Below are 204,266 nucleotides of genomic sequence, written 5' to 3'. Positions count from 1 at the left end.
ATAGTATATTTTTTATTAATATTGTTTTTTAGTTAATATTTACCCTGTGGCGATGAAGCAACATCGAATTTTAGCCATGGTCGTGCCACTAAAATTTCACAATTTGGCTCTTGAGAATCCGCATTTGATTGTCAATTTCTCCGTCAACCGGGCGGGTTAATTGCAAATTCCCCGATGTATCAATTTAGGACCGCGAGGGTCCGGAACATCGGTTCGTAAAGGAGACTTTTATGCGTACTCTCATCACCACCCTCATGGCATCTGCCGTATCCCTCATCGCCTTCTCCGCTGTTCAGGCTGCTGATGCGATCGACGAAGTGCCGGCCGCTCCGGCTGCTGAATACAACGAACCGGCCGTCAAGAACTGGTCGGGCGCCTATGTTGGTGGTACGGCGAACTGGGCCCGCGGCGAATACGACGCGACCGGCGGACGCGGTGCTGCCGGCTTCGGCGGCGGCCTCTATGGCGGTTACAACATGCAGAGCGGTAACATCGTTTACGGTGCGGAAGCCGATATCAACTACGGCGACAACGACACCCGCAACCGCGCACGCCGCATGGAGCAGGGCGTCAACGGTTCGGTCCGCGGCCGTGTCGGTTATGACCTGAACCCGGTTCTCGTCTATGGTACGGCCGGTGTTGCTGCAAGCAGCGTCAAGGCAACGGCTAATGGCGGCGGCTCGGACAAGAACACGCTCATCGGCTGGACGGCCGGTGCCGGTGCCGAAGCGTTTGTGACCGACAACGTCACGGCACGCGTCGAGTATCGTTACTCCGACTACGGTTCGAAGGATTTCGGTATTGGCGGCGGGCGGGTTTCGTCTGGCTACGACGAACACAGTGTTCGCGTTGGTATGGGCGTCAAGTTCTGATCCATGCGATAAGACTGACAAAAAGGCCGGAGAAATCCGGCCTTTTTGTTATTTAAAATTAGTAGTTTGTAGACATGTCAGGCTTTGAACTGTCCGTAGTCCGGGAAGAACTTTTCGAATTTCTGCGGCCAGTTCTTCAGTTTCGGGCGGCCCTTCTGCCACTCGCCGGCAAACCGGACTTCAATATAGCGCAACAGGGCGGCAAGCGCGAAATGGCCCGCATGCAGCTTGGCGCCGGTCTTCGGCAGGTTGGCATTGAGATAGTCGAGGCCGCGGCCTGCCTTTTCCCACTGACGGTCGATCCAGGGCTGGTGGATTTTTTCCGGCGGGTGGACGCGCTTTTCATAGACGATCGCCAGCAGGCAGTCGCAGATGCCGTCGCAAAGCGCCTCCAGGATTTCCACGTCGGTCCGCTTTTCCGCATTGCGCGGATAAAGCTTGCCCTTCGTCTCGCGGTCGATGAAGTACATGATTGCCCGGCTGTCATAGATCGCCTTGCCATCGGGGGTGACCAATGTCGGAATCTTACCGAGCGGGTTGTTGGCGATCAGGTCCTGTGGGGTGCCGTTGGTATCGGTCAGGACGCCTTCGGCAGCGAGACCGGCGTAGCGCGCAGCCATGCGCACCTTGTTGGAATAGGGCGAGGTGGGGGAAGAGTAGATTTTCATGCGTGCTTTCTTTCGTTGAACAGTCAAATTTTTGAGTGAACTAAGGGGTAGCTGGAAGTTCCAGGTTTTTCGCCTTGCAGCCGGCCCGATCTATCTCGCCGCAGGCGCGGAAACTCAAATCCTTGTTGAAGCATATGCGGATTTCATCGACGCGGCCGGACGCGCAGGTAACAGCGAGCGCATCGTTGCGCAGGCCCGGATTGGCCGATGTCAGCGCCGTCTCGATTTGCGCGGCATTTGTTCGCTGGCTGGATCCGACCGACTGCAAACTTTGCGGTATCGCCACTCTTTCGCGGGCAGCGCGCAGGACGGTAAAATAGTCCTTCTGGCTCAGGCCCGAGCAGGAGCCGTGTTTGCGCCACTCATGACCGATCAGCCCCATTGAGGGCATGATGTCGAACAGGGGCCGTCCAAGGGCATCCGGCACACGGTCGGATTCCCTTGTGCGGCAGAATTCCGGGTATCCCCGTTCGTTCTGCGGCCAAAGCCCGTGAACGATAAAACCGTGGTTGTTGTCCGGGTCGCATTGCATCGAGCGTCCCGAGGGATCGTTGTCCAGGCACCAGCTTGGCGACCACGACAGCGACAGGACATAGAAGTCGAAACCGCTGCCTAGCGGTACGGAAGTCGTTTTCTGACGCGTACCGGTGCCCGGCGTGCCGATGATCGGCGTGTTGGCGGCAGTAGTGCCGGAAGCAGGCGCGTCTTTTTTAGGCTGCGGGGATTTCTCCTCGCCGCTACACGCGGAAAGTGCCAGTAAGCCGGCAAGCGCAATAATCACACAACGGAAACGATGCATCGCAGCCGTCACCGCAACGACGCGCATTGCGCGCCGTAAACATACCAGGGATCAAGGCCACTCAGGCAGAACTCGATATTCGAGCCGATACCGGCAAAGCCGAAGTCGCGCTCGATCAGATACCAGAGCGCCCGTTTTTCGCCGTCGCTGGTGATGGCGGTGGCGCGGCAATATTCACGCTGGACCGGTCGGGTCTTGTCGCGCAGTTCAATGCGCTTTTGCCGGGTGTCGCGGATTTCGGCGATGGCGATATCCATTTTTAAATAATCTGCAGCCCGGCTGCCGAAGCCGGATGTAATGAAGTCGAGTACTCCGGGGCTTCCGCAGGCATCCGAGACGTGGGCCATGCCATAGTTGAGATGATCGGACGCTTTTGCCGCCGTTGCACCAGATACCATTGCACCAGATGCCAGCGTGGCGAGTGAGAAAACGACGGTGCGCACAAGCATGGCTGTCATGATCCTCTCTCCCAGCGAACCGCAGATTGCGTCTCTTGCGCGCCGGCCGTCAAGCCCCGTTCAATCCCGCTCTTGTTCAATCGCGCTTGCTCAGTCTCGTTCAAGCACTTCCTCGCCGCGCAGCCAGAAGGCACGGGCCGAGGCGTGGCGATCCTGCTTCAGCCGGTCCTTGAGGAAGGGGAGCAGGATATCCAGTTCGCCCTTCAGCGTGAACGGTGGATTGACGATGATCAGACCGGATCCCGAAAGCCCGGTCGTGTCGCGGTCGCTGCGGACAGACAGTTCGGCGCAGAGCATCTTGGGGATTTCCAGTGCCTTGAGCGCGGTGTGGAATTCGGCGATCGGCGCACCTTGCTTCAGCGGATACCAAAGGCAGAACGTGCCGCCGGAAAAGCGCCGGTAAGCCTTGTGCAGGCCGTCAACCAGCCGCTCATATTCGCCTGATATCTCGAACGGCGGGTCGACCAGCACGATGCCGCGTTTTTCCTTGGGCGGCAGATGCGCGCCGAGCGCCAGCCAGCCATCCAGTTCGGTGATGCGGCTCTGGAAGTCGCCGTCGAACAGGCGGCGCAGCGTCTCGTAGTCGTCGGGATGCAGCTCCATTGCCGACAGCCGGTCCTGCGGCCGCATCAGCATGCGGGTTAGCTTCGGAGATCCGGGATAGAGCGTCAGGCCGCCATCAGGGTTGAGGTCGCGTATGGCAGTGAGATAAGGCTCGAGAATGGCCTTTGCCTTGGCCGGAATGTCCGTGTCGAGAATACGGCCAATGCCATCGACCCATTCGCCGGTCTTTTGCGCTTCCTCGCTCGACAGGTCATAGAGGCCGATACCGGCATGGGTATCGAGCACGCGAAATGCCTTGTCCTTCTGCGCCATGTAGACGATCAGCCGGGCAAGCACGGCATGCTTGAGGACATCGGCGAAGTTTCCGGCGTGATAGATGTGACGGTAATTCATTCGCGTCCCTTACGTCCCGATGAAATATTGGAATGGATGGCCAAGGGGACTGTGAGACCCTTTCGCGATGCCATATAGAAAAGCCATGAACGTTGCGACCCCTATAAAACCAGAAAAGTCCGTCGGCCACACTGTCTGTCCGCACGACTGTCCCTCCGCCTGCGCGCTGGAGGTCGATGTGTCTCCCGAAGGCCGGATCGGCCGGGTGCGCGGCGCCAGCGCCAATACCTATACGGCCGGCGTGATCTGCGCCAAGGTCGCCCGTTATTCGGAGCGCATCTATCATCCCGGCCGTCTGATGGTGCCGCAGCGCCGCAAGGGCGCTAAGGGCGACGGCCACTGGCAGCAGCTATCATGGGACGATGCGCTCGACGAGATTGCCGGTGCGTTCGTCAAGGCCGAGCAGCAATACGGCTCCGAGGCCGTCTGGCCCTATTTCTACGCCGGGACGATGGGGCAGGTACAGCGCGATTCGATTGACCGCCTGCGTCACGCCAAGAGGTATTCCGGTTTCTTCGGCTCGATCTGCACCAACCTGGCATGGACCGGGCTGGCCATGGCGATTGGTTCGTTGCGTGGCCCCGATCCGCGCGAGATGGCGAAATCCGATTGCGTCGTCATCTGGGGCACCAATGCGGTGGCGACTCAGGTCAACGTCATGACCCATGCGATCAAGGCCCGCAAGGATCGCGGCGCCAAGATCGTCGTTATCGACATCTATGACAACCCGACCGTCAAGCAGGCTGATATCGGGCTGGTGCTGAAGCCCGGCACTGACGCGGCGCTCGCCTGCGCCGTCATGCACATTGCCTTCCGCGATGGTTATGCCGACCGTGCCTACCTTACGAAATACGCCGATGATCCGGCAGGGCTTGAAAACCATCTGAAGACGCGCACGCCGCAATGGGCCTCTGACATCACCGGGCTTGCGGTGGACGAGATCGAGGCGTTCGGCAAATTGGTTGGCACGACCCCGAAAACCTATTTCAGGCTGGGATATGGGTTCACCCGTCAGCGCAATGGCGCGGTCGCCATTCATGCGGCTGCTTCTGTCCCGACCGTGCTCGGCTCTTGGCAATACGAGGGCGGTGGGGCGTTCCACACCAACAACGATATCTTCAAATTCGACAAGCGCGAACTAATGGGCTCGGCCATGCTCGACCCGGATATCCGCATGCTCGACCAGTCGCAGATCGGCCGGGTGCTGACCGGCGATGCGGAAGCGTTGCGCCATCGCGGCCCGGTCACGGCGATGCTGATCCAGAACACCAACCCGGTCAATGTCGCGCCGGAACAGCGGTTGGTGAAGCGCGGCTTTCTGCGCGATGATCTGTTCGTTGCCGTGCATGAGCAGTTTATGACCGATACCGCCAAGGTCGCCGATATCGTGCTGCCGGCTACCATGTTCCTCGAGCACGACGATCTCTATCGCGGCGGCGGTCATCAGCATATCCTGCTCGGTCCCAAGGTCGTCGAGCCGCCATCGACCGTGCGCACCAACCTGTTTGTCATCGAGGAACTGGCAAAGCGTCTGGATGTTGCGGACAAGCCCGGTTTCGGCCTTACCGAGCGTCAGCATATCGACCATATCCTCGTCAACCACGGCACCGATTTCGAAGGGCTGAAGCGCGACAAGTGGCTGGATATCCAGCCGGATTTCGAGACGGCGCATTTTGTCCAAGGGTTTGGCCATCCGGATGGAAAATTTCGTTTCAAGGCAGACTGGATCGGGACACCCGCGCCGAACCGGCCGCCCAAGGCGCTCGGCGTCTTCGGCCCGCATGCCGAGCTGCCCGAGTTTCCAGACCATGTCGACCTGATCGAGGTTGCGACACCCACCCATCCGTTCCGGCTGGCGACCTCGCCGGCCCGGTCCTTCCTCAATTCGACCTTTGCCGAAACGCCGTCCTCGCTGCAGAAGGAAGTCCGCCCGGAAGCGATGATCCATACCGATGACGCCGAGGCCCTCGGCATTGTTAACGGCGATATCGTGCGGATCGGCAACGAGCGCGGCGAAATCCGCCTGCATGCCAAGCTTGGCGGCGGCGCACGGCGTGGCGTCGTCATTGCCGAAGGGCTCTGGCCCAATGATGCGCATCTGGATGGCGAGGGCATCAACGTTCTCACCGGAGCCGATGCGGCAGCCCCTTATGGCGGTGCGGCCTTTCATGACAATCGCGTATGGATGCGCAAGGATTAGCAGGTAATGACGAAATTTAAGAATGCGAAGGTCGACGTCCTCAAGGACGAGACGCTATCGAAAAACTGGTACCACCTGCGCAAAGTGACCTTCAACTATACTGGCTCCAACGGCACCACCAAAAAGCTGGAACGGGAGGTCTATGACCGTGGCAACGGCGCCACCATCCTGCTTTACGATCCCAAGCGTGACAGCGTCGTTCTAGTGCGGCAGTTCCGCATCCCAGCATATCTCAACGCTCATTCCGGCTGGTTGCTGGAAACACCGGCGGGGCTGCTCGACGGCGACCATCCGGCCGAGGCGATCAAGCGCGAGGTGATGGAGGAGACCGGCTATCTGGTGACGGATGTGCAGCCGCTCTTTCATGCGTTCATGTCGCCCGGTGCGGTCACCGAAACCGTCCATTTCTTCGTCGCCATCATCGACGCAACGGTGCGCGCCGAAGACGGTGGGGGTGCCGCGCATGAGGACGAAGATATCGAGGTCCTGGAAATCCCGCTTGCCGATGCCATGGCGATGATCGGCAGTGGCGAGATCTGCGACGGCAAGACGATCATGCTGCTGCAGTGGGCGATGCTGAACAGAGGGAAATTGAAGTCGGCAGATCCAAGCAGTGCATGAGGGCCAGGATAAAGCCGCGGGCGGAGATAACTCAGCCCGCCGCTGATGCCGCCTTATCACCATCCATCCGCACCTTGCCTTCGCCAACCAGCCGTAGCGCTGCCGGATAGGACATGTGCTCTTCGACGAGCACTCGGGCGGCGAGGCTGTCGGCAGTATCGCCCGGCAATACCGGGACCTTGGCCTGCAGGATTACCGGCCCTTCGTCCATGCCTTCGGTGACGAAATGCACGGTGCAGCCTGCCTCGGTCATCCCGGCGTCGATGGCCCGCTGATGCGTGTGCAGGCCGGGGAAGAGTGGCAGCAGGGACGGGTGGATGTTGATGATCCGGCCCTCATAGGCATTGATGAAAGTGGCGGTGAGCAGCCGCATGTAGCCGGCCAGGCAAATGATGTCGGGCGAAAGCGTTTTCAGCGCCGACAGGATCGCTGCTTCGTGCGCGTCCTTGCTTTCATAGTCCTTCCGGACAAACGAGAAGGTCGCAATACCAAGAGCGGCGGCCTTGGCGAGCCCGCCCGCATCCGCCTTGTCGGAAATGACGGCAACGATTTCGACGGGGTAATCCGGTGCGGAGGCAGCCTTGACCAGCGCCAGCATATTGGAGCCGCCGCCGGAAATGAACACCACGGCTCGCTTGCGGGCCGCTTTCACCGTGTCGTTCATAGAGTAAGCGTGCCCTTGTAGATCGTGCCGGCGGCGCCTTCGTCGCGGGCGACCATGCGGCCGAGCGCAAAGACGGTCTCGCCTTCGGCCTTCAGCACCGACGTGACCTGATCGGCATCTTCAGCGGCCACAACGACGATCATGCCGACGCCGCAGTTGAAGGTGCGTAGCATTTCATTGGCGGCAACGCCGCCGGTCTTTGCAAGCCAGGAGAAGACGGAGGGGGCCTGGATGGCGGAAAGGTCGATCTCGGCAGCGAGATGCTTCGGCAGCACCCGCGGAATATTTTCCGGAAAACCGCCGCCGGTGATGTGGGCGAGTGCCTTCAGCTTGCCGGTCTCACGGATCGCCTTCAACAGCGGCTTCACGTAGATGCGCGTCGGCGTCATGAGAACATCAGCCAGCGTACCTTCGCCGAACGGCGCTGGCGCGTCCCAGGCAAGGCCCGAGAGCGAAACGATCTTGCGTACCAGCGAGTAGCCGTTGGAATGAACGCCGGAGGAGGCGAGGCCGAGAATGACATCACCTTCGGCGATATCACCGGCCGGCAGCAACTGGCCGCGCTCGGCAGCGCCGACCGCAAAGCCTGCGAGATCGTAGTCACCGCCAGCATACATGCCCGGCATTTCGGCGGTTTCGCCGCCGATCAGCGCGCAGCCTGCCTCTCGGCAACCGGCCGCAATGCCGCCGACGATGGCAGCACCCTGGTCGGGATCAAGCTTTCCGGTGGCGAAATAGTCGAGGAAGAAGAGGGGCTCCGCACCCTGGACGACGAGGTCGTTGACGCACATGGCGACGAGATCGATGCCGACCGTGTCATGCTTGTTGGCGTCGATGGCGATCTTCAGCTTGGTGCCGACGCCGTCATTGGCGGCAACGAGGACCGGATCCTTGAAGCCCGCGGCCTTCAGGTCGAACAGGCCGCCAAACCCGCCGATCTCGCCGTCGGCGCCGGGGCGCCGCGTCGAGCGAACATGCGGCTTGATCTTTTCCACCAAAAGGTTTCCGGCGTCGATATCCACACCCGCATCGCTGTAGGTCAGACCGTTCTTTCCTGGCTCGCTCATGGCTTGATCTCCGCCGGCTCGTCATATTTGGATTGCGATTGGCATGGTGGTGGCGCAAGTGCAAGCATATTGCCCGGTTTACTCCCGCTTTTTTGATGTTTTGCCCGCCATTGCCGGGCTTTTACGCCGCAGGCTTGACCATCGTCGGTGGCACATCCTATCTCAAACCCTAGAAGCGGCGCAGCGAGGCGCGGGCGGCAAGGCATCGGAACAGCGGTATGGTCAACAAATTGAGCGGCAGCGGGCTGCAGCGCCAGATCATCTTCTGGCTGCTTTTCCTTGCGGCCTTCATTGCTTTCCTCATGGTGTTCTCCACCATTCTCCTGCCGTTCATCGCCGGCATGGCGCTCGCCTATTTCCTTGATCCCGTCGCCGACCGGCTGGAGAGAATTGGCCTCAGCCGCCTGATGGCAACGATCGTCATCCTGATCGGCTTCATCGTCGTTTTCGCCTTGTCGCTGGTGGTGATCATCCCGATCGTGTTCACCCAGGCATCAGACTTCATCCAGAAGATGCCGGGCTATATTTCGATGCTGCAGGCTTTCCTGACCAGTCCCGACGCGGCTTGGCTGCCGGACTGGATTTCCAGCCAGATGGATACGATCAAGCAGAATTCCGCCAAGCTGCTCGAGCAGGGGGCAGGTTTCCTGGGAACACTGTTCCAGCAACTCTGGAACTCCGGCATGGCGCTGCTCGACATCATCTCGCTATTCGTCGTCACGCCCGTCGTCGCTTTTTATCTGCTGCTCGACTGGGACCGGATGGTGGAGCGGGTCGATAGCTGGATCCCGCGTGACCACGTCGCGACCGTGCGCCAGATCGCCCGTGACATGAATGCGACGATCGCCGGTTTCGTGCGCGGGCAGGGATCGCTCTGCATCATTCTCGGCCTGTTCTACGGTATCGCGCTATCCTTCGCCGGCCTTAACTTCGGCCTGTTGATCGGCCTGTTTGCCGGCATGATCAGCTTTATTCCCTATGTCGGGTCGATGGTTGGCCTTGTGCTTGCCATTGGTGTGGCTCTTGTCCAATTCTGGCCGGATTACCTGCATATCGTCATTATTGCAGCGATCTTTTTTGCCGGGCAGTTCATGGAAGGCAACATTCTACAGCCGCGGCTGGTCGGTAAGAGTGTCGGCCTGCATCCGGTCTGGCTGATGTTCGCGCTGCTGGCCTTCGGGGCGTTGTTCGGCTTTGTCGGGTTGCTGGTCGCGGTCCCTTGTGCTGCCGCCATCGGTGTGCTCGTCCGTTTTGGCATTGGCCGTTATCTCGACAGCACGCTCTACCACGGTCACCGTCATATTCTGACGATCGAGCCCGAACACAAAAGTCACAAGCTTCCAGAGTAACGCGTATGGTCCGCAAGTTCGAACAATTGCCGCTCGTTTTCGAGCACGAACCGCAGACGGGTCGTGACGATCTTCTCGTATCCGAGCGCCTGAAGGCGGCGGTGACAATCATCGACAGCTGGCCGCGCTGGCCATCGCCGGTGGTGATCCTGGCTGGCCCCGTCGGGTCGGGCAAATCGCATCTTGCGGCGATCTGGCGGGAAAACAGCGAAGCGGTTTCTATCCATCCAACCGCTGGCAGCAACGCTGCCGAGCTCGCGGCGGGCGGCCCGGTTCTGTTCGAGGATGCCGACCGCCAAGGCTTTGATGACCGCGCCCTGTTCCACGTCATCAACAGCGTCCGCGAAAACGGCACCAGTCTGTTGATTACCAGCCGGCTCTGGCCGATGTCGTGGCCGGTGGAACTGCCCGATCTGCGCTCGCGCCTGAAGGCGGCAACCGTCGTCGAGATCGGCGAGCCGGACGATGAGCTGCTGGCGCAGGTTCTGGTGAAGCTTCTGGCCGACCGGCAGCTTGCTGTTGATGACCGGCTGATCAGCTATATCGTTGCGCGCATGGAGCGTTCGCTCGCATCCGCCCAGACGATTGTCGAAAGGCTGGATCATCTGGCGCTGGCGCGGGGCAGCCGCATCAACCGGGCATTGGCTCTGGAAGTGCTCAGTACCCTTGGAAAGACACGCGAAATCGATTGACTGTCACAGTTCCGTCGTCAAACTGAGCTAGCTGCTTCGAGAAAAGCAAAAAAAGGCGGGCTGGGACATGGACACTGCGACATCTGCAACGGCTGCAAACGTGCCGGTGACCGAGGAAATCGATCTTCTGACCAGTCCCGAGCGCTTCATAAACCGCGAATTTTCCTGGCTGCAGTTCAATCGCCGCGTTCTCGAGGAAACCCTCAATACCGCCCATCCGCTGCTGGAACGCGTCCGTTTCCTGTCGATCTCGGCTGCAAACCTCGATGAGTTCTTCATGGTGCGCGTTGCCGGTCTCGAAGGGCAGGTCCGCCAGGGCGTGGCCGTACGCAGCCCGGATGGCAAGACGCCGGCCGAGCAGTTGCAGGATATTCTCAAGGAGATCGACAATCTCCAGATGGAACAGCAGGCATCGCTGGCCGTGCTGCAGCAATATCTGGCCAAGGAAGACATATTGATCGTCCGGCCGATCTCGCTGTCGGTACAGGATCGCGGATGGCTTGCCATGGAGTTCGAGCAGTCGATCTTCCCGGTCCTGACGCCGCTGTCGATCGATCCCGCCCATCCGTTTCCGTTCATTCCCAACCTCGGCTTCACGATGGGCCTGCAACTGGTGAGCACACGCGGCCGCGAACCGATGACGGCGCTGTTGCGCCTGCCTGTCGCGCTGGATCGTTTCATTCGCTTGCCCGACGTAAAGTCGGTGATCCGCTACATCACGCTGGAAGATGCCGTCAGCCTGTTCATCGAACGGTTGTTCCCGGGATACGAGGTGAAGGGCTCCGGTACGTTCCGCATCATTCGAGACAGCGATATCGAGGTCGAGGAGGAGGCCGAAGATCTCGTGCGTTTCTATGAGACGGCACTGAAGCGCCGCCGCCGCGGTTCGGTCATCCGCATCGAGATCGATTCCGAAATGCCGGCCGGGTTGCGTCAGTTCGTTGTCGGCGAACTTGGCGTGCCGGAAAATCGCGTTGCCGTGCTGCCGGGCCTTCTGGCCCTCAATACGCTTTCAGAGATCACAAAGGCGCCGCGCGAGGATTTGCGCTTCGAGCCGTACAATGCGCGATTTCCCGAGCGCGTCCGCGAACACGCCGGAGACTGCCTCGCCGCCATCCGCGAAAAGGACATGGTCGTCCACCACCCCTACGAAAGCTTCGACGTGGTGGTCCAGTTTCTGCTTCAGGCTGCGCGCGATCCTGACGTTCTGGCGATAAAGCAGACACTGTACCGCACCTCCAACGACAGCCCGATCGTGCGGGCGCTGATCGATGCGGCCGAGGCCGGCAAGTCCGTAACGGCACTGGTCGAGTTGAAGGCGCGCTTTGACGAAGAGGCCAATATCCGCTGGGCGCGCGATCTGGAACGCGCCGGCGTGCAGGTCGTGTTCGGCTTCATCGAGCTGAAGACGCATGCCAAGATGTCGATGGTGGTGCGCCGCGAAGAGGGCAAGCTTCGAACCTACTGCCATCTCGGCACCGGAAACTATCACCCGGTCACTGCGAAGATCTACACCGACCTGTCGTTCTTCACCTGCAATCCGAAGATTGCCCATGACATGGCCAATATCTTCAATTTCATCACCGGTTACGGCGAGCCGGAGGCGGGCATGAAACTGGCGATTTCGCCGCATACGCTGCGTCCGCGCATCCTGCAGCATATCGACGAGGAAATCGTTCATGCTGAGGCTGGCCGCCCGGCGTCGATCTGGATGAAGATGAATTCGCTGGTCGATCCGGAAATCATCGATGCGCTCTACCGCGCCAGCCGTGCCGGTGTCGAGATCGATCTGGTGGTGCGCGGCATCTGCTGCTTGCGGCCGCAGGTTCCCGGACTATCCGACAAGATCCGCGTCAAATCGATCGTCGGACGGTTCCTGGAGCATTCCCGCATCTTCTGTTTCGGCAACGGCCATGGGCTTCCCTCCGAGCACGCGCTCGTCTATATCGGGTCTGCGGACATGATGCCGCGTAATCTGGACCGGCGGGTGGAGACCCTTGTGCCTCTCATCAACCGGACTGTGCATGAACAGGTGCTGTCGCAGATCATGCTGGGGAATCTCATCGATAACCAGCAGAGCTACGAGATTCTTCCTGACGGAACGTCCCGGCGTATGGAAGTCGCCAAGGATTCCGAGCCGTTCAATGCGCAGGTCTATTTCATGACCAATCCCAGCCTGTCCGGGCGGGGCGAGGCCTTGAAATCCAGCACGCCGAAGGTAATTGCCGGCTGGGATAGCGGCCGCAGAAGATAAAACTGGAATTGCATGGTAGAGTCTGAAGCCCAGGGGCGTTTGCCTGGTATTGCCCCCGTCTCCGTCGTGGACATTGGGTCGAACTCGATTCGATTGGTGATCTATGAGGGGCTGAGCCGGTCTCCGGCCATTCTGTTCAACGAAAAAGTCATGTGCGGTCTCGGCAAGGGCATTGATGCGACCGGCCGGATGGACGCTGAAAGCGTCGAGCGGGCGCTGAAGGCGCTGCATCGGTTTAGGGCATTGTCGACGCAGGCGCGCGCCTCCACGGTTTTCGTGCTGGCGACGGCTGCCGCGCGCGATGCCTCGAATGGTCCTGATTTCATCCGCAGGGCCGAGATTATCCTTGGTCAGAAAGTCCGTGTGTTGACCGGCGAGGAAGAAGCCTATTTCTCCGCCCTCGGCATCATCAGTGGCTATCACGACCCGGACGGCGTTGTCGGCGACTTCGGTGGCGGTTCACTGGAGCTCGTCGATGTCTTCGGCCCCAAGGTCGGCAAGGGCATCACCCTGCCGCTTGGCGGTATCCGTCTGTCGGAGCATGCAGAGGGATCGGTGGTCAAGGCCCGCAGCCACGTGCGCCGCTACGTAAAGGGCGCCCAGGTTCTGCAGAACACCAGCGGCCGTACATTCTACGCGGTTGGCGGTACCTGGCGGGCGATCGCCAAGCTGCATATGGAACTGCGCAATTATCCGCTGCACATGATGCAGGGCTATGAAATCTCCTTTGACGAAGCCATGGCCTTTCTGCCCGAGGTGATTGAGCCGAAGGATATGAAGTCGCCGGCTTATTCGCATATTTCGAAAAGCCGCCGTGTGCTTCTGCCGTTCGGCGCTGTTGCCCTGCAGGAAGTCATCGCCCAGATGAGGCCGTCGGTGATTTCATTTTCGGCGCTTGGTGTTCGCGAAGGTTATCTCTATTCACTTTTGTCCGACACCGTGCGGGCGCACGATCCGCTGCTGGCTGCCGCGCGCGAAATTGCCATCCTGCGGGCCCGCTCGCCTGAACATGCCCGCGAGCTGGCCGACTGGAGCGGCAAGATGGTGCCGCATTTCGGGATCGCTGAGACTGAGGAAGAGGGGCGTTACCGTCAGGCTGCCTGCCTGCTTGCCGATATCAGCTGGCGCGCCCATCCGGATTATCGCGGCCTGCAGGCGATCAACATCATCGCCCACAGCACCTTTTCCGGCATCACCCATGCAGGCCGCGCCTATGTCGCCCTTGCCAATTATTATCGTTTCGAGGGCCTGAACGACGACGGCGCAACCGAGCCGTTGGCCGCGATCGCCACGCCGCGTCTGCTGGAACTCGCCAAGCTTCTCGGTGGCCTTCTGAGGGTGGTCTATCTGCTGTCGGCGTCCATGCCGGGCGTCGTGCGCAATCTCGATATCCGGCCATCCGCTTCGCCAGACCTCGATCTGGAATTCATCGTTCCATCCGCCTACTCGGAATTTGCCGGCGAACGGCTCGATGGCCGCCTGCAGCAACTTGCCAAGCTGACAGGCAAGCGGATTGCATTCCGGTTCGAGTAATATTCGCGTTGTAATTGCAAGCGCCGCCTGTATATTTTCTCCGCTGTGGAGCGGTTTTCCGTTTTTGGAAAGCGTGATGGAGGAAGTTGATGGCGACGTTTAGTTATGCGGACTTCGGCGGTAGCGTCGATATGTTGGCGACGAGTACTGCAGGTCTTTTCGACTATGATTTCTCACAGATTTCCCCCACACACATCAAAGTCTACGATAACGCTTCGTATTACACCTCCTTTATCGGTACGGGCTTCAAAGGTACGTCGAGTTTCGGACGGCTTACCGACATAACGGCTGGAACGCTGACCGGGATCAAGGTCGTGGTCGGCGGCAAGGATGCATTGACGGTCACCGGCCTCAAACTCTCAGCCGCCAAGGTGGCCGATACGATTTTTGCCGGTAATGATGCAGCATTCATCGATCTGGTTCTGTCGGGCAACGATGTGATCAATGGCACGAAATATTCGGATGGTCTCGTCGGCGGCCGCGGCAACGATACGTTGAACGGGAATGGTGGCGACGACAACCTGATGGGTGGTGCCGGTGCCGATAAACTTGTGGGTGGAACGGGCAAGGACACGGCCTATTACTTTGCAGCGGCAAGCGGCGTGACCGCCAATCTCGCGAAGAGTTCTGTCAACACGGGTGAAGCAAGAGGCGATACCTATTCGTCCATCGAGAATCTGGTCGGATCCCGTTTCGCCGACAAGCTCACTGGCGATAGTGGCATCAATGTCCTGGCGGGTGCAGGAGGAAATGATGTTCTCGATGGTGCTGCCGGCAACGACAGAATTTATGGCGATGCAGGCGCGGACAAGCTGACCGGCGGTTCGGGCAAGGACACATTTGTGTTCCGTGTAGCCTCCGACTCGACATTATCGGCCGCTGGCCGTGACACGATCCTTGATTTTTCCGGCGCAGGCGGCGACAGGATCGATCTGTCGGCGATCGACGCCAATAGCAATACTGCCAAGAACGACGCCTTCACCTATATCGGCACTCAAGAATTTCACGGCAAGGCGGGTGAATTGCGCTATGTCAAACAGGGCTCGGAGACCTTCGTCTACGGCGATATCAATGGCGACAAGACGGCAGATTTCGCCATCCGTTTTGACGACGTGCTGACGTTGTCGAAGGGCTATTTTATCCTCTGAGGCAGGTTTGCCCATCTGAGTGAGGCGCGAAAGGCCCCGCAATTGATTTTGCGGGGCCTTCGTCTGTCGCAGATGGTGATTTTACTTGGCGTTCAGGAGTTCACCCACTTCGAGCAGCACGAACTCGTTGTCGTCGGCCTTGTCGAGCAAGCGGCCGGCCGAGAACGGCAGGTTGTTGTCGTTGCCGACGATGATGTGGGTGTCATCGACGCGATCGACGTTCTCGATGGTGACGAACGGCATGTCGTAAAAACCTTCGCCGCCGCCCTGACGCTTCTTGTTGTCGGGATCGGCGATCTTCAGGAGGTCGATATAGCCGATCTTGCGCACGGCCTTGCCGGCGTTTTCGTCGGTCATCTCGATCTTGTAGATGCGCTTGACCTTGGAACCGACGGCAAAGCAATCGGCTGCCGGTGCTTTCGGATCGGCGCAGGCCTTGTCGACGGTACCTGCTCCGTTGTCACGCTCGATCACCAGCGCAGTTGTGTCGTCGAGCATGTTGAAATCGCCGATCGCCTCGCCGCCTTCAGCCAGCGGATAGAGCCAGCTGCGGCCGGTCCAGGCCTTCGACGCGACATCGAGTTCGATGATGCGCAATGCCGGGCGGCCTTCGGCCTGTTCCACGGTTTCAGCGTCGGTCCAGAGCGGACCTTCGAGCAGGCCGTATAGCTTGCTGCCGTCCTTCGACATGGCAAGGCCCTCGTAGCCGCCGGAGCGCTTGACGTTGAGTGCAGGCATCGGCTTGGACGGATCGGCCTGAACGGCGAGCGTCGGGTTGTCGGGTGACATGACGGCCTTGCCGTCAACGGTGGTGGCGATGACGTCGGTCAGCTTGCCGTCGAGGTCGAATTTCAGGATGTAAGGCCCGAATTCTTCGCCAACCCAGAAACCGTCGGCGACCGGCTGGATCGATTCGACGTCGAAATCGGCGCCGGTCAGGTAACGCTTTTCGGCGCCTTCCATGACGATCGGGAAGGGAGCCTTCTTGTCGGGATCGGAAAGAAACAGGGTCTTTACGGCTTCGACCTTGCCGGCATCCCAGTCGATCTTGATGTTGTGCAGCATCAGCATCGCGTCGGAGGAGTTCAGCTTCGAGCCGAAACCGTTGTCGGACATGCTCCAGAAGGTGCCATCAGGCATGGTCTTGATGCCGGAAAAACCCTGCATCGGCTGGCCGTCGAAGGGCAGCGACAGACCGGTGAGGCGCACACCATCCTTGCCGGGAACGGTGCCGAGCGCCTCGGTGCGCTTGCGATCTGCAGTGGTGAACTTGCCCGATGTCTTCAGGTAGTCGGCCGCATCCGCAGGCGCTGCAATGATCGTGTTGGCCGGCAGAATGGCGTGGGCGGCGAGCTTGGCCGGGAAGACGGTGTCTTCGGCAAGAGCGGCCGATGTCATCAGAAGGTTGAAAGCCACGGAAGCGAAGAGAGCGTTTTTCATCATATCCCCATTGAGCGGTTGGTCGAGGCGTACCGCTTAGCAGGGCATTGATGTCGGCGAATTGACGGCTGGATGAAGCTTTGGTGACGGCTGAGGAACGAGCCGTTACTCCGCTGGAACGCGCAGATCGAACGCGGGCGCCATTTCAAGTTTTTCCTGTTGTCTCAAGGCCATGACGCCCAGTGTTTGACCACGGCCCTTGACGGCGTGATCACCGAGATCCTCGACTTCAATTGTCGCCGGCAGCCGGATCCGCTGGGCGAGTTCGGTTGAAATCAGCACCTGCCGGCCCAGCGACTTGCACAAGGATTCCAGCCGCGCGGTGGTATTCACCGTATCGCCGAAGAAGGTGATCTTGTGATGATCGACGCCGATTTCGGCGGTGATGATAAAGCCGCCGTGCAGGGCGGCGCGCAGCCGCGGGACCTGGCCGAAATTCTTGCGCCAGGTGGCTGCATTGGCTTCGATATCATCGAGGATATCGAAGATGCAGCGAACACAGCGCGCAAATTTGACGCCGCGTTCCAGCGGCCATGTGACGATCGCGGCATCGCCGACATAGTCATCGATCGCGCCCCGGTGACGCCGGACCGGTTCGGCAAACGTGGCAAATAGGGCCTTCAAAAACTCCTGCGCCCGCAGGTCGCCATGCTTCTCGGCAAAGGATGTGGAATCGGCAAGGTCGATGAACAGGAAGACGCGCTCCTCCTTCACCGGCCGGCGGTAGCGGCTGATCAACATGCTGGTGAAAACATCGCGCCCGAGCAGGTCACGGACACGCAGGATGAAGACGATCAGCGCGCAGACGGCCAGCGCATAGAGGAAGACGTGGAACGGCATGACAAGGACGTCTGCCAGTGATCTCGGCTCGATAAATTTCAGCGCCCACATCAACAGAGCTGCTGCAGCATAACCGGCGCTCATCAGTATTTCATAGATCACCAACGCCACGGCGATGTAGGCGATTGTGGGAAGCCGCTCGATCCGCCGGTACAGTGGGCGCAACAAGATCCGCCGCTCGAAGGCAATCATGGGCACGCCCATGAACACGGCGAAGACCGCGCCGATGATCATCGGCTCACCCGGAAAGGCGATCAGGCCGTAAATGACACCGCTCAAAGCCATGCCAAGCGTGATCAGCAACCAGTTCTCTGTCGGGGATATTTCTCTCATGAATCAGCTCCGCTCCCCCGGGCTTGCAGGCATTGTTCCATTTGAGCAGGTCGGGTCAAGCAATTTCGTGTAACGGTTTGTGGCGCTTCATGTCCGGCCGCACAGGCTCGCCCAGCGGCCGGGTGTCATTCCGTGGGTCTTCTTGAAATGCCGGGTGAAATGCGCCTGATCGGCAAAGCCGGTATCGAGCGCGATCTCGACGAGGCTTTTGCCGTTGCCGATCATTGCCCGTGCCCGCTCGAGCCTACGCATCACCAGGTACCGATGCGGGCTGGTGCCAAGGGCCGCGCGGAATTGCCGGGCAAGGGTGAACCGGTCGAGGCCGGTGATGGCCTCGAGCTCATCGGAGTTCACCTGGCGATCGGAATGCGCCTGCAGAAAGTCGCAGGCCCGGCGGATGGCAGTCTGGTCCGCCCGTTTCATCCGCGCCTTGCCGCCACCATCCGAATGCCGCAGCAGGGCGTCGGCAATGCCGGTCAGCATCTCGTCCAGCTGCAGCCCGCCGATGGCACCATCCAGATCGTGCATCACCCCCGCCAGATGGGCAGCAAAGGTGCGGTCGGCGATGACGGGTGAGGGCACGAAGGGCAGGCCGCGCGGCGTGTCGCCGAGCGCCTCTGCCAGCATTTCCGGCGGCAGGTACATCATCCGGTAGCGCAGCCCCTCGTCGGTTCCGGCCCCGCCATCATGCAGTTCGTCGGGGTGGAGCACGATGATGTTGCCAGGCTGGCTGTAGCGGACCATGCCGCGATAGCGGAAGGCCTGCACGCCTTGCAGCGTTAAGCCGAGCGCATAGGTGTCGTGGCGATGCGGTTCGAAGGCGTTGCCATGGAAATGCGCCTCGATTCGCTCGATGCCGCCGGAGACGGGAGCGACCTTTATGCTGTCGGACATCGCCGATGTGCACGAACGTTCAAGATCGCCCTTGCCGGCGCAGGCTAAGGAGGCCCCGGACGTTTCAAGCGTCCTGTTCCCAAGAGTGGAGTTGGCATTCATGTTCGATACCAAATTTGCAATCGTGCTGCGCGAGGACCTGGCCGTCTGGCAAAAGCTGAACGTCACCGCGTTCCTGACCAGTGGCATCATTGCCGAAAAGCCCGGCATTATCGGCGAAGTTTACCGCGATGCCGATGGCAACGTCTATAACCCGCTGAGTATTCAGCCGGTCATCGTGCTCTCCGCCGACGAAAAGACCATGAGCACCATTCATCGCCGGGCGCTGGAGCGCGAAGTGAAAACCTCGCTCTATGTCGAGGAAATGTTTTCGACCGGCCATGATGCGGCAAATCGTGAGGTGTTTTCCCAGTTCGGACCGGACGATGCCAAAGTTGTCGGCATTGCGCTACACGCCGACAAGAAGATCGCCGACAAGATCACCAAGGGGGCAAGGATGCACCCCTGATAAAATTGCTTAAAGCTCGACGGCTTCGATCTTGCGATCGACGAAGCGCAGGGCGACTTCGCCGTTGATCAGCTTCAGCGCGGTGTCGCCGAACAGCTCGCGCCGCCAGCCCTTCAGGGCGCCGACATCGGCCTTCGGGCCTTCCGAGGCGATCCGCTCCAGATCGTCGCTGTTGGCGATGATCTTGGCGGCAACACCTTGCTTTTCGGCGATCAGCTTCAGCAGAACCTTCAGCATTTCACCGGCGGCCTGCGCGCCTTCCGGCGCCTGGTTCTGGCGCGGCAGCTTCGGCATCTCGGCCTTCGGCAGTTCGAGGGCGGCACTGACCGCCTCAAGGATTGCGGTGCCTGCCGCCGACCGTTCCCAGCCCTTGGGGATGGTGCGCAGGCGCGAGAGTGCCTCGACGTCCTTTGGCTGCTGCTGGGCGATCTCGTAGAGGCCGTCGTCCTTGAGGATGCGGCCGCGCGGAACGTTGCGGTTGCGCGCTTCGCGCTCGCGCCAGGCGGCAACCTTCTGCAGGACAGCAAGCTCGATCGGCTTTTTCAACCGCATCTTCAGGCGCTGCCAGGCATCGTCCGGATGGATGTCGTAGGTTTCCTTGGCCTCGAGAATGGCCATTTCCTCTGTCAGCCACAGCGAGCGGCCTTCGCGCTCAAGCTCGGCCTTCAGGTGCAGGTAGACATCGCGCAGATGGGTGACGTCGGCCAGTGCATAGTCGAGCTGCTTTTCCGTCAGCGGCCGGCGGCTCCAGTCGGTAAAGCGCGATGATTTGTCGATATGGACGTTCTTGATCCGGCTGACGAGCTGGTCGTAGGAAACGCTGTCTCCGAAGCCACAGACCATCGCGGCAACCTGCGTGTCGAAGATCGGGTGCGGGATCAACTTGCCGAGATTGTAGATGATTTCGATGTCTTGGCGGGCCGCATGGAACACCTTGACGACATTCGTATTGGCCATCAGTTCGAAGAATGGCGCAAGATCGATATCCTTGGCCATCGGATCGACGATGACGGCAATGTCCGGCCCGGCCATCTGGATCAGGCACAACTGTGGCCAGAAGGTCGTTTCGCGGAGAAATTCCGTATCGATCGTCAGGTATTCCCCGCTGGCCAGCGTTTCGCAGGCGGCGGCAAGTTCGGCGGTTGTCTCGATCATCAAACTTCAATCACTGTGGCGGAAATGCGGCCGTTAAAAACTCACCCGATGTATCCCTTCGCGCCCGGTGCCACAACGAAAAAAGCTCAGACGACGCGGAAATATCCCGACATGCCGGTCTTCTGGTGCTCGATGATATGGCAATGGAGCAGCCAGTCGCCGGGATTGTCGGCGACGAGACCGAGTTCAGCCTGTTCATCCGGCAGAAGCAGGATCGTGTCCGTCGGTGGCGGCAGGATCGTACGCTTGTTGGAATTGAGAATTCGGAAGCTCAGTCCGTGCAGGTGGATCGGGTGTGCATGCGGGGTACGGTTGCGAACCTGCAGCACATAGCTTTTGCCGAGCTTCAGCTCGGAAACCGGTGCGCCCGGATCCGGCGTATCGCCCTGCCACGGCACCTTGTTGATCGCCCAGAATGTATATCCAATGGTGCCGCAAATGCTTGGAACCGGTGCATGTTCAGCCGTTGCGGTGAAATCGAGCGGGATGCGGGTCGCCGTTGACAGATCGGCTTCGGCAATCGGATTGGAGGGCAACGGTTTTACGTCGCGGATATCGCGTTTCAGCGAAGCGCCGGTCGCACGCAGCGTGGCAATCGTGAAGGGGTTGGAGCCACGGAGATTGCCGAGCCTGACCTTAGCGCCTTCGTCGTCCGGCATGCGCACGACGAGTTCAACACGCTGGCCGGGACCGAAATCGAGGAGATCGAGCGGGTAGGGCGCGTCGACCGGATTGCCGTCGAGCGCCATGACCAGGGCTGGCGCACCTTCTGCGGCAAGCGAATAGATGCGCGTTACGTCCGTGTCTGCGATCCGGATACGGACAAGGCCGCCGGCCGGCGCATCGTAGCTCGGCGCCTGCTCCCAGTTGGCGGTACGCACGGTGCCGTAGGTGCCGCCGCGTGCGGCATCGCGCGGCTTGAAGGGTGCGATGAACGCACCGCCGGTGCCGAGCCGCCAGTCGCGTAGGTTGAGCACGATCTCGGCATCGAACACCGGATCGGCCGGATCCTCGACGACGATGACGCCGGTCAGCCCGTGGCCCATCTGTGTCAGCGTGTTGCAATGCGGATGATACCAGAAGGTGCCGGCATCCGGCGGCGTGAAGGCATAGTCGAAGCCGTCGCCGGGATAGACGTAAGGCTGGGTCATCTCCGGTACGCCGTCCATGGCGTTGACGATGCGCAGGCCGTGCCAGTGGACCGTTGTCGGTTCGTCCAGCGCATTCACCAGCCGGGCGGCGAAGGGCTGGCCCTTCTTCATGCGGATCACCGGCGGCATGCCGGTGGACGGCGCTTCGCCTGTTCCGTAGGTCATGATTTTCGGCGTGATGCCGTCGCTGGCAATCTGTGCCTCGGTGAATTGCGCCTTGAGCAGCAACGGTGCCGGGGCGGCAATGCCGTTGCGCGCCGCAAGTCCGCCGCCGACGGCGAATGAGGCAGCGGCCGCAGCCGATCCTTTCAGAAGTGTACGGCGGCTGATAATCGGCATGGACAGGATTCCGGAGATTGAGATGTCCCGGTTTAAACTTGATGAAGGCATTCATCAATTGGCATTTGCGCGCATCTTGCCGCAGCCCGCAGGTTCTATTTCTTGTCGCCGGGCTTTGCCGCCAGCTTGTTGAAGAAAGAGGAGGTGCGCAAGAGATTGCGAAACCGCATGGAGCGCTCGCCGGTTGGCACGGCGCGCCGGGCGGTCATGCGCTGCAGCGTGTAGAGCATGAAGGCCGCCAGCACCGCCGCGGTATAGATGAACAGCGCCTGCGGCCCGAAAATGTCCAGCATGAAAGAGGCAAACAGTGGGCCGATGATGGCGCCGCAGGACCAGAAGAACAGCATGCCGGCCGAGACCAGCGCGTGCTGCCCCTCCGCGGCATGGTCGTTGGCATGGGCCGAACAGAGCGAGTAAAGCGGCATGGCGAAGGCGCCGAAGATGAAGATACCGATGAAGTTCAGCCATTCGTCGCTACCGGCATAAAAGGCAAGAAAAAGCCCGGCCAGCAGCGAGCCGAAGGTGGCGAACAGGATGATCAGTCGCCGGTCCAGCCGGTCGGAATAGAGGCCGAGCGGATATTGCAGCACCACGCCGCCGATGATGCCGACGCTCATGAATGTGGCAATCGCCGTGATCGACAGGCCGATGCCCTCGGCATAGATCGGTCCAAGCGAGCGGAAGGTCGAATTGGTAAGGCCAACGACGATGCAGCCGATCGTGGCAAGCGGCGAGATGTTCCAGAGCGCCTTGATATCGAACTTGATCGCTTCCGGCGCACCGGGGCTGGAGCGGTCGGCAAAGGAGATCGGCACCAGCGACAGGGTGAGCGCCATCGACACGATGGCAAACAGCTGGAAGCCCTCGATCCCGACGGTAGGGATCAGGTATTGGGCCGCTGTCACCGAGCCGAGATCGACCAGGCGGTAGATCGACAATGTGCGGGCGCGGTTGGAATTGGTCACGCGGGCATTCAGCCAGCTTTCGACGGTGGCAAAGAGGCTGGCAAAACAGATGCCGGCAATCAGCCGCATCAGGAACCAGAACCACGGATCGATCAAAAGCACCATGGCCAGTGAAGCGGCCGACGCAATTGCCGCCATGGCTGAAAATGTGCGGATATGGCCGATCGAGCGCAGGATGCGCGTCACATAGATGCAGCCGATAGCAAAACCGATATTATAGCCGGTGCCGACGAGGCCGATCAGCGAGGTCGAAAACCCCTCCTGCAGGGCGCGCAGTGAAATATAGGTCCCCTGAAGCCCGTTGCCGCCGATCAGGATGCCGGCCGTGATGAGGAGGGGGATGAGGGGACGAAGCTGCGACATCGAAGAAAAATCCGGATTTCGGCGGCGACTCGGATGCATTTTGAGCACCGAATACGCTTGTAGCTGCCTCTCTGGGGCGAAGACAGCATGGATTCACCGATTTTCCCTGCCGGATCGGAATTTTGGGAAAACAGAACGAGGCGTTCACATCAGGCAGCTGTCAACCGGTCACGCCCTGCACGTTTTGACTGGTAGAGGCCGTCGTCCGCGCGCTTGAGGAGATCGTCGCAGGTCTTGTCCGCGCGGGAAAATTCGCTGAGACCGCCGCTGATCGTGATGGACAGGTTCAGCGTCCGTGTCAGTTCGGATGAAATGCGCTGGCGCAGACGATCGGCGACCAGATGGCCGTGGTCACGCCGCATCGACGGCATCAGGATGACAAATTCATCGCCGCCGATCCTTGCCGCAAAATCGCTACCCCGCAGAACCTCCTTGCAGGCGTTGGCGATTAGCACGAGGACCTGGTCTCCGGCCGGATGACCGTAGACGTCATTGATATGCTTGAAGTTGTCGACGTCGAACATCAAGGCGGCGGTGGGATGATGGTCCTGCCGGAACAGTTCGAAGCGGCTGTCGAGAACATCCATCAGTTTGCGCCGGTTGAAAAGTCCCGTCAGGGCATCGGTTTCGCTCTGCAGGCGCAACCGGGTCTCGATGGCGTTCTTCTCGGTGATGTTGCTGGCAACCCAGACCACCGCATCCTCTCCGTCGACCGGAAAATCGAGCGCCTGAATGCGTCCTTCAAACCAGATGGGATGGCTTGGTCCGGTGTCCTGCAAGCCTTTCACATCGCTGCCCGCCAGGCTGTATTCGACGATGTGAAGAACCCTGGAATCAAGTGCATGCCGGATTTCCCCGGCGAACCATTCGGCCTTGTCTTCATTGAGAACGTCAAACACCGTCTGTCCGACAAGGGAACTGCCGTCGTGGTAATACCGGTGGTCCGATCCACCGAATAGCGCCGCATAGCGGCCGCTGCGGGTCAGGATGAAGGCGGGGTCCGGTAAGGCGGACAGGATGAACGTGAGTTGCTCGCGGGAGAAAAGCGTGCCGCTTTCCTTCTGTGTGACCAAAGAGAGAAGGCTCGGTGAGGCACTCATGAATCCTGCTTCCAACGCTCGTCGTTCATTGCATTGCCGGGCATCGTGTTTGCGATGCATCGTATCGCTTGAATGTGATGGTAGTCTGAAATTCCTTCGAAACACTCAACGCAGAGCAATTGCCGGCGAGGTTACTACCTGCCGTTCTGACGCCGTTTATGGGGCAAGCAGTTCTTTGCATAGGACAGCTGAGTTGTCCCGGCCTTGACAAATCGGCCCCACCATGCGCTTTTCCGCCCGATTTTGACGCTGCCGCAGCGCGCTTTGGCGTGGCCGCGCGGCCCCTCGGTTCCAGGATATTATCATGCATCGTTACCGCAGCCACACTTGTGCCGCTCTCCGCAAATCCGATGTCGGCCAGACCGTCCGCATCTCCGGCTGGGTCCACCGTGTCCGCGACCATGGCGGCCTGCTGTTTATCGATCTTCGCGATCATTACGGCATGACGCAGATCGTCGTCGATCCCGACTCACCGGCCTTCAAGGCGGCCGAGACGGTGCGCGGTGAGTGGGTTATCCGCATCGACGGCACCGTCAAGGCGCGCTCGGACGAGACCGTCAACAAGCAGATGGCGACCGGCGAGATCGAACTCTACGCACATGAGATCGAAGTGCTCTCCGCTGCCAAGGAATTGCCGCTGCCGGTGTTCGGCGAGCCGGACTATCCGGAAGACATCCGTCTCAAGTACCGCTTCCTCGACTTGCGTCGCGAAACGCTGCACAAGAACATCGTCAAGCGTTCGCAGATCATTTCCGACATGCGCCTGCGCATGAACTCGGCCGGTTTTGCCGAATATTCGACACCGATCCTGACGGCCTCGTCGCCGGAAGGCGCCCGCGACTTCCTGGTGCCGAGCCGTATTCATCCCGGTACGTTCTTCGCGCTGCCGCAGGCGCCGCAGCAGTACAAGCAGCTCCTGATGGTGGCCGGTTTCGACCGCTACTTCCAGATCGCACCGTGCTTCCGCGATGAAGACCCGCGCGCCGATCGCCTGCCGGGCGAATTCTACCAGCTCGACTTGGAAATGAGCTTCGTTACCCAGGAAGATGTCTGGGACACGATGGCGCCGATCATGACCGGCGTGTTCGAGCAGTTTGCCGAAGGCAAGCCGGTTACCAAGGAATGGCCGCGTATTCCGTATGATCAGGCGATCCGCAAATACGGCTCCGACAAGCCGGACCTGCGTAACCCAATCGAGATGCAGGCCGTCACGGAGCATTTCGCCGGTTCCGGCTTCAAGGTATTCGCCGGCATGATCGAACGCGATCCGAAGGTCGAGGTCTGGGCAATCCCGGCCAAGACCGGTGGTTCGCGCGCGTTCTGCGACCGCATGAATGCCTGGGCGCAGTCGACCGGCCAGCCGGGCCTCGGCTATATCTTCTGGCGCAAGGAAGAAGACGGCACGACTGCCGGCTCCGGTCCGCTTGCCAAGAACATCGGCGAGGAACGCACCGAGGCGCTGCGCACGCAGCTCGGCCTCGAAGCGGGCGATGCCTGCTTCTTCGTCGCCGGCGATCCGGCAAAATTCTACAAGTTCGCAGGCGAAGCCCGCACCAAGGCCGGCGAGGACCTGAATCTCGTCGACCGCGACCGGTTCGAACTGTGCTGGATCATCGACTTCCCGTTCTACGAATGGAGCGAGGAAGACAAGAAGGTCGACTTCGCCCACAACCCGTTCTCGATGCCGCAGGGCGGTCTGGAGGCCCTGCAGACGCAGGACCCGCTGACGATCAAGGCCTATCAGTATGACGCAGTCTGCAACGGCTTCGAAATCGCCTCGGGCTCGATCCGTAACCAGTCGCCGGAATTGATGGTCAAGGCATTCGAGCTGGTGGGCTTGAGCCAGACGGACGTTGAAGAGCGTTTCGGCGGTATGTACCGTGCGTTCCAGTATGGTGCGCCTCCGCATGGCGGCTGCGCCTTCGGTATCGACCGTGTGGTCATGCTGCTGCTCGGCGCCAAGAACCTGCGCGAGATCACGCTGTTCCCGATGAACCAGCAAGCGCAGGACCTGCTGATGAACGCACCGGCCCCGGCCATGCCGAAGCAGCTTGCGGAACTGTCGCTGCGCGTCATCCCGCCGCTCAAGAAGGACTGAGCGAAAGCATCTGTCATTATCAAACCCCGGCGGAAACGCCGGGGTTTTTTGTTGCGCTTCTTACCAGGCGTCGGGTTGGCGAACCATGTGAACGACATTGGCGGGATTCATGATCCAGCCGCCCTGGAATTCCTCGCCGAGATCCTCGATCTGATCGCAGCGAATGGCGCCGCCGTCCTCAAGCCGGGCCAGCGCACCGCGATGATCTTGCGCAAACAGTTCAAGCCAGACCTCCGCCTGGGTGAAATTCGGCGCTTCATCGATCCACAGCCGGTTCGGTCCGAGAAGAAAGCCGACTGCCGGCGCCTTTTCCTCGAAAGGTTCCAGCCCGACGACATCGCGATAGAAGGCGATGACCGCATCATATTGGTGCGAGGGAACTTTCATGGCGATGTTCAAGCCACCTTGGATTTTGACTGACATGGAGAGCCACCTTTCCTGGACATTGGGTTTGTTGCACTGCGGCGTGATCATTCGCTCGGAAGGCATGTTCTCCCAGCCGATCCTGCCGCCAAAGAAATTATGTTATAAAAATATAACATGTCAAGCAGCCAGGGCAGAACCGTAATTTTCTGGGCGTTGGCCGACGGCATGCGCCGGCGTTTGCTGGACGCCGTGAAGGGCGTGCGCAGATAAGCGGCTCGCTTTATGGGGCGGGGAGGGAGAGGCGGCGTCGTAAGACGCGCTGTAAGACGCAGGTCTGGTGATTGCCTCCGCGAGGCGCGCAAATATGCGAAGCGGCTGAGTGCGCTTTCCACTTGCCGCTCTGCTGTTTTGGAAGCGGAAGTCAGGGGAGAGCATGCGCAACGTAAGCTTGGCCAGATCCGTGGCCTTGCTCTCGCTTATCCATATTCCGGAATAGTGCGATTCATACAAAAGAGCCCCGGCCATCCCTTGAGATGGCCGGGGCTCTTTGTTGTCTAAACGTCGATCATCAATCGTTCGCGGTGACCTTGACGCCAAGCACGCTCGGGACCGTGTTCGGAGCGCCCATGGCGGCACCTATGATCATCGGGAATGGAACCGGATTGGCCGGTTCGGCCGCAATCGTCAGGCTCTTCGGCGCATCCAGATAAGCGTTGACGGCGCTCGAGACCTGGTTCTGCAGCTCCGGAACGTTGAGCTGCGCCATCATCAATGGCACCATGCCCTTCAGCGACTGCGCCAGCTGATCGCCGGACACGCCCTGCTGCGAACCGATGTAGTCGAGCACGCGCTTGGTGATCGTTGCGTCATCGAAGCGGATCGACGCGCTGTTGAATGTCAGCTGCTGGATGAGGCCCATCATCGACAGGCCCATAGCCTGGTTCGCTTCTTCCTTGTTCGGGTTGGTTTCCACGGCCTTCATGGCTTCCTGAACGGACTTCATGAAGTCCAGGGTATAGCCGGAAACATCAAAGGCGATCGCGAGGCGGCCGACATTGGCGAAGTCGAAGGCATATTCCTCAAGCGAGACATTGCCTGTAGCCACTTCCCAGCTGCCCTTGATCGTCATCTCGCCGGCAAGGGTCTTCAAGCCAAGCTTTTCGATCGCGTCCTTGGACTTGGCATCCTCGACGTCGGACAGGTCAGCCTTGATGCCGGACATCGTGGCGTCGAAATCGAAACCGGCATCGCTTTCCTGCTTCGTCAGGTTGGCTTCCGATTCTTCCATCGAAAATACCTGCTTGCCCTTGGCGGTGACCGTCACCGGACCGGTGCCTGCGGTTTCGTAGAGAACGATATCGTTGATCGTGCCGCCGGTGGGATTGCCGGGAATGCTGAGGCCACCGATGGTGATGTCCTTGGCGGAGATCGCGGTTTCGTCTTCCTTGACGTCGACATCCGGCAGCGTGACGGTTTCGGCATAATAGCCGCCACCTTCGGTTTCCTCGACACCCTCGAGTGTCACCTCGCCGATCTTGAAATCCTTGCCGGGGGCGGCCGTCGATTTGACGCTGACGCCGGTCAGCGTCACGGTCGTGCCGTCCACAGCAACGTTCTCATAAGCGACAGTCGCACCGTTGAGCGCATAGGCTGCGTTCAGCTTGGTGACGAGGTCCGCGCCGTCGAGCGCGAAGGCCGGACCGGAAAGGCCAATAAACGCGGCGCTGGCAAGCATCAGACGGAGGTTGCGGGTAGGCATCATAGAGTGGTTCCTTGTTGTAAAGGTCTAATTTCGAAGGCATTTCTAATACGGATTAAGGCCGAAATATATTCGAATTGCTTCGCTACGTCATGTTTCATGCCGTTGTCTATTTTTGGGATGAAAATAGTTCGAGGGAGCCCCGATTTCCGTAGAAAGACGCACTTTCCGGATGGGTGGGAGGCGCAGAAGGCCCCTCGATTTTGCAAAAACACTCAAAATTAAGCCTGATTGCAGAAACGTTTTGAAAGCCTGAGTCGGCGATTGTCGCGCAGGCCGCCGTCCTGATGTCATTGGAGGCGTTCGCGGTCCCGTATGTTGATGTTACACATGGTGTTGCCGTGCAGGGTTCTCCACAGCGCAATCCCCTGCAATCCTTGCCGTTCAGGGTTTGTTGCGGTAGCAAGAAACCATGGGACAGAGCCTTTTGCCGCCGTCGGGCGGAGACGATCATATTCAGCCGGTTGACCTCAAGGCAGCGCTGGAAGAGCGCTATCTTGCCTATGCGTTGTCGACCATCATGCACCGGGCGCTGCCGGACGTGCGCGACGGCCTGAAACCGGTGCACCGCCGCATCGTTCATGCGATGAGCGAAATGGGGCTGCGCTCCAACTCCTCGTTCAAGAAATGCGCCCGTATCGTCGGCGATGTCATCGGTAAATTCCACCCGCATGGCGACCAGTCGGTCTACGATGCGCTGGTGCGGCTGGCACAGGATTTCTCGCAGCGTTATCCGATCGTCGATGGCCAGGGCAACTTCGGCAACATCGATGGCGATAGCGCGGCTGCCTATCGATACACCGAAGCCCGCATGACCGATGTGGCGAGCCTTCTGCTCGAAGGCATCGACCAGGACGCGGTGGATTTCCGGCCGACCTATAACGAGGAAGATCAGGAACCGGTCGTGATGCCCGGCGCTTTCCCGAACCTTCTGGCAAACGGCGCTTCCGGCATCGCCGTCGGCATGGCGACCTCGATCCCGCCGCACAACGCCCACGAACTCTGCGATGCGGCGCTGCACCTGATCAAGAACCCGGCTGCGACGATCGAGGAGCTGATGCTCGATCCGAACAACCCGGAGCGCGGCGGCATCGAAGGCCCGGATCTTCCGACCGGCGGCATCATCATCGACAGCCGCGAAAGCATCATCGAGGCTTACAAGACTGGCCGCGGCGGTTTTCGCGTTCGCGCCAAATGGGAGGTCGAGGATACCGGCCGTGGCGGCTATCAGATCGTCGTCACCGAAATTCCTTTCCAGGTGCAGAAGTCGCGGCTGATCGAAAAGATCGCCGAACTGCTGCTTGCCCGAAAACTGCCGCTGCTCGAAGACGTGCGCGACGAATCGGCCGAGGACGTGCGCCTCGTTCTGGTGCCGAAGAGCCGCTCGGTCGATCCGACGATCCTGATGGAATCGCTGTTCAAGCTGTCGGAATTGGAAAATCGTATTCCACTCAATATGAACGTGCTCTCCATGGGCCGCGTTCCGAAGGTCATGGCGCTGAACGAGGTTCTGCTCGAATGGCTGGATCATCGCCGTGAAGTTTTGCAGCGCCGCTCGCGCTTCCGGCTGGCCGCCATCGACCGCCGCCTGGAAATCCTTGGCGGTTATCTGGTTGCCTATCTCAATCTCGACGAGGTGATCCGTATCATCCGCGAGGAGGATGAGCCCAAGCCCGCCCTGATGGAGCGCTTCACGCTCACCGATCTGCAGGCCGAATCGATCCTTAACATGCGCCTACGTTCGCTGCGCAAGCTGGAAGAGTTCGAGATCCGCACCGAATTCGATTCCCTGTCGAAGGAGAAGGCGGAAATCGAGGCGCTGCTGGCGTCGGACGAAAAGCAGTGGCAGACGGTTGCCTGGGAAATTGGCGAGGTGAAGAAGAAATTCGCCAAGGCCACCGAAATCGGCCGCCGCCGCACGCTGTTCTCGAATGCCCCGGAAGCCGATCTGGAAGCCATCCAGCAGGCGATGATCGAGAAGGAACCGATCACCGTCGTCATCTCTGAAAAGGGCTGGATCCGCGCGCTGAAGGGGCACATCTCGGATGTCTCGACGCTGCAGTTCAAGGAGGGCGATGGGCTGAAGCTGTCGTTCCCGGCCTCGACCACCGACCGCATCCTTGTCGTCACCACTGGCGGCAAGGCTTACACGCTGGGCGGCGACAAGTTGCCGGGCGGGCGCGGCCATGGCGAACCGCTGCGCATCATCGTCGACATGGAAAACGATCAGGACGTGCTGACCGCCTTCGTTCACGACCCGGCGCGAAAACTGCTGATCTCGTCTGCGGCCGGCAATGGTTTCGTGGTGCTGGAAGGCGATATGGCCGCCAACACCCGCAAGGGCAAGCAGATCATGAACGTCGCCATGCCGGACGAGGCCAAGCTGGTCATTCCGGTCAAGGGCGATCATGTCGCCATCGTCGGCGAAAACCGCAAAATGCTGGTCTTCCCCCTGGTGCAGATCCCGGAAATGGGCCGCGGCAAGGGTGTGCGCCTGCAGCGCTACAAGGATGGCGGCGTTTCCGACATTCGCAGCTTCGCCATCGCCGACGGCTTGACTTGGGCCGACAGCGCCGGCCGCAGCTTTACCAAGACCAAGGACGAACTGGCCGAATGGCTGGGCGACCGTGCCACCGCTGGCAGGGTGGTGCCGAAGGGCTTTCCGCGGAGCGGCAAGTTTACGGGGTGATGGCTTCCGGAGGCGGCAAGTTTGCTTAAAGCAATCCTGTATTTGTCTCCTCCGGCTTTGCTTCCAATTGACTTCCGATGTCAGTCCCGGCTGCCGGAAGAATAATTACGCCGTCGGTGATTGAAGAGAAAGTTTATCGCCTGCTTTCCAATCAAACTTCGCCAGCATTCTCTTAGGGAGGATACCCCCCTCTTCGGCGCCAATCTTTCGTATTTTTGACCTTCATGCCGAGGCTCAAATGTCCGTCGGCAATTATTGCACTACCATAAGTTAAGGGCAATCTTGACTTTCACCCGGTAAACGGAAACTCGTTCGACGCATCCACGGCCGATTTCTTCCGCATTTGCCAGACCGAATGCCCGACCAAGGCCAGAATCAGCACTGCGCCGCCGATCAGGGTCTGCGACGTCGGGACTTCCATGAAGACGATCCAGATCCACAGCGGCGCGAGGATGGTTTCGAGCAGGTAGAACATGCCCACTTCCGGCGCGGACAGATAGCGCGGGCCGGTGGCGAGGCAGAAGAAGGCGAGCGGGATCATGATCAGGCCGTCGAACATGATCCAGCCCGGATGGGCAATGGCAAGGCCTTCCGCTGGCGACAGAAGATAACCGATGATGGCGGGGAAGATGGCGGTTGCCAGCGGCACCAGCCCCATATCCTTACCGCTGGCGCGGCTGACGGTGATAGCGGAGGCGAGCATCAGGGCGGAACAGACCGCCATGGCGTCGCCGAAGAAATTACCGCTCTTCAAGCCATCCTGAACGATCAGCCCGACGCCACAGACCATGACGGCCATCGTCACCAGCGTCGCATTGGACGGGCGTTCTTTCAGGAAGACCCAGGAGAGGATGGCGGCAAACATCGATGTGAAGGCAACGATGAAGACGACATTGGCCGTTGCGGTATTGAAGACGGACAGAAGGAAGGTGAAGGAGCCGAGACCGTAGAACAGACCGGCGAGCAGCCCTGCCTTGCCGGGTACTAGGGCGATCTTGCGGCCGAGGAACTTGTTGAGAACCACCCACGCGACCAGCGCGACGGCGAAAGTGCAGAGGCTGCGGACCGCCAGCAGCGACCAGACTTCGCCATCGGCAGAGCGGATCAGAGGGATGTCGAAGGAGAGGGCAAGGCCGCCAATGCCGGTGATAAGAAGCCCGCGGCGGTGATGGGCGGCATCGATGGGTTCACTCAAGATTTCGTCCTGTCAGGTGGGGGCACTTTACCCTGTATAGCGCTCCCAGCCCTGGGCCATAAGGTGCTCCTGCGGCAGAAACTTTGTTTTATAGTCCATTTTGCGCGATCCCTTGACCCAATAGCCAAGATAGACGTGCGGCAAGCCCCGTTCCTTCACTTTGCGGATGTGATCGAGAATCATGAAGGTGCCGAGCGACCGGTCGGCGAGATCAGGATCGAAATAGGAATAAACCATCGACAGACCATCGCCCATCTTGTCGGTCAGTGCCGCCGAGATCAGCGGTCCCTTCGCCTTGCCGATTGTGTCGCCTTCGACCTTGAGCCGGTATTCGATGATCTTGGTGTTGACGTGGGTATCCTCGACCATCATCGCATAATCCAGCACCGACATGTCTGACATGCCGCCCTTCTGGTGGCGGTGGTCGAGATAGCGGCGAAACAGGCTGTATTGTTCGCTGGAGGGTTCCGCGGGATATTCCGTCGAAACCACGTCGCTGTTCAAAGCCAGGATACGCCGCATCGAGCGGGTGGGGGAGAATTCACCGGCGACAATGCGCACCGAAACACAGGCCCGGCAGCTTTCGCAGGCCGGCCGATAGGCGATATTCTGTGAGCGGCGGAACCCGCCCTGGGTGAGCAGATCGTTGAGTTCCGGGGCCCGTTCACCCACCATGTGGGTAAACACCTTCCGCTCCATCTCCTGCGGCAGATACGGGCAGGTTGCCGGTGCGGTCAGGTAAAATTGTGGAGACGGTGTAGTTTGCGTATTCATATGATGCGGAGATCGCTCTTCTTGGCCGCTTGGATAACATTAGCATGGCGCAAGATTAGAAAAGGTCAATCGCGACTTTTTGAACTGTCGCGTTGCGAGGCAATAAAGCGTGATCTAGCCGGGATAGGCGGGGAAGGGCTAGTTTAGCAACAGCCCTTCCTGCGCAGGAATCAAAATGTCTCGCGCCGGACAGTGACCGTACCGATAAGCAGATCATGCAACAGGCGTCCACGATCGGTGAACAGGCCAACCAGCAGCACCAGCGGCGTCAGAATCGCGTTGGCAATCCAGAAGATCACCAGATGGACGATGGCGGTGAGAAAATCCATCGGCCGCCCGTCAGTGCGGGCGATCGCCAATCCCATCATGCTCATGCCGGGCGAAGCCTGTTTCGGGCCACCCACGGTCATGCCGAAATAGAGCATGGCAAGACCGGCAAACAGGACCGGATAAAGCAGGAATCCAAGGCCGAACGTCAGGATGCCGAGAAAGAACACGACGACAGCGGCGGGAATCCAGAGAAGCCCGACGATCGCATAGTCGATGATGAACGCCATAACGCGACGGCTCAGCACGCCCTGATAGGCCCGCCAGTCGTTGGTGGGGATTCTGAGGTTTTCGTCCTGCACGCTCATGTCTGTGTCTCCAGTTCTTATCTGATATGGGAAGCGGTATCAAAAATGCAAATCCGCCGGGCGGGCAAATCTGTAATGGGGCGGCCTTCAGTCTGCGTTCATATGAGTGTGCTAACGATGATGCGCGCTGCAAATCTGGGAGGCTCATCTTCCTAAAAGACACTGGTTCCCAGCCAGTTTGTTGAATAGCAGCGATATATCCGCAGTTACCGGTTCCTCATCATGCCCCTCAGTCTCCATGCAGATACCAATACCGGCCGTTTCGGCGGTCTCCGGGCCCATCTCTGGTGCATGGCGCTGCTGGCGGTTGTCTGCACCCTGCTGCTGGCCACCTCGACGATATCGGCGTCAATTGATGCGTTCCGCAAGGCCCAGGCCGGCGCGGAAAACATGCGCCAGTTCACGGCGATCTTCGATGCGGCAAATTTCATTTCTGCGGAGAGAGGGCCGGCCAACAGCCTGATGACCGTAGCGGATACGGGCCAGACCGAGGCTCGCCGGAGATGGAGTGATTTCGTCAGGGACACCGACGCCGCGTTGCGTGAACTGGAGCGGCGCGACATACCGGATGCGATGATTGATGACGTCCATGCCCGGCTTGCCGCTGCGCGTGCTCTGATCGGAGCGATCGGGCAACAACCGCGCCATGCCCGGCGTTACGAAGAAATCCACGCGGCAATCGGCGCCATGTTCGTGGCGAGGGATTCCTACCGGAGGATCATCGAGTGGCAGAGTGGAGAAATCCTGAGACGAGATCCAGACCTCTCCGCCATCGTCGTGCAGGGCATCGCGCTCAGCGATCTGCGCGAATATGCTGGGCGTCTGGGCTCCTACCTGATTGCACCGATGGCAGCGGGAACAGGTGTCACGCCACAGGATATCGCTGCAAGCAGCGCTGCGCGCGGTAGGCTGCTTGAAGTCTGGGATCTGGTCGGCCCGCGTTCTGCGTTGCCGGTATCGGACCCGATCCGGCTGAAGCGTCAGGAGGCGGAAGATACCTTCATGCGGGACGGCCTTGCGCTGATCGACGAGCAGATGGCGATCGGCCGCAGGAGCGGTCGTTTCTCTCTTGATGGCGTGAGCCTGACGCAACGCTATGTCGCACTGATGCAGCCGCTTGGCGACATGAGAAACATCTATCTGACCGAGATCGTCAGCCAGTTCGAGGCGGGGGAGCGGGAAGCGCTGTTGACACTTTACCGCAACGGACTGACCACGGCCGTGTTGCTGATGCTTGTGCTCGGTCTCGTTGCAGCAGTTCAGATCTATATCCTGCGGCCTTTGCTTCGAGGTGCACAGGCCGTTGTCGCCCTTGCCGACGAGCGCCCGGCCGGTCTGGTTACGTCGCCGGGCGACGTACAGGAAATTAAAAGGCTCTACGGCGCCATCGGCGTTCTTGCACAGCGGCTCAATGAGCGGACGCTGCTGACGCGGCAGCTCGAAATCCTTGCCACGACCGATGGATTGACCGGTCTTCTCAACCGGCGCGCGCTGGAGGATCAAGTGGCCGCGATGGCGATGGACGGGGCGAAATACCTGATCCTGTTGGATATCGATCATTTCAAATCGATCAACGACCGCTACGGCCATCCCTTTGGCGACATCGTCTTGCGCGCCATCGCCGACCTGATGCGCCATTCTATTGGGCAATCAGGTTATCTGGCCCGCTTCGGTGGGGAAGAGTTTGCGATCCTGCTGGAGAGCGGCTCGCCGCCTGAAGCTGCTTGCAAAGCGCGAAAGCTCAGGATGGCGATCGAGAGGTGCCCGATTGAGGCTCCGGATGGTGAAGTGTTGACGGTGACGGCAAGCTTCGGCGTGGCCGGTGGAGCGCATCTGACATGGAGCGACATTCTCGCCCACGCCGATGCCGCCCTCTACCGAGCCAAGGATGCCGGCCGCAACCGGGTCAGAGCTTCGCGCGCGCCCGTCTGAGCGCGCGGTGTTTTTGGCTTCTTCGGCCGGGCCGGTATCAGCGCTTGGCCAGAATACGTGCCACATCAACCGCGAAATAGCTGAGGATGCCGTCGCAGCCGGCGCGCTTGAAGGCAAGCAGCGTTTCGAGCATGACCCGCTCGCCGTCGATCCAGCCATTGGCGGCGGCGGCCTTGATCTGCGAATATTCGCCCGACACCTGATAGGCGAACACCGGCAGGCCAAAACTTTCCTTCATCCGCCAGCAGATATCGAGATAGGGCAGGCCGGGCTTGACCATCAGCATGTCGGCACCTTCCTCGACGTCGAGGGCGGCGTCACGCATAGCCTCGGTGCCGTTGGCCGGGTCGATATAGTAGGTCTTTTTGTCACCCTTGAGCAGGCCGCTGGTGCCGATCGCTTCACGGTAGGGGCCGTAGAAGGCCGAGGCAAACTTGGTCGCATAGGCCATGATGCCGACATTCTGGTGTCCGGCCGCATCGAGAGCCCGGCGGATCGCGCCAACCCGTCCGTCCATCATGTCGGAAGGCGCGATGATATCGGCACCCGCATCGGCCTGCATCACCGCGGCCCTGGCAATCTGCGCCACCGTCTCGTCGTTGACGATCTCGCCGCCGCGCAGGATACCGTCATGGCCATGGCTGGTGAAGGGATCGAGTGCCACGTCGGTGATGACCCCGATGTTCGGCACGGCCTTCTTGATGGCGCGGGTCGTCTCGTTGATCAGGTTGTTGGCGGCAAGGCTGTTGGAGCCGGTGTCGTCGCGCAGCGAAATATCGACATTCGGAAAGGTCGCCAGCGCCGGGATGCCGAGATCGGCGGCGAGCTTTGCTGCTTCCACGGCCTTGTCGATGCTCATCCGGTTGACGCCGGGCATGGCATCGATCGGCTCGACGATGTTCGTGCCGGGAACGACGAAAATCGGCCAGATCAGATCATCCACTGTCAACCGGTTTTCCTGCACCATCCGGCGGCTCCAGTCTGCCTTGCGGTTGCGGCGCATGCGGCGGTGGCCGGTGATGAGGTCAACGGTATCGGTCTTGTCGGTCATGGCGATCGTCTTTCGTCAGCTTCGTCCTGTTCGTCGCGGTTTATCATGGGCGCTCATCAAAGGAAAATGCTTGAGGTGCGGCGTTTCATCATCCCATCTGCGGAGCTTCTGCGTTTCCCTATGTGGAAAAGGTGGGCCGTGAAGGAACTATCCCGGCCCTGTCCAGTTCTGAACTCATCCTGCGGAAAGCCTGATGAAAATCACCGATGAGCGGTGAGGGGCTTCCAAACAGAGGAGAAGACGATGAAAACTTTCATTACACTTGCCCTTGCCGCTACTCTTTCTGCGGCCTCGCTCGGTGGTTTCGCCTATGCGCAGACCACGAGTTCCACCACGTCCATGATGGCGGACGACATGCTGACCATTGTCAATGTCGGTGAGGAAACCAACGCCAGCACCGACACGTCGTCGATTCCCGCGACCTATCGCAACCCGTCGCCGGAAACGATCAGCAACGCCCAGGCGGAAATTCAAAATGATCCGGCCTTGATGGCGGCGTTGGAGGCGAAGAATGTCCAACTCGAAAATGTGATCGGCATCCAGACGGCTGCGAACGGCGGCAAGGTGGTCTATACGAAATAATCATCCGCAGTCTGAAAGGGTCCCCGTTTGCGGGGCTCCTTCTGCTGTTTAGACGGTGCCGCGTGTGCGAGGACGCGGCTTGCCGATGCTCCGTTGCGGCAACAAAAAAAACGGCCTCTCCGCGAAAGGAGAGGCCAAATGTTCAAGTTGGTGCGTATCCGGATCGACTGCCAAGTGACCGGCATTCAAATCGTTTCCTGCTAGGCCGCCGTTCGCAATTAACTTTGTTAATCCCAAAATCTTTTTCGCCGCGCCGGGTGAATGAAAATCAACTTCAGCCATAAGCGTTAGCGGGAATACATGCGGCCGAACGCCCCTTGTAGGGGAATATCTTTCCCATGGCGGGCTTTCTTCGGCGAGATTTGCCGCGCGTGCCGGTTGGAGGGCTTTTCCCCAAGGTTGCAATCCCCATATGCTTTTGAATGCAATCGGGTTAGCCTGAGAGGCGAGGAGGCAGGCAAACATGGACGACACATTGAGCGAGACGCAGCGCAAGCTGACGACCATCTTCTGCGCGGATGTACAGGATTACACGCGTCTGATGGGCGCGGACGAGGAAGGCACGCTGGCGATGCTGAAGCATTACCGCGACGCGATGTCCCGGTTGATCGACGCGCATGGCGGACGGGTGATCAATACCTGGGGGGACGGGGTGATCGCCGAGTTTCCGAGCGTCGTTGAATGTGTGCGCGCAGCGATGGATGTTCAAAATGAGCTGGCAGGCCAGAATGCCGCGCGGCCGGCAGACGGACGCATGCAGTTCCGCATCGGCATCAATCTCGGTGATGTGATCGCCGATGGCGATGATATCTATGGCGACGGTGTCAACATTGCCGCGCGCCTGCAGGCGTCGGCCACAGCGGGCGGGATCGTCATTTCCAATACGGTCTACGACCAGGTGCGCAACAAGGTGGCGGTCGGTTTTGATTTCCTCGGCCCGCTGGCGGTGAAGAACATCGCTGATGGGGTGCCGAGCTATGCCGTGCGCATCGGTGAGGGCACTGCCGGGTCATTGCCGCCTTCAGACGCGCCGCGCCACTCTGAGGCAAGGCCCGATACCGCAGCCATCCGGCAGACGCCGGATGGCGCCGGGCCGCCGAGCAACGGCTTTCCGGCGATCACCCGCCCGATATTCGGGTTGGCCGCGCTGGGCGTGGCTGTGCTGATCGTCATCAATATCCTGTCGTGGCAGGGCGTTTTCTGGGCGGCCTGGCCGGTTTTGGGAGTTGCGGTCTTGTCGGCGCTGGTCTGGATCGCCATTCAAAATCGTTTCGACCGGCTGGTTGCAGGTCTTGGTGTCATTAGCCTGGGTATTGCCGGGATCAATATTTTGACATGGCACGGGATTTTCTGGTCGGCTTGGCCGCTTCTCGGGATCGGCATTGTTGCTGCCCTTTACAAGATCCTCCGCCGGTAACAGAGCTGCGCGCTGATCATTCGTTGCATCCGGACACAAGAGGCAGCCGTTCCGGACAGGGCAGGGCAGGGCACGCATCGTGCCACAGGATAGGCGGATTATCCGTCTGGCAAAGCGCCAGCCCGCGCCCTATCTTCGCCGCCATGGCCCTTGATTCTGTGAAAATCCCCAAACTCTCGCTCACCGAAACGCTGTTCGGATTGTTCCTGCGGCTGGTGGCCGTGTCGTGTTTCTGGTTCGGCCTCAACTATTGGGCGATGCTGATCGGCTTCTCTTTCGGGGGGGGCGGACGGTTCGACCTGTTGCCTGTTCCGTGGCGGGTGGCGGCGACAGCACTGGCCGTCATCTATCCTGTCGCGGCGCTTGGATTGTGGCTGTTGGTCTCCTGGGGGCCGGTGATCTGGGTGGCAGCGGCAGGGGCGGAAATCGTCATGTTTGCGGTCTATCCGCAGATTTTCGGGGAGAAGCCGCTGCTCGTCATTCTGCACGCCGCGGTGGCCGTTACCTTCGTGCTTTTCAGGGCTGCGATCTTCTATCAGCGGGCACGACAGGCACGTGCTGCAAGAATTGATTTACCCTGAGACAAGGGCTGTGGATAGTAAGGCGCTGTTAAGGCTGGTGTTTAAGTAGAATTTTATACGTATTCGATAGTGTCTACCTCAAGGCGGGAAGAGAAACATACACCGCCAAACAAAACAGTGAGGCAGTCATCATGAACACCAAAATGAAACCGCAGGTCGTTTCCACCAAAGATCCCCACGAAGACGCGATCCGTTCGCTCTACATGGAATCCCTCCACCTGGTTGAGCGTCTTCATCGCCGTCTGCTCGATGTCGTCAAGGACGAATTCGACCGTTCGGGCCGCTCCGACGTCAACGCCGTCCAGGCACTTCTCCTCTTCAACATCGGCAATTCGGAACTGACGGCCGGTGAACTGCGCTCGCGCGGTTACTATCTCGGCTCCAACGTATCCTACAATGTTAAAAAGCTGGTTGATCTCGGCTTCATCAATCACCAGCGCTCGCGCGTCGACCGCCGCTCGGTCCGCATCAGCCTGACCGAAGAAGGCCAGGAGATCGCCGAAACGGTCGCCAAGCTCTACGAGCGCCATATCGGCTCTATCCAGAAGGTCGGCGGCATCGGCACTGACGAGTTCGGCCAGATGAACAAGCTCCTGCAGCGCCTCGACCGCTTCTGGAACGACACGATGCTCTACAAGCTCTAAGCGCGAAGACCATCGCCAAGGCTTGTGATGATTGCCGACGGGTGCGCATGGCGCACCCGTTCGCGCGTTTGGCGCCTATTCGACGATCAACGTTCCATCTGCCCAGATTTCCTTGACATAGTCTGAGGCTCCGGTTCGACGCCAGATGAAGGTACCTTTGCTGTCCTCATCGTCTTCCGTGTAGTGGGCGTCCACCCAGACCTCATCGCCCTTTTGGAGCATGTCTTCGAAAACGAGTTTGCGGATGGCCGGATCGATCTGCTGATCGACAGCATAAATCGCCGTTGCCCCCTCGTTTCTTACCAGAATTTTAAACGCCATAATGTCCTCCCGTTGCAATGAGCTGGATCATTGGGATTTTGTCGGTGAAATCGGGATCGGCGGCGAGACCGAGACGATACGCGCCTGGACCTCGACCATCTGATTGAGTCCGGCCGGCGTGACATCGAGTGCCGGTTCGCCGCCACCGGCCTTCGAAAACAGCCAGTTGAAATCAAAATGCGGTATGAAGGCCGGGCCGGGCGAATGTAGCAGCGACACATCGGCCCAGAATTCGCCCGCATCTTTGTCGCCGTTCGCCTCGATATCGAGGAAGAAGCCCGGATTGTCGTTGCCGGTGGCGAGCAGGCCCAGCATGTTGGGGATTGTCGCAAAAAGCGATGTGACCGGCACCGTTTCTCCATTGGAAAACAACAGGTTCGCCCGGTAGGCCAGTGGTTTCGCTGCCGTCGCTCTTTCGATGAACAGTTCAAGGGCGGTCACGAAAGATCCGTCGGGATGCTTTTTCAGATCGATGGCGACCTCATGCGGATCGGTACTGTTTTCCGAAAACCGCAGACGGACCGTCAGGCGGCTGAATTTTTGCAGATGCGCCGGAGGCCCTGCGAACCGGAGGAACAGCCGCGCCGAGGCCGCATCGGCGCGGGTGGCAAAGCCGGTGGAAATGAGATCGAAATAGGCTCGCCGGTAGGTTTCGGGAACGCTCGCTTCCGAACCGCACAGGATCGCAGCCGGCGTTTCAAACTCGATGATACGGACGCAGTCTTCCTCTTCACCTGCGCCGGTCAACGCCGCCGACAGTTTGCCGGCCAGCAGCGCCGAGCGGCTATATTGCTCGACCGGACGGCCGGGCTCCTTCAGGTAGCCGGTGGTCAAAACGGCGAGGTGGCGTTGCACATGCAGCGGCAAAGAGTTTGCAAAGGTCGAGGCGCAAAGCCATGTGCGTTCCGCAAAGCCGCTGCGATCAAAGCTCAGCATGGCGGTTTTCGGATCGAGCCTGGCAAGAAGCTCACGTATCGGTATCATCGGCCGCGCCGGGGGGCGCCGTGAAAATCAGGGGTGTGGACTGTGTCGAAGTTGCGGCCGGTGCGCGTCCAGGCAAGAAAGGTCGGTGCGCTGGCCATGGTGGCACGCGCCCGGGTGCCGTCGGCTTTCAGAGTAACGGATGTTGGGTTGGCCGGGGTTTCCGCCTTTGGCGGTCCCCATTCGATATTGCAGACAAGACGCGGCGCGTTGCCATGGCCAAGCGTGACATTGCCCTGGTTTTGCGCAGGCAGAACGAACACCGCTGCCGAATAGCGGCCGGGGGCGACGGGCTGGTGCAGGATGGCCAGGCGGCTGGCAAACAGCCGTTTCCAGCGGGCAATGGCGACGTTTTTCTCCATGGAACCGGCGATGCCGCCATCGACGGCTGCCTTGCTGGTCTTGATGACCAGGCCATTGCCATCCGCCTCCAACATGAGCACAGGCGTCTCATTGCCATCGGCGACGCAGTTGAGCAGGCTTGTGGGAGTAAGCGCGATGTCGCTGTCGATCCACCAGCATCGACCGGCATCCAGCCCCGATAGGTCGCCGGTGCCGTCCTCAACCGCCCAGTTCGGATCGATATAGCGCCGCATCGAGATGCCGAGGAAATGCTCTTCGAGATTCTGTTCGGTGCCGTTGAGATCGAGCGGTGACAGCGAGAACATCGAATTCGGAAAGGCGGGCGCCGGCGCATTGACCGCATCGAAGGTCAATCCCATCGGCCCTTCGGCGTTCAGCGCCAGTCCGAGGGCGGTATTTTCTTCGGTGGCATGGTAGGTCAGGCGGGGATCGGGACCGATCTCCTTGCGTGAATCAAGAATTTCGACGGGCGCATCGGCTTTGGTAAAGCCATATCCGAAGCCGGTTTTGATCTCGGCGGCTATCCGGTCGGCCAGTCCGCCGCGTGAAAAGGGCGGTTCCTGCAGGATGGCGAGTACGGGTGGCGTGCTTGGCACGTGGCTATCATCGCGCGGCGGGCTGGTCAGCGGAATGAGGGCGCGCTGCTGCGGCCGGGTCAGAAGCATTCGAGAAAGGTCTACCAGCATGGCAATGCGCAGCGTCCATGCCTCGGCCGGCTGGACGCGGAGTTTCCGGTCCGTAATCCACGCCTTGACTTCGCGGCGGGTCACTTCCTTCAGTGCACCAGCATAGCGGGAGCGAAGGGTGAAACGGTGGCGGAAATAGGTTGCTGACGGTGCTTCCCATAAATGTTGTTCCAGCACCGTTACGGCCGGCAAAGGCAAAAGACGCTGTGTCACCGTCTGGGAATCGATATTCGGCCGGTCGAAAAAGGCTTCCTGCTCGAAACGGGAGAGGGGATAGCCGAGGTCTTTGCCGTTTTCTTTAACGGGCATTTCCTTGAGCGGCATGGCGGCCGTTGCAGATTGCGGCCGGTGCGAAAGCGCGTCCTCGTCGCGGAAATGCAGTGGTGCGATGTGGTTGTAGATCGGCCTGCCGCTTGGGCGCCAGCGCTGCGTCGTCACATCGATCTCGCTGAGCAGCCGCCATTGCCGGGCGTGGTTCTTTTGGCCGGGATCAGGCAGCGCGGGACGTGTCTGCAGATCGTAGCGACGGGATCGCTCGATCGGCCGCACGGCTATCATACTGGCGGCAAGCTGGATGGCGGGCTTGTCCCGTTCCTTGCCCCTTTCTGCATCGATGGCGTGCATGCCATCCAGCATGGTTTCGATCCGGATGGCTGCCGACGGATAGGCAAAAAATGCTTCTGTCAAACCATGAGGCACAATTCGGCGCGAGGCTTGCTGTTTCAATCCCGGATGAAAAACGGCCGGGTGCTTGCCTGAGGGGGCGAAATGCCGGGCAGGGACCAAGGCATCCATCGACAAGCGGGCAACGGTGCCGGGCGGAATGCTGGCCTGCAATGTCTTGACCTGCGCGGACACATCCGGCTGCTTTAATCCTAAAGCGCCGGAAGCGATGTCGATCGAGAACTGGAAGGCGCGCTCGATCGGCTTGAACAGTTTGTCATGCAGAGCCTCCGGGCTCCATTGTCCCGTACCGTGTTCGGCAAGGTTTTGGGTGATGCCGGCCATGGTCTGCTTGAAACCGAAGGACAGGATCAGAGCCTGTGCGGTATGGATGCTGCCGTCGAGTTGATCTGACACGGTCAACTCCAGGCGCACAGCTTCGAAGGCCGGGTCGGGCAGACGATCGAGTGCTCGCGATAGGCCCTCGTCGGCATCGCGCAGGACATAGGCGGTCAGAAGTGCTCGCCGCAGGTTCGCGGCCGCCGTCTCGTCCAATACCGCGTCCCGCAGGGTGGCATTGGCGAACCATCGATCGAAATCGAGATAACCGACGCGCGGCGTGTCGACCAATACAGCAACATCGCCGCGCAATGATTCCTTCCACGGGGCCTCGCTCGGAGCGAGCAGCAGAAATGGTGCGCCAACCTCGTGTGGCTTGATGTCGTCCGCCACGGCAAAGCTCAGAGAGGCGGGCTCGTTGGATTCTAACGACAGCCGGATCCAGCCGACAGTGATAGGTCTCGTCGTGGTCAGTGCTGCATTTGCGGTGGCCTTGCCGCATTCGATGGTGAGCTGACGCTGATGTGTGGGTGTGCCCGCTCTTACTGAGTCCAGCGAGATGGTGATTGTTTCGAGGGCGCTGAAATCAAACCCTTTCGGGAAGGCAAGTGTGGCCTTGGCGACACCGTCGTCATCCGGACCTGCTGGCACGGTGTTGAAAAGCCGGGCAACCAGCCGTGCGGGCTTGCCGCTGAGGACGGTGCTGCTGATCCGATGGATTGTAGACCGGGCGATCAACTGGGGGATGGAGAGGGTGCCGCTGCCGTCGCGATCACGAAAAATATCGCAGACGGCTGGGCTACCTGTGAATGCACTCATCACCGTGCGCGGATAGTCTTCGGCCAGTGGGGCCACGCCGTCGATCGGCATGGCAATGCGGCGCGGTTTGTTGGCAGTCACCACCTCGTTGACGGCCATCTGACCGATCGCGGTGCGGCGCTGATAGCAGGTTGTGGTGACCAGCAGCGGGTCCGGCTTGCCGCCCTTGCTTGGGGGCTCGAACACCGGCTTCGGCATCCAGGGCAGGTCGGCCTGCAGAGATAGCGGCATGGAACCGGCATTGGTCGTAGCGAAGCTGAAGCTCTCGAAATTCCGGCCATAGGCAAGGCGCGGGACATGTGCAAAGCCGGATGATTCGGTATCGTGGGCGCCATGGCTGTAAAAGGATGCAAAGGCTTCCGGCGCCAAGGCGAGCGCTTCTGCCGCCGTGTTGCCAAACGTGGTCGCTGCAAAGGGCAGACCTTCATAGCGGATGAACATCGGGCCACGCCCGTCGCTTGTTGCGGGTAGCATGGGATGAAGCGCCGCCGGGACTGTCGGTTTTGGTGCCGTTTGACTGGGGTCCACGGTTAGCGGCACGGGCCAGGTCAGTTCGGCGAGGCTCGCATGCGCCCATGGATCGGTTCTGGTTTCGGTATCGATCCGGCGGATGGCGACCGCAATGCCGTTGAAATGGTCGCAAAACGCATCGATTTCTTCACCGTCGATATTGGCCGCGATCTGGATCGGCAGCGGGGCAGGGGCGTGGTCGGGGACGAAGCGGCTGGAAGTGGCCGCCAACTGCGTCATTGGGGCAAGCGATGCCCGGTAACTTGCCTGGAAAAACGGGAGAATCTGGGCGGGCGTCACCGGCGTGATGCCATCGGGCCATGTGGTGGGAAAAGGCACTTTGACGAGGCTATCGGCAATGCGGTGGAAACCGTTGGCAAACGGCTCCGGTTTTTTGGGATCCGCCGGCAGCCTGAGCAAGCGCTCGGCAAAATAGCCGGCGCCGGTGGCGACGGCAATCAACCGCTGAACTGCAGGCATTCCCGTCTGTTTGTGCTCACCGGCAAACCGGAGCAGCGCCTTGGTGAATTCGCTTGCTGAATCGCGCCTGACTGCCTCGGCACCGTTGAAGGGGCCGTCGAGTTGGATACGATAGGACCGCCAGGCTTCGGTGAAGGCGCCCGACACGGCATTCACCAGTGCAATATCCCCTGAGCGGTTCAGGGTTGCTGCAAAGGCAGCCGCAAAGAGGGCTGGCAGCCCGGTCACTGGTTCGCCACCGTTTCCAGTTTTTTCGGTCGTTTCGAACACTCGGATGATCGCCGTCTCGGCGCCGGTTTCGTCCTGTAAGCGCTGTCCGGCGTCCGCCAGCGCCCGGTGCAGGATCGCCTGCCCGTCGCCATTGATGTTTTGCCGGAGCTTTTCATCAAGGGATACGGCCGTTCCGCTGGCGAATGCGTTCAACAGAACATTGAGGAGCTGGATTTCCAGCGGCGTTTCAGCCCCGGTGGGCTGAAGGCCGTGAACCCGTTTCAGGCTCTCGCAGAATGCGCGGCGCGCGCCGGCATCAGCCATGTCGGCCGCCGTGCGCATCAGCGGATTGTTCAGCGACAGGGTGTTGCGTAGCACGCCGGTCAGCTTGGCAAGAGAGTAGCAGTCTTCCGGCAGCGCGAAAGCCCCGGCGAGGTCGTCCCGATAGCGCTCAAAAAGGTTCAGCATCAACGGCGCAAGGATATCGCCCATCGTCGCGTTACCGGATACGGGTTTCATCAGGCCGATAATGATGGGGTCGAGCGCGGCACTCAGGCTGGCTGCGGTCAGCCAAGCAGCGGCGGGTGCGGGAATGTCGAGAAGAGGAGGCTTCTTTTCGCTGCCGTAGTGCCACTGAAACAAGGCTTCGTAGGCGGCGTCTTCAGCCGATCCGGTACCTGGGCCGGCCAGCGCCGTTGCTGGCGCCATCAGAGAGGCGGCGCGAACTTCGAACCATTGGGTGAGGCGCCAGAGGTTTTCAGCCTCCGGATCAACTTTGAGATAGCCGTCGGCGCTGAGGAACCCGTTGATATCCTGCGGTACAGCCGTAAAGGCGGCAGGAACCTCAAGCGCTTGCGCGCGGCAGGTGGTCTCGCCAAAGCCGCCACCTGCGTCATAGGTAAAATCCCACAACTCTCCGTGCGGCGTCCCGGAGGGGATGGCAGAGGGAGCTGCGCCACTGAAGGAGGGCAGAACGACATAGAAGCCATCCTGCGGGATTCCCTCAAGCCGCAGGACATGGGTGAGCGAGAGCCTGTGCGCCACGGGGGCGTTCCACGCATGGGCGGCGCGCAACCGGTAGGTGGCAGGCGCGGTGGTTGCTTCGATCGGCTTGTCCATCGCAACGCCGGCATCTGGCGTCGTCCAGTAATGGTGGATATCTGTTTGCGGCGGCGCGGCCTTGCTGAGCCAGGCGATGATGTCGTCAGCGGAATTCGGTGCTCTGGCATCGGAAATCTGCCGGGTGATTTCGCCCCTGTAGCTGAGCGTGCAAGTGCCCGGAATACCCAGGTCGGCTTCATAAAGATGAAAGCGAACCTGTTGCACCGCCGTTGCGAATTGGCGGAACTGGTCCTTCGCCAGGTTTTCGTCCGCTTCAAGTTCCTGCCGTTTTTGTTTCGCACCATCATCCATTCCGATGATTGCGTTGCGAAGGACATCCGTGACGCATTCGAAGCCGAGATTGACGGCAAGCGTTTTCAGGGCTGGGTCTGCCGGATGATAGGTGTCCGGCTCGGCGTCGAGGACGCAGTGGAGGATGGAGGACTTCAGCGCCATGACTAGTTGCTCGCCTTCTGAAGTTGCTCGACGGCCTGTTTGGCCTTGTCAATTTTGTCTTGGAGTTTGGTGTCGTTGACCTCGCCGCTGACGCCGGTGCTGACCGAGGTTTCCGACTTGCCGCCGCGCAGCGTGTAATTGACGTTGGCGTGGGCGCTGATCGTGAAGAAGCGGGAGATGCGGATGCTCACCGCCAAACTGCCCTGGCCATTGACCTCGCCATTCTCGCGGTAACTCAGGCGCAGCATCAGCGTGATACCGACCGAGACCATGCCGCAGACCTCGACGTGACCGGCGATCACCACCACGACGGACAGCGCAAGCCCGCCGCCGGATTGTCCGATCATCTTGCGATAAGTCATGACGCCCGAGAGCGTGATGAATACCTGGCCGACAAACGGTCCGGCCGCGAAGGCAAGGGCTGCGGAGCCGCCGGCACCTGCCTCGACGCAGACCATCAGGCGGCCGTCGAAGGGCCTGTATTCCGCGTCGATCTGGATATAGCCGGTGCCGCCGATGACGAAGATGGAGAAGATGAAGGGCCGCTCGATGCTCGACAGGTTGAAGCGGTTGGCGAGCAGGAAGTCCGGAAAGGCGAGCAGCTGGAAGTGGTTCTCGATGCAAATGTTGGAGACGCCGCTGGTGCCGAAATTCAGCGTCATCGGCGGGATAACGAAATCATGCTCAACACCGACAGGAATATTGTCCTGCTTGATGATCTTCAGCCCACCCGCCTCGTCCGGAAACAACGTAGAGAGAAAATCCTGGATGAACTTGAACGCGGGGTTCAAACGGATGTTTTTCGGGTCGAATTCGACATTCAGACCCTTTTCCCGTGTAAAATTCAGCCCGAACTGTTCGAATTTCACCATCGACTGTCCACCGGCGATAAGATCAATCGTCGTCTCGATGCGGCTGAAGCCCGTCTGGGTCACCCTGTCCTCGTCCTTGGACGCTTCAAGCCTGACCCGGCCGGTCAGATGCATGTCGATGAAGTCGACCTGAAAGACGCCCAGTGAAAACAATGTCCGGCGCCCACGGATCCGGGCGTCGATATCGATCTGCACCCAGGCCCGGCCTTGGGCCTTGTCGAAATCATGGCTGGCGCGGACTCCCTCCTGGAGGCTGGTCCCCAGTGGCTGCCCCTTGAAAAGATGATCGAGGTTCAGCCCGGCGAAGTTGGCGAGCGTCAAGCCTTTCGGCTGAAGCCTGTCGGCAATCTTGTCGAAGGCCATGTCGAAGCCGAGCGCCTTCAACTCGTCGCCAAGCCGGTTGAACAGGGCGCTGGCCTCGGTCGTGTCGATGACGTCGCTGATATCGTCGAAGCCGGAGCGGATGCGGTCGATATCGGCTTTCAAAGCAGCGATTTCGGGCGCCGAACTGACCGCGGAATAGAGCTTGAGCAGGTTTGACGGCAGTGCCATGGCGCCGCCGCTGGTCAGGCGGCTGGCGGCATCAAACACCCGGTCGCCATACATCCGCGCCGTTTCCACCGAGCGGGACAGATTATTGTGCAGGCTGCGCAATGAACAGTCAAAAGCGTTGACGGCATCGATCAGCGGCTGCGCCGCCGTCTCCAGTTCATCGAGCGACTGGGTGATGCGCTCCACCAGCGGGGTATATTGCGCTCGCACGGCTTCGAGCTTTCCATCGACATATGGACTGAAGCCGTTGGCAATATGGGACAGGTAATCCCTGGAATCGTCGACGCCTTCAAACACTGCGGTACACGCGGCAGTTACCGCGTCGAGTGCTCCCAGCGTGTCGGCATTGATCGTCCGGATGACCGTTACCGCAGCAGGGCTCAATTCGGTCAGCCGGTCATGAATTGCCGGCAAAATGTCTGACGCCGTAAGGTTTTCGTCGATCGGGGCCAGCAGGAGTTGAAGCGCCGGCGTGATCGCCTTGTCGCAGACGACAGTTTCGAGCAGCCTTTCCGGCGCCAAAGCTTGCTGGGCCGCCTTGAACCCATTCTCGATGTCAACGATGACGGACGCGGTTCCAGCAAGGGTCTTTTGCAGATGGCCGGCGAGGGCTTCGATGGTTGTGTCCAGGTGGTCAACGGTTGCTGCCACCAGAAAATCGACCGGCATGGCGATTTTCAAAAAGCTTACCGTCGAGCCATCCTGAGAGAAGCTTCGCAGTCGCAGCGATATCTGACCATAGCTTGGACAATGCCGCTGCAATTGCTTCAAAACCGTTTTCCAGAAAAGCTGTCGCAAGGGCCACTATGCCGTCGGTTTTGTCGGAAAGCGTTTTAACGAGAGACGATGCTTGGGCTGTTAAATTGGCTATGATCGCGGCAAATTCCGCGAGCGTCTCGTCCGTCAACGTGTTTGCATTGGCCAGAAGCACGCGGGTTTCCGGGATTATCGATTTCGCCTGATCGGCGGCTTCCTGCAACGCATCCAGCGCCTGAATGGCATCGTCGCCCAGCTTTTTGTCGATGCCCGGCTCGGCCTTGATCTGGTCGCTGATCGTGGTAATGGCGGCTATGGCTGTATCGAGTTGGCCTGATCCTGCGGCCGGAGACAGGGCGTCTATCGCCAAGGTCAGCGGCGCAAGCAGCCGGGAGATACTGTCCTTGACGATCCCCGCGCCTGCAATTTTGGTGTCCGCGAGGTGGGCAAGCTGGGTCAGCGATTTTGCCAGATGGCCGCCGATCGCTTGGCCCGTTCCAGACAGTTCGGCGGCGAAACGTTGGCGGGCTTCGTCCACGGCAGCAGTGATATCGCCAGCGACATTGCTGACTGTGGCTTGCAAGCCGGAAGAGAAAGCGCGGCGCCGTTCCGCCGACCAGGGTTTTTCACGGTCATAACCGGCGGAAAACTGTTCGAGCCGCTGCCGAGCACGCGCATGGATCGCTTCGATCTCCATATCGACACCGGCAAGGATGGATTTGGCCTTTTCAACACTTTGTCCGGCATTGCCGACATCCTGAGACGCTTCGGCGAAGATTGGGCGCAGATGTTCCGTGATAAGGCCGGTCAGCGCCTCGATCAAAAGCGTCTTCGTCGTGATCGGTTTTCCATCAATGACAAGCGCCGGCAGACGGTGTTCGATATCGGCGGCCCAGTCGGACATGGCGGTGGCAAGCAGCATCTCTTTGCGCCGGATCATCCCAGCTGCCTCTGATTTCAGCCTGGCGCAGTGCGTTTGGCCATCGTCGATGGTCTTGTCGAGCAGCTTTAGCTTGACAAGCACGCTTGCGCCGTCACCGGCAGCCTGCGGGATTGCTTGCCGGAGCTGTTCGATGAGACCGCCTGAAGTCCATTTTTCCTGGAAATCCTTCAATGCGGCTTCGACGCCGGTCCTGTCTTTCGCCCTGATGCGATCGAGCAGATTGCCGATCGCCCCGGAATATTCGGCTGCCGCTGGAAGGAGAGCGCCTGTTCCATCGGCCTGCCAATAGGCGAGCGATTCTATCTTTTTCAGCTTCTCCACATCTTCGGGGTTGCGCAGGATGCCGGCGTTTCCCATCACCGCGATCAGTTCAGGCCGTAATGTCTGTTGCTCCTTGGCTGTGTGTACGGCGCGCATGAAGCTGATGCTGTCGAGGCCGACATAGACGGGCTTTCCGGCCCGGCCGGCATTGATCGTCGTTTTTTGGGCGGCAGGCGCGAGCCGCCAGGTGAAGCGGCGCACGCCGGGCAGGACACGGCTTACTGCGCGGCGGCGATGACCAGCGTTGGATGCACCGTCCGGCTTCGGGTCGGCGCAAGCGGCGATCTCCTTGGCAATGGGCATGTTGGCATAATCGATGTCGAGATACGGCCGCCAGCCATTGGTGTTGCTTGTGTCCTGTTTGAAGTCGGAGAAGAAGTACAGGTTGTCTGTATCGAGGCATTCCTGCGAGACCACGGGATTATCGCCGTCACCTTCGGCTGTGCTGACAAAGGCGATATCCGGCATGGGGTAGACCTGCGGCCGCTCGCGGGCACTCAGCATGTTCCATAGCGGGATCTTCCAGCCAAAATCACCGACCTCACTGCTCCAGGCGCTGTCGACATTGATGATTTTCGAGTTGAAACGCAGCCGCTCCAGGAAGCCGGCGCAGCGGGGGGCAGCTTCGGCGAAGTCCGGATAGCTGCGCTCGGGCTCCAGCAGTTCGATATATTCCGCCACCTTGCGCAGGATCGGCCGGCGGGAACGGGTGCGCTGCTGGTCCTCCACGAATTTCGGGGCAAACTGCGCGGAGGCGTTGACGCTGCGTTCGTAGACAACGACATGTTTTGCCCGGTGCCAGAAAGCGCCGATGCGGCCGAGCACTTCCACCTTCTGCCGCTCCACATGGCCGTTGCGGGTTTCGCTGATGATGGTGACGATACCGCCGAGAAAGGCAGCAGTCTGTGCCGCGTCGCCGCCGGTTGGCGAGAGGGCGATGGCTTCGATCGTACCGCCGCTCGACTCCGGTCTTTCCAGCAGATGGTTGAAAAGGTTGACGGACTCGACCGGCCATAGGGCGCCGCCACTCAGGCCCTGCGGATGGCTACGCGGCTTGCTGAGGTCCTGTCTGCTCGTCTCGTCCAGATACCCGTTGAGAGGTCTCGATGGGCCGGCCTTCGGCCAAAGCGCGTGGTCCTCTGGCTTTTCCAGCTTCGCCAAAGGCGGGCGGTGAAGTGCTGTACCGCGCAGGGCATAGGTGACGCCGCTGGCAAAACGGGCAGGGGTAAAATCGATGGTCGAATCTGGATCCCGTGCCCAGATTTCCAGCCGTTCCGGCCGTCGGTCGATGGCGCGGCAAAGTGCATTCCACCGTGCCTCGAGGTCATTTGCGGCATCCGCATTCCGGGTCGGGCCTGTCATCTTGCCGGTCAGGGCTTCGATCTCGGCGACCCGCGCCTGGCGCGACATCGCGTCTCCTCTCGAGACGTCGATGCCTACCGAAAGGCCGTAGAGAAATTCGCCGCGCAAGAAGGTTAGTGCGGCACCCAGGCCATGCTCGCCGCGCTGGCGAAAAATGTCATGGCTGCTGGATTCCGGCATGAAATAGCCCCGCTCGACGTCGCTCGGACTTATCCAGAATTCGGTCGAAGGGGTCAGGCGGAATTCCACCGCGCGGCGTTTCATACCGGTCTTGTCTTCGCCGGTGTCCGCTCCCACGGCATAGGGCCGCCAGGCGTCGGAGGGGTCCGTTGCATCGGTGTCCTTTAAGTCGTGGATTTCCAGGCGGCGCGGTTTGTCGGCACTCTCGGCGACTGCCTGCGCTGGCAGGATATAATGGTAGTAATCGGCAACCTTGCGATACTGCCAGATCCGGTCATCGCCGGAATAATAGGCGACCGATGCCGAGCCGGCATCACCGCGGTCGCTAAGCGGCCGGTGGCTGTAGCGGAACAGCGAAAACGGTTCCTGCGATAGCACCACATAGCTCTGTTCACCCGCGTCAGGCGCGCTTTCATAGATATCGGCTTCGATCCGCCGGTCCAGTGTCGGCGCGACGGTCTCGCGGACGCTCAGCCAATAACGGTAGCCGGAGGGGCCGCCTTGCGTGCCAGGGGCAGCTTTCTGGGGGATGAGAAGTGGCGCTGTGCGCCCCGACCGGTCCAACCGTGAAACGTCGATGCTGACCGGCTTGACATTGGTAACGGGGAGAACCAGGTGGATCGAGGCGGCGATCCGGCCGGATTTCAGGTCGAGAGGAGGAGCGCCATCGCTATTCCCTTGGCGCGTACCAGAACCACCGGCGCGCAGATAGGTCAGGGTCAAATCGTCGGGTTTGGCCGGCAGCGGTCCCTTAACCGGGCTCAGATCGAATGCCAGCGAGGAAAGGCGCCCGGACCATGCGGTGCCAGCCGGTAGGGTTTCCACAACATAAGACGCAAAGAAGGGTTCGTTGGCGATTTCGTCGCTTCCGGCCGCCGCCCACCCCCCATCGCCCGAGAGGGTCAGATTGATCTTTGCCGCAGGTTTTTGCTCATTGAAGAATGTCAGGTTACTGGCAATCAGCCTGAGCGTGTTGTCTACAAGTCCCGCCGTGTCGTCCGAACCGGGGATGAGGTCGGCCATCTGAGCCAACGACAGCCGCAGCCGTGGCCGGATAAACGGCGTTTCCGGTGCGCCTGTTCGAAGGGCGCGTCCCCAGGCAAGCAGTCCGGTATCGGGCTCCGTTTCTGTGCCATTGGTGATGAAACGCGCCTCCAGGGATGGGCCGTATAGAGAGAAGCAGACCGTCTGTTTGCCATCCGCTTGTAGGTCGGGAAGCACGGAGCGCGGCTGGGCGGCCTCGACCGGCGCCAGCGCCTCGCGGGTTTGCCTGAACGTATGCGCCGCATGGCGTAGCAGGCCAAAATCGAGATCTGCCTCCGCTGCCGGACTGCCGCCGAAATTTTCACCGGCCGGGATGTTGTTTTTCCAGTGAAAGCTGAGATCAACCTTCGGAGACCAGCGCCGGGCCTCTTTGCTCCAGATATCGCCGTCGCCTATGTCCCATGACAGTCTGCAATCGGCATATAGCGCGCTGGCGGTCTTGACCCAGCCGCCCGTCTCCTTCGAAAGCCGCAGGCTGAGGGCGTCACCGCTCCTCGTGATATCGTCGGCAGAGGTTGGATCGCCATCGCTGGCTGAAACGGCGATACGGTAGGTGAAGACGGGTTTTCTCGCGTCCGATTTGTTCTTTCCAAAGCGAAGGCTGAGATCGGCGGTTGTGCCGCCGGCCTTCAGGCGTGGCCATTTGGTCGAAGCGGGATCGATCGAAAAACCGAAACGGGCTAGAATATCCTGGGTGAATGGCCGCGAATTTTCCGGCCAGAATTTGGCGGCGTCGATCGTTGCCGATTTTTGCTTGCCATCATAGACGGCGAATTCACCCTGGCCGGGTTGCCCGCGTGCCGAAAATCCGAACGATCCAAGAGAGGCGTCTGCCGGATACTTGCCATCGCTAAACACGAAAGAGGTGCCCGATACCGGCGCGGCCGAGGTGTCGACGGAATCACCTTCGATCCAGCCGCCGACGAGGGTGGTAAAATTAAGAATCCTCTCGAATGAACTTTTTTTGCCGGGCTCATAGACTACGCAGAACGGAAACGCGCTGGGATCTGCCTGACTGCCGGACAAGAGCGTCGTGCGGCGGGCGGGCAACGGCAAGTGCAGGTTCAGGCAATAGCGTGGACCGCCTCGGCGTCCGACGTCCAATCCGGAAAAGACCGTGTGGCCTGGTGCATAGGCGCAGGACCGCACCAGCGGCCATCGCAGATCGAGCGTTGCTTCCGCTAGAGCATTGGACGCCCGGTACTGCTCGATCAGAAATGCGCCACGAAATGCCAGCCAGTCCGTATCGGTGGTTTGTTTTCCGGCGTCGATCCAGATTGCGTAATCCTGATCGTCTTTGAACCGATCAACGGCGTCTTTGACTGTGAGATCAAAGAGGTTTTCTGTGATTTCTGGAGGAGAGCCTGACTGAGAAAACTGTTCGCGAGGCGTCCATCGCAGCGCGGGCCGGAAGGTCCCGGCCGCCCCCTTTTCGAGGTAGTGGATTTCGACAACCCCGTCGCGGGTCCGGGCTGGAAGCGCGTCGATCTTCGGGTGTGGCGGCCAATGAAAATTGCCGTAGAGCCGAAAAGCCAGAACCATTTTGCATATCCCCCGGGAAGCAAAGGCATGGTGATTTAAGGCTCATTAACTCACATCTGTTTTTCAACGTAAAGTGTTTGTTGCAAATAAATTTAAACTCTAAGATTGTATTTTGGTGTGGCCGGTTGCGCCGCGTTATGCTCTGTCCGGCTCAAGGATTTCCGTGAGCTGCGGGCCGTGCACCGGTGGTGTTGCCTAAAATCAGCGCTGTTGAAGCGTGTCCTTTCCTCTGCTCGGATCCATGCAAGGCGACACGAATTGGCCATATTACTGTGACAGCGACGAGATACGAAAATGCGGCCCTTGCGTTGCTTCTGTTGCCCAACGGTGACTGGCCGCACGTTGCGTTCGCACTCTCACAAATGTGAACTGGGCGTAGGGAACGGCAAGTATAGTTTACGTTTGTTAACCGTATTCATGATAGCTCTGCGGTTTGCTTCGCAGCATTGGATGGTAGGAACTATGACGAAAAAAACCGGAATTGATGCAGTCTCTCGCCGTGGCTTCCTGGCCTCGGCCGCAGCATTTGGTGCTGCGACATTCGCCGGTGGCGCTTTTGCGCAGGACGCGCTCGACGAGATCATCAATGCACCGCGCCGCGGCGCCTGGGATGACCAGTTCGACGCCAAAGCTTCGCGCAGCGCCACGGCGGTCGTGTCGAACTCGCCGATCTTCGGTATGAACACACTTGCCAATACCCAGAACGCCGTTGGCCAGTACCAGCAGATCGTTTCGGCCGGGGGCTGGCCGCAGGTCAATTCGTCGGTTCGCCTGGAAATGGGCGTTGTCGATCCCTCCGTGCAGGCTCTGCGCCAGCGCCTGATCATTTCGGGCGATCTGCCGCAATCCGCCGGCATTTCCAATTCATTCGACAGCTATGTTGATGGCGCGGTCAAGCGTTTCCAGGCGCGCCATGGCCTGCCGGCCGACGGCGTGCTTGGCGAGTATTCCATCAAGGCGCTGAATATTGCCGCCGACGTGCGCCTCGGTCAGCTGAACACCAACATCGTCCGCCTCCAGTCGATGTCCGGCGATCTCGGCGAGCGTTACGTTCTGGTCAATATTCCGGCAGCCTACATCGAAGCCGTCGAAAATGGCCGCGTTGCGACCCGCCATACAGCCGTTGTTGGCCGCATCAGCCGCCAGACCCACATCATCAATTCGAAGATCTACGAAGTCATCATCAACCCCTATTGGACGTCTCCGCGCTCGATCGTCGAGAAGGACATCGTTCCCCTGATGCGCAAGGATCCGGAGTATCTGAAGAAGAATTCCATCCGTCTGATCGATGGCAAGGGCAACGAGGTTTCCCCGGAAACGATCGACTGGAATGCCGAGAAGGCGCCGAACCTGACGTTCCGCCAGGATCCGGGCAAGACCAACGCCATGGCGTCGACGAAGATCAACTTCCACAACCCGAACAACGAGTACATGCACGACACGCCGCAGCAGGGCCTGTTCAACAAGCTCGCCCGCTTCGAATCCTCCGGCTGCGTGCGCGTCCAGAACGTGCGTGACCTGACGACCTGGTTGCTGCGCGACACGCCCGGCTGGTCGCGCCAGCAGATCGAGGCAACGATCCGCTCGGGTCAGAACTCTCCGATCAAGCTCGCAGTCGAGGTTCCGGTCTATTTCAAGTACATCACCGCCTGGGCGGCAACCGACGGCATCGTTCAGTTCCGCGACGACATCTACGAGATGGATGGCGAGCAGGAACTGGCGCTGCAGACCACCACCGGCATCGAGCAGGCCGCCGGTTCCGTCGAGCGCGACAACCTGCCGCAATAAGCCGGTCTGCATTGAATAACACCGAGGCCGCGTCCCTTTGAAAGGGGACGCGGCCTTTTTCGTTGCCGATCCCAACCGCATTCCCGGCGCTGCAGATGGGGGAAATGGCGCAAATCGCATAGCCCATATTGCCCTTGCCATGCGAGGACGATAAACACCGTGCCACAGTCTCTCGAGGAGCTTTCACAATGAGCGTTTCAGCCGTCAATCCCGATGTTTTCTTCACCCGTACGCTTGCCGACACCGATCCGGAAATTTTCGGTGCGATCGGTAAGGAACTGGGCCGCCAGCGCCACGAGATCGAGCTGATCGCCTCTGAAAACATCGTCTCGCGCGCCGTTCTGGAAGCGCAGGGTTCGATCATGACGAACAAATATGCCGAAGGCTATCCGGGCAAGCGCTACTACGGCGGCTGCCAGTTCGTCGATATCGCCGAAGAACTCGCCATCGAGCGTGCCAAGAAGCTGTTCGGCGTCAATTTCGCCAACGTTCAGCCGAACTCCGGTTCGCAGATGAACCAGGCCGTGTTCCTGGCGCTCTTGCAGCCGGGCGACACCTTCATGGGCCTCGATCTCAACTCGGGCGGTCACCTGACGCATGGTTCGCCGGTCAACATGTCCGGCAAGTGGTTCAACGTCGTCTCCTACGGCGTACGCGAAGGCGACAACCTGCTCGACATGGACGCAGTTGCCGAAAAGGCCCGCACACATAAGCCCAAGCTGATCATCGCCGGTGGCACTGCCTATTCGCGCATTTGGGACTGGAAGCGCTTCCGCGAGATCGCTGATGAAGTCGGCGCCTACCTGATGGTCGACATGGCGCACATTGCCGGCCTCGTTGCCGGTAACCAGCACCCGTCGCCGTTCCCGCATTGCCATGTTGCCACCACCACCACGCACAAGTCGCTGCGCGGCCCGCGTGGCGGCGTCATCCTCACCAATGACGAGGATTTGGCCAAGAAGTTCAACTCCGCCGTTTTCCCGGGCCTGCAGGGCGGTCCGCTGATGCACATCATCGCTGCCAAGGCCGTTGCCTTCGGCGAGGCGCTGCAGCCGGAATTCCAGGATTATGCGGCCCAGATCGTCAAGAACGCCAAGGCTCTGTCGGAAACGCTGGTGGCCGGCGGCCTCGATATCGTCTCGGGCGGCACCGACAACCACCTGATGCTGGTCGACCTTCGCAAGAAGAACGCCACCGGCAAGCGGGCGGAAGCCGCACTCGGCCGCGGCTACATCACCTGCAACAAGAACGGTATCCCGTTCGACCCGGAAAAGCCGTTCGTTACCTCCGGTATTCGCCTCGGCACGCCGGCCGGCACGACACGCGGTTTCAAGGAAGCCGACTTCCGCGAAATCGGCAACCTGATCGTCGAAGTGCTCGATGGTCTGAAGGTCGCCAATTCCGACGAAGGCAATGCCACGGTCGAAGCCGGTGTGCGTGAAAAGGTGGTCAAGCTGACCGACCGTTTCCCGATGTATCCCTACATGTAATCTTTCAGCTCTCGTCAAGGAACCCGAATGCGCTGCCCTTATTGTGGATCGGAAGACAGCCAGGTGAAGGACAGCCGTCCTGCGGAGGACGGCGCCGCCATCCGCCGCCGGCGCATCTGCCCGGATTGCGGTGGCCGTTTCACGACCTTCGAGCGGGTGCAGCTTCGGGAACTGATGATCCTGAAGAAGACCGGCCGCAAGGCGCCGTTCGACCGCGACAAGCTGCTCAGGTCGTTCGAGATCGCGCTGCGTAAGCGGCCGATAGACCGCGACCGGATCGAACGGGCAGTGTCGGGCATCGTCCGGCGGCTGGAAAGCTCCGGCGAAACCGAAATCCCGTCGGAGGAAATCGGCCTGCAGGTACTGGAAGCCTTGAAGGGGCTCGATGATGTGGCCTTCGTGCGCTACGCCTCGGTCTACCGCGATTTCTCCCATGCGGATGATTTCGAAAAGGTGATCGCTGAGATCAGCGCCAAGATTGCCCGGGATCCCGGCGCCTGATCGACGCCAAAACTTGCGCCGTCCGAAAGGGCGGCGTTTGACGTTTGCAGGCTGGGGGATGGGTATGGCAGACAAGGCTGAAGACGAGCGGTTCATGGCGGAGGCGCTGCGTTTCGCACACCAGCACCTGGGTGCCACCGGTTCCAATCCATCGGTCGGCTGCGTCATTGTCCGCAATGACGGCGATGGCGCAAGGATCGTCGGCAGTGCCGTCACGGCGCTGAGCGGCAGGCCGCATGCGGAAACACAGGCGTTGGCCAATGCCGGGCCGCTGGCACGCGGCGCTACCGCCTACGTGACGCTCGAACCTTGTTCCCACCACGGCAAGACCCCGCCCTGCGCCGATGCGCTGATTGCTGCCGGCGTTGCCCGGGTCGTCGTCGCCGTGGTTGATCCTGACGAGCGCGTCTCGGGCCACGGCATCGATATGCTCCGCGATGCCGGTATCGAGGTTGTCACCGGTGTGCTGGAAGAAGAGGGCGAGCGCGAGCTTGAGGGTTACCTCATGCGCAAGCGCAGCAACCGGCCGTATGTGACTCTCAAACTTGCCGTTTCGGCCGATGGCATGATCGGCATAAAGGGGCAGGGGCAGGTCCCGATCACCGGCGCCCCGGCGCGGGAGATCGTCCACCGGCTGCGCGCCGAGACCGACGCCATCCTTGTCGGTATCGGCACGGCGATTGCCGACGATCCGGAATTGACCTCCCGTATCGCCGGGCTGGAGCACCGCTCGCCACTCCGCATCGTCATCGATGGCGATCTCAACCTGCCGGTCACCTCGAAGTTGGCGCAGACGGCCCGCAGCGTGCCGGTCCTGATCGTTACCGGCCAAAGCGATGGATCGGTCGCTTTTTCAGAACGCCAGCAGGCATTGGAAGCTGCTGGCGTCGAGGTCGTGGTTTGCGACCCGAACGTGCCTGCCGATCTGCTCGCCGCTCTGGCAACGCGGGGCGTGTCCTCGCTTCTGGTCGAAGGTGGTGCCAGGACGGCACAACAGTTTCTCAATGACGGGCTGGTTGACCGGATTCTGCTGTTTACCGCGCCGCTGACCCTTGGCGAGGAGGGGGTACCATCCCCACTTGACAGGAAGCTGATCCCGGTGGGCTTCGTTCATCTGCGGACAGACACGTTTGGCGATGACCTTCTCGACACCTACGAATACGAAAGAACCCTCTGATGTTTACCGGCATTATCACCGATATCGGCACCGTCGAAACCATTACGCCCCTCGACGAGGGCATCAAGCTGCGTATTGCCACGGCCTATGATCCCAAGGGCATCGATATCGGCGCCTCGATTGCCTGTTCCGGCGTCTGCCTGACGGTTACGACGCTGCCGGAAGAGGGCGCCAATGGCCGCTGGTTCGAGGTCGAGGCGTGGGAAGAGGCGCTGCGGTTGACGACGATTGCGTCCTGGACCGCGAACCAGAAGATCAATCTGGAACGGTCGCTGAAGATCGGCGACGAACTGGGCGGTCACATGGTGTCAGGCCATGTCGACGGCAAAGCCGAAATCCTCTCCGTCGAGGCGGAAGGTGAGGCCACCCGGTTTCGCTTGCGTGCGCCGGAACATCTGGCGAAATTCGTGGCGCCGAAGGGCTCTATCGGGCTTGATGGCACATCCCTGACGGTCAATGCTGTCAACGGCACGGATTTCGACGTGCTGCTCATCCGTCATTCGCTGGATGTGACGACCTGGGGGCAGCGCAAGGCTGGTGATTTCGTCAATTTCGAAGTCGATACGATGGCCCGCTATGCCGCACGGCTGGCAGAGTTTCCGGCACCGAAAGCCGAATAGCTGGCTTGACCGATGTCAATTCTGATCCACCCCGGATGTCCGGGTTGGATCAGGTCATTCTCCGCATTGATGGCCTATTTTGCCGTTGCGGCAACGTGATGCAGAACGTCACCGCTCCAGCAAAATCACATTTGCTCCGTGATAGGTCGTCCGTCCGGTTTCCTTGAATTGCAGTTTTGAGGCTACTCTCAGCGATGGGAGGTTGCCGATATCGATGATGCAGGTCTTCTTTAGCGATGGAAATTGCTGATCGCCCCATTTCAGGGCCGCGCTGACTGCTTCTGTTGCGAGGCCCTGGCCATGGGAGCGCGGTGACAGCGCCCAGCCCGTTTCCATCGTACCTTCGACCGAAGGGCTGATTCCACGGTGCAGATCGTGAAAACCGGCCTCGCCAATGAACTGGCCGGTTGCGCGGTCCTGCAAGACCAGAAAGCCGAAACCAAAATAGTGCCACATGCCGACCTGGCGCAGAAAGCGGGTCCAGGCCTGCTCACGTGAAAACGGGATGCCGCCGACGAAGCGGGTGACTTCAGCATCGGCAAAGAGTGCGGCGTAAGCTGGAAAGTCATCGCGGCGATAGGGGCGAAGGATCAGGCGTTCGGTTTCGATGGTGGGGACGCTGTGCATGAGGCTGTTCAGTCCGTTTGAAATGTTGATTTCGCTATTCGATCAGATTCCCGGTTCGCCGTCCCAATAATCGGTTTCGCTTTCCTTGCGTCCAACGAAACGGAAGACGGCCTTGCCGCCGGGTGTTGCGCGCGATTTCGCCAGGAATTTGCCGGAATCCGGATATTCGACGATCTCTGCTTTCGCATTTGCCGAAATGGACAAGTAGGTGAGGGGGACGGTGCCGGTATTGATCAGGTGATGGGCGGTCTCCGGCCCGCCGGCGGGAGCGCCGAGCACGTCGCCGGGTTTGACAGGGTAGCGATCCGGCCCGAAGCGGTATTCACCTTCTCCGCTCAAGATGACGAACAACTCTTCTTCGATATGGTGATTGTGGAACGGACAACCGGATTTACCGGGTGGAACTTCACCATAACCTATTCCGAGATCCTTGAGGCCAAGTTGGGCGCCGAAGGCGGCGTCGCGGGATTCAAAGAACGTGCCTTCCTGCCAATGCTCGAGGTCGAGTTCGGCCGGGTTGATGACGGGTTTCTGCATCTTTGTCATGTTTTTCTCCACCTCGGCAAAACTTGTATAGAGACGCCATCGGATTGAAAAGATGGCGGCAATTTCAGCTGTTGTGCATGGAACGATCATCAAACGCCTCGCCAAATCCACCCCTGCAGCGAAAAATGCTTGCCAACGGGGCTAGAGCGTGGTTTGACCGCCGCCTGCGCTGGAGATGTCCGGCCCCCAATTTCAGACAGGTGACAAATGTCCGATACAGAAAAACCACATATCCTGATTGTGGAAGCGCGTTTCTATGACGATATGGCCGACGCTTTGCTCGACGCCGCCACATCGGCGCTCAAGGATGCCGGTGCGACCTATGACGTCGTGACCGTTCCCGGCGCGCTGGAGATTCCGGCCGCGATCGCCATGGCTCTTGATGGCATCGATAATGGCGGCACCGAGTATGATGGTTTCGTCGCACTCGGCATGGTCATTCGTGGCGAGACCTACCACTTCGACATCGTTTCGAACGAATCCTCGCGCGCTCTGATGGATCTTGCCGTCAGCGAAAGCCTTGCGATCGGCAACGGCATCCTGACCGTTGAAAACGACGCGCAGGCCTGGGCCCGCGCGAAGAAGAGCGAAGGCGACAAGGGGGGCTTTGCCGCCCGTGCAGCGCTGACCATGATCGACCTGAAGATCAAGCTGGGCGGCGAACAGTGAGCGACACTCCTACCAACCCGCCGGCCGACCAGCCGATCAAGCAGGCAAACCAGCGTGGAGCGGCCCGTCTTGCCGCTGTCCAGGCACTGTACCAGATGGATGTCGGCGGCACTGGCGTGCTCGAGATCGTCGCCGAATACGAAGCCCACCGGCTCGGCCAGGAAATCGACGGCGATACCTATCTGAAGGCGGATGCCTCTTGGTTTCGCTCGATCGTTGCCGGTGTCGTGCGCGACCAGCGCCTGCTCGATCCATTGATCGGCACGGCCCTGCAGGACGACTGGGCGCTGTCGCGTCTCGATTCGACTGTTCGCGCCATCCTGCGTGCCGGTACATTCGAACTGCGCGAACGCAAGGATGTTCCGGTCGCGGTCATCGTCACCGAATATGTCGAGATCGCCAAGGCGTTCTTCGAAGAGGATGAGCCCAAGCTCGTCAACGCCGTGCTCGACCGGATCGCTCGCACAATCAGAACTGACGTCAAGAAGTAAGGTCACGCAATGACAGTGCAGGTAGGCGAGATGCAGGGCATGGATCATGAACTGCGCGGAGCCCGCCGCAATGTCTATCTGCTGACGGCAGCCCAGGCCATTCTTGGCACCATCGGCCCGATCGTCTTTTCCGTCGGCGGCGTCGCCGGCTATCAGCTGCTCGGCGCCGACAAGTCGCTGGCAACAGCGCCGCTGACCGGTTTCAACGTCGGCGTCGCCCTCGGTGCCGTTTTCGTCGCCATCATGTCCCGATTGCTCGGCCGCACGGCAGCCTTCATGGTTGGCGCTCTTCTGGGTGCAGGCGGTGGGCTGGTCGCCGCCTATGCGCTGTTTCAAAGCGATTTCTGGCTGTTTGCACTCGGTCTGTGCATTTCCGGCATTGCGGGCGGCTTTACCCAAAAACTGCGCTTTGCCGCGGCCGACGCATCTCCACGCTTCTACAAGCCAAGGGCGATTTCCTGGATTCTGGCCGGTGGCATGGTTTCGGCCGTGCTCGGGCCGCAGCTGGTCATCCTGACCAAGGATGCGCTGGCGCCGGTATTCTTTGCCGGTGCCTTCATCGCGCTCGTTCCCACCTGCCTGGTAGCGATTGCCGTGCTTGCGTTTCTGCGCCTGCCGGATCCCCGTCCTGCCGCAGGCAGCACTGCCGCCGGTCCCGTCCGGCCATTGCGCGAGATTGTGCTCAACCAGCGTTTTCTCACCGGCATGATCTGCGGCATCTCCACCTATGCGCTGATGACCTTCATGATGACCGGCGCGCCGATCGCCATGGTCGTCGGCTGTGGTTTTTCGCAGGATCTGGCGACGCTCGGCATCCAATGGCACGTGCTGGCGATGTTTGCCCCGAGTTTCTTTACCGGCATGCTGGTCAGCCGCTATGGCGCAGAGAGGGTTGTCGCCGCCGGCCTCGTCATTCTGATGTTGTGTGCGCTGGTGGCGCATGCGGGAATTGCGCTGTGGAATTTCTGGGGTGCTCTGATCCTGCTTGGCGCCGGGTGGAACTTCGGTTTCATCGGTTCAACGGCGATTGTCGCCTCCAGCTACCGGCCGCAGGAAGCCGACAAGGTGCAGGGCTTTCACGATATCATCCTGTTTACCGCGGTGGCGCTTGCCTCTTTTGGTTCCGGCAAGGTGCTGACGGCCTATGGCTGGGACATGCTGAGCGCTGCCGTCTGGCCGGTGACGGCATTCTGCCTTTTGCTGCTCATTTCGCTGTTTGTCGCCGAAAGGCGGCGCACAATCTGAGATTTATCTCCCAAAGCCGTATTCCACACCTGTAAGCCACCGCCAACATACCGAAAAACGTGGGTTTTTCCGATTGTGGCGGCTTGACGATCCCGATTCGCCACCGCACTCTGCGGCCACGTATGCGGCCCATGCTTGAAGAGGAGGCTTGGTCTGCTGCGCTTTTTGGGGGCCTGCGGAACGGAGTGAGCCTGCAGGCTAAATGGAGGAAATCGCGAAATGACCATACTTCTGGGCGTTATCGCATGCGGGTTGCTTTCGGTGGTCTATGCCATCTGGGCGACGCAATCGGTGCTGTCTGCCGATCAGGGCAATGCCCGCATGCAAGAGATTGCAGGCTTCATACGCGAGGGGGCGCAGGCCTATCTCACACGTCAATATATGACCATTGCCATTGTCGGTGCCGTCGTCTTTGCCGGTGCCTGGATTCTTCTCTCTGCGACAGCCGCCATCGGCTTCCTGATCGGTGCAGTCCTGTCGGGGGTGGCCGGTTTCATCGGCATGCACGTTTCGGTCCGCGCCAACGTCCGCACCGCGCAGGCATCCTCCATCAGCCTTGCGGCAGGCCTTGATATCGCCTTCAAGTCAGGTGCGATCACCGGCATGCTGGTTGCAGGCTTGGCATTGCTCGGCGTCACCATCTACTACCTCATTTTGACAGTGGGCCTTGGTCATGCCGAAGGCTCGCGTGAAGTCATCGATGCGCTGGTGTCGCTCGGTTTCGGCGCGTCGCTGATCTCGATCTTTGCCCGTCTCGGCGGCGGCATCTTTACCAAGGGCGCAGACGTCGGCGGCGATCTCGTCGGCAAGGTCGAAGCCGGAATTCCGGAAGACGATCCACGCAATCCGGCCACCATCGCCGACAACGTTGGTGACAACGTCGGCGACTGCGCCGGCATGGCTGCCGACCTGTTCGAGACCTATGCCGTCTCGATCGTCGCCACCATGGTTCTCGCGGCGATCTTCTTTGCCGGTGGGGCCAATCTCGCGCTGGTCATGTCCTATCCGCTCGCCATCTGCGGTGCCTGCATCATCACCTCGATCATCGGTGCCTTTTTCGTCAAGCTCGGCTCTAATGGGTCGATCATGGGCGCGCTCTACAAGGGCCTGATTGTCACCGGCCTCCTGTCGATCATCGGTCTGGGTGCAGCCACCTCGCTGACCATCGGCTGGGGCTCGATCGGCACCGTTGGCGGTCAGGACATTACCGGCACCAACCTGTTCATCTGCGGTATTCTCGGCCTCGTCGTCACCGCGCTGATCGTGGTGATCACCGAATACTATACCGGCACCAACAAGCGGCCGGTCAATTCGATTGCCCAGGCCTCCGTCAGCGGCCACGGCACAAACGTCATCCAGGGGCTCGCCGTGTCGCTGGAATCGACAGCGCTGCCGGCGCTCGTCATCGTCGGCGGCATCATCTCGACATACCAGCTGGCAGGTCTGTTCGGCACCGGCATCGCCGTCACCGCCATGCTCGGCATTGCCGGCATGATCGTGGCGCTCGACGCTTTCGGTCCGGTCACCGACAATGCCGGTGGCATCGCCGAAATGGCCGGTCTTCCCCCGGAAGTTCGTAAGTCGACCGACGCGCTCGATGCGGTCGGCAACACCACCAAGGCTGTCACCAAGGGCTATGCCATCGGTTCGGCCGGTCTCGGCGCCCTGGTGCTGTTTGCTGCCTACTCGAACGACCTGAAATACTTCGTCGCCAACGGTGACAAGTACCCGTACTTCGCCGATGTCGGGACGATCTCGTTTGATCTGTCCAACCCTTACGTCGTCGCCGGCCTGATTTTCGGCGGTCTCATCCCTTATCTGTTCGGCGGTATCGCCATGACGGCCGTCGGCCGTGCGGCCAGTGCCGTGGTGGAGGAAGTTCGCCGTCAGTTTCGTGAAAAGCCCGGCATCATGGCCGGTACCGACCGGCCGGACTATGGCCGTGCGGTCGACATGCTGACCAAGGCGGCGATCCGCGAGATGATCGTACCGTCGCTGCTGCCGGTGCTGGCACCGATCGTCGTCTATTTCGGCGTGCTTTTGATCTCCGGCTCCAAGGCGTCCGCCTTTGCAGCGCTCGGCGCCTCGCTTCTCGGCGTGATCGTCAACGGCATCTTCGTCGCCATCTCGATGACCTCGGGCGGCGGCGCGTGGGACAATGCCAAGAAGAGCTTTGAAGACGGTTTCGTCGACAAGGACGGCACGCGTCATATGAAGGGTTCGGAAGCCCACAAGGCATCCGTGACCGGCGATACGGTTGGCGATCCCTATAAGGATACCGCAGGTCCGGCCGTCAACCCGGCGATCAAGATCACCAACATCGTCGCGTTGCTGCTTCTGGCAATTCTCGCGGGGTAGTGTGCCAGAGCAGGTCCGCAGCGCCGCCAGGGCGTTGCGGACAGGCGATTGGCAGACAAGAAAAAACCACCGGTGCGTGCAGCGCCGGCGGTTTTTTTATCAGGGCGTGATCATGGAGATCAGCGGTTGTTGCTGTTACCCAGCACCGATTTCGCCATGCTCTTGCCGATGCCATTACCGGAGAGCAGCTGACCGAGGAAGGTCATCTCCTTGCCGCCGGTCGGCGTGGTGCGGGAAATCATGTCGAAGACCTTGCCGTCCTGCAGCGTGTAATGCGCCAGCTGCGAAACGACGCCGTCCTTGTCGAAATAGACGGCGAGCACGCTCTGCTCCACCACCTTTGCCTTCATGAAGGCGACAGGGCGCTGACGCTTCTGGGAAATGTAGTAGAACACTTCATTGTCGAAGGTGGCCGTCGTCGATGGCGTTCCCAACGACAAAAGCACCTGCTCGCGGCTGGAGCCGACCGGCGCCAGCGCCAGTGTCTCCTGATCAACGACATAGCCCTGGTTGATGGTTTCGCTGGTGTTCAGCATATCGGCCGTCTTGCAGCCGGAAAGGGTGGTTACGCAAATTGCCAATGTAAAAGCGACGTTATTCAGAAATTTCATGTCTGATCTGAGATACCGTTTCGTCAACGACATCTCCCCCAAGGTAACGCTGGCAGATGCGCCATTGCATTTCGTGCCTGCTTCGGTAAACCAGCTTCCGCAATCATGCAACAGCAGGATGCGCAGGCCAGCGCATTTTGAAGCAGGCAAACTTGGGCTTTATGATGATATTTGGACTGTTCGGGAAAAAAAATGGCAATGCGGCCATTGTTAAGCGCCAATATGCGCTTCTGACCGCCGCCGCCCGGCGTCCATATCTGTATACCGACCTCGACGTGCCGGACACGGTTATGGGCCGTTTCGAGATGCTGTCGGCATCGCTGATCCTCTATTTCCGCCGCACCCGCAGTTCTAAGCGTGCCGGCCAGGAGATCGCCCAGGAAATCATCGATGCGTTCTTCGAGGACGTCGATCATTCGATCCGTGAACTCGGCGTTGGCGATGTCGGCGTGCCCAAGCGGATGAAGAAGTTCGCCTCGATGTTCTATGGCCGGCTAGAAAGTTACGCGGCAGCGCTTGAGCGCCGGGACCGTGACGAACTCGCTGCGGCATTGAAGCGCAATTTCCATCCGCAGACGGACGATCAAGCGCTGTCGATGCTCGGATTGGCCGACTATCTGTTGGCTGCAGAGGCCCAGCTTGCGCTGGAGGCCGAGGATGTCGTAGAAACCGGCCGGATCGACCTGCCGCAAGCGGCCACCTGATATCCGTCCAAGACGATGCGGGGGTAGCGCCGTATAATGGCCGGCAGCACTATCTTGGGCGGTACCGCCGCCCGAAAGGACCAGACGATGAACCACGACGAAAAACCCGCATTTTCCTATCCGGTCAAGGTCGGCAATATTTCCGCCAATGCAGTGACGGTTCGTCTCGCAGCGAGCGAAGCCGAGTGCGAGGCACTGCGCGAACTGTGGGATGTTCTGGAAGTACAGTCGCTCACAGCTGAGCTGCAGATCGCGCGCTGGAAAAAGGATGGCGTCAAGGTCAAGGGCCGTGTGGAGGCGAGGATCGTTCAGGCCTGCGTCGTGACGCTGGAGCCGGTAGAAGCATTGATCGATGAACCCATAGAAGCGATTTTCGTGCCTGAAGGGTCGCGGCTGGCGCGGATCGCCGCCAATGACAGCGGCGAGATGATTCTCGATCCGGAAGGCCCCGATCTTCCCGACATGTTTACCGGTGACACCATCGATGTCGGTCTGGCCGTTACGGAACACGCTGCACTTGCTATCGACCCCTATCCGCGCAAGCAGGGCGCGAGCTTCGGCGAGCGGATCGAAAGCAGCGAAAAAGATGATGTCCGTCCAAATCCCTTTGCGGCCCTCAAGGATTGGAAAAAGGACTGAGTGAACGGCGAGGTGTGGCACAAATCGGTTGTCACATCAGTGAAAAACGGTATTTTGGCCGAAATCCAGCCCGTTGGGCCGTTTTGCTCCGTGAGTGGGGCCGTTACGTCTCAAACGTTATGAAAACACGTGTGTCTCCATCGCCCACTGATTGCGCCGGAACGAAACATGCAGTGTGGCAGGAAAAAAGGATAGGGCACGCGTGGTCAGAATTTCTCTTGATGTGATGGGCGGCGACTTCGGTCCGCAGGTCGTCATTCCGGGCGCTGCCAAGGCGCTTGAACGGCATCCCGATATCCGTTTCGCGCTGTATGGTCTTGAAGAGCAATGTGCTCCTCTCTTGGAAAAGTATCCCAAGCTCAAGGCGAACTGCACGTTTCATGCCTCCGAACTGGCAATCGCCATGGATGAGAAGCCAAGCCAGGCGCTCAGGCGCGGGCGTGGCAAGGCAAGCATGTGGCAGGCGATCGACGCCGTCAACAAGGGCGAGGCCGATGTGGTTGTCTCCGCCGGCAATACCGGCGCGCTGATGGCGATGTCGGTATTCTGCTTGCGGATGATGCAAGGCATCCAGCGCCCGGCCATCGCAGCCATCTGGCCGACCCTGAAGGGCGAGAGCATCGTGCTGGACGTCGGTGCGACGATCGGCGCCGATGCGCAGCAGCTGATGGATTTTGCCCTGATGGGCGGCGCCATGGCGCGCGCGCTGTTTGAGGTCGAACGTCCGACGCTTGGCCTGCTCAATGTCGGCGTCGAAGAGATCAAGGGGCAGGAGCAGGTCAAGGAAGCCGGCCGATTGCTGCGCGAAGCCGGTATCGACAGCATCGATTATTTCGGCTTCGTCGAGGGTGACGATATCGGCCGTGGTACGGTCGATGTGGTGGTGACCGAAGGTTTTTCCGGCAATATCGCGCTGAAGGCTGCCGAAGGCACGGCCCGTCAGATCGCCGAATATCTGCGCGCCGCGATGTCACGCACGCTTCTGGCCAAGATCGGCTACATCCTCGCCAAGGGTGCGTTTGACCGGCTGCGCGAGAAGATGGATCCGCGAAAGGTGAACGGCGGCGTCTTCCTCGGCCTTAATGGTGTCGTGATCAAGAGTCATGGAGGAACCGACGCTGAAGGTTTCGCCGCAGCCATCGATGTCGGCTACGACATGGTCCGCAACGGGCTAAAGGCCAAGATCGAAAACGATTTGCAAAAATACCATGCCTCGCGCCCTTCCGAAGGTGCAGCGACCGGCACGGCAGACGAGGTTTGAAAAGTATGATCCGTTCTGTGGTTCGCGGTTTCGGGGCATCGCTCCCGCAGCGGGTGATGACCAATCGCGAAATCGAAGACAAGGTCGACACGTCCGACGAATGGATCGTGCAGCGCACCGGCATTCGCCAACGTTACATCGCAGGCGAGGGGGAAACCACCGCATCGCTGGGCGAGGGGGCTGCACGCGCGGCTCTCGCCAATGCCGGCCTGACGCCGGCCGATATCGATCTCATCATTGTTGCGACGTCGACGCCCGACAACACCTTTCCGGCGACCGCCGTCAATATCCAGAACCGGCTTGGCATGCACCATGGCGCAGCCTTCGACCTGCAGGCCGTCTGTTCCGGCTTCATTTTTGCCGTGACCACGGCGGACGCCTATATCCGTGGCGGGCTCGCCAAGCGGGTGCTGGTCATCGGTGCCGAGACATTCTCGCGCATTCTCGACTGGAACGACCGTACCACCTGCGTGCTGTTTGGCGACGGTGCTGGCGCGCTTGTTCTGGAAGCGCAGGAAGGCGCGGGCACGACGGCTGATCGTGGCGTCCTGACGGCGCAGCTGCGCTCGGATGGTGCCCACAAGGAAAAACTCTATGTCGACGGTGGTCCCTCGACCACCGGCACGGTCGGCCATCTGCGCATGGAGGGCCGCGAGGTCTTCAAGCATGCCGTGGGCATGATTACCGACGTGATCGAGGCTGCTTTCGAGGCGACCGGTACGACGGCCGACGATCTCGACTGGCTGGTGCCGCACCAGGCCAACCGCCGGATCATTGATGGTTCGGCCAAGAAACTTGGCATTCCGCTTGAGAAAGTGGTGGTCACGGTCGATCTCCATGGCAACACCTCGGCAGCCTCCATTCCACTGGCGCTGAGTGTCGCGGCATCGGATGGACGCATCAAAAAGGGTGATCTCGTCCTGCTCGAGGCGATGGGCGGCGGTTTCACCTGGGGGTCCGTGCTGCTGCGCTGGTAAAAAAATGTGATATGGTGCAGACGCTTGACCGGAATGGACAAGGGCAATACTCTTTCCGGGCTAATCGATAATCTAAGAAAATCGGTGGGGGAAGATGAGCGGAAAAACGGTGACACGAGCAGACCTGGCCGAATCGGTTTTTCGCAAGGTCGGTCTCTCCCGAACGGAATCGGCTGAACTGGTCGAGACGGTGATCGACGAAATCTGTAACGCCATCGTGCGGGGCGAAAGCGTCAAGCTTTCCTCCTTCGCGACGTTTCAGGTGCGTGACAAGAACGAACGCATCGGCCGCAATCCGAAAACCGGCGAAGAAGTGCCGATTTCTCCGCGCCGTGTCATGACCTTCAAGGCTTCCAACGTGCTGAAACAGCGCGTCCTCAAGGCGCATCTCCAGCGCAAGGCCAAGTTGAAACCGCAATCGCCGGCCTCCTAAATCTTACCGTCCACCATTAAAGTGGTTGAAAACACGTCCATAAGCCGTTGAATTGCGCATGATTCGTGTAATCATCAGCAATTGCTGCGATATAGGCTCGCAGCCAGAGTCGCGTGGTGCATACCGCGTATCTTCGACGCGGAGTGGGGGAAGACATGGACAAGAGCCCGGATGCGTTTCGCACCATCAGTGAAGTGGCCGACGATCTCGATTTGCCGCAGCATGTGCTGAGGTTTTGGGAAACACGGTTCCTGCAGATCAAGCCGATGAAGCGCGGCGGTGGCCGGCGCTACTACCGGCCTGAAGATGTCGATCTGCTCAAAGGCATTCGTCATCTGCTCTACGATCACGGCTATACGATCAAGGGTGTGCAGAAGCTCTTGAAGATGAACGGCAACAAGTTCGTCGCGGCGATTGCCAGCGGCGATCTGGCGACCGTCGAGGCGCTCGCAGCCGCCAATATCGAGGAGCCTGCGCAGCCCAAGCTCGGCAATCCAGATGAAGACCAGATCGTCGGCCGTGCCAAGGCGCCCGCCAGCCGCCGGTTCTTCTCGTTCGTCGGCGGTAATGACGAGGCTCCTGAAATCTCGGTGGGCAAGACATCCGTCGGCAAGGAAGACAGGGCGCTGCTGCAGGAAGCGCTCTACGACCTTTTGGAATGCAAGCGCCTGCTCGATCAGGTGCGTTGAGACTGCGGTCGGTCTTGTGTTTGCCGGCCTTTACTCTCGTGGCGCCATGCCGTTCATGGTAGGACCGCGACAGACATTCTGAGCAAGGCGAGACAATGGAAAAGCCCTGGACGAAAAGCGTGACGCTCGCCTTGGAGGGACCAGGCAAATACGTGACGATATCCAATACCACCGAAGCATCGTGGGCGATGATCGAGGACTGGCCGCTGGAAGATGCGCCGGCGCTCGACCGGGCGCTTGGTATCTGCGCCGAGGTGATCGAGGGCAAGCGCCCGGCCGAAGACGCCCGAAAAGCGTTTCTGGCCGCTGCTGCCGAAGCAGAGATTGCGGTTCAGGAGTGACCGGAGCGTAAACCTTGGCGATTGCCGGGTCTTTTGTCTGTCGTACTGGTTCGGTAAAAAGCCTCTTGGCGTCCGTTGCCTGCATCTCCATATGTCCGGGATATGATTGAGAAAAGAGCGAGATGAGCGAGACCCTTCAGGCAAAATTTCACGGCGAGATGCTGGCGCTCTACGATCATTGTGCGCGGATTGGCTTCCGGCCAGTGCTGTTTCGCCGTCTTGTCATCCTGAAAGGTGGCGTCGAGGCTGCCAGGGAGCTGGTGTTCAAGCCCGGAACGACCGGCTTGGAACGGCTGATCGAGGCCAGGAAAGCCGAATTCTCGATAGAGGCCGCGATGACACGGCCGGAATACCGCACTCTTTTTTCACCGCTCGAAATCAAGGAAGCGGCCAAGCGGCTCGAGGGCGGCGCGACGCGCGAACGTTCCAGGGGCCGCCTTACGGCCACTATCACCAACACGAAACAGGCATGATGACCATGGCGAAGAAACAGAAGCTCGAACATTCCGATTTTTCCGGCGAGTTTACCGAAGACGACATCACCGTGCTTGTCGATATCTTCCGCAAGGAGGGCAGCGCGGACGGCTGGACGATGGAAGTGATCGATCAGGACGAAGGCCTGACCGTCTGGGAAGAGCCTTTTGCCACGGACAAGGAAGCCTTCGAGGAGTTTTTGGCGACCGTCGAGCGCGATGGCATCGAGTCTTTTCTCGAAGAGCCGGAGACCGATATTTCGGTGCATTAACACCTGGCTGATGCTGTGTGCGGCGCTGGCTCGATGATGAGCGGCCAGACCGCAACACTTGGAGCGCGACCGCTTTAATTTGGTCGACTGGTCAGCGCCAAATGTATATGATGTAAATCTAATATTCATTTGGCGCTGGAGGGCGAAATGGCTGTTGTAAGCGGTGGAACCGCATTTGCGATAAAGTTCAATACGCTTCAGGTCGATAAACTCTTTGACTACGATTTTTCGACGGTATCGCCGGTGTCGGCGAAGTATTTTGATAATGCGACTAACTACACGCTGTTTAAGGGCAGCGGGTTCACGTTCGATACCACGAATGCGCCAACAGGCGGCACCGTGACATCGGTACAGTATGTCATCAACAATAGCACCGCACTGCTGATTACCGGCTTGAGCATCGCCGCGACGACGGTTCGCGACTTTGCATCGCAAAACAACACGCAAGGGCTTTTGAGCCTGGCATTGAGCGGCGCGGACACATTGAACGGCACGCGATTGGCCGACGTTCTTTCCGGCTATGCCGGTAACGATATCCTCAAGGGCGGCGGCGGCAAGGACGTGCTTGATGGCGGGACAGGCGCCGATACGGCGCTCTATACCGACAAGACTGCCGCCGTTACCGTCACCCTCAAAGGCGCCACCAACGTAAAGGTCACCGTTGGCGGCGTAGCGGAAGACAAGATCCGTAATATCGAGAATGTTACCGGCGGATCGGGCGCCGACAAATTGACCGGTGATCGCCTTGCCAATGTTTTGAATGGAGGCGCCGGTAATGATACTCTGTGGGGAGGGGGCGGTGCTGATACGCTGATCGGCGGCCGGGGTAACGATTCCCTGAATGGCAATTCCGGCTCGGATACGGTCGATTACAGCCGGGACGCCGCAAGCGGCGGGACGCGGGGCGTCATCGTCAACCTGCTCGGCACCGGGGCGCAAGGCGGGTTGTCGGCCGATACGGCAAAGGACGGGTTCGGAAACACCGACACGGTGAAAAACATACCCAACGTTATCGGAACCAAGTTCAATGACGCGATTTATGGCGGCAATCATGCCAACACGCTGTCCGGTGGTGCGGGCAACGATCTGATCAATGGTGGTCTTGGAAAGGATGTCCTGATTGGCGGCGCGGGCAACGATACATTTTTCTTCAATAGCGCGCTTGGCTCGACCAACATCGACACGATCCGCGATTTCGTCGTTGTAAACGACACCGTGCAGCTGGAGAATGCCATATTCACCGCCCTTAGCGTGACGGGCACGCTTGCCGCCACTGCCTTTCATATCGGAACCGCGGCCGCCGATGCGTCAGATCGTATCATCTACAACGCGGCGACTGGTGCACTCAGCTATGACAAGGATGGAACAGGCGTGGCGGCAGCCGTTCAGTTTGCCACCGTCGGCCATGACCTGGTGATGACCAACGCCGATTTCTTCATCGTATAGCGGGTACGCCGGCCGGCGGCGTCACAGTGTGCGCGGATTGCCCGGAAGAGCGCCGGACGGGATATCGGGTGTCCGGGATCGGTGTGGGCGCTTTGGTTCCCGAAGGGATGCCCCGCCACCTATCATTCCGTTCTTCCGGTAGCTGAAGAAATGGAAAGGCGGTGTCGACAGGGGCTTCAAGGAGAAAATGGTCGGAGCGGCGGGATTCGAACCCACGACCCCTTGACCCCCAGTCAAGTGCGCTACCGGGCTGCGCTACGCTCCGAACCGAAGAGAGCCGTATATAATCGGGACTTGGCGCGCAAGTGTTGATTTCGGAAAACGGCGTAAATCTCCGGAAAAAGCGGCACGTTTTTTGTTGTCGGGAAAATTGCGGCGAACATGCGGGACGGCGGCTGATTTTCTTGATGCTTAAAGTTTTCGGCAATCCCTTGCCGCGATAATACGCGGGCGAAAAGGGGATTCGGGTAATGGCGAAGACGGCGGTCAGAAAAGGCCAGAAGCGGCGCACAGGCCGCAAACAGGCCAAAACGAGCATGTGGCCATGGTACCTGGCCGGCGTATTGTCGGTGAGCGCGGTCCTTGCTTACGATCACCGGGCACAACTTTTGCCGATGACGGCGCCGTTTTACACGGCATCGATCGCCAAGCCGCGGCCCGTCGAAAAACAGCCCGCTGTGGAAAGGCAGGTAGAGAAATCACTACCTTCCGCAAAACCTGCGCTTGCGATGCCGGCCGTGCGGCCTGTGGAGCAGGCAGCCGTGGATGTTGCTGCGCTGAAAACTGTTGGTGAGCAGACGGCTTCTGGCCGCAAGCCTGGGACTTTCTATTTCTGCACCGAAACGCTGGAAAACTGCGTCGTCGATGGCGGCACCTTCTGGTATGGTCGGCAAAAAATTCAGATCGCCGGCATCCAGGCGCCAAAAATCAAACAGGCCAAGTGCGACGACGAGCGCAAGCTGGGCTCCCTGGCGAAAAAGCGGCTCTGGGAGCTTCTCAATGCCGGTGACATTCAGTTGGCCAACGTCTCCGGTCAGGATGCCCGGGTCATGGTCGGGCAGGGGCGTTCAATCGGCGATATGCTGGTCTCAGAGGGACTTGCACGGCGCACGTTCGGCGGCAAACAGGGCTGGTGTGCTCAAGGGTGAAATCATACCGTCCCCTGCGTGGTTGATGGGCATTTCAGCGTTTTCAATTTTTATACAGGTGCCTCATCTGCGCCTGCCGGTCTGCCCAGCCCATTGTCCCGTTGGTTTGACCTATCGTGCTGTGGCCAACCGCCGGTACACCGCTTCGGTTCTGTCGATCATCTGTCTCATCGAAAAATTCGCCATCCGGCCAATCGCTGCCTCGGTCAGTTGGCGATATCGGCCCGGATCAGCACTTTCCACCATGGCATTGGCGAGCTTGGCGGTGTCGCCGTCATTGGGCACGATCAGGCCGCTCTTGTCCTTTTCGATCGCGGTCGATGCGCCGCCGACATCGGTGGAGATGATCGGTTTTCCCGATGCGGCAGCCTCCAGCATGACATAGGACATCGCTTCATAGCGGCTCGGCATAACCAGCACGTCGAAGGCGGGGACAGCCTGCGGGCCGGTGAAGGCCGAGGTTAGGCGAATACGCTTCTGCACGCCACTTTCGGCGATGGCTGTGCGGACTTCCGGTTCAAGGTCACCGGAGCCGACCATGATCAATTCGGCGCCTGGCAACCGTGAGGCGGCATTGCGAAAGGCCTCGATTAGACGCTCGGGTGCTTTTTGATAGGACAGGCGGCCGACGAAACCGAAGACGAACGTATCTGCCGAAATGCCGAAGCTCGCCCGCACCGTGTTTGCCATGTCGAGCGGTGGCGTTGTCACGCCGTTGATGATGACCGACAGTTTTCGCGCGGGCATGCCAAGCGACAGGGCATGGGCATGCTCGTCGTCGGACACGCAGATCAGGTGGTCGGTAAACAGTTTGGCCAGGATGGTCTCTATGCCGCCGAAGATCAGCCTCCCGATCCTGCCGAGCGTCGGGTCCATGGTGCGGAAGGCATGCGGGGTGTAGACGCGCGGGGCGTGGACGCCGGGAAGGCGCAGGCGGGTCAGCGCGCCGGCCTTCGAGCTATGACCATGGACGATGTCAAAGGGCGTGCCGCCATCGATGATACGGCGCAGAGCGCGATGCGCGGCAATGTCGGACAGACCCGGAGACCGCTTCATGGCGACAGCATGCACGGCGGGCAGGGCGAGCGATTTCAATTCGCGGACGAAAGCGTCTTCTGCCCTGAGCGGCGAATAAACCGCTTCTACATGGTGGCCGCGCTCATGCAGTCCGCGGCAGAGATCGAGGAAATGGCGGCCTGATCCGCCGCCGCTCGGCTCAAGCACCTGGACGATGCGCAGGCCGTTTGCAGCACCGGGGATAAAGGGGTCGATGTTCATTCTGACAATCCGCCGCCGGTCCCGATATGGAGCCGATCCATTCCCCTCTGTGTACAGGGTTGACGTTAACGCAGCGTTGGCGACGGACCAGGACGGTGCGTTTGCCCTTTGTTCAGGCTGCGCCGGTAGCGGTATTCGAGCGCGCCGCAACCCCAGACAACACCGAGCAGCAGGAAGAAATGCCGCCAATGATCGGTATCGATGACATTGCCGATGGCGGCATGGCCGATCAGCACGATCCAGGCGATCATCAGGTAGGGCTGCCAGGGACGGTCGAGCAATAGGAACCGGAAGCCCATCGATATGGTCCAGGCTATCAGCGTGACATAGGAGACGAAGCCGAGCCAGCCATAGGAGGTTAGCGACTTCAGCCAGATATTGTGCTCGTCCTCGGGAAACATCGTGCTGAACACCATCGGGCCGATGCCGAGCGGTTTTTCCATCGACATCAGAAAGCCGAACTTGTGGCGGGCGAAGCGTCCGAGATGGCCGCCGTCATATTCCTGGACGAGCTGGGTGCGGCTGGAAAATAGGTCGGCAACCTGTGGAATCTGCAGCGCAACAACCAGAGCCACGACCATCAGCAACGCACCGCTAAGGGCAAGCACAAGGATCTTCAGCCGGAAGGCGCCTGTCCGTTCCTTCAGGAGCATGACGAGGACGAGGGCGCAGGCGCAAAACAGATAGAGCGCCCAGGCTGCACGCGAGAAGGAAAGGAAAAGCCCGAGCGCCATGATCAGGATGGCGGCGGCCCTGAGGGGGGCAGTGGTTATACGCTCCGTCAGCAGGCGGTACATCAGGTAGATCGAAGGCGCCACGAGGAAGGGGCCGAAGACATTGGGGTCCTGAAAGGCACCCTTGGCCCGGTCGTAGAGCGTAAAATTCGCAGCGCCCGGAATGGCGCCGAAATAGCCTAGAATACCGAGCAGCGAGGTGATGACGCCAGCTGCGACCCAGGCATCGAAGATCAGCTTCAGCCGCTCATGACGGGCTTCGATGATGGCGGCGTAAAACACGGAGGATAGGCAGAGGAAGCCGGACACCGCCATATACATCGGTGCCGTGGCGAGGTCGCTCATCACTGTCAGGGAGAGAATGCCTCCGGTCATAAACAGGATGAGCAAGGCCAGAAGCGGCGCAACCGAGCGCGAGATTTTCAGGCCGAAGATAAACCAGACCCCGATAAGGCCCGCCATGAAGACTTCGTAAGGCGCAGGCTCCGCGATGACGAAGCCCGACAGAAAGACGCCAAACGTTACCATGGCCGAGCCGAGCATGGCGACGGCAGCCATCTGCGGGCGAAATCCCGCGGCAGACGTGGCGGCTGGCGTGTTCAATAGGCATTTTCCGTGTTGAGAAGCCGGATCGGCGTTAGGAACAGGATCTTCAGGTCCAGCCAAAGCGACCAGTTTTCGATGTAGTAGAGGTCGAAAGCGGTGCGGAACTTGATCTTCTCATCGTTGTCGATCTCGCCGCGCCAACCATTGATCTGCGCCCAGCCGGTGACACCCGGCTTGACGCGGTGGCGGGCGAAATACCCTTCGACGACGTCGGAATAGGTGCGATCGGCGGTTTGGGCAAGAACCGCATGCGGGCGTGGGCCGACCAGCGATAGTTGACCGCGCAGCACGTTGAAGATCTGTGGCAGTTCATCGATCGAGGACTTGCGCAGGAAGCGCCCGACGCGTGTGACGCGCGGATCACCCTTGGTGACGGCATTGCGCGCCGTCGGGTCGCTCATGTTGGTATACATCGAGCGGAACTTGTAGACGTCGATCGTCTCGTTGTTGAAGCCGTGGCGCTTCTGCTTGAAGATGATCGGGCCCGGCGAGCTAAGCTTCACGGCAATTGCAGCACCGATAAACACGGGCCAGAGCAGGAGCAGCGCGACGATGCTGAAGAAAACGTCGAAGATGCGCTTGGCGACCGAATCCCAATCGGCGATCGGTTTGTCGAAAATGTCGAGCATCGGCACCTGGCCAACATGCGAATAGCTGCGCGGGCGGAAGCGCAGATTGTTGGCATGGGCTGCAAGCCGGATGTCCGCGGGCAGAATCCAGAGCTTTTTCAGGAGCTCAAGAATGCGCTTCTCTGCCGATAGCGGCAAGGCGATGATCAGGATGTCGATGCGGGTGAGACGGGCGAAATCGACCAGTTCAGCAACGGTGCCGAGCTTCGGGTAGCCTGCGATGATACCCGGCGAGCGGCGCTCGTCACGGTCGTCGAAGATGCCGCAGATGCGGATATCGTTGTCAGTCTGCTGTTCGAGCGAGCGGATCAAATCCTTGGCCGGCTGACCGCCACCGACGATGACGGCGCGGCGCTCCATAATGCCGTTACGAGCCCAGCGGCGGATGGAGAATGCGATGAAGGCGCGTTCCGCGGCCAGGAAGACGGCGCCCAGCACGTACCAGCCGCCGAAGGAGAGGCGCGAGAAAGTCTCGCCGGTCTTGAGCAGAAACAGCACCAGCGTCATGGAGGCGAAGGCCAGAGTCCAGCAGCCGATCAGCCGGGGGATGGCCCGGGCGGCGGACCGGAGCGTTGGGACCTGATATCCGTCGCAAAGCTGCAGGAACATCACAGTCAGCGCCGCGCCTCCGGCAATCAGCCCGCAATAGGCGAGGATTTCCTCGCTCGGCGGTGCGACATAGAGCATGTGGATGGCGTAGCCGATGGCAAACAGTGCGGTGAATTCGAACAGCCGCATCAGGCCGATGATCATGGCGGGAGAATAGGTATCGGTGCGGAACTGCGACGCAATCCTGCGCGCCAGCGGGTTGAGTTCGCGCTTCGGTTCCTCGCCGCGTTTCTCTCCGGGCGCAATGGTCCGGATCTCCGAAATCTTCTTGCGCAATGCGTCGGTGTCGAAAGATTCCGGTTTGTCGATCTGGTTCATGATATCCGCCCGGGCCGTTGTGTCCCTTCGGGATAGCAGAAAGCCCCTAAGAAACGTTTACGGGTTTTTGGCGGGTGTTCCGCGTCCGGTGACCTTTTCCGGTACAAGCTGGCGGTAGAGCCGCATCATGCTGGCAGACATCGTCGAGGTTGCAAAGGCGGCCTTAAAGATACCGGCCTCCGGCATCACCTTCGTGGCCCAGTTCTTCTCCGTCATCGCCGCCGTCATCACTTCGGCAAGCGATTGCGCATCGCTGGGCGTGGCAAGGGCAGCATTTTGGGTACCGAGAATTTCCGGAATGCCGCCTACGCGTGCGGCGATCACCGGTTTGCGGGCGGCCAGAGCCTCCAGAACGATATAGGGCATGGATTCGGCGCGCGATGGTACGACGACGTTGCGGGTAAAGGCGAAGGCGTCGCGTGCCTTCATGGCTGGCAGCATCTCGATGCGGCGGCCAAGACCGCGCTCCAGCATCATCTGTTCATACTCGTCTTTTTGCGGGCCATCGCCGATCATCATCGCGGACAAGGGCCTGCCGATAGCCCGCTCGGTTCTGGCAAAGGCATCGATGAAGAGATCAGGTCCCTTCAGGTCACGCAGCATGCCGATGTAAAGAAAATCCACCGCATCGGCGCGGGCATAGACAGTCTCGAAGTCACGGTCGTCGATACCGTTATAGATGCGTTCGCTGCGGGTTTTCGGCTTGCCGACCTTGGCCTCGTAGGTCTGGCGTTCGAAATCGCAGACAAAGACGATGGCGTCCGTCAGGTATTCCTGGAGACGCTCGAGCAGGAATACGATCTTTCCCGAGGGCTTCGCTCTGCTATAGTGCAAGCTGCCGCCGTGCGGCGAATAAAGGCGGGCAACGCAATACCTGTTCACCCGCAAGGCTGAGCCGATTATCCGGGCCAGAGCGCCACCTTTGGCGCCGTGACCATGCAGGATATCCGGCTGCAAACTTCTGATTTCCTTGTAACTTTTCCACATTGCTGCGAAATCTGCCGGGCCGATGGACCGGCGGATCGGCAAACGGACGAGACCGAGTGCCAGAAAAGGTCTTATCTCGTCGAAAAGTGCGTCCTCATAGCTTCCGCCCGTCGTGCTGTCGCAGACGATGCCGACCTCATGGCCCTGCCGCGCGTGTGCTTCCGCCAGATCGCGGACATGGCGGAAGATTCCACCGATCGGTGATCTGAAACAATGGATGATGCGCAGCGGCTGTGGGTCCGGCATGCCGTCAGAACAGCCGCTCGCGTACATAGATCGTGTCGCCGGCCATGATCGGGTCGGAGATCGACACGCGGCCGGTCAGGATGCGGCCATTGATCTTGCGGGTAACATCGACATTGGCCTGGTTGGCGCGTGGCGAATAACCGCCGGCAACAGCGATGGCGTTTTGAACCGTCATGCCCGGCACATAGGAATATTGCCCGGCCTGGCCGACTTCACCCATGATGAAGACGGAGCGGTAACGATCGACCTCGATCGTCACGTCCGGATCGCGCAAATAGCCTTCGCGCAGTTTGCTGGCGATGGTCTTTTCCATTTCGGGCAGGGTATGCCCGCGCGACGGAACGGCGCCGATCAGCGGGAAGGCGACATAGCCTGCCTGATCGACGGTGTAGCTGCCGGTGAGGCCCGCCTGTTCGAAGACGCTGATGCGCAGCCGGTCGCCGCTATCGACGCGATAGGGCTGGATGGTTGCTTCATGGAAAGCCTTCGGCGCGGGCTGGTAGCTGCTGCACCCTGAAATTGCAAGGCACAGCGAGAGTACGGCCAAGGCGGGGCCTGTTTTCATGCGGGCGGATGTCATCGGGCTCTCGCGTTCCGGAAACCATGTCATGGACTGATGTTATCAATCCGTTAGGGTTAATAGCCGGTAAAGGCCGCAAAGATTTTCAGGAGAGGAGATGTGTTTGCGCCTTCGTCGGGTGCGTTGCATAAGTTGTACTGCCGAAATCGCATTAACTGTTGCGTTACCATGTTTGTTTACGGTGGCGCAGAGTTGTGAAGGTTCGAGGTAAAACGCATGCCGGGCGTCAACGACGGTCATCAGGATGTAGATATCGATCTCGCCGGGCTTTTCCGCGCCATCTGGCGTCGGCGGGGCAGGGTGCTGTTGGCAACCGTTGCGTTCAGCGGTCTGGCCTTTATAGGCGCCAGCCTGATGAGCCCGGAATTCGAGGGTGAGGCGCGGCTTCTGATCGAATCGCGTCAGGCCGAGTTCAGTGGCGCCAATCAGGCGCCGCCGCAGACGGCCGATAGCCCGTTCGACGAATCCGGCATTTCCAGCCAGGTGCAGGTATTGCGCTCGGCCGATCTGATCAAACAGGTCGCCCGCGAGATGAAATTGTACGAGCTGCCGGAGTTCGACCCGACCGCGAAGCCGTCGGCGGTCTCCGATGTGCTGGTGATGTTCGGCATCAAGAAGAATCCGCTCGATATGGCGCCCGAAGAGCGCGTCCTGAAGGAATTCCAAAAGAAACTGCAGGTCTATCAGGTGGAGAAATCGCGGGTAATCGCGGTGCAGTTCACGTCGGAAGACCCGAAGCTGGCTGCCGCTATCCCGAATGCGATGGCCAAGGTCTTCCTGTCGCTGCAAAGCGGCGCCAAGCTCGATTCCAATTCGGAGGCTAGCCGCTGGCTGGAGCCGGAAATCGCCAATCTGCGTGAAAAGGTGCGCGATGCGGAGGCCAAGGTTGCCGATTATCGCGCCTCGTCCGATCTGCTTTTGACCGGCGAAACCGGCGGCACATTTGCAACCAAGCAACTGAACGACATTTCGACCGAGCTTGCCCGCGTGCGCGGCGAGCGAGCCAATGCCGAGGCGCGTGCGGAAAACGTCCGCACTGCGCTTGCCAGTGGCCGGGCCGTCGATACGCTGAACGATGTCGTCGCCTCGCCGATGATCCAGCGGCTGAAGGAAACCGAATCCAATATCCAGGGCCAGATTGCCGATCTGTCGACGACACTGCTTGATGGGCATCCACGCCTGAAGGGGCTGAAATCCCAGCTTCAAGGAATCAGGACGCAGATTCTCGGTGAAACCAAGAAAATCCTTGGCAGCCTCGAAAATGAGGCGACGGTTTCCCAGTTGCGGGAACGCCAGCTGGTTGCCCAGCTCAACACGTTGAAGGCAAGATCGGCCAAGGCCGGCGAGGACGAAGTCGGATTACGGGCGCTGGAACGGGAAGCCACGGCACAGCGGCAACTGCTGGAAACCTACCTGGCGCGCTATCGCGAGGCGACGTCGCGCAGCGGTGAAAATGCGGCCCCCGCCGACGCGCGCGTCATTTCGCAGGCGGTTGAGCCGACGGAAGTCAGCTTTCCCAAAGTCCTGCCGATCACGATCGTCGCTGCCTTTGCCAGCTTCCTCGTCAGCTGCGTCGTCATCATGCTCTCCGAACTGTTCAGTGGCAGGGCCTTGCGTCCGGTTGGCCGCAGGGGCGAGGAGATGTTCGACGAAGAGCCGTTCGAAGTCCAGCCGGCGGAAATCCAGCCGGTGCCGGAAACTGTCACCCGTCCGGTGCCTGCGCAGGCGGCGCCGGTTGTCGCGCGGGAACCGATACCCGCAGCGGCAGTTGCAGCCGAACCGGCAGAGCTTGAAATCACAGCGCCGGAAGAGGACGATTTTTCGATTGCCTCCGTTGCCGGCCATCTGAGCGCCGACGACGTGCGTGTCGCGATCTCCGTATCGCCGGCGGGCGACGAGGGCTCAGTGAATGCAGTGGCATTGGCGCGAATGGTGGCTGAAGAGGGGCGCAAGATCGTGCTGATCGACCTGACAGGCTCTGCTTGCCCGACAGGCCTGATGACCCAGACGGCGGATCTCGCCGGGATCACCAATCTGTTGGTTGGCGAAGTTCCTTTCACGGAAACGATCCATGCCGACCGGTTGTCGGATGCGCATATCATTCCTCAGGGCGATGCCGATCCGCTACAGGCTATGCGCGGCATAGAGCGCCTGCAGATGATCATCGATGCCCTGTCCAACGCGTATGACACGGTGCTGATCGAATGCGGGCCGGCCGATGTGAATGCGATCCGCAGGGTGACGCGCGCGCGCGATACGCAGATCATCATTTCGGCGCCAGATGTCGACAACGAGGAGATCATCGACCTCATTACCGGTTTCGGCGAAGCGGGTTTCGGCGAGATCGTGTTGATGACGGGAACGGGCTATCCGCAACCGGGAAGTTCAGGCCGCCGGGCGGCCTGATCGATAGCGATCGTTTCAGTCGCCGTCCGTGTCCGGCACAGCTGCCACGCCCGGCGCTTGCCGGCGCTGGCGCAACCGCTGCAGAAAAGCATAGGCCTTCCTGTTTTTCTTGATGCCGGATTTCATTCGGACAACGGCGCGATGCACTGACGCGGCCAGGCGCCCGCGCAGCGTTAATGGCAGGACGATATCACGCTGGATGGTCTCGACCGTGCACCAGGAGCGCTTGTAGCCCTGGTCGCCGATGCCGAAATCAAACAGGCTGATCCCTTCGGCATTGCATTTGCGGATGATCAGGTAAAACAGCAGCTCGCCCGGGCTGGCGTCCGCGGCGATATCCTCGTCGATCGATCCGAACTGGCAGATGACGTGATCGCCCTTGCGTGACAATCCGGCAATGGCAACGATGCGGCCATTGCCGTGTCCACGCAGACGGATCGCATTGAGTTCAAGCGGTTGGCCGTCACCGGTTGGCTCCACGGCCGCGAGCGCATGGAAAAAGGCCTGCGTTTCCATGTCCTGAAAGACGTTGGGCAGGCCAAGCGCCTTGAAGCGGATGGCCTTCTGTTCGAAGAACAGGTCGAGGATCTGCCGCCGTTCCGTGCAGGTGGTGGCAACAACGTGCTCGTAGCCTCCCATTGCCTCCAGCCGCTTTTCCGAAACGCGGAATTTCTTGCGCCGCCGTTTGGCATTCAGCTGCGCGAGCGTCGCTTCGAAATTTTCAAGAAGCGGCAACTGGAACGATGCATTCTGGTTGCGAACCGCAGGCAGGGAGGCGAGCGGGTGGCGTGTGCCATGCCAATCGAACGGCATTTTCTCCAGCGTCACGATATCGGCAACCCGCGACAGCTTGGCTGAGAGATCGGCAATCAGCTCCGCCGCCAGCTTGGGGCAGGTGACCGGATCGAAATCCTCTGCGAAAAGGCCGGTATTGATGTTGCTGTGCGGTGAGCCGATGAAACGGGCCGTGCGGAAGAACCGGCCGCGAACAAGCTCCAGCGGCAGGATGAAGACTGTCTTCTGGCCAATCCTGCCACGTACCAAAAGCAGCTGATTGGCATGTGTCGCAGCCCAGGCGGCGCACCAGTCGAAGCCCTGATGCAGGGATGCGGCGGAGGAGGCCTCCAGCGCGCGCCAGTCCACCTCCAGCGCGTGCATGTTGACATGCACGCTCAATGTCAGCCCCTCGGCAACCGCAATGTCGCGGACCTGCTCGCGCCGGCCATGCATGACATGGCGGCGAGCCTTGCTCACGGGCATGATGTTGAAGTCCACGTCGGTCATGATCGTTTGCGGTTCCGGGCCGGGATGACGTCTCATCTAGACCGAGCATGCGCTTATTTTCATTTAAATGGGACGGGCAGCCGACGAGCTACCCCGGATTTCATCAAATGCGGTTACCGAATGGATAAGATCAACCGGCACCTGTAGGCGCGCTACCGGGGCTGCCGAAGCGTTGGATTTTTGACGCCATCCTTGTTACAACCGATGTCTGTTTTCATGGAGAGACCGATGCGCCACTGAACGAGGTTTGGACAATTCGCGGCAATCCCTGCGCGTTTCCAGGCCGCTCTATGTCACCATGACCGTTGGACATAAAGGTGGAGTATCCCCATGCCTGAACATCAAGACACGCCGGATTCCGGCGCGGTCCATCCCGTTGCCGCTTTCCCGCAGGTCGGCTTTCTCAAGAACATCATCCGTTCACCGCTGATCAGCGCCGGCGATTTCAGCTATTACGACGATCCGGCCGGGCCGGAGCATTTCGAGGAAAAATGCGTCCTCTACCACTATGATTTCATCGGCGACCGGCTGGATATCGGCCGTTACTGCGCCCTGGCGCAGGGTGTGACGTTCATCATGAACGGTGCCAATCATGCCATGCAGGGGTTTTCGACTTATCCCTTCAGCGTCTTTCCCGGTGCATGGCGCGATGGTTTTGACCTTAGCCTTTATGCCAGCGGCTACCGGGGTGACACCACGGTTGGAAACGACGTGTGGATTGGAACCAAGGCCACGATCCTGCCGGGCGTGACAATTGGCAATGGTGCCATCATCGGCGCTCACGCGGTGGTCGCCAAGGATGTGCCGCCCTACAGCGTCGTCGCCGGAAATCCGGGCAGGGTAATCAAACAGCGTTTTCCTGACGATATAGTCGAACGCCTTCAGGCCGTTGCCTGGTGGAACTGGCCGGTTGACAAGGTCACCCGTCACATTGCCGCAATCACCGGCGCGGATATCGAGATGCTCGAAAAGGCCGTTTAATCGCCGACCCAGCCCGTGGCGAGCGCGTTTGCCCATGCGGTGCGGCCGCGTGAACGAGCAAGTTTCGACATCGCCATGTGATCGTAGGAAACACGCCGGAAGGCAACGGTCCAGTGACCGTCCGTCTTTTCAAGAATGGCGTAGGATGCGTCGGGCGAGCCGGTCTCGACTTTGTGGAAAACCGGTTCGTCATCGTCATATCCCGGACAGCCAACGCTGCCGGGGTTGACGATCAGCCGGCCGTCGGCAAGCCGAACGGCGCGGGGAATATGGGTGTGGCCGCAGAGGATGACGGGAAGGTCGATCCCTTTTGCTAACTCTTCGATGCGTTCCCGGCTGGACATGTGCACCACGCCTTCGGCCGTCAGGTCCTCAAGCCAGTAGGTGAGGTCGTCCTTGGGCGTCGCATGGCAGAGAAACAATTCTTGGCGGTGAACCAGTGTCGCGGGCAGGGCGCGCAGCCAGTCGAGATGGTGCGGCTGCAGTTCCGCATGCGCCATGCTGTCGGAAAGCCCCATCTTGGCCGTTTCAAGCGACACAAGCCAGCGATCGTGGTTGCCGCGAATCGACGGGAAATCGCGTGCCATCAGAATGTCGGCGGTGCGGGCCACATTCATGGGACCGCTCAGGTGATCGCCGAGATTGACCACGTCGCCGATGCCCTGCGCCGCAATGTCGGCAAGCACGGCTTCGAGGGCAAGGTCGTTACCGTGGATATCGGCGATCACTGCGATCTTCATGATTTCGTCTTTCGGTTCAGCGTGGTTTGGCGGGCTTTTCCATCCACTTGATGATCAGCATCGCGGGTAGAATCCACAACAGGCCGGTAAAGAAGAAATAGGCGAGATGGATCCACCACGGCGAGGTGCCAAGCAGAAGCGAGGCAAAAGTGGTGGCCGCCAGCGCATAGACGATGACGAGGATGATGATCAGGACCGTGCCGATCAGTTTTCTCAGGCGAACAGGCATTCAGGACTTTCCGGTTGGCAGGTTTCGCAGGACAAATTGCCGCGACGGCATGCCGCAAAGGGGTAAGCCTTGTTTTGCATGCTGCTCTGGTGCAAATCAACGGCTTTGATGCATGCGCCCCAGGACAAAGTGCCTTTAACCGGCCCGGCCATGTATTTTGATAAGTGGAGGCCTTGATGGCAAGCGCGGATTTGGCGACGGAACGGCGCCTTTTGAACGAGATCGATACGGTAAGCCGCAATCGCATCCAGATCAGGATCTGGCTGGGCATCGTCGTTTTGGTGCTGTTCGGACTGGTGCTTGTCGGCGGCGCGACGCGGCTGACGGAATCCGGCCTGTCGATCACCCAGTGGAAGCCGATCCACGGCGTCATCCCGCCGCTCACCGCTGCCGAATGGCAGGAGGAGTTCGAGCTTTACAAGCAGATCCCGCAATACGAGCAGATCAACAGCGACATGACCGTGGAAGGGTTCAAGACCATCTTCTGGTGGGAATGGGCGCACCGGCTGTTGGCTCGCTCGATCGGTCTGATCTTCGCACTGCCGCTGGCCTTCTTCTGGATTCGCGGACAGATCGAGCCGCGGCTCAAACTGCCGCTGCTCGGCATTCTGGCGCTGGGCGGGTTTCAGGGCTTCATTGGCTGGTGGATGGTCTCCTCCGGCCTTGCCGATCGCACCGAGGTCAGCCAGTACCGGCTGGCCATCCATCTCATCATCGCCTGTCTGATCTTCGTCTCCTGCATCTGGATCGGCAGGGGACTGGCGCCGCATGCCAACGATCTGGCACCGACGAAAAGCTCGAAGAAGATGGCTGCGATCATCGCCTGCATGGCGTTGTTCCAGATCTATCTGGGCGCGCTGGTTGCAGGACTTGATGCCGGCCTCTCCTACAATACCTGGCCATTGATGGACGGCGCATTCGTGCCGTCGGACCTGTTCATCCAACAACCCGCCTGGCTCAACCTGTTCGAAAATCCGAAGACCGTGCAGTTCGTCCACCGTATCGGTGCCTATGTGCTGTTTGCGTTCGTTCTGATGCACATGATCGCCTCGTTGCGCAACGCACCGGAAACGACGCATGCGCGCCGGTCCGTTCTGCTGTTCGTACTGGTGACGATCCAGGCGATGATCGGCATCATGACGCTGCTTTTGCAGGTGCCGGTCGGCTGGGGTGTGGCCCATCAGGGTGGCGCGCTGGTCGTGCTCGGTTTTGCCATCGCTCACTGGCGGGCGTTTATCGGCGAATATCCGCGGCCGCTGGAAATCGAAGTCCGCACCTGATCAGCGCAGCAGCCCGTCCAGCGCGGGCATGCCGAGAATGGCGGATGCGCCGATCAGGACATAGCAGATGATGCGGAATGTCGATGGTTTGGCGAGGCCGAACAGGCGGGAGCCGGCGTAAAGACCGCCGGCATAGAGCGGCAGGACGACCAGCGTCAGCGCAAAGACCTGTTCGACGAACAGGCCGCCGATCAGGTAGGTTACGGCTGTCAGCGCCGAGGAAATGACGAAATAGAGCATCAGGTTGGAGCGGATCACCAGCATGTCGCTGGCGCCGCTCAGCCAATAGGCGACGACCGGTGGGCCGCCGAGTTGCGCCGCGCCGCTGAAAACTCCGGCTATGCCGCCGACACCGGCCGTCAGCGGCGCGCGCGGTTGCCCGTGATAGCGCCAGCCGGAGACCAACAGGATCAGCATCAGTGCCGAAACGACCGTGATCGCCCAGCGCAGGATCAGAGGATCGGCGAGTGCCAAGGCCGCTGTGCCAAGCGGCACGCCGATCAGTGCGCCGGATGCCATGGTGAAGACCTCGCGCCGGTTGGCACCGCGCCAGGCGGCTGGAAGCATACCAGCTGCCGCAATCGTATCGATCACCAGCAGAACTGGCGAAATGATCTTCGGGCCTACGATTGAACCGCCGACCGGGATCAGGATAAGGGCGGCACCAAAGCCGGAAAAGCCGCGGGCAAGACCGGCAATGAAGGTGCAGACAAGCAGCGCATAGAGCCCGTGCTCCGGCAACGCGGTGGCGATTCTTGCCAGAAGGGTCGCGAAAAAGCCGGTATCGCCCATGTCAGTTCAAATACCCCTGCGCGCGAGCGAGCGCCCGATGGGCGCTCCGTGCTGCTATGTCTCTCAGGCCGACAGCATCAGGTCCATGTTCTGCACCGCAGCGCCCGAAGCGCCCTTGCCGAGATTGTCGAGCAGGGCAACCAGATTGACCTGTTCGCCGCCGTCCGAGCCGAACACGAACAGCTTCATCGTGTCCTTGCCGGCAAGCTCGACGGCATCGACGCGCGCCATCTTCGTGCTGACGTCCAATGGCACGACCTCGACGATTGATTGGCCTGCGTAATGGGCAGAGAGAGCAGCGTGGATGGTCTCGAGTGTTGCGCTGCCGTTCAGCTGATCGAGGAACAACGGTACTTGCACGATCATGCCCTGCGGGAAGCGGCCGACGGAGGGCGAGAAGATCGGCGCGCGATCGAGCATGCCGTGGATCTGCATTTCCGGCACATGCTTGTGCTTGAGCGTCAGGCCGTAAAGGAAGTTCGGCGAGCTGATCCGATCGGGATTGGCCGGGTCTTCCATCTGCGCGATCATCTGCTTGCCGCCACCGGTATAGCCGGAAACGGCATTGACCGTGATCGGATAGTCTTGCGGCAGGATACCGGCTTGGCGCAGCGGGCGGATAAGGCCGATAGCGCCGGTCGGATAGCAGCCGGGATTGGCGACGAGGCGGGCATCGCGGATTTTCGCCGTCTGCGCCTTGTCCATTTCGGCAAAGCCATAGGCCCAGTCCGGCGCGATGCGATAGGCTGTCGAGGTGTCGATGATGCGCACCTTGTTGTTGCCTTCGAGCATGGTGACGGCCTGTTTTGAGGCGTCGTCCGGCAGGCAGAGGATCGCGACATCGGCGCTGTTCAAGAGATCTTCGCGAATGGCGGCATTGCGGCGTTCCGCTTCCGGAATGGACAGCAGTTCCACATCCGAGCGGCCAGCCATGCGGCTGCGGATCTGCAGCCCCGTTGTGCCGTGTTCGCCATCGATAAAGATCTTCGGTTTCATGGTTTTATCCTGTCCTGCCAAGGGATTATCGGGTCTTCCGGAATCACTTTGGCATGCAATTGAATCAGTTTGACAACAGGGCGGCCCCAGTCGCTATCCGCGCCGCTCCGCCAGCTGTTCGGCATGAAGGCCGAGCATATACATTGCGATGGTTGAACCGGCAATGGCGGTGATATCGGCATGGTCATAGGCGGGTGCCACCTCGACGACATCGGCGCCCTTGATCGTCAGCGCGCCAAGTTTGCGGATCACCGAGAGGATCTTTGCCGAGGACGGGCCGCCTGCGACCGGTGTTCCGGTACCTGGCGCATAGGCGGGGTCGAGGCAGTCGATATCGAAGGTAAGGTAGGCCGGACGGTCACCGACATGGCGCAGGATGACGTCAGCAATGTCACCGGCACTCATTTCCTCCAGATCGTAGCCATAGAGAATGCGGATCCCGCAATCATCAGGCGCATGCGTGCGGATGCCGAGTTGGATCGAGCTTGCTGTGTCGATCAGGCCTTCGCGTGCCGCGCGGCCGACGAAGGAGCCGTGGTCGATCCGGCCCTTCTCGTCCGCCCAGGTATCCTGATGGGCATCGAACTGGACAAGCGAGAGGGGACCGTGCACGGCGGCGTGGGCGCGCAACAACGGCAGGGTGACGAAATGATCACCGCCGAGCGTCAGCAGGAAGGCACCACTTTTCAGAATGGTTTCCGCTTCTGAACGGATGGTTTCCGGCGTGGCGGCATGATGACCGTAGTCGAGCAGGCAATCGCCATAGTCGATCGTCGCCATGTCTTCGAACAGGTCGCGCTCGAACGGGTACTGCGGATCATTGTCGAAGATCGCGGAGGCGCGGCGGATGGCCTGCGGCCCGAAGCGGGCGCCGGGCCGATTGGAGGTCGCCGCGTCGAACGGGATGCCCCAGACGACGGCATCGACGCCCTTCAGGCTCTTCGTGTATTTCCGGCGCATGAAGGACAGGATGCCGGCATGGGTGGGATCCGTTGCGGCACTCTTCAGTGATGTGGCGGTGATTGCGTGGTCTATCGTCTTGTTGGCCATGATCGGTCCCGTCTGTTGTGTGGCCAGACGTTGGACAATCGGTGGCGGGAAGGCAAGACCCGGATTATCGCAATCGATCTTTCAGGAGGCCTTGGCTTCGTAAGTCGGCGCGAAATCGCCGAGCGATTTTGCCTTTTCAATCATCGCGCCGATATCCTGCTCAACGATCGCTTCCAGATCGGCAAAGCTGTCGATGACATAATAGATCGGCTGGACAATATCGATGCGATAGGGGGTTCTGAGCACACTCATCAGATCAAATGGCCGGAATTCGCATTCCGTGCCGTCCATCGCCGCCTTTGCTTCGCTGGGCGATGAAACGATGCCCGCGCCAAAACAGCGGCGGCCTTGCGGCGTGTTGATCAGGCCGAATTCGACCGTGAACCAGAAGATGCGGAACAGGTGCCAGGAATAGCCCTTGCCCAGCTTGACGGCGGCTTCACCGAAATGGCGGACGAAATTGGCGTAGCTCTGGTTGGTGAGCAGCGGGCAGTGGCCGAAGACCTCATGGAACAGGTCCGGTTCCTCGATATAGTCGATATGCTCGCGGCGGCGCAGAAAGGTGGCGAGCGGGAATTTGCCTTGGCTCAGCAGTTCGTAGAAGCGCGAGGGTGGAATAAGAGCTGGCACGCCTTCGACGCCAAATCCGGTCGTCTCATGCAGGCGGCGGTCGACATCGGCAAGCTGCGGCACCTTGTCGGCCTTGAGCCCAAGGGTTTTGACCCCATCAAGATATTCCTGGCACGCCATGCCGGCAAGCAGCTTCATCTGGCGCTCATAGAGTTCGCCCCAGATGGCATCCTCTTCGGCGGTATAGGGATAAATCCCGTCCGGGCCGGGCAGTTTGGCGGTGTAGCTGCTTTCCTTGGTCATGGCGTCGATCCTCCCAGATGCACGTTTCCCTGCAATTATGCTCCGGGATCACAGGATTTTTCTTTCTTTCATGCTGGATATCTCCATAATCTTGGGAGGATTTTTCGGGGATATCTTCAAAAATGAAAGAATCTGGGAGTTTCCATCGCAAGCTTCTGCAGCTTGTCCAGGCCGACGGCAGCCTGTCTTTGGCCGATCTGGCGGAAAAGGCCGGCATGTCGCAGAGTTCGGCATGGCGCAAGATCCAGGAACTGGAGGCCGACGGGGTCATCCGCAAGCGCGTGACGCTGCTCGACCCCGGTAAACTCGATCTGAAGCTCTGCGTTATCGCGCATGTGACGCTGGAAGATCATCACGAGGAGGCGGTTGCCTCGTTCGCATCCGTGGTGCTGGAGCGGCCTGAAATCATGGAATGTTACGCGCTCTCCGGCGCTTTCGACTACATGCTGAAAATCCGGGCGAGCGATGTGGAAAACTATGAGGCGTTCATGACGCGCTATCTGATGCGCAATCCGCATGTGCGCACGGTGGTGTCGAGCTTCGTGCTGCGGGAATTGAAGTTTTCGACGGAACTGCCGCTCTAAGCACCGGACAAAGAAAAAGGCGGGACAAAGCCCGCCTTTTCCAAATCGTAATTCCTGAAACGATTAACGCTTCGAGAACTGGAACGAACGGCGGGCCTTGGCCTTACCGTACTTCTTACGCTCGACAACGCGGCTATCGCGGGTCAGGAAGCCACCCTTCTTCAGGACCGAGCGCAGGCCCGGTTCGAAGTAGGTGAGGGCCTTCGAGATGCCGTGACGAACGGCACCGGCCTGGCCGGAAAGACCGCCGCCTGCAACCGTTGCATCGATGTCGAACTGGCCGTCACGGGCAGCAGCAACGATCGGCTGGCGCAGGATCATCTGCAGAACCGGACGTGCGAAGTAGTGAGCGAACTCCTTGCCGTTGACGGTGATCTTGCCGGAGCCCGGCTTGACCCAGACGCGGGCGACGGCGTTCTTGCGCTTGCCGGTCGCATAGGAGCGGCCCTGAGCGTCAACTTTCTTGACATGAACCGGAGCCGAAGCTTCCGAAGCCGTGCCGAGGTCTTTCAGAGAAGAGAGATCAGCCACGATTAGGCGCTCCTTACGTTCTTGCTGTTCAGCTTGGCGACGTCGAGGACGGTCGGCTGCTGTGCTTCATGCGGATGGTTTGTGCCTGCGTAGACGCGCAGGTTCTTCATCTGGCGACGGCCAAGCGGACCACGCGGAACCATACGCTCGACAGCCTTCTCGAGAACGCGCTCCGGGAAGCGGCCTTCGATGATCTGGCGCGCGGTGCGCTCCTTGATGCCGCCCGGGTAACCGGTGTGCCAGTAGTACTTCTTGTCGGTGTACTTCTTGCCGGTCAGGACTGCCTTCTCGGCGTTGATCACGATGACATTGTCACCATCGTCAACGTGAGGAGTGTAAGTTGCCTTGTGCTTGCCACGCAGGATGTTGGCGATGATAGTGGCGACGCGGCCAACAACGAGGCCTTCGGCGTCGATGATGATCCACTTCTTCTCCACCTCTGCAGGCTTCTGAACGAAGGTTGACATGTTAAAACTCTTTCGTTGGAACCCGATACGTTGCCGCCGGGCGTTTCTTGTTGCTTGAATTTGGCAGGCTTTCAGCCAGCCAAAAATGAAAGCGGCCCCAAGGGACCGCGATCTGGTTCGGCTTATACGCAAACCGTGAAATGCGGTCAAGATTGCCGTTTGGGCCAGTTTGAAAAAATGTCTTTATAAAACAAATGGTTATGATTGTGGTATTTTTATACCACAAATTATCTCGGTGGAATCGAATAGGTGGCAGTAGCGTGAGCGACTAATTCAACGCCATCAAGTTCTGAAATTGCGGCATCGAGCACCGCCAGCCGTTTGCCGAGCTTCAGGATGCGGCAGGTGCATTGTAGCGGCCCGAGCCTGGGTTTTCTGAGGAAATTGATATTGAGATTGGTGGTGACAGCGAGCGCCACCGGGCCGATATGGGCAAGCAGCGTAATGTAGGCTGTGACATCGGCTAGAGCGAAAAGCGTCGGTCCGGAGACGGTGCCGCCGGGGCGCAGGTGCTTTTCCTGCGGATCGAGTCGCATCGTCGCGAAACCGGAGCCGGTAGCGATGACCTCGAAGATCTTGCCATCGGTATGCACCTCGGAAAAATCCGTTTCGAGAAAACGGTTGAGATCGGCAACGGTGAGGATGGGTTCCAGCGGCATGGTCACTCCTGATATATAAACGTTTTAGAAGGCGAGGGATCGTGGGAGCAAGCCGGACGAAAGTCCTATCGAGTTCAGGGTGCTTGAAACGGCGCCTGCGGCAGCGTACCAGACGCTGACCCGGCAAGCGCAATGGCAGAGCTTACAAAGGAGAAGAGAGATGGCGGATATCGTTCCCCTGCACAAGGAAGAACCCAAAGGCCCGGTGCTGCGCGAGCTTTCTGGCAATGTGCTCCGGCTGACACTCAACAATCCTCCTGCCAACGTCCTGTCGATTGCGCTCCTCGAAGCGCTGAGCGCGGAACTGGACGCTGCCTCTCAATCCGATGACGTTAGCGTTGTGATCCTTGCCGCCTCTGGCTTACTCTTTTCGGCCGGTCACGACCTGAAGGAATTGACCGCGCATCGCACTGACGCAGACGAGGGCAGGGCCTTCTTTGAAAAGTCGCTGCGGCTCTGCGCCGATCTGATGCTGAAGATCAACCGGCTGCCGCAGCCGGTGATCGCCGAGATCGATGGCCTGGCAACGGCGGCCGGCTGCCAGCTCGTTGCAAGCTGCGACCTGGCGATCTGCACCGACAGTTCGACCTTCTGCACGCCCGGCGTCAATATCGGCCTGTTCTGCTCGACGCCGATGGTGGCGGTCTCACGTGCGGCTCATCCCAAGCAGGCGATGGAAATGCTCCTGACCGGTGAAACCATCGACGCCTCGACCGCCAAGGATTTCGGCCTCGTCAACCGCATCGTGCCAAAACAGTACCTGCAGCAGGTGGTCAACAAATACGCCGCCGTCATCGCCTCGAAATCACCGCAGGCTCTGCGGATCGGCAAGCGGGCGTTCTACCGGCAGGCCGAGATGAGCATCACCGAGGCCTATGACTTTGCCACCGGGGTGATGGTGGAGAATATGCTGAAGTCAGATGCGAAGGAGGGGATCGAGGCGGTTCTCGGCAAGCGGACGCCGGAGTGGAAGGGAGATCAGGAATAGTGGCTTCGGCAAGCCGCGATTTCAAGCGTCTGGTTTTCGGTGGGGCCTGAAACCCGGTAGACAATCCGATGTTCCTGCGTCATCCGGCGAGACCACCAGCCCTTAAGCTCATTTCGTAGAGGTTCAGGCTTTCCTGTGCCGGAAAATGGGGTCCGCTGGCACTCTTTCAGTAGGTTCAGAATCTTCTGCAGGGTTTTGCTGTCAGTCGCGATCCAGTATTGCAGGTCTTCCCACGCATCCTGCGAGAACTGGATTTTCATTTGCCGGACAAAAGTGCGTCGAAATCGACTTCGATGCCTTTGCCCTCGTCAAGCTCGGCAATGGATCGCAGTAGCCGTTCTTTGTTGACGGGGTTCGATGTGAGATACATCGTTTCCTTCCAGCTTTCGAAATCGCTGAGCGACATGACGACCATCGGCTCGCGGTTTTGCCGCGTCACGATCAGTTCGTCATGATCTTCTTCGACGCGGTCGAAGTGCTTGGCCATGTTGGCGCGGAGTTCGGAAAAGCTGATGACTTTCATGACCGGTCCTCTGTACGTGATCTTGTACATATGCCGTTTCGACGTTTTTCAAGCCAGCTTCAGCATAAGCGCGCCCAGCGCGATCAGGCAAGCAGCGGTGATGCGGAAGATGCTGACACGCTCCTTCAGGAACACGATCGAGATGACGATGGCAAACAGGATCGAAGTCTCGCGCAGCGCTGCGACCGTCGCGACTGGCGCCTTCGTCATCGCCCAAAGCGCCAGGCCATAGGCGCCGATCGAGCCGCCGCCGCCGATCAGCCCCCGCCACCATTGATGGCGGACGTGGAACAGCACCGGCGCAAAGCCACGTTTGGCAAAAGCCCAGGAAAACAACAGCACTGGGGGCAAAAGCGCCATCCACAGCGTGTAGGAAATCGGGTTGAGAGCCAGCCGCGCGCCGATGCCGTCGACATAGGTATAGCTGGCGATGACGACGGCATTGGCGAGGGCCAGCAGGATGGCGCGTGTGCCGCCTTTGCGGGCTTCGAAGGCGAGGGTGAGCACACCGGTCGAGATCGTCAGTACGCCGGCGAGCGCGCCGCTGGAGAGGTTTTCGCCGATGATCGCGCCGCTGCTTGCCGCGACCAGCAACGGAGCAACGCCGCGCATCAGCGGGTAGACAAGTCCGATATCACCAGCGCGATAGGCCGCGGCGACGAGCTGGAAATAGGCAAACTGGAACAGCGCCGAGACCAGGATAAACGGCCAGGCATCCGGATGCGGCAGCGGCATGAAGGGCAGGAAGGGCAGGGCGACGACGGCTGCCCCCAGCGCGATCATCGCGGCATCCAGCGATTTCTCCGTTCCGGCCTTGACCAGTGCATTCCAGGTTGCATGCAGGAGCGCTCCGAACAGAACGAGAGCGATGACGTCGAGAGGCACGGGAAACCTTCAGAAATGCGAGAAGACGGAGATAGGCGAGAGAAAGGTGTAGTCGCCGAGTTTTGCGGCGGCGAACCTTGAAAAGCAATGTGATTTTGACCACACAGCCAGATTTGGCCACCCGGCGGCCGTTGCCTCCCACGCATTTACGTGCAATCGCGAATGTGATCGGTTGACACCGTGAAATGCTGTTCCAATTATCGGCCCAAAGATTGCAACCGCGGAATTCGACGATGAATCATGATGTGTATCCGGACTACTATCTGACCGACATTCTGCGCTCGACGAAAACCATCGCCCTGGTTGGCGCGTCGCCTAATGCCGAGCGGCCAAGCTATCGCGTCATGGCATTCCTGCTGCGCAAGGGCTACACGGTGTTTCCGGTCAATCCGGGGCAGGCGGGCAAGGAAATCCACGGCCAAAAGGTCTATGCCCGGCTCGCGGATATTTCTCAGCCGGTCGATATGATAGACGTTTTTCGTGCTGCAGATGCACTTCCGGCCCTGGTTGACGAAATTCTTGCCCTGGAAAACCGGCCCAAATTCATCTGGACGCAGCTGGCCGTGCGTGATGACCAAGCTGCCGCAAAAGCTGAAGAAAATGGCATTCAGGTGGTGATGGACCGTTGCCCGGCGATCGAATATCCACGGCTGGTCGGGTGATTTTCGAGGCATCACAACGCCGTTTTGGAATTCCTTGCTCGCCCGGCGTGCAAATCGGGCAAAACAGTCTTTGACCGCACGGTGTCGCCTCTGAAATAGTGCGCCGAACTTGATTCAAGGGAGGACACATCCATGACGAATAAACCCGGTTTCAACACGCTTGCGGTTCACGCGGGCGCCGCACCGGACCCGACCACGGGCGCGCGGGCAACGCCGATCTACCAGACGACCAGCTTCGTCTTCAACGATACCGATCATGCCGCCTCGCTGTTTGGCCTGCAGGCTTTCGGTAATATCTACACGCGAATCATGAACCCGACCCAGGCCGTGCTCGAAGAGCGCGTGGCGGCCCTTGAAGGTGGTACGGCAGCGCTGGCGGTTGCCTCCGGCCACGCGGCGCAGCTTCTGGTGTTCCACGCGATCATGAGCCCTGGCGACAATTTCCTGGCGGCGCGCCAGCTTTACGGCGGCTCGGTCAACCAGTTCGGCAATGCCTTCAAGTCGTTCGACTGGCAGGTGCGCTGGGTGGATACGGGTGATATCGCCTCGTTTGAAAGCCAGATCGATGATCGCACCAAGGCGATCTTCATCGAGAGCCTTGCCAATCCGGGCGGCACCTTCGTCGATATCGCTGCCATCTCCGCCGTTGCCAAGAAACACGGCCTGCCGCTGATCGTCGACAATACGATGGCCACGCCTTACCTGATCCAGCCGATCGAGCATGGTGCCGATATCGTCGTGCATTCGTTGACGAAGTTCATGGGCGGGCACGGCAATTCGATGGGCGGCGTCATCGTGGATGGCGGCACGTTTGACTGGTCGAAATCCGGCAAATACCCGATCCTGTCGGAACCGCGTCCGGAATATGCCGGCATGGTGCTGCATGCGACCTTCGGCAATTTCGCCTTTGCCATCGCCTGCCGGGTGCTCGGCCTGCGCGACTTTGGACCGGCGATTTCGCCGTTCAACGCCTTCCTGCTTTTGACCGGCATCGAGACGCTGCCGCTCAGAATGCAGCGCCATTGCGACAATGCGCTGGCCGTCGCCAAATGGCTGAGCAGCCATGACAAGGTCGCGTGGGTGAAATATGCGGGCCTTGAGTGCGACGCCAATTACGCGCTGCAGCAGAAATATTCCAAGCGCGGTGCCGGCGCCGTCTTCACCTTCGGCCTGAAGGACGGTTACGAAGCTGGAAAGCGTTTTGTCGAAGGCCTGGAAATGGTCTCGCATCTTGCCAATATCGGCGACACCCGCTCGCTGGTCATCCATCCTGCCTCGACCACCCACCGGCAGTTGACGCCGGAGCAGCAGACGGCAGCCGGCGCTGGCCCGGAAGTCGTTCGCCTGTCGGTCGGGATCGAGGATGTCGCCGACATCATCGCCGATCTCGAGCAGTCGCTGGCGAAAGCCTGATCCATCCAGAGGTGGCCGGTTCGCCGGCCACCTCTTTGTCCATTGCGGAGCATTCATGACCCACGCACTGACATTCGACCCGGCGTCCATTGAACCCGAGGCAGGCGCCCCGGCACCGGACAGGCTGATCTCCGGCACGCCCACGTTTCGCACCTGGAATTTCGAGGAAGCCGAAGGCGGCATCTATGCCGGTATCTGGGAAGCGACCCCCGGAAAGTGGCGGATCGTCTATGACGAATGGGAGTATTTCCACATCCTGTCCGGGGTTTCGATCGTGACCGAAGACGGCGGTGCCGCAACGCATCTGAAGGCCGGCGACAGCATGATTCTCCGACCCGGCTTCAAGGGAACCTGGGAAGTGATTGAAACGACTCGCAAGGACTATGTCATTCGGATTTAGCTCTCCTATATCCGATGGAGGTTATCCCGGGACGGTGCTCACCGTCTCTTCCATCGTCAGGAGAAAATCCAATGTCTCAAGCCGACAAACCTGTCTGGTTCATCACCGGATGCTCAACCGGTTTTGGCCGGGAACTGGCCCAGCAAACGCTGTCACTGGGCTATCCGACGGTTGTGACTGCGCGCAATCCGGCGCAGGTTGAAGACCTCGTCAAAGGCCATGAAGACAAGGCGCTCGCCTTGAAGCTCGATGTCACCAAACCGGAAGAGGTCGAAGCCGCGACGAAGGCGGCGCTTGCCCGCTTCGGCCACATCGACGTGCTCGTCAACAATGCTGGGATTGGCTATTTCGGTTCAGTCGAGGAAAGCGAGCTGGACGAAGTCCGCCGCATGTTCGAGATCAATGTCTGGGGCCTCGCTGCAATGACGAGAGCGGTCTTGCCCGCCATGCGCAAGCAGCGCTCCGGCACCGTCGTCAACATATCGTCGATCGGCGGAATTCGAGGTGGCCCCGCCGTCGGCTTCTACAATGCTACGAAGTTTGCCGTCGAAGGCCTGTCCGAAGCCTTGTCCCTTGAGGTGGCACCACTCGGCATCAAGGTTCTTCTGGTCGAGCCCAGCGGTTTTCGAACCGACTGGGCCGGGCGCTCGGCCAATGAGGCGCCGCAATCGATTGACGATTACCGCGATACCGCGGGCAGGAATGCCTCGGTCATCCGTGAACGCAGTGGCAAGCAGGCAGGCGATCCCGAGCGCGCCGTCAAAGCCATCATCAAGGCCGTGGAGGCAAAAGATCCACCGCTGCGCCTGCTCCTGGGCAAGGCGGCGCTGGCCGGTGGCCGGGCCAAGATCGAGACGTTGCGCCGCGATTTTGAAGCGTGGGCCGATGTGACCGAAGGGGCTGATTTTCCGGAGTAGAGAGAGGGAATGGCGCGGCGTGAGAGCCGCGCCCTATCCGTCTACCATTCCAGATGCAGCTTTTCCAAGCCGTGGAAATGATAGCTGTCCTTGATCTGCGCTTTGCCTGTCATCCGAAGGCCCGGCAGCCGTTCGAACAGGATCGGCAGCGATAGCTTCAACTCCAGCCGTGCCAGCGGCGCACCGATGCAGAAATGCAGGCCGGCGCCGAACGATACATGAGCGCCTTCATTCCGGTCGGGGCGGAAGGCGAGGGGATCGGCGAATTTCTGCGGGTCGACGTTTGCAGCCCCGAGCAGAAGGCCAATCTTGTCGCCTTTCTTCAGGCTGATACCATCCTCAAGTTCGATGTCGGAGAGGGCGTAGCGCTGGAAGATGTGCAAGGGGGCGGCATAACGCATTGTTTCTTCGATGGTGCGTTCGGTGGCCGTATCGCTGAAAAACACGTCTTTTGCTGATGTTCCTGTCTCAAGCAGGGTCCGCACCGCGTTGCCCAACTGATGCACGGTGGCCTCGTGCCCGGCATTGAGCAGCAGCACCGCCGTCGAGATCAGTTCGTCGTCAGACAGCCGTTCGCCGTCCTTTTCGGTGGTGATCATATGGGTCAGGAGATCGTCGGCCGGGTTCTGGCGCTTCCAGTCGATGATGCCCTTCAGGTAATCGGCAAACTCGGCCGAAGCGGCGTTGGCATCGTGTTCGGTCTCCAATGATGGATTGAACACATACATCTTCACCATCCGGTGCGACCAGTCGAGCAGTTTTGGCGCCATCTCCACCGGCACGCCGAGCATGCGGGCAATCACCGTGACCGGCACGATCTCGGCATAGGCTTTCAGAAGCTCGACCTGACCGTCCTTCTCGAACCCGTCGATGAGGGAATGGGAAAGGGCTGCGATTTCAGGCTTCAGCTGCTCGATCTGGCGCGAGACGAAGGCGCGGTTGATCAGCGTGCGCAGCCGCGTATGGGCCGGCGGCTCAAGCTCAAGCAGGGAATTGGCCTCCAGCCGGTCGAAATCCGCCAGATGCGGCTTGGGTTCCGGCAGGCCCAGTTCCTCGCGCGTTGCCACATGCAGGATCTGCCGGCCGAAACGTCGGTCACGCAACAAGCTATTCACTTGGTCGTAGCCCGCAAAATACCATTGTTGCTGCTCTTCCCAGAAGAACGACGGACATTGCGCATGCAACTGCGCATACGCTGCGAGCGGGTTCTTGTAAAATTGCGGATCGCGGACGTCGATGCTGGCGGAGCGGGTCGAGGGCGTGATGGAAATGGCGGAAGGTATGGGCATTTGCATTCTCACTGGATGTCATGGCGTGCTACGCTCTGATCTATGGCCAGGATGGTGGGGCGACAAGGAGATTGTCACGCCACTGCCAGATTTCCCCACGCGGAAAATCACCGGCCGGATGGCGAAAAACGCGCTCGCGCCGGATATCGTCTTGCCTTGCTGAGCGACATGTCTATGTCTTGGATGATGAACGGCAACGACCAGAGAGAGACTATGGCTTCGTCGCATACCAGCCTTTCAGGGGGCATTCTGGCCGCCATCCGCGGAAAGCGCGTGTCGCTGGCGGGCAGGGATCCGGCAGGCGAGCGTGGCGATACGGTGATCGCCTCCTACAACATCCATAAATGCGTTGGCACCGACAATCGCTTCGACCCCGGCCGCACCACCGACGTGATCAGCGAAATCGGCGCCGATATCATTGCGCTTCAGGAAGCCGATCAGCGGTTTGGCGAGCGGGCAGGGCTGCTTGATCTGGAGCGGCTGCATCGCGATTGCCACCTGATTGCGGTGCCGATTGCCGCTTTCTCCGCCAAGGGGCACGGCTGGCACGGTAATGTGCTGCTGCTTCGGGAGGGTGCCGTTGCCAAGGTCAATCAGTTGAAGCTGCCCGGCGTCGAGCCGCGCGGTGCGCTGGTTGTCGATCTTGATCTGAAGGCCGGTCCGCTGCGCATCGTTGCTGCCCATTTCGGTCTGCTGCGGCATTCCCGCGCCCGCCAAGCGGAAGCGATCATTGCCGCCATCAGCGAGGCGGACGAGCGGCCGACGCTGTTGATCGGCGATCTCAACGAGTGGCGCATGGGCCGCCGCTCGGCGCTGAGTTCGCTCAGCCCAATCTTCGATCATGCGGCAACGGCGGTGCCGAGTTTCCCGTCACGCTTTCCTCTCTTGGCGCTCGACCGGGTGATGGGCAGCCCGCACAATCTGGTCACCGCTGTCGAGGTCCACAACACGCCGCTGTCACGCGTCGCGTCCGATCATCTCCCGATCAAAGCCTATATCGACCTCAAGGCGGCGCAGGGTGAGGGGAATCCGGTCGAAGCGGTTTCCGCCGCTCAGCCATGATCGACAGGCCGTAGTCACATGCGCGCCCATATCGTCGCTCTGTCCGCTTCTGTGTTCGGTTTTTTGGCGCTGGTTGCCGTCTATACCTATGGCCGTTTCGGGCGGCGGCTCCAGGGACCGGCTTCGTCCGCGCTGCAGCCAGAGGGCGTTGAAACGGAACTCGATCGGCTGGCAGAGCCTCTTTTGGCGGAACATGCCGGCCTTAACGGAATTGCGCTGATCTCTGACAATGTCGCTGCCTTTGCATTGAGGGCCGCCTCGGCGCGCCGGGCCGGGCGCAGCCTGGACCTGCAATATTATTACTGGAAGAACGATCTGACCGGGCGGATGCTGATCCGCGAAGTTTTGGCCGCTGCCGATCGCGGTGTCCGGGTGCGGCTCCTGCTTGATGATATCAATGCCGGCCTGCATGACCGCATGTGCCTGGCGCTGGATGGTCACGACAATATCGAGGTGCGGCTCTTCAATCCAAGCCGAGCGCGCACCGACCGCTTCAAGCGCGGGCTCGAAATGATGATGCGGCCTTTTCGCGCCACGCGGCGGATGCACAACAAGCAATGGATTGCCGATGGGCGGCTGGTGATCGCTGGTGGCCGCAATATCGGCGACGCTTATTTCGACGCCGACGAACAGTCGAATTTCCGCGATCTCGATGTCTGGATGCTCGGGCCGGTCGCCGACGATGCGGCTGTGGTCTTCGACCGCTACTGGAACAGTCCCGTGGTCGTGCCGATCGGCTCGCTGCGCACCCCGCGCGCGCACTATCTGCCAGCCTTCAGAGCCAAGCTGGAAACAGTCGCGGCGACGCCGGGCGGCCGGCATTATCTCGCCCATGTCGAGGCCGTGATACCGGACGGGGTCTTGTTGCCTGGCAATACGGCGCTGCATTGGACGAGCGCTGCCATGCTGGTATCGGACCCGCCGGAAAAGGCATTTCTGCAGAAGCGCAACAACTGGGTCATGCGGGAGCTGATGCCGGTCCTGACATCGGCGCAGCATGGGGTCCGGGTGATTTCGCCCTATTTCATTCCCGGCGTGCAGGGGATCGCCGAAATCACGCGGATGGTTGCGCGGCAGGTCCGGGTCGAGGTTCTGACCAATTCGCTGGCCGCCACCGATGTCGCTGCAGTTCATGGTGCCTACGCCAATTACCGCAAGGCTCTGCTGAGGAGCGGAGCGGTCCTGTTCGAATTGAAAGCCACGCACGAAATCGGCGATCAGCAGCGGATGTCGCTGTTCGGGTCGCGCGGCGCCAGCCTTCACACCAAGGCGTTTACCGTCGATGGAAAGTCCGGGTTCGTCGGGTCAATGAATTTTGATCCGCGTTCGGCGTCGCTGAATACGGAAATGGGAGTGCTCTTTACTCACCCCGCTTTGGTCAGGGAGGTCGAGGCAATTTTCGATGCCGAAACCAGCCCGGAAAACAGCTTTCGCCTGTCGCTCGAAAAGGGACGCCTGCGCTGGCACGATCGCGAAGGCGATGAGGTGCGTGTCCTTCGCCGCGAGCCGGAAGCCGGCTTCTGGCGCCGCCTGATTGCCGGCGTCATCGGCATTCTGCCGATCGAATCGCAACTTTGATCCGCATTTACCGATTTTTCACTCAGAATGCACCAAAGCCTGTGTGGAAAAGCGGAAATGGCGGCCTGCACTCTATCCTGACCGTTAGAACTCGCTAAACCATCCTCTAGGCGCTTGGCGTGCAACGTTGCGGTTCGGGGCGTGTATTAACGTTATGAAGACTTCGCGACTTGAAGTCGGGTACTTGGACACTCTATGTATGGACAAGAGATATTCCCGATGATTCCCGGTGTGCAAAAGGGTTTGCGCGCCAGATTGACAAAGGTTTGACATGAGAAATCCCGTTGATACCGCTATGGCTCTGGTGCCGATGGTCGTTGAACAGACCAATCGCGGCGAGCGCTCCTACGATATCTTTTCGCGTCTCCTGAAAGAACGCATCATCTTTTTGACGGGGCCTGTCGAAGATCACATGGCGACGCTGATCTGCGCCCAGCTGCTGTTCCTCGAGGCGGAAAACCCGAAGAAGGAAATCGCCCTTTACATCAATTCGCCGGGTGGCGTCGTTACCGCCGGCATGGCGATCTACGACACGATGCAGTTCATCAAACCGGCTGTTTCGACGCTGTGCATTGGCCAGGCCGCATCGATGGGCTCGCTGCTTCTGGCCGCCGGCCACAAGGACATGCGTTTTGCCACGCCGAACGCCCGCATCATGGTTCACCAGCCGTCCGGCGGCTTCCAGGGGCAGGCTTCCGACATCGAACGGCATGCCCGCGATATCCTGAAGATGAAGCGCCGCCTCAACGAAGTCTACGTCAAGCACACGGGCCGGACCTATGAAGAGGTTGAACAGACGCTTGATCGTGACCACTTCATGACGGCGGACGAAGCCCTGAGCTGGGGTGTTGTCGACAAGGTCATCACGTCGCGTGAGGCCATGGAATCAACGCCGGACGCATAAATTCAAGCTTTTGTGTGCGGATAGATGCATTTGTGACACAATTGTAACTCTCATAGGGCTTTATCCGCAGGCCAAAGCCGTTAATATCGACCGTTAATGCTATGTTGAAGTTTGAAGTCCTAGCATTCGGTATTCGGTGGGAGATTCGTTGCTGCCGGACATCAAACATGGTTGTTTGAAGCCGGTTCGTACTCCCGAAAGCGCCGTCATTTTGCGCATGAAGGCGGAAAATGTGCGGAGCGGGTTGAGTAGTCCGTTTCACCTTGCCAGAGGTGTCCGGCGTGCTGGAAGGAAAGTGATATGAGCAAAGTCAGCGGTAGCAACGGCGGTGACTCCAAGAATACCCTATACTGCTCCTTCTGCGGAAAGAGCCAGCACGAGGTCCGCAAGCTGATTGCTGGACCGACGGTGTTCATCTGCGATGAATGCGTCGAACTCTGCATGGACATCATCCGCGAAGAGAACAAGACTTCGATGGTCAAGTCCCGCGATGGCGTTCCGACGCCGCAGGAGATCATCAAGGTTCTCGACGAATACGTCATCGGCCAGCAGCAGGCCAAGCGCATCCTGTCGGTTGCCGTCCACAATCATTACAAGCGTCTGGCGCATTCCGCGAAGGGAAGCGACATCGAGCTTGCAAAGTCGAACATCATGCTCGTTGGCCCGACCGGTTGCGGCAAGACCTACCTTGCCCAGACACTGGCCCGCATCATCGATGTCCCGTTCACGATGGCTGACGCCACGACACTGACCGAAGCCGGTTATGTCGGCGAAGACGTCGAGAACATCATCCTGAAGCTGCTCCAGGCTGCTGACTACAATGTCGAGCGGGCGCAGCGCGGTATCGTCTATATCGACGAAGTCGACAAGATTTCGCGCAAGTCCGACAATCCATCGATCACCCGTGACGTTTCGGGCGAAGGCGTGCAGCAGGCACTGTTGAAGATCATGGAAGGCACGGTCGCTTCCGTTCCGCCGCAGGGTGGCCGCAAGCATCCGCAGCAGGAATTCCTGCAGGTTGACACGACCAACATCCTGTTCATCTGCGGTGGCGCTTTTGCTGGTCTCGACAAGATCATCTCGGCGCGTGGCGAAAAGACCTCGATCGGCTTTGGCGCTTCGGTGAAGTCTCCGGAAGACCGCCGCGTCGGCGAAGTCTTGCGCGAACTGGAGCCGGAAGATCTGGTCAAGTTCGGCCTCATCCCGGAATTCATCGGCCGTCTGCCGGTTCTGGCAACGCTCGAGGATCTCGACGAGCCGGCACTGATCCAGATCCTGTCTGAGCCGAAGAACGCCCTGATCAAGCAGTACCAGCGCCTGTTCGAAATGGAAGACGTCGAACTGACCTTCCACGAGGATGCCCTGCGCGAAATCGCCCGCAAGGCGATCATCCGCAAGACCGGTGCGCGCGGCCTGCGCTCGATCATGGAAAAGATCCTGCTCGATACGATGTTCGAACTGCCGACCCTGGAAGGCGTTCGCGAAGTGGTCATCTCCGACGAGGTGGTCAAGGGATCTGCCCGTCCGCTCTACATCTACTCGGAGCGTTCCGAGGAAAAGGCCAACGTTTCGGCCTGACCGGATCGGAAGTTTTTTTAAAAGGCCCGCCATGTGCGGGCCTTTTTCATGCGTAGAGTTTCCGGTACGGCGTACACCGTGCCTGCCGGTCAGCGCGCCTAAGCAATAAGTGCAGGTCAGCCCTGCATATTCTGCGGATATCCATCGGTCGAAAGCTTGACCGCTGGATGTCACTGCGGGAGGAATATTCGCGAGAATCAGCGATTGCTAAAAGCGGATAACAACGCGATTATGTAACGATTCTGTGTCGATGTGTCCGGCACGAAGCGTGTGCGTTAACTCCTGCGGCAAGGCCCGCAACAGTCAGATGCCGTTTACTATCCGGCTACGCCGCCTCCCAGGTCGGTAGTCGGCGAAAGGGTTGAAAACAGACGTCACACACTCCACTTGACAGTGGAAAGAATGAGGACCGGAAGCGCCCTTGAACGCTTCGGGTAACGGGCCCGGAAACGGGACGGAAAGGAAATGACATGACGAGCAAAACGTCTCCGGCAATCGAGAGCGCGACCTATCCGGTGCTGCCGCTGCGCGACATCGTGGTATTCCCGCACATGATCGTGCCGCTGTTTGTTGGCCGTGAAAAATCGATCCGTGCGCTGGAAGAAGTCATGGGCACGGACAAGCAGATCATGCTTGCCACCCAGATCAACGCCAGCGACGACGATCCGGAACCAGGTGCGATCTATCAGATCGGCACTATCGCCAATGTGCTGCAGTTGTTGAAGCTGCCTGACGGCACCGTCAAGGTTCTGGTCGAAGGTCGCGCGCGCGCCGAGATCGACGGCTATACAGGCCGTGAAGAATTCTATGAGGCAATGGCACATCCGCTTTCCGAGCCGGAAGAAGATCCGGTCGAGATCGAAGCGCTGAGCCGTTCCGTGGTGTCGGAATTCGAGAGCTATGTGAAGCTCAACAAGAAGATTTCCCCGGAAGTCGTCGGTGCCGCCAGTCAGATCGAGGACTATTCGAAGCTGGCCGATACCGTCGCATCGCATCTCTCCATCAAGATCGTCGAAAAGCAGGAAATGCTTGAGACGACCAGCGTCAAGCTGCGCCTTGAAAAGGCGCTCGGCTTCATGGAAGGTGAGATTTCGGTTCTGCAGGTCGAAAAGCGCATCCGCTCGCGCGTCAAGCGCCAGATGGAAAAGACCCAACGCGAATACTACCTGAACGAACAGATGAAGGCGATCCAGAAGGAGCTTGGCGACGGCGAGGAAGGCCGCGACGAGATGGCCGAACTGGAAGACCGTATCTCCAAGACCAAGCTGTCCAAGGAGGCCCGTGAAAAGGCCGATGCGGAAGTCAAGAAGCTGCGCCAGATGAGCCCGATGTCGGCGGAAGCCACCGTCGTGCGCAACTATCTGGATTGGTTGCTGGGCATTCCGTGGTCGAAGAAGTCCAAGGTCAAGACCGATCTCAACCATGCTGAGCAGGTTCTCGATCTCGATCACTTCGGTCTCGACAAGGTCAAGGAACGGATCGTCGAGTATCTGGCGGTGCAGGCGCGCTCGCAGAAGATCAAGGGGCCGATCCTGTGCCTCGTCGGTCCTCCGGGTGTCGGCAAGACCTCGCTTGCCAAGTCGATCGCCAAGGCGACCGGCCGCGAATATATCCGCATGGCACTCGGTGGCGTTCGTGACGAAGCCGAAATCCGCGGTCATCGCCGCACCTATATCGGTTCGATGCCCGGCAAGGTCATCCAGTCGATGAAGAAGGCCAAGAAGTCCAACCCGCTCTTCCTGCTCGATGAAATCGACAAGATGGGCCAGGATTTCCGCGGCGATCCGTCGTCGGCGCTCCTGGAGGTGCTGGATCCGGAACAGAACTCGACGTTCATGGACCACTATCTGGAGGTCGAATATGACCTCTCGAACGTGATGTTCATCACCACGGCGAACACGCTGAACATTCCGGCGCCCCTGATGGACCGCATGGAAGTGATCCGGATTGCCGGTTACACGGAAGAGGAAAAGCTGGAGATCGCCAAGCGGCACCTGTTGCCCAAGGCAATCGCCGACCACGCTCTGCAGCCGAAGGAATTCTCGGTGACGGATGGTGCGTTGTCTGCGGTGATCCAGACCTATACCCGCGAAGCTGGCGTTCGCAGCCTGGAGCGTGAGCTGATGAAGCTCGCCCGCAAGGCTGTGACCGAGATCCTCAAGGGCAAGACCAGCAAGGTCGAAGTCACTGCCGAGAACATCAACGACTATCTCGGTGTTCCGCGCTATCGTCACGGCGAAGCCGAGCGTACCGATCAGGTCGGTGTCGTCACCGGTCTCGCCTGGACGGAAGTCGGCGGCGAGCTTCTGACGATCGAAGGCGTGATGATGCCCGGCAAGGGCCGCATGACGGTGACCGGCAACCTGCGCGACGTGATGAAGGAATCGATTTCGGCGGCGGCATCCTATGTCCGCTCGCGTGCGATCGACTTCGGCATCGAGCCGCCATTGTTCGACAAGAGCGACATCCATGTGCACGTGCCGGAAGGTGCTACACCGAAGGACGGTCCGTCCGCCGGTGTGGCCATGGCAACGGCGATCGTGTCGATCATGACCGGGATTGCCGTTAACAAGGACGTGGCGATGACGGGTGAAATCACCCTGCGCGGCCGTGTCCTGCCGATCGGCGGCCTGAAGGAAAAGCTGCTTGCAGCGCTTCGCGGCGGCATCAAGAAGGTGCTGATCCCGGAAGAAAACGCCAAGGATTTGGCGGATATTCCGGACAACGTGAAGAACCTCATGGAGATCATTCCGGTCTCCCATATCGGCGAGGTGTTGAGCCACGCGCTGGTACGGGTTCCGGTTGCGATCGAATGGGATCCTTCCAAGCAGGCGGCACCGATTGCAACGGCCGATCCGGCCGATGACGCCGGCGTGTCGATTGCCCACTAAGGGCTTGACTTGAACTTCAAGCAGTGCCTGCCGCAGGTTGCGTACTGATTTGGAGCAGAAACAGTGGAAGACCGGCATTTTTGCCGGTCTTTTTTATGTAAAACTCCGCGCAAAGCCTTGCATTCCATGGGATTCGGAGCGATTGGGTTTGCCAAGGCGGGGGGCGCGCGTATGCTTCCCTCGGCTTGAAAATTGAGTCGTTTCGAACCAGTATTGAAAGGGGTGGAAACATGAACAAGAATGAGCTCGTGTCCGCAGTTGCCGAGAAGGCCGGACTCTCGAAGACAGATGCATCTTCTGCAGTTGATGCAATCTTCGACGTTATCCAGGCAGAACTGAAGAACGGCGGCGACGTTCGCCTCGTTGGCTTCGGCAACTTCTCGGTCAGCCGCCGCGAAGCATCGAAGGGTCGCAACCCGTCCACCGGCGCAGAAGTCGATATCCCTGCCCGCAACGTGCCGAAGTTCTCGGCCGGCAAGGGTCTCAAGGACGCCGTGAACTAAGTTTCATGTTTCGTCTGCAGCACCGTGGTGAAAACGCCAACGGTTCGATAGCAGGTTGATTTGAGGCCCGGGTTTTTCCTGGGCCTCTTTTCATTTGCGGACGCGTTTCGCCATCGGTTCGTGCCCAATGTCTAATCTGTTCATCCTGTCATGCGCCTGTTACAGAGCGCGATCAAAACCCCCCGGTATCCGATTTACCAAGGGGGTTTATCATGAAGAGATTTTCGTTGACTGCGGCACTCGCCGCAGCGCTGGCCGCCTCGACGGCATCCGTGGCTCTCGCCGAGCCGGTCTTCAACCGTATCGCGTCCTTCGCGGTCGCCGACAACCTGCCTGAGGGCAAGGACAAGGCGACGCCGACTTCGGCCGAAATCATCGCCGCTTCCGAAGACGGCAATACGCTTGTTTACTCCGACAGCCCGAACAAGGCGATCGGCATCATCGACATCACCGACGCCAAGGCTCCGAAGGCAGCCGGTTCTGTCACCTTCGAAGGCGAGCCGACGTCAGTCGCGGTTGCCTCGGGCAAGGCGCTTGTCGCCGTCAACACGCGCGAAAGCTTCGTCAAGCCGTCGGGCCTCATCGCCCAGGTCGACCTCGCTTCGAAAAAGATCGACACGACCTGCGATCTCGGTGGTCAGCCGGACTCGATCGCGCTGAACAAGGACAGGACGATCGCTGCCATCGCCATCGAGAACGAGCGCGATGAAGAGGTCAATGACGGCGACCTGCCGCAGATGCCGGCCGGTGATCTTGTTCTCCTGTCGCTCAAGGATGGCATGGTCGATTGCGGTTCGATCAAGCATGTCACGCTGACCGGTCTCGCCGACGTGGCTGGCGAAGATCCGGAACCGGAATTCGTTTCCTTCAACAACCTCGACGAAGTTGCCCTCACGCTGCAGGAAAACAACTATGTCGTCATCATCGACGGCAAGACCGGTACGGTGAAGTCGCACTTCTCCGCCGGAACCGTCAGCCTCGAAGGTGTCGACACCAAGAAGGACGGTGCGCTGAAGTTCACCGGCGAGATGAAGGACGTTGCCCGCGAGCCTGACGCCGTGAAGTGGCTGGATGACAACCGCCTCGTCGTTGCCAATGAAGGTGACTGGAAGGGTGGCGCGCGCGGCTTCACCATTTTCAGCAAGGACGGCAAGGTTCTCTATGAGAACGGCGCGGGCTTTGAGCGCGAGATCGCCAAGATCGGCCATTACCCGGACAAGCGCAACAAGAAGGGTGTCGAGCCGGAGGGCTTGGAAGTCGCCAAGTTCGGTGACGACAACCTGTTCTTCGTTCTGGCAGAGCGCGCCTCCATCGTCGGGGTCTACAAGGACACCGGCGCAGAGCCTGAACTTCTCCAGCTTCTGCCGTCCGGCGTAAGCCCGGAAGGTGCCGTGGCCATCCCGGGCCGCAATCTTCTGGCGACCGCCAACGAAGTTGACCTCGTCGAAGACGGCGGCGCACGCTCGCATGTGATGCTTTATGAGCGCGCGGAAGGCGAGGCGGCCTATCCGCAGATCGTCTCCACCGAAAAGGACGGAGAGCTGATCGGTTTTGGCGCGCTTTCGGGCCTCGCACCGGTCAAGGACAAGCCGGGCATGCTCCTTGCCGTCAACGATTCTTTCTACGCTTCGCAGCCGACCATCTTCACGATCGACGCGACCGCCAAGCCGGCGAAGATCGTCGATGCACTGCGCATCACCCGCAACGGTGCTGCAGCTCAGAAGCTCGATAGCGAAGGTGTGACGCCCGATGGCGAAGGCGGCTATTGGCTGGCCAACGAAGGCGATGCCGACAAGCTCTACTCGCATGCCATCATTCATGTGACGGCGAAGGGCGAGATCGATAAGGAAATCGCCATTCCTGCCGAACTGCGCGCTCACGAAAAGCGCTTTGGCTTCGAAGGCATCACCAGCGTCGGTGAAGGCGACGACATGACGCTGTGGATGGCCGTGCAGCGCGAATGGGGCGATGACGAGAAGGGTTTTGTGAAGCTGGTTTCCTACAAGCCTTCGTCGAAGGAATGGGGCGCTGTGCGCTACCCGCTCGAAAAGACGGAAAGCGGTTGGGTCGGCCTGTCCGAAATCACGGCTCATGGCGACTATGCCTATATCATCGAGCGCGACAACCTGATCGGCCAGGCTGCCAAGCTGAAGAAGCTGTACCGCGTGGCTCTTGCAGATCTGAAGCCAGCCAAGCTCGGCGGCGACCTGCCGGTCGTCAAGAAGGAAGAGGTTCGCGACTTCATCCCTGACCTGAAGGCCACCAACGGTTACGTCGTCGACAAGGTCGAAGGCTTTACCGTCGATGCGGCCGGCAACGGTTTCGTGGTCACCGACAATGACGGTGTCGATGATTCCTCGGGCGAAACCCTGTTCTTCTCGATCGGTACGATGAACGCGATGTAATCGCTTAAGTCCTGGAAACGGAAAAGGCCGGAGCATGATGCTCCGGCCTTTTCTATTTGGTCTGTTCGCAGGCAAAAGGCTGTGGCGAGCGGGACGTTTATTCGGCGGCCTTGCTGCCAGCCTCTTCGGTTTCCTTGCGTTTGCGAATCTCTTCCGCCTTGACCACAAGCCGGCTGACGATGTCGTGCATCTGGTCGAGCTGCTGATCGTCAAGCGCCGAGAAGATTTCCTCGATCAGTTGCTTGCGCGGATGTTCGGCGGCTTCCAGAACGACGCGTCCGACATCGGTGATCGACACGATCTTTGCCCGGCGGTCTTCCGGATCCGGTTTGCGCACCACCAGCTTGTCGCGTTCCAACCCGTCGATGGCTTCCGTCACCGTCCGCGGCGCAAAATTCAGCGCGCCGGCGATATCAGTCGACCGGCAGGGACCAAGCTTGCTGAGGAAAAACAGGAATTTGCTGCGCGCCAACGACACGCCTTCCTCCGTCATCGATTCGTTGATGAGGCGGTGAACGCGATGGTAAAGCTCAAAGAGCTTGTCGGAGACTTCGAATGTGGATTTCATGATGTTTCATATGGATATTGTGAGGGGCCATGTCAAATGACGGTATTGTTAGCGTTATAGTCAAGTCTAATTCGGGACCCTTGCGCCAAGGTCCCGCATTTCCCCAATAATGTTGCTGTGTTGAAAGCGCTGAATAGACCCTGCGGCGAGGCATGTGTGGCATTGACGCAAGGCCGGACGGCAGGCCATGGTCCGCCATGCCCTTTCGTTTTGTCCATACCGCCGATCTTCATCTCGATTCACCCTTGCGCAGTCTTGCGTTGAAAAATCCGGAACTTGCGGCACTGGTACGCGGTGCGACCCGCACCGCCCTTGCAAGGATCGTAGACCTGTGCCTGGCAGAGAGTGTCGATGCCCTGCTGATCGCTGGCGATCTCTACGACGGATCCCAGACATCGATGAACACGGCGCTCTATTTGTCGAGCGAACTGCGCCGGTTGGAGGCGGCGGGGATCAGCGTGTTCCTCATTCGCGGCAACCACGATTCGCAGTCGGCAATGACCCGCGAGCTGACCTTTCCGTCCAATGTGCATGTGTTCGCTGGCCGGGCAAAGCCGGTGCTTGCCAAATCTCTCGGCGATGGCCGTGGCGTCCATATCCACGGCATCAGTTTTGCCAATCCGCATGCGCCTGACAGCCTCTTGCCATCCTTCCAGCCGCCGGTTGCCGATGCCGTCAATATCGGCATGCTGCACACCAGCCTTGCCGGTACGCCGGGCCATGATCCCTATGCGCCGACAAACGTGGCCGAACTGGCGCGACACGGTTTTGATTATTGGGCGCTCGGCCATGTCCACATGCGGCAGGTTCACTGTGAGAACCCGTTGGTCGTCATGCCTGGCATGCCGCAGGGGCGTGACATCAACGAGGCGGGGCCGAAGACAGTGACACTGGTTACCATCGGTGATGATGGTGTACTGGGGTACCGCGAGCATCCAATCGGACAGGCGGTATTCGAGCGTGTTGCGATCGACCTGACCGGCGTACAGGACTGGCGGCAAATGCTGGAGAGGGTAGGCGAAACTCTGCCGTCGCTCCGGAACGGGGCCGATGCTGACCATCTCATCCTCAGAATCTCACTGACCGGTACAACGCCGCTGGTCTGGAAGCTCAGGCGTGATCCCGATTTCCTCTTGGCCGAAATCACCAATCTTGGCGCCGGTCTCAATGGGTGCTGGATTGAGAAAGTCGATATCGATTGCCGGGGCATGGACGCAGAAACGACCTTGACCGGCCCTGACCCGGTGGAGGAACTGGCCAGCCTGATCCGCACCGACGTACTGACGTCCCACGCCTTTCGCCAGGAAGCCAGCGCAGTGCTCGATGAACTGTTGCTGCAGTTGCCGCGCGAATTGCGCGAAAGCCTGGCCGGGGACGAGAAGGCGGCCGTGCGGTTGGCCGAAACTGTCGCTCTTGCCGGCAGTGATGATGTGCTTGCCTATCTGCATGGCAGTGATGCGGGGGCCGATCTCTGATGCGTCTTAACCGTCTCGATCTGCTTCGCTATGGAAAATTCACCGGCCGCAGTCTGAATTTCGGCGACGCACGCCCCGGACATGCAGATTTTCATCTCGTCTACGGCCCGAACGAGGCGGGAAAATCAACGCTGTTTTCCGCTTTCCTCGATCTGCTGTTCGGCATCGAGCGGCTGAGCGGCTACGGTTTTCTGCATCCCTATGCGACCATGCGGGTCGGCGGCGTCATCGAGACCGGGGGCAGGGTGCATTCCGTCTCGCGGGTAAAGCGCAATCAGAACTCTCTGTTGGGGCCTGACGACCAGCCGCTGCCGGACAACCTGTTTTCAGCGGCCCTGGGTTCGATCGACCGGGCGACCTATCAGATGATGTTTTCGCTCGATGACGACAGCATCGAAAAGGGCGGCGAAAGTATCCTGAAAAGTGAAGGGGAGCTTGGCGCCCTGTTGTTTTCGGCCAGCTCCGGCTTGCCGGACAGCAGCGCCATCTTATCCGGGTTGAAAGCTCAGGCGGATGCTTTCTACAAGCCGCAGGGCCGGAAACATAAGCTGGCGGAGTTGAAAGCTGAGCTTGAGGCACTGAAGGACGAGAAAGCCGCCATCGATATCAACGCCCGCGAATTTGCCGCTTTGCGCAAGGTGCGCGACGCAGCTGCCGAGCGGCATGATGCCTCCGCAAAGGCACGGGCTGAACTGCGCGTGTCTCTCGATCACGCCCGCGACCGCATCGAAGCGCTGCCGATTCTCGCCCGATTGCGCGGCCAGCGTTCCGAGCTTGCTGCTTTCGCCGACCTGCCGGAGCCACCAGCCGCCTGGCATGCCCTTTTGCCGCAATTGCAGCGTGAGGAAACCACAATCGACGCCCGGTTGGTGCAGCTGGACGCCGATATCGACCGCAGAGCCGCTGAAGTTATTGCCATCGAGCGGGATGAGGCGGTGCTGGCGCTGGCTGGGGATATCCGCGATCTGGAAAATTCAGGTCTGGAAGCCCGCCACCGGACGGCTGCCAGCGATATGCCGAATCGGCTTGACGAGCGTGCCAAGATCGCCGCCGACATTGCTGTCCGTGTCGGTCGCCTCGAGCGGGCTGACATGCCTGATGCCGCTGCACTCATCCTGCCCGCCGCGATCGCCGGCCGGCTGCAAGATCTGGCACAGAAGCATGCCGCGCTGAACGAGCGGCTGGATGCTGCCCTGCGGGAAAAGACGCTTTCCGAGGCGGAAAATGCGGAAGCGCTCAAGGTTCAGGCGGCACTTGTGTCCGGCGGCTCTTCGCAGGGCGGGGAACCCGCTGCTTTGACTGACATGTTACGGACTCTGCGTCAGAATGATTGCCTGCTGCGGCAGCAGACGGCCAACCGTCAGATCGCAGCGCTGGAAGACCTCCTGGCTGACAAGCTTGCAACGCTGTCGCCCGCTTCGTTCGACGCTGATAGCCTGACGGTCATTTCCGTCCCCGAGGAAACCGACCTTGCCGAATGGACGGAGCGGCGGGCAACGCTGACGGAACAGCTGAAGCGGCTTGACGACCGTATTGCCGAAGAGGCGGCGCTGACGGCTGGCGATGAAGCCAAGCTTCACGAATTGACACGGACAGGCGGCTTTACTGCCGACGATGCCGCCTTGACGCTGCGCCAGGAGCGCGACCGTGCCTGGCAGGCGCATGCGGCACAACTGGACGCTGACAGCGCCCGCGTTTTCGAAAACGTGCTCAAGAAGGACGACGAGGCAGCGGCCCTCAGGCTGGCGCATTCGCAGGACCTTGCGCAGGCAAGGGGACTTTCGCTCTCCGTCGCCGAGCGTAACGGCAAGCTTTTGGCGTTCCGTCAGCAACATGAGGCGGCGCATGCCGCGATTGCCGCGCTAAGGTCGGAGATTTCGGCTGCAGCTGTTGAATGTGGATTGCCCGAGAATACCAAGCTGAACCAGCTGGTGGCGTGGCTTGGGCGGCGGGTGGCGGCGCTTGAGGTGCGTAACCAGCTGCGCACAGCCCAGCAGGACGCGCGGCTTGCCGTGGCGGATGAAGCCAAGGCCATGCAGCGACTGACAGAGGTGCTGGAGCACGGCGGTGTGGTGAAGGGCATGCCGGCGCGGTTGGAGGATGCGATTGCTTTTGCCGAGCATATTATCCACGATCTGCAATCCGCCCACCGGGCGCATGTCACGGCTGCGGAAACGGTGGAGCGGGCCGGGGCTGCGCTGCGCTTGCGCACGGCCGCATGGTCGGCCGCTTCCGAGGACATGGCGGAGTGGAGCACGCGTTGGCAGGAGGCTATTGGTGCCACGTGGCTCGCCGAGGCAACAACGCCCTTGTCGCCACAGGAGATTACGCCTGTCCTGACAATCCTTCAGGATCTGGACAAACTGATCCAGCGCAAGGCTGATCTCGATCATCGAATCGATGGCATGCGAAAAGATCAACTGGCCTTCGCAACCATTGTCCGGACGCTGGCTGAAAAACTTGCCATCGCAGTATCGGATGAACCGCTCCTCGTTGTTCAGACGATTCGCGACCGGTTGGCCGGTGCCGAGCGGCAGGAAACGTTGTTCCGGCGTCTTTCGGACGAGAATGATGCTCGCATCGCGGAAAGGCGGGCGCTGGGCGAATCGCGCGAACGCCACGACGCACAGAAGCGCGGCATGCTGGATCTGTTCGACAGCAGCTCGCTGCTGGAAGTCGGCGCCCATCTGGAAACGGTCAAGGCGCGTCAGCGACTGCGCGAGCGGATTGCCGAGGCTGAGGCCGATCTGGCCGCCCGGCTTGGTGTTGGACGTGCCGATGAAGCGGAAATGCTGCTGAGTGCCGTCGACGCAGACGGCCTACGGCTGGAAATGGCGGCCTTGCAGGCCCGGTTTGAACAGGCCGAGCGCGACGGTGCCGAATTGCATGCTGAACGGCGCGATGCCGAAAGGGCGCTGGCGGCCATCGGTGGCGGCGATGCAGCGGCCCATATCGAGGAAAAGCGCCGCACGGTGCTGGCGGAGATCGAGGAGCGCGCGACCGCCTATCTGCGGCTGCGCATGGGCATTCTGGCTGGTGAAACGGCGCTCAGGCTCTACCGCGAGCGTCATCGCAGCGCGATGATGCGCCGGGCGTCAACGGCGTTCAGCGTCATCAGCGGCGGTGACTATGTAGGGCTGACGACACAGGCCGAGAAGGGCGAGGAATTCTTGATCGCCAATGCTGCCGGTGGTGGATCGAAACTGGCGCGCGATCTTTCCAAGGGCACCCGCTTCCAGCTCTATCTGGCGCTGCGCATGGCCGGCTATCACGAGATCGCCACGACACGCGAATCGCTGCCTTTCATCGCCGATGACATCATGGAGACCTTCGACGATGGACGTGCCGGGCACGCCTTTTCCTTGATGGCGGAAATGGCAGGGGTTGGGCAGGTGATTTATCTGACCCATCATCAGCATCTCTGCGACATCGCCCGCACGGCCTGCCCGGACGTAACGATCCATACGCTGTGATTGTGGAGTTTGCTGAAGCGTGGTCTCGGATGTGACGGGGAGACATTGGGCCGGAACGCGCTATGTTCCGCCTATTAGTGACGTCCGCCGGATGGCGGCAAATATCAGGGAGCCTATCGCCATGGAGATCAAAGCTTGCGGATCGCGCCCATCCGTTCGCCCACCGGCAGATTATTTTACCGGCAACGTTCGGCAGGACCCGATACATGATGCGCCGGAGCCGGCCCGCATGCGCTGCGTGTCCGTCACCTTCGAGCCGGGAGCAAGAACGGCCTGGCACACTCATCCGCTCGGTCAGACGCTGTTCGTTACATCCGGTAGTGGCCTTGCCCAGACCTGGGGTGAGCCGGTTCGCGCAATCAAGGCGGGGGATACCGTCTGGTTTCCGCCGGGTGAAAAGCACTGGCACGGCGCCACTGCCACGACCGGCATGACCCATATCGCCATCCAGGAAGCGCTTGACGGCAAGGCGGTCGACTGGATGGAACTGGTGAGCGAAGAACAATACCAATCGGCGTGATGCGTCCCGGCACGCGCAGAACAAAACCAGGCCGACGATTCTTGCCGTTTCCGCGTTGCAATAGGCGGGAGAACACAGCTATCTGAAGACGAAGGTTTACGTCGCGGGAGCATGCGCCCGCAGACTGCCGCTGAAGGGTTCCGCCGATGTACAATTTTCATGTTGGGCAAAAGGTCGTCTGCATCGACGACAAGTTCAAGAACGTCTCGATCGATCAGGGCATCCGCAAAGGCCAAATCTATACGATTCGCTGGGTCGGGCCTTACAAGCATTACATCGATGGGGAATTCATCGGTGTGAAACTGGCCGAAATCCACCGGGGCAATGACGACGGGCCGGAAGGGTATGGCGCCGCCGACATGCCCTATCGCGCGACGCGGTTTCGGCCCTTGCTCAGGGACCGTCTGTCGGCGCTGAAAAACCTCCTGGCGCCGACGCCGAAGGGCGAAAAGCCCTATTTGCCGGACGCTCCGGAAGAACCCAAGCGCAAGGCGCCGGTCCGGAAAAAGGAAGAGGTTTAGCCAGCGACAGCGTCGCGCCTTGGATTTCAGGCCGTGAAATTCGTCCGCGAAGGCGGGCGGATTTAGTTGGGGTCGACGATTTGCTCCCTGCGCACGAGCCTCAGAGAGCGGTCAGGCTGGATGATGTAGGTTTCCTCGGCGCGCTTGCCATATTGGTCGTTCAGCTGGTGATGAAGGACGCTGCCGACCGGGGCTTTGGTCAACTTGGTTGCCGGCTGGCCGCCATAGGTGATGCTGCCAGGGATAGGGCTTATTTCGGGCATGGCGTTACAGGCAGTAAGGCCTGCAGCAAGCGTCGCTGCCAGAATTGCTTTCCTCATGTGATATTTCCCTCTTAACGCCTCGATACCCAGTCCCGGCTGTCCAGTCCGTGGAGGGGCAGGCTCCTTAATTTTGCTCGCCACAGATGGCAACGCCTCTGCCATATGGCAAGAGGCTCTGATGCTGCTGTTTAAGGAAACGCGCAAAAACACCCGGATGGAGGGATGCTGTCAAATTTAGATGAAAAGAAAATGGTGGGCGATGAGAGACTCGAACTCCCGACATCCTCGGTGTAAACGAGGCGCTCTACCAACTGAGCTAATCGCCCTTCGCGAAGCAGAAGCAGTGTCTGCCGCGTCGGTGGCCGTGATCTATGCGTATCGGCGGAAAACCGCAAGAGCGGATTGGAAGATTTTTTCGTTTTTTTTTCAAAGTCCCGGTATCGCTGGCTGTCGCCTGACAAATCGGATGTGGAAAACCGGCATTGCTACTGTGGAGACAAAAAGGGGAAGGGCGGCGGGACAAATTATGATCGAAACGGAGGTGCGTTGGTTGCTCCTGTGAAATTTTGAAGGACGCTTTTTCGAGCCTGTGGAAACAATTCGATGGCTGTCACTGTTTTGTCTCCAAACCTGCTTGACACCCAAAGACGAACCTCGTAGTTAGCCGCTCATCGAAACGGCCTAGCCGCTTCGAGCGGATGCAAAAGCATCTGGACGACTTGAAATGAAATGCGCGGGTGTAGCTCAGTTGGTTAGAGTGCCGGCCTGTCACGCCGGAGGTCGCGGGTTCGAGCCCCGTCACTCGCGCCATTTCAAGAATAGCAGTTTCTGCTTATGTCCGGGTGGTTTGTACTATAATGCGCGGGTGTAGCTCAGTTGGTTAGAGTGCCGGCCTGTCACGCCGGAGGTCGCGGGTTCGAGCCCCGTCACTCGCGCCATTTTCCGCTAAGATTTCAAATGCAAGTGTGATTTGAAAGCCGACGGGACCTCAGGTCCCGGTCGGTTCTTGCCGTCTTTTGACATGCGCGGGCGGCCGCATGAAGCTCGCATTTCCGCATGACGGCGGGGGAAGGGGCAGCCCACGATTCCTTCACGGTACGCAAATCTTCCGCTGCACCTTTGCGGGTAATGACGAAATTTGCGGCGGATGCCTATCGGGCAGGCCGGCCTCCCGCTATGCTAATGACGGGCCATCGTGATCAGGTGTTGATAGAGCGCGGCTTCACATAGATATGCGCTTCGATCGCCGCGGCGATCAGATCCTGCCGGACAAGTTCGGGCGGTTGTTTCCCTCGAAACGAATCGAGGCAGGTCATAACCGCCAGCTTGTAGCTGGGTCCACGCTTCTTCGGCCACTTGTTGAGCAGAAGGTCTGCGGCTTCCAGCGAGCTGGAGACGGTGATCACGTCTTGACGGTCGTTCAATTCGAATAAAACACTCTCATGCCAGGGAATATCGTCCATGAGCCGTCCCTCTATTAGGGTGATGTTGCCTATACAAGCTTGCGTGAAGGTTGTGTTTGTTCTTCAGGGTTGCGAAATGCGCTAAAGACAGCCTTCGGTGTTGCGCGGTCAGCCGTGGATTTTCGGGCGGAAGTGGGGCGGGCTCCATCGCCACCCATGCAAAACGCGGATAGGGGCCATGCAGTCTTGTTGCAGCTCCCGTTGGTCCGCCAGGTACGCTTTCATTGCTCCCGTCCGGGGTTTCTGCCTTCTGATTTCAATCGATTTTAGCGAGCGCGACCATATGTCCCCGGCGTTGCGGCGCAAGGGCTTGGCGCTCTGTCTTGCAAAGGGCTGCCGCGATTCCCCGGTATTTGCGCCTGCCCACCGGAGATGCTAGCTTTTGGCCGGTCTTCATTCCCGCGACACAAGGGGGTGAAAACCGTTCTCAAGGCTTGCACAGCGGCGCTGGCTGCGCTAACCACTTTGGCGTTGCAACATATTTTTCGGCCTGTGAGCCTTTGTTTTGCGCTTCTCCAGCGCGCCTCGCAGGCAGGGACGGATACAATGACAGATCTTCTCGGCTCCTACATTCCGATCGCGATTTTCATCGGTATATCGCTGGTTATCGGGCTGGCGCTGCTGATCGCGCCGTTCGCCGTCGCCTACAAGGCGCCTGACGACGAAAAGCTTTCGGCCTACGAATGCGGCTTTAATGCCTTCGATGACGCCCGCATGAAATTCGATATCCGATTCTATCTCGTGTCGATTCTCTTCATCATCTTCGATCTTGAAGTGGCGTTCCTGTTTCCCTGGGCGGTATCGTTCAAGGATATGGGCTGGTTCGGCTTCTTCTCGATGATGTCGTTCCTCGGGGTGCTGACCATCGGCTTTATCTATGAATGGAAGAAGGGAGCGCTGGAATGGAACTGACATCCAGCACGACGCTCGTTGCGCCAAAGCCGAAGGGGATCGTGGATCCCTCAACCGGCCAGCTGATCGGTAGCAACGACAAGTATTTCGGCGAGATCAACAATGAGCTTGCCGACAAGGGCTTTCTGGTCACGTCGACCGACGAACTGATCAACTGGGCCCGGACCGGCTCGCTGATGTGGATGACCTTCGGTCTGGCCTGCTGCGCTGTCGAAATGATGCAGATGTCGATGCCGCGTTACGATGCGGAGCGCTTTGGCTTTGCACCGCGCGCTTCACCGCGTCAGTCTGACGTGATGATCGTCGCCGGTACGCTGACCAACAAGATGGCTCCGGCTCTGCGCAAGGTCTATGACCAGATGCCTGAGCCGCGTTACGTCATCTCGATGGGGTCCTGCGCCAACGGTGGCGGGTACTATCACTATTCCTATTCGGTAGTGCGCGGCTGTGACCGCGTTGTGCCGGTCGATATTTATGTGCCGGGCTGTCCTCCCACGGCAGAAGCGCTCCTTTATGGTGTGCTCCTGCTGCAGAAGAAGATCCGCCGCACAGGCACGATCGAACGGTAAGGGCAGGGGACTTGAACATGAGTGAAGCCCTGAATGGACTTGCTACTTACATTCGCGAAACACGCGGTGCGTTGATTTCGGATGCCGTCATCAGCTATGGCGAACTGACGCTGACATCCACGGCCGACAACCTGATCGCGCTTCTGACGTTCCTGCGTGACGATGCCCGCTGTGGCTTCGTTAACTTTACGGATATTTGCGGCGTCGATTGGCCGCAGCGTCCGGACCGGTTCGACGTTGTCTATCACATGCTGTCGCCGAAGCAGAACCTGCGCATCCGCGTCAAGGTTGCGACCGGAGAAGATCAGCCGGTGCCCTCGGCCTGCGCCGTTTACCCCGGCGCTGACTGGTTCGAGCGGGAAGCCTACGATATGTACGGCATCCTCTTTACCGGCCATCCGGACCTGCGCCGTATCCTGACCGACTACGGTTTTGAAGGCTATCCGCTGCGCAAGGACTTCCCGACGACCGGTTTCGTCGAGGTTCGTTATAATGATGAAGTCAAGCGCGTCGTCTATGAGCCCGTCGAACTGAAGCAGGAATTCCGCAATTTCGATTTCATGTCGCCCTGGGAGGGAACGGATTACGTTCTGCCTGGCGATGAAAAAGCAAACGCGAAGTGAAATGAAGGCCGAGGGCTCGCGAACATGCGGGCTTGTCAGGCTTGGAGCAAGCGGCAATGAACGAACATAACGTCCGCAATTTTAACATCAATTTCGGACCACAGCACCCTGCGGCGCACGGCGTTTTGCGGCTTGTTCTCGAGCTTGACGGCGAAATCGTCGAGCGTGTCGATCCGCATATCGGTCTTCTGCATCGCGGTACCGAAAAGCTGATCGAGACCAAGACCTATCTGCAGGCTGTGCCCTATTTCGACCGGCTCGACTATGTCGCGCCGATGAACCAGGAACACGCCTATGCGCTGGCGGTCGAGAAGCTGACGGCGACGGAAGTGCCGATCCGCGGCCAGCTGATCCGTGTTCTCTACTCGGAAATCGGCCGTATCCTGTCGCATCTCTTGAACGTTACGACACAGGCCATGGACGTCGGCGCGTTGACGCCGCCGCTCTGGGGCTTTGAAGAGCGTGAAAAGCTGATGGTGTTTTACGAGCGTGCCTGCGGCGCACGCATGCACTCGGCCTATTTCCGTCCGGGCGGCGTCCACCAGGACCTGCCGCACGAGCTGGTCGAAGATATCGGCAAGTGGATCGATCCGTTCCTGAAGACCGTTGACGATATCGACGAACTTCTGACGGGCAACCGCATCTTCAAGCAGCGCAACGTCGATATCGGCGTCGTGACGTTGGATGATGCCTGGGCCTGGGGTTTTTCCGGCGTTATGGTTCGTGGATCCGGCGCCGCTTGGGACCTGCGTAAGTCGCAGCCCTATGAATGCTACGCTGACATGGATTTCGACATTCCGATCGGCAAGAATGGCGACTGCTTCGACCGCTACCTGATCCGCATGATCGAAATGCGCGAATCGGCCAAGATCATGCGCCAGTGCGTCAACCGTCTTCTGGGCGATGCCAAGGTCGGACCGGTGTCGTCGCTTGACGGCAAGATCGTGCCGCCGAAGCGTGGCGAGATGAAGCGGTCGATGGAAGCGTTGATCCACCATTTCAAGCTCTACACCGAAGGCTATCACGTGCCGGAGGGCGAGGTTTATGCGGCCGTCGAAGCGCCGAAGGGCGAATTCGGCGTCTACCTGATCTCCGACGGCACCAACAAGCCGTATCGCTGCAAGATCCGCGCCCCGGGCTACGCCCATCTTCAGGCCATGGATTACATCTGTCGCGGCCACCAGCTGGCGGACGTTTCCGCCATTCTCGGCTCGCTCGATATCGTGTTCGGCGAGGTTGATCGTTGATGCGCAGGATGGTCCTGACAGTTTTGGCCTCGATGCTTGCTGCGGCGCCTGCATTTGCGCAGGAAACCGCGCCGAAGTCCGGCGAACCTGCGATGAGCGGTTCGTCGGGTAGCGGCATGGGCAGGCTTCTGAGCCAGGGCTACGAGATCAGGGCCGCAGTGCCGAACGGCACGCGCTACATCGTATTTTTACAAAAAGACCAGTCAGCCTATGCCTGCGAATTCGTCACCCTGACGACATCGCGGTGCGGTTCGATTAACTGATAAGGTGCGGGAAGAATGTCCGTTCGTCGACTAGCCGAAGAAAACGTCCAGCCAGCGGCCTTTGCGTTCAGCAAGGAAAACGCGGTCTGGGCCAAGGCCACGATCAAGAAATATCCGAAGGGCCGCGAGCAATCTGCGGTCATTCCGCTTTTGATGCGGGCGCAGGAGCAGGATGGCTGGGTCACCAAGGCGGCGATCGAAAGCATCGCCGACATGCTGACCATGCCCTATATCCGTGTACTTGAAGTCGCGACCTTCTACACCCAGTTCCAGCTGAAGCCGGTCGGCACGCGCGCGCACGTCCAGGTGTGCGGAACGACGCCGTGCATGCTGCGCGGCTCGGAAGACCTGATCAGCCTGTGCAAGAAGCGCATTCACCCCAATCCGCTGACGCCGAACGAATCCGGCACGCTGTCCTGGGAAGAAGTCGAATGTCAGGGGACCTGCGTCAACGCCCCGATGGTGATGATCTTCAAGGACACCTATGAAGACCTGACGGTTCCGCAGCTGGAATACATCATCGACCGTTTCGACGCAGGCAAGGGCGCCGACGTCAAGCCGGGCCCGCAGATCGACCGTATCTTCTCGGCTCCCGTCGGTGGACTGACCACGTTGCTCACCCCGGAAAAGAAGCCGGCAGCGCCGCGCGCCAAGAAGGCCAGCGATGACGCCGCCGTCAGCGTGCCGCCATCGAACGCCGCCCGCCCGAAAACGGATGCTCCGGAAACCGATCCAGCATTGAAGACGCCGGCGACGGCAAAGTCCGAATCCGCTGCGAATGACAAGGTTTCCGGCGAGACCAAGGCTGAAGGCGGCGCTTCTGCAAAGCCGTCGCTCGAGGACAAGAATCGTCCTGCAGGCATTGCCAAGCCGGATGCTCCGGATGACCTGAAACTGATCTCCGGCGTTGGCCCGAAGATCGAAGGTACGCTCCACGAACTCGGCATCTTCACCTTCACGCAGGTTGCGGGCTGGAAGAAGGCCGAACGCGAATGGGTGGACGGCTATCTGAATTTTAAGGGCCGCATCGAACGGGACGATTGGGTCAAGCAGGCCGAGGCGCTGGCCAAGGGCGGCGAAGCCGAATACATCAAAGTTTTCGGCAAGAAGCCGCGATAAGTTAGGTGAACCATGCTCGACGATAAAGATCGCATTTTTACCAATATCTACGGCCTTCATGACAAATCGCTCAAGGGCGCCATGAGCCGTGGCCACTGGGATGGCACCAAGCAGATCCTGGAAAAGGGACGTGACTGGATCATCAACGAGATGAAGGCTTCCGGCCTTCGTGGCCGTGGTGGTGCTGGCTTCCCGACAGGCCTGAAGTGGTCCTTCATGCCGAAGGAAAGCGACGGCCGCCCGCATTATCTCGTCGTCAACGCCGACGAATCCGAGCCCGGTACCTGCAAGGACCGTGACATCATGCGCCACGATCCGCATACGCTGATCGAAGGCTGCGTGATCGCGAGCTTCGCCATGGGTGCGCATGTCGCCTATATCTATGTGCGCGGCGAATATATCCGCGAGCGTGAAGCGCTGCAGGCGGCGATCGACGAATGCTATGATGCCGGTCTTCTCGGCATCAACAACAAGCTTGGCTGGGACATGGACATCTACGTCCATCACGGCGCCGGCGCCTATATCTGCGGCGAGGAAACGGCACTGCTCGAAAGCCTCGAAGGCAAGAAGGGGCAGCCGCGCCTGAAGCCGCCGTTCCCGGCCAACATGGGCCTCTATGGCTGCCCGACGACGGTCAACAACGTCGAGTCGATCGCCGTTGCCCCGACCATCCTGCGCCGTGGTGCGTCGTGGTTCTCGGCGATCGGCCGTCCGAACAATGTCGGCACCAAGCTGTTCATGGTGTCGGGCCACGTCAACAAGCCTTGCACGTTCGAAGACGCGATGGGCACGCCGTTCCGCGAAATGATCGAGCGTCATTGTGGCGGTATCCGTGGCGGCTGGGACAATCTTCTCGGCGTCATCCCGGGCGGCTCGTCCTGTCCGGTGGTCAAGGGCGAGGACATCATCGACGCGCCGATGGATTTCGACGGTATGCGCGATGTGAAATCGTCGTTCGGGACCGCCGCCATCATCGTGATGGATCGCTCTACCGACATCATCAAGGCTATCTGGCGTCTCGCTGCCTTCTACAAGCATGAGAGCTGCGGCCAGTGCACGCCGTGCCGTGAAGGTACCGGCTGGATGATGCGCGTCATGGAACGCATGGTTCAGGGCCGCGCCCAGAAGCGTGAAATCGACATGCTGTTCGACGTGACCAAGCAGGTCGAAGGTCACACCATCTGCGCGCTCGGCGATGCGGCCGCATGGCCGATCCAGGGTCTGATCCGCAACTTCCGTCCCGAGATGGAAGCGCGCATCGACGAATACACCCGCAACGCCTCGTCGCATGGCGCGGTGCTGGCGGCAGCGGAGTAAGCGGCATGGCCGGGCCGGGGAACGAAACGGGGAGGGGGACGCAGACAGGTTCTGCCGCAACCTCATCCGGCTCTCCGGTTGGCAACGAGCCATTTGGCATGGCTGAGTGGCTGAAGAACGTGCCGATGGGGCAGCTGCATCCGCTGATGCAGCACCCGGCGGCGGCAATGGCGGCGGTAACGGCGATCGGCTTCGGTATGACCAGCCAGATTGCCGGCTTCATGCTGGGTGCGATGCAGGGGCTGGCCGAAACGGCGCAGAAGACCGGCGTTGCGGCGGATGAAATGCCGGTAGCAAAGGTGGCCAAGCTAGCGGAAGCGCCGGTGGTTGCCGTGAAGGCTGCGCCGGTTGTGAAGCCGAAGGTGGTTGCCAAGGCTCCGGGCAAGGCTCGGCCGGTAAAGGCCAAGCCCGTTGCTGCGGAGCCGGTTGCGGTTGTTGCGGCCAAGGCCGAGAAGCCGAAGCGGCAGACGGTTGCCCGCGTTGCCGAAACGCAGACGGACGACTTGAAGCGGATTTCCGGCATCGGTCCGAAGCTGGAGCAGGTTTTGAATGGAATGGGCGTGCGGCGTTATGCCGATGTCGCTTTGTGGAGTGATAAGGACGTGCAGCGCATCGACGACCAGCTTGGTTTTGCTGGCCGGATCGCGCGGGACGGCTGGGTCACGCAGGCAAAGGCCCTGATAAAGGGTTGAGATTGAGTTTCGGGCGGAAACCGGTGGTTTTAGCTCAAAGATTGGCGTGCCTAATAATATCTGTTCGCCGCTGACGCTGGTGAACGAAAGACAGGATTGAGACTAAGATGGCAAAGCTGAAAGTCGACGGAAAAGAGATCGAGGTCCCGGATCATTTCACGCTGCTGCAGGCGTGCGAAGAGGCGGGCGCTGAAGTTCCGCGCTTCTGTTTCCACGAGCGGCTGTCGGTCGCCGGAAACTGCCGCATGTGTCTGATCGAGGTGAAGGGAGGGCCGCCGAAACCGGCAGCCTCCTGCGCCATGGGCGTGCGCGACCTGCGTCCCGGCCCGAATGGCGAAGCGCCGGAAGTCTTCACGACCACGCCGATGGTCAAGAAGGCCCGCGAAGGCGTGATGGAATTCCTGCTCATCAACCATCCGCTCGATTGCCCGATCTGCGATCAGGGCGGTGAATGCGACCTGCAGGACCAGGCTATGGCCTTCGGCGTCGATTCGACCCGCTACAACGAAAACAAGCGCGCCGTCGAAGACAAGTATATCGGTCCGCTGGTCAAGACTGTGATGAACCGCTGCATTCACTGCACGCGCTGCGTCCGCTTCACCACGGAAGTCGCTGGCATTGCAGAGCTTGGCCTGATCGGCCGCGGCGAAGATGCCGAGATCACCACCTATCTGGAACAGGCGATGACGTCCGAATTGCAGGGCAACGTCGTTGATCTCTGCCCTGTCGGCGCTCTGACCTCCAAGCCCTACGCCTTCAACGCCCGCCCGTGGGAACTCGGCAAGACCGAATCGATCGACGTCATGGACGCTGTCGGCTCCGCGATCCGCGTCGATACCCGTGGCCGCGAAGTCATGCGCGTCATGCCGCGTGTCAACGAAGAGATCAACGAAGAGTGGATTTCCGACAAGACCCGCTTCATCTGGGATGGCCTGAAGACGCAGCGTCTTGACCGCCCTTACGTGAAGAAGGATGGCCGCCTGCAGCCCGCCAGCTGGAACGAAGCCTTCGCCGCCATTAAGGGCGCGGTTGCCAAGACCAGCGGCGACAAGATCGGCGCGATTGCCGGCGATCTGGCGTCTGTTGAAGAAATGTATGCGCTGAAGGCGCTTATCACCTCGCTCGGTTCGGAGAATATTGACTGCCGCCAGGATGGTGCTGCGCTCGATCCTTCGTTTGGCCGCGCAAGCTACCTGTTCAACCCGACGATCCAGGGCATCGAAAGCGCCGACGCGCTCCTGATCATCGGATCGAACCCACGCTTTGAAGCCTCGGTTCTCAATGCCCGTATCCGCAAGCGGTTCCGGATGGCCAATTTCCCGATCGGCGTGATCGGCGAGCCGGCCGAGCTGCGTTACTCCTATGAGTATCTCGGCGCGGGCACGGAATCGCTGGCCGAACTGGTGAGCGGCAAGGGCAAGTTCCTGAGCGTGCTGAAGAAGGCAGAGCGTCCGATGATCATCATCGGTCAGGGCGCTATCTCCGGCGGTAATGGGGCTTCGGTTCTGGCCGCAGCCGCCAAGCTCGCAGGCGCCGTTGGCGCCGTCACTGCAGACTGGAACGGTTTTGCCGTTCTGCACACCGCCGCCTCGCGCGTCGGTGGTCTCGATCTCGGCTTCGTGCCGGGTGAGGGGGGCAAGAGCGCCGCCGAGATGCTTGATGGCACGGACGTTCTGTTCCTGCTTGGCGCCGACGAAATGGATTTCTCCGGCAAGACCGCAGGCTTCACCGTCTATATCGGCTCGCATGGCGACGAAGGTGCTCATGGCGCCGACGTCATCCTGCCGGGTGCGACCTATACCGAAAAGTCCGGCCTCTGGGTCAACACCGAAGGCCGCGTTCAGATGGGCAACCGCGCCGGTTTCGCACCGGGCGACGCCCGCGAAGACTGGGCGATCATTCGGGCGCTGTCCGACGTGCTCGGCAAGAAGCTTCCGTTTGATTCGCTTGGCGAATTGCGCGGGAAACTCTATGCGGCGCACCCGCATTTCGCTGCGATCGACATGATCGAGACGGGTGCAAGCGGTGAAATTGCCGCACTTGCACAAAAAGCCGGTGAGATGGGCAAATCGGTGTTTGCGTCTCCGGTCAAAGACTTCTATTTGACGAACCCAATAGCACGAGCTTCCGCCGTCATGGCCGAATGCTCGGCTTTGGCACGCAACAACTTCAAAGCTGCGGCGGAATGAGCGCGAAGGAATAAGACGAAAATGGACGCTTTCATTTCGACCTATGTCTGGCCAACGGCCATCATGATCGGCCAGTCGCTGCTGCTTCTGGTCGCGCTTCTGGTCTTTATCGCCTACATCCTTTTGGCTGACCGCAAGATCTGGGCGGCGGTGCAGATGCGCCGTGGACCGAATGTGGTAGGCCCGTGGGGACTTTTCCAGTCCTTCGCCGATCTTTTGAAGTTCGTCTTCAAGGAGCCGGTCATCCCGGCCGGCTCGAACAAAATCCTGTTCCTGCTGGCGCCGCTGGTTTCCGTGACCCTGGCGCTCGCTGCCTGGGCGGTCATTCCGCTGAATGACAACTGGGTGATGGCCAATATCAATGTCGGCATCCTCTATGTTTTCGCCATTTCCTCGCTTGAGGTTTACGGCGTCATCATCGGCGGCTGGGCATCGAACTCCAAGTATCCGTTCCTTTCGGCGCTGCGCTCGGCCGCCCAGATGGTGTCCTACGAAGTCTCGATCGGCTTCGTCATCGTTACCGTTCTTTTGTGCGCCGGTTCGCTGAACCTGACGGATATCGTTGATTCACAGCGTGATGGTCTGGGCACGATGATGGGTCTGCCGGGATCCTTCCTGGATTGGTACTGGCTGCCGCTGTTCCCGATGTTCATCATCTTCTTCATCTCGGCGCTCGCTGAAACCAACCGTCCTCCCTTCGATCTGGTCGAAGCGGAATCGGAACTGGTTGCCGGCTTCATGGTCGAATACGGCTCGACCCCGTACATGATGTTCATGCTCGGCGAATATGCCGCCATCTGCCTGATGTGCGCGCTGACGACGATCCTTTTCCTCGGCGGCTGGCTGCCTCCGGTCGATGTATGGTTCCTCAACTGGGTTCCGGGCATCGTCTGGTTCATCCTGAAGTCCTCGATGGTGTTCTTCATGTTCGCCATGGTGAAAGCCTTCGTGCCGCGTTATCGCTACGACCAGCTGATGCGTCTCGGCTGGAAGGTCTTCCTTCCACTGTCACTCGCCATGGTCTTCATTGTTGCAGTTGTGCTGAAACTGGTGGTGTGGGCCTGATGTTTACTCACCGTTTCGCAAAATCAGCCGGCGCCTCCCAGGCCGGCACGTTTGGAGGTTGATGATGGCAAGTTTGTCGCAAGCCGTCAGTTCGCTGTTCCTCAAGGAATTCGTCAACGCGTTTTTCCTGTCGATGCGCTATTTCTTCGCACCGAAGTCGACGCTGAACTATCCGTTTGAAAAAGGCCCGGTCAGCCCGCGCTTCCGTGGTGAACATGCGCTGCGCCGTTATCCGAACGGCGAAGAACGCTGCATCGCCTGCAAGCTGTGCGAAGCGATCTGTCCTGCCCAGGCGATCACCATCGAGGCTGGCCCGCGCCGCAACGATGGCACGCGCCGCACGGTCCGTTACGACATCGACATGGTGAAGTGCATCTATTGCGGTTTCTGCCAGGAAGCCTGTCCAGTCGACGCGATCGTCGAAGGCCCGAACTTCGAGTTCGCCACCGAGACGCGCGAAGAGCTTTACTATGACAAGGACCGGCTGCTTTCCAACGGCGACCGTTGGGAGCGTGAAATCGCCCGCAACATTGCAATAGACTCGCCGTACCGCTGAGACTTTGCATAGGGACTGCGCCAGCCGGTTGAGGCTGGCGTTACACTGATCTTGGGCGTGGCCGGCATGAACCGGTGCGCCAGTGGGAAGGATGGCCTGGTTGCCATGCCTGCCCGGGGAAGACGAAAAAGGCACCGATCATGGGTCTGCAGGCTCTTTTTTTCTATCTTTTTTCATTCGTCGCGGTTGCGTCGGCGTTCATGGTGATTTCTTCGCGGAACCCTGTTTATTCCGTGCTGTTCCTGATCCTGACGTTCTTCAACGCCGCCGGCCTGTTTCTTTTGACGGGCGCCGAGTTCCTGGCGATGATCCTGCTGGTTGTTTATATCGGCGCCGTCGCGGTTCTCTTCCTCTTCGTGGTGATGATGCTCGACATCGACTTCACCCAGCTGAGGTCGGGCGTGCTTGAATATGCGCCGGTCGGCGCGCTGATCGGCCTGGTGCTGGCAGCCGAGCTGATCATCGTGGTCGGCGGCAGCTCGTTCTCGCCGGAAATCGCCAAGTCGATCTCGATGCCGATCCCGGCGGTTGCCGATCGAACCAACACCGCTGCTCTCGGCGACGTGCTCTATACGCACTATGTCTACTTCTTCCAGATTGCCGGCCTGGTTCTTCTGGTCGCCATGATCGGCGCCATCGTCCTGACGCTGCGCCATCGCGACAACATCAAACGCCAGGATATTCCCACACAGGTTGCCCGTTCGCCCAAGACCGCTGTTGAAGTGGTCAAGGTGAAGTCGGGGCAGGGCCTTTAAGACGGACGCGAGGTCAAGGAACTCATCATGGAAATCGGTATTTCCCACTATCTGACCGTCAGCGCCATCCTGTTCACGCTGGGCGTCTTCGGCATCTTCCTCAACCGGAAGAACGTCATCATCATCCTGATGTCGGTGGAACTCATTCTGCTGGCGGTCAACATCAACATGGTTGCGTTCTCGTCGTTCCTCAACGACATCACCGGCCAGGTGTTCGCCCTGTTCATTCTGACCGTCGCGGCCGCGGAAGCCGCCATCGGTCTTGCAATTCTCGTCGTCTTCTACCGCAACCGCGGCTCCATCGCCGTGGAAGACGTCAACATGATGAAGGGCTGAGCGGCCAATGAATACGATTATTCAAGCCATCGTCTTCCTGCCGCTGATCGGCTTCCTGATCGCGGGTCTGTTCGGCACCTCGATCGGCGCCAAGGCTTCGGAATACGTTACCACCGGCTTCATGGTTATTGTCGCAGTCCTGTCCTGGGTCGTGTTCTTCCACGTCGCGCTCGGCGAGGCGGAAATGATCAAGGTCACCGTGATGCGCTGGATCCAGTCCGGCAGCTTCGATACCGAATGGGCTTTCCGCGTCGATACGTTGACGGCCGTGATGTTCGTTGTCGTCAACACTGTGTCCTGCCTGGTCCATCTCTATTCGATCGGCTACATGCATCACGACCCGCATCGGCCGCGCTTCTTTGCCTATCTGTCGCTGTTCACCTTCGCCATGCTGATGCTGGTGACCTCGGACAACCTGCTGCAGATGTTCTTCGGCTGGGAAGGCGTTGGTCTGGCGTCCTATCTGCTGATCGGCTTCTGGTACAAGAAGCCGTCCGCCTCGGCGGCCGCGATGAAGGCGTTCATCGTCAACCGCGTCGGTGACTTCGGTTTCGCGCTCGGCATTTTCGGCGTCTTCTACCTGTTCGGCTCGATCAGCTTCGAAACCGTGTTTGCCGCTGCTGCCAGCTATCTGCCGGCCGAAGGCGCTGCTGAAGGTGGCGAAGCCGTCATCAATCTGTTCGGCATGCATCTCGACAAGGCCCATGCGATCACCGCCGTCTGCCTGCTGCTCTTCATGGGCGCTATGGGCAAGTCGGCGCAGTTCCTGCTGCACACCTGGCTGCCGGACGCCATGGAAGGCCCGACACCGGTGTCGGCGTTGATCCATGCCGCAACCATGGTGACCGCCGGCGTCTTCCTCGTCGCCCGCATGTCGCCGCTGTTCGAACTGTCGCATACGGCTCTGGTCGTCGTTACCGTCATCGGCGCGATCACCGCGTTCTTTGCGGCGACCGTCGGTCTGGTTCAGAACGATATCAAGCGCGTTATCGCCTATTCGACCTGCTCGCAGCTCGGCTACATGTTCGTCGCACTGGGAACTGGTGCCTATGGCGCTGCTATCTTCCACCTGTTCACGCATGCGTTCTTCAAGGCGCTGCTGTTCCTATGCGCTGGTTCGGTCATCCATGCCGTCGATGGCGAGCAGGACATGCGCCACATGGGCGGGCTTCGTCCGCACATCAAGTGGACCTTCTGGATGATGATGATCGGCACGCTGGCCATTACCGGTGTCGGTATCCCGTTCTCGGGGATTGGCTTTGCAGGCTTCATTTCCAAGGATATCATCATCGAGGCCGCCTACGCATCGCATTCCCCGGTTTCCGGTTTTGCATTCACGATGCTGGTTATCGCTGCCTGCTTCACGAGCTTCTATTCGTGGCGCCTGATATTCATGACCTTCTATGGCAAGCCGCGCGCTTCGCACGAAGTCATGCATCACGTGCACGAATCGCCGATGGTCATGCTGCTGCCGCTGTTCATTCTGGCTATCGGCGCGATCGCCGCCGGCATGGTGTTCGGAGGCTATTTCTACGGTCACGACTATGCCGAATTCTGGCAAGGGGCGCTGTTCACGTCGCCTGAGAACGAACTGCTGGAGCATTTCCACCACGTTCCGGCTCTCGTTGCACTGAGCCCGTTCATCGCGATGATCCTCGGCTTTGTCACTGCCTGGTACATGTATATCCGCTCGCCGGAGACGCCAAAGTACCTGGCCGAGCAGCATCGTGGTCTTTACCAGTTCCTGCTCAACAAGTGGTATTTCGACGAACTCTACGACTTCCTGTTCGTTCGTCCTGCCAAACGCATCGGCACCTTCCTGTGGAAGGAAGGCGATGGCCGGATCATCGACGGCTACGGCCCGAACGGCATCGCCGCTCGCGTCATGGACGTGACTGACCGCGTCGTTCGCCTGCAGACCGGTTACCTCTATCACTACGCATTCGTGATGCTCATCGGCATTGCGGCGCTCGTTACCTGGATGATGCTCGGGAGCTCCTTCTGATGACCGATTGGCCCATTCTCTCCGCGGTCACCTTCCTGCCGCTGGTCGGTGTTGCTCTTCTGCTTCTGACGCGTGAAGACAGCGCTTCCGGCCGCCGTAATATCCTGAACATCTCGTTGTTGACGACGATCGTTACCTTCCTGCTATCCTGCTGGATCTGGTGGAGCTTCGATAATTCGAACCCCGGCTTCCAGATGGTCGAGAAGCATGCCTGGCTTGGTACTGGCATTTCCTACCATCTCGGCATCGACGGCATTTCGATGCTGTTCGTGGTGTTGTCCGCCTTCCTGATGCCGTTCTGCGTCGTGGCCAGCTGGCTTTCGGTCGAAAAGCGCCTGAAGCAGTACATGATCGCCTTCCTCTTGTTGGAAGTGTTCATGATCGGCGTCTTCGTGTCGCTCGATATCGTACTGTTCTACGTGTTCTTCGAAGCCGGCCTGATCCCGATGTTCATCATCATCGGCGTCTGGGGCGGCAAGGAGCGCGTCTACGCGGCCTACAAATTCTTCCTCTACACGCTGCTCGGTTCGGTGCTGATGCTGCTCGCCATCATGGCGATGTACTGGCAGGCCGGTACGACAGACATTGCCGAACTGCTTGCCTATCAGTTCCCGGCGCAGATGCAGACATGGCTATGGCTGGCCTTCTTCGCCTCGTTCGCGGTGAAGATGCCGATGTGGCCCGTCCATACCTGGCTTCCCGACGCGCACGTTCAGGCGCCGACGGCGGGCTCGGTCATCCTGGCTGGTGTTCTGCTGAAGCTCGGCGGTTACGGCTTCTTGCGCTTCTCGCTGCCGATGTTCCCCTTGGCATCCGACTATTTCGCCCCCTTCGTCTTCACGCTGTCGGTCGTCGCGATCATGTACACCTCGCTGGTGGCGATGATGCAGTCCGACATCAAGAAGCTGATCGCCTATTCGTCGGTCGCCCACATGGGCTACGTGACCATGGGTATCTTTGCCGCCAATACGCAAGGCGTGCAGGGTGCGATCTTCCAGATGCTGTCGCACGGCCTGGTGTCCGGCGCGCTCTTCCTCTGTGTCGGCGTCGTCTACGACCGTACCCACACCCGCGAGATCAGCGCCTATGGCGGTCTCGTCAACAACATGCCGAAATACGCAGTGGCCTTCATGATCTTCACCATGGCCAATGTCGGCTTGCCTGGTACGTCCGGGTTCGTCGGTGAAATCACCGTGCTGCTCGGCACATTCCGGGCCAATACCTGGGTTGCGTTCTTCGCCACCACCGGCGTTATCCTGTCGGCGTGCTATGCTCTTTGGCTCTATCGCCGGGTGATCTTCGGTACACTCGACAAGGACAGCCTGAAATCGCTGCTGGATCTCTCCGGCCGTGAAAAGGCGCTGCTCTATCCGCTGATCGTGCTCACCATCTTCTTCGGCGTCTATCCGGCTCCGGTGTTCGATGCGACGGCAGCCTCCGTGGACGTGCTTATCAACAACTACACTGCGGCCGTGCAGGCAGCGCATGACGTTGCGCTTTCGGCGAATTGACGACAGGACGGGATTGAAATGACGACTGAAACATTCCTTCTGAGCCTGCACCTGTCGACCCCCGAGCTGATCCTTGCGGTCGGTGCCATGGTGTTGTTGATGATCGGCGTCTTCTCCGGCGAGAAATCGTCGGGCATGGTGACGTGGCTGGCGGTTGGCCTGCTGGCCGTTTCCGGCGCCTGGCTGGTCTGGCAGACGGGCGACGGTCAGGGTTATAACGGCGCTTTCCTCTCCGATCCGTTCGGCAAGTTCATGAAGGTGCTGACGCTGTTCGGCTCCATCGTGGCGCTGATCATGTCGGCAGGCGAGGCGCGTTCGAGCGGTATCGACCGGTTCGAATTCCCGGTGCTGATCGTGCTGGCAACGCTCGGCATGCTTCTGATGATTTCCGCCAACGACCTGATCTCGGTGTACCTGGCGCTCGAACTGCAGTCGCTGGCGCTCTACGTCGTTGCCGCGATGAACCGCGACAACCTGCGTTCGACTGAAGCTGGCCTCAAGTATTTCGTGCTTGGCGCGCTGTCTTCCGGCATGCTGCTCTATGGCATGTCGCTGGTCTACGGCTTCACTGGTCATACCGGTTTTGAAGGCATTGCCGCTGCCCTGTCGGCAGAGGGCCGCTCGCTTGGCCTGGTCTTCGGTCTCGTCTTCATTCTGGCCGGTGTTGCCTTCAAGATTTCCGCCGTTCCGTTCCATATGTGGACGCCGGACGTTTACGAAGGCGCTCCGACACCGGTGACCGCGTTCTTTGCGGCTGCTCCGAAGGTTGCCGCGATGGCGATGCTGATCCGTCTGGTGATCATGCCGTTCGAGCCGATCGTCACCGACTGGCAGCAGATCGTTGTGTTCATCTCGATTGCCTCGATGCTGCTCGGCTCGTTTGCCGCCATCGGTCAGAAGAACATCAAGCGACTGATGGCTTATTCGTCGATCGGCCACATGGGTTATGCGCTCGTTGGCCTGTCCAGCGGTTCGATGGCCGGTGTACGCGGCGTGCTGATCTACATGCTGGTCTATGTGGTCATGACGCTCGGTACCTTTGCCATCATCATGGCGATGAAGCGCAAGGACGGCAATCACGTCGAAAGCGTCGATGACCTGGCTGGCCTGTCGCAGACCAATCCCTGGATGGCGACGGTTTTGACCATCATGATGTTCTCGCTGGCTGGCATTCCGCCGCTCGCAGGCTTCTTTGCCAAGTATTTCGTGTTCATGGCGGCGATCGAAGCGCATCTCTATGCTCTGGCGATCATCGGTGTGCTCGCCTCCGTCGTCGGTGCTTACTATTATCTGCGTGTCATCAAGGTGATGTGGTTCGACGAAGCCAAAGGCGAGTTTGCCCGTCCCTCCGGCATGCTGCGTTTGGTTTACACGCTCTCGGGTCTGTTCGTTCTCGCCTATGTGTTGATCGGTGGACCGATCGGTACGGCGGCTGAAGTTGCAGCGCGGACATTCTTTTGACAGGACAGGACCGGATCGGCAGGGTTTCGATCGATCAATTCCGGCATACGGCCCTTGGCGATGTCGGATCGACGAACACGGAATGCCTGATCCGGGCGCGTGCGGGTGATCCGGGGTTTCACTGGATCACCGCCGCACGGCAGATTTCCGGTCGCGGCCGCCGCGGCCGTAGCTGGGCTTCGGAGCCGGGCAATCTCTATGCGTCGCTGCTGCTGATCGATCCGGCACCGATGGATAAGCTCCAATCACTGCCGCTCGCGGTCGCCGTGGCGGTGCACCGCGCGATACAGGCCGTGATGCCGGCAGGCTCCAACCCGGTCTCGATCAAATGGCCGAACGATATTCTGATTGCAGGCAAGAAGTGCTGCGGTATCCTCTTGGAAGGCGAGGGGCTGCCGGATGGGCACCATGCGCTGGTGATCGGCTGCGGCATCAATGTCGCGCTGGCGCCGGATCACGGGCTCTATCCGGTGACCAGTTTGCAGGCGGAAGGCGCCGGCGTTTCGCCGGACGAGCTTTTTGCCCATCTGTTCCGTAGCATGAGTGATGTGCTGAACACCTGGAATCGCGGCGAAGGCATTGCAGAGATTATTGCACAATGGCGGTCCGCAGCAGGCGGCATCGGCCAGAAGATTACAGTCAACCTGCCGGATCGCTCGCTTTCCGGCAGGTTTGAAGGCATAGATGAAGACGGCCGGTTGATGCTCGATATTGGAGCAGGCACGGTTCAGCGCATCGCCGCGGGCGATGTATTTTTTGGATAGAACCCATTTCGGGTGACATAAGGCGCAATCAATCAATGAGCAAACAAGACGAACTCGTCTTCCTGCCGCTGGGCGGAGTGGGGGAAATCGGCATGAACCTGGCCCTTTACGGCTACGGTTCGCCCTCCCATCGCCAGTGGATCATGGTCGATTGCGGCGTGACTTTCCCGGGCCTTGATCTGCCCGGCGTTGATCTCGTGCTTCCCGATATCCGCTTCCTTGCCGAAGAGCGCAAGAACCTCAAGGGCATCATCATCACCCATGCCCATGAAGACCATTATGGCGCGCTGGCCGACCTGTGGCCGGGGCTCAACGTACCGGTCTATGCCTCGCCGTTTACCGCAGGCATGCTGGAAGCCAAGCGCTCCTACGAGCGCAGCCGCGCCCAGGTGCCGATCACCATCTTCAAGGAAGGTGACCGTATCAATGTCGGTCCGTTCGAGATCGAAGCCGTCGGCGTCAACCACTCGATCCCCGAGCCGATGTCGCTGGTGATCCGCACGCCGCTCGGCAATGTCGTTCATACCGGCGACTGGAAGATCGACCATAAGCCGTCGCTCGGCCCGTTGACCGACGAGGCGCGGTTCCGCGCCATCGGCGATGAGGGCGTGCTGGCGCTGATGTGCGACAGCACCAACGCGATGCGCGATGGCGTATCGCCCCAGGAAGAGGAGGTTTCGGCCAGCCTCACCAAGATCATCCAGAATGCCAAGGGACGGGTGGCAATCACCACCTTCTCGTCCAATGTCGGCCGCATCCGCTCGATCGCCAAGGCTTCGGCCGAAGCCGGCCGCGATGTGCTGCTGCTCGGCAGTTCGATGAAGCGCGTCTGCGATGTCGCCCGCGATGTCGGTCTGATGGAAGGATTGAACCCGTTCATCGCCGAAGACGAGTTCGGTTACATCCCGCGCGACAAGGTCGTGGTGATCCTGACCGGCAGCCAGGGCGAATCCCGCGCGGCACTCGCCAAGATCTCGCGTGACGAGATGCGCAACGTCGCGCTGACGGCCGGCGATACCGTGGTGTTTTCCTCGCGGGCCATTCCCGGCAACGAGAAGGCCATCAACGACATCAAGAATGGTTTGATTGAACAAGGCATCCACATCGTCACCGATAACGAAGCCTTGGTGCATGTCTCCGGCCATCCCCGCCGCAACGAGTTGCAGCAGATGTACCAGTGGACGCGTCCGCAGATGCTGGTGCCGGTTCATGGTGAAGCCGCACATCTGACGGCACAGGCCGAGCTTGGCCTTCAGTCCGGCATCAAGACTGTCCCGCGTGTTCGCAACGGCGATATTCTCCGCCTTGCACCGGGACCGGCGTCCGTCATCGGCGAAGCGCCGCACGGCCGGATCTACAAGGACGGCAGCCTGATCGGTGACTTCGAGGAGATGGGGATCGGCGAGCGCCGCAAGCTGTCCTTCGCCGGCCATGTCGCGGTGAACGTTCAGCTTGACGCGCGCTACGATTTCGCCGCCGATCCGATCGTCGTTCCGATCGGCTTGCCCGAGTTTGACGATGAGGGCGAAGACATGAACGATACGCTCTATGACGCGGTGCTGGGTGCCGTCGAAAGCATCCCGCGCGGCAAGCGCAAGGATATCGCCATGGTGACGGAAGCGGTACGCCGGGCCATCCGTGGCACGGCTAATGACGTCTGGGGCAAGAAGCCAGTCGTCACCGTGTTTATCAATAAACTCTGATAGCGAGGAGCCGGCGTACGATGCTTGGACGTGTCAACCATATCGCGCTTGCTGTTCCGGATCTTGCCGAAGCGGTCGAGCGATACCGCTCGGTGCTCGGCGCCTCGGTGACCGAACCGGAAGCGCTGCCGGAACACGGCGTCAACGTCGTGTTCGTCACGCTTGAAAATACCAAGGTCGAACTGCTGGAGCCGCTTGGCACAGACTCGCCGATCGCAGCCTTTCTCGCGAAAAATCCGGCCGGCGGCATGCATCATATCTGCTACGAGGTTGAAGACATCCTCAGCGCGCGCGATAGCCTGATTGCTGCCGGGGGAAGGGTGCTTGGCGACGGCAATCCGAAGACCGGCGCGCATGGCAAGCCGGTGCTGTTTCTTCATCCGAAGGATTTCTTCGGCACGCTGATCGAACTCGAGCAGGTGTGACAGAAGACCGCGTGCCTGTATTTATCGGGCGCAGTATTTGTCGCGCAGAGGCGAAAGCGTTATAACGGCGCTTACACGCGCGATGCCAAGAGGTGAGACATCCATCTCCCTTCGTAACGAGAGACCCCAATGCCGATCTTTTCCACCTTCGCGATTTACTTCATCATCTGGTGGTTGTCGCTGTTCATCGTCTTGCCGATCGGCTTGCGGACGCAGGCGGAGGAGAATGAGGTGGTTCCTGGCAGCATCGAAAGTGCGCCCGCCCGTTTTCGCGCACTGCGGGTCTTTTTGATGACCTCGGTGCTTGCTGCTGTCATCCATGCCATATGGTACGTCCTGTCGGTCCGAATGGGCTACGGCCTGGACTCTATTCCGCAATTTGCACCGAAGTTCTATTGAGGCGATAACCGGCGTTGCCGCGGCTGTGATAGCGGCGGCTTACCGCCTGCATGGCCGGTGACCCGATATGCGCGCCACAGAATTGCCGCGATTCAGGCGGCATCAATTTTTTCTTCTGATGTCTTCAGTATAAAAGTCAAAAAAAAACAAGGCCAGAAGCCTTGTTCTTTAAAGTATCGCGTGATCCTTATCCGTTACCGGTGGCTGCGTGTAACCGCGCCTAAGATCTTATCCTCCCAAGACTTGACCGCGAAATCGACAAGAATTTAATCTCCCTGCCTCTTTTGTGGGCCAAAACTAGCCCAAACATTATGCGTTGTCATCCGATTTTTTTGCATTTTTGCTACACTCTAGTAAAATTTTTCCGTTGACAACTTCTGTCAAAATCCTGTTACTACCGTGCCTTTTTGACGCAGGTATTTTTGTTTTTCCGGACCTTGAAATCCTCCGTCCCTTCACCTGTTACGCCAAACAAGATGACGGGTTTTCTTCCTGCCGCGAAGCGTCTATGAACGCTTGAGCGCGGTGCATCCCCTTCTGGAATCAGCTGGCCGGATCGTCGCGGCAAACAGTCAAACGGCAGTGTCCGGTTTGCGCGCTTGACGCGTGCGCGGCCTGCAGGCTCAACGTTATTTCGCCCGATTCCAAAGATAGTGCGAAGTGCTTTTAATTTCTGGAACCTGTTCATGCGCCTGTCCCGCTTTTTCATGCCCATTCTGAAGGAAACCCCGAAGGAAGCGGAAATTGTTTCGCACCGGCTGATGCTGCGTGCGGGCATGGTGCGCCAGCAGTCGGCCGGCATCTATACATGGCTGCCGCTCGGCAAGCGGGTTCTCGACAAGGTGACCAGGATCATCCGGGAAGAGCAGAACCGCGCCGGCGCCGTCGAACTCCTGATGCCGACGCTGCAATCGGCCGAACTCTGGCAGGAAAGCGGCCGCTACGACGCTTACGGCGACGAGATGCTGCGGATCAAGGACCGCAACAAGCGCGACATGCTCTACGGTCCGACCAACGAGGAAATGATCACGGACGTCTTCCGTTCCTACGTAAAGTCCTACAAGGATCTGCCGCTCAATCTCTATCATATCCAGTTGAAGTTCCGCGACGAGCGCCGTCCGCGTTTCGGCACCATGCGCTCGCGCGAATTCCTGATGAAGGACGCCTATTCCTTCGACCTCAATCGTGAAGGCGCCGTGGACAGCTACAATCGCATGTTCGCGGCATACCTGCGCACCTTCGCACGGCTTGGCCTGCGCGCCATTCCGATGCGGGCCGATACCGGCCCGATCGGCGGCGATCTCAGCCACGAGTTCATCATCCTTGCCGATACCGGTGAATCGGAGGTCTTCTGCCACAAGCACTTCCTCGATTTCGACATTCCGGCCGACGATACCGATTTCTGGGACGCAGCCGCGATGAAGGCGATCTTCGACAAGTGGACGTCGCTCTACGCCGCCACCTCGGAGATGCACGACGAAGCCGCCTTTAACGCCATCGACGATTCCCAGAAGGTCTCGGCCCGCGGCATCGAAGTTGGCCACATCTTCTATTTCGGCACCAAATATTCCGAAGCCATGGGCGCCAAGGTTCAAGGCCCCGACGGCAAGGAGCACACGGTGCACATGGGCTCCTACGGCATCGGCCCGACCCGGCTGGTTCCAGCCATCATCGAAGCCTCGCATGACGAGAACGGTATCATCTGGCCGGCCTCGATCGCACCGTTCGACGCGGTTGTGATCAACATGAAGTCCGGTGACGAAGCCTGCGACGCGGCGTGCGAAACCATCTATGCTTCGCTCAACAAGGCAGGATTCGACACGCTGTACGACGACAAGGATGATCGCGCCGGCACCAAGTTTGCGACCGCCGACCTGATCGGCGTTCCCACGCAGATCATTGCCGGTCCACGTTCGGTGGCGAACGGCGAGGTCGAGCTCAAGGACCGCAAGACCGGCGCCCGCGAAACATTGACGATCGAGGCTGCCATCAACAAGCTGACTGCCTCGAAATAAGGGACCAGGGAATGAGCGCCGCGACGCTAGAACAGGAAAAGGCAGCGACCGCGCAGGCGCCGTCGAGCCGTCCGTTTTCCACATTCGAGCGCATGGTGGCCTGGCGCTATCTGCGCTCGCGCCGCAAGGAAGCGTTCATTTCGGTGATTGCCGGGTTTTCCTTCATCGGCATCATGCTCGGTGTGGCGACGCTGATCATCGTCATGGCTGTCATGAACGGTTTTCGCACGGAGCTGATCTCGCGTATTCTCGGCATCAACGGCCACATGATCGTCCAGCCACTGGATGGGCCGCTCGATAATTATGCCGACCTCGCGACCAAGTTTTCCGGCGTCAAGGGTGTCACCATGGCGATCCCGATGATCGAAGGCCAGATATTAGCCTCAGGCCAGGGAGGCGCCAGTACCGGTGCGCTGGTTCGTGGCGTGCGGGCTGACGATCTTGCCAAGATGAAGTCGATTTCCGAGCACATTCAGGCGGGCGATCTCGTCGGGTATGCCGCGGGAACTGGCGTCGCGATCGGCTCGCGCATGGCTCAACAGCTCGGCGTCACCGTTGGTGGTACGATCTCGCTGGTGTCGCCGGAAGGCGACATCACGCCGATGGGCGTCAATCCACGCATCAAGGCCTATACTGTCTCGGCGATCTTCGAGATCGGCATGTCGGAATATGATGCCTCGATCATCTTCATGCCGCTGGAAGAAGCACAGCTCTATTTCAATGCCGAAGGGATAGCGCAGTCGATCGAGCTGTTCGTCACCAACCCGGACCTGGTCGATGAGTTGCGCCAGCCGATCGAGGATGCGGCCGGCCGCCAGGTATTGATCAGCGACTGGCGTGATCGCAACAAGACCTTCTTCTCAGCCCTTCAGGTCGAACGCAACGTCATGTTCATGATCCTGACGCTGATCATTCTGGTGGCGGCGCTCAATATCGTCTCCGGCCTGATCATGCTGGTGAAGGACAAGGGCAGCGACATCGCGATCCTGCGCACCATGGGCGCATCGTCGGGCTCCATCATGCGGATATTCTTCATGACGGGGGCAGCGATCGGCATTGTCGGAACCATTGCAGGCGTCCTTCTAGGCGTTGTGGTTTGTCTCAATATCGAGTCCATCCGCCAGTTCTTTTCCTGGATTTCGGGAACGACGCTGTTCAATCCCGAGCTCTATTTCCTGAGTCAGCTTCCGGCCGATATGAACCTGGGTGAGACCACGTCGGTTGTCCTCATGGCCATTGGCCTTTCCTTCCTTGCCACGATCTTTCCGGCCTGGCGCGCCTCGCGCCTCGATCCGGTTCAGGCTCTGCGCTACGAATAATTGGGGATTTCAGACACGATGAATGCGCGCGTGGCATTGCAGCTTTCCGGCGTCGAACGCCATTACAGCCAGGGCGACGAAACCCTGTCGATCCTCAAGGGGGCGGACTTTTCGCTTTATGGCGGGCAGACTGTGGCGCTTGTTGCCCCGTCCGGCACCGGTAAATCGACGCTGTTGCATCTGGCTGGGCTGCTGGAACGTCCCGACGGCGGCGAAGTCCTGATCAACGGCCAATCCTGCGGCGCGCTTGGCGACGAGAAGCGCACGGCAATCCGCCGCAACGACATCGGCTTCGTCTACCAGTTCCATCATCTGCTGCCGGAATTCACGGCGATCGAAAACATCATGATGCCGCAGCTGATTGCCGGTCTTAACAAGGCCGAGGCGCGTGAACGCGCGGCCGCATTGCTGGATTACATGCGCATCGGCCACCGTGCCGAACACCGTCCCTCGGAGCTGTCCGGCGGCGAGCAGCAGCGCGTCGCCATTGCCCGCGCCGTTGCCAATGCGCCGCTGGTTCTCCTAGCTGACGAGCCGACCGGTAACCTCGATCCGGAAACCGCCGGCTATGTCTTCGAGGCATTGGAAGCATTGGTGCGCCAGTCGGGCCTGGCGGCAATGATCGCCACGCACAATTATGAACTGGCCTCCCGCATGGACCGCCGCGTCACAATCGAGGACGGCAAGGTCGTCGAGCTTTAATCTAGCCGCTGCCCGCTTTGACAGGCACCGGGCTGGCTCTATTCAAGCCCGCACATGCTTTGACCTCGATCATCCGTCCAGTCCTTGAGGAAGATCAGCTCGCCGGTGATCGCGACCGGCTTGCCGTTACGCATACCCTTGCCGGTCAATACGTTGAAATCGCAGTCCGTGGTATCATCCGGGTTGAGCGTGTCATAGGACGCATAGGTATATCCGGCGACGGCGAAATCGAAGTTGCGATAGGCAATCGTCAGCTTCTGTTCCCAGCGGTCGCGGCCGACGGAATCGTTGTGGGTGGTGATCAGGATCGAGCCGTTCGCAAGCGCAGTGATCGATGGCGCCCGTCCGACCATGGTCAGGTCTCCCCAGACCTTGTTCGGTACAACGCTCTTCAGTTTCAGCCGGCCGGTGTCGCCGTCATTGAGATAGATGTAGACTGCGTGGTCCTCGTCGCTCCCTTCGGCCGGGGCCACCAGCATGGCGAGGTCGGAGCTGCCGTCCTTGTCCCAATCGCCCGTCGCAGCGAAAGCGATCCGATCCGGGTCGATGGTTTCCGCAGCCTGCGCCGTCGTGGCAGATAGGCCGAGCAGTGCCGTCATGACGGCCAGTGACATCTTCATCAATCATCCCCCGATTTGCATTGCCGGCCAGACTAGTTGGCCTGCCTGCTGACGTCCAGATGCCGGGTTACCTTGCCGCAAAGGCGGTCAGAAAGTGTTTACCATCTCTGTTTCCTGGCAGCAGAAGATTTGCTGTTGCTGCTTGACGCATGAACAAATATGGAACAATATAAGAACATAAAGGAAAGGGAGCCAACCAATGACTGACTTCATTCGTGATCTCGCCGCTTTGACCTCCATCGCCATGTTCATCGCCAGCTTTTCGATCATTGTCATCGGGATGTAGAACGGTGCCAGGCACCGGCCATTTTCACGCATTCGCTGCCGTGTGGAAATGAAGAGGGCTAGGACTGTGGACAAGCCAAGCCCGGTTCGAAAATACTGCCGCATAGTGGATGAAAACTAGACTTCTGTGGATGGAAACGGGATATCCTGAAGCCTTCACAGGAATCGGGGTGTGCCATGGCAGATGCGGTAAACGACAAGCGGCAGGATGGTGCCGCCCCCGGTGGCGCTTCACCCCAGTTCGTGCATCTTCGCGTTCATTCCGCCTTTTCGCTTCTCGAAGGCGCTTTGCCGGTCAAGAAGATCATCGGCAAGGCCGTCGCTGATGGCCAGCCGGCCATCGGCATTGCCGATACCAACAACCTGTTTGCCGCGCTCGAATTCTCGCAGAAATGTATGGACGATGGTCTGCAGCCGCTGATCGGCTGCCAGCTTGCGATTGACATGGAAGATGAAGGCGAGGGCGAGAAGCGTGGTCATGCCCAGCATCTGGCCAAGCTGCCGGCCATCGTTCTGATCGCAGCGACGGATGCCGGTTATGTCCGGCTCGTCGATATCGTCAGCCGGGCCTATCTCGGCGGCGAAGGCAACCAGTCGGTTCGCATCGCTCTGTCCTGGCTGCAGGAAGGCGGAGCGGAAGGACTGATCGCGCTGACCGGTGCTTCGGGCGGGCCGGTCGACATGGCCTTGAAATCGGGACACCATGCGCTGGCGGAAACGCGGCTGGTGGCGCTTGCCGCGGTTTTTGGTGACCGTCTCTATGTCGAACTGCAGCGTCACGGCAAATATGATCGCCGTCAGGAAAACCGGGTCATCGATCTCGCCTACAAGCTCGAACTGCCGATCGTGGCGACCAATGAGCCGTTTTTCCCGTCGCCGGCCGAATTCGAGGCCCATGACGCGCTGATGGCTGTCGCCCACAATGCGATGGTCTCGGACGATAGCCGCTTCCGCCTGACGCCGGATCATTACCTGAAGAGCCGCAAGGACATGGCGGCGTTGTTTGCCGACCTGCCGGAGGCGCTGGACAACACCATCGAGATCGCCAGACGCTGCTCCTTCGTCTTGAAGACCCGCGGACCAATCCTGCCGCGCTTCACCGGCGCGACCGATGATCCGAAGGAAGCCGAGCGCGCCGAGGAACTTGAACTGCGTCGTCAGGCCATCGAAGGCCTGGAAGACCGGATGCAGAAGCTCGGCCTTTCGGCCGGTTATACCGAGACGGATTATCGCGAGCGGCTGGATTTCGAGCTCTCCGTCATCGAGAAGATGAAGTTTCCCGGCTACTTCCTGATCGTTGCCGACTTCATCAAGTGGGCGAAGCTTCAGGATATTCCGGTCGGGCCGGGCCGTGGCTCGGGTGCCGGCTCGCTGGTTGCCTATGCCCTGACCATCACCGACGTCGATCCCTTGCGCTTCTCGCTGCTGTTCGAGCGCTTCCTCAATCCGGACCGCGTCTCGATGCCCGACTTCGACATCGACTTCTGCCAGGACCGGCGCGAAGAAGTCATTCGCTACGTGCAGCGCAAGTATGGGCGCGAACAGGTGGCTCAGATCATCACCTTCGGATCGCTGCAGGCGCGCGCGGCGCTCCGTGACGTCGGCCGTGTGCTTGAAATGCCCTATGGCCAGGTCGATAAGATCTGCAAGCTGGTGCCGAACAACCCGGCAAACCCGACGCCTCTGTCGAAGGCCATCGAGGAAGAGCCGCGTTTCCAGGAAGAAGTCGACAAGGAGCCGGTGATCGGCCGTCTGCTCGATATCGCTCAGAAGATCGAAGGTCTTTACCGCCACGCGTCCACCCACGCCGCCGGTATCGTCATCGGTGACCGGCCGCTGTCGCAGCTGGTGCCGATGTACCGCGATCCGCGATCCGACATGCCGGTCACCCAGTTCAACATGAAATGGGTCGAGCAGGCCGGCCTCGTCAAGTTCGACTTCCTCGGCCTGAAGACGCTGACCGTGCTGAAGGTCGCCGTCGATTTCATCAGGAAGCGCAATATCGAGGTCAATCTCGAAGCATTGCCGCTTGATGACCAGAAAACCTACGAGATGCTGTCCAAGGGCGATACGGTCGGCGTGTTCCAGGTGGAAAGTGCCGGCATGCGCAAGGCGCTGATCGGCATGCGGCCCGACTGCATCGAGGACATCATCGCGCTGGTGGCGCTCTACCGTCCCGGCCCGATGGAAAACATCCCGGTCTACAATGCCCGCAAGCACGGCGAGGAAGAGATCGAATCGATCCACCCGAAGATCGATTATCTGCTGAAGGAAACCCAGGGCGTTATCGTCTATCAGGAGCAGGTGATGCAGATCGCCCAGGTCCTGTCGGGCTATTCGCTCGGTGAAGCCGACCTTCTGCGCCGCGCCATGGGTAAGAAGATCAAGGAGGAGATGGACAAGCAGCGCGCCCGTTTCGTCACAGGTGCCGTCGACAACGGTGTGTCGAAGCCGCAGTCCGATCTGATCTTCGATCTGCTCGCCAAGTTCGCCAACTACGGCTTCAACAAATCGCACGCCGCCGCCTATGCCATCGTCTCCTACCAGACGGCCTACCTGAAGGCGCATTTCCCGGTCGAGTTCCTCGCCGCGTCGATGACGCTGGATATGTCGAACACCGACAAGATCAACGACTTCCGCCAGGATGCCAGCCGGCTCGATATCGAGGTGATCCCGCCATCGGTACAGACCTCATTCCGCCGCTTCGAAACCGGCGACAACCGCATCTACTATTCGCTCGCCGCCATCAAGGGTGTCGGCGAAGCGGCCGTCGATCATATCGTTGACGTGCGCGGTGATGAGCCTTTCGCTAATCTTGAGGATTTCTGCCTGAGGATCGACCCGAAGCTTTTGAACCGGCGGGTGTTCGATAGCCTGATCTGCGCTGGTGCCTTCGATTGCTTCGGCTACGATCGGGCGGAACTGGTGGGCGGCCTCGATCGCATTCTCGGCTTCGCCCAGATCGCCCAGGCCAACAAGATCAGCGGCCAGAGCGATATGTTCGGCGCGGGTGCGGCGACTGGTCCGGAAAAGATCAACCTGCCGCCTTATTCGCCATGGCTGGCGTCTGAAAAGCTGCACCGCGAATTTCAGGTTCTGGGCTTTTATCAATCGGCCCATCCGCTCGATACCTATAACGACCTGTTGTCGAAGATCCGTGTTCAGACATTTTCGGATTTTGCTGCGTCCGTAAAAAAAGGCGCAACGGCGGGCCGTTTGGCCGGAACGGTCACGTCGAAGCAGGAGCGCAAGACCCGCACCGGCAACAAGATGGGCATCATTGCCTTCTCCGATTCAACCGGACAGTTCGAAGCTGTGCTGTTTTCGGAGGCGCTCAATCAGTACCGCGACCTGTTGGAGCCCGGAAAATCGCTGGTCATGACGGTGCAGGCCGAGGAGCGGCCGGAAGGCATCGGCATGCGCATCCAGACGCTGCAGTCGCTGGAAGAGCGGTCGCTGCAGATGCAGAAGGCGCTGCGCGTCTATGTCCGTGATAGCGGTCCGTTGCGCTCGGTCGCCACGCATCTGAATGCGCGCGGCGAGGGGCTGGTGTCGTTCATCGTCATCAAGGACAACGGCCAGCGCGAGATCGAGGTGGAATTGAACGAGCGATATCGCATCTCGCCTGAGATTGCGGCGGCGCTGAGGACCGCGCCGGGCGTCATCGATGTCGAACTGGTCTAGCGCTGGACCATCAAGATTTTGATCGGGTTCGGGTGACGGTCACGAAGTCCGTACCGGCGCCTGTTTCCTGGCCAAGGCCCATGTCGGAAATGGTGAGGGACGAACCCTCGGCGAGCAGTTCTTCGATCCGTTCGCGAGTTTCGTCCGGCACCGTGATCCGGGCCAGTGTGCGCTGGGCTGCATTGAAGGCCATCGGGTCTTCCTCGATGGTGATGCCAAGGCGCTTTTTCATCGGTCCAGGCAATGTGTTGTCGAGCGTCATGGCGAACCATTCGCCCTTGCCGGTGGAAGCGTCGATATCCTGGAACTGGAAAAAATGCGTGCCGAGTGCGACTTCCGGCCGGTCGATCAACACGGGTGTTTCGAACAACGGCTCGAAATCGCGGCGAACGAGAAGCTGGCCGTTTGGCGGCTTGCCCTTGCCCGCCTTGGCGTAGAGTGCATCGATGAAGGTGGCGGTCATCTTGCCGTCGACAGCTAGTTGTTCCGCAGTCTGGAACGCTTTGATGGCGTCAGCGGTCTGCATACCGGCATAGCCGTCGGCGAGCCCGGCTGCATAACCAAGCTCGTTGAGCAGGCTCTGGATGTCCATGGTGATTTCGCGTGTGCCGCGATGGGTGATCAGCATCCGGATCGGCGGCTGCTTTTCCATCTCGACGGCGGCCGGTTTTTCCGGCGGGGGCTCGATCGTGGCAACTTCGACGGATTGCGTCTGGACCTGCGAAACGCTCAGCCGCAATGTAGCGTCCGATAGCAGTTCCGGCTCTTTCCCTTTGGGCTGGAACAGGAACGGATCGGAGATGGCGGCCGGCGTCAACTGGCGATCGGAGACCAGCACATGCAGGCCACGGCCGGTCATCTTGAAGAGTTGCTTGGCAAAGGCATCCGGCATCCGTATGCAGCCATGCGAGGCCGGGTAGCTGGGAACGTGGTTGGAGGCGTGCAGCGCAATGCCTGACCAGGTCAGCCGCTGCATGAACGGCATCGGCGCATTCGAATAAATGTTCGACTTGTGGGAGCGGCGTTTTTCAAGGATCGAGAAAATGCCGGTTGGCGTCGAATGGCCGGCCTTACCGGTCGAGACATTGGAGGTGGCGACCACCGTATCGCCGTCATAGACCACGAGTGACTGCTGGTCCCTGGAAACCACGATCTGCAGAGGAGCTTGCTCGCTTGCAAACGCAACGCTGGCAGACAAGGCGAGGGCGAAGCCGAGACCAAATGTAAAACGCAAAACCATCAGGAACATCCGGACGCAAGAGACAGAAGATGAGCCTAGTTTGATAGGTTTAAGGAAGCTTTGCCGTTCCGTCTGGAACACGAGAATGTGAAGCCTGCTACTTTCGCCGGTCCTTGCCGAACGTATAACCGGTCTCGACCGTCGCCTTGCCGAACTTATCGCGCAGCGTATTGATCGCAGCTTCCGCAGCCGCGCGCCGCGTCGCCTGCGTATCGACGAGATCCGGCGGATCGGCCAGATCGGGATTGGAAAGGTCGGAGACGCCGATCCCGATCAGCCGGAATTTTGTCCCGTCGGTTTCCTTGTCCAGAAGCTGCATGCCGGTGCGGAAGATGCGGTCGGCAAGCCGGGTCGGGCTGTCGAGGCGGCGGTTGCGCGTCCGGCTCTTGAAGTCGGCGGTCTTCAGCTTGAGCACCACCGTCTGGCCGGCAATGTCGGCCTTGCGCAGCCGGTGGGCCACCTGTTCGCTCAACCGGCGCAGATGTGTGACCAGATCGTCATAGTCGCACAGGTCATCGTTAAAGGTGGTCTCCGAGGAAACGCTCTTGGCTTCGCCGTTGATTTCAACGCTGCGCTCATCCTGGCCACGCGACAGCCGGTAGAGACGCTGGCCCAATGTGCCATAGCGCTTCATCAGGACGGTTTCGTCCATTGTCTGCAACTGGCCTATGGTGCGGATGCCGTCGCGCTCCAGGGTTGCCGCAAAGGCCTTGCCGACGCCCCAGATCAGCGTCACCGGCCTGTCCTTGAGGAAATCCAATGCTTCGGCAGCGCCGATCACCGAAAAGCCGCGCGGTTTCTGCAGGTCGGACGCCACCTTGGCGAGGAATTTACAATAGGACAGGCCGACCGAAACAGTAATGCCGATCTCCTGTTCGACCCGGCGGGCAAATCTGGCCAATGTCCGGGCAGGGGGATCATGATGCAGCCGCTCGGTGCCCTGGAGCTCCAGAAATGCTTCATCAATCGACAACGGCTGCACCAGCGGCGTCAGTTCCTGCATCAGAGTGCGCACCTGGCGGCCGACCCGCACGTATTTTTCCATGTCCGGTTTGATGACAACGGCTTGCGGGCAAGCCTCCAGCGCCTTGAACATCGGCATGGCGGACCGTACCCCGTGAATGCGAGCGATATAGCAGGCGGTAGAGACGACGCCGCGCTTGCCGCCGCCGATGATCACAGGCTTGTCGGCCAATTCGGGATTGTCGCGTTTTTCGACCGAAGCATAGAAGGCATCGCAATCGATATGGGCGAGTGTCAGCTGATAGAGTTCGGAATGATAGAGCAGGCGCGGGCTGCCGCAGGCCCGGCACCGGCGAATGCCGGCCGGTTGGCCTGTGAGGCAGTCTCGGCAAAACCCCGGAAATTGCTGCGCGTCTGTTTGCATCGATCGGAACAAAAGTTGAACATTTTCACGATACGCCCTAAGCTGACGAGTCTCAAGGTATGGAGAGGCAATCTTGATGGGCTTCAAGGGAAAGATAAACGGCGGCTGTTCTTTTGCCCGGGATCGGTTCGTTGCCCGCCGTTTAACCCACCAGATGGGCACGGATGATCCTGTCCGCATCCGTCCAGCAGTCCGCCTTGGCGATTCCGCCGCCCGGGTCCGGCGCCATGGCCCGGAATTGGGCGTTTGCCATCAGGTTGATCAGCAGACAATCAGGCGCATGGGTCTGAACGGACTGCAGGTTGCGCAGGATATCATCGATGAAGACCAGCGGCACATCCCTGGCATCGTGCAGGCGCTTGATGATCGGGCCCTTGGGTTCTTCGCTGGCAAGCAGGGGATAGTTCAGGCCATGGCGGTCGAGCAGTGCCCGGCGCACGCTGGTGTGGCGGGGTGGCATCGCCGTGAGAAAGACGACATCGGCATCGGTGGAAAGCCCGGCCAAGGTATCGACTGCGAGATCGGCAGGTGTCTGCCACTGGCCCTGCAGGCGAAAGAACGTCTCCAGCAGTTCGCTCGTCATCGCATCGTCGACCGGCAAACCAGTGTCAAGGTCGATGACATTGCCATGCAGGCGGAAGGAGCGGGGCAAAAGATCACGGCCGCAGGAGCGCAGGAAGTTGCGAAACGGCGTCAGGAATTCGAGCACGACTTCGTCGATATCGCAGACGATCAGCGGCCTGTCCGTCAGACGGATATGGTCGAAATCGAGGATATCCGTCACGGTCAGAAATCCCCGGGATTGTCTGGTCCCGACAGCATGAGATGCGCCCGCACCACATCCTCGGGCCGTGTGCCGGTTGTCTCGCAAAAGGCCAGCAGCGTCGGTTCGTGGCCCATCAGGAAATCGACGACGCCGGTAAGGAAGCCTGTATCGGCGGCGGCGTGGCGCAGCGACGATGGATCAGTGCCCGTCAATGCCAGGAAACGCCCCAGCAGTTCCGGCTCGTTTGCAAGCCAGCCGAGGATGGCAATCGCTGTTTCTTCGGATGAGGTCACGCGCATTCGTCCTTGTCGGATTGAGGTAATTTTTTACCGGATATTACCGGTTTTTCAACCAAATCGCTGTAGCTTCAAGCTTCCGGGGCCGTGAGCTCAGTCGCGCCGCAACTTATAGCGATGTGATGGTCATGCAAGCCGGAACCGTAAATCAAGGGATCGAAATGCCCAAGCAGGTTATGATTGTTGAAGACAATGAGCTGAACATGAAGCTCTTTCGTGACCTGATCGAGGCATCGGGGTACACGACCATTCAGACCCGAAATGGTATGGAAGCCCTTGATCTTGCTCGTAAACATCGGCCAGACCTGATCCTTATGGACATCCAGCTTCCGGAGGTTTCCGGGCTTGAGGTGACGAAATGGCTGAAAGAAGATGACGAATTGCATGTCATCCCCGTGATAGCCGTTACGGCCTTCGCGATGAAGGGTGATGAAGAGCGTATCCGGCAAGGAGGCTGCGAAGCCTACGTTTCCAAGCCGATCTCGGTGCCGAAATTTATTGAGACGATCAAAACTTATTTGGGCGATGCCTGATGCGGCGCCAGGGGCTTCCAATAAGAAGCCCCTTAACGATATTCTTGCGCATGAGACGAATTTGAAAGTTGAACCGGCTTTCTGTTTCAAGCGCTTATAGGCAGGAAAGATTGCATGACTGCACGGATCCTTGTCGTCGATGACATACCGGCCAACGTCAAGTTGCTCGAGGCACGGCTTGTCGCCGAGTATTTTGACGTCCTGACGGCATCCGATGGTTATGAGGCTTTGGCAATCTGCGAGAAGCAGCCGGTGGATCTCATCCTGCTCGATATCATGATGCCGGGCATTGATGGATTCGAGGTCTGTGAGCGGCTGAAGTCGAACCCGCGCACCGCGCATATTCCCGTCGTCATGGTGACAGCTCTCGATCAGCCGTCGGATCGGGTGAGGGGGCTGAAAGCCGGCGCCGACGATTTTCTGACCAAACCGGTCAACGACCTGCAGTTGATGTCACGGGTCAAAAGTCTCGTCCGGCTGAAGAATGTTAGCGACGAACTGCGCCTTCGCGCCGAAACTGCCCACAATGTCGGCCTGCAGGATATGACCGCATTGGATCGGCCCGACGAGTTCGGCAATGTCCTGCTTGTCGATGGCCGGGGGAGCTCGCAGGAGCGCATCATCCGGGCCTTGAAGCCGATTGCGGAAGTGACGGCGATGTCGGATCCGCAGGCAGCCTTGTTTGAGGCCGCCGAAAACAGTTTCGATCTCGTCATCGTCAACTCGAATTTCGATGACTACGATCCGTTGCGGCTCTGCTCGCAACTTCGTTCGCTGGAGCGCACGCGCTATATTCCGCTCCTCATCATCGCCGAGCAGGGGCATGACGAGATGGTGGTTCGCGCACTCGATCTGGGCGTCACCGACTATTTGATGCGGCCCGTCGATCCGAACGAACTGGTTGCCCGCAGTCTGACGCAGATCCGCCGCAAGCATTGCAATGACCGGCTGCGCGCCAGCGTCAAGCAGACGATCGAGCTGGCGGTCACGGACGGGCTGACCGGCCTGCACAATCGCCGCTATCTCGACAATCATCTGAAGCTTCTGATCGATCGCGCTCTTGCGCGCGGCCGGCCGCTGTCGATCTGCATCACCGATATCGATCGCTTCAAGAGCGTCAATGATACCTATGGTCATGACGCTGGAGACGAGGTTCTGCGTGATTTTGCTCATCGTGTGCGCTCGACGGTGCGTGGCGCCGACCTTGCCTGCCGGTTTGGCGGCGAGGAGTTCGTTGTCGTGATGCCGGATACACCGGCGGATGCGGCCGCAGCGATCGCCGAGCGCTTGCGCTCCATTGTCGAAGACAGGAGCTTCGTTCTGCCGAATTCCGATAGGCGTCTCTCGATAACGGCGTCACTTGGCATTGCGACGCTAAACCCGGAAGGCGATACAGCGGAGGCTTTGCTGAAACGTGCGGATACGGCGCTGTATCAGGCCAAGAACAATGGCCGCAACCGGGTAGTAGCCGCTGCTGCCTGAGAGGGATTTGAGCGGGATATCGGCCTTTTGCGCGGTTTTCCACAGGAAAAAGACGGGCTTGTTCGGACGGCGCGATAAGCTGACCGGAAAGCGTGCTCGTGGATGGTTTGTCGCGCAAAAGTAGTCAGATTGGCCCGTAATCTCTGCCATGTAGACGGGAAAAATCACGGGTGATTTCTAGTATCACGAAATAAAATATACAATTCAAATATTTAAACATTTCGATTGCCTTAATGAGGCTTTTCGCATTGCCATTTCGTCATTCTATGAAAAAGTAATACTACATTTAAAAACAATCTTTCGAGGATCGGCTCACCGCAGAATCAGCTCTGGATGGTCCATTAGGTAATGGTTAAATTAACCATGGCCGGGCGCTCTTGCGCGCCGTAGTTAAGAATTCATTGATTTTTTTTTGTTTTCAGTCAATTCTCTGGGGCAAGGGAGAAAGCAACTCCCATCAGTTACCCCATGATGTCAGGTCCGCCGCATCTCCTGGGTCGTGGGGTTTGTCGGCTGATCTGTTGCCAATGCGGTTCCTCGTGCCGCGGTAGCGGTCAGCCGACGCCCATTAAAACGCTGTCCCTGTCGTGGGGGCAGCGTTTTTGTTTTAGGGCCTAATCCCGGCTGTATCGCCGTTTCACCCGTACCACACTGGGCGACAAGAAAAAGGCGCCAGGCTTTTCAGCCGACGCCTTCTTAACTCCACAAGAAAAACCAGATCTTACTTGATCTTGGTTTCCTTGAATTCAACGTGCTTGCGTACGACCGGGTCGTACTTCGTGAAGGACATCTTGTCCGTCTTCGTACGGCTGTTCTTCGTGGTCACGTAGAAAGTACCCGTGTCGGCCGTCGACAGCAGCTTGATCTTGATTTTTGCAGCTTTCGCCATGGTCGTCCTGCCTTTATAAAAAAACAAAGCCGCGGACTTCCAAGGGAAGGGTCCCGGCAAACTTGGCGCGAAACTACAAATCGCACCCGAAAAGTCAAGTCCGTTTTGGGTTGAAAACGATTCTCACCACGGAAAGTACCACATAAAGCCCGAAGAATCCGGCGATTGCCCAGGCAAAACCGTTATTCCCAGAAATATCCATGGCGGCACCGATGGCCTGCGGTCCTGCCACCGTTCCCACCGCATAGGAGAAGATGAAGGCGGCATTGGCGGCGGCGAGATCGGCACCGGTCAGGCGCGAACCGAGATGGCTGAGACCGACCGTATACAGGCCGGAGACGCTGCCGCCCCAGAACAAGAGCACGACAGCCATCAGCCACCAGTTGCCCTGCAGGAGGGGCAGGCACAGCGCGCCGATCAACCCGACAACGGTCATCAGGGCCAAAAGGTTGCGCCGGTCCTTCATGCGGTCGGACAGCATGCCCAGCGGAATCTGAAAAATCACATTGCCGATGCCCATGACGGTCAGGAGCAAGGCTGCCTGCGATTCGGTGAAGCCACTGCGGGTTCCGTAAATTGGAAAGAGTGACAGGCCACCTGATTCGACAGCACCGAAAATGAACACGGCGGCGGTGGCGGTCGGCACCAGGAACACGTAACGCATGAAATGCAGTTCGGGTTTTTCGTCCAGAACCGGGCTTTCGTTGCGGGCTAGGAAGATCGGTATGGCTGCCAGCAGAATAACGCTGGCGCCAAAGGCAAATGGCAGGATGCCCTCGCTGCCGAGGATTGAGAAGAGCAGGGGGCCCGCGGCAAAGCCGAGCGACAGGACAGTGCCGTAAATCCCCAGGACGAGCCCGCGGCGGCTCGGTGGGGCTGTGGCGTTGATCCAGAACTCGGAAAGGACAAACAGCACCGTGATCGCGCCGTGAAAGACGACACGCAGCGGAAACCACAGCAGGAAATTTTGGATGTAATAGAAACCGAGCGCACTGATCGCGGCAAGGACGATAGCGAGCAGCATGGTATTGGCGACGCCGAAACGGTGGGCGATCTTCGCCGTGACGGTCGCTGCCGCCATCGAGGCAAGACCTGCCATTGCCGAGTTCAGGCCGATCATCGTCGAGGAGATACCGCGCTTTTCCATGATGATGCTGAGCAGCGGCAGGCCGAGGCCGATTGCGATGCCGACGGCCGTGATGGCGGCAACGGCGGCAACCAGCGATGGCCAGTGTATTTCCTCAACCGGCGCAGGCGTGCCGGACGGCGGCTGTGACATGCAATGAAATTCCCTAAAGGAGGTCGCGGACAAAGCGCCCATGACGGGTGTAATAGAACGGTACCGGTCTTCCGAAGGGCAGAGATGCGTCCGATTGAAGGCTTGCCCTCAAGTCGCCAAGGATGATTTCGGTAATGTCCGGCAACTGCACTGCCGAAACATCGTTCACATCAATCCATCTCAAGTCTTCAAGCTCCCGGCTGTCGCGGATATCACCCGGATCGATCCCCGCTTCGTCCGTGAACAGGGCGAAGAAATGGGTGTCGAAACGGCGCGGATGTCCCGGCGGCGTAATCGCCCGTGCCATATAGCGCAAGTTTGTCAAATCGGGAAGGAAAGGTAACAGAGTGTTTCCGCAGCCTGAAGAACCGACTGCGATGCTCGCCTCTTCATGCAGTTCGCGAATGGCGGCAAGCGCGATGGCGCGAAGGCGGCTATGGGAGGCAGAATGCTTGTAACCGGTTTTCAACCGCTCCAGCACAGCGGGTTGCATATCGCCGCTAAAGGGGAGCTTGTGGTCGTCCCTGTCCCGGCGGCCGCCGGGAAAGACATGCAGGTTTGGCATGAAGACATGCGCCTTGTGCCGGCGCCCGACGAGGACGCGCACATGAGCCTGCGAGCGGTCGAGCAGCATGATCGACGCGGCATCGCGCGGCCGCGGCGACCGTATTTTGACATTATCGAGGGAGGGGCCGTCGTCCGGCCCGCCACTACTGGCTGTCACGCAGTCCGGTCCGGGACCGGCAGGGCGTCTGCCGGTTCGTCAGCATGGCCGCCGAATCCGTGCATCTTCAGAGCCCATTGCAGGCCGACGACACCGCCCTTGACCGGCTGCATCATCGCGAGCGAGCCGATGATCGTGATCGGCACCCAGATCGCCAGATGACCCCAGTTCGACATCGGCAGCAGCATTTCGGTTGCCATGAAGCCGCCGAGCACGATGTGGCCCATGATGGTGACGACGATATAGGGCGGAAAATCATCGGCGCGATGCTGGTCCAGCTGCTCGCCACAGGCCGAGCATTCATGCACGGTCTTCAGGAAGCGGCCAAACAGCTTGCCGCTGCCGCAGGCCGGGCACTTGTTCAGAAGTCCGCGCTTGATCGATCGTCCAACCGGACGATCGGCTTCGCGTGTCTGCTCGAAGCGGACTGTTTCCGGAGTGCTGCCAGTTGCCTGCATGTCCATATCCTCAACCTGTGGACGCAAGGCGCATCCCTCACATCCTCTATCGCTTGCCGCGCGGTGGTCGCGTTCCCGGCATCTTGCGAGCGCCGCTGCGATCCCTGCGGCCGGACTTGTGGAAGGAGCGCGTTGCCGTCGGCATCTTGCGTCCTTCGCTGATCATCTCGAAGCGGAGCGCGCCGGCAAGCGGCACGGCTTCCACCAGTTTGACGCGGATCTGATCGCCAAGACGATAGCCAAGTCCGGTTTTTTCGCCGGAAAGGGCCTGGTGGGCTTCGTCATAGATGAAATAATCGCGTCCCAGCGTAGATATAGGCACGAACCCGTCTGCGCCATAGGCCGGAAGAGTGACAAATAGTCCCGCCTTGGTCACACCTGATATGCGTCCGTCGAATTCCTCGTTGACCCGGCCACTCAGGTGATGGGCAATCAGCCGGTCGATGGTATCACGCTCGGCGGCCATTGCCCGGCGTTCGAACGTGGAAATCTCGGCTGCAATATCATTGAGTGCCGCTTCCTCGGCCGGCGTGATGCCGCCTTCGCCAAGCCCCAGCGTACCGACCAGCGCACGATGCACGATCAGGTCGGCATAACGGCGGATCGGCGAGGTGAAATGGGCGTATTTCATCAGGTTGAGGCCGAAATGGCCGATATTTTCCGGGCTGTAGATTGCCTGGCTCTGCGAACGCAGCACCATCTCGTTGACCATGGTCTCAAACGGCTTGTCTGCAGCCTGCGACAGGATGCCGTTGAAATGGTTGGAACGCAGGTTGCCGCCCTTGACCAGCGAAAGGTCGAGCGTCGCCAGAAACTCGCGCAGCGTCTCCTGCTTGGCGAGCGACGGCGCATCATGGACACGGTAGACCAGCGGCTGGCGCTTGATCTCGAGCGTCTCGGCTGCGGCCACATTGGCCTGGATCATCATCTCTTCGATCAGCTTGTGGGCATCGAGCCGGTCCGGCACGAAGACGCGATCGACAGTGCCGTCGTCTTTGAGGACGATCTTGCGCTCGGGCATGTTGAGTTCGAGCGGTTGGCGCCGGTCGCGGCCGCGCGTCAGGATCGCATAGGCGTTCCAAAGCGGCTTCAGGATCGGCTCCAGCAGCGGTCCGGTCTGATCGTCCGGATTGCCATCGATCGCGGCCTGCGCCTGGTTGTAGGAGAGCTTGGCAGCACTCTTCATCATGATGCGATGGAAGGTGTGGCCAGCCTTGCGGCCTTCCTTGGAAAACCGCATGCGAACGGCAAGCGCCGGCCGATCGACGCCCTGCTTGAGCGAGCAGAGTTCATTGGAAATCCGCTCCGGCAGCATCGGCACGACGCGGTCGGGGAAATAGACCGAATTGCCGCGCTTGGCTGCTTCCTGGTCGAGCGCCGATTTCGGCCGCACATACCAGGAGACATCGGCGATCGCGACGGTGACGATGACGCCGCCTTCATTGTCGGGCGACGGGTCGGGCTCGGCATGTACGGCGTCATCATGGTCCTTCGCGTCGGCCGGGTCGATGGTGATCAACGGCAGCGAACGCCAGTCCTCGCGGTGCGACATGCTGGCGGGGCCAGCGGCATCGGCTTCCTTGATGACGCTGTCGGGGAAGATGTAGGGAATGCCATGCGCATGGATGGCGATCATCGAGATCGCTTTTTCGGTAGCAACGGAGCCGATGACGTTCTTGACTGCGGCGCGCGGCAGACCAAAACGGCCGGAGCGGACGATTTCGACCTCGACCAGGTCGCCGTCCTTGGCCGGTCCCTGGTGCTCGGCATCGACCTGCATTTCCTCGCCGCGCTTTTCGATCGGCATGATCCGGCCACCGCCGCCGGGCATTTCCCGGAAGACGCCCAGTGCTGCGTTGTTGTTGCGCTTGCGGTCGAGCACCTTGATGATGCGCGCCGTATAGGCCGGACCGCCGCGATCCTTGGCCGGGAAAATCTTCGCCAGAACCCGGTCGCCGATACCGCCGACGGGCGTCTTGCCCTTGGACTGGCCGACACTCGACTGACGGATCGAAACGGCGGGTGCCACGCCCGCATCATCCGGCCATTCGGCCGGACGGCCAATCAGCTCGCCATCCTTGTCGCGGGTGGTGATGTCAAGAACCGTGACGGGAGGAAGGGCGCCGGGGCGCACAAGCGAATTACGCTTCTTCTCCAGGAGCCCATCCTGCTCCATCTCGCGCAAAAGGGATTTCAGCTCGATGCGGGTTTCGCCCTTCAGGCCAAAAGCCTTGTAGATCTCGCGTTTCGACGCCTTGTCCGGATTTTCCGAAATGAACCGCATCAGCACATCACGCGGCGGCACAGCGCCGTGAATGATCACGGTGTCGTCTGTGGGCATGATGACCTTCTTGCCCGCGCGTCCGATCCGGACTGCGGGTTTTCCGGGCCGTTCGGTTCGATCGCGCGGGTTTCTGGTCACGTTCAGTCTTTCTTCGCTTTTGCAGCTGTCTTGGGCTTGGCCGCAGCCTTAGGCTTTGCCGCGGCTTTCGGTTTCGCCGCTGCCTTGGGCTTGGCCGATTTGGCGGCCGCCGTGTCGGTTTTCGCTGCAGCTTTTGGTTTGGCAGCGGCTTTGGTTGCCTTGCCCTTGGCCGGCTTGATGCCACCCTTGGCTATGCGCTCGGCAATCAGCAGCAACGCATCTTCCATCGACACCGACACCGGATCCTTGCCCTTCGGCAGGGTCGCATTAACCTTGCCCCAGTTGACGTAAGGGCCGTATTTACCGTCCTTGACGGTAATCGGTCCGCCATCCGGGTGGTCGCCGACTTCCTTCAAAGGAGCAGCCGATGCGCCGCGTCCGCCCGGTCCCTTCGCCTGCTTGTCGGCAAGCACCGAGACCGCGCGGTTGAGACCAATCGAGAATACGTCCTCGATGCTTTCGACATTGGCGTACTTGCCGTCATGCAGAATGAACGGCCCATAGCGGCCGAGGCCGGACGAGATCATCTTGCCGGTTTCGGGGTGCGCGCCGATATCGCGCGGCAGCGATAGCAGCGCCAGTGCCTTTTCATGGTCAATGCTGGCCGGTGTCCAGCCTTTCGGCAGGCTAGAACGCTTGGCTTCCTTGCCATCACCACGCTGGACATAGGGGCCGAAGCGGCCGGAGCGCAGGGTGATTTCCTCGCCCGTATGCGGATCCTTGCCGAGTGCCAGCGGCTCGTTCGAGACTGCCGCTTCATCGCCGCCATTGCTGTCGGATGACAGTTGACGGGTGAAGTTGCATTCCGGGTAGTTCGAGCAACCGACGAAAGCGCCATACTTGCCGAGTTTCAGCGACAGCTTGCCGGTGCCGCAGACCTGGCAGATGCGCGGATCGCTGCCATCCTCGCGCTTGGGGAAGACCAGCGGTGCCAGTTCTTCGTTCAGCGCATCGAGCACGTTGGTGACGCGCAATTCCTTGGTGTCTTCGATCTGGGCGAAGAAATCCTTCCAGAAATCGCGAAGAACGTCCTTCCAGTCGAGTTCGCCGGCAGAGATCTGGTCGAGCTTTTCTTCCAGCGACGCCGTGAAATCATATTCGACATAGCGCGCAAAGAAGCTCTCAAGGAACGCCGTGACCAGCCGGCCCTTGGCTTCGGGGATCAGCTTGCGCTTGTCGTTGACGATGTATTCGCGATCAAGCAGCGTCGTTACGGTCGCGGCATAGGTGGAAGGGCGGCCGATGCCGAGCTCTTCCATCTTCTTGATCAGCGATGCTTCCGAATAGCGCGGCGGCGGCTCGGTGAAATGCTGGGTCGAGTTGATCTTCTGCTTGGCGAGGTTTTCGCGTGCGTTGATTTCCGGCAGGCGGCCATCTTCATCGTCGCTCTGCTCGCCATCTTCCTTGGCATCGGTATAGGCCGCAATGAAGCCATCGAAACGGATGACCGATCCGACGGCGCGCAAGCCAGCCTTCTCGCCCTTGTTGTCGGCGGTGATCTCGGCCGTGGTACGCTCAATCTCGGCTGACGCCATCTGGCTGGCAATACCGCGCTTCCAGATCAGGTCATAGAGTCGTAGCTGGTCAGCGTCGAGAAAGTTGCGCACCTGGTCGGGAGTGCGGGTGAAGTCTGTCGGGCGAACCGCCTCGTGGGCTTCCTGGGCATTCTTTGCCTTGGTCGAATAGAGGCGGGCCTTTTCCGGCACATAGCGGCTGCCGAACTGGTCGCCAATGGCGCTGCGCGCAGCATCGATCGCTTCAGGCGCCATCTGCACGCCGTCGGTACGCATATAGGTAATGAGACCGACGGTCTCGCCGCCGAGTTCCACGCCTTCATAGAGCTTCTGCGCGACCTGCATGGTGCGCGACGCTGAAAAGCCGAGCTTGGAAGACGCAGCCTGCTGCAGCGTCGAGGTGGTGAACGGCGGCGACGGATTGCGTTTGACCGGCTTGGCTTCGATGCTCTCGACCGTATAGGCGGCCCCATCCAGCAAGGCTTTCAGCTTGCCGGCGTCCTCGCCATTGGTCACGCCGCGGGGCGGCAGACGGTTGCCGCCGGTGGAAACCAGGCGGGCCTCGAACTCGTCGCCACGCGGTGTCTTCAAAAGCGCCGAAAGATTCCAGTATTCCTCGGACACGAAACGCTCGATTTCGGCTTCGCGGTCGCAGACGAGGCGCAGCGTGACAGATTGCACACGCCCTGCCGAACGGGCACCCGGCAGCTTGCGCCACAAGACCGGCGACAGGTTGAAACCGACGAGATAGTCGAGCGCCCGGCGCGCCAGATAGGCGTCCACCAGCGGGATATCGATGTCGCGCGGATTGGCCATCGCGTCGAGCACGGCCTTTTTGGTAATCGCATTGAAGACGACGCGCTGGACAGGCTTGCCGGCGATCAGTTTCTTCTTGTTCAGAAGATCCAGCACGTGCCAGGAAATGGCTTCCCCTTCGCGGTCCGGGTCGGTTGCGAGAATGAGACGATCAGCCGATTTCAGGGCGTCGGCGATATCTTTCATGTGCTTGGCGGATTTGGTGCTGACTTCCCAGAGCATGGAAAAATCATCATCCGGAAGAACCGAGCCGTCCTTGGCCGGCAAATCGCGGACGTGACCGAAGGAGGCGAGAACCTTGTAACCGGGGCCCAGATACTTGTTGATGGTCTTCGCCTTTGAAGGCGATTCCACGACGACGACATTCATGGTCATATTCTCAAAGCAACCGTTCAAAGCTGTGCCAGGCCGGGAAGAGGCGGCACAATGGGAAATATCGATGCCCCGACATGGACAGGGATTCGTCTGCGGTCAAGTGCTGCGCCCAAAATAACCGGCCACAACGCGATGCAACCTATAAGTGATTACGTGCGTATTGCAATTAAAGATAAATACGATATCGTCTTTGAAGTGTAATTTCCATCTCGCGGGGCACTGGCAGAAAGCGATGCTTCTGCACTCTTGTCTCGCGGTGGCAGTCCACACGACCGAACGGTGCTGTATGGCGTTCCGCTCGACCAATGCGTGCCTGTCTACGGGCGGATTTTGAATGCACCACAGGGAAAACCGATGATTCCGAATTCAACGGGGGCCGGCAGACGAGAAGCACAGGCTCGCGAAAAGGTCGCCTATATCCGGCATATGCTCGGAGAACTCCGTGGTGTCGCCGCCAACGAGCGCGCCGATATGCTGTGCTACCTGATCGAAATGGCGTTTGTCGAAGCCGGCGATATCCTGTCCGGCAAAAGGCAGTTGTCATTCTCCAATGCTGAGGGAAACAAGGCCGCCGGGATGCCGGTGAAGCCGTCCGGCAAGATCCAGTTCTAAAAGCACCAGATAGACGGCCGATGCCGAAAGGCCGGTGTGGCGGATGATGTCGTCGATCTCGACGGGCGTTGGTCCCAGCGCATCGGTGATCTGCGCCCGATCGTTCTCGTTCGGCGGCGGTGCCATCGGTCCAGCATCATGTTCGCCCGGCTCCTCCGCCTGCGGTGGCGTGAACAGATCGATGCGGCTGAGCGGTGCAAGCGCCTGCAATATGTCCGCCGCTTCCGTGGTCACGATCGCGCCATCCTTCAAAAGCCCGTTGGTACCGTGACAGCGCGGATCGAGCGGCGAACCCGGCACGGCAAAGACCAGCCGGCCGAAATCGGCGGCATAACGCGCGGTAATCAACGAACCGGACCGTGAGGCCGCTTCGACGACGGCAAGCCCGAGGCTGACACCGGCGATCAGCCGGTTGCGCCGGGGAAAATCGCGGGCACGGGGTTCCCAGCCGAATGGCATCTCGCTGATCGCGAGGCCATTACCATCCGTGATCTCGTCCAGAAGACCGATATTTTCGGGCGGATAGGGTTGATCCAGACCACCGGCCAGCGCTGCGATCGTTCCGGTCTCCAGGCTGGCGCGATGCGCTGCCGTGTCGATGCCCCGCGCTAACCCCGATATAATGGAGTATCCGGCCCGTCCCACATCGCGCGCGATCATAGCCGCAAATTTCGTGCCGCTGATCGAGGCATTACGCGAGCCGACGAGGCCGAGGGAAGGGACGGTGCCGGTGATCGCGTTGCCCTTGACCGCCAACAACGGTGGTGCGCCATCGATCTGGCGCAGGGCCGGGGGGTAATCGGGCTCGCCGATGCCGATGAAACGGGCGCCGAACCGATGGGCGGCCGCGAGTTCTTTCTCAGCCTCTGCCACAGAGGCGATGCGGATCGTACGGGTTGAACCACCGCGCCGCGACAGTTCGGGCAGCATTTCAAGCGCTGTTTCGGCTGAGCCGAAATGGTTGATGAGGTCGCGAAAGGTCGCAGACCCGACATTGTCGCTGCGGATCAGCCTCAGCCAGGCCGTTCTTTGTCGTTCCGAAAGCGCAATCCCGTTTCGTCCTGCGCTGCCGTTCGACATTCTGACCTATCCCTTTTCGCCGATCCGGCCTTCCGTCCCGGCCAGGAGCCGCCGGATGTTTTCGCGGTGCTTGATCCAGGTGATGATGCTCATCACCACGAACAGCAGGCCGATCTTTCCGTAGCCTGAGGCTAACAATACAACCGGAACGATCACGGTTGCAACCAGTGCCGAAAGAGAGGAATAATGGGTGAGTTTGGCCATAGTCAGCCAGATCGCGGCAAACACCAGAACCATGATGGGGGCTAAGCCGAGCAGGACGCCGATATAGGTTGCAATGCCCTTGCCGCCCTTGAAGCCGAGCCAGACAGGATAGAGATGGCCGAGGAAGGCGGCAAAGCCGGCGGCAATACCCGCTTCGATCCCCCAGCGTGAGGCAATTGCCGCAGCGGCAGTTCCTTTCAGGGCATCCAGTAGCAGCGTGGCCGCGGCGAGCTTCTTGTTGCCGGTGCGCAAAACATTGGTCGCGCCGATATTGCCGGAGCCGATCTTGCGGACGTCGCCAAGTCCGGCCATGCGGGTGAGGATCAGGCCGAAGGGGATGGAGCCGAGCAGATAGCCGAAAATCGCAACACCGGCCGTCAGCGCCAGCCCGAGTTGCCAGGAAAATATGTCAGACACCTATTGCCTCCCCAATTCCGCCGCGACGGATATTGCCCCTCATCCTCTCCCCGCAAGTGGGACGAGGGAACGACGAAGCTTGCCGTTTTTCCTTCTCCCCGTCTGCGGGGAGAAGGTGCCCGTTAGGGCGGATGAGGGGCAAGCCACGCGCTCAATTAAAGCGAATGAACCAGTTTTCCGGCAACATAGGTTTGAACGGCCCGGCCGGTAAAGCGGGCATTTTCAAACGGTGTGTTTTTCGAACGGGACACGATCGCATCCTTGCCGAAAATCCAGGGCTCTTCCAGATCGATCAGCGTGATGTCGGCCTTGGCGCCGGGTTTCAGTGTGCCGGCATCGAGCCCGAAAATCTGGGCTGGGCGTGTCGATAGGGCATCGATCAGCCGCATCAGCGGCACGGAGCCGCTGTGATGGAGGCGGAGCGCAGCAGCCAGCAACGTCTCCAGCCCGATCGCGCCGTCGGCAGCGTCGGCAAATGGCAGACGCTTGGTGTCGACGTCCTGCGGATCGTGCGATGAGACGATGATGTCGATCGTGCCATTGGCCAGCGCCTCGACCATAGCGACACGGTCGTCTTCGCCACGCAGCGGCGGCGAGAGCTTGAAGAAGGTCCGGTATTCGCCGATGTCGTTTTCGTTGAGGGTCAGGTGATTGATCGAGATGCCGCAGGTAACGTTGGCGCCGCGCTTGCGAGCGGTGGCGATCGCTTCTGCCGATTCCGGCAGCGAGATCTTTGCCGCATGATAGGCGCCCTTGGTCAGTCCGGCGATGCGCAGGTCGCGCTCCAGCGGAATAATCTCGGCTTCGCGCGGCACGCCGGAAAGGCCGAGCCAGCTGGCAAGCAGTCCTTCGTTCATGACGCCACCGGCACCGAGATATTTGTCGCGCGTCTCGAGCGAGATGACGGCGCCGAATTCGCGGGCATAGGTCATGGCGCGGCGAAGGACGAGCGTGTCGTGCACCGGGCGGCGGCCATTGGTGAAGCAGACGGCACCGGCTTCGCGCAACAGCCCGAATTCGGTCATCTCTTCGCCATCGAGATGTTTGGTCAGTGCTGCGGCCGGGTAGACATTGACCAGCGCCTTGTCGCGCGCCGTCTTCTGAACGAACTGCACCAGCGCGATATCGTCGATGACCGGATCGGTATCCGGCATGGTGATGATAGAGGTGACGCCACCGGCAGCGGCAGCCCGCGATGCTGATTCTATGGTCTCGCGATATTCGCCGCCGGGTTCGCCAACAAAAACGCGGGCATCGACCAGGCCGGGCACGGCAACGAGGCCGGTGCAATCCTTGACCTCAGCACCATCCGGAACACCCTGGTTCTGGGCGGATTGTCCGGCAGCAACGATCAGGCCGTTTTCGACAATAACAGTGCCGGTTTCATCGAGATTGCGGGAGGGGTCGATGATGCGCAGGTTTTTCAGGACGAGGGCGTTGCTCATGTGCGTGGCCCCTGGTTCTGCGAAAGAAGAAGCGTTTCCATCACCGCCATGCGCACCGCGACCCCCATTTCAACCTGCTGCTCGATGACGCTCTGCGGCCCGTCGGCGATTTCCGAGGCGATTTCGACGCCGCGGTTCATCGGGCCGGGATGCATGACGAGCGCGTCTTCCTTGGCAGCTTTCAGCTTTTCGGCATCAAGCCCATAATAGCGGAAATATTCGCGCACCGAAGGAACGAAGGAGCCGGCCATGCGCTCACGCTGCAGGCGCAGCATCATCACCACGTCGGCGTCCTTCAGGCCTTCTTCCATCGAGTGATAGACCTCGGCACCCATGTCGGCGATGCCGGAGGGGAGGAGAGTTGCCGGGGCAACGACACGGACGCGGGCGCCCATCTGGTTCAGCAGAAGAATGTTGGAGCGGGCAACGCGCGAATGCAGGACGTCGCCGCAGATGGCGACGATGATGCGCGACAGCTTGCCCTTGGCGCGGCGGATGGTCAGCGCGTCGAGCAGCGCCTGGGTGGGATGCTCGTGTTGTCCGTCGCCGGCATTGACAACGGAGCAGGAGACCTTCTGGGCAAGCAGCGCTGCCGCACCGGCGGACGAATGGCGCACCACCAACACATCCGGATGCATCGCATTCAGCGTCATCGCCGTATCGATCAGCGTTTCGCCTTTCTTTACCGAGGAATTGCTGACCGACATGTTCATCACGTCGGCACCCAGCCGTTTGCCCGCGAGTTCGAAGGAGGATTGTGTCCGCGTCGAGGCCTCGAAGAACAGGTTGATCTGCGTCAGGCCGCGCAGAGTCGTTGTCTTCTTCTCTCTCTGGCGGGAAATCTTGACGGCTTCGTCGGCCCGGTCGAGCAGGACGGTGATATCCTGTTCGTTCAGGCCCTTGATGCCGAGCAGGTGGCGATGCGGAAAGAAATCCATGGGGAGCCGCCTCATTTGGTGAAGTTGCGAGGGTCTATAATGACTGCGGCGTCACCCGGCAAGGCAAAGGCTGCGCAAACCCGCCGCATACCCACGCTTTTGTGGCCATAACGCACCGCGCGCAAATTGTTGCGGGAAGCGGCATTTATCCCGTCGCGATGCTGTTCCTAAGCATGTGGACTTGGGTTAGAAACGCGGCATGACTCTGAACCGCACCGAACAGAAACTCGCCGATCTGAACCAGCCGAAACCCTGGTCGGGGATCAATGCCTTCCGCTCCGACCCGCTGCTGGTCGACATTGCCGCGTCGATGCCGCGCTCCTTGCGCGACGATTTCGAGACGATCGGCCGTTACGTGACCTCACCGGAAGCGCAGGATCTGGCGCGCATGGCCAATGAGGGCGTACCGAAGCTGCGCACCCATGGGCCGCGCGGCGAGCGGCTGGATCAGGTGGAATTCCACCCCGCCTGGCACGCGCTGATGCGCCGGTCAGTAACATCTGGTCTGCATGCGTCTGCCTGGGAAAACATCGCCGATGAGCGCGGACGTTCGCACAAGGCACGGGCGATGCGCTTCTATTTGACGGCGCAGTTGGAATGCGGCCATCTCTGCCCGTTGACCATGACCAGCGCGTCGGTCGCCGCGATCTCGGCGTCGCCGGCTGTTCAGAAGGAATGGGCTCCAAAAATCCTGTCGCGAAAGTATGATTCGTCCAATCGTCCGTGGATGCAGAAAGCCTCCGTGACCGTTGGTATGGGCATGACGGAAAAGCAAGGCGGTACGGATGTGCGCGCCAACACCTCGACGGCGGAACGGGTGGGCGAGGGGATCTATCGCCTCAACGGCCACAAGTGGTTCATGTCGGCGCCGATGAGCGATGCCTTCGTCATGCTGGCACAGACCCGTGATGGTCTCGGCTGCTTCCTTGTTCCGCGTCTTCTCGAAGATGGGTCAGCCAATGGCCTCCGCTTCCAGCGCCTGAAGGACAAGCTCGGTAACCGCTCGAACGCTTCATCCGAGGTGGAATTTTCCGATACGTTCGGTTTCGTGCTTGGCTCGCCGGATGCCGGCATCCGCACCATCCTCGACATGGTGACGCTGACGCGGCTGGATTGCGCGTTGGCCTCCGCCGGTATGATGCGGGCGTCGCTGGCCGAGGCGGTGCATCATGTGCGCGGCCGCAAGGTCTCCGGCAAGCCGCTGGTCGCTCAGCCGATGATGACGCGGGTTCTGGCCGATATGGCGCTCGATGTCGCTGCCGCCAGCGCCTTGTCGTTCCGTCTTGCGGAAGCCTTTGACAAGGCGCGCGACAGCGCAGAAGACGCGGCCTATGCGCGGATCATGACGCCGGTTGCGAAATACTGGAGCTGCAAGATTGCGCCCGGGCTGATCGCCGAGGCGATGGAATGCATCGGCGGCAGCGGTTATGTCGAGGAACGGCCGATTGCCCGGCATTATCGCGAAGCTCCGGTCAATGCGATCTGGGAAGGCTCCGGCAATGTCATGGCGCTGGATGTTTTGCGCGTGCTCACCCGCGGCAAGGATCTGTTCGAACTGCTGTTCCAGGTGATCAGCCGCGATCTCGGCCCATCCGCCAAGAAGACCGTCGACGTGCTGCGCGCGGCGGCATCACTCTGCGAGCGTGACGAAGGGGCCGCCCGCATGCTGGTCGAGCAGCTGGCACTGGCTGCCGCGGCCGCAGAACTTTACCGTCTGGGGGCAGGGCGGATTGCCGACGCGTTCCTGGAATCGCGGTTGGCTGCCGGTTGGCGCTCGACCTATGGCATGCTCGATTCGCGTTTTGATTCCACCTATATCGTCGACCTGCTTTATCCGGCGGCGATATAACCGGTCACCGTCAGGACGAGCGGAATCGTAAAGAACGACACGACTGTCTGGATGGTGGCGACAGCGGCATAGAGCGGCGCGTCGCCACCCATCTGTTTGGCCAGCAGATATCCGTTCATAGCCGTCGGTACGCTGGCGCCAAGCGCGATCACCAGCAGGGCATCGCCGCGAATGCCGAGAGAATAGGCGGCACCGACCATGAACACCGGCATGACGATCAGTTTTAGAAAGACCGCGAGCAGGGCGGTCATGCTTGGCCGCAGCGCGTCGGAAACCTTGAGACCCGCCCCGACCATCACAAGGCCGAGGCTGAGCGAAGCGCTCGCCAGCATCTCGACGGCGGTCAAGATTGGCCCGTAGACGGGAACCTGGACGAAGTTCAGCACGATACCCAGCACCGAGGCGACGATCAGCGGGTTGGTGGCGATCTTGAAGGCAAAGAATCGCAAGCCCTTCGGACCGCCGTTGAAGCCGATCAGCACGCCGATATTGTAGAGATTGATCGGGATGATCACCAGGGTCATCACCAGCGCCGTCAGGCTGAGGCCCAGTGGCCCATAGAGTTTCTGGGCGATCGCCAGCGCCATGAAGCCGTTCCAGCGCGTCGCCGTCTGGAAGATCGAGGTGAAGGCGGCGGACGAGACGTGGCGGGCACGCAGCAGCGGCCAGAGCAGCAGCAAAAACGCCGACATCAACGTGATGCTGCCGATTGTTGCCAGTGCTGTCGCATCCGTCTTCATACCGGCAAAGTCGGCCGTCGCCAGCGTCGAAAACAACAGGGCCGGGAACAGGACGTAGTAGCCGAGCTGTTCCAGCCCTTCCCACAATGTGTTGTCGACCAGCGATGAGCGTTTCAGCCAGACGCCCAGCGAGACGAGCAGGAAGATCGGCAGGATGCTTTCGAAGATGATCGTCATGAAAAAGGCGGCCTGAATAAGGGAGGAGCCCACCGATAGCCGCTTGCTCACAAAGCGGCAACCGCGCCGCCCGGAAATTAACCTTAACAATTGGTTTACGTTGCGCGGACAGGGTTAACGGGCAAGAGTGGCACTGAAGAGATTTTTAACGCTTTCGGAATGGAGCACGTTCGGTGAGAACTGGCTTGGTCATCATCATGACGATGTTTTTTGTAAGCCTTGCGCTCGATCTGGCGGTTCCGGCTCTAATCCTCGTGAGCTTGCTCGCTCTGGATTGGCTGTCGGCGCAGATCAAGCACGGCATATTCGTGGAGGGGAGAACAGTATGAAGTGGTTCCTTATCCTCTGGGCCTGCCCGGTCATCCTGCTCACCGGCTGGTACGGGCTATCCTATTACGACATGAGCTTCGGCATCTTCATGCTGACGCGTCAGGCGCATGATCTGGTGTTTGCGATTTATGGCAATGTGCTCGGTATTCCGCCGGAAACCATTCCGCCGCTGGTGGCGCGCGCCATCGTCTTCGACAGCTTTTTGGTGTTTGCCATCATTGCCTACCGCAAGCGCCGCGACATCCGCGCCTGGTATAACAAGCGTTTTCCGCCGGCTCAGAAGGACGAATCGGGTTCCGCAGCCTTTGCCAAGGATGCCAACCTGTCGAGCGCGCCCTGAAGAATGAACGAGGCGGCGGCCGAATCGATCCGGTCCGCCCGCTTCTTCCTCGAAACGTCCATCTCGATCAGCACCCGCTCGGCCGCCACCGTCGATAGCCGTTCGTCCCAGTAGATGAACGGGATAGCGGTTTTTTGCGCCATGTTGTGCACGAATGCCCGGGTCGCCTGGGCGCGGGGACCGGCGGAGCCGTCCATGTTGATCGGCAGGCCGATGACGAAGGCGGCAATCCTTTCCTTCTCCGCGACGGCAAGTAGCGCTTCCGCATCCAGCCCGAACTTCACCCGCTTGATCACCTCACGCGGCGTTGCAAAGCGGCGTCCGAGATCGGAAACCGAAATGCCGATAGTCTTGGTGCCAAGGTCGAGCCCGGCGATGGCCTGATTGGGCAGGAGGGCGGTTGCGAGGTCTTCGATGCTGAGAACAGCCATGTGATTTGCCGATTCGGTCTTTTAGGATTACTCGGGTGATCCATATCCCTATCCTGCCGCCAAATCATCCCCGCTGTAAATCAAGGAGTATTGTCATGAAGATCAAGTGGCTCGGACATTCCGCGTTCCATCTGGAAACCGCCAAATCGAAAATCCTCATCGATCCGTTCTTCACCGGCAATCCGTCCTTTGACGAATCTTCGCGCAAGGATGCGGCTGCTGGCCTGACCCACATTCTTCTGACCCACGGTCATGGCGACCATGTCGGCGATACGATTGCGCTTGCCAGGGAAACCGGTGCGACCGTCGTTGCCAATGCTGATCTCGCGGCATGGCTGGGCTCGAAGGGCGTCCATGCGCTCGAAATGGGCAATACCGGTGGCACCATCCATCTCGATGGTTTTTCGACCACCTTCGTCAATGCGCTGCATTCCTCGGCGCAACTGACTGAAGATGGCGTCTCACATTCGCTCGGCAACGCCAACGGTCTTGTCCTGCATTTCGAGGACGAACCGACGCTGTATCATATGGGCGATACCGACATCTTCTCTGACATGGGATTGATCCACGAACTGCACCAGCCGGAAATCGGTCTCGTTCCGATCGGCGACCGGTTTACCATGGGCGGTGCCGTGGCAGCCCTTGCCTGCCAGCGCTTTTTCAAGTTCGCAACGGTTCTGCCTTGCCACTATGGTTCGTTCGGCATCATCGACCAGACGCCGGATCTGTTCATCGCCGGCATGGATGGCGCGTCAGTGAAGGTGGAAGCGCCGGCTGTTGGCGGCATTGTTGCCGTCTAAGACGGCTCGGCATGCATTCCCCCGTTGCGTGGGCGCACCGCGGCTATTATAGCGGGGGGAAAGTTCCTTGAAGACCGGAGACACCCATGTCCGTAGACCTCGCCACCGTGAAGCGCGTCGCGCGCCTTGCCCGCATTGCCGTCACCGAAGAGGAAGCGCAGCGCATGACCGGCGAACTGAACGGCATTCTCGGTTTCGTCGAGCAGCTTTCCGAGGTCAATGTCGATGGCGTCGAGCCGATGACATCCGTAACTCCGATGGCAATGAAGAAGCGCACGGACGCCGTAACCGACGGCAACAAGGCGGATGACATTGTCGCCAATGCGCCGATCGAGGATCGCAATTTCTTCCTCGTCCCGAAGGTTGTCGAGTAATCTTTGCCGCTGCCGCCGCCCGAACGCACCCGATTTTGAAAGCCTGCCCATGACCGACCTGACCCGCCTGACCATCGCTGAAGCGCGTACCAAGCTGAGCTCCAAGGAAATCTCCGCCGTCGAACTGACCGAGGCCTATATCGGCGCGATCGACGCGGCCAATGGCGCGCTGAATGCCTATGTCGTCACCACGCCGGACAAGGCCCGCGAGATGGCCAAGGCGTCGGATGCCCGTATCGCCAGCGGCAAGGCCGGCGCGCTCGAAGGCATTCCGCTCGGCATCAAGGATCTGTTCGGCACAGAAGGTGTCCACACCCAGGCCTGCAGCCACATTCTCGACGGCTTCAAGCCGCGCTATGAGTCGACCGTCACCCAGAACCTGTGGAACGACGGTGCCGTCATGCTCGGCAAGCTCAACATGGACGAGTTCGCCATGGGTTCGTCGAATGAGAGTTCCTATTACGGCCCGGTGAAAAACCCCTGGCGCGCCAATGGCTCGAACCTTGATCTGGTTCCGGGTGGCTCCTCCGGTGGTTCCGCTGCTGCCGTGGCCGCCTTCCTCTGCGCCGGTGCGACCGCGACCGACACGGGCGGCTCGATCCGCCAGCCTGCCGCCTTCACCGGCACCGTCGGCATCAAGCCGACCTATGGCCGCTGCTCGCGCTGGGGCATCGTCGCCTTCGCGTCGTCGCTCGATCAGGCTGGCCCGATCGCCCGCGACGTGCGCGATGCGGCGATCCTGCTGAAGTCGATGGCATCGGTCGATGCCAAGGATACGACCTCCGTCGATCTACCGGTCCCCAATTACGAAGCCGCGCTCGGTCAGTCGCTGAAGGGCATGAAGATCGGTATTCCGAAGGAATACCGCGTCGATGGCATGCCGGGCGAAATCGAAACGCTCTGGCAACAGGGCATTGCCTGGCTAAGGGACGCCGGTGCCGAGATCGTCGATATCAGCCTGCCGCACACGAAATATGCGCTCCCGGCCTATTACATCGTCGCCCCGGCAGAAGCCTCGTCCAACCTTGCCCGCTATGACGGCGTCCGCTACGGCCTGCGTGTCGATGGCAAGGACATTGCCGACATGTATGAAAAGACCCGCGCTGAAGGGTTCGGAACCGAGGTCAAGCGCCGCATCATGATCGGCACCTATGTCCTTTCGGCAGGCTACTACGATGCCTATTACCTGCAGGCCCAGAAGGTCCGCACGCTGATCAAGCGCGACTTCGAGCTGGCCTTCCACGCCGGTGTCGATGCGATCCTGACACCAGCAACCCCGTCCTCCGCTTTCGGCATTGCCGACGAGGATTTGGCATCCGATCCGGTCAAGATGTACCTCAACGACATCTTCACCGTGACGGTCAACATGGCCGGCCTGCCGGGCATCGCCGTCCCCGCCGGTCTCGACCACAAGGGCCTGCCGCTCGGCCTGCAACTGATCGGCAAGCCGTTCGAGGAAGAAACGTTGTTCAAGACAGCGCATGTCATCGAACAGGCCGCGGGAAAGTTCCAGCCTGCCAAGTGGTGGTAAAGACGGCCTTCCATCTTCGCAACATGACTGCCTCGGAGGCCGGGGCAGTTGCGCGGATCGGATATGAAGCCTGGAAATCGAACCGTGTTCACCAGAGCTGGTTTGAACCCAACGTCGAAACGCGTGTCGAAGATGGTTTTCTGACCTTCGCCGGCAATCCGGATGCTGACGTCATTGTCGCTGTAGCTGCAGGCGAGATTATCGGCTGGGGCGCCCGCGATAGCCGCGAACATCCCGGTGACCGGTCTCGCGGCTGGAATTATATCTCAGACATCTGGATTGCTCCGCATTGGCAGGGCAAGGGAGTCGGCTCGGCGCTGATTGGCGAACTTCTTGCGCGGATGCGGGTTGAAGATCTCGGTGTCGCCGGCATCGAGACTGATGCGTCCAACGATGCGGCTCTGTCTCTCTATAAAAGACTGGGATTTATGCAGGTCTGGCACGGCACCGATTTTTCTCCGTCGCTCGGTCTCGATCAGACCAAGGTGCGTCTGGAAAAACCGCTTCCGTGATGCTCTACTTGCGGCGGAAGGGGATCGCTGCATGATGATTGTTCGCCTCGCGCGCGAAAATGAGGTTCCGGCTCTGGCCGCGATCGGGCTTGATGCCTGGGAAAAGGCGGTTTCCGGTGTTGCCGATGCGCAAGCCATGCGCCGCGTCGCCGAATTGTCCTTCCTGTCCTTCCTGCGTTCGAACTGGTTTTCGGTGAGCGTCATTGAAACGGGCGGTGCCGTGGCGGGATGGGCCGCGCGTGAAGATAAGGACGGCACGATCTCTGATCTCTGGGTTGAGCCATCTCTGCAGCGAAACGGCCTTGGCTCGTCGCTGCTTGCCGATCTGGAGCAGAGGATTTTCACCGGTGGTTTCGAGGCTGCCATGATCAGAACTCATGTGCAGAATGCCCAGGCTATCGGTTTCTTCCAAAAGCACGGATACGCGATCAGCTCGCTGTCGACCGCCTACGCGCCGAAGCTCGATCGCGATGTCGAGTCTGTTGGTATGACGAAGATGTTTGTGGAGGTGGCTGCTCAACAGGGCCAGCAATGGTTCTGAAGAGAAACCGGCGAGACCGAATGAACGGCCCCGCCGGTTTTGTTTTGTCAGCGGTTGTTTAACTGCGCACGCACGAGAAGGAGGCCGCGCTCAGTAATCCGATAGGGCTTGCCACCGGACGATGAGATCGCCTTCTTTCGTTTCAATTTACGAAACATCTCCAAACCGAAACCGGGATAGAGCCAGCCGTCACGGGTGAAGCACCGGGCGCCGCCGATGGTTTTACCGTCCAGGCGCAGGATTTCGATGCGGCCGCCTTGGGCCATAAGGTGAAGAATACGCTGTTCGTCGCGTGAAATATCCATTGATGTTGAGATCCGAAAAGCGTTCGCATGAACGCATGAAAACGGGTCTGCCGTTCAGTCGAACGTCAGGGCTTCGTTTTCGTGGCCCGAGCGCACAAGCAAACTTGCGCGCAGGGGCCTTCAGGCAATCTCGGATATCGAGAACATCAAAACTCCAAAAGGGACGGTCACTTTTAAGCAAAGCACAACGATGCCGTCAAGAATGCCCTGCGAACATGAGCGATTGATGCATACCAAGACCGGCCATGACGCCATCGGCGGAAACAAGCGTGATGTTGCCGAAGGCGCGGGCATTATCCCCGGCCGCATAGACCCCGGCGACGTTGGTTGCCTTGACGGCATCGATTGTGAGGATCTTTCCGGCAGGTGTGTCCTGCAGGGTGCAGCCAAGGCATTCGGCGATCGTACCGCGGATATGCAGTTCAGCCGCGACGAAGAGTGCCTTGACGTCGAAGGTCCGGCCACTCTCCAGCCGCACGCGCAGCCTGTCGCAGGTGCCTGCCTCGACCACGCTGACCGTGCCGGGCTGGAGCCTGACGTTGCGGCGTTCGAGAAGGGCAAGTGCCTCCTCGTCCGGCTCCGGCATGCCATTGGTAAACAGGGTGACATCGCCCCAGTCGGCAACCACAGCTGCCTGATGCGCCGACATCGGCTGGGTCGCCAGAACCCCGATCGGCCCGCCGCCGATTTCGTAACCGTGGCAATAGGGGCAATGCAAAACCGTCTTGCCCCAACGCTCGGCCAGGCCGGGGATGCCGGGCAGGCGGTCTTCGATGCCGCTGGCCAGAAGCAGTCGTCTTGCGGCAACCGTGCCGTGGCCGGCTATGCTGACATGAAAGTCATCGATCTTGCCTCCCGCAGAGTCAGCCTCGCCCTCGATGAAGGTTACGGTGGGGTAGGCAGCCAGCTGAGCCCGCGCATCGGCCAGTATCTCCAGGCCGGATTTGCCATCATGTCCCAGAACGCCGTGAGAATGGGCTGCGAAACGGTTGCGTGGCGTACCGCTGTCGATGATGGTGACGTGGCGCCGGGCTCGGGCGAGGATATAGGCGGCGGATAATCCGGCGAAACCGCCACCGATGATGACTGCGTCCTGTTGCATGCTTGTTCCTTCCATAGCTCCGCCCGCCGGAAGTTTTGGGAAGTCCGGGGGCGGGAGACTTTTTGTCGGTGTTGAATGTCAGCCGGGCTGGTTCAGTGCGGCCCGATGTTCGGCAAAGCGCCGTTTGAAGTCAGCGGCGAGGGTTGCGAGCGTCACCTCGCCAAGCCGTGCAATCAGCATGGCCTCGGCATCGCGAAAAGCGTCGTCAAGCGCGTGGTTGACCGCCTGTTCGACAAGGCAAGCAGGGTTTTCCATGGCGTTGCCCATCTGGAAGAGCATCGGTTCGCCAAGTGCTGTATAGATGTCGCGCATGGTTACATCGTCCAACGGCCGTGCAAGCGTCCAGCCGCCGCCATGGCCGCGGCCGGAGGTGACGAGACCTGCTTCGCGCAGTCCGGCCATGGTACGCCGGACAACGACAGGATTTGTCTGCAGGCAGGCGGCCAGCTCGTCCGACGTCATCGGGCGCTCGCGTTCTGCCATATGGAGCAGCGCATGCAGCACTGCGGAAAGTCGGCTGTTTCTTTTCATGTAATAATAATAGTTACGAATCGAGGCGTAAGTCAAGTTGCGATGGCCAGGTGAGGGAAATCAGTCAGCGGTGAGGCAGCCTTCAAGAATGAAAAACATGGCCGGCGAGCACCCATGGCAGAGCCAGAAGTCCCACGGAGGCAACGGCGGCGTGCAGAACGAGGATCGCCGTCAGTCGGGTGCGGAAGGGTTCCTTGCGCGTCTTGTGACGCAACAGCCGCTGGGCGGCAAAGGCGCCGAGGCTTCCTCCGAGAAACGCCAGGCTTAAAAGCTTGTTTTCCGGAACGCGCCATTTTCCGCCGCGCGCCGCAGCCTTATCCCACCAGAAGACGCAGAACGTCACGATGTTCAAGACAAGAAACAGGGCGATGAGCGAGAGACAGGTGGTCATGCCGATAGAGTGCCGCAAAAAATTGAACAGATCGCAAACGCCCGGCGATAAGGCCCAAACCGTCACACCGGATGTGACAAGCCTTGCACGCCATAGCCAATTGTTCTACCCAGAGACACACGAATTGAAGCTTAAAGAAGAGCATTCCATGACACTCGTCGACGTCCGCATCTCCGAACCGAAACGCTATATTCCTGGCGCCACTGGCGATTGGGAAGTTATCATCGGCATGGAAGTCCATGCGCAGGTGCTCAGCAATTCGAAACTGTTCTCGGGTGCCTCGACAACGTTCGGCAATGCGCCGAATTCCAATGTGTCGCTGGTCGATGCCGCCATGCCTGGCATGCTGCCCGTCATCAACGAAGAATGCGTCAAGCAGGCCGTGCGCACCGGTCTTGGCCTCAAGGCGCAGATCAACAAGCGTTCGATCTTCGACCGCAAGAACTATTTCTATCCGGATCTGCCGCAGGGCTACCAGATTTCCCAGTTCAAGGATCCGATCGTCGGCGAAGGCCAGATCGTCATCTCGGTCGGCCCGGACCGCCAAGGCCAGTTCGAGGATGTCGAGATCGGCATCGAACGCCTGCATCTGGAACAGGACGCAGGCAAGTCGATGCACGACCAGAGCCCGACCATGTCCTATGTCGATCTTAACCGGTCCGGCGTGGCGCTGATGGAAATCGTCTCCAAGCCGGACATGCGCTCGTCGGATGAGGCCAAGGCCTATATGACCAAGCTGCGCTCGATCGTGCGCTATCTCGGCACCTGTGACGGCAACATGGACGAAGGCTCGATGCGCGCCGACGTCAACGTTTCCGTGCGCCGCCCGGGCGAAGGCTTTGGCACGCGCTGTGAAATCAAGAACGTCAACTCCATCCGTTTCATTGGTCAGGCGATCGAATACGAAGCCCGCCGTCAGATCGGCATTCTGGAAGAGGGCGGCTCGATCGATCAGGAAACCCGCCTGTTCGACCCGAACAAGGGCGAGACCCGCTCGATGCGCACCAAGGAAGATGCGCATGATTACCGCTATTTCCCCGATCCGGACCTGTTGCCACTGGAATTCGACGATGCGTTCGTTGAGGCGCTGAAGGCCGATCTGCCGGAACTGCCCGATGACAAGAAGGAGCGGTTTGTCCGCGATCTCGGTCTCTCCGTCTACGATGCTTCCGTGCTCGTTTCGGAAAAGGCGATTGCGGATTATTTCGAGGCTGTAGCCGCTGGCCGCGACGGCAAGATTGCCGCCAACTGGGTGATCAATGACTTGCTCGGCGCCTTGAACAAAGCTGGCAAAGCCATTGAAGAGACTCCGGTTTCGCCGGCCCAGCTCGGCGGCATCCTGGACCTTATCAAGTCGGAAGTCATCTCCGGCAAGATCGCCAAGGACCTATTCGAAATCGTCTGGACCGAGGGCGGTGACCCGGCCGAGCTGGTCGAAAGCCGTGGCATGAAGCAGGTGACAGACACTGGCGCCATCGAAAAGGCCGTCGACGAAATCATTGCCGCCAATCCGGATCAGGTCGCCAAGGTTCAGGCCAAGCCGTCGCTGGCCGGCTGGTTTGTTGGTCAGGTGATGAAATCAACCGGTGGCAAGGCCAACCCGCAGGCCGTGCAGGCGCTGGTCAAGGCCAAGCTCGGCATCGAGGACTGAGCAATTCCAGGAAAAGTGTGACGCGGTTTTCCGTCCGGAATTGCGATTGAAAGGCCCAAAACATGTTCTTCGTCCGCACAGCCACGGAGCGGGATCTGGCGAAAGTCTCGGCGCTTCTCGGCGAGACTGCCCACGCCACCTATGATGCGCAATACGGTGCCGAAAAAATCAACGAGATGACGGCGAAGTGGCACTCCGTGGCGGCGCTGAAGGCCAATCTTCAACGCAAGAACGGCGAATTCCTTGTCGCCGACGACGGCAAGGTGCTCGGCGGTATGGGCTTTGCCTCCATGTCGGAAACGCTGCATGAAACTGCCGTGTTGCACCAACTTTATGTCCTGCCGCAATTCCAGCGGCAGGGAATTGCCCGCGATATCTTCGCCGAACTCGAAACCTGTTTCCCTTATGCAGGTACGATGCTGGTGGAAGTCGAGGAGAACAACGCGAAAGCCATCGGGTTCTACGAGGCGCATGGCTTCGTCAGGGCAGGGACCGGAACAGATACCTGGGGCATTGCGACGATCGTGATGGAAAAGCCTCTCGACTGAGGCTGAGCTGAGTGCTGGCCGCGCCCTTGTCACATTTCCTTCTTCATCCGCTGGCAAGCCACGGGTAGAAATCGGGAATCGGAAGACATGCACGCACCAAAGCTCAATGTGTCGATCAGGCTGGCCAAACGCGAAGACCTCACCGACATCATCGCCCTATTCGCTGCCGACATGATCGGCGGTCATGGCGATACCACCGCTCCAGATGCCTTCCCTGACTATCTCGCAGCATTTGACCGGATCATCGCCACACCGAACGAGTCGCTCTATGTCGCCGAACTTGATGGCGCGGTGGTCGGTACGTTTCAAACCACGGTGCTGACGACACTCTCCGGCCGGGGTAGCTCCAACCTGCTGATCGAAGCGGTGCAGACCCGGAAGGATATGCGTGGCAGGGGGATTGGAGAGACAATGATGCGGTTTGCCATCGAATCAGCCCGTCAGCAGGGTCTTTCCAAGATCCAGCTGAGTTCAAACAAGGCGCGTGTCGATGCTCACCGGTTCTACGAGCGGGTCGGGTTCGAACCTTCGCATCTGGCCTTCAAGATTCGGTTGAAATAGCGGCTTTGCCACGGAAACGCTGGACAAGCGGCGGCCTGCGCGGCATAAGCGGGGCAGTATTCTAGGACATTCCGCGCATTGTTTGGCGCGGTCAAGGACGGACATCATGAAGTCTCTGCTGCAGATTTTTACCTGGTGGAATGGACAGACGATCGGTACCCGCTTTCACACCTGGCGCTTCGGCAAAAGGGTGGGCGAAGATGCGGCCGGTAATGTCTATTATCAGGGTGGCAAGGACTCCGAAGGCCGCACGCGCCGCTGGGTGATCTACAACGGTTATGCCGACGCTTCCGCCATCCCTCCGGGCTGGCACGGCTGGATGCATCACCGCACCGACGTTTCGCCGGCTGATGAAAGCTACAAGGCGCGCGAGTGGCAGAAGCCGCACCAGCCGAACGGCACTGGCTCCGCTCAGGCCTACCGGCCGCCGGGCTCGATCAACGCCACCGGCGAGCGTCCGCGCGTCACCGGCGACTATGATGCCTGGACGCCACGCTCCTGAACCGGATCTGCAAACAGTTGTTCGCGATTGCACCGCAGGCATCATGCCGCGGCCACATTTGATGTTTAGCGCCTGATACCCGGTGATATGGCCGGGGATTGCGCGGGAGACGGGCGTTAGAATGGTAGTTTCAAGTCAGCGAATTCTAAAGCGCCGGTTTTTTGCGGCAGCCTCGCTGTTCGCGATTGCCGGCACCGCCGTTCTTTCCATGGTGACGGCCGCCGACGCAGCCCGAATTACCAATCCGGTCGCCGTCTTTTCCGGCATCGATAAGATCACCGGCCGCATTACCACCTTTGATGTCTATATCGGCGAAACCGTGCAGTTCGGCGCGCTGCAGGTGACGCCGCGCGTCTGTTATAGCCGCGACGATACCGAAGCGCCGAAGACCGACACGTTCGTCGAAGTCGACGAGATCACGCTCGACCGCAAGATCCGCCGCATCTTCACCGGCTGGATGTTTGCCGACAGCCCGGGCCTGAATGCCGTCGAGCACCCCGTCTACGACGTCTGGCTGAACAGCTGCAAGGCAAAATCCGACCTGCCGCCACCGGATTCCGCAGCCAAGCAGTAAACCGGTTTTCGGCAACCCAGTTTTCGATTGTCAGAATTTCAGATGCGGCGTTGCGATTGCGCGCGCCAGCATCTTTTCATAGCGCGCCTTCGGCACGTCGATCGCGCCAAAATTCTTCAAATGCTCGGTGGTGAATTGTGTGTCGAGCAGGAGAAAGCCCCGCTTTCGCAAACGTTCGACCAGATGCACAAGGCAGATCTTCGAGGCGTCCGTGCGGCGTGAAAACATGCTTTCGCCGAAGAAGGCCGAGCCGAGCGAGACGCCGTAGAGGCCGCCGACCAGCTCATCGTTCTCCCATGCCTCGACACTATGCGCGTGGCCCATGCTGTGCAGCGTCGTGTAGAGCGAGCGGATCTTGGCGTTGATCCAGGTGGTCGGGCGATCCGGGGCAGGGGCGGCGCATCCTTCCATGACATGTTCGAACGCCGTGTCGTAACGGATATCGAACGGTACGCGGCGGATCGTCTTGGCAAGGCTTTTGGAAACGTGGAAATCGTCGAGCGGGATGATGCCGCGCAATTCGGGCTCGACCCAGAACAATTCGGGATCGTCAGCGCTGTCGGCCATCGGGAACAGCCCGATGGAATAGGCCCGCAACAGCAAATCCGGTGTAATGTCCGGCTGCCTGCTGCGGGTCCCTTTCATTCAAAACCTCATTCGGCCGATTTGGCCAGGTAGTTTTCCAGCCAATGGATATCGTAGTCGCCGTTGGCGATGTCCTGATTGTTGATCAGGTCCTGGAACAGAGGCAAGGTCGTCTTGACGCCATCGATGACGAATTCATCGAGCACGCGGCGCAGGCGCATCATGCACTCGACGCGGGTGCGTCCGTGCACGATCAGCTTGCCGATCAGGCTGTCGTAATAGGGCGGGATCTTGTAGCCCTGATAGACGCCCGAATCGACGCGAACACCAAGGCCACCCGGCGCATGGAAATGCGTGATCGTGCCGGGCGAGGGCACGAAGGTGCGCGCATCCTCGGCATTGATACGGCATTCGATGGCATGGCCGGAAAAGACGATCTCGTCCTGCGTCACCGAGAGACCACCGCCGGAAGCAACGCGGATCTGCTCGTGAACGAGGTCGATACCGGTGATGGCTTCGGTGATCGGATGCTCGACCTGCAGGCGGGTGTTCATCTCGATGAAGAAGAACTCGCCGTTTTCGTAGAGGAATTCGATCGTGCCGGCGCCGCGGTATTTCAGCTTGCGCATGGCATCAGCGCAGATTTCGCCGATCTTCATCCGCTGCTCGACATTGAGCGCCGGTGAATTGGCTTCTTCCCAGACCTTCTGGTGGCGGCGCTGCAGCGAGCAGTCGCGTTCGCCGAGATGAATGGCATTGCCTTCACCGTCGCCGACGACCTGGACCTCGATATGGCGCGGCTTGCCGAGATACTTTTCCATGTAGACGGCGTCATTGCCGAAAGCGGCAAGCGCCTCGGCACGGGCGGTCGATACTGCCTCGGAAAGTTCTTCCTCGTTCTTTGCCACTTTCATGCCGCGACCGCCGCCGCCGGCAGTCGCCTTGATCAGCACGGGGAAGCCGATTTCGCGGGCGATTTCCAGCGCGTTTTCCGGCTTCACTTCGCCGGCAGAGCCCGGAACGACAGGAATACCGAGCGATTTCGCGGTTTCCTTCGCGGTGATCTTGTCACCCATGATGCGGATGTGATCGGCGGTCGGTCCGATGAAGGTAATGCCGTGCGCGTCGAGGATATCGGCGAACTTGGCATTTTCCGACAGGAAACCGTACCCCGGATGCACGGCGTCGGCGCCGGTGATCTCGCAGGCGGCAACGATCTGGTGAATGTTCAGATAGCTGTCGCGCGATGGCGGCGGGCCGATGCAGACGCTCTCGTCGGCAAGGCGCACGTGCATCGCATTGGCGTCGGCGGTCGAATGAACCGCAACGGTGGCGATGCCGAGTTCCTTGCAGGCGCGCAACACCCGAAGGGCGATTTCGCCGCGATTGGCGATGAGGATCTTTGAAATCATCGGCGCGGCCTATTCTATGACGACAAGCGCTTCGCCGTATTCGACCGGTGCGCCGTCTTCAACGAGGATTTCGGTGACCTTGCCGGAGCGCGGCGCCGGAATCTGGTTCATCGTCTTCATGGCTTCGATGATCAGGATGGTCTGGCCTTCCTTGACGGTCGCGCCGACTTCAACGAACGGACGCGAGCCGGGGGCAGGCGACAGGTAGGCCGTGCCGACCATCGGTGCGGTAACCGCGTTCTTGGAGGTCCGTGCGGGTTCCGCAGCCGAAACCGCGGAAATGCCAGCGGAGGCGATCTGGGCCGGTGCTGCGACCGGAACCGGAGCGGACACGTATTGCGGCGTACCGGCGCGCGAAACGCGGATACGCAGATCGTCCTGTTCCACTTCGATCTCGGTGAGATCGGTTTCGTTCAGGATGTTGGCGAGATCGCGGATCAGCGACTGGTCGATGCCGGGTTTCTTGTCAGCCATGGGATATGAGCCTCGTGTTCTTTTTATTTCGTCTGTTGTGTGAGTGTCTTTAGCGCATTGAGCGCCAGAATGTAACTGTCGGCGCCAAAGCCGCAAATCACGCCCTTCGCCGCTGGTGCCAGCATCGATTTGTGCCGGAATTCCTCGCGGGCATGAACATTGGAGAGATGTACTTCGACGACCGGAATGCCGATCGCCTTGGCCGCATCGTGCAGCGCGATCGATGTGTGGGTGTAGGCACCGGCATTGATGGCGATGCCCTGTGCGACGCTGCCTGCTTCATGGAACCAGTCGATGAGGTCGCCTTCATGATTGCTCTGGCGGCAGACAACATTGAGCCCCAGCAAATTGCCATGCTCGACGCACATCGCCTCGATGTCGGCCAGTGTCTGGCCCCCATAAATACCGGGCTCGCGTTTGCCGAGCGCGTTGAGGTTGGGGCCGTTCAGCACGAAAATGGTCGATGGCATATGGGATCCGGTCCGATAGTCGAGCGCTACCTATAGACCGGCGAACAGCCGAGGAAAAGCCCTTTGACCCCCCTCGGCATTTGTCCACAAGCCATAACGGGCTGCTTTGCTCAAAGTGGGCTTAGCAAACGGTCTTGCCGCAGGTACGGACGTTGGTGACTTTCGTTTCAATCTCTTCGGCGCCGACGGCACCGTAGACGGCTTCCTTGCCGATCACGTAGGACGGAGTGCCCGTGATGCCGAGATCGTTGGCCAGCGTATAAACTTCCCTGACGGCGTCGTCCTGCGTGTTTTCTGCCATCTTCTTGCGCAGATCCGCTTCGGAAACGCCAAGGCCGGTCGCCACCGCCATTGCGGTCTCCTCGTTGGCGCGGTCTTCTCCGCCGAGCAGGGCGCGATGGAAATCACCGTATTTTTCCGGCGCGATGGCGCGGAATGCGGTACTGACCTTATGCGCCGCCATCGAGTCCGGTCCGAGAATCGGCAGCTCCTTCAAGACGAAGCGGACGTTCTTGTCCTTTTCGAGAATGGTTTCCATGTCGGACAAGGCGCGTTTGCAATAGCCGCAATTGTAGTCGTAGAATTCGACGATGGTAACATCGCCGTTGGGATTGCCGAGCGTCACGTCATAGGGCGACTGGAAGATCGCCTTTTCATTGTCGGTGATGGCGGCCTGCGCCTGCGCCGACTGTTCGTCGGCCTGCTTCTTCTTCAGCGACTGCTGGGCCTCGAGCAGGATTTCCGGATTGGCGACGAGGTATTCCCGGATGAAGTCACCGATTTCCTGCTTCTGTTTGGCATCCAGCGCGTAAGCTACCGGAGTGGTCGCGGCGCTTGCCGTCAACAGGATAAGCGAAGCGGTGATGATCTTGCGGGCGTTAAATGCCATGATGGTCCTCGTTGTCTTTCGTTGCTGCAGTCTGTCGTTCAAGTACTAAGGCCACGTCAACAGGCGTGTTTGAAGGACAACAGAATATCGCCGCCGACCATAGGGTGGCGCGGCGCCAAACGAAACCGCAAAATCGGCGGAAATGCGGCGCTCGCGCACTTGTGAAGCCCTTTGCGATCAGGCACATGCCTGTCACGTCAAAAATATCGAGGATGTGCCGTTGAAGCCCCTTTCCGTTCGCAGTTCCGTCGAACCGTTCCATGCCATGGACGTTCTGGCCGAGGCTACAAAACGCCGCGAGGCGGGTTATCCGGTGATCTCGATGGCCGTTGGCCAGCCGAGCCATCCCGCACCGAAGGCCGCACTGGAGGCCGCGCGAACCGCACTCGATCACGGACGCCTCGGCTATACCGATGCGCTCGGCACCTCGTCATTGAGGCTGGCAATCGCTCGCCATTATCGCACCCGCTATGGCGTCGATATCGACCCGCAGCGCGTTGCCGTGACAACGGGATCGTCGGCCGGCTTCAATCTGGCCTTCCTGGCGCTGTTCGATCCAGGTGATTGCGTGGCCATCGCCCGCCCGGGTTATCCGGCCTATCGCAATATCCTGGCAGCCCTCGGCCTGACTGTTGTGGAAGTCGAAGCGGATGCCGAGAGCGGTTTCACGCTGACGCCGCAGAACCTGGAAGCTGCGGCCAAGAAGGCGGGAAGGCCGCTGAGCGGCGTTCTGCTCGCCAGCCCGGCCAATCCGACCGGCACGGTCACGGGCAGGGCAGGGTTGAAAGCACTTGCCTCCTATTGCCACGACAATAATATCGCCTTCATCTCGGACGAGATTTACCATGGCCTGACATTCGCCGGCGAAGAGACGACTGCACTTGCGGTGACAGGCGAGGCCGTGATTATCAACTCGTTCTCGAAATACTACTGCATGACCGGCTGGCGGATCGGCTGGATGGTCCTGCCCGAATCCCAGGTCCGCGCCTTCGAGCGGATCGCCCAGAGCCTCTACATCTCACCGCCGGAACTGTCGCAGATCGCTGCTGAAGCGGCACTCGGCTGTGAGACGGAACTGGATGTCTACAAGGGGTCCTATAGCGTTAATCGCGACCTGCTGCTGAAGCGCTTGCCGGAGATCGGCTTTACCATCGCCTCGCCGATGGACGGGGCTTTCTATGCCTATGCCGATGTCAGCCGTTTCACCAATGACAGCATGGATTTTGCCCGCAAGATGCTGGCTGAGATCAATGTCGCGGCAACGCCGGGGCTGGATTTCGATCCTGTCGAAGGCCATCGCATGATGCGGTTTTCCTATGCTGGTGCACGCGCCGACATGGTCGATGCGATGGATCGCATCGCCCGCTGGCTGGCGTGATCCCGTAGAAATTTCAGGCTGTTAGCGGACTTTCCGGATTCTGTCTGTCACGGCTGTGAATCGGATTGGGAAGTGGCCTGACTTCGATCCACCCGTGCTCATGCGCGCCCAGCGGACGCGCATGCCGGCAATGGATGTCTAAGGGGCTAGCTCAGCGGCAAATGCGAATCTTCCGGATGACGCGGTTACCGTACTCGTCCGTCTTGCGGACTGTCCTGATCACACAGACTGGTTCAAAGGCCGTGTCATAACTCTTGTAGTAAAAGTCGTTGTAGCGCTGGCGGCTCGTGCTGTCAGCTTGTGATGTCGCTGCAAGCGAAATCGTGGGAATGGCGACGAGCGCGGCTGCGACAAGGAAACGTCGCATGATTGCCTCCTCCTGTTGGCACTGGACGAGCCCATCTCGTCCAACAGAGAACACTCTGCCGCAGCCGATGTATTTTCACAGTTCCTGATGTAACAGGCCGAAACATGAAAAAACCGGCCAATCGCTTGGCCGGTTTTTCATCTTTCAGATATCTGTTTCGGCTCAGAAGAAGCCGCGCTTCTGCCACCAGCCGCCCTTCTTGGGCTTTGCCGGCTCGGTATCACCTTCGTCCTTCTTGACGGTGGACGACTTGACGACCGGCTCGCTGGCAATCGCGTCGATGTCGCGGTTGGCGCGCACCGGCTTGGTATCTTCGAGGTCGGCAGCAGCCTTCTCGACAGCCGGTTCCTCGATGGCGGCAACCGTTTCCGGCTTCGCTTCGACTGCAGCCTGAGCATCCGCATCGGCAGTCATCACAGGTGCCTGTTCGGCAACGGCCTCTTCAACAGCAGCGACGGCTTTCTTGCGGCTGCGCTTCGGCTTGGCGGGCTTGGCTTCTTCCACGGCAACAACCGGGATTTCGACGATTTCTTCGGCGGCTACAACTGAAACAGCGTCTTCGGCTGAAACGGTAGCCACGGCCTCCGCTTCCGGTGCATCCACCGAGGCTTCTTCACCAGCGGTCTCGTCGTCGGCTGCCAGATTTTCACCTTCTGCCTCGTCCGGACGGTTGCGGCGACCACCACGCTTGCCACGACGGCGGCGTTTGCGCTTCTGACGCTCTTCTTCGCTCAGGCCTGCGTCCTGTGCGTCTTCGGCACCCGCCTGTGCTGCAACGTCATCAGCTTCGTCCTCGTCGCCATCCTCATCGGAGGCATCCTCGGAGCGCACACCGGCCTCAGCACCCTGGTCGCCGCCCGGGCGGCCACCACGCCGGCGCCGGCGGCGCTTGCGCTTGCGGTTGCCCTGTTCGTCGCCCTCGGCGGCAGGTGCCCGTTCGCTGCGCTCGGCCCGTTCTGCGCGTTCCGGCTTGGCTTCGGCCACGAGTTCTTCATCGTCCTCGATATCCTCTTCGATGATGATATCGTCGTCTTCATCGATTTCCGGCTCGAACTGGATGATCTGCTCGATCTTGACCGGGTTCTCGACAGCTTCGCCGCGATCGATGGCAAAATGCTGCGCACCGACATGGGCGTCCGCCTCGATGATGATCTGAACGCCAAAGCGCTCTTCATAATCGATGATCGTGCCGCGCTTGTGGTTGAGCAGGTAGAGCGCAATATCCGGCGTTGTGCGCACGGTGATGTTGTGCGTGGTGTTCTTCAAGAGATATTCTTCGACGCCGCGCAGGACATGCAGGGCAACAGAGGACTGCGAACGCACGTGGCCCGTGCCGTTGCAATGCGAGCAGACCTGCATCGTCGATTCGAGTACCGAGGCGCGAATCCGCTGGCGCGACATTTCGAGCAGGCCGAAATGCGAGATGCGGCCGACCTGGATGCGGGCGCGGTCGTTCTTCAGATGATCCTTCAGACGCTTCTCGACAGCGCGGTTGTTGCGCTTTTCTTCCATGTCGATGAAGTCGACGACGACGAGACCGGCAAGGTCACGCAGGCGCAGCTGGCGGGCGACTTCTTCGGCAGCTTCGAGGTTGGTCTGGAGGGCCGTGTCTTCGATCGAGTGCTCGCGGGTCGAACGGCCCGAGTTCACGTCGATGGCGACCAGCGCTTCGGTCTGGTTGATGATGATGTAGCCGCCGGACTTCAGCGTTACTTGCGGCACCAGCATGCGGTCGAGCTGGGCTTCGATACCCGAGCGCGAGAAGATCGGGTGGACGTCACGGTAAGGCTGAACCACCTTGGCGTGGCTCGGCATCAGCATCTTCATGAAGCCCTTGGCTTCCTTGTAGCCTTCTTCACCGGCGACGATGATCTCGCTGATATCCTTGTTGTAAAGGTCGCGGATCGAGCGCTTGATCAGTGAGCCTTCCTCATAGACGAGGCAAGGGGCAGTGGAGGAGAGCGTCAGGGTGCGAACATTCTCCCACAGGCGCATCAGGTATTCGAAGTCACGCTTGACTTCGACCTTGGTGCGGTTGGCACCGGCGGTGCGCAGGATGACGCCCATGCCCTGCGGCACGTCGAGCGCGCGGGCAATTTCCTTCAGGCGCTTGCGGTCCGGCAGGTTGGTGATCTTGCGAGAAATGCCGCCGCCACGCGCCGTGTTCGGCATCAGGACCGAATACCGGCCGGCCAGCGACAGATAGGTGGTGAGGGCTGCGCCCTTGTTGCCGCGTTCTTCCTTGGCCACCTGCACCAGAAGAATCTGGCGGCGCTTGATGACTTCCTGGATGCGGTACTGCTTGCGCGGACGGCGGTTGACCTGCCGGTCCGGCACTTCTTCCATCGCGTCTTCGGCGCCGACGGATTCGATGACTTCCTTTTCTTCGTGATGACCGTCGTCATCATCGTCGTCATCATGGCCGCGGCGTCCACCACGCGTGTCTTCCGAAATGCTGTCGGTATCGACCATGGCAGCCATTTCGCCGCCATTACCTTCTTCGCCATCTGCGTCGGCAGCAGCGGCTTCGGCTTCGGCGGCGGCAGCCTTCTTGGTGCGGCGCGGACGCTTGGCCTTTGCTTTCGGCTTTTCTTCTTCGGTCTCAGCGGCCATTTCCACGGTCTCGACCGGCTCGGCCGCCGTTTCAATGACCTCGACGACGTTCTCTACAACCGCCTCGACTGTTTCCTCTTCGGAATCAGGGCCGAGATCCGTGCCGGTTTCGACATGCTCGATGTCGTCGTCACGGCGCGCTTCCTCGGCTTCCTGCCGCAGGAGGGCCTGACGATCGGCGAGCGGGATCTGATAATAGTCGGGGTGGATTTCAGCGAACGCTAGGAAGCCGTGGCGGTTGCCGCCGTAGTCGACAAAGGCCGCCTGCAGCGACGGCTCTACGCGCGTTACTTTCGCGAGATAGATGTTGCCGCGGATTTGTTTCTTGTGTTCGGATTCGAAGTCGAATTCTTCTATGCGGTTTCCGCGTACGACAACGACGCGCGTCTCTTCAGCGTGAGACGCATCGATAAGCATTTTCTCTGCCATGGAAGTGGTGCTCCTCGGCGCACCCTGGAAACAGCAGGAAAATAGCGTCCCGGAGGAGACTTTCCATGCAGTTCAGGTTTTTCGCCGGATGTGAATGTTCCTGTAAGGTTGGGGAGATCGTCCAACAGCCAGACGGCAGCCGGAACACTTGCGTTCCGGGGCCTGTTTACTTCTGACCGATACTGCTGGGACAACGTTAATGACCAAACAAGAATGCCAATGTAGTAGGCCCTGAAGGCCCGATGAATGTGCCCGGTCACGGGCCTGCGGTGATCGTCACCATAAACGCTCCGGCCACCGCCGGAATTTCTCGATTCAGCATGCGAAGAAAAAGTGGAGCGACGGCGGATGAAGCGCGACTGCTTGTCCGAGACGTGATCTGCGTTGAAGCGGTTTTACCCGTCCCGATCACGCTCTGGCGCCAGGGTTTTAAACACCCTTTGGCTGCCGGTCGTCGATTCTATCCCGTCAACACTTTCTCCCTGCAAGGCTTTTATGTTTTCTATGTCACAATGGCAAGGGAAAAGCCGGAAGCGCCATAATATTGATTGATTCGCTTGTCGGGGTGTGTACTGGCGAAGTGCTGGTTTGCTGCGGTCTTGAGGCTCGTTAACGGCGCTGGAAAAGGGCAGGCGGCGTCCCTTGAATATGGAGAGCGCAAGGTTTGGTTAACCATATGGCGTCATGGATACTGCAGGCAGCAACGCGCCAAGTGTACGGGCCATGTCCCGAAATGAGATGTCGCGACCTGGTCGTCGGCGACGCTACCACCGCGGTACCGGTGGGCGTATGCAACAAGGAAGAGCGGATTTGATCCTGTCAGCGATGATACGACGGTGCCTGCTGGGCCTCCTGCTTCTTTCGGCGGCGCCGGTCGCTCATGCTGCCGATGCACCATTGCTCGCTTACGGTGCGCGGATTGCCGGCGACGACGCCCGCACCAGGGTGGTGATTGATTTCGACCGCAAGCCCGTTTTCTTCGTCCACTATGTCGCCAATCCGCCCCGTGTCATCGTCGATTTGCCTGAGACCTCCTTTGGTCTGAAACCCGAGGATCTGAAAGCGCGCGGTCTGTTCACCGAAATTCGCTATGGCGCGATGGGGCCGGGCAGCGCCCGCGTGGTGCTCACTGCAAGCAAACCCGTCGCCGTCACGGTCGCCGATGTGAAGGCGGATGAGGAAGGCAAGGGATTTCGCCTGGTGCTTGATGCGGAACGGGTGACCGAGGCGCGTTTTTCCAGCTTGATCGCAGAGCAGACATGGACCGGTACTGTCAGCGCTGCAAAGACCGACAGGCTGGTCGAGCCGGCCGCACCCGGAGCATTCATTATTGCCGTCGATGCTGGTCACGGCGGTATCGATACCGGCGCCATCGGCAGCGAGACCAAGATGGAAGAGAAGAGCGTCACGCTTGCCTTCGCCGCGCAGCTTGTCGAGACGCTCAACAAGGAGAAGGGCGTCAAGGCATTCCTGACGCGCGACAAGGATGAGTTCCTGTCCTTGCCGGAACGCGTCCAGGTTGCCCGTCAGCACAGCGCCAACCTGTTCATCTCCATTCACGCCGATACGCTGAAGCAGCGTGATATTCGTGGCGCCACCGTCTACACGATCTCCGACAAGGCATCCGACCATCTGGCAGCCAATCTTGCAGCCCGCGAAAACCTGTCGGATGAGATTGCCGGGGTCACCTTCAAGAGCGAACCGGCCGAAGTCGCCGACATTCTGATCGATCTGACGCGCCGCGAAACGCAGGCGTTCTCGGTCAATCTCGCCCGTTCCGTCGTTTCGTCCTTCGAGGGGCAGATCAACCTGATCAACAATCCACACCGCCATGCGGGATTCCGGGTTCTGCAGGCGCCGGATGTGCCATCGATTCTGCTGGAATTGGGTTTTTTGTCCAACAAGGAAGATGAAAAGCTCCTTGTCGATCCGGTCTGGCGCAGCAAGGTTGCAGATCTTATTGCGGCTGCCGTGCGCGGCTATCGCGGCGAGGCCGTCGCAAACGGTGGTTGAGCACGGTTTGGAGGAAGTTCCATCCGTTGCCGCTCAATGGCGTGAACCGGTAATAACGTCTGTTGTGATTTGTGTCGCCGGAGTAACAGCGATATCGTTTTCAACGGGATGACCCATGTTTAATCTGCTGCAAGCCCTATTTTACTCACAATCCGGTCGCTATCCGGAAGTCTGAATTGCACGGCGGTGATCCGAAAGACGATCGCTGGCCGTAAACATGCAACGTGGGGAAGCGCCGCCGGCCATCCGGAACGCATTTCATTCGTTGTTTAATGCGTTGGCGTGATTGCATTCGGGCAAGGTGCGGGGTAGGCCCACCGGCAGCGTATGTTCCGCATAGATAAACGATAACTGGATACCGGTACCTGGCTGATGATCAGACTGATTGGATATTTCTTCGGCATTGGCGCATTTCTGGTGCTCGGCGTTGCCGCAGCCGCTGCCATCTATCTTGGCCATGTGACCAAGGACCTGCCAGACTATGAGGTCCTCAACAGCTATGCGCCTCCGGTAACAACCCGCGTCCACGCCGGCAATGGCGCGCTGATGGCTGAATATGCCCGTGAACGCCGCCTCTATCTGCCGATCCAGGCCATTCCCGATCGCGTCAAGGCGGCCTTCATCTCGGCCGAAGACAAGAACTTCTACCAGCATCCAGGCGTCGATATCACCGGCCTTGGCCGCGCCATCTTCGTCAACCTGCAGAATTTCGGCTCCGGCCGCCGTCCCGTCGGCGCTTCGACCATCACCCAGCAGGTTGCCAAGAACTTCCTTCTCTCCTCCGACCAGACGATCGACCGCAAGGTCAAGGAAGCCATCCTGTCGTTCCGCATCGAGCAGGCCTACAGCAAGGATCGTATTCTCGAACTCTATCTCAACGAAATCTTCTTCGGTCTGAATTCCTACGGTATCGCTGGCGCCGCACTGACTTACTTCGACAAGTCGGTCACCGAGCTGACCATTGCTGAAACGGCCTATCTCGCAGCACTGCCGAAGGGGCCGGCTAATTATCATCCATTCCGCAGGGCCGAAGCTGCCATCGAGCGCCGCAACTGGGTCATCGATCGCATGGTCGAAAACGGTTACGTCGCCAAAAGCGATGGCGATGAGGCAAAGAAGCAGCCACTGGGTGTCAGTGTTCGTCGCGGTGGATCGCATCTGTTCGCGTCTGACTATTTCGCCGAGGAAGTTCGCCGCCAGATCATCCAGCGCTACGGCGACAACGCGCTTTACGAGGGCGGCCTGTCGGTCCGCACATCACTCGACCCGCGCATTCAGGTGGAAGCGCGCCGGGCGCTGCAGAACGCGCTGGTTTCCTATGACGAGCGCCGCGGTTTCCATGGCCCGATGAAGTCGATCGAAATTGGTGGAGACTGGGGCGAGCCGCTCGGCAAGCTGAATGCTTTGTCTGATGTGCCCGAATGGAAACTGGCCGTCGTACTCTCCGTTGACGGTAACGGTGCCGACATCGGCATCCAGCCGGAAAAAGAGGCCGGCGGCAAAATCGGCGCCGACCGCGTGACCGGCCATATCACCGCCAAGAACATGCAATGGGCCTACCGCTCTTCGACCGGTGAGCGTAAGACGGCAAAGTCGCCGGAAGGCGTCGTCGGTCCGGGCGATGTCGTTTATGTCGAGCCGACTGATGCTGCCGGAGAATATCGCCTGCGCCAGCCGCCGAAAGTGCAGGGCGGCCTTGTCGCCATGGACCCGCATACGGGCCGTGTTCTGGCCATGACGGGTGGCTTTTCCTACGGCCAGTCTGAATTCAACCGTGCAACGCAGGCCATGCGTCAGCCGGGATCGTCCTTCAAGCCCTTCGTTTACGCGGCAGCACTGGACAACGGCTATACGCCCGCATCCGTCATTCTCGACGCGCCATTCGAACTCGTAACCGGCGGTCAGGTCTGGCGTCCGGAAAACTATGGCGGCGGTTCGGCCGGCCCTTCGACACTGCGTCTCGGCATCGAAAAGTCGCGTAACCTGATGACGGTGCGGCTTGCCAACGACATGGGCATGAACTTGGTGGCCGAATATGCCGAACGTTTCGGCATCTACGACAAGATGCTGCCGGTGCTCGCAATGTCGCTCGGTTCAGGCGAAACGACGGTTCTGCGCATGGTGTCGGCCTATTCGGTGCTCGCCAATGGCGGCAAGCAGATCAAGCCGTCGATGATCGACCGCATCCAGGACCGCTACGGCAAGACGATCTTCCGCCACGAAGAGCGCACCTGTGACAATTGCAATGCGGCTGATTGGGAAGATCAGGAAGAGCCGGTTCTCACCGACAACCGCGAGCAGGTTCTTGACCCGATGACCGCCTACCAGATCACATCGATGATGGAAGGCGTGGTTTCCCGCGGTACTGCGGCCGGCAAGATCAAGCTCGACCGTCCGGTTGCCGGCAAGACCGGAACGACCAACGACGAAAAGGACGCCTGGTTCGTCGGCTATACGCCGGACATGGTGGCTGGCCTCTATCTCGGTTTCGACAGCCCGGCGCCGCTCGGCCGCGGTGCAACAGGTGGCGGTCTGGCGGCTCCCGTGTTCAATGATTTCATGCAGGCCGCAACGCAGGGTACCCGCCCAAGCAAGTTCGTTGTGCCGGAAGGCATGAGCCTCATCCCCGTCAACCGCAAGACCGGTATGGCGGCGGCAGACGGCGATCCGGATACGATCATCGAGGCCTTCAAGCCCGGCACCGGCCCGGCCGATACCTTCTCGGTCATCGGTGGTGCCGATCAGTACATCCCGCCGGAAGAAATCCTGAAGGCGTCGCCGCAGGCCAATGATGCGATCAATCGCGGTTCCAGCGGCCTGTTTTAACCAGCCCCTTCCCATTCACCGGCGCCCGCCGCTCTTTACACGAGCGGCGGGCGCCGTTATTCACGGCGCACATTCCATACGAACGCAAGAAGCGGAACCATGCGGACTGAAATCGAGAACATTGTCGACGAAATCAAGCAGGCCATAAGCCTGCTGAGGAGGCATCTTTGACTGGGATCAGGCGGTAAGACGGCTGGACTGGTTGAACAACAAGGCAGAGGATCCAAACCTCTGGAACGACGCGTCGGAAGCTCAGAAGCTGATGCGCGAACGCCAGCAGCTGGATGACGGCATCAATGGCGTTCGTGCTTTCGAGCGGCAGATGCAGGATGCCATCGACCTCATCGAACTCGGTGAGGAAGAGGGTGACGCTGACATCATCAAGGAAGCCGAAGATGCGCTGCGCGCACTGAAGGTTGAAGCCGCCCGTCGCCAGGTGGAAGCGATGCTCTCCGGCGAAGCTGACAGCAACGATACCTATCTCGAAGTCCATTCCGGTGCCGGCGGTACCGAGAGCCAGGATTGGGCGAACATCCTCTTGCGTATGTACACGCGCTGGGCTGAGCGCCAGGGTTATAAGGTCGAGCTTCTCGAAGTTCATGACGGTGAAGAAGCGGGCATCAAGTCGGCGACGCTGCTGGTCAAGGGGCACAATGCCTATGGCTGGCTGAAGACCGAATCGGGTGTTCATCGCCTTGTTCGTATTTCGCCATTCGACAGCAATGCCCGCCGCCACACCTCGTTCTCGTCGATCTGGGTCTACCCGGTCATCGACGATTCGATCCAGATCGATATCAACGAGAGCGATTGCCGTATCGATACCTACCGTTCGTCCGGCGCCGGCGGCCAGCACGTCAACACCACCGATTCGGCCGTGCGTATCACGCATATTCCGTCCGGAATCGTCGTGCAGTGCCAACAGGAGCGTTCGCAACACAAGAACAAGGCCAAGGCCTGGGACATGTTGCGTGCCCGCCTCTACGAAGCGGAGCTGAAAAAGCGTGAAGACGCGGCCAATGCTGAAGCCGCATCGAAGAGCGATATCGGCTGGGGTCACCAGATCCGGTCCTACGTGTTGCAGCCGTATCAGCTGGTCAAGGACTTGCGTACCGGCGTCGCCAGCACAGCGCCTGACGATGTGCTCGATGGCGATCTGAACGAGTTCATGGAAGCTGCACTCGCACACCGTGTCAACGGCGGCGCCGATGCCGTGGTCGACGATCTGGCCTAAGCCGGGTTTCCATCTCCAAAAAAATAAAAAAAGCCGGGCGCATCCATTGCCCGGCTTTTTCTTTTGGTTATGTCCGTGTGGTCAGTTCGTCTCCCGCTCGACCTTGATATCGCCGATATCATCGATCAGCACGGTCCAGGTCTCGGGTTCCAATGCGGTCGGGTCCGTTTTCAGATAGACCGTGGCAAACAATCCCGGCTGGGCGGCAACGCCATCGGATGTGTCCGGCCTGATATCCGTGACATAGGCCTTCATCGCAGAAAATTCCTCAAGCTCCGCTGAGGAAATAACCTTGGGACCTGCAGCATCCAGTACCACCTGCTGCAGGAATATGTGCGCGTTGCCCTCCGGCTGGCGCACCGCAACGAGCTTGTAATAACCCCGTTGCGTGGGAGATATCGTTGCCGATTGATTGTCTGTAGCCGTGCCGGCCTTTGGATCCAGGGCGGATAGCGGATCGCCGCTTTCCTCCCAATATCCCGTGCTTGTCACGAAGATAATGTTGGCAGGCATCAGGACGGTTTCATCCGCGCGGGCAGCGGATCCCTCAGCAAATGGCAGAAACAGAACAAGGGCTACAAGACACTGAATGGAAAGCAAGGCTGTGCGCGGCGTGGCGCCAGACACACGCAGCTCAGGCGTGTTGAAACGTTGGATAGGGAGCATCTTCGTCGCGTTAGATAGGTTCGTGTAAACAGCTGGATGCTCTCACCTCGATCCGTTGCAGGCATCAAGGCACGCTCAACTCTGCCACAATTTTTGGCGGGAATCGATTCGAAATCAAGGCATTGCGGCAGGAGACCGCGTCTATCGCTTCTAGTTGGAAAATTGTTCGGCCAGGATACGGTCCGACCAGGAGTAATCCGGATCGGAAAGGATGTGCGCCGTCTTGTTTTCCGATTCAGCAATGCGAACCTTCACCACCGATTTGACCTCGACATGATCGGCGACCGCGTTGACCGGACGTTTTTCGGGTTCGAGAATGTCGATATCGACGGTGACCTTGTTGGGCAAAAGTGCGCCGCGCCAGCGCCGTGGCCGGAATGGACTGACCGGCGTCAGGGCAAGAAGGGGGGCTTCCAGCGGCAGGATAGGCCCATGGGCGGAGAGATTGTAGGCTGTCGAACCGGCGGGCGTGGAAAGCAGGACACCGTCGCAGACAAGCTCTTCGAGCCGCACCCGGTCGTCAACGACGACCCGGAGCTTGGCTGCCTGATAGGATTGCCGGAAAAGATAGACCTCGTTGATCGCCAGCGCCTTGAACGTGTTGCCGTCAGCGTCTGTGGTTTTCATCTCAAGCGGCCGGAACGTATTCTCGACGGCCGCAGCCAAGCGCTCGTGCAGATTTTCCGTGCTGTAACGGTTCATCAGAAAACCGATCGAGCCACGGTTCATGCCGTAGATCAGCTTGCCGGAATTCATCGTCTTGTGCAGCGTCTGCAGCATGAAGCCGTCGCCGCCAAGCGCCACGATCACATCCGCTTCCGCCGGGTCTTCCTGGCCGTACAGAGCGATCAGTGCCGCTTCTGCCGCCTGTGCCTCGTCGGTTGCCGAAGCGGCGAAGGCGATGGTTTTGAACGTGCGAGCCATGAAATGCCTGTCTGTTTTATAAAATGGGCCGCTCAATGAGGAGAGGCCCGAAATATGGTCCACCTGTAAGTCCGACAGAAGGCGTCGCTGCGGAGAATGCCGCCATTATCATGCACAAAAGAACATTATGGGGAAGGGAGGATTGAGGCTATTCCCGCCAATGATCGGCGACCCACGGCGTTGGAAGGATATACTGGCGCAGGTATTTGAACGGCGCCTTGCCTTTCCTTCGGCTGGCATCAAACACCCCCAAAACGTGGTTGAGAGGGGTTGTGGCACGTCCCTTCAAGCCGAATTGGCCGTCGATTGCATGCTGCGGGAAAAAGTTGCGCGGGAATAGGACGACCCTGGCATCCGAGGGGAGACGCGGAGCGAGGAAATAGTTCAGAGGAAACGGCCAGCGGCAATCCTGTTTGAAATGCAGGACCCAGCGGCGCGGGAAAAACTTGACGCCGCCCGGCGCGTTTCGGGTAACGAACCGCTGCTCAAATTCATATTTGTCGGCGACGCCCTGCGGGTCGGCGCGGAACTTTTCCTGTAGCGGAACAAGTTTGCCGACCGGGAACCGGAACAGCGACGTCTGGCCGAGACGCTCGAATGGCGTCGTCTGATTCTGGGCGATCATCACGTCATCCGGTCCGCCTGTTTCGAAGAAGGCATCAAGCGAGCCGACGATCACCAGGTCGAGGTCCAGGAACAGGACCGGGCCGCTGAGGTTGCTGAGTTTCGGTCCCCAAAGGCGTGCCTTGGGCCAGATACCCTTGGTCTTGACCGGCATCTTTTCGATGTCCAGCGGCGGCAAGTCCTCCAGGTGAATTTCCGGCCGCAAGCCCTCCCTGTTATCGGTGAAGCAGGTGAATGTGAAAGGGGGAGTGATGTTGCGTGCCACCATTGCATAAAGCCGGTTGATAAACGGCGCGCCGTACTTTGTACCCCAATTGATGCAGATAATCTGCTTCACGCCGCCGCTTGCAGCCAGAACGTCCGCCGTCATGCTTGTCATTCCTCATTTCGCGCCGGGCTTGCCGCATCCGCGCTCAAGCCCATACCGGCGGTATATCGCGATTGCATATAGGCTTACAGCGCTCTGATTCTAAGTGGGGGGTGCAAATCCTGCAGAGGCGCGAAAATCTGGCAAAATAAACAGCAAGCTTGCCAAAGAAGTCCGATAGCCGGGAAATTTAAGCAGAAAAAAATGGTGCCCCCACCAGGACTCGAACCCGGGACCCCCTGATTACAAATCAGGTGCTCTACCAACTGAGCTATAAGGGCAGCACTTGCGGCAGGGAGTTACCATATTCTGATCGCGTGTAAAGCGAAAATACGGCTCGGCGGCTGCTTTTCCAGTGATTGACCTGTTTGGTGCGCGGTGGGCTGCTGCACGGCACCCTGAATCGAAGTGAATTTTGGGAGTTATGCAGCGAATCTAAAGCGCTGCGGCGCGTCGTGCACGCCATGAATACCGTGCGGCCCTGGTTGTCTTTGCACTCGTGTGGGACTGGTGGTCAAAGGCCAGGTCTTGCTGGCCGAAAATTTGTGGCTTGGGGCGGCGTACGCAGGGCGAGGCGTTTCTGCAGCCGCGGTGGGATGAAGAACGCAAGAATCGCAAATACCGCCGCAAAGGCGGATATTATCCACAGCGCATCCGCGCCTAGCGCCCGTTCGAGAAACGCGCCGCAGATGCCGCCGGATATCATTCCGAGCCAGGGAACGATCTGCAGGCCCCAGTCTGGCCGTGCCGTCCCGATTATCCAGTTGCCGATGCCTTTGCCGAAGCGGGAGAGGGCGCCGGTGACATAGGTCAGCCCGACCGGCAATCCCGCCATATGTTCGACTGCGGCATTGACCAGCCCCATGGCCAGCACGATTGCGTAGAATTGCAGTGTAGCAAGGCCCGGTTCAGTGATGATGGCAGCCAGCGCCAAAAGCAAGGCCGCGCCGATGAGGATGCGGAACGCACGCCGGGCTGCATTGTGGGCAATGACGACCCCAAGTGCGTTGCCAGCGACGAACATGGCAAGACCACCCACCAGAATAGCCGCCCCAACTGCTTGCCCATCCACAAGCGCCACGGCGGCGCGGGTGGTATTGCCGCTCATGAAGGAGACAAAGCTACCGGCGATCAACAGGCCGGCAGCATCCGTCATGCCGGCCAGAAACGAGATGGCTGCGACGAGAATGATGCCGGTGACCGTGCGCTGTCTTAAGATGATGCCCCGCCGCCGCTCTCGAGTCATGACTATGACTTTCCCCCGTCAATTCTGATTCGGTCGTCTGAAACGTCCGTCATCATATGTTGGGCAGCCTGAGAGGCGCTATCTATTCCGCAGCGTCGAGCATTGCCGGTTTAGGGTCGATTTCCGTGCAGCGCGACATTGCGCCCGGCAGATTGTCGGCCAAGAAGTCGATGAGCGCGCGGACCGACGGCAGCAAGCCATGGCGCGACGTGAAGACCAGATGGGCGATGGTGGTGTTCGAGCACCACTCCGGCAATACCGGCACCAGCACACCGGTCCGGATCCCCCGATTGCAAAGATGATCTGGCAGGAGCGCAATGCCGACGCCTTCGATGGCTGCCCGTTCGAGAATGCCGAAATCGCCACATCCAATGACGGGTTGATGACTGATGTCGCGTTTCGTTCCGTCGGTATGGTTCAGCTGCCAGGTATCGGTTGGATGCTGCTCGTTCATCGACAGCGTCGGCATGCTGCCCAGCGTATCGATCGTTACATTGCCGATCCGCGCCATCAGCGCTGGACTTGCCACGAGAAACTGGCTGGCTTCGCCGAGCTTGCGGATGATCAGGTTGTGGTCCGTGTCCAGTTGAGCGCGGGCGCGGAGCGCGATGTCGATGCGTTCTTCGACCAGATCGATCCGGCGGTTGGTGGTGGTGATCAGCAGGCGGACACCCGGATAGTGACGATGAAAGGCCGGCAGGATGGCGGCGACCATCGGCGTGAAACCGATCGGGCAGGCGAGGCGAACTACCCCGGCCGGTTCACTTTTGGCCGCAGCCACCACTGCTTCAGCAGCCTCGACGCCAGACAAGATCATTTCGCAACGTTCATAGAAGGCCTGCCCGATCTCGGTTACCCGCAGCTTGCGGGTGGACCGTTCGAGAAGACGTACGTCAAGCTGCTGCTCCAACCGGGCAACATGCTTGCTGAGTTTGGACTTCGGAATGTTGAGGGCACGGGCAGCGGCGGAAAAACCCTTGTTTTTCACCACGGCGGCAAACAGCGCGAGATCGTTCAGGTCCTGCATGTCACACCTTCATGTCCATCGAAAATTGACCATCATTGTTTCTATCAGGAAACGGCTTGTCGAAAAAGGGCCGGCTTATCAGTCGATTGTTTTAAAATCATATGTGATGCACCAAACGCCACCCGAGCGTACACCAAACAATCAAACGAAGGTGCCTACCATGAACATTCTCCATATCGACTCAGGTATTCTCGGCGATCATTCCGTTTCCCGCCGCCTGACCGCATCGATCGTCGCACGGATCAAGGCAGAGCGTCCCTCTGACACTGTTACCTATCGCGACCTTGCCGCCGCCCCACTTGCCCATCTCAGCGGTTCGCACCTGATGGCCGCTTCCGCCAATCCGGAAGGTCTCGATGCGACGCTGGTTTCCGAGCTTGATGCCGGCCGCGCCTCGCTCAACGAATTTCTTGCCGCTGATGTCGTCGTCATCGGCGCACCGATGTACAATTTCGCCATTCCGAGCCAGTTGAAGACCTGGATTGACCGCATTCTCGTTGCCGGCACCACATTCCGCTACACCGCGGAAGGCGTCGAAGGCCTTGCCAAGGGCAAGAAAGTGATCGTCGCTTCGACCCGTGGCGGCCACTATTCCGGTTCCTCGCCGATCAGTGCCATGGACCACCAGGAAACCTATCTTAGCACGGTATTCGGTTTCATCGGTATCACTGATGTCGAATTCGTCCGCGCCGAAGGCCTTGCCATCAGCCCGGATTCCAAGGAAGCCGCGATTACCGAGGCTGAAAAGGCCATTGCCGGCCGCGGCCATTTCGATATCGCCGCCTGATCCTTCATCCTGATCCCTGTGATAGAAAGCCGGGCACCGTTCGTTGCCCGGCTTTTTCGTTGCGCGCTGCACCCACGGTAGCAGAGGCTGGACAGGCCTGCATTGAGGGGATAGAGCCGCACCGAAGGGCCTTGCCCTCAGATTAAAGATTGGAATGACACTGACGGATGTCAGGGACAGCAACGGCACAATCCTCTCCGAGGGAGACAATGTCAGCCTGATCAAGGATCTCAAGGTCAAGGGCACTTCCGAGACCTTGAAGCGCGGCATGATGATCAAGGGCCTGGTGTTGCGCACGGAGTTTCTGAAGAAGGCCTGAGTTGCCGTCGGTCTGCAGACTAGCACCGGCGCGCCGTTGCGTACCGGGCGCCAATCCGCTGGACGTCCGGATTTTTTGTATTACACTTCGCTTATGAAAAGCGTTCCGGCACTTTTGATGGTCGCGCTTGTTCCGGTCCTTGCCGGAACGTCTTCTGGCGCGTCCTTTGCCGCCGATCCGATCTGCACCTGCAGAAACAAGGATGGTTCGAAACTCGAACTTGGACAGACCGCGTGCATCCGCGTGGGCGACACCGCCTATCTGGCGCGGTGCGAAAAAGAACTCAATGTCATGACCTGGCGCAAGCTGCGGGACGAATGTCCCGAAGCGCGATTGTCGGTTGCCGCGTTGCCTTTGACGCAGTAGCGGCCGGTCAGGCCTTGGTCAGGTGACCGCGGGCCGCATACATGGCGATCGCGGCCGCATTGGAGACGTTCAGCGACTTGATGGCGCCGGGCATGTCGAGGCGGGCAAGCGCGTTGACGGTCTGGCGGGTCTTCTGCCGCAGTCCCTTGCCCTCGGCTCCCAGAACAAGCGCGATCTTTGCGCCAGAAAATGTCTGTTCAAGTGGCGCCGGCCCTTCCGAATCAAGACCGATCGAGACGAAGCCGAGCTTGTGCAGTTCTTCCAGCGCATCGGCGAGATTGGTGATCTGGATATAGGGGATCATTTCCAGGGCGCCAGAGGCCGATTTGGCCATGACGCCTGATTCTGTCGGGCTGTGACGCTGCGTGGTGATCAGGGCGCCGGCGTTGAAGGCAACGGCGGAGCGCATGATGGCGCCGACATTGTGCGGATCGGTCACCTGGTCGAGGACGAGAATCAACGGGCTGTCGTTGAGTGCCGAAAGACGGCGCACAGGCAGCGGAACGGTTTCCAGCATTGCGCCCTGATGGATGGCGTCCGGTCCGAGGATCTTGTCGAGATCCTGCGGCGTGACGATCTCCACCGGAAAATCCAGTTCTTCGACCGGGCCTGTTTCCAGCCGCACCAACGCATTCTGCGTCACCGAAAGCTTGGTGATTTTGCGCTCGGGATTGTCGAGGGCGGCGCGCACCGTGTGAATGCCGTAGAGCAGCACCTGGTCGGGCGCCAGTTGCGGCGCCTTCCAGTCAGGTGCAGCACTTCTCTTGCGCTTGTCCTGTACGGGGGTCGGGATTTCGCCGCGTTCGCGCTTGGCGTCGCGATGCGCACGGCGAAGAGTGGCGTAATGGGTGTCTTTGGCGTTCTTGTCGCCCGGATTATCTTTGCTCATGCTTGTCTTATACTGATGATGCCGTTCGCGTGGAACCGTTTTTCGCGAAATCGGCGGCTTGCAATCTTTATCGCGATTTTCCCAACTTTTTCTGAGGCGCCGTGTTGACAGGATGAAACGGGGCCGTCATATACCCGGCGCAGATTGAGGGAACGGATTGCCCCGGCAAACAACACCTTGATCTGCAATACTTGGTCGATTGATCCCGACAGAATAATGGAGGGATGCCCGAGTGGTTAAAGGGGACGGACTGTAAATCCGTTGGCTCAGCCTACGTTGGTTCAAATCCAACTCCCTCCACCATTCTGTCACACGGATCTTGACCCGCGGGTATAGCTCAATGGTAGAGCAGCAGCCTTCCAAGCTGAATACGCGGGTTCGATTCCCGCTACCCGCTCCACTAAATGCCCAAATATCTCCGGTCTTTGTTGTGCTGCTTTAAGACAAGCCGGCAAATGGCTGATTTGATCGCGTTTCCGCGTTTGGCGTGATGGCCATTGGAAATGTATCCTGTCATCCCCACATAGGCATCATCCGGGCCTTAAGGGCCTGACGGAGCGCAAAATAATTAAGTCTTGCGCATTCCGCCCGAAACCCTTAAACGCCTCCCCAAACCGGCGCCGCCGGTATGGTGCATTTTCATTGATCACAGGAAACTTGACCCCATGGCAAAGAGCAAATTTGAGCGCAATAAGCCGCACGTTAACATTGGCACGATCGGCCACGTCGACCATGGCAAGACGTCGCTGACGGCCGCGATCACGAAGTATTTCGGCGAGTTCAAGGCGTACGACCAGATCGACGCAGCACCGGAAGAAAAGGCCCGCGGCATCACCATCTCGACGGCACACGTGCGTACGACCAGATCGACGCAGCACCGGAAGAAAAGGCCCGCGGCATCACCATCTCGACGGCACACGT

At 59.8% G+C, this 204,266-nt stretch carries 192 protein-coding genes and 7 tRNA genes; 110 read left to right on the top strand and 89 right to left on the bottom strand.

The window, feature by feature from the left end; genetic code table 11:
- The first annotated feature begins 230 nt into the window (after nt 1-230).
- Nucleotides 231-872 (top strand): outer membrane protein, encoded by a 642-nt coding sequence (locus tag ASC96_RS06500; protein WP_060502215.1) that lies wholly within the window; start codon nt 231-233, stop codon nt 870-872.
- A 77-nt stretch (nt 873-949) separates the two neighbouring features.
- Here ASC96_RS06500 and ASC96_RS06495 read toward each other — a convergent pair whose 3' ends face one another.
- The 4 genes from ASC96_RS06495 to ASC96_RS06480 all read right to left on the bottom strand — a co-directional run bounded on the left by ASC96_RS06495 (nt 950) and on the right by ASC96_RS06480 (nt 3,754).
- The gene (locus ASC96_RS06495; protein WP_060502214.1) at nt 950-1,540 is read right to left on the bottom strand and encodes a glutathione S-transferase; all 591 of its coding nucleotides are present in this window, start codon (nt 1,538-1,540) and stop codon (nt 950-952) included.
- A 40-nt stretch (nt 1,541-1,580) separates the two neighbouring features.
- On the bottom strand, nt 1,581-2,339 hold the full coding sequence (locus tag ASC96_RS06490) for a ribonuclease (protein WP_060502243.1): 759 nt from the start codon (nt 2,337-2,339) through the stop codon (nt 1,581-1,583).
- 8 nt (nt 2,340-2,347) lie between these two features.
- Nucleotides 2,348-2,797: a hypothetical protein gene (locus ASC96_RS06485; protein WP_060502213.1), complete on the bottom strand. Its 450-nt coding sequence runs from the start codon at nt 2,795-2,797 to the stop codon at nt 2,348-2,350.
- A 90-nt stretch (nt 2,798-2,887) separates the two neighbouring features.
- Nucleotides 2,888-3,754 carry a 23S rRNA (adenine(2030)-N(6))-methyltransferase RlmJ gene (locus tag ASC96_RS06480; protein ID WP_060502212.1) on the bottom strand — a complete coding sequence of 289 codons (867 nt, stop codon included), beginning with the start codon at nt 3,752-3,754 and terminating at the stop codon, nt 2,888-2,890.
- Between the two features lie 67 nt (nt 3,755-3,821).
- Between ASC96_RS06480 and ASC96_RS06475 the strand changes: the two genes are divergently transcribed.
- Nucleotides 3,822-5,954 (top strand): molybdopterin oxidoreductase family protein, encoded by a 2,133-nt coding sequence (locus ASC96_RS06475; protein ID WP_060502211.1) that lies wholly within the window; start codon nt 3,822-3,824, stop codon nt 5,952-5,954.
- Between the two features lie 6 nt (nt 5,955-5,960).
- Complete coding sequence (locus ASC96_RS06470; RefSeq protein ID WP_060502210.1) at nt 5,961-6,575, top strand: NUDIX domain-containing protein; 615 nt, start codon at nt 5,961-5,963, stop codon at nt 6,573-6,575.
- Nucleotides 6,576-6,606: 31 nt separating this feature from the next.
- On the opposite strand, the gene purN is transcribed toward ASC96_RS06470, so the two are convergent.
- Both purN and purM read right to left on the bottom strand, forming a co-directional pair.
- Nucleotides 6,607-7,227 (bottom strand): phosphoribosylglycinamide formyltransferase, encoded by a 621-nt coding sequence (purN, locus tag ASC96_RS06465; protein WP_060502242.1) that lies wholly within the window; start codon nt 7,225-7,227, stop codon nt 6,607-6,609.
- Between the two features lie 8 nt (nt 7,228-7,235).
- On the bottom strand, nt 7,236-8,306 hold the full coding sequence (purM, locus tag ASC96_RS06460; RefSeq protein ID WP_060502209.1) for a phosphoribosylformylglycinamidine cyclo-ligase: 1,071 nt from the start codon (nt 8,304-8,306) through the stop codon (nt 7,236-7,238).
- A 218-nt stretch (nt 8,307-8,524) separates the two neighbouring features.
- Here purM and ASC96_RS06455 point away from each other — a divergent pair, with 218 nt between their 5' ends.
- The 5 genes from ASC96_RS06455 (at nt 8,525) to ASC96_RS06435 (ending at nt 15,282) form a co-directional block, all read left to right on the top strand.
- Nucleotides 8,525-9,655, top strand: a complete 1,131-nt coding sequence (locus tag ASC96_RS06455) for an AI-2E family transporter (RefSeq protein ID WP_060502208.1) — start codon at nt 8,525-8,527, stop codon at nt 9,653-9,655.
- A gap of 5 nt (nt 9,656-9,660) precedes the next feature.
- Nucleotides 9,661-10,347 carry a DnaA regulatory inactivator HdaA gene (hdaA, locus tag ASC96_RS06450; RefSeq protein ID WP_060502207.1) on the top strand — a complete coding sequence of 229 codons (687 nt, stop codon included), beginning with the start codon at nt 9,661-9,663 and terminating at the stop codon, nt 10,345-10,347.
- A gap of 67 nt (nt 10,348-10,414) precedes the next feature.
- Nucleotides 10,415-12,601, top strand: coding sequence for an RNA degradosome polyphosphate kinase (locus ASC96_RS06445; protein WP_060502206.1), 2,187 nt, complete (start codon nt 10,415-10,417; stop codon nt 12,599-12,601).
- A 12-nt stretch (nt 12,602-12,613) separates the two neighbouring features.
- A complete protein-coding gene (gene ppx / locus ASC96_RS06440; RefSeq protein ID WP_060502205.1) occupies nt 12,614-14,134 on the top strand; it encodes an exopolyphosphatase in 1,521 nt (506 codons plus the stop codon).
- 89 nt (nt 14,135-14,223) lie between these two features.
- On the top strand, nt 14,224-15,282 hold the full coding sequence (locus ASC96_RS06435) for a calcium-binding protein (protein WP_060502204.1): 1,059 nt from the start codon (nt 14,224-14,226) through the stop codon (nt 15,280-15,282).
- An 81-nt stretch (nt 15,283-15,363) separates the two neighbouring features.
- Here ASC96_RS06435 and ASC96_RS06430 read toward each other — a convergent pair whose 3' ends face one another.
- The 3 genes from ASC96_RS06430 to ASC96_RS06420 all read right to left on the bottom strand — a co-directional run bounded on the left by ASC96_RS06430 (nt 15,364) and on the right by ASC96_RS06420 (nt 18,789).
- On the bottom strand, nt 15,364-16,722 hold the full coding sequence (locus tag ASC96_RS06430; protein WP_060502241.1) for an esterase-like activity of phytase family protein: 1,359 nt from the start codon (nt 16,720-16,722) through the stop codon (nt 15,364-15,366).
- A gap of 105 nt (nt 16,723-16,827) precedes the next feature.
- Nucleotides 16,828-17,895 carry an adenylate/guanylate cyclase domain-containing protein gene (locus ASC96_RS06425; RefSeq protein WP_060502203.1) on the bottom strand — a complete coding sequence of 356 codons (1,068 nt, stop codon included), beginning with the start codon at nt 17,893-17,895 and terminating at the stop codon, nt 16,828-16,830.
- Nucleotides 17,896-17,982: 87 nt separating this feature from the next.
- Nucleotides 17,983-18,789, bottom strand: coding sequence for an AraC family transcriptional regulator (locus ASC96_RS06420; protein ID WP_060502240.1), 807 nt, complete (start codon nt 18,787-18,789; stop codon nt 17,983-17,985).
- Nucleotides 18,790-18,889: 100 nt separating this feature from the next.
- On the opposite strand from ASC96_RS06420, the gene ASC96_RS06415 reads away from it, so the two are divergent.
- The gene (locus ASC96_RS06415; protein WP_060502202.1) at nt 18,890-19,297 is read left to right on the top strand and encodes a DUF2000 family protein; all 408 of its coding nucleotides are present in this window, start codon (nt 18,890-18,892) and stop codon (nt 19,295-19,297) included.
- A gap of 9 nt (nt 19,298-19,306) precedes the next feature.
- On the opposite strand, the gene rnd is transcribed toward ASC96_RS06415, so the two are convergent.
- The 4 genes from rnd to ASC96_RS06395 form a co-directional block, all read right to left on the bottom strand.
- Nucleotides 19,307-20,452 (bottom strand): ribonuclease D, encoded by a 1,146-nt coding sequence (gene rnd / locus ASC96_RS06410; RefSeq protein ID WP_060502201.1) that lies wholly within the window; start codon nt 20,450-20,452, stop codon nt 19,307-19,309.
- An 86-nt stretch (nt 20,453-20,538) separates the two neighbouring features.
- Nucleotides 20,539-21,942: a multicopper oxidase family protein gene (locus ASC96_RS06405; protein ID WP_060502200.1), complete on the bottom strand. Its 1,404-nt coding sequence runs from the start codon at nt 21,940-21,942 to the stop codon at nt 20,539-20,541.
- A gap of 95 nt (nt 21,943-22,037) precedes the next feature.
- Nucleotides 22,038-23,270: an MFS transporter gene (locus ASC96_RS06400; protein WP_037107441.1), complete on the bottom strand. Its 1,233-nt coding sequence runs from the start codon at nt 23,268-23,270 to the stop codon at nt 22,038-22,040.
- 149 nt (nt 23,271-23,419) lie between these two features.
- The gene (locus ASC96_RS06395; RefSeq protein WP_060502199.1) at nt 23,420-24,370 is read right to left on the bottom strand and encodes a sensor domain-containing diguanylate cyclase; all 951 of its coding nucleotides are present in this window, start codon (nt 24,368-24,370) and stop codon (nt 23,420-23,422) included.
- Nucleotides 24,371-24,674: 304 nt separating this feature from the next.
- On the opposite strand from ASC96_RS06395, the gene aspS reads away from it, so the two are divergent.
- On the top strand, nt 24,675-26,468 hold the full coding sequence (gene aspS, locus ASC96_RS06390) for an aspartate--tRNA ligase (protein ID WP_060502198.1): 1,794 nt from the start codon (nt 24,675-24,677) through the stop codon (nt 26,466-26,468).
- A gap of 60 nt (nt 26,469-26,528) precedes the next feature.
- Here the strand turns inward: aspS and ASC96_RS06385 are convergent, their stop codons facing one another.
- The gene (locus ASC96_RS06385; RefSeq protein WP_060502239.1) at nt 26,529-26,891 is read right to left on the bottom strand and encodes a hypothetical protein; all 363 of its coding nucleotides are present in this window, start codon (nt 26,889-26,891) and stop codon (nt 26,529-26,531) included.
- Between the two features lie 511 nt (nt 26,892-27,402).
- Nucleotides 27,403-28,596, bottom strand: coding sequence for a hypothetical protein (locus ASC96_RS06380; RefSeq protein ID WP_060502197.1), 1,194 nt, complete (start codon nt 28,594-28,596; stop codon nt 27,403-27,405).
- A gap of 409 nt (nt 28,597-29,005) precedes the next feature.
- Here ASC96_RS06380 and parC point away from each other — a divergent pair, with 409 nt between their 5' ends.
- Entirely contained in the window at nt 29,006-31,282 is a 2,277-nt protein-coding gene (gene parC / locus ASC96_RS06375; RefSeq protein WP_060502196.1) for a DNA topoisomerase IV subunit A, read from the top strand.
- A gap of 289 nt (nt 31,283-31,571) precedes the next feature.
- Here parC and ASC96_RS06370 read toward each other — a convergent pair whose 3' ends face one another.
- From ASC96_RS06370 to ASC96_RS06360, 3 genes are all read right to left on the bottom strand, one after another.
- Nucleotides 31,572-32,477: a DMT family transporter gene (locus ASC96_RS06370; RefSeq protein WP_060502195.1), complete on the bottom strand. Its 906-nt coding sequence runs from the start codon at nt 32,475-32,477 to the stop codon at nt 31,572-31,574.
- A gap of 27 nt (nt 32,478-32,504) precedes the next feature.
- The gene (locus tag ASC96_RS06365; protein WP_060502194.1) at nt 32,505-33,251 is read right to left on the bottom strand and encodes an arginyltransferase; all 747 of its coding nucleotides are present in this window, start codon (nt 33,249-33,251) and stop codon (nt 32,505-32,507) included.
- Between the two features lie 170 nt (nt 33,252-33,421).
- Nucleotides 33,422-33,886, bottom strand: a complete 465-nt coding sequence (locus ASC96_RS06360; RefSeq protein WP_060502193.1) for an RDD family protein — start codon at nt 33,884-33,886, stop codon at nt 33,422-33,424.
- A 222-nt stretch (nt 33,887-34,108) separates the two neighbouring features.
- Between ASC96_RS06360 and ASC96_RS06355 the strand changes: the two genes are divergently transcribed.
- Complete coding sequence (locus tag ASC96_RS06355) at nt 34,109-35,818, top strand: GGDEF domain-containing protein (RefSeq protein ID WP_060502192.1); 1,710 nt, start codon at nt 34,109-34,111, stop codon at nt 35,816-35,818.
- Between the two features lie 37 nt (nt 35,819-35,855).
- Here ASC96_RS06355 and hemB read toward each other — a convergent pair whose 3' ends face one another.
- Nucleotides 35,856-36,869 carry a porphobilinogen synthase gene (gene hemB, locus ASC96_RS06350; RefSeq protein ID WP_060502191.1) on the bottom strand — a complete coding sequence of 338 codons (1,014 nt, stop codon included), beginning with the start codon at nt 36,867-36,869 and terminating at the stop codon, nt 35,856-35,858.
- 243 nt (nt 36,870-37,112) lie between these two features.
- Between hemB and ASC96_RS06345 the strand changes: the two genes are divergently transcribed.
- Nucleotides 37,113-37,451, top strand: a complete 339-nt coding sequence (locus ASC96_RS06345; RefSeq protein WP_060502190.1) for a hypothetical protein — start codon at nt 37,113-37,115, stop codon at nt 37,449-37,451.
- A gap of 48 nt (nt 37,452-37,499) precedes the next feature.
- Here ASC96_RS06345 and ASC96_RS32500 read toward each other — a convergent pair whose 3' ends face one another.
- The gene (locus ASC96_RS32500; RefSeq protein ID WP_156393789.1) at nt 37,500-37,733 is read right to left on the bottom strand and encodes a hypothetical protein; all 234 of its coding nucleotides are present in this window, start codon (nt 37,731-37,733) and stop codon (nt 37,500-37,502) included.
- A gap of 193 nt (nt 37,734-37,926) precedes the next feature.
- Between ASC96_RS32500 and ASC96_RS06340 the strand changes: the two genes are divergently transcribed.
- The 3 genes from ASC96_RS06340 (at nt 37,927) to ASC96_RS06330 (ending at nt 40,093) form a co-directional block, all read left to right on the top strand.
- Nucleotides 37,927-38,868 carry an adenylate/guanylate cyclase domain-containing protein gene (locus ASC96_RS06340; RefSeq protein WP_060502238.1) on the top strand — a complete coding sequence of 314 codons (942 nt, stop codon included), beginning with the start codon at nt 37,927-37,929 and terminating at the stop codon, nt 38,866-38,868.
- Nucleotides 38,869-39,011: 143 nt separating this feature from the next.
- On the top strand, nt 39,012-39,449 hold the full coding sequence (locus ASC96_RS06335; protein ID WP_060502189.1) for a DUF6163 family protein: 438 nt from the start codon (nt 39,012-39,014) through the stop codon (nt 39,447-39,449).
- A gap of 131 nt (nt 39,450-39,580) precedes the next feature.
- Nucleotides 39,581-40,093: a MarR family winged helix-turn-helix transcriptional regulator gene (locus ASC96_RS06330; protein WP_037107503.1), complete on the top strand. Its 513-nt coding sequence runs from the start codon at nt 39,581-39,583 to the stop codon at nt 40,091-40,093.
- Between the two features lie 75 nt (nt 40,094-40,168).
- Here the strand turns inward: ASC96_RS06330 and ASC96_RS06325 are convergent, their stop codons facing one another.
- From ASC96_RS06325 to ASC96_RS06305, 5 genes are read right to left on the bottom strand one after another with little or no spacing between them, the layout of a single operon-like run.
- The gene (locus ASC96_RS06325; protein ID WP_060502188.1) at nt 40,169-40,414 is read right to left on the bottom strand and encodes a hypothetical protein; all 246 of its coding nucleotides are present in this window, start codon (nt 40,412-40,414) and stop codon (nt 40,169-40,171) included.
- Between the two features lie 27 nt (nt 40,415-40,441).
- Nucleotides 40,442-41,398, bottom strand: a complete 957-nt coding sequence (locus ASC96_RS06320) for a hypothetical protein (protein ID WP_060502187.1) — start codon at nt 41,396-41,398, stop codon at nt 40,442-40,444.
- Nucleotides 41,395-47,022 carry a hypothetical protein gene (locus ASC96_RS06315; protein ID WP_060502186.1) on the bottom strand — a complete coding sequence of 1,876 codons (5,628 nt, stop codon included), beginning with the start codon at nt 47,020-47,022 and terminating at the stop codon, nt 41,395-41,397. The genes ASC96_RS06320 and ASC96_RS06315 overlap by 4 nt, the downstream gene beginning before the upstream one ends.
- 2 nt (nt 47,023-47,024) lie before the next feature.
- Nucleotides 47,025-49,115, bottom strand: a complete 2,091-nt coding sequence (locus tag ASC96_RS06310; RefSeq protein ID WP_060502185.1) for a hypothetical protein — start codon at nt 49,113-49,115, stop codon at nt 47,025-47,027.
- Nucleotides 49,081-54,594 (bottom strand): hypothetical protein, encoded by a 5,514-nt coding sequence (locus ASC96_RS06305; RefSeq protein WP_060502184.1) that lies wholly within the window; start codon nt 54,592-54,594, stop codon nt 49,081-49,083. The genes ASC96_RS06310 and ASC96_RS06305 overlap by 35 nt, the downstream gene beginning before the upstream one ends.
- A 462-nt stretch (nt 54,595-55,056) precedes the next feature.
- On the opposite strand from ASC96_RS06305, the gene ASC96_RS06300 reads away from it, so the two are divergent.
- From ASC96_RS06300 to ASC96_RS06280, 5 genes are all read left to right on the top strand, one after another.
- On the top strand, nt 55,057-56,382 hold the full coding sequence (locus ASC96_RS06300) for a L,D-transpeptidase family protein (RefSeq protein ID WP_060502183.1): 1,326 nt from the start codon (nt 55,057-55,059) through the stop codon (nt 56,380-56,382).
- Between the two features lie 188 nt (nt 56,383-56,570).
- The gene (glyA, locus tag ASC96_RS06295; protein WP_060502182.1) at nt 56,571-57,872 is read left to right on the top strand and encodes a serine hydroxymethyltransferase; all 1,302 of its coding nucleotides are present in this window, start codon (nt 56,571-56,573) and stop codon (nt 57,870-57,872) included.
- 27 nt (nt 57,873-57,899) lie between these two features.
- Complete coding sequence (nrdR, locus tag ASC96_RS06290) at nt 57,900-58,373, top strand: transcriptional regulator NrdR (RefSeq protein ID WP_037107514.1); 474 nt, start codon at nt 57,900-57,902, stop codon at nt 58,371-58,373.
- Between the two features lie 64 nt (nt 58,374-58,437).
- On the top strand, nt 58,438-59,550 hold the full coding sequence (gene ribD / locus ASC96_RS06285) for a bifunctional diaminohydroxyphosphoribosylaminopyrimidine deaminase/5-amino-6-(5-phosphoribosylamino)uracil reductase RibD (RefSeq protein WP_060502237.1): 1,113 nt from the start codon (nt 58,438-58,440) through the stop codon (nt 59,548-59,550).
- Nucleotides 59,550-60,170: a riboflavin synthase gene (locus ASC96_RS06280; RefSeq protein ID WP_060502181.1), complete on the top strand. Its 621-nt coding sequence runs from the start codon at nt 59,550-59,552 to the stop codon at nt 60,168-60,170. The genes ribD and ASC96_RS06280 overlap by 1 nt, the downstream gene beginning before the upstream one ends.
- Nucleotides 60,171-60,278: 108 nt before the next feature.
- Here the strand turns inward: ASC96_RS06280 and ASC96_RS06275 are convergent, their stop codons facing one another.
- Nucleotides 60,279-60,797, bottom strand: coding sequence for a GNAT family N-acetyltransferase (locus tag ASC96_RS06275; RefSeq protein ID WP_060502180.1), 519 nt, complete (start codon nt 60,795-60,797; stop codon nt 60,279-60,281).
- A 42-nt stretch (nt 60,798-60,839) separates the two neighbouring features.
- Complete coding sequence (locus tag ASC96_RS06270; RefSeq protein ID WP_060502236.1) at nt 60,840-61,343, bottom strand: cupin domain-containing protein; 504 nt, start codon at nt 61,341-61,343, stop codon at nt 60,840-60,842.
- A gap of 207 nt (nt 61,344-61,550) precedes the next feature.
- Here ASC96_RS06270 and ribH point away from each other — a divergent pair, with 207 nt between their 5' ends.
- The 4 genes from ribH (at nt 61,551) to ASC96_RS06250 (ending at nt 66,106) form a co-directional block, all read left to right on the top strand.
- Nucleotides 61,551-62,012 (top strand): 6,7-dimethyl-8-ribityllumazine synthase, encoded by a 462-nt coding sequence (gene ribH, locus ASC96_RS06265; RefSeq protein WP_060502179.1) that lies wholly within the window; start codon nt 61,551-61,553, stop codon nt 62,010-62,012.
- Nucleotides 62,009-62,503 carry a transcription antitermination factor NusB gene (gene nusB, locus ASC96_RS06260; RefSeq protein ID WP_037107532.1) on the top strand — a complete coding sequence of 165 codons (495 nt, stop codon included), beginning with the start codon at nt 62,009-62,011 and terminating at the stop codon, nt 62,501-62,503. The genes ribH and nusB overlap by 4 nt, the downstream gene beginning before the upstream one ends.
- A 39-nt stretch (nt 62,504-62,542) precedes the next feature.
- Complete coding sequence (locus tag ASC96_RS06255; RefSeq protein ID WP_060502235.1) at nt 62,543-63,748, top strand: MFS transporter; 1,206 nt, start codon at nt 62,543-62,545, stop codon at nt 63,746-63,748.
- Between the two features lie 219 nt (nt 63,749-63,967).
- Nucleotides 63,968-66,106, top strand: a complete 2,139-nt coding sequence (locus tag ASC96_RS06250; protein ID WP_060502178.1) for a sodium-translocating pyrophosphatase — start codon at nt 63,968-63,970, stop codon at nt 66,104-66,106.
- 119 nt (nt 66,107-66,225) lie between these two features.
- Here the strand turns inward: ASC96_RS06250 and ASC96_RS06245 are convergent, their stop codons facing one another.
- Nucleotides 66,226-66,750 carry an outer membrane protein assembly factor BamE gene (locus tag ASC96_RS06245; RefSeq protein ID WP_060502234.1) on the bottom strand — a complete coding sequence of 175 codons (525 nt, stop codon included), beginning with the start codon at nt 66,748-66,750 and terminating at the stop codon, nt 66,226-66,228.
- Nucleotides 66,751-66,881: 131 nt separating this feature from the next.
- Here ASC96_RS06245 and ASC96_RS06240 point away from each other — a divergent pair, with 131 nt between their 5' ends.
- The 10 genes from ASC96_RS06240 (at nt 66,882) to ASC96_RS34235 (ending at nt 73,952) form a co-directional block, all read left to right on the top strand.
- Complete coding sequence (locus ASC96_RS06240) at nt 66,882-67,421, top strand: ubiquinol-cytochrome C chaperone family protein (protein ID WP_060502233.1); 540 nt, start codon at nt 66,882-66,884, stop codon at nt 67,419-67,421.
- A gap of 87 nt (nt 67,422-67,508) precedes the next feature.
- Nucleotides 67,509-68,060, top strand: coding sequence for a DUF177 domain-containing protein (locus ASC96_RS06235; RefSeq protein WP_060502232.1), 552 nt, complete (start codon nt 67,509-67,511; stop codon nt 68,058-68,060).
- Between the two features lie 202 nt (nt 68,061-68,262).
- The gene (gene plsX / locus ASC96_RS06230; protein WP_082511968.1) at nt 68,263-69,321 is read left to right on the top strand and encodes a phosphate acyltransferase PlsX; all 1,059 of its coding nucleotides are present in this window, start codon (nt 68,263-68,265) and stop codon (nt 69,319-69,321) included.
- Nucleotides 69,322-69,326: 5 nt separating this feature from the next.
- Complete coding sequence (locus tag ASC96_RS06225) at nt 69,327-70,298, top strand: beta-ketoacyl-ACP synthase III (protein ID WP_060502176.1); 972 nt, start codon at nt 69,327-69,329, stop codon at nt 70,296-70,298.
- Nucleotides 70,299-70,392: 94 nt separating this feature from the next.
- A complete protein-coding gene (locus tag ASC96_RS06220) occupies nt 70,393-70,731 on the top strand; it encodes an integration host factor subunit alpha (RefSeq protein WP_037107559.1) in 339 nt (112 codons plus the stop codon).
- 155 nt (nt 70,732-70,886) lie between these two features.
- Nucleotides 70,887-71,420, top strand: coding sequence for a MerR family transcriptional regulator (locus tag ASC96_RS06215; RefSeq protein WP_060502175.1), 534 nt, complete (start codon nt 70,887-70,889; stop codon nt 71,418-71,420).
- Between the two features lie 95 nt (nt 71,421-71,515).
- The gene (locus ASC96_RS06210; protein ID WP_060502174.1) at nt 71,516-71,761 is read left to right on the top strand and encodes a DUF982 domain-containing protein; all 246 of its coding nucleotides are present in this window, start codon (nt 71,516-71,518) and stop codon (nt 71,759-71,761) included.
- A 122-nt stretch (nt 71,762-71,883) separates the two neighbouring features.
- Nucleotides 71,884-72,234: a hypothetical protein gene (locus ASC96_RS06205; protein ID WP_060502173.1), complete on the top strand. Its 351-nt coding sequence runs from the start codon at nt 71,884-71,886 to the stop codon at nt 72,232-72,234.
- Between the two features lie 5 nt (nt 72,235-72,239).
- Nucleotides 72,240-72,506: a hypothetical protein gene (locus tag ASC96_RS06200; protein WP_060502231.1), complete on the top strand. Its 267-nt coding sequence runs from the start codon at nt 72,240-72,242 to the stop codon at nt 72,504-72,506.
- Nucleotides 72,507-72,653: 147 nt separating this feature from the next.
- A complete protein-coding gene (locus ASC96_RS34235; RefSeq protein ID WP_060502172.1) occupies nt 72,654-73,952 on the top strand; it encodes a calcium-binding protein in 1,299 nt (432 codons plus the stop codon).
- A 188-nt stretch (nt 73,953-74,140) separates the two neighbouring features.
- On the opposite strand, the gene ASC96_RS06190 is transcribed toward ASC96_RS34235, so the two are convergent.
- Nucleotides 74,141-74,217: transfer RNA gene (locus tag ASC96_RS06190), tRNA-Pro, on the bottom strand.
- 205 nt (nt 74,218-74,422) lie between these two features.
- On the opposite strand from ASC96_RS06190, the gene ASC96_RS06185 reads away from it, so the two are divergent.
- Nucleotides 74,423-75,100, top strand: a complete 678-nt coding sequence (locus ASC96_RS06185) for a hypothetical protein (RefSeq protein WP_060502171.1) — start codon at nt 74,423-74,425, stop codon at nt 75,098-75,100.
- 111 nt (nt 75,101-75,211) lie between these two features.
- Here the strand turns inward: ASC96_RS06185 and ASC96_RS06180 are convergent, their stop codons facing one another.
- From ASC96_RS06180 to ASC96_RS06160, 5 genes are all read right to left on the bottom strand, one after another.
- Nucleotides 75,212-76,378: a glycosyltransferase family 4 protein gene (locus ASC96_RS06180; protein ID WP_060502170.1), complete on the bottom strand. Its 1,167-nt coding sequence runs from the start codon at nt 76,376-76,378 to the stop codon at nt 75,212-75,214.
- Nucleotides 76,379-76,443: 65 nt separating this feature from the next.
- Nucleotides 76,444-77,670 (bottom strand): O-antigen ligase family protein, encoded by a 1,227-nt coding sequence (locus ASC96_RS06175; protein ID WP_060502230.1) that lies wholly within the window; start codon nt 77,668-77,670, stop codon nt 76,444-76,446.
- Nucleotides 77,671-77,711: 41 nt separating this feature from the next.
- Nucleotides 77,712-79,274, bottom strand: a complete 1,563-nt coding sequence (locus ASC96_RS06170; protein WP_060502169.1) for an undecaprenyl-phosphate glucose phosphotransferase — start codon at nt 79,272-79,274, stop codon at nt 77,712-77,714.
- 57 nt (nt 79,275-79,331) lie between these two features.
- On the bottom strand, nt 79,332-80,507 hold the full coding sequence (locus tag ASC96_RS06165; RefSeq protein ID WP_060502229.1) for a glycosyltransferase family 4 protein: 1,176 nt from the start codon (nt 80,505-80,507) through the stop codon (nt 79,332-79,334).
- Nucleotides 80,508-80,511: 4 nt separating this feature from the next.
- Nucleotides 80,512-81,072, bottom strand: coding sequence for a polysaccharide biosynthesis/export family protein (locus tag ASC96_RS06160; protein WP_244481908.1), 561 nt, complete (start codon nt 81,070-81,072; stop codon nt 80,512-80,514).
- Between the two features lie 231 nt (nt 81,073-81,303).
- Here ASC96_RS06160 and ASC96_RS06155 point away from each other — a divergent pair, with 231 nt between their 5' ends.
- The gene (locus ASC96_RS06155; RefSeq protein WP_060502168.1) at nt 81,304-83,493 is read left to right on the top strand and encodes an exopolysaccharide transport family protein; all 2,190 of its coding nucleotides are present in this window, start codon (nt 81,304-81,306) and stop codon (nt 83,491-83,493) included.
- A gap of 15 nt (nt 83,494-83,508) precedes the next feature.
- Here the strand turns inward: ASC96_RS06155 and ASC96_RS06150 are convergent, their stop codons facing one another.
- Nucleotides 83,509-84,777: a GNAT family N-acetyltransferase gene (locus ASC96_RS06150; protein ID WP_244481902.1), complete on the bottom strand. Its 1,269-nt coding sequence runs from the start codon at nt 84,775-84,777 to the stop codon at nt 83,509-83,511.
- A gap of 330 nt (nt 84,778-85,107) precedes the next feature.
- Here ASC96_RS06150 and ASC96_RS06145 point away from each other — a divergent pair, with 330 nt between their 5' ends.
- A complete protein-coding gene (locus ASC96_RS06145; RefSeq protein ID WP_060502166.1) occupies nt 85,108-85,758 on the top strand; it encodes a CatB-related O-acetyltransferase in 651 nt (216 codons plus the stop codon).
- Here ASC96_RS06145 and ASC96_RS06140 read toward each other — a convergent pair.
- The gene (locus ASC96_RS06140; RefSeq protein WP_060502165.1) at nt 85,755-86,498 is read right to left on the bottom strand and encodes a metallophosphoesterase family protein; all 744 of its coding nucleotides are present in this window, start codon (nt 86,496-86,498) and stop codon (nt 85,755-85,757) included. The two genes, ASC96_RS06145 and ASC96_RS06140, sit on opposite strands and share 4 nt — an antisense overlap.
- Nucleotides 86,499-86,514: 16 nt before the next feature.
- On the bottom strand, nt 86,515-86,727 hold the full coding sequence (locus tag ASC96_RS06135) for a DUF2842 domain-containing protein (RefSeq protein WP_037107608.1): 213 nt from the start codon (nt 86,725-86,727) through the stop codon (nt 86,515-86,517).
- Between the two features lie 176 nt (nt 86,728-86,903).
- Between ASC96_RS06135 and ASC96_RS06130 the strand changes: the two genes are divergently transcribed.
- Nucleotides 86,904-88,007 carry a COX15/CtaA family protein gene (locus ASC96_RS06130; protein ID WP_060502164.1) on the top strand — a complete coding sequence of 368 codons (1,104 nt, stop codon included), beginning with the start codon at nt 86,904-86,906 and terminating at the stop codon, nt 88,005-88,007.
- On the opposite strand, the gene ASC96_RS06125 is transcribed toward ASC96_RS06130, so the two are convergent.
- The 4 genes from ASC96_RS06125 to ASC96_RS06110 form a co-directional block, all read right to left on the bottom strand.
- Entirely contained in the window at nt 88,008-88,799 is a 792-nt protein-coding gene (locus ASC96_RS06125) for a sulfite exporter TauE/SafE family protein (protein WP_060502163.1), read from the bottom strand. It abuts the gene before it with no gap.
- Nucleotides 88,800-88,862: 63 nt separating this feature from the next.
- A complete protein-coding gene (argC, locus tag ASC96_RS06120) occupies nt 88,863-89,795 on the bottom strand; it encodes an N-acetyl-gamma-glutamyl-phosphate reductase (protein WP_060502162.1) in 933 nt (310 codons plus the stop codon).
- 93 nt (nt 89,796-89,888) lie between these two features.
- The gene (gene speB, locus ASC96_RS06115) at nt 89,889-90,845 is read right to left on the bottom strand and encodes an agmatinase (protein WP_060502161.1); all 957 of its coding nucleotides are present in this window, start codon (nt 90,843-90,845) and stop codon (nt 89,889-89,891) included.
- A gap of 81 nt (nt 90,846-90,926) precedes the next feature.
- The gene (locus ASC96_RS06110; RefSeq protein WP_060502160.1) at nt 90,927-91,718 is read right to left on the bottom strand and encodes a phenylalanine 4-monooxygenase; all 792 of its coding nucleotides are present in this window, start codon (nt 91,716-91,718) and stop codon (nt 90,927-90,929) included.
- Nucleotides 91,719-91,840: 122 nt separating this feature from the next.
- On the opposite strand from ASC96_RS06110, the gene ASC96_RS06105 reads away from it, so the two are divergent.
- A complete protein-coding gene (locus tag ASC96_RS06105) occupies nt 91,841-92,302 on the top strand; it encodes an Lrp/AsnC family transcriptional regulator (RefSeq protein WP_060502159.1) in 462 nt (153 codons plus the stop codon).
- A gap of 63 nt (nt 92,303-92,365) precedes the next feature.
- Here ASC96_RS06105 and rpsI read toward each other — a convergent pair whose 3' ends face one another.
- The 3 genes from rpsI to ASC96_RS06090 form a co-directional block, all read right to left on the bottom strand.
- On the bottom strand, nt 92,366-92,833 hold the full coding sequence (gene rpsI, locus ASC96_RS06100; protein WP_060502158.1) for a 30S ribosomal protein S9: 468 nt from the start codon (nt 92,831-92,833) through the stop codon (nt 92,366-92,368).
- Between the two features lie 2 nt (nt 92,834-92,835).
- Nucleotides 92,836-93,300 carry a 50S ribosomal protein L13 gene (gene rplM / locus ASC96_RS06095; protein WP_060502157.1) on the bottom strand — a complete coding sequence of 155 codons (465 nt, stop codon included), beginning with the start codon at nt 93,298-93,300 and terminating at the stop codon, nt 92,836-92,838.
- Nucleotides 93,301-93,527: 227 nt separating this feature from the next.
- Nucleotides 93,528-93,959 carry a PaaI family thioesterase gene (locus ASC96_RS06090; RefSeq protein WP_060502156.1) on the bottom strand — a complete coding sequence of 144 codons (432 nt, stop codon included), beginning with the start codon at nt 93,957-93,959 and terminating at the stop codon, nt 93,528-93,530.
- Between the two features lie 160 nt (nt 93,960-94,119).
- Between ASC96_RS06090 and ASC96_RS06085 the strand changes: the two genes are divergently transcribed.
- Nucleotides 94,120-94,947 carry an enoyl-CoA hydratase gene (locus tag ASC96_RS06085; RefSeq protein WP_060502155.1) on the top strand — a complete coding sequence of 276 codons (828 nt, stop codon included), beginning with the start codon at nt 94,120-94,122 and terminating at the stop codon, nt 94,945-94,947.
- Here the strand turns inward: ASC96_RS06085 and ASC96_RS06080 are convergent.
- The 3 genes from ASC96_RS06080 to ASC96_RS06070 are packed head-to-tail and all read right to left on the bottom strand — an operon-like array spanning nt 94,938 to nt 96,355.
- Nucleotides 94,938-95,207 carry a Txe/YoeB family addiction module toxin gene (locus ASC96_RS06080; protein ID WP_060502154.1) on the bottom strand — a complete coding sequence of 90 codons (270 nt, stop codon included), beginning with the start codon at nt 95,205-95,207 and terminating at the stop codon, nt 94,938-94,940. The two genes, ASC96_RS06085 and ASC96_RS06080, sit on opposite strands and share 10 nt — an antisense overlap.
- A complete protein-coding gene (locus ASC96_RS06075; RefSeq protein ID WP_060502227.1) occupies nt 95,204-95,470 on the bottom strand; it encodes a type II toxin-antitoxin system prevent-host-death family antitoxin in 267 nt (88 codons plus the stop codon). Before ASC96_RS06075 ends, ASC96_RS06080 begins: the two co-directional genes overlap by 4 nt.
- Nucleotides 95,471-95,518: 48 nt before the next feature.
- Entirely contained in the window at nt 95,519-96,355 is an 837-nt protein-coding gene (locus ASC96_RS06070) for an EamA family transporter (protein WP_060502153.1), read from the bottom strand.
- Nucleotides 96,356-96,588: 233 nt separating this feature from the next.
- Between ASC96_RS06070 and ASC96_RS06065 the strand changes: the two genes are divergently transcribed.
- The 4 genes from ASC96_RS06065 to ASC96_RS06050 all read left to right on the top strand — a co-directional run bounded on the left by ASC96_RS06065 (nt 96,589) and on the right by ASC96_RS06050 (nt 99,747).
- Nucleotides 96,589-97,017 (top strand): CoA-binding protein, encoded by a 429-nt coding sequence (locus ASC96_RS06065; protein WP_060502152.1) that lies wholly within the window; start codon nt 96,589-96,591, stop codon nt 97,015-97,017.
- A gap of 132 nt (nt 97,018-97,149) precedes the next feature.
- Nucleotides 97,150-98,430, top strand: coding sequence for an O-acetylhomoserine aminocarboxypropyltransferase (locus ASC96_RS06060; protein ID WP_060502151.1), 1,281 nt, complete (start codon nt 97,150-97,152; stop codon nt 98,428-98,430).
- 55 nt (nt 98,431-98,485) lie between these two features.
- On the top strand, nt 98,486-98,830 hold the full coding sequence (locus tag ASC96_RS06055; RefSeq protein WP_060502150.1) for a cupin domain-containing protein: 345 nt from the start codon (nt 98,486-98,488) through the stop codon (nt 98,828-98,830).
- Nucleotides 98,831-98,901: 71 nt separating this feature from the next.
- On the top strand, nt 98,902-99,747 hold the full coding sequence (locus ASC96_RS06050) for an oxidoreductase (RefSeq protein ID WP_060502149.1): 846 nt from the start codon (nt 98,902-98,904) through the stop codon (nt 99,745-99,747).
- A 41-nt stretch (nt 99,748-99,788) separates the two neighbouring features.
- On the opposite strand, the gene ASC96_RS06045 is transcribed toward ASC96_RS06050, so the two are convergent.
- Entirely contained in the window at nt 99,789-101,036 is a 1,248-nt protein-coding gene (locus tag ASC96_RS06045; RefSeq protein ID WP_060502148.1) for a cytochrome P450, read from the bottom strand.
- Nucleotides 101,037-101,249: 213 nt separating this feature from the next.
- Here ASC96_RS06045 and ASC96_RS06040 point away from each other — a divergent pair, with 213 nt between their 5' ends.
- From ASC96_RS06040 to ASC96_RS06010, 7 genes are all read left to right on the top strand, one after another.
- Nucleotides 101,250-102,098 (top strand): endonuclease/exonuclease/phosphatase family protein, encoded by an 849-nt coding sequence (locus ASC96_RS06040; RefSeq protein ID WP_060502147.1) that lies wholly within the window; start codon nt 101,250-101,252, stop codon nt 102,096-102,098.
- An 18-nt stretch (nt 102,099-102,116) separates the two neighbouring features.
- Complete coding sequence (locus ASC96_RS06035) at nt 102,117-103,676, top strand: phospholipase D family protein (protein ID WP_060502146.1); 1,560 nt, start codon at nt 102,117-102,119, stop codon at nt 103,674-103,676.
- Between the two features lie 271 nt (nt 103,677-103,947).
- Nucleotides 103,948-104,580 carry an ATP-dependent Clp endopeptidase proteolytic subunit ClpP gene (clpP, locus tag ASC96_RS06030; RefSeq protein WP_060502145.1) on the top strand — a complete coding sequence of 211 codons (633 nt, stop codon included), beginning with the start codon at nt 103,948-103,950 and terminating at the stop codon, nt 104,578-104,580.
- Between the two features lie 300 nt (nt 104,581-104,880).
- Nucleotides 104,881-106,158: an ATP-dependent Clp protease ATP-binding subunit ClpX gene (gene clpX / locus ASC96_RS06025; protein WP_060502144.1), complete on the top strand. Its 1,278-nt coding sequence runs from the start codon at nt 104,881-104,883 to the stop codon at nt 106,156-106,158.
- A 470-nt stretch (nt 106,159-106,628) separates the two neighbouring features.
- Entirely contained in the window at nt 106,629-109,049 is a 2,421-nt protein-coding gene (gene lon, locus ASC96_RS06020) for an endopeptidase La (RefSeq protein ID WP_060502143.1), read from the top strand.
- A gap of 230 nt (nt 109,050-109,279) precedes the next feature.
- Nucleotides 109,280-109,552: a DNA-binding protein HupB gene (gene hupB, locus ASC96_RS06015; protein ID WP_037107702.1), complete on the top strand. Its 273-nt coding sequence runs from the start codon at nt 109,280-109,282 to the stop codon at nt 109,550-109,552.
- A gap of 212 nt (nt 109,553-109,764) precedes the next feature.
- Nucleotides 109,765-111,957, top strand: coding sequence for an esterase-like activity of phytase family protein (locus ASC96_RS06010; protein ID WP_060502142.1), 2,193 nt, complete (start codon nt 109,765-109,767; stop codon nt 111,955-111,957).
- A gap of 97 nt (nt 111,958-112,054) precedes the next feature.
- Here ASC96_RS06010 and ASC96_RS06005 read toward each other — a convergent pair whose 3' ends face one another.
- Nucleotides 112,055-112,525, bottom strand: a complete 471-nt coding sequence (locus tag ASC96_RS06005; protein ID WP_060502141.1) for a MarR family winged helix-turn-helix transcriptional regulator — start codon at nt 112,523-112,525, stop codon at nt 112,055-112,057.
- Between the two features lie 197 nt (nt 112,526-112,722).
- Between ASC96_RS06005 and ASC96_RS06000 the strand changes: the two genes are divergently transcribed.
- From ASC96_RS06000 to ASC96_RS05985, 4 genes are all read left to right on the top strand, one after another.
- On the top strand, nt 112,723-114,000 hold the full coding sequence (locus ASC96_RS06000) for an exonuclease SbcCD subunit D (RefSeq protein ID WP_060502226.1): 1,278 nt from the start codon (nt 112,723-112,725) through the stop codon (nt 113,998-114,000).
- The gene (locus tag ASC96_RS05995; RefSeq protein WP_060502140.1) at nt 114,000-117,473 is read left to right on the top strand and encodes an AAA family ATPase; all 3,474 of its coding nucleotides are present in this window, start codon (nt 114,000-114,002) and stop codon (nt 117,471-117,473) included. The genes ASC96_RS06000 and ASC96_RS05995 overlap by 1 nt, the downstream gene beginning before the upstream one ends.
- Before the next feature lie 121 nt (nt 117,474-117,594).
- The gene (locus ASC96_RS05990; protein WP_060502139.1) at nt 117,595-117,993 is read left to right on the top strand and encodes a cupin domain-containing protein; all 399 of its coding nucleotides are present in this window, start codon (nt 117,595-117,597) and stop codon (nt 117,991-117,993) included.
- A 146-nt stretch (nt 117,994-118,139) separates the two neighbouring features.
- On the top strand, nt 118,140-118,514 hold the full coding sequence (locus ASC96_RS05985) for a hypothetical protein (RefSeq protein WP_060502138.1): 375 nt from the start codon (nt 118,140-118,142) through the stop codon (nt 118,512-118,514).
- A gap of 62 nt (nt 118,515-118,576) precedes the next feature.
- Here ASC96_RS05985 and ASC96_RS05980 read toward each other — a convergent pair whose 3' ends face one another.
- Nucleotides 118,577-118,834, bottom strand: a complete 258-nt coding sequence (locus tag ASC96_RS05980; protein WP_060502137.1) for a lipoprotein — start codon at nt 118,832-118,834, stop codon at nt 118,577-118,579.
- Between the two features lie 193 nt (nt 118,835-119,027).
- Nucleotides 119,028-119,103: transfer RNA gene (locus tag ASC96_RS05975), tRNA-Val, on the bottom strand.
- A 407-nt stretch (nt 119,104-119,510) separates the two neighbouring features.
- On the opposite strand from ASC96_RS05975, the gene ASC96_RS05970 reads away from it, so the two are divergent.
- Both ASC96_RS05970 and ASC96_RS05965 read left to right on the top strand, forming a co-directional pair.
- Nucleotides 119,511-119,587 (top strand) — tRNA-Asp (locus tag ASC96_RS05970).
- 51 nt (nt 119,588-119,638) lie between these two features.
- Nucleotides 119,639-119,715 (top strand) — tRNA-Asp (locus tag ASC96_RS05965).
- 261 nt (nt 119,716-119,976) lie between these two features.
- On the opposite strand, the gene ASC96_RS05960 is transcribed toward ASC96_RS05965, so the two are convergent.
- Nucleotides 119,977-120,240, bottom strand: a complete 264-nt coding sequence (locus tag ASC96_RS05960) for a DUF982 domain-containing protein (RefSeq protein WP_060502136.1) — start codon at nt 120,238-120,240, stop codon at nt 119,977-119,979.
- Between the two features lie 546 nt (nt 120,241-120,786).
- Between ASC96_RS05960 and ASC96_RS05955 the strand changes: the two genes are divergently transcribed.
- The 20 genes from ASC96_RS05955 (at nt 120,787) to ASC96_RS05860 (ending at nt 140,151) form a co-directional block, all read left to right on the top strand.
- Nucleotides 120,787-121,152 (top strand): NADH-quinone oxidoreductase subunit A, encoded by a 366-nt coding sequence (locus ASC96_RS05955; RefSeq protein WP_037107729.1) that lies wholly within the window; start codon nt 120,787-120,789, stop codon nt 121,150-121,152.
- Complete coding sequence (locus ASC96_RS05950; RefSeq protein WP_037107732.1) at nt 121,143-121,721, top strand: NADH-quinone oxidoreductase subunit B; 579 nt, start codon at nt 121,143-121,145, stop codon at nt 121,719-121,721. Before ASC96_RS05955 ends, ASC96_RS05950 begins: the two co-directional genes overlap by 10 nt.
- 17 nt (nt 121,722-121,738) lie before the next feature.
- Nucleotides 121,739-122,344 carry an NADH-quinone oxidoreductase subunit C gene (locus ASC96_RS05945; RefSeq protein ID WP_060502135.1) on the top strand — a complete coding sequence of 202 codons (606 nt, stop codon included), beginning with the start codon at nt 121,739-121,741 and terminating at the stop codon, nt 122,342-122,344.
- Between the two features lie 56 nt (nt 122,345-122,400).
- Nucleotides 122,401-123,591 carry an NADH-quinone oxidoreductase subunit D gene (locus tag ASC96_RS05940; protein ID WP_037107744.1) on the top strand — a complete coding sequence of 397 codons (1,191 nt, stop codon included), beginning with the start codon at nt 122,401-122,403 and terminating at the stop codon, nt 123,589-123,591.
- A gap of 8 nt (nt 123,592-123,599) precedes the next feature.
- The gene (locus tag ASC96_RS05935) at nt 123,600-123,854 is read left to right on the top strand and encodes a hypothetical protein (RefSeq protein WP_112834607.1); all 255 of its coding nucleotides are present in this window, start codon (nt 123,600-123,602) and stop codon (nt 123,852-123,854) included.
- A 15-nt stretch (nt 123,855-123,869) separates the two neighbouring features.
- Nucleotides 123,870-124,973, top strand: coding sequence for an NADH-quinone oxidoreductase subunit E (locus tag ASC96_RS05930; protein ID WP_060502133.1), 1,104 nt, complete (start codon nt 123,870-123,872; stop codon nt 124,971-124,973).
- A gap of 12 nt (nt 124,974-124,985) precedes the next feature.
- Complete coding sequence (nuoF, locus tag ASC96_RS05925; RefSeq protein WP_060502132.1) at nt 124,986-126,290, top strand: NADH-quinone oxidoreductase subunit NuoF; 1,305 nt, start codon at nt 124,986-124,988, stop codon at nt 126,288-126,290.
- Nucleotides 126,291-126,388: 98 nt separating this feature from the next.
- Nucleotides 126,389-126,982 carry a hypothetical protein gene (locus ASC96_RS05920; RefSeq protein WP_156393938.1) on the top strand — a complete coding sequence of 198 codons (594 nt, stop codon included), beginning with the start codon at nt 126,389-126,391 and terminating at the stop codon, nt 126,980-126,982.
- A 107-nt stretch (nt 126,983-127,089) separates the two neighbouring features.
- Nucleotides 127,090-129,171 carry an NADH-quinone oxidoreductase subunit NuoG gene (nuoG, locus tag ASC96_RS05915; protein ID WP_060502130.1) on the top strand — a complete coding sequence of 694 codons (2,082 nt, stop codon included), beginning with the start codon at nt 127,090-127,092 and terminating at the stop codon, nt 129,169-129,171.
- Between the two features lie 21 nt (nt 129,172-129,192).
- On the top strand, nt 129,193-130,236 hold the full coding sequence (gene nuoH, locus ASC96_RS05910; RefSeq protein WP_060502129.1) for an NADH-quinone oxidoreductase subunit NuoH: 1,044 nt from the start codon (nt 129,193-129,195) through the stop codon (nt 130,234-130,236).
- 64 nt (nt 130,237-130,300) lie between these two features.
- Complete coding sequence (gene nuoI / locus ASC96_RS05905; protein WP_037107770.1) at nt 130,301-130,792, top strand: NADH-quinone oxidoreductase subunit NuoI; 492 nt, start codon at nt 130,301-130,303, stop codon at nt 130,790-130,792.
- A gap of 140 nt (nt 130,793-130,932) precedes the next feature.
- Nucleotides 130,933-131,547: an NADH-quinone oxidoreductase subunit J gene (locus ASC96_RS05900; RefSeq protein WP_060502128.1), complete on the top strand. Its 615-nt coding sequence runs from the start codon at nt 130,933-130,935 to the stop codon at nt 131,545-131,547.
- 27 nt (nt 131,548-131,574) lie between these two features.
- Nucleotides 131,575-131,883 (top strand): NADH-quinone oxidoreductase subunit NuoK, encoded by a 309-nt coding sequence (gene nuoK, locus ASC96_RS05895; protein ID WP_037169335.1) that lies wholly within the window; start codon nt 131,575-131,577, stop codon nt 131,881-131,883.
- Between the two features lie 7 nt (nt 131,884-131,890).
- The gene (gene nuoL / locus ASC96_RS05890; protein ID WP_060502127.1) at nt 131,891-133,888 is read left to right on the top strand and encodes an NADH-quinone oxidoreductase subunit L; all 1,998 of its coding nucleotides are present in this window, start codon (nt 131,891-131,893) and stop codon (nt 133,886-133,888) included.
- Nucleotides 133,888-135,399, top strand: coding sequence for an NADH-quinone oxidoreductase subunit M (locus tag ASC96_RS05885; protein WP_060502126.1), 1,512 nt, complete (start codon nt 133,888-133,890; stop codon nt 135,397-135,399). The genes nuoL and ASC96_RS05885 overlap by 1 nt, the downstream gene beginning before the upstream one ends.
- Before the next feature lie 18 nt (nt 135,400-135,417).
- Complete coding sequence (nuoN, locus tag ASC96_RS05880) at nt 135,418-136,860, top strand: NADH-quinone oxidoreductase subunit NuoN (RefSeq protein ID WP_060502125.1); 1,443 nt, start codon at nt 135,418-135,420, stop codon at nt 136,858-136,860.
- Nucleotides 136,857-137,624 carry a biotin--[acetyl-CoA-carboxylase] ligase gene (locus tag ASC96_RS05875; RefSeq protein WP_060502124.1) on the top strand — a complete coding sequence of 256 codons (768 nt, stop codon included), beginning with the start codon at nt 136,857-136,859 and terminating at the stop codon, nt 137,622-137,624. The genes nuoN and ASC96_RS05875 overlap by 4 nt, the downstream gene beginning before the upstream one ends.
- 35 nt (nt 137,625-137,659) lie before the next feature.
- Entirely contained in the window at nt 137,660-139,327 is a 1,668-nt protein-coding gene (locus ASC96_RS05870; protein ID WP_060502123.1) for a ribonuclease J, read from the top strand.
- 20 nt (nt 139,328-139,347) lie between these two features.
- A complete protein-coding gene (mce, locus tag ASC96_RS05865; protein WP_060502122.1) occupies nt 139,348-139,752 on the top strand; it encodes a methylmalonyl-CoA epimerase in 405 nt (134 codons plus the stop codon).
- Between the two features lie 129 nt (nt 139,753-139,881).
- Nucleotides 139,882-140,151, top strand: a complete 270-nt coding sequence (locus ASC96_RS05860; RefSeq protein ID WP_060502121.1) for a DUF1467 family protein — start codon at nt 139,882-139,884, stop codon at nt 140,149-140,151.
- A 394-nt stretch (nt 140,152-140,545) separates the two neighbouring features.
- Here the strand turns inward: ASC96_RS05860 and ASC96_RS32495 are convergent, their stop codons facing one another.
- Nucleotides 140,546-140,839, bottom strand: coding sequence for a hypothetical protein (locus ASC96_RS32495; protein WP_156397414.1), 294 nt, complete (start codon nt 140,837-140,839; stop codon nt 140,546-140,548).
- Here ASC96_RS32495 and proS point away from each other — a divergent pair.
- From proS to ASC96_RS05845, 3 genes are read left to right on the top strand one after another with little or no spacing between them, the layout of a single operon-like run.
- Complete coding sequence (proS, locus tag ASC96_RS05855; protein ID WP_060502120.1) at nt 140,838-142,166, top strand: proline--tRNA ligase; 1,329 nt, start codon at nt 140,838-140,840, stop codon at nt 142,164-142,166. The genes ASC96_RS32495 and proS overlap by 2 nt on opposite strands.
- Before the next feature lie 11 nt (nt 142,167-142,177).
- Nucleotides 142,178-143,485 (top strand): lipoprotein-releasing ABC transporter permease subunit, encoded by a 1,308-nt coding sequence (locus ASC96_RS05850; protein WP_060502119.1) that lies wholly within the window; start codon nt 142,178-142,180, stop codon nt 143,483-143,485.
- 18 nt (nt 143,486-143,503) lie between these two features.
- A complete protein-coding gene (locus ASC96_RS05845) occupies nt 143,504-144,187 on the top strand; it encodes an ABC transporter ATP-binding protein (protein WP_060502118.1) in 684 nt (227 codons plus the stop codon).
- Nucleotides 144,188-144,225: 38 nt separating this feature from the next.
- Here ASC96_RS05845 and ASC96_RS05840 read toward each other — a convergent pair whose 3' ends face one another.
- Together ASC96_RS05840 and ASC96_RS05835 are read right to left on the bottom strand one after the other, a co-directional pair.
- On the bottom strand, nt 144,226-144,807 hold the full coding sequence (locus ASC96_RS05840) for a hypothetical protein (protein ID WP_112834603.1): 582 nt from the start codon (nt 144,805-144,807) through the stop codon (nt 144,226-144,228).
- A gap of 67 nt (nt 144,808-144,874) precedes the next feature.
- Nucleotides 144,875-145,108 (bottom strand): hypothetical protein, encoded by a 234-nt coding sequence (locus tag ASC96_RS05835; RefSeq protein ID WP_156393937.1) that lies wholly within the window; start codon nt 145,106-145,108, stop codon nt 144,875-144,877.
- A 161-nt stretch (nt 145,109-145,269) separates the two neighbouring features.
- On the opposite strand from ASC96_RS05835, the gene dnaE reads away from it, so the two are divergent.
- Nucleotides 145,270-148,776 (top strand): DNA polymerase III subunit alpha, encoded by a 3,507-nt coding sequence (dnaE, locus tag ASC96_RS05830; RefSeq protein ID WP_060502116.1) that lies wholly within the window; start codon nt 145,270-145,272, stop codon nt 148,774-148,776.
- 10 nt (nt 148,777-148,786) lie between these two features.
- Here the strand turns inward: dnaE and ASC96_RS05825 are convergent, their stop codons facing one another.
- From ASC96_RS05825 to ASC96_RS05810, 4 genes are all read right to left on the bottom strand, one after another.
- A complete protein-coding gene (locus ASC96_RS05825; RefSeq protein ID WP_082511970.1) occupies nt 148,787-150,010 on the bottom strand; it encodes a L,D-transpeptidase family protein in 1,224 nt (407 codons plus the stop codon).
- A 103-nt stretch (nt 150,011-150,113) separates the two neighbouring features.
- On the bottom strand, nt 150,114-151,403 hold the full coding sequence (locus ASC96_RS05820) for a DNA polymerase IV (protein ID WP_060502115.1): 1,290 nt from the start codon (nt 151,401-151,403) through the stop codon (nt 150,114-150,116).
- A gap of 142 nt (nt 151,404-151,545) precedes the next feature.
- A complete protein-coding gene (locus ASC96_RS05815) occupies nt 151,546-152,187 on the bottom strand; it encodes a hypothetical protein (RefSeq protein ID WP_060502114.1) in 642 nt (213 codons plus the stop codon).
- Nucleotides 152,188-152,189: 2 nt separating this feature from the next.
- Complete coding sequence (locus tag ASC96_RS05810; RefSeq protein ID WP_060502223.1) at nt 152,190-152,462, bottom strand: DUF3572 domain-containing protein; 273 nt, start codon at nt 152,460-152,462, stop codon at nt 152,190-152,192.
- 164 nt (nt 152,463-152,626) lie between these two features.
- On the opposite strand from ASC96_RS05810, the gene ASC96_RS05805 reads away from it, so the two are divergent.
- Both ASC96_RS05805 and ASC96_RS05800 read left to right on the top strand, forming a co-directional pair.
- Nucleotides 152,627-152,998 (top strand): response regulator, encoded by a 372-nt coding sequence (locus ASC96_RS05805; RefSeq protein ID WP_003547430.1) that lies wholly within the window; start codon nt 152,627-152,629, stop codon nt 152,996-152,998.
- Nucleotides 152,999-153,112: 114 nt separating this feature from the next.
- Entirely contained in the window at nt 153,113-154,480 is a 1,368-nt protein-coding gene (locus tag ASC96_RS05800) for a PleD family two-component system response regulator (protein WP_060502113.1), read from the top strand.
- A 721-nt stretch (nt 154,481-155,201) separates the two neighbouring features.
- Here the strand turns inward: ASC96_RS05800 and rpmG are convergent.
- The 6 genes from rpmG to topA form a co-directional block, all read right to left on the bottom strand.
- Entirely contained in the window at nt 155,202-155,369 is a 168-nt protein-coding gene (rpmG, locus tag ASC96_RS05795; protein WP_060502112.1) for a 50S ribosomal protein L33, read from the bottom strand.
- 94 nt (nt 155,370-155,463) lie between these two features.
- Nucleotides 155,464-156,648, bottom strand: coding sequence for an MFS transporter (locus tag ASC96_RS05790; RefSeq protein WP_060502111.1), 1,185 nt, complete (start codon nt 156,646-156,648; stop codon nt 155,464-155,466).
- A gap of 13 nt (nt 156,649-156,661) precedes the next feature.
- Nucleotides 156,662-157,282 (bottom strand): NUDIX hydrolase, encoded by a 621-nt coding sequence (locus tag ASC96_RS05785; protein ID WP_060502222.1) that lies wholly within the window; start codon nt 157,280-157,282, stop codon nt 156,662-156,664.
- An 86-nt stretch (nt 157,283-157,368) separates the two neighbouring features.
- A complete protein-coding gene (locus ASC96_RS05780) occupies nt 157,369-157,830 on the bottom strand; it encodes a DUF983 domain-containing protein (RefSeq protein ID WP_060502221.1) in 462 nt (153 codons plus the stop codon).
- Between the two features lie 46 nt (nt 157,831-157,876).
- On the bottom strand, nt 157,877-160,252 hold the full coding sequence (gene rnr / locus ASC96_RS05775; protein WP_060502110.1) for a ribonuclease R: 2,376 nt from the start codon (nt 160,250-160,252) through the stop codon (nt 157,877-157,879).
- Nucleotides 160,253-160,254: 2 nt separating this feature from the next.
- On the bottom strand, nt 160,255-162,951 hold the full coding sequence (topA, locus tag ASC96_RS05770) for a type I DNA topoisomerase (protein WP_060502109.1): 2,697 nt from the start codon (nt 162,949-162,951) through the stop codon (nt 160,255-160,257).
- A gap of 57 nt (nt 162,952-163,008) precedes the next feature.
- On the opposite strand from topA, the gene ASC96_RS32490 reads away from it, so the two are divergent.
- Nucleotides 163,009-163,158 carry a hypothetical protein gene (locus ASC96_RS32490; RefSeq protein ID WP_156393936.1) on the top strand — a complete coding sequence of 50 codons (150 nt, stop codon included), beginning with the start codon at nt 163,009-163,011 and terminating at the stop codon, nt 163,156-163,158.
- A 153-nt stretch (nt 163,159-163,311) separates the two neighbouring features.
- Entirely contained in the window at nt 163,312-163,569 is a 258-nt protein-coding gene (locus tag ASC96_RS05765) for a hypothetical protein (protein ID WP_060502108.1), read from the top strand.
- Here ASC96_RS05765 and dprA read toward each other — a convergent pair.
- The 4 genes from dprA to ASC96_RS05745 form a co-directional block, all read right to left on the bottom strand.
- Nucleotides 163,498-164,649 (bottom strand): DNA-processing protein DprA, encoded by a 1,152-nt coding sequence (gene dprA / locus ASC96_RS05760; RefSeq protein ID WP_060502107.1) that lies wholly within the window; start codon nt 164,647-164,649, stop codon nt 163,498-163,500. The genes ASC96_RS05765 and dprA overlap by 72 nt on opposite strands.
- A gap of 6 nt (nt 164,650-164,655) precedes the next feature.
- Nucleotides 164,656-165,270 (bottom strand): glycerol-3-phosphate 1-O-acyltransferase PlsY, encoded by a 615-nt coding sequence (plsY, locus tag ASC96_RS05755; protein WP_060502106.1) that lies wholly within the window; start codon nt 165,268-165,270, stop codon nt 164,656-164,658.
- Nucleotides 165,271-165,425: 155 nt separating this feature from the next.
- Nucleotides 165,426-166,715 (bottom strand): dihydroorotase, encoded by a 1,290-nt coding sequence (locus ASC96_RS05750; protein WP_060502105.1) that lies wholly within the window; start codon nt 166,713-166,715, stop codon nt 165,426-165,428.
- Nucleotides 166,712-167,653 (bottom strand): aspartate carbamoyltransferase catalytic subunit, encoded by a 942-nt coding sequence (locus ASC96_RS05745; RefSeq protein WP_037107845.1) that lies wholly within the window; start codon nt 167,651-167,653, stop codon nt 166,712-166,714. Before ASC96_RS05745 ends, ASC96_RS05750 begins: the two co-directional genes overlap by 4 nt.
- Nucleotides 167,654-167,852: 199 nt before the next feature.
- Here ASC96_RS05745 and ASC96_RS05740 point away from each other — a divergent pair, with 199 nt between their 5' ends.
- Nucleotides 167,853-169,502: an acyl-CoA dehydrogenase family protein gene (locus tag ASC96_RS05740; RefSeq protein ID WP_060502104.1), complete on the top strand. Its 1,650-nt coding sequence runs from the start codon at nt 167,853-167,855 to the stop codon at nt 169,500-169,502.
- On the opposite strand, the gene ASC96_RS05735 is transcribed toward ASC96_RS05740, so the two are convergent.
- Nucleotides 169,484-170,419: an AEC family transporter gene (locus tag ASC96_RS05735; RefSeq protein WP_060502220.1), complete on the bottom strand. Its 936-nt coding sequence runs from the start codon at nt 170,417-170,419 to the stop codon at nt 169,484-169,486. The genes ASC96_RS05740 and ASC96_RS05735 overlap by 19 nt on opposite strands.
- Nucleotides 170,420-170,604: 185 nt before the next feature.
- Here ASC96_RS05735 and ASC96_RS32485 point away from each other — a divergent pair, with 185 nt between their 5' ends.
- Together ASC96_RS32485 and ASC96_RS05730 are read left to right on the top strand one after the other, a co-directional pair.
- Nucleotides 170,605-170,748, top strand: coding sequence for a hypothetical protein (locus ASC96_RS32485; RefSeq protein WP_156393935.1), 144 nt, complete (start codon nt 170,605-170,607; stop codon nt 170,746-170,748).
- A complete protein-coding gene (locus tag ASC96_RS05730; RefSeq protein ID WP_060502103.1) occupies nt 170,745-171,089 on the top strand; it encodes a DUF6105 family protein in 345 nt (114 codons plus the stop codon). The genes ASC96_RS32485 and ASC96_RS05730 overlap by 4 nt, the downstream gene beginning before the upstream one ends.
- Here ASC96_RS05730 and ruvX read toward each other — a convergent pair.
- Entirely contained in the window at nt 171,026-171,520 is a 495-nt protein-coding gene (ruvX, locus tag ASC96_RS05725; RefSeq protein ID WP_060502102.1) for a Holliday junction resolvase RuvX, read from the bottom strand. The genes ASC96_RS05730 and ruvX overlap by 64 nt on opposite strands.
- Nucleotides 171,521-171,615: 95 nt before the next feature.
- Between ruvX and ASC96_RS05720 the strand changes: the two genes are divergently transcribed.
- The 5 genes from ASC96_RS05720 to ASC96_RS05700 all read left to right on the top strand — a co-directional run bounded on the left by ASC96_RS05720 (nt 171,616) and on the right by ASC96_RS05700 (nt 175,278).
- Entirely contained in the window at nt 171,616-172,320 is a 705-nt protein-coding gene (locus ASC96_RS05720; protein ID WP_060502101.1) for a metal-dependent hydrolase, read from the top strand.
- Nucleotides 172,321-172,406: 86 nt separating this feature from the next.
- Nucleotides 172,407-172,694, top strand: coding sequence for an Asp-tRNA(Asn)/Glu-tRNA(Gln) amidotransferase subunit GatC (gatC, locus tag ASC96_RS05715; RefSeq protein WP_060502100.1), 288 nt, complete (start codon nt 172,407-172,409; stop codon nt 172,692-172,694).
- 49 nt (nt 172,695-172,743) lie between these two features.
- Entirely contained in the window at nt 172,744-174,225 is a 1,482-nt protein-coding gene (gene gatA / locus ASC96_RS05710; RefSeq protein WP_060502099.1) for an Asp-tRNA(Asn)/Glu-tRNA(Gln) amidotransferase subunit GatA, read from the top strand.
- The gene (locus ASC96_RS05705) at nt 174,219-174,737 is read left to right on the top strand and encodes an N-acetyltransferase (protein WP_060502098.1); all 519 of its coding nucleotides are present in this window, start codon (nt 174,219-174,221) and stop codon (nt 174,735-174,737) included. The genes gatA and ASC96_RS05705 overlap by 7 nt, the downstream gene beginning before the upstream one ends.
- A gap of 31 nt (nt 174,738-174,768) precedes the next feature.
- Nucleotides 174,769-175,278 carry a GNAT family N-acetyltransferase gene (locus ASC96_RS05700; protein ID WP_060502097.1) on the top strand — a complete coding sequence of 170 codons (510 nt, stop codon included), beginning with the start codon at nt 174,769-174,771 and terminating at the stop codon, nt 175,276-175,278.
- Between the two features lie 47 nt (nt 175,279-175,325).
- On the opposite strand, the gene ASC96_RS05695 is transcribed toward ASC96_RS05700, so the two are convergent.
- The 4 genes from ASC96_RS05695 to ASC96_RS05680 all read right to left on the bottom strand — a co-directional run bounded on the left by ASC96_RS05695 (nt 175,326) and on the right by ASC96_RS05680 (nt 177,607).
- Nucleotides 175,326-175,583 (bottom strand): YjhX family toxin, encoded by a 258-nt coding sequence (locus ASC96_RS05695; protein ID WP_060502096.1) that lies wholly within the window; start codon nt 175,581-175,583, stop codon nt 175,326-175,328.
- 196 nt (nt 175,584-175,779) lie between these two features.
- On the bottom strand, nt 175,780-176,685 hold the full coding sequence (locus ASC96_RS05690; protein WP_060502095.1) for an NAD(P)/FAD-dependent oxidoreductase: 906 nt from the start codon (nt 176,683-176,685) through the stop codon (nt 175,780-175,782).
- 78 nt (nt 176,686-176,763) lie between these two features.
- On the bottom strand, nt 176,764-177,216 hold the full coding sequence (locus tag ASC96_RS05685) for an Rrf2 family transcriptional regulator (protein WP_060502094.1): 453 nt from the start codon (nt 177,214-177,216) through the stop codon (nt 176,764-176,766).
- An 82-nt stretch (nt 177,217-177,298) separates the two neighbouring features.
- Entirely contained in the window at nt 177,299-177,607 is a 309-nt protein-coding gene (locus ASC96_RS05680) for a DUF1294 domain-containing protein (RefSeq protein WP_200954933.1), read from the bottom strand.
- A 148-nt stretch (nt 177,608-177,755) separates the two neighbouring features.
- On the opposite strand from ASC96_RS05680, the gene gatB reads away from it, so the two are divergent.
- From gatB to ASC96_RS05655, 5 genes are all read left to right on the top strand, one after another.
- Nucleotides 177,756-179,258, top strand: a complete 1,503-nt coding sequence (gatB, locus tag ASC96_RS05675) for an Asp-tRNA(Asn)/Glu-tRNA(Gln) amidotransferase subunit GatB (RefSeq protein WP_060502093.1) — start codon at nt 177,756-177,758, stop codon at nt 179,256-179,258.
- A gap of 62 nt (nt 179,259-179,320) precedes the next feature.
- The gene (locus ASC96_RS05670) at nt 179,321-179,806 is read left to right on the top strand and encodes a GNAT family N-acetyltransferase (RefSeq protein WP_060502092.1); all 486 of its coding nucleotides are present in this window, start codon (nt 179,321-179,323) and stop codon (nt 179,804-179,806) included.
- A gap of 87 nt (nt 179,807-179,893) precedes the next feature.
- A complete protein-coding gene (locus tag ASC96_RS05665) occupies nt 179,894-180,367 on the top strand; it encodes a GNAT family N-acetyltransferase (protein WP_060502091.1) in 474 nt (157 codons plus the stop codon).
- A 106-nt stretch (nt 180,368-180,473) separates the two neighbouring features.
- Nucleotides 180,474-180,869 (top strand): NADH:ubiquinone oxidoreductase subunit NDUFA12, encoded by a 396-nt coding sequence (locus tag ASC96_RS05660; RefSeq protein ID WP_037107890.1) that lies wholly within the window; start codon nt 180,474-180,476, stop codon nt 180,867-180,869.
- Between the two features lie 121 nt (nt 180,870-180,990).
- Nucleotides 180,991-181,443, top strand: a complete 453-nt coding sequence (locus tag ASC96_RS05655) for a DUF2155 domain-containing protein (RefSeq protein ID WP_082511965.1) — start codon at nt 180,991-180,993, stop codon at nt 181,441-181,443.
- 30 nt (nt 181,444-181,473) lie between these two features.
- Here ASC96_RS05655 and aat read toward each other — a convergent pair whose 3' ends face one another.
- The 5 genes from aat to ASC96_RS05630 form a co-directional block, all read right to left on the bottom strand.
- Nucleotides 181,474-182,088, bottom strand: coding sequence for a leucyl/phenylalanyl-tRNA--protein transferase (aat, locus tag ASC96_RS05650; protein WP_060502090.1), 615 nt, complete (start codon nt 182,086-182,088; stop codon nt 181,474-181,476).
- A gap of 8 nt (nt 182,089-182,096) precedes the next feature.
- Entirely contained in the window at nt 182,097-183,440 is a 1,344-nt protein-coding gene (gene accC / locus ASC96_RS05645) for an acetyl-CoA carboxylase biotin carboxylase subunit (RefSeq protein WP_060502089.1), read from the bottom strand.
- A gap of 9 nt (nt 183,441-183,449) precedes the next feature.
- Nucleotides 183,450-183,914 carry an acetyl-CoA carboxylase biotin carboxyl carrier protein gene (accB, locus tag ASC96_RS05640; RefSeq protein WP_060502088.1) on the bottom strand — a complete coding sequence of 155 codons (465 nt, stop codon included), beginning with the start codon at nt 183,912-183,914 and terminating at the stop codon, nt 183,450-183,452.
- A 23-nt stretch (nt 183,915-183,937) separates the two neighbouring features.
- The gene (gene aroQ / locus ASC96_RS05635) at nt 183,938-184,384 is read right to left on the bottom strand and encodes a type II 3-dehydroquinate dehydratase (protein WP_060502087.1); all 447 of its coding nucleotides are present in this window, start codon (nt 184,382-184,384) and stop codon (nt 183,938-183,940) included.
- A gap of 121 nt (nt 184,385-184,505) precedes the next feature.
- On the bottom strand, nt 184,506-185,273 hold the full coding sequence (locus ASC96_RS05630) for a DsbA family protein (protein WP_060502086.1): 768 nt from the start codon (nt 185,271-185,273) through the stop codon (nt 184,506-184,508).
- A gap of 220 nt (nt 185,274-185,493) precedes the next feature.
- Here ASC96_RS05630 and ASC96_RS05625 point away from each other — a divergent pair, with 220 nt between their 5' ends.
- A complete protein-coding gene (locus tag ASC96_RS05625) occupies nt 185,494-186,651 on the top strand; it encodes an aminotransferase class I/II-fold pyridoxal phosphate-dependent enzyme (RefSeq protein WP_112834604.1) in 1,158 nt (385 codons plus the stop codon).
- Nucleotides 186,652-186,802: 151 nt separating this feature from the next.
- On the opposite strand, the gene ASC96_RS05620 is transcribed toward ASC96_RS05625, so the two are convergent.
- Together ASC96_RS05620 and ASC96_RS05615 are read right to left on the bottom strand one after the other, a co-directional pair.
- Entirely contained in the window at nt 186,803-187,018 is a 216-nt protein-coding gene (locus ASC96_RS05620) for a hypothetical protein (RefSeq protein WP_060502085.1), read from the bottom strand.
- Between the two features lie 162 nt (nt 187,019-187,180).
- A complete protein-coding gene (locus ASC96_RS05615) occupies nt 187,181-190,060 on the bottom strand; it encodes a ribonuclease E/G (RefSeq protein ID WP_060502084.1) in 2,880 nt (959 codons plus the stop codon).
- A gap of 242 nt (nt 190,061-190,302) precedes the next feature.
- Between ASC96_RS05615 and ASC96_RS05610 the strand changes: the two genes are divergently transcribed.
- The 4 genes from ASC96_RS05610 (at nt 190,303) to prfB (ending at nt 196,130) form a co-directional block, all read left to right on the top strand.
- Nucleotides 190,303-190,602, top strand: a complete 300-nt coding sequence (locus ASC96_RS05610) for a hypothetical protein (RefSeq protein ID WP_060502083.1) — start codon at nt 190,303-190,305, stop codon at nt 190,600-190,602.
- A gap of 271 nt (nt 190,603-190,873) precedes the next feature.
- Nucleotides 190,874-192,073, top strand: coding sequence for an N-acetylmuramoyl-L-alanine amidase (locus ASC96_RS05605; protein WP_244481904.1), 1,200 nt, complete (start codon nt 190,874-190,876; stop codon nt 192,071-192,073).
- A gap of 372 nt (nt 192,074-192,445) precedes the next feature.
- Entirely contained in the window at nt 192,446-194,899 is a 2,454-nt protein-coding gene (locus tag ASC96_RS05600) for a penicillin-binding protein 1A (protein ID WP_060502081.1), read from the top strand.
- 99 nt (nt 194,900-194,998) lie between these two features.
- A protein-coding gene (gene prfB, locus ASC96_RS05595; RefSeq protein WP_112834605.1) for a peptide chain release factor 2 occupies nt 194,999-196,130 on the top strand; the annotation gives its coding sequence in 2 pieces (ribosomal slippage) (nt 194,999-195,067 and nt 195,069-196,130; 1,131 coding nt in all).
- A gap of 81 nt (nt 196,131-196,211) precedes the next feature.
- Here prfB and ASC96_RS05590 read toward each other — a convergent pair.
- From ASC96_RS05590 to ASC96_RS05565, 6 genes are all read right to left on the bottom strand, one after another.
- On the bottom strand, nt 196,212-196,697 hold the full coding sequence (locus ASC96_RS05590; protein WP_347360148.1) for a hypothetical protein: 486 nt from the start codon (nt 196,695-196,697) through the stop codon (nt 196,212-196,214).
- Nucleotides 196,698-196,946: 249 nt separating this feature from the next.
- A complete protein-coding gene (locus ASC96_RS05585; protein ID WP_060502079.1) occupies nt 196,947-197,720 on the bottom strand; it encodes an NAD kinase in 774 nt (257 codons plus the stop codon).
- Nucleotides 197,721-197,868: 148 nt separating this feature from the next.
- The gene (locus ASC96_RS05580; protein ID WP_060502078.1) at nt 197,869-198,714 is read right to left on the bottom strand and encodes a hypothetical protein; all 846 of its coding nucleotides are present in this window, start codon (nt 198,712-198,714) and stop codon (nt 197,869-197,871) included.
- Between the two features lie 202 nt (nt 198,715-198,916).
- Nucleotides 198,917-198,992, bottom strand: a tRNA-Thr gene (locus ASC96_RS05575).
- A 233-nt stretch (nt 198,993-199,225) separates the two neighbouring features.
- The gene (locus ASC96_RS05570; protein ID WP_060502077.1) at nt 199,226-199,957 is read right to left on the bottom strand and encodes a YoaK family protein; all 732 of its coding nucleotides are present in this window, start codon (nt 199,955-199,957) and stop codon (nt 199,226-199,228) included.
- A gap of 82 nt (nt 199,958-200,039) precedes the next feature.
- On the bottom strand, nt 200,040-200,984 hold the full coding sequence (locus tag ASC96_RS05565) for a LysR family transcriptional regulator (protein ID WP_060502076.1): 945 nt from the start codon (nt 200,982-200,984) through the stop codon (nt 200,040-200,042).
- A 160-nt stretch (nt 200,985-201,144) separates the two neighbouring features.
- Between ASC96_RS05565 and ASC96_RS05560 the strand changes: the two genes are divergently transcribed.
- From ASC96_RS05560 to ASC96_RS05550, 3 genes are all read left to right on the top strand, one after another.
- The gene (locus ASC96_RS05560; protein WP_060502075.1) at nt 201,145-201,771 is read left to right on the top strand and encodes an FMN-dependent NADH-azoreductase; all 627 of its coding nucleotides are present in this window, start codon (nt 201,145-201,147) and stop codon (nt 201,769-201,771) included.
- Nucleotides 201,772-201,925: 154 nt separating this feature from the next.
- Nucleotides 201,926-202,090, top strand: coding sequence for a PhnA domain-containing protein (locus ASC96_RS05555; protein WP_060502074.1), 165 nt, complete (start codon nt 201,926-201,928; stop codon nt 202,088-202,090).
- A 93-nt stretch (nt 202,091-202,183) separates the two neighbouring features.
- Nucleotides 202,184-202,456, top strand: a complete 273-nt coding sequence (locus ASC96_RS05550) for a hypothetical protein (RefSeq protein WP_060502073.1) — start codon at nt 202,184-202,186, stop codon at nt 202,454-202,456.
- A 7-nt stretch (nt 202,457-202,463) separates the two neighbouring features.
- Here the strand turns inward: ASC96_RS05550 and ASC96_RS05545 are convergent, their stop codons facing one another.
- The gene (locus ASC96_RS05545; RefSeq protein WP_060502072.1) at nt 202,464-203,345 is read right to left on the bottom strand and encodes an RNA methyltransferase; all 882 of its coding nucleotides are present in this window, start codon (nt 203,343-203,345) and stop codon (nt 202,464-202,466) included.
- Between the two features lie 218 nt (nt 203,346-203,563).
- On the opposite strand from ASC96_RS05545, the gene ASC96_RS05540 reads away from it, so the two are divergent.
- From ASC96_RS05540 to ASC96_RS05530, 3 genes are all read left to right on the top strand, one after another.
- Nucleotides 203,564-203,648 (top strand) — tRNA-Tyr (locus ASC96_RS05540).
- 23 nt (nt 203,649-203,671) lie between these two features.
- Nucleotides 203,672-203,745, top strand: a tRNA-Gly gene (locus ASC96_RS05535).
- 265 nt (nt 203,746-204,010) lie between these two features.
- A partial coding sequence (locus tag ASC96_RS05530; RefSeq protein ID WP_244481899.1) for a GTP-binding protein occupies nt 204,011-204,266 on the top strand: 256 nt, incomplete at its 3' end.

This window comes from Rhizobium sp. Root1204, assembly GCF_001424965.1.
Taxonomy (GTDB): domain Bacteria; phylum Pseudomonadota; class Alphaproteobacteria; order Rhizobiales; family Rhizobiaceae; genus Pararhizobium.
The sequence above is the reverse complement of the archived record's forward strand: the minus strand, read 5'-3'. Positions and strand labels throughout refer to the sequence as shown.

Coding starts and splice junctions, on each gene's coding strand:
- ASC96_RS06455 (WP_060502208.1), top strand. CDS start 8,525: ATGGTCAACAAATTGAGCGGCAGCGGGCTGCAGCGCCAGATCATCTTC.
- ASC96_RS06355 (WP_060502192.1), top strand. CDS start 34,109: ATGCCCCTCAGTCTCCATGCAGATACCAATACCGGCCGTTTCGGCGGT.
- ASC96_RS06005 (WP_060502141.1), bottom strand. CDS start 112,525: ATGAAATCCACATTCGAAGTCTCCGACAAGCTCTTTGAGCTTTACCAT.
- ASC96_RS05735 (WP_060502220.1), bottom strand. CDS start 170,419: ATGACGATCATCTTCGAAAGCATCCTGCCGATCTTCCTGCTCGTCTCG.
- nrdR (WP_037107514.1), top strand. CDS start 57,900: ATGCGCTGCCCTTATTGTGGATCGGAAGACAGCCAGGTGAAGGACAGC.
- ASC96_RS06085 (WP_060502155.1), top strand. CDS start 94,120: ATGGCGGATATCGTTCCCCTGCACAAGGAAGAACCCAAAGGCCCGGTG.
- nuoN (WP_060502125.1), top strand. CDS start 135,418: ATGACGACTGAAACATTCCTTCTGAGCCTGCACCTGTCGACCCCCGAG.
- ASC96_RS06130 (WP_060502164.1), top strand. CDS start 86,904: ATGGCAAGCGCGGATTTGGCGACGGAACGGCGCCTTTTGAACGAGATC.
- ASC96_RS05950 (WP_037107732.1), top strand. CDS start 121,143: ATGGAACTGACATCCAGCACGACGCTCGTTGCGCCAAAGCCGAAGGGG.
- aat (WP_060502090.1), bottom strand. CDS start 182,088: ATGAAAGGGACCCGCAGCAGGCAGCCGGACATTACACCGGATTTGCTG.
- ASC96_RS06065 (WP_060502152.1), top strand. CDS start 96,589: ATGAATCATGATGTGTATCCGGACTACTATCTGACCGACATTCTGCGC.
- ASC96_RS05700 (WP_060502097.1), top strand. CDS start 174,769: ATGATGATTGTTCGCCTCGCGCGCGAAAATGAGGTTCCGGCTCTGGCC.
- ASC96_RS06325 (WP_060502188.1), bottom strand. CDS start 40,414: ATGGCGTTTAAAATTCTGGTAAGAAACGAGGGGGCAACGGCGATTTAT.
- ASC96_RS06125 (WP_060502163.1), bottom strand. CDS start 88,799: ATGGGCGATACCGGCTTTTTCGCGACCCTTCTGGCAAGAATCGCCACC.
- ASC96_RS06235 (WP_060502232.1), top strand. CDS start 67,509: ATGAACCACGACGAAAAACCCGCATTTTCCTATCCGGTCAAGGTCGGC.
- ASC96_RS05630 (WP_060502086.1), bottom strand. CDS start 185,273: ATGGCATTTAACGCCCGCAAGATCATCACCGCTTCGCTTATCCTGTTG.
- ASC96_RS06420 (WP_060502240.1), bottom strand. CDS start 18,789: ATGTCCGACAGCATAAAGGTCGCTCCCGTCTCCGGCGGCATCGAGCGA.
- ASC96_RS06330 (WP_037107503.1), top strand. CDS start 39,581: ATGAACACCAAAATGAAACCGCAGGTCGTTTCCACCAAAGATCCCCAC.
- ASC96_RS06315 (WP_060502186.1), bottom strand. CDS start 47,022: ATGGCGCTGAAGTCCTCCATCCTCCACTGCGTCCTCGACGCCGAGCCG.
- ASC96_RS05545 (WP_060502072.1), bottom strand. CDS start 203,345: ATGAGCAAAGATAATCCGGGCGACAAGAACGCCAAAGACACCCATTAC.
- ASC96_RS05620 (WP_060502085.1), bottom strand. CDS start 187,018: ATGCGACGTTTCCTTGTCGCAGCCGCGCTCGTCGCCATTCCCACGATT.
- ASC96_RS06495 (WP_060502214.1), bottom strand. CDS start 1,540: ATGAAAATCTACTCTTCCCCCACCTCGCCCTATTCCAACAAGGTGCGC.
- gatA (WP_060502099.1), top strand. CDS start 172,744: ATGACCGACCTGACCCGCCTGACCATCGCTGAAGCGCGTACCAAGCTG.
- ASC96_RS05840 (WP_112834603.1), bottom strand. CDS start 144,807: ATGAAGATGTCACTGGCCGTCATGACGGCACTGCTCGGCCTATCTGCC.
- ASC96_RS05805 (WP_003547430.1), top strand. CDS start 152,627: ATGCCCAAGCAGGTTATGATTGTTGAAGACAATGAGCTGAACATGAAG.
- ASC96_RS05860 (WP_060502121.1), top strand. CDS start 139,882: ATGCCGATCTTTTCCACCTTCGCGATTTACTTCATCATCTGGTGGTTG.
- ASC96_RS05750 (WP_060502105.1), bottom strand. CDS start 166,715: ATGAGCAACGCCCTCGTCCTGAAAAACCTGCGCATCATCGACCCCTCC.
- aroQ (WP_060502087.1), bottom strand. CDS start 184,384: ATGCCATCGACCATTTTCGTGCTGAACGGCCCCAACCTCAACGCGCTC.
- ASC96_RS06385 (WP_060502239.1), bottom strand. CDS start 26,891: ATGTCAGTCAAAATCCAAGGTGGCTTGAACATCGCCATGAAAGTTCCC.
- ASC96_RS06320 (WP_060502187.1), bottom strand. CDS start 41,398: ATGATACCGATACGTGAGCTTCTTGCCAGGCTCGATCCGAAAACCGCC.
- ASC96_RS06305 (WP_060502184.1), bottom strand. CDS start 54,594: ATGGTTCTGGCTTTTCGGCTCTACGGCAATTTTCATTGGCCGCCACAC.
- ASC96_RS06000 (WP_060502226.1), top strand. CDS start 112,723: ATGCCCTTTCGTTTTGTCCATACCGCCGATCTTCATCTCGATTCACCC.
- nuoG (WP_060502130.1), top strand. CDS start 127,090: ATGGCAAAGCTGAAAGTCGACGGAAAAGAGATCGAGGTCCCGGATCAT.
- ASC96_RS06300 (WP_060502183.1), top strand. CDS start 55,057: ATGACGAAAAAAACCGGAATTGATGCAGTCTCTCGCCGTGGCTTCCTG.
- ASC96_RS06240 (WP_060502233.1), top strand. CDS start 66,882: ATGATATTTGGACTGTTCGGGAAAAAAAATGGCAATGCGGCCATTGTT.
- ASC96_RS05790 (WP_060502111.1), bottom strand. CDS start 156,648: ATGTCACAGCCGCCGTCCGGCACGCCTGCGCCGGTTGAGGAAATACAC.
- ASC96_RS05695 (WP_060502096.1), bottom strand. CDS start 175,583: ATGGATATTTCACGCGACGAACAGCGTATTCTTCACCTTATGGCCCAA.
- proS (WP_060502120.1), top strand. CDS start 140,838: ATGCGCCTGTCCCGCTTTTTCATGCCCATTCTGAAGGAAACCCCGAAG.
- gatC (WP_060502100.1), top strand. CDS start 172,407: ATGTCCGTAGACCTCGCCACCGTGAAGCGCGTCGCGCGCCTTGCCCGC.
- ASC96_RS05580 (WP_060502078.1), bottom strand. CDS start 198,714: ATGACGGCGGACGTTCTGGCTGCAAGCGGCGGCGTGAAGCAGATTATC.
- ASC96_RS06415 (WP_060502202.1), top strand. CDS start 18,890: ATGTTCGATACCAAATTTGCAATCGTGCTGCGCGAGGACCTGGCCGTC.
- ASC96_RS05845 (WP_060502118.1), top strand. CDS start 143,504: ATGAATGCGCGCGTGGCATTGCAGCTTTCCGGCGTCGAACGCCATTAC.
- ASC96_RS06425 (WP_060502203.1), bottom strand. CDS start 17,895: ATGAGAGAAATATCCCCGACAGAGAACTGGTTGCTGATCACGCTTGGC.
- nuoK (WP_037169335.1), top strand. CDS start 131,575: ATGGAAATCGGTATTTCCCACTATCTGACCGTCAGCGCCATCCTGTTC.
- ASC96_RS06380 (WP_060502197.1), bottom strand. CDS start 28,596: ATGATGCCTACCCGCAACCTCCGTCTGATGCTTGCCAGCGCCGCGTTT.
- ASC96_RS05745 (WP_037107845.1), bottom strand. CDS start 167,653: ATGGATTTCTTTCCGCATCGCCACCTGCTCGGCATCAAGGGCCTGAAC.
- ASC96_RS06220 (WP_037107559.1), top strand. CDS start 70,393: ATGAGCGGAAAAACGGTGACACGAGCAGACCTGGCCGAATCGGTTTTT.
- accB (WP_060502088.1), bottom strand. CDS start 183,914: ATGGCTGACAAGAAACCCGGCATCGACCAGTCGCTGATCCGCGATCTC.
- ASC96_RS05850 (WP_060502119.1), top strand. CDS start 142,178: ATGAGCGCCGCGACGCTAGAACAGGAAAAGGCAGCGACCGCGCAGGCG.
- clpP (WP_060502145.1), top strand. CDS start 103,948: ATGAGAAATCCCGTTGATACCGCTATGGCTCTGGTGCCGATGGTCGTT.
- ASC96_RS05920 (WP_156393938.1), top strand. CDS start 126,389: ATGGCTGAGTGGCTGAAGAACGTGCCGATGGGGCAGCTGCATCCGCTG.
- ASC96_RS05685 (WP_060502094.1), bottom strand. CDS start 177,216: ATGAAAAGAAACAGCCGACTTTCCGCAGTGCTGCATGCGCTGCTCCAT.
- ribD (WP_060502237.1), top strand. CDS start 58,438: ATGGCAGACAAGGCTGAAGACGAGCGGTTCATGGCGGAGGCGCTGCGT.
- ASC96_RS06175 (WP_060502230.1), bottom strand. CDS start 77,670: ATGGCTGCCGTCGCCATGCTCGGCTCGGCCATGGTAACGTTTGGCGTC.
- ASC96_RS06090 (WP_060502156.1), bottom strand. CDS start 93,959: ATGCCGCTGGAACCCATCCTCACCGTTGCCGATCTCAACCGTTTTCTC.
- ASC96_RS05555 (WP_060502074.1), top strand. CDS start 201,926: ATGACACTGACGGATGTCAGGGACAGCAACGGCACAATCCTCTCCGAG.
- ASC96_RS05900 (WP_060502128.1), top strand. CDS start 130,933: ATGGGTCTGCAGGCTCTTTTTTTCTATCTTTTTTCATTCGTCGCGGTT.
- ASC96_RS06165 (WP_060502229.1), bottom strand. CDS start 80,507: ATGCCGGACCCACAGCCGCTGCGCATCATCCATTGTTTCAGATCACCG.
- ASC96_RS05565 (WP_060502076.1), bottom strand. CDS start 200,984: ATGCAGGACCTGAACGATCTCGCGCTGTTTGCCGCCGTGGTGAAAAAC.
- ASC96_RS05800 (WP_060502113.1), top strand. CDS start 153,113: ATGACTGCACGGATCCTTGTCGTCGATGACATACCGGCCAACGTCAAG.
- ASC96_RS06470 (WP_060502210.1), top strand. CDS start 5,961: ATGACGAAATTTAAGAATGCGAAGGTCGACGTCCTCAAGGACGAGACG.
- ASC96_RS06310 (WP_060502185.1), bottom strand. CDS start 49,115: ATGCCGGTCGATTTTCTGGTGGCAGCAACCGTTGACCACCTGGACACA.
- ASC96_RS05820 (WP_060502115.1), bottom strand. CDS start 151,403: ATGCAAACAGACGCGCAGCAATTTCCGGGGTTTTGCCGAGACTGCCTC.
- ASC96_RS06110 (WP_060502160.1), bottom strand. CDS start 91,718: ATGACCAAGGAAAGCAGCTACACCGCCAAACTGCCCGGCCCGGACGGG.
- ASC96_RS06150 (WP_244481902.1), bottom strand. CDS start 84,777: ATGACCGACGTGGACTTCAACATCATGCCCGTGAGCAAGGCTCGCCGC.
- ASC96_RS06045 (WP_060502148.1), bottom strand. CDS start 101,036: ATGCCCATACCTTCCGCCATTTCCATCACGCCCTCGACCCGCTCCGCC.
- gatB (WP_060502093.1), top strand. CDS start 177,756: ATGACACTCGTCGACGTCCGCATCTCCGAACCGAAACGCTATATTCCT.
- hdaA (WP_060502207.1), top strand. CDS start 9,661: ATGGTCCGCAAGTTCGAACAATTGCCGCTCGTTTTCGAGCACGAACCG.
- ASC96_RS06225 (WP_060502176.1), top strand. CDS start 69,327: ATGATCCGTTCTGTGGTTCGCGGTTTCGGGGCATCGCTCCCGCAGCGG.
- ASC96_RS06055 (WP_060502150.1), top strand. CDS start 98,486: ATGACCCACGCACTGACATTCGACCCGGCGTCCATTGAACCCGAGGCA.
- ASC96_RS06245 (WP_060502234.1), bottom strand. CDS start 66,750: ATGTCGTTGACGAAACGGTATCTCAGATCAGACATGAAATTTCTGAAT.
- ASC96_RS06400 (WP_037107441.1), bottom strand. CDS start 23,270: ATGTCGCAGCTTCGTCCCCTCATCCCCCTCCTCATCACGGCCGGCATC.
- ASC96_RS06430 (WP_060502241.1), bottom strand. CDS start 16,722: ATGAAAAACGCTCTCTTCGCTTCCGTGGCTTTCAACCTTCTGATGACA.
- ASC96_RS05740 (WP_060502104.1), top strand. CDS start 167,853: ATGACTCTGAACCGCACCGAACAGAAACTCGCCGATCTGAACCAGCCG.
- ASC96_RS06255 (WP_060502235.1), top strand. CDS start 62,543: ATGGATCATGAACTGCGCGGAGCCCGCCGCAATGTCTATCTGCTGACG.
- ASC96_RS05995 (WP_060502140.1), top strand. CDS start 114,000: ATGCGTCTTAACCGTCTCGATCTGCTTCGCTATGGAAAATTCACCGGC.
- ASC96_RS05765 (WP_060502108.1), top strand. CDS start 163,312: ATGATTCCGAATTCAACGGGGGCCGGCAGACGAGAAGCACAGGCTCGC.
- ASC96_RS06200 (WP_060502231.1), top strand. CDS start 72,240: ATGGCGAAGAAACAGAAGCTCGAACATTCCGATTTTTCCGGCGAGTTT.
- ASC96_RS06490 (WP_060502243.1), bottom strand. CDS start 2,339: ATGCATCGTTTCCGTTGTGTGATTATTGCGCTTGCCGGCTTACTGGCA.
- ASC96_RS32495 (WP_156397414.1), bottom strand. CDS start 140,839: ATGAACAGGTTCCAGAAATTAAAAGCACTTCGCACTATCTTTGGAATC.
- ASC96_RS05690 (WP_060502095.1), bottom strand. CDS start 176,685: ATGCAACAGGACGCAGTCATCATCGGTGGCGGTTTCGCCGGATTATCC.
- ASC96_RS06185 (WP_060502171.1), top strand. CDS start 74,423: ATGGCGAAGACGGCGGTCAGAAAAGGCCAGAAGCGGCGCACAGGCCGC.
- topA (WP_060502109.1), bottom strand. CDS start 162,951: ATGAATGTCGTCGTCGTGGAATCGCCTTCAAAGGCGAAGACCATCAAC.
- ASC96_RS06205 (WP_060502173.1), top strand. CDS start 71,884: ATGAGCGAGACCCTTCAGGCAAAATTTCACGGCGAGATGCTGGCGCTC.
- ASC96_RS06395 (WP_060502199.1), bottom strand. CDS start 24,370: ATGAGTGCCTCACCGAGCCTTCTCTCTTTGGTCACACAGAAGGAAAGC.
- ASC96_RS05665 (WP_060502091.1), top strand. CDS start 179,894: ATGCACGCACCAAAGCTCAATGTGTCGATCAGGCTGGCCAAACGCGAA.
- ASC96_RS06275 (WP_060502180.1), bottom strand. CDS start 60,797: ATGCACAGCGTCCCCACCATCGAAACCGAACGCCTGATCCTTCGCCCC.
- ASC96_RS06210 (WP_060502174.1), top strand. CDS start 71,516: ATGGAAAAGCCCTGGACGAAAAGCGTGACGCTCGCCTTGGAGGGACCA.
- glyA (WP_060502182.1), top strand. CDS start 56,571: ATGAGCGTTTCAGCCGTCAATCCCGATGTTTTCTTCACCCGTACGCTT.
- speB (WP_060502161.1), bottom strand. CDS start 90,845: ATGGCCAACAAGACGATAGACCACGCAATCACCGCCACATCACTGAAG.
- ASC96_RS05655 (WP_082511965.1), top strand. CDS start 180,991: ATGGTAGTTTCAAGTCAGCGAATTCTAAAGCGCCGGTTTTTTGCGGCA.
- hemB (WP_060502191.1), bottom strand. CDS start 36,869: ATGACCGACAAGACCGATACCGTTGACCTCATCACCGGCCACCGCCGC.
- ASC96_RS05935 (WP_112834607.1), top strand. CDS start 123,600: ATGGTCCTGACAGTTTTGGCCTCGATGCTTGCTGCGGCGCCTGCATTT.
- accC (WP_060502089.1), bottom strand. CDS start 183,440: ATGATTTCAAAGATCCTCATCGCCAATCGCGGCGAAATCGCCCTTCGG.
- ASC96_RS05955 (WP_037107729.1), top strand. CDS start 120,787: ATGACAGATCTTCTCGGCTCCTACATTCCGATCGCGATTTTCATCGGT.
- ASC96_RS34235 (WP_060502172.1), top strand. CDS start 72,654: ATGGCTGTTGTAAGCGGTGGAACCGCATTTGCGATAAAGTTCAATACG.
- ASC96_RS06010 (WP_060502142.1), top strand. CDS start 109,765: ATGAAGAGATTTTCGTTGACTGCGGCACTCGCCGCAGCGCTGGCCGCC.
- ASC96_RS32500 (WP_156393789.1), bottom strand. CDS start 37,733: ATGGCTGAAGTTGATTTTCATTCACCCGGCGCGGCGAAAAAGATTTTG.
- ASC96_RS05930 (WP_060502133.1), top strand. CDS start 123,870: ATGTCCGTTCGTCGACTAGCCGAAGAAAACGTCCAGCCAGCGGCCTTT.
- lon (WP_060502143.1), top strand. CDS start 106,629: ATGACGAGCAAAACGTCTCCGGCAATCGAGAGCGCGACCTATCCGGTG.
- ASC96_RS06060 (WP_060502151.1), top strand. CDS start 97,150: ATGACGAATAAACCCGGTTTCAACACGCTTGCGGTTCACGCGGGCGCC.
- ASC96_RS06475 (WP_060502211.1), top strand. CDS start 3,822: ATGCCATATAGAAAAGCCATGAACGTTGCGACCCCTATAAAACCAGAA.
- rnd (WP_060502201.1), bottom strand. CDS start 20,452: ATGATCGAGACAACCGCCGAACTTGCCGCCGCCTGCGAAACGCTGGCC.
- ASC96_RS06270 (WP_060502236.1), bottom strand. CDS start 61,343: ATGACAAAGATGCAGAAACCCGTCATCAACCCGGCCGAACTCGACCTC.
- parC (WP_060502196.1), top strand. CDS start 29,006: ATGGGACAGAGCCTTTTGCCGCCGTCGGGCGGAGACGATCATATTCAG.
- ASC96_RS05985 (WP_060502138.1), top strand. CDS start 118,140: ATGTACAATTTTCATGTTGGGCAAAAGGTCGTCTGCATCGACGACAAG.
- dprA (WP_060502107.1), bottom strand. CDS start 164,649: ATGTCGAACGGCAGCGCAGGACGAAACGGGATTGCGCTTTCGGAACGA.
- dnaE (WP_060502116.1), top strand. CDS start 145,270: ATGGCAGATGCGGTAAACGACAAGCGGCAGGATGGTGCCGCCCCCGGT.
- ASC96_RS06435 (WP_060502204.1), top strand. CDS start 14,224: ATGGCGACGTTTAGTTATGCGGACTTCGGCGGTAGCGTCGATATGTTG.
- nuoL (WP_060502127.1), top strand. CDS start 131,891: ATGAATACGATTATTCAAGCCATCGTCTTCCTGCCGCTGATCGGCTTC.
- rpmG (WP_060502112.1), bottom strand. CDS start 155,369: ATGGCGAAAGCTGCAAAAATCAAGATCAAGCTGCTGTCGACGGCCGAC.
- ASC96_RS05680 (WP_200954933.1), bottom strand. CDS start 177,607: ATGACCACCTGTCTCTCGCTCATCGCCCTGTTTCTTGTCTTGAACATC.
- ASC96_RS32490 (WP_156393936.1), top strand. CDS start 163,009: ATGGGAAATATCGATGCCCCGACATGGACAGGGATTCGTCTGCGGTCA.
- ASC96_RS05870 (WP_060502123.1), top strand. CDS start 137,660: ATGAGCAAACAAGACGAACTCGTCTTCCTGCCGCTGGGCGGAGTGGGG.
- ASC96_RS06155 (WP_060502168.1), top strand. CDS start 81,304: ATGCCGGGCGTCAACGACGGTCATCAGGATGTAGATATCGATCTCGCC.
- ASC96_RS06480 (WP_060502212.1), bottom strand. CDS start 3,754: ATGAATTACCGTCACATCTATCACGCCGGAAACTTCGCCGATGTCCTC.
- ppx (WP_060502205.1), top strand. CDS start 12,614: ATGGTAGAGTCTGAAGCCCAGGGGCGTTTGCCTGGTATTGCCCCCGTC.
- nuoI (WP_037107770.1), top strand. CDS start 130,301: ATGGCAAGTTTGTCGCAAGCCGTCAGTTCGCTGTTCCTCAAGGAATTC.
- clpX (WP_060502144.1), top strand. CDS start 104,881: ATGAGCAAAGTCAGCGGTAGCAACGGCGGTGACTCCAAGAATACCCTA.
- ASC96_RS06140 (WP_060502165.1), bottom strand. CDS start 86,498: ATGAAGATCGCAGTGATCGCCGATATCCACGGTAACGACCTTGCCCTC.
- ASC96_RS06365 (WP_060502194.1), bottom strand. CDS start 33,251: ATGAATACGCAAACTACACCGTCTCCACAATTTTACCTGACCGCACCG.
- ASC96_RS06040 (WP_060502147.1), top strand. CDS start 101,250: ATGGCTTCGTCGCATACCAGCCTTTCAGGGGGCATTCTGGCCGCCATC.
- ASC96_RS05720 (WP_060502101.1), top strand. CDS start 171,616: ATGAAGATCAAGTGGCTCGGACATTCCGCGTTCCATCTGGAAACCGCC.
- ASC96_RS05660 (WP_037107890.1), top strand. CDS start 180,474: ATGAAGTCTCTGCTGCAGATTTTTACCTGGTGGAATGGACAGACGATC.
- ASC96_RS06050 (WP_060502149.1), top strand. CDS start 98,902: ATGTCTCAAGCCGACAAACCTGTCTGGTTCATCACCGGATGCTCAACC.
- ASC96_RS05600 (WP_060502081.1), top strand. CDS start 192,446: ATGATCAGACTGATTGGATATTTCTTCGGCATTGGCGCATTTCTGGTG.
- ASC96_RS06250 (WP_060502178.1), top strand. CDS start 63,968: ATGACCATACTTCTGGGCGTTATCGCATGCGGGTTGCTTTCGGTGGTC.
- ASC96_RS05615 (WP_060502084.1), bottom strand. CDS start 190,060: ATGGCAGAGAAAATGCTTATCGATGCGTCTCACGCTGAAGAGACGCGC.
- ASC96_RS05940 (WP_037107744.1), top strand. CDS start 122,401: ATGAACGAACATAACGTCCGCAATTTTAACATCAATTTCGGACCACAG.
- ASC96_RS05730 (WP_060502103.1), top strand. CDS start 170,745: ATGAAGTGGTTCCTTATCCTCTGGGCCTGCCCGGTCATCCTGCTCACC.
- ASC96_RS05785 (WP_060502222.1), bottom strand. CDS start 157,282: ATGCTGCTCGACCGCTCGCAGGCTCATGTGCGCGTCCTCGTCGGGCGC.
- ASC96_RS05780 (WP_060502221.1), bottom strand. CDS start 157,830: ATGCAGGCAACTGGCAGCACTCCGGAAACAGTCCGCTTCGAGCAGACA.
- ASC96_RS06445 (WP_060502206.1), top strand. CDS start 10,415: ATGGACACTGCGACATCTGCAACGGCTGCAAACGTGCCGGTGACCGAG.
- ASC96_RS06105 (WP_060502159.1), top strand. CDS start 91,841: ATGAAAGAATCTGGGAGTTTCCATCGCAAGCTTCTGCAGCTTGTCCAG.
- mce (WP_060502122.1), top strand. CDS start 139,348: ATGCTTGGACGTGTCAACCATATCGCGCTTGCTGTTCCGGATCTTGCC.
- ASC96_RS05670 (WP_060502092.1), top strand. CDS start 179,321: ATGTTCTTCGTCCGCACAGCCACGGAGCGGGATCTGGCGAAAGTCTCG.
- argC (WP_060502162.1), bottom strand. CDS start 89,795: ATGAAACCGAAGATCTTTATCGATGGCGAACACGGCACAACGGGGCTG.
- ASC96_RS06335 (WP_060502189.1), top strand. CDS start 39,012: ATGGCCCTTGATTCTGTGAAAATCCCCAAACTCTCGCTCACCGAAACG.
- ASC96_RS05610 (WP_060502083.1), top strand. CDS start 190,303: ATGAATGTGCCCGGTCACGGGCCTGCGGTGATCGTCACCATAAACGCT.
- ASC96_RS05990 (WP_060502139.1), top strand. CDS start 117,595: ATGGAGATCAAAGCTTGCGGATCGCGCCCATCCGTTCGCCCACCGGCA.
- ASC96_RS05550 (WP_060502073.1), top strand. CDS start 202,184: ATGAAAAGCGTTCCGGCACTTTTGATGGTCGCGCTTGTTCCGGTCCTT.
- ASC96_RS05980 (WP_060502137.1), bottom strand. CDS start 118,834: ATGAGGAAAGCAATTCTGGCAGCGACGCTTGCTGCAGGCCTTACTGCC.
- ASC96_RS06485 (WP_060502213.1), bottom strand. CDS start 2,797: ATGACAGCCATGCTTGTGCGCACCGTCGTTTTCTCACTCGCCACGCTG.
- ASC96_RS06035 (WP_060502146.1), top strand. CDS start 102,117: ATGCGCGCCCATATCGTCGCTCTGTCCGCTTCTGTGTTCGGTTTTTTG.
- ASC96_RS06345 (WP_060502190.1), top strand. CDS start 37,113: ATGAAAACTTTCATTACACTTGCCCTTGCCGCTACTCTTTCTGCGGCC.
- ASC96_RS06170 (WP_060502169.1), bottom strand. CDS start 79,274: ATGAACCAGATCGACAAACCGGAATCTTTCGACACCGACGCATTGCGC.
- ASC96_RS06160 (WP_244481908.1), bottom strand. CDS start 81,072: ATGAAAACAGGCCCCGCCTTGGCCGTACTCTCGCTGTGCCTTGCAATT.
- rplM (WP_060502157.1), bottom strand. CDS start 93,300: ATGTCAACCTTCGTTCAGAAGCCTGCAGAGGTGGAGAAGAAGTGGATC.
- ASC96_RS05560 (WP_060502075.1), top strand. CDS start 201,145: ATGAACATTCTCCATATCGACTCAGGTATTCTCGGCGATCATTCCGTT.
- ASC96_RS06180 (WP_060502170.1), bottom strand. CDS start 76,378: ATGAACATCGACCCCTTTATCCCCGGTGCTGCAAACGGCCTGCGCATC.
- ASC96_RS06405 (WP_060502200.1), bottom strand. CDS start 21,942: ATGCCGATTATCAGCCGCCGTACACTTCTGAAAGGATCGGCTGCGGCC.
- ASC96_RS06360 (WP_060502193.1), bottom strand. CDS start 33,886: ATGAGCGTGCAGGACGAAAACCTCAGAATCCCCACCAACGACTGGCGG.
- hupB (WP_037107702.1), top strand. CDS start 109,280: ATGAACAAGAATGAGCTCGTGTCCGCAGTTGCCGAGAAGGCCGGACTC.
- nuoF (WP_060502132.1), top strand. CDS start 124,986: ATGCTCGACGATAAAGATCGCATTTTTACCAATATCTACGGCCTTCAT.
- ribH (WP_060502179.1), top strand. CDS start 61,551: ATGTCCGATACAGAAAAACCACATATCCTGATTGTGGAAGCGCGTTTC.
- ASC96_RS05885 (WP_060502126.1), top strand. CDS start 133,888: ATGACCGATTGGCCCATTCTCTCCGCGGTCACCTTCCTGCCGCTGGTC.
- ruvX (WP_060502102.1), bottom strand. CDS start 171,520: ATGGCTGTTCTCAGCATCGAAGACCTCGCAACCGCCCTCCTGCCCAAT.
- ASC96_RS05585 (WP_060502079.1), bottom strand. CDS start 197,720: ATGGCTCGCACGTTCAAAACCATCGCCTTCGCCGCTTCGGCAACCGAC.
- ASC96_RS06500 (WP_060502215.1), top strand. CDS start 231: ATGCGTACTCTCATCACCACCCTCATGGCATCTGCCGTATCCCTCATC.
- aspS (WP_060502198.1), top strand. CDS start 24,675: ATGCATCGTTACCGCAGCCACACTTGTGCCGCTCTCCGCAAATCCGAT.
- ASC96_RS05945 (WP_060502135.1), top strand. CDS start 121,739: ATGAGTGAAGCCCTGAATGGACTTGCTACTTACATTCGCGAAACACGC.
- ASC96_RS06075 (WP_060502227.1), bottom strand. CDS start 95,470: ATGAAAGTCATCAGCTTTTCCGAACTCCGCGCCAACATGGCCAAGCAC.
- nuoH (WP_060502129.1), top strand. CDS start 129,193: ATGGACGCTTTCATTTCGACCTATGTCTGGCCAACGGCCATCATGATC.
- ASC96_RS06135 (WP_037107608.1), bottom strand. CDS start 86,727: ATGCCTGTTCGCCTGAGAAAACTGATCGGCACGGTCCTGATCATCATC.
- purM (WP_060502209.1), bottom strand. CDS start 8,306: ATGAGCGAGCCAGGAAAGAACGGTCTGACCTACAGCGATGCGGGTGTG.
- ASC96_RS06280 (WP_060502181.1), top strand. CDS start 59,550: ATGTTTACCGGCATTATCACCGATATCGGCACCGTCGAAACCATTACG.
- ASC96_RS05960 (WP_060502136.1), bottom strand. CDS start 120,240: ATGGACGATATTCCCTGGCATGAGAGTGTTTTATTCGAATTGAACGAC.
- ASC96_RS06145 (WP_060502166.1), top strand. CDS start 85,108: ATGCCTGAACATCAAGACACGCCGGATTCCGGCGCGGTCCATCCCGTT.
- ASC96_RS05570 (WP_060502077.1), bottom strand. CDS start 199,957: ATGACTCGAGAGCGGCGGCGGGGCATCATCTTAAGACAGCGCACGGTC.
- ASC96_RS06080 (WP_060502154.1), bottom strand. CDS start 95,207: ATGAAAATCCAGTTCTCGCAGGATGCGTGGGAAGACCTGCAATACTGG.
- ASC96_RS06215 (WP_060502175.1), top strand. CDS start 70,887: ATGGACAAGAGCCCGGATGCGTTTCGCACCATCAGTGAAGTGGCCGAC.